Genomic DNA, 215,433 nt, shown 5'->3' with positions numbered 1-215,433 from the left:
ATTAACTTTGTTCAGCACTTTAAGTTTCTGTTTTAATTTTTTTCAAAACGAATCTTACTCGTGCCCACACAGATTGTCTGATAAATTGTTAAAGAGCAAAAAAGAACGACGCACTGGATAATCTTTTCAATTTCACAACAGCGCGTCGTTGTGTGCGGCGTATTATAGGCATTTTCAAATCCTTTGCAACCCCTTTTGCTGAAATTTTTTGAAAATTTCTCAATTTTGTTTTTGAGTGATTATTTTGCAGTCAATTTGTTGAACTATTCATCTAAATTTAGCAATACTAACTCTTCAAATCCCCAACGAAATTTCAATGCTTGTAAAAATTTATTTTCAATGCTGAAATGTTTAGTACAAAAGATGAGATTTTTTGTCTCCTTTTTTGACCGCACTTTTATAGAATCCAATAAATAGGCGACACGTTTGGCAATTGCGGCACCTGGATCGACAAAATATTTAACCTGAGGTAAACAAATCTGAATTTCATCTTTGATCAGCGGGAAATGCGTGCAGCCAAGAATTACGGTGTCCAAATCCGTTTTTTTAGCCCAAATTTCTAATTCATTCTTTAATGCCAATAAATCTACTGAATCGCCTTGAATTTTATCTTGTGCGATTTCAACTAACTTAGTTGAGCCTAATTTTTCTATTTGGCAATGGGAAGCATATTTTTCAATCAGATCATTTACATAAGCACGCTTTACTGTACCTTTCGTTGCCAATAATCCAATGTGTTTGGTTTGTGAAATTTCAGCAGCTGGCTTGATAGCAGGCACGGTACCTACAATAGGAATGTCGAAATATTCACGCAATGCGGGCAGCACTACGGTACTCGCGGTATTACAAGCGATGACGATTAGATCCAGCGGATAACGCTCATTGATTTTCTTACACACAGCCAAGGTGCGTTGAATGACTAATTCTTCACTTTTTTCTGAAAAGGGGAACATTTCATTATCAAAGGCATAGAGATAATGATGGTGCGGCAATAAATCTAACACTTCATGATAAACACTGAAGCCACCAACACCAGAATCAAAAAACAGGATTGTTGCTTTCTCATTCATATTCAATCCAACTACATTAAAATTTTTAAAAATTTGACCGCACTTTATACCTATTTATTAAGCATTGCTATAAATTTCGCGATTATTCAGCCAACGTTTAATAAGATTTTCTGCGACATCGGGGTATTTTTGAATCAGTTCGCGAGCATAATGCTGCACGGTCGGAATCATTTTGCGATCACGCATTAAATTCGCAATTTTAAATTCCGCAATACCCGTTTGTTTAGTGCCAAGTACTTCACCAGGCCCACGAATTTCAAGATCCTTTTCTGAAATGACAAAACCGTCTTGACTATCTCGCAGCACTTGCAAGCGTTTTTGTGAGATTTTTCCCAACGGCGGTTTATACATTAAAACACAAAATGACGCGGTGCTGCCCCGCCCAACACGTCCACGCAATTGATGCAGCTGCGATAACCCCAAACGTTCCGTATTTTCAATAATCATTAAGCTAGCATTTGGCACATCAACCCCAACTTCAATCACGGTGGTCGCTACTAACAAATCTAATTCAGCGGCTTTAAAGCTTGCCATAATTTCTTGTTTTTCAGCAGGTTTCATGCGTCCATGCACCAATCCAATGCGTAAGTGCGGTAAGGCTTGGCGCAAATCTTCCGCCGTTGCTTCCGCCGCCTGTGCTTCTAGCACTTCACTTTCATCGATTAATGTGCAAACCCAATATACTTGCCGATTTTCATTGGTGCAAGCATGATGTACGCGCGCCACAATTTCGCTACGCCGTTCCTCTGATACCACCACGGTTTTTATCGGCGTGCGCCCAGGGGGCAATTCATCAATAATGGAAGTATCCAAATCTGCATAAACCGTCATAGCGAGGGTGCGTGGAATAGGCGTTGCAGTCATAATCAGTTGGTGCGGATAAAAGCCTGCTTTTTCCCCTTTTTCTCTAAGCATTAATCGTTGATGCACACCAAAACGGTGTTGTTCATCAATAATTACTAAAGCAAGGTTTGCAAATTCTACTTCTTCCTGAAAAAGCGCATGTGTTCCCACCACCATTTGGACTTTCGCATTTTTTATATTTTCTAACGCTGCTTGGCGAGCTTTCCCTTTTACTTTTCCAGCCAACCAGCCCACTTCAATCCCCAAAGGGGCAAACCAACGCTTGAAATTCTCGGCATGTTGTTCCGCTAAAATTTCTGTGGGCGCCATAAGTGCAACTTGTTTGCCATTATCAATCGCCATTAAGGCGGCAAGGGCGGCTACCAATGTTTTGCCCGAGCCCACATCGCCTTGCACTAAACGCATCATCGGATATTGTTGCTTTAAATCTTTTTCAATATCTTGTGTAACGCGCGCCTGTGCATTGGTCGGCTTAAAAGGCAATTGTGAGAGAAAACGCGATTTTAGATCTGTTTGATAGTGCAAAGGCAAAGCTCTGAATTGTTGCGTGCCAAGACGCACCTTTTGCATGGCAAGATTATGGGCTAATAATTCTTCAAAAATTAACCGCACTTGTGCTGGATGCTGCCCGTTTTCAAGACTTTCTAAGGAAACATCTGGCGGTGGACGGTGCAAAAATCGAATCGCTTCTTTTAGGCTAAAAGGATAGGGATTAAATTCATTCGGTAAAATTTCCGCAATTTGAATTTTATCTAGCAATGCGAGCGCTTGATCCGTGAGTTTGCGTAATGAATTCTGTTTTAATCCTTCAGTAGTGGAATAAATCGGCGTTAGGTTTTCTTCTAATTGAATAGGCTGAGTATCACGAATAATTTGATATTCGGGATGATGAATTTCCGCCATAAAACGACCGCGCTTTATCTCGCCAAAGGCTTTTACCCTTGTGCCGATTTGGAAACTATTACGCATTCCCGCATTAAAGTTAAAAAAGCGTAACATAATTTTTGATGAGCCGTCAGAAAGGCTTACCGTCAGGATTGGACGGCGACCGAATTGCACTTCGCAAGTTTGCACAACCCCTTCAATGGTTGCATATTGTTCGGGGCGAAGATGAGAAATTGGGGTGATATGCGTGCGATCTTCATAACGGATTGGCAGATGAAATAACAGATCCTGCAAATTATGAATGCCAATGCGGCTTAGTTTTTCTGAAATCGCAGCGCCCACACCAGATAAGGTTGTGAGCGGAACCGCATCTAAGAATTGAAGATTAGGCATTGATATTACGCTTCACCGAAATGACTTCAGGCAAGTTTTGAATTTTGCGCATCATTGAAGACAAATGGCGCGTATCTTTTGTTGTCGCCAGCAAAATAGCTAAGCTGCTATTTGTATCTTCTTCCGACCACACACTATGGATATTACTATGATTCGCGCTAATCGCCGCCAATAAATTACCTAATGCCGCCGCCCGTTGCATTTCAATGCGGAGTTCAACTTCAAACTCTTGTCCTTCATTTTCTACTTGCACATCAATACTTTCAGGATGATGTCGCAAAGTTAAACAGCTCGCATGATGCACAATCCAATCATTGCCCTCTGTTTTATAGGCGCGAGCTTTATCACCTGGGATCGGATGGCAGCAATTTGCATAATGGCGATTTTGCATTGGTGCTTTAAGTGCGGTCGATTCTTCTTGAGTTTTGAGTGCTTGACGAATTCTCGATTTAGCGCGCCCTGTTACCACAGAACTTAACCAAATAGCGCGCGGTTTTGCATGAGGTGACGTGACGATATCCACCGTTTGCCCAGAAACAAGAGGCTGAGTGAGTGGATAATCAGAACGATCGACAATCGCTCCAACACAGGAATCACCGACATCCGTATGCACGGCATAAGCGAAATCCACAGCCGTTGCCCCTTTTGGCAGTTCAATAATACGGCCTTTAGGAGTGAATACATAAATTTCATGGCTGAAAAGATCAGATTTCACGCTTTCAATAAATTCAAAAGAATTGCCCGCACTTTGTTGCAACTCAATGATATTTTCAAGCCAACGTTGTGCTTTGATTTGCGCAGTTGTCTGGTCGTTCTTGCCATCTTGTTTAAAGACCCAGTGAGCCGTCACGCCCATTTTGGCAATTTGATCCATTTCTTCTGTGCGAATTTGCACGGCAACAGGCACGCCTTTCGGCCCGATGGTAGCCGTGTGCAATGCTTGATAACCATTGGTTTTAGGCACGGCAATATAATCTTTAATTTGTCCCGCCCGCGGTTTATACAAACGATGAACACAACCTAAAGCACGATAGCAATCATCCACATTATGCGTAACAACCCTAAAATTATAAATATCTAAAATCGTGCGAAACTTTTGTGAATGATTTTTCAATGATTGATAAATATAAAAGGCAGGTTTTTCTCGCCCATACACACGCGCTGGAATACCCGCTTGTTCCAATGATGTTTCTAAATTTTTAAGAATTGGCTGGATCAATTCGCCCCCAGTATTTCGCGCATCATCAATGACTCGATGAATAACAACATAACGCTGTGGATGCATTGCTTGAAAGCACAGATCTTCTAATTCATTTTTGACATGTTCAATCCCTAAGCGGTGTGCCAATGGGCTATAAATCTCAAGGGTTTCTCGGGCTATGCGGCGTCGTTTATCTGGGCGTAACGCACCAAGAGTGCGCATATTATGTGTGCGGTCGGCTAATTTAATCAGAACAACGCGAATATCTTTCGTCATCGCCAAAATCATCTTGCGAAAGCTTTCTGCTTGCGCTTCTTGGCGGGTACGAAATTTTAATTTATCAAGTTTGGAAACACCTTCAACAATTTCTGCCACGCTTGAGCCAAACTCGGCGGCTAATTGTTCTTCGGTATAAGGAGTGTCTTCGATCACATCATGTAGCAAGGCTGCCATCACGGCTTCGTGATCGAGTCGCATATCTGCAATAATTGATGCTACGGCGACTGGGTGAGTAATATAGGGTTCGCCACTTGAACGATATTGCCCTTCATGGGCATCTCGAGCAACCACAAAAGCGCGTTTTACCAGCATTATTTTTTCATCAGGCAAATAACCCTGAATAATTTTATCTAAAGGGGCAAAAAGTTCCATACATACCTGCCTTCGTCAAAAAATTAGCGCATAAAATGCTTTGCGAACCCAATCACTCTTATTAGAGTGGTGCTTCTGTTAATAAAGAAACGGCTTCAATTTCTGCTTGATCTTGTGCTAACGCATCTTGGCGATCTTGTGCGTTCATAATGTCGTTATTGATTAAACCTTTTTCAATTTCACGCAATGCGATAACGGTTGGTTTATCGTTTTCTTCTGGCACCAAAGGTTCACGTTGGTTTAATTGTAATTGTCTTGCACGGCGTGCCGCTGTCAGAATTAAATCAAAGCGGTTACCAATTTGTTCAACAGCTGCTTGTACTGTTACACGAGCCATATTTTACTCCAAGTATTAATCATATTTCTAAAAAAAGGTCATCTATGATACTAAAGTGCGGTCTATTTTGCTAGTAATTCCTGAATTAATGCTTGATTTTGGCTTTCTTGATAAGAAAGCGTTAATTTTTCCGCACGCAAAATCCCTTGCAGATCGGTTAATGCTTGCTCAAAGTCGTCATTCACAATCACATAATCATATTCGTTATAGTGCGAAATTTCATTCATCGCTTTTGACATGCGCTCTGCAATGACTTCTGCACTATCTTGTCCACGTCCAATCAAACGTTTTTCCAATTCAGCCAATGAAGGCGGCAAAATAAAAATACTTTTTACGCTAGGCACTTTTTGGCGAATTTGTTGTGCGCCTTGCCAATCAATATCTAAAAACACATCGTTCCCTGCGGCAAGATTTTTTTCAATTGCAGGCAACGAAGTCCCATAATAATTGCCACCAAAGACTTTAGCGTATTCCAAAAATATGCCTTGCTCGATTAACGTTTCAAATTCTTCTACTTCAACAAAATGGTAATGCACGCCATTTTCTTCCCCTGGGCGAGGCTGGCGGGTGGTGTGAGATACCGAGACCATTATTTTATTTTGTGTTTGTTTTTCTAATAATGCTGCAATGAGTGATGATTTACCTGCACCACTTGGAGCAGACAAAATATAAAGATTACCTTGTGACATAGTATTTCCTATTAATAATGAATAGGCGTATTATGCCAAATTTTCAGGCAAAGTGCGGTCAAAATTTGCAGAGTTTTTCTAAATAATGAAATTTGAAAAATTTGACATAGATCACACAAAACTTATTTGTTATAGTTATTTTCATAGTCTGGATTGTTCTGAAAAGAAACCGTGCTATAATTGCGAGGTAGCGGCTAAGATTACCCGAAAAAGGTAGCTAAACCGTGATAATTTTGTTTAACTTTAAATATATAGGTGAAAATCTTATGGCAATTAAAATTGGTATCAATGGTTTCGGCCGTATCGGTCGTATCGTATTCCGTGCTGCACAACAACGTGATGACATCGAAGTTGTAGGTATCAACGACTTAATCGATGTTGAATACATGGCATACATGTTAAAATACGATTCAACTCATGGTCGTTTCGATGGTTCAGTTGAAGTGAAAGATGGTAACTTAGTAGTGAACGGTAAAACAATCCGTGTTACTGCTGAACGTGATCCAGCAAACTTAAACTGGGGCGCAATCGGTGTTGATATCGCAGTTGAAGCAACTGGCTTATTCTTAACAGATGAAACAGCACGTAAACACATTACTGCTGGTGCGAAAAAAGTTGTAATGACTGGTCCTTCAAAAGACGCAACTCCTATGTTCGTTCGTGGTGTTAACTTCTCAGCATACGCGGGTCAAGACATCGTGTCTAACGCATCTTGTACAACAAACTGTTTAGCACCTTTAGCGCGTGTTATCCACGAAACTTTTGGTATCAAAGATGGTTTAATGACAACCGTTCACGCAACAACAGCAACTCAAAAAACGGTAGATGGTCCATCAATGAAAGACTGGCGTGGTGGTCGCGGTGCTTCACAAAACATCATCCCTTCATCAACAGGTGCTGCAAAAGCGGTAGGTAAAGTATTACCTGCATTAAACGGCAAATTAACAGGTATGGCGTTCCGCGTTCCTACTCCAAACGTTTCTGTTGTTGACTTAACTGTAAACTTAGAAAAACCAGCTTCATACGAAGTAATCAAAGCAGCAATCAAAGATGCAGCTGAAGGTAAAACTTTCAACGGCGAATTAAAAGGCGTTTTAGGTTACACTGAAGATGCAGTAGTTTCTACAGACTTCAACGGCTGTGCATTAACTTCAATCTTCGATGCTGACGCAGGTATCGCATTAACTGATTCATTCGTTAAATTAGTATCTTGGTACGATAACGAAACTGGTTATTCAAACAAAGTATTAGACTTAGTTGCACATATCCACAACTACAAAGGTTAATTATTCCTTTCAAAATATTAAAGACCGCACCAAGTGCGGTCTTTTTTGTGCAAGTTTTATGATTTTCTCTAAGGTTCTAGCACAAACAAAAATTTAATAAAAAATAACCGCACTTTCGTGCGGTATTTATGAATAGTTTTATTTTACCACCAATGTCTATGATGATGCCCCCAACCATATCCAACACCCACGGCAATATTTGGATTTACTTTAACGCCTGAATTTTGGCGAGGTTGGTTATCACTTTGGTTTAGTGGCATTTCAACTTGCTTTGGTGTTTTCACACGTTGTTCTTTAGGCACCGTATTTCCACTATACACTTTCGCATTATAATCTTGTACCGCTTGAGTATCTAACGGCGCTTGCGGCTGATTTTGTGGTGCAGATGAACAGGCTGCTAATACACCAGCTGCGATCAATACTAAAAATTGTTTTTTCACTACTTTTTCCTCATTTACAAATCACATCTGAAAGCAATTCTTCACGCTCTTTCATATTTTTAGAAACCAATTTACGCCCTTGCTTAGATTCTTCATCTCGCACAACTTGGTCCATACTTTGATCAGAAATATTAAATACTGGCGCATATTGCATATTTTTTATGCCATCTTTAGATGACAGCGTTGCGCCAGCGATACTAACATAATAATCCTGTTTATTGCTATCTACATAATAGGTTGAAGAATCGGTTAAATCTACCCCATCATCTGAACGGTATCCGTAGCAAATGCCACCGCCCGATTTATACACGCTATGGGAATTATAATTTTCGCCAAATTGATACAATTCAAATTCAATGGTATTGGCTAATTTCTGGGTATTTGGTTGAGATGAAGCGGCGCCATCTTTAGCAATATAGCTTTTTTCAATAACGTTCGGCGAGTCATCAAAAATGGTATTAGGCTGGGATAAGCGTTCACCATTTAACTTTGTTTCATTTTCTGAAATATGGATATTAAATTCTGCAAACACGCTATAAGATGCCAAACTTAAGCCTAGACCTAATCCTATAAACGCAGGTAAAACTCTCATTAGATACCCCTATTCTTGTTCCAATTCGTATAATTCCAACGGCAAATCATCGGGATCACGGAAAAACATAAATTGTTTTCCTGTCAGCTCATCGATGCGGATTGGTTCACATTCAACGCCTTTTTCTTGCAAAAATTTCACCGCACTTTGTATATTTTGAACTTTAAATGCTAAATGACGTAAACCACAAGCTTCAGGCGCGGTTAATCGAGTTGGAGGTGATGGAAATGAAAATAACTCGATCTGACTTCCATCTTTAAATCGAAGATCGAGTTTATAACTATTCCGAGATTGGCGATAAGTTTCTGCAATAATTTCAGCCCCTAAAATCTCAGTATAAAACGTTTTAGATTTTTGATAATTAGATACAATTATAGCGATATGATGAAATCCACCAATGCCCAAAGCCATATTAATTGCCCTTATTTGCTGAAAATCCCCAAAAACTCAGTCAATTATATTGAATTTTAAAACAAAAATCTTCTTAAAGTTTAACCCATTTAGGTTATTTAGTTTGCGACTTCTCTTTTTCTTGTTCCGCCACCGCATCGCGCGCAGAACGAATAGATTTTTCAATTAATGCACGACGATCATCATCTTCAGGCATCAGTTTTAACATCATTACCCAAGTAACCGCTGCCATTTTATAATCTTCTTTTGAGAAATAATAAAACGCCAGCAAGCCCAAAGCCTGTAAATTGCTGTGATCTTGGCGAATCACTTCTTTGAGCAAGGTTTCCCCTTGTAATTTTTCGCTGTCATCATCGGACATCATTAAAATTCGCGTATAAGAAAGCTTATATTCCAAATTATTCGGATCTAGCTTCAGCGCTTTATCATAAGCACCAAATGCCAAATTGCCATTATTCAAAGACATACCAATTTGCCCTAATGTCCACCAACCTTTAGGATCATTCGGTTCTTTTTGCAATTTAACACGAAGTGCGGTCGCAAATTGTTGTAATTCTTGATCCGTCAATGGATCGGTGTCTTCTGTTTTGATGCGTTCATAAAAGTGAGGCAATTGCTCATAGGCTTTTTCAAATATCAGCTGTGATTGCCACGCCCCTACTTTGAAATAAACGGCACTCGCAATAATTAGTAGGCTTAAAAAACCCGATACAAACCAAAGTTTACTATAAGAAGTTTCATCCGGTTTAATATCATCTTGCGCTGGAATATCTTCCAACAAGGCTTGTTGCAATTCAGTTTTAAGCTGACTCGCGTTATCTAGCAACCCTTGCTGTTCATCTTGCTCAATTTCTTTCAAACGATCAAAGTAAAACGCTTTATTTAAGCTGTCGCGTTTTGTATCTATTTGATTGTGCTGTTTTTTCAGCAAGGGATAAAAACAGATCAGCGCAATTATCAAGCATAACAAGGCACTAAAAAGCCAAAACATCATAAATTATTCCTTTTCATTCACTTTTTATTTAATAAGGCTTGCAAACGTTTTTCATCTTCTGCAGATAAGCCATTTTCTGAAACTTGCGAATTTTTGACCGCACTTTGATTGTGTTCAGGCATCAATTTAGGCTTGCGGCGCAAGATGAATATGCCACCGAATATCACTAAGCATAGCGGCAATGCCCAAAGCAAAATAGTTGCAGGGGTGAGCGGCGGATTATAGGTAACGAAATGCCCATAACGTTGCACCATATAATCAATGATCTCGTCTTTCTTTTTCCCTTCATTGAGCAACTCAAACACCTTCGCACGCATATCCACCGCAATAGTGGCATTGCTGTCTGCGATATTGTTATTCTGGCATTGTGGACAACGCAATTCTTGTGTCAGCGTATGATAATCATCTTCTTGCTGAGGCGATTGAAATTGTAACGCATCAATTGCGGCAAAACTGCCTGCTGAAGCCAAAAGTGCGGTCGAAATTAACAAAGTTTTTAATAATTTCATTAAGGTTGCTCCGCCAGTTTGTCATAAATCGGTTTCAATTTTTGCAACCATACTTTTTCATTCACATCGCCTGCATGGCGGTAATGAATCACGCCTTTTCCGTCAATAATAAAGGTTTCTGGCGCGCCATATACCCCAAGATCTAAACCGAAAGCACCCTTTTCATCTTTCAGTACAAGTTGATAAGGATTGTTCAATTCTCTTAACCATTTAATCGCTTTATCGGTTTTGTCTTTATAATCCACGCCAATAATCGGCACACCTTGAGCCGCGAGTTGATTCAAATATTGGTGCTCAGCATAACAGGTTGGGCACCAAGTCGCCCATACGTTTAATAAAATCGGTTTACCTTGCTGAAAAATCTCATTGCCGTAAGTTTTATCATCAAAGAGATCGTGCAACTGTTTCATTGGCACAGGTTTGCCAATTAATGCACTTTCTAAGGCTTTTGGATCATCGCCCTGCGCATTACGCTGCAATTGCACCAAAAACGCGATGATTAAAATCAGAAAAACAATTAAGGGTAAAAAGAATTTTTTGTTCATATTATTTTCTCAAGGCAGTATTTTCTGCCCTACCTACCAATGAATAATGGGCAGGCGAATCGCCCACCCTAACGGTTATTTATTTACAATTTTAGAGAAACGATAGCGGCGATCAAACATACAGAGAAGCCCACCTAATGCCATAAATACGCCACCGAGCCAGATCCAACGGACGAAAGGCTTGTAATATAAACGCAATGCCCATGAGCCATTGCCTAAACTTTCGCCTAATGCGACATATAAATCGCGGGTGAAGCCCCAATCAATAGCCGCTTCTGTCATCGTCATTTTGCTGACAGTATAAAAGCGTTTTTCCGCGAATAATGTGGTTTCATAATTGCCATTCTTCGTCACTTCTACTTCAGCTTTGCCGCCTGAATAGTTTTGACCATTGGCTTCCATAATGCCTTTAAATTGGAATTGATAGCCAGAAATTTCCACCTTATCACCGATATTCATTCGCACATCACGTTCTACGCTGTAATTTTGGCTAAAGGCAATGCCCCAAATTGTCATCGCCACACCTAAGTGCGCTAATATCATTCCCCAATGAGAACGTGAAAGTTTAGTAAGCCCCGACCAGAAACTGCTGCGATGCGTAGCACGTTGCTGCAATTCATAGAGAGAAAGCAAGACAATAATCACAGCCATCATCACACCTAACACGGCACTAACGGTTAATTTGTCTTGTAGAATAAGTGGCAACGCAAAACCTAACACTGCCATTAGAATCACAGAAATCACTACGGGTATGCGAATAGCAGAAAATTGATCACGGCGCCATTTCACCAGCGGCCCAATGCCTAATAATAGGGCAAATGGCGTGCAAATAATTAGGAACATTTGATCAAAGAATGGTGCGCCAATTGAGATTGAACCTAGTCCGAGTTGTTTATGCACCAATGGCAATAAAGTGCCGATTAAAACCACGGTAAGTGCGGTCATTAATAGGATATTATTGAGCAATAACATTGTTTCACGCGAATAGCGTTCAGCATTATCACGAGAACGAATTTGATTGCCTTTCACCGCATACAACGCCAATGAGCCACCAATCACCACGATTAAATAAGCTAAAATATACAATCCACGGGTTGGATCGGATGCAAAAGCGTGCACGGAAACGAGAATGCCTGAACGAACTAAGAAAGTCCCTAGCAAGCAAAGCGAAAAGGCTAAAATTGCAAGCAATACTGTCCAAGCTTTAAAAGATCCACGTTTTTCGGTTACCGCTAAGCTATGTAATAACGCCGTACCAGCCAGCCACGGCATCAGTGACGCGTTTTCAACAGGATCCCAAAACCACCAGCCACCCCAGCCGAGTTCATAATATGCCCACCAAGAGCCTAACACGATACCCAGAGTTAAAAATACCCAAGCCGCCATTGTCCAAGGGCGAGACCAACGTGCCCAAGCGGTATCTAATTTTCCTGTCATTAATGACGCGATGGCAAAAGCAAAGGCAACGGAGAATCCCACATAGCCCATATACAATAATGGCGGGTGGAAAATCAAACCCACGTCTTGTAATAACGGGTTAAGCTCTCGTCCATCTATTGGAAAATCAGGAAACGTGCGATGAAAAGGATTGGAAGTAAACAGAACAAAGACTAAAAAACCAATGCTGATCAAGCCCATAATACCCAACACGCGAGCGACCGCTTCTTGTGGCAATTGTTTACTAAAAATTGCTACCGCTGCGCCCCATAGGGTAAATAACCAAATCCACAGTAATAATGAGCCTTCGTGCGATCCCCATACGGCAGACAAACGGTATTGTAATGGCAAGTTGCTGTTGGAATTATTCACTACATATTGCACGGTAAAATCATTGACCGCAAAAGCATAAAATAACGCGCCAAAGGCGACAGTTAATGATAAAAACAACCCGAATGTCATTGGGCGCGCCAAATTCATTAACTGAATATTATTTTTTTCCGCGCCCCACAAAGGGAAAATTGCCAATAGAATGGAAATTGCCAAACTTAAGGCAAGAGCAAAATTACCTAATTCAGCAATCATTGGCGACCTTCTTGCATTGTTTTTTCATTACGATCTCGTTCGCTTTCGCCTTTGAGATCCGCTTCCGAAACGCCCATTGGTTGGTGCATTTTCTTCATTTGCTCACCTAATTCTGGTGGCACATAATTTTCATCATGTTTTGCTAACACTTCGGTGGCTTGTAATAATCTTGGCTCAGCGAGCACACCTTGTGCCACAATGCCTTGCCCTTCGCGGAATAAATCAGGCAAAATCCCTTCATATTCTACGGTGATAGCAGGCCCAATATCATTCACATCAAACTGGACTTTCAAACTTTTTGGATCACGTTTTACGCTACCTTCGACAACCATACCGCCAACACGAATGCGCTGACCCACTTCAGGTTTAGTCTGAGCGTCGCCATTTTTACCGCTGATCACTTCTGATGGGGTATAAAATAAATCGATATTCGAGCGTAATGCATACATCACAAGTCCTAAAGCGACTGCGATGCCAATCACCACAAATAACACCAAACTTAAGCGTGATTTACGTCTTGGGTTCATAGTCCACTCCCTGTTTTCGCTGCTTTCAAACGGGCTTCGCGCGCTTGCTCGCGTTTAACATCGCGTAAAATCGCATTTTTGCCTTTATAGCTATTTAGGATCAACGCCAAAATTGCCAATAAAGAAATGCCATAAGATAGCCAGACATAGAAGCCATAGCCCCCCATATTAAAAAAATCACTCCAAGATTGGAAAAACATATTTATCTCCAAAAAAATTAAAATTCTGACCGCACTTTTCTCTTAATCAATAACTAGCAATGAGCAACTAGCCATTTGCCAGCTCTTTTACCCAAGGGCGTTTCATATCTTCGCGCAATAACGTATTGCGATAACGAACCAAGCTGAGCCAAATGGTTAAACACATAAAGCCGAAAATACTAAGAATCAATGGAATTAGCATTGGCGTGGCAATTGACGGTTTCTCAAATTTAGTAATACTTGCGCCTTGGTGCAAGGTATTCCACCATTCTACAGAAAAGTGAATGATCGGTAAATTAATCACGCCAACAACACATAATACCGCAGCGGCTTTCATGCCTTTTGTGCGATCGGAAAAAGCCGAATACAATGCCATCACACCTAAATATAAGAAAAATAAGATTAATTCTGCGGTTAAGCGGGCATCCCACACCCACCACGTTCCCCACATGGGTTTGCCCCAAATCGCCCCTGTGACTAAGGCTAAAAAGGTAAACACTGCACCAATAGGCGCCATGGCGATAACCGACAAATGGGCGTATTTAATTTGCCAAACCAAACCAATCAAAGCAGCCACCGCCATAGAGCCATATACCGTCATTGACCAAATTGCCGATGGCACATGCACATACATAATACGGAAACTATTCCCTTGTTGATAATCTGCGGGGGCGAATGCCAAGCCCCAAACGATGCCCGCGCCCAACAAAAGTGCGGTCAAAATAGCGAAAAAAGGAATAAATTTACCGCATAAGCGATATTGGGTTTCGGGTTTGGCATAGGGATGCAACCATTTCCACATACTATCAATCCTTGTGAATTAGTTATCAACAGAAATTCGTAACGCTGCCGCAATCGCAAAAGGCGATAACGTAATAGCAGCCGCTAAAATCGCACCTAAAATGGCGAGCTGGCCGCCATAAGGTAAATGTAATGTTGCCGCATCCAGCACCGAAGCAGAAAAGATCAGCACGGGAATAAACAACGGTAAAATAATTAAACTCAATAGCACACCGCCTTTACGCAAGCCCACCGTTAATGCCACGCCAATCGCGCCAATGCAACTGAGAATAGGCGTGCCGATCAACAACGTTAAAACTAATGCCCACCAAATTTCAATCTCTAAGGAAAGTAATAAAGCGGCAATCGGCGAGAGTAAAATCAAGGGAACGCCTGTTAATAGCCAATGCGCCGTCACTTTTGCTAAAGCCGTCAGCGGCAAAGGCTGTGCCGTCAACATCAGCTGCTCTAAAGAGCCGTCAATATAATCATCACGGAACAATCGCTCAAAAGATAACAAAGCGGATAACAACGCCGCGACCCAAGCTACGCCACCGGCAATTTTCCCTAATAAATTAGGATCGGGTCCCACCACAAGCGGAAACAGCGTAATCACGATCAAAAAGAACCACAATGGGTTTAAGATCTCAGCTTGTTTTCGCATCGCAATGCGTAACTCACGTTGAATAATATCTAAAAATATCATGATTCTAAAAACTTAAATTGATCTAACCGCACTTTATGAAGACGTTCACTCGGCACTTCTTGGTGGCTTGTTAAAATCACAATGCCACCTTGTGCTGTATGCTGTTCCAAATGACGCGTTAGCACTTGTACACCATTTTTATCAATGGCGTTAAAAGGCTCATCTAAGATCCACAACGGCGCTTGTGATAACCACAAACGCGCCAAGGCGATCCGTTTTTGTTGCCCCGCTGAAAGTTGACTGGCAGGCAAATCTTCTCGCCCTAACAGCCAGACTTGTTCTAAAGCTTGCCACACAATCTCATCGCCTTGCACACTATGGCTGATGCGCTGTAAAAATTTTAAATTTTCCCATGCCGTGAGCTCAGGTTTAATGCCCGATTGATGCCCTAAATAAAGCAAATCATAATGAAATGTTTCACGCTGGTCGAAAATCTCTTCCGAATTCCACCGCACTTTCCCACGCAATGGGGAAGCAAGGCCTGCAATAATGCGCAATAAACTGGTTTTGCCAATGCCGTTATGCCCTTCAATTTGCACGAAATCGCCCGACTTAAAGGTTAAATTTAAGTCAGTAAATAAAATTTTATCGCCACGCTGACACGCAAGCTGTTCGATTTCAAGTTGAGCAGACATAAAGATCTCAGGCTATTTTGAGTGGTTGAATTTTAGCACAAGCTTTGCTTTTCGCATAAACATTAACGCCGATTAACGCATAACTCTTTAGGATTAAATTCATAGAAATTTGAACTAGATCAATAAAACTAAAAAAGCTGGTCTATGCCAGCTTTGATTGAATAAAAACTTGTTAAAAATTGACCGCACTTTTGGGGATTTAATAGCCATCTTCTTGTGTATTTGGCAAAAATGAGGCCTGTTCAATCCGCTTAACTCGCGTCACAATTTCGCCATTGCTGTGCAGCTCAATTTCACGCCAACCAGGCTGCAATGTATCCAAAGTGAAACTATTGCAATCGGGCTTAAATTGTACGCAAGTGGAAGGCGTGGACATCAGCGTATAGCCATTCCAAGTGGCGTCCACTTGTTGATGAATATGCCCATGCAAAATGCCTTTTACATTGCTAAATGGCGCAAGGGTTTGTGCTAATTCTTCCGAATTGCGCAGATTATGTTGATCCAACCACGCTGAATTGGTGGAAAGAATATGGTGGTGTAGCACAATTAAGCTGTAACGCTCTGGATATTCTTTCAATCGATCCGCTAACCAATCGAGCTGATACTGTCCGAGTTTTCCATGGGGCACGCCAAATACTTGGCTATCTAGCATCAAGATTTGCCATTTGTTGTCTAACAATAAATGTTTCTTGGTACACAGATGACCATATTGCTCCGTTAAAAAAGATTCCATCTTGGGCTGGAAATCATGATTTCCGGGAATCCAAAACACGGGTTTATTTAATGTATTAATACGTTCAGCGAAACTAAGATAGCCTTCATCACTGCTATCTTGAACCAAATCTCCCGTCGCCAATACCAAATCAAAAGCAAAATCACTTGCTTGAATTTCTGTGAGTACCTGATTAAAACTTGCTAAGGTGTTGATCCCGAGCAGTTCGCCACTTTCATCCTTGAATAAATGAGGATCAGTGACTTGAACCAGACGTACCACATCAATATCAGAACTATAAATATAGGTGTTAGTCACAATCAGCCCCTAATCAATATCTAAACTATCCCAAAGCTTACTAATTCAAAAAATATTTTCATTAAACAAAAAGTAAAAATGCGACAAAGATCTAATTTTTCTCAATATTTTGGTGCAATTTTGTACAGTTCAAAAAATTACAGCCATTCACGTTGCAATTGTTGATAATTGAGTTGCAACCATTGCAAGCCCATCACGGCAATGCCATTATCAATTTTGCCTTGCTGCATCCATTGATAAGCCGTATCTCGACTCACAACGTGAACACGAATATCTTCATGTTCTTCGGCTAAACCATGCAATCCTTTCGCCTGAGTGCTATCCACTTTTCCTGCGAATAAGTGAATGCGCTCTAACACGCCTCCCGGGCTGTCCCATACGCTTAACGCATGCTGTAAATTTTCTACGGTAACCCCCGCTTCTTCCACGCTTTCACGCAAAGCCACATTCTCTGGGGTTTCGCCCTCTTCGACCATGCCAGCAATCAATTCAAATAACCAAGGTGAATTGGGTAATTTCGGATCGTAAGCGCCAATGCGCACTTGTTCGACCAAAATCACGCTATCTAATTTCGGATCGTAGGCGATTACCGCAGAAGCAGCCCCCTTGACTAATAATTCTCTCGTTACTTCGCCACTCCAGCCACCAGCGAATAATTTGTGACGAAAGTGTATTTTGCGCATATTGAAAAAGCCTTTGTATAGGCTTTCATCTTTGATGATTTCAATATCATTTTGGGTAAATTGTGTAATTTCAGACATAATGTATCCCGAGTAAAAAATCCAGTTGGTATAGTACTAAAAATTTTGCTGCACGTTGTCATTGATTTTGAAAAATTTGAATTTCATCACAAATTTTTTGCTTATTGCGTTAAAAATTAACCTGATATTTGACCGCACTTTTTAGGCTTATTGAGCAAAGCTGCTTCTCTTTCCAGTGAAAACATTGCACATTTTCCAAGGCATCACCTGCCGCAAATGCCGCGAGATAAAAAGGCAATTCATCACTAAAAAACAGTTGGCCTGCTGGGCAATAATCAGAAGATAACCGAAGACGCTCAGGATCGTGCATCACTTCAGATAATTTCACGATGCCAACGCCTTGTGATTTCAGCACCGCTTCACGCAAACACCAAATACGATAAAAGCTCGTTTCTGGGTTGCTCTGTTGCGCAAACCAGCTGAGTTCATTTTCTGCCGCAAAATGGGTTAAAAGTGCGGTGAAATTTCGCGTTCTTTTTGGAAATTCAATATCAATCCCAACGGCAGTTTCCGCACGAGAACCCTGTTCATTCACATTTAGGATCACTGCGACCCAATCATCCGAATGGGCAATATTAAAATCAATGTGTTCAACGGGAAATTGAGGGCGGCCACTTTCCGTACGATAAATTTGCGCTAAAAGTGCGGTGGGAATTTGCGCAATTTTACATAATTGCCACAGAAGAAAATGGACTAATTGGCGGCACTGATGACGTTGCAAAACGCGCGCATTGCCTGTTGGCTCTGCACGTAATTTCTGAGTAAGGAATTCAACGGGGATATCAGCGAAAGAATAAGGCTGATGAGTGTTGCCCCAAGCAATAAAGCACGCCATAATTTCGTTTGACGCAAGCTGCTTAAACCATTTGGTTCAGCTCGCATTTGAGATTTTGAGTTTGTTAATTGTTACTGCGTTTGGCACAGCTCTTCAATTTATTTTCTTATGATTTTCTACGCCAGCGATTGCACATTCGCTATAAAAAATTTCATAAAAAATGACCGCACTTTTGGCATAAAATTTGCGCCCAAAGTGCGGTCATATTTTGCATTAAATCTAACTTGCGAGCAAGCTATTCACACGTTTAATAAAGGCTGTTGGATTTTCTAACGTGCCGCGTTCTGAGAGCATTGCTTGTTCGAGCAATAATTCCACCCAGTTAGCAAATTTACTTTCGTCTGTTAAATCTGCTACTTTTTTCACCAATGAATGTTCAGGATTAAGCTCAAAAGTATATTTGACTTCTGGCACGGGTTGTCCGCTCATCGCAAATAATTTTGCCATTTGCGTGGTCATTTGGTCATTATCTGTTGAAACCACGGCTGGCGTATCCGTTAAACGATGGGTAATGCGCACATCTTTCACACGATCACCGAGTAACGTTTTCACGCGTCCAACAAAAGGTGCGAGCGCTTCATCTTGCGCTTTTTGCGTATCTTCTTGTTTATCTGCCAAATCCCCTAAATCAATATCCGCTTTGGTGATAGATTGTAGCGGTTTGCCGTCAAATTCGGTTAAATAGCTTAGCATCCATTCATCAATGCGATCGGAAAGAAGCAGCACTTCAATGTCTTTTTTATTGAACATTTCTAAATGCGGACTATTTTTTGCCGCAATGTAGCTATCTGCAGTGATGTAATAAATGGCTTTTTGCCCTTCTTGCATACGAGCAATATAATCTGCTAAAGAAAGCGTTTGTTCGCTGCTTTCGGTTTTGGTTGAAGCGAAACGATATAATTTTGCGATTTGCTCACGGTTTGCAAAATCCTCGCCCACACCTTCTTTCAGCACTAAACCAAATTCTTTCCAGAAATTTTGATATTTTTCAGGTTCATCTTGCGCCATTTTTTCAAGCATTTGCAATGAACGTTTGGTCAATGCTTTGCGCAATGCAGCGGTGATTTTATTGTCTTGCAAGATTTCACGAGAAACATTCAATGGCAAATCATTGCTATCTAGCAAGCCGCGCATAAAACGCAGATAATTCGGCATAAAGACTTCCGCATCATCCATAATGAAAACACGTTGCACATAAAGTTTTAAACCATGTTGCTGTTCTCGGTTAAATAAATCCCACGGTGCTTTAGACGGCACATATAAAAGGCTGGTATATTCTTGATTGCCCTCTACTTTGTTATGCGCCCAAGTGAGCGGATCCGCAAAATCATGGCTGATATGTTTATAAAACTCTTTATATTCATCTTCAGAAATTTCGCCTTTTGCGCGCGTCCAAAGGGCTTGGGCTTTGTTGATTTTTTCCCATTTTACGCCCGTTTCTTTGCCATCATCATCGTATTCTTTCGTGAGAATTTCCACAGGCAAGCCAATGTGATCGGAATATTTGCTAATCACTTCACGCAAACGCCATTCATTTAAAAACTCTTTTTCATCTTCGCGTAAGAATAAAGTGATTTCGGTACCGCGCGTTTTTTTCTCAATATCTTCAACAGAATATTCGCCTTCGCCCATAGATGACCAAAGCACGCCTTTATCTGCGCTTTCCCCTGCTGCACGGCTGCGCACTTCCACTTTATCTGCCACGATAAATGCCGAATAAAAGCCCACACCAAATTGCCCGATTAATTGGCTATCTTTCGCTTGTTCAGAACCAAGTGCGGTTAAAAATTCTTTTGTTCCAGATTTGGCAATCGTTCCCAAATGTGCCATAGCTTGCTCACGATTCATCCCGATGCCATTATCCGAAATCGTAATTGTCCCTTTTTTCTCATCAAAACTAATGCGCACTTTTAAATCGCCATCGCCTTCATAAAGCTCTGGCGCAGACAATGCTTTGAAACGCAATTTGTCTGCAGCATCAGAAGCATTGGAGATCAATTCACGCAAAAAAATCTCTTTATTGGAATAAAGAGAATGAATCATTAATTGCAAAAGTTGTTTTACTTCTGTTTGAAATCCTAATGTTTGTGCATTATTGCTCATTTTTCTATCCTTAAACAAAATGATATGAATAAATCAAATACGATACTTCCGTAGCACGGCGATATTTCAATCTCAATAAATATATGGTCGAGTATCAGCCATAATCCAGTGCTACGAATAAAATGATATCACTATAAATAAGAATGAAACCAAGAATTTCAAGAGATGATAGGCATAAAAAATGCGGCTAAATTTAGCCGCACTTATTGGGGGTTAACCATTAGAAAGTATAACGAATACCTGCTTTAGCACCGTATTGGTTAATTTTTGCATTTTCAAATTTAGCGATACGGTTATACTCTGCTGCCACATTTAAATCCCAATGTGGAGCCAAATTATAAGTTGCACCAATTACAGCACCATAGCCGAATTTCGTTTCACTATCGCTGTCATATTCAGTCTGACCAGCTGTGTCCTCATAATTATTCTCCCATTTTACATGGTTTGATGCAATACGAACACCAACATAAGGTTTTAATGCCGAGTTAAGATCGAAATCATAATAAGCAGAAAAACCTAGCCCATAAGCTTTAATTTTATCATTACGATGGGCGTGATAACTACCTAATGTAAAGCTATATACTTGCTCGTCCATTTTACCGTAATAAGTATAATCGACAGCAAAACGCCAATCGTTAATTTTATAACCAATAGCGATGCTTGGAGAAAATGAACTATCGCTGAGTTTATCAACGTCTCCTGAAGTTTTTAATTTTGAATAGCCAAGATTACCTTCGGCATACCAATTTGCACTTGCTATAGTTGAAAATGTTAAAGCGCCTAATAGAATTGCTAATGCTGTTTTTTTCATGGATAACTCCTAATGTTGATGTTTAAGAATCGAATGGATTGTAACACAACAATTTTTGTTGTTCACAATTAATTTTCATTAACTGCCACCAACTTTGTCTTACATTTACGGCATAAATACACCGCATTTTCACGCTGAATACGATTATGGCGGCGAACAGATAATTGATATTGTTGGCAATGGCAACGATATAAAAATGTTGTTCCCAGCACCGATTCCACATCAAACTGATGGCAAGTTTCTGCTGGCAACTGAAAGATTTGCTCCATCACCGCTTTCCACTCTTTTCCGTGAGGTTTTACGCGCCCAAATACTTGATATACCACTAAATGTGCCAATTCATGAGGAACCACTTGGCGAATAAAATCTTCTGGATTTTCCAACAATAAAGTGCGGTTAAATTTTATTGAGTTTTGTTGCAAATAGGCAACACCGGCTTTCACGCCTCGGATATCATAACTCACGCTCGGCATCGAAAAAGTGCGGTCAAAAAATTGTTCAGTTTTTTGCAAACAAGCGGTTAAACGCCGTTGCACTTGCATTTTTAATTGGCGGAAATTAGGCTGGGTATCCATAATATAACAAAGGCGCACGCCCAAAATTGTGTATCAGACGTACGCCATAAATAAAAGACAAGAATAAAATTCTACAAACCTGCGGCAGAACGTAGATCTGCGGCGCGATCAATTTTTTCCCAAGGGAATTGTTCGCGACCGAAATGCCCATAAGCGGCAGTTTCACGATAAATCGGCTGGATTAAATCTAACATTTTGATTAAACCGTATGGGCGTAAATCAAAATGTTCTCGCACCAATGCCACTAATAATTCATTCGCGACTTTGCCAGTACCAAAGGTTTCCACCATGATCGAAGTTGGTTCTGCCACGCCAATGGCGTAAGAAAGTTGGATTTCACAACGATCTGCCAAGCCCGCGGCTACAATATTTTTGGCAACATAACGTGCAGCATAGGCAGCTGAACGATCCACTTTTGAAGGGTCTTTACCAGAAAATGCCCCACCGCCATGACGCGCTGCACCGCCGTAAGTATCCACAATGATTTTACGCCCTGTTAAACCGCAATCCCCCATTGGGCCACCAATCACAAAACGCCCTGTTGGGTTAATAAAATATTTGGTGTCTTTATCTAACCATTTTGCAGGCAATACTGGCTTGATAATTTCTTCCATTACACCTTCATGCACGTCTTTCTGGATCACATGCTCGGCGTGTTGGGTTGAAAGCACCACGGCATCAATTCCCACAATTTTGTTATCTTCATATTTGAACGTTAGCTGACTTTTCGCATCTGGGCGCAACCAATCTAATGTACCATTTTTACGCACTTGCGCTTGGCGTTCCATTAAACGGTGCGCATAAGTGATTGCCGCTGGCATTAATACTTCCGTTTCATTGGTGGCATAACCAAACATAATCCCTTGGTCGCCTGCCCCTTGATCGAGCGGATTTTCACGATCTACGCCTTGATTAATATCTTGCGATTGTTTGCCGATGGCGTTTAATACTGCACATGATTTGCCATCAAAGCCCATTTCAGAGTGTTTATAACCAATATCACAGATGACTTGGCGCGTTAAATTTTCAATATCGACCCACGCTGAAGTGGTGATCTCACCACCAACCAACGCCATACCTGTTTTAACATAGGTTTCGCAAGCAACACGGGCTTTGGGATCTTGTTTTAAAATTTCATCTAATACCGCATCTGAAATCTGATCCGCAATTTTATCAGGATGACCTTCAGACACAGATTCCGAAGTAAATAAATATGTTGACATTTTCTTTCCTTAAATTCGTCTAGTTTGGACGTATAGACGGCTATACTACACTTATTCAACAAATTTGTAAATTTATTCCTAAGAAATAATTTAAAAGATAAAAATCAAACTTCTCTTTAGAGTATTTCTAGCATGCAAAATAATTCGAGATGTGTCGTATGAGTGATTTTAGGAAAGATAAAACCGAAATGATTCAGAATTTAGAGAAAAACCCTGTTTAGCAACAGGGCTTATTTGATATTTTTAACGAGGTGAAATTTCGCTTTCTACAAAGAAATAAGCAATTTCTCGTGCAGCACTTTCTGCGCTATCAGAGCCATGTACCGAATTGCGGCGCTGACTTTCCGCAAATTCTTTACGAATAGTCCCTTCTGCTGCCGTTTCAGGGTTTGTTGTGCCGATCAAAGTGCGGTAATCTTTTATCGCATTTTCTTTTTCCAACACAAGCACCACGATGGGCGCGGACATCATATATTCAACTAATGGCGCAAAAAACTCTTTCCCTTGATGTTCCGCATAAAAGCCCTCAGCTTGAGCTTGATTTAAGCGCAACATTTTCATTGCAACAATGCGGAAACCATTTTCTTCAAAACGAGATAAAATGCGCCCGACTAAATTACGCTCAGCCGCATCAGGTTTTATAATGGATAATGTGCGTTCTAATGCCATTTTAAGCTCCTTTTCTCAATAATAAATTTGCGATGGTGAGCACGCCTAAGCCTGTCGCCCCCGTTGCCCATAAATCACTTGGCGATTTGCGATAAGTGGCTGAGCAATCAATATGCAGCCAATTTTGTTGATAATCCTTAACAAAATGCGATAAAAACGCCGTTGCGGTACTTGCACCTGCGCTAATTGCCACAGAAGATGTATTCGAAATATCGGCAAAAGATGAGCCAATTTGCCCACGATGAAACTCTTCAAATGGCAAACGCCAAAATGGCTCTTTCTCTTCTTGTGCAGCAGAAAATAAATCAGCGACCAACGCATTATCCATTGAGAGCACCGAATGATAATCGTTACCTACTGCCACTTTTGCCGCTCCCGTTAAGGTGGCTGCATCTAAAATAAATTGAGCATTCTGCTCACTTGCGCTAATTAAGCCATCGGCCAATACCAAGCGCCCTTCGGCATCCGTATTCATAATTTCAGCGCTTACCCCATTGCGATAAGTAATCACATCGCCCAATTTAAACGAAGTGCTGCTCACCATATTTTCTGCGCAACATAAAAATAATTTCACACGTTGCGATAAACCTCGAGCAATGGCTAAACCAAGGGCACCAATTAATAAGGCTGCGCCGCCCATATCTGATTTCATGCTATCCATACTATTGCTTGGTTTAAGGCTATAACCACCGCTGTCAAACGTGATTCCTTTCCCGACTAAACAAGCAAGCACTGGCGCATTTTCATCACCCGTTGGGTTAAAGTCTAATTGCAACATCGCTGGTACATTATGCGAGCCTTTACCCACATTCCAAATGCCTTGGTAGTTTTGTTCACGCAAATCATCACCAGAAATAATCTCAAATTTGACCGCACTTTCTCGCCCAACTTGCTCGGCTTGCTGAGTAATAAACGCTGCGCCGCGCTGGGCAAGGGTGAGAGGCGTAATCACTGACGATGACAAATTAATGATTTCACGCACAAAATCACCACATTGTAAACGCGCCAATAATTCATCATGATCTTCCGCTAATTCAGGAAATTCCACCGACCAATCTTGTTTCGCGGTGTAGAAACCTTGATAAAACGCCCAACAATTTTCTAGCGTCCAATCATTTCCCACCAATTCCACATCATTAATGCCTTGCCCACGTAATTTTCGTGCCGCTTTTTGTAGCAAAGTGCGGTCAGATTTTGATGAAAAATGAATAATTGCCTGCTCATCACGAAAACTCAAAAGCGCATTCTTTCCCCAAGATTCGGGTGCTTGCTCTGTTGAAAGCAAAATTTGCATTGCCATATAAAATCCTTATAAAATAAAAACTGATATAGTAGTCGATACTATATCAGTTTTTATTTTAGTTGTACTTGATTAATCAAATAAAACCGCGTCTTTGAGCAATTTACCCGCAAGATCTTTCGCAGATAAATTTGGTGCTCCCGATAAATTCCAATCAATCCCCACGTTAGGGTCATTCCATAATAATGAATGTTCGGCTTTGGGGTTATAATAATCTGTGCATTTATAAGTAAATTCTGCAGTATCAGTTAATACATAAAACCCATGAGCAAAGCCTTCGGGCACCCACAGTTGGCATTTGTTTTCCGCAGAAAGTACTTCCCCTACCCACTGCCCAAATGTCGGTGAACTTTGGCGTAAATCCACCGCCACATCAAACACCGCACCTTGAACCACACGAACTAATTTACCTTGGGTATTTTCAGTTTGATAGTGTAAACCTCGTAATACCCCTTTAACAGATTTTGAATGATTTTCTTGCACAAAAGTACGATCAGCAACATGCTGCTTAAACCATTCGTCACGAAATGTTTCCATGAAGAAACCGCGTTCATCGCCGAATACCGTAGGCACTAATAATTTTACTTCAGGGATTTTTGTATCAATAATTTTCATATTACTTTTTGTTTACCGAATTACGTTTATGTTCAAATATGCGCTAAAGCGATCGTTGAAAGCATAGTTTTTCAGTTTAGTTGGACCATTTTCTTGCTAAAGAAATATCGAAAAACCAAATAAAATCGATAAATTCATTGTTCAACGTTGCACAAAACACATTCTAACATTTAGCGATATGCCTTGAGATTTTTCAAAGCTTTTTGCCAATCGCTTGGTGCAATTCCAAAAAACATTCTTGATTTTGTCTAAATTCAAACATGAATTAGCTGGACGTTTTGCTGGTGTAGGATAATCGCTAGTCGTAATGCAATTCAAGTGCGGTCGTTTTTCTAATAGTTTTTGGGCAAGCGCTTCAGTAAAAATATGTTCCGCAAACTCATACCAACTTACATAAGGCTGACCGCTGAAATGATAGACGCCAAAAACATTCTCTCTGCCAGCAATAATTTGATTCGCAATCTGAATTAAGGCACAAGCAATATCGCCAGCATATGTTGGCCCGCCAAGTTGATCGCCAACCACACCTAGCACTTCACGCTCTTTCCCTAACCGTAGCATCGTTTTTACAAAATTATTACCATATTCACCAAATACCCAAGCAGTTCGTAAAATAATATGCTTTGGATTAGCGTGCTGAACAGCTATTTCTCCTGCTAATTTAGTACGTCAATACACACTTTGCGGACGAGTTTGTTCATCCTCTTTATATGGATGGGTATCTGTGCCGTCAAAAACATAGTCAGTAGAAATATGTAAAATAGCGGCATCAATTTCATTGGCTGCTCCAGCTAAAAATTGCGCACCACTTATATTGATTGCCTCTGCAAGCTTAATGTCCGTTTCTGCACGGTCCACTGCTGTATAAGCTGCTGCATTGATAATAATATCAGGGTGAAAAGAAATTATTGCATTTTTGACCGCACTTTGATTGGTAATATCTAATTCATCACGAGCTAGTGCTAAAACTTCGGCTTTTCCCTGTAATTGTGGGACTAAACAGGAGCCAACTTGTCCTTTGGCTCCTGTAATTAAAAAACGCGCCATTATTTTGCTCCGTCAATAAGGCGTAATAAATATTGTCCGTATTCATTTTTTGCCATCGGTTGTGCTAATTTTCTCAACTGCTCCGTAGAAAGCCAACCATTGCGCCATGCAATTTCTTCTAAACAAGCGACTTGCAAATTTTGCAAACTTTGTACTGTTTTCACAAAACTGGCTGCATCGTGCAAACTATCATGGGTACCTGTATCTAACCAAGCAAAACCTCGCCCTAAAAGCTGAACGGTTAATGAGCCATCTTTCAGATAAAGATCATTGAGATCTGTAATTTCTAGTTCGCCACGGGCAGATGGGTTCACTTGTTTCGCGAAATCGACGACTCGATTATCATAAAAATAAAGCCCAGTTACCGCCCAATTTGATTTTGGTTGAACTGGTTTTTCTTCAATGGATAAGGCACGAAAATCTTTATCAAATTCCACAACACCAAAGCGTTCTGGATCTTTAACTTGATAACCAAAAATCGTTGCGCCCTGTTTCTGTACTTGCTGCGCCGCATTTTTTAATGTTTGGGTAAAACCCTGCCCATAGAAAATATTATCACCAAGTACCAAACACACCGCATCATCGCCAATAAACTTTTCGCCAATTAAAAAAGCTTGCGCTAAGCCATCTGGGCTGGGCTGAATGGCATAGTTTAAATTGATACCGAAATCTGATCCATCGCCTAACAAGCGTTTAAAACTGGCGTTATCATCCGGCGTTGTAATAATTAATATCTCACGAATACCCGCAAGCATTAACACTGAAAGTGGATAATAAATCATGGGCTTATCGTAAACAGGCAAAAGCTGTTTTGATGTGCCACGAGTGATAGGATAAAGACGCGTGCCAGAACCGTCTGCGAGAATAATGCCTTTCATATTTTAGAACCTTTTAAGTGCGGTTAAATTTCATAAAGATTATTAATGCCGAAATTATTTTGTTCCCAAACGCTCACGATTATAAGAACCATCTAACACACGACTCCACCATTTTTTATTATTAAGATACCACTCAACGGTTTTGCGGATGCCACTCTCAAAGGTTTCTTGCGGTTTCCAGCCAAGCTCTCTACCAATTTTTGTCGCATCAATAGCATAACGCACATCATGCCCAGGGCGGTCGGTAACATAAGTGATTAAATCTTCGTATTTTTCCACGCCAGCTGGTTTATTTGGTACGAATTCTTCTAACAATGCACAAATCGTTTTCACGACATCAATATTTGCTTTTTCATTGTGGCCGCCAATATTGTAGGTTTCACCGATTTTGCCTTCAGTGACGACTTTGTATAACGCCCGAGCATGGTCTTCCACAAATAACCAGTCACGAATTTGCATGCCATTGCCATAAACAGGTAATTTCTTGCCATCAAGCGCATTTAAGATCATCAAGGGAATCAACTTTTCAGGGAAATGAAAAGGCCCATAGCTATTTGAACAGTTAGTGACAATAGTTGGCAAGCCATAAGTGCGCAACCATGCTCGCACTAAATGGTCACTTGAAGCTTTAGACGCGGAATAGGGGCTAGAAGGTGAATAAGGCGTAGTTTCTGTGAATAAATCATCTGTTCCTTCCAAATCTCCATACACTTCATCTGTTGAAATATGATGAAAACGGAATGCTGATTTTCTGTCCGCACTTAGTCCATTCCAATAAGCTCGAGCTGCCTCTAATAAGGTGCAAGTGCCCACAATATTGGTTTCAATGAACGTAGCAGGACCATCAATAGAACGATCCACATGACTTTCAGCCGCCAAATGCATCACTGCATCTGGTTGATGTTGTGAAAACGCACGATCAAGCTCTGCACGATCACAAATATCCACTTGCTCAAAAGTATAGCGTGCATCATCAGCGATACTTTCTAGCGATTCTAAATTCCCTGCGTACGTTAGTTTATCAACATTAACTACGCTATCTTTTGTGTCGTTAATGATATGGCGAACGACTGCTGAACCGATAAATCCGGCACCGCCTGTGATTAAGATTTTCATTGAGAAACTCTTTTAACTACAAAATTAAAAATGATATTTTAGAAAATAATAGCAAATCTGACATTTTAATTTATGTATTTTACGATTTAGACTGAGATGTATATTTTACTCGAAGTGACATAAATGGCTTTTCAATCAAATTAAAAGTTAATAAAGCAACAGCTATAAAAACCACAGTCTTACCCCAAAACACTAGAATAAAATCTGTTACAGTATTAATCTGGCTTATACCAAACATTCCATCTAACATGCTATTGATTGGCAAATGTAATAAATATATAGAAAAGCTCAACGACCCTAAATAAGCTAGTAGTTTATCTAGCCATTCAAAATTAAAAATGTTGATTGATAAGTAAGCTATAATCACGCCCCCCCAACCAATAGCATCTGCAGTAAAAACCAGAGGAGTTTTTTACCAAAATTGTTCATTAAAAACAATAAAGAAATGGCTAGTAAAAGTAATGCCAGAATATTTTTTCCTTTGAGTCTATCAAGTAAATATTTTTTATACAGAATTGCGCATAGCATACCAATAACGAATTGATCTAATCTACCGATAATAGAATGATATAAATTGTTATAAATACCTGATCCCTTAATAACAAATAAATTTCATTTTATTAGGATCATCAGGAAAACGAGCCCAAGTAAATACTTTGCACCATATCTAGCTAAGAATAGAGCCAGAAAAGGAAATAAGAGATAAAACTGGAATTCAACACTAATAGTCCAAATAGGGCCACTAGGGTAAACTTCATGCCCCCATCCTGTATAGCTATGCCCAGTATTAAGCTGTAACGTTAATATTCTAAATATATCCATCGGTGTAGAAGTTTGCCGGCTTGCTGTTATTACCACAAAAACAAGCAATACCATCATAGGAAATATTCTTAGTATGCGATTATATATAAATCCTGAATACTTAATCTTTTTTTCTCCAAGATCGCTAATCAAACAAAATAAAAAACCTGTTAACACCAGAAATAAGCTAACGCCTATAGAACCACTAAAAATCCAATTTTTAGCAAAATTTTCTATAGATAAAAAGGCCGAAGATAAGCCAAGCCCTTCAGTAGCCGGAGATAACTTTCCTTTTATATGGACTGCGATAACCAGTAATGCAGCAAAAAATCGTAAATGATCAATTCTAGACAGATAGGCTGTATTTAATGATTTCATAAATCCACTTAATTCCTTTAGATTTCTAATATTTAAAAGTATCTTAATTTCTCAAGTTTGCAGTTTAAAATCTATATAATGAATAACTACTTTTGCGTTTTAATATGCACCATTTCGATTCAAAACTACATTCACAGTCTTAAATAAAATAGCGACATCATTCCAAAGTGACCAGTTCTTTACATACCATGCATCAAAATAGACTCTAGTATCATAATCTACATCATTACGCCCACTGACTTGCCACAAGCCTGTCATACCTGGTTTGGCCATAAGGTAGTAATCTACATCACTTTGATAGCGTTCAAGTTCCTCTTTTACAATTGGACGAGGCCCTACAAGTGACATTTCACCTTTTAATACATTAAATAATTGTGGTAATTCGTCTAAACTTGTTTTACGAATAAAAGCACCAATTTTCGTAATACGAGGATCATTTTTGAGTTTGAAATCTTTTTCCCATTCAGCTTTTGCTTCAGGATCTCTAGCAAGCAATTCTTCTAACACTTCTTTAGAATTAACAACCATTGAGCGAAATTTTAAACACTTAAAAATTTTACCATTTCGTCCAATGCGAGGATGTCCATAAATTGCGGGACCACCATCTTTTTTTATTATAAAATAAAGCATCAATAATACTGGCGATAACGCAATAATAATCCCAAGGGAACCAATAATATCCATTGTACGTTTTAAAATACGAGATGAACGTTTTGCCAAATTATTATTTACACGCAATAATAACATTTCATGGCTAAATAGAAATGACATATCTGTACCATACAACGGAATTCCTCGTACATTAGGGATAATAGAAACTGAACGGCACTGATATGTGGTTAAATAACGTAACCAATAATCTAAAGATGTCTCATCATCTAATGCTAAAATGAATTGTGTACTTGATTTATCTATATTTAATATTGAAAATAAATCCTCGCCCTGTGGATCAATAACAGTAACATCATCTATTTTTTCTTCGCCTGCAATCATGTCAGATACAATAAAATAGTGAATAGCAAAACCAAGATAAGACTCATCATTCAATGCTTTATATACTTCTTTAGCATTTTTTCCTGTACCAATAATTACTGTATTTTTTTTATACCAACCAACAGAAATCAGAAGTTTCTTTAAACAAATACGAATGAAAGGAACACTAATAAATAAAATCGACCATGTCAGTATCCATAACGTTCTAGAGGTATAGAGTTTTGATAATGCAATAACTGAAAGTTCAATAACAAAAAAGATTAGTAGAGTTCGAAAAATTTCTTTCAACTCAAACCAAAATGGTTTTCTATAAGTATAATGCCTTAATCTCACCCAAAACCAAATAACACAAACTAATGCTGTGAATAAATGAACTATAACGTAATTATCAATTTGGCTTTCAGGAAAGTAATTATGCCCATCATCAAAATAAGACAATAGAAATAGTGAAATAAATAACGAACAGAAAAAGGTAATAAAGTCACTACATATAAGAAAGATCTTACTTAAGGTTATTTTATTCATATAAATTTCCCTTTGGAGCTAGCTTAATTTAACTCTTTTTCTACGCAGAATAATACTTCTGCAATAATGTTATGCATATCAAAATATTTATATTGTGCCAAACGGCCACCAAAGATCACATTTGACTTAGCATCTGCTAATACTTTATATTTAGCATAGAGTTCATTATTACGCTCATCATTAATTGGATAATAAGGTTCATCCCCTTCTGCATATTCTTTTGAGTATTCACGAGTGATGTAAGTTTTTTCCTGTGTTCCAAACTCAAAATGTTTATGTTCAATGATACGTGTAAAAGGAACATTTCCGTCAGTATAATTAACAACAGCATTACCTTGATAATTAGACTGCTCAAGTAATTGATTTTCAAATTTTAAACTACGGTATTCTAATTTCCCGAATTGATAGCCAAAATATTCATCAATCATTCCAGTGAAAACAATTTTTTCAGCAAGACTTTCATACATTTCACGTTCAGCGAAAAAATCTACACCTAGTTTTACTTCAATACCTTCTAACATTCGTTCAAAAATGCCTGTGTAACCACCAATAGGAATACCTTGATAAGTATCATAGAAATAGTTGTTATCATAAGTATAACGAACTGGTAAACGTTTAATAATAAATGCAGGGAGTTCAGTACATTTGCGTCCCCATTGTTTCTCTGTATAACCTTTAATCAACTTTTCATAAATATCACGACCTACCAATGAAATAGCTTGTTCTTCTAAATTTTGAGGTTCCGTAATATTTTCTTGCGCAATTTGCTCTTTAATTTTTGCTTCAGCTTCCTGTGGTGTAATCACTCCCCACATCTTATTAAACGTCAACATATTAAACGGTAAACTATAAAGTTCATCTTTATAACGTGCAACTGGGGAATTAGTGAAACGGTTAAATTCAGCAAATTGTTGAATATAATCCCAAACTACTTTGTTACTTGTATGGAATATATGTGCACCATATTTATGTACATTAATACCCTCAATATTTTTGGTATAGCAGTTACCACCAATGTGATCACGTTTTTCAATCACTAAACATTTTTTACCACGTTTTGCTGCTTCATGGGCAAATATTGAACCAAAAAGGCCAGCACCAACAATTAAATAATCATATTTTTTCATATTATTAACCTTGTAATTCCCAACTTCTAATCATACGCTTAAACATATTCTCAAGATCTATTTCTGGTTGCCAACCTAAAGTTTTAAGTTTATCTGAATTTAATTTTAATTTGACATCAGGAGCATACCCTAAACTATCTAAATTTTTAGGAATACAGACTTCCGCTTTAATTTTATTATTTCCTATTTTCTCTGCAACTAGTTTAGCCATGTTTAAAATAGTACTATGACTATGCGAAACATTATAACATTGTCCTTTTTTACCTTTTTGTAAAAGGAGGAAAATGCCATATACAGCATCTGCAGTATAACAATAATTACCTTCTGATTGTCCTGTCGTATGTAAAATAATATCATTGTTATTAAGTGCACTTTTGGCAAACTGGGCAAATACACGATTATCTGAATATGATACTCCCGCCCCAAATGTTTGAGCTAGTCTTGCACTACATACATTTAAGTTATATTGAGTAGCATAAGCATTACATAATGCTTCGCAAACTCGCTTGCTCTCTGGATAACAGCTTCTAGGTTTACTAAGATCAATGTAACCTAATTTATCTTCTGTAACATTTACACAATCTTCTGCTGTAACTTGACCATAATATTCCATTGAAGAAATATAAACCATTTTACAACGTGGATTTTCTTTCATATAGTTTAATAAATTTTTTGTACTTTCAAATGCCGTTAATAATACAGCTGTCGGATTAGAGATCATTTCTTTTGAAGCCGTTATACTGGCTGTATGCACAATAAAATCAACTGATTGCTCAATAGATAATGGTAATAACAAACTATCAGTAATAAACATTAAATTCTTATCTGAGAAATCTGCAAAAATCTCTTTTGCCTTTTCTAAATTACGAACACTTGCTAAAATCGTAATTTGACTATTTAATATCTGATTTGCATACAAGATACTTTTAACAACTAAAGAACCGATAAGTCCTGTTGCACCAGTTACTAATATAGTTGAATGATTAAATTTCCCTTGCTTAAAAACTTTATTTAAAATAAATGTTAAATCTTCCTCTAGTATTAAATCTTTCATTATTCTTTCTCATCCCCTCTCCTAAAACCATAAAGTTGTTCATCTTCTTCTAAAGAGAACATAGCCTTGGCTAAATAAAAATCTTCTTGAGTTGTAATCTTAATATTTTCAGAACCACATTCCACAATATTGAAGGTAGACTCAGGAAAATAATGCTTTACAATCGCACAAGAATCAATAAAAGAGAAATTATTCTCAGAAATTGCCTTTCGATGTGCTGACTTCAATAATTTGACATCAAAAGTTTGTGGGGCTCGTGCCATATAAGAAATATCACGCTCAAGCACTCCACTAATTTTATTATTTTCTACAGAGACCAAAGTTTCTTTAGCCTTGACACAAGTAATCGCAATTTTACTTATTCTTGCCACATCAATATTTTCTTTAATAAGCTTACTAGAAATAAATGGACGAACACCGTCATGGATTAAAACAATATCACCATTTACCTCTTTCAAACCATTATAAATTGACTCTTGACCAGTACTTCCGCCAGTAACTACTTTTTTGACTTTAGTAATTCGATACTGTTCTAATAAATTCTGAAGATATTGTTCCCATCCCTTTAAAATAACCACAATAATTTCATTAATTTCATCACAATTTTCAAAAACTTCTAATGTATGGATAATTACAGGTTTACCATAAATCTTTAAAAATTGTTTTGGTAAAATCTTAGAATTCATACGAGAACCTGTTCCGCCCGCAAAAATGACCGCTGAATTCATATTTTTCTCCTAATTTTTTATTAATTTCGTTTTGATTTGATTTAAAATTGAAAGAATAAAGGGCTCTTTAGATATAAACAAAAAACCGAAATAACAAATGAAAAATAAACTTGCACTTACAAAGAATACAATAATTTCATTATAATTTGGAATAGCATTTACCCATATTGATAAGTTAGTAGCTAATATTAATGCTATGATAATCCTTATATAACTAATTTTACCAAATAACACTTGAGCATAAGATCTTAATATATAAATTTGATATATTAAAATACTTATCTCAGCCAACACAACAGAAATTGCAGTACCAGTTGCACCATATATAGGAATTAAAATTAGATTAAGTAACATATTTATTGCTGCTGCAAGTACTACTGAATAACACAAATATTTTTCCTTACCTAGTGGAATTAACATTTGAATACCAGTGAGATTAGAAACCCCTACTATTAAAATAATAAATGATAAAATTTTTAATGGCTGACTTGCAGAATAATAGGCTTCTCCAGCTAAAATAAAAATAATATTGTCTGAGAATATAAAACAAAAAACAACTAATGGTAACGATAACAAAAATATAAACTGCATCGACTTTTTAATGATTCTATTAAATTCATCGTTCATATTATGAGCTACATAATAACTTAATCTAGGTAATAATACCGCACCTAAAGTAGTTACTATACTTACCATTACATTTCTTATTCTATACGCCACATCATAATATCCGACCTCTTTAGAATCGGTCATAAGTCCCAATAAAGCAATACTTACATAGACATAAAATGCCACAGCAATAGTGGTAACAAAAAATACTGCCATTGGTTTTATGTGTTTTTTAAAATTGTAATTTGTATATAACTCTAGAGTAATTAATCTATTCAAATTTAGAAGATTAATAATACCAGAACCAACTGTTGCAAATATCATAACAAAAGCATAAATGATATAATCATTTTTAGATTTAACTAGAGTAAAAACCAAAATTAATGATATTATTTTAAAAATCACAGATCTTACAGTAATATATTGGTATCGTTCTAATCCTTTGTAAAGCCACTCAACACCAATAACAGTAAGTATTATATTAAGACTAGATATCCAAAATAATTTCCTTTCAGATCTGAATACATCAATAAATTCGATACAAATCCAAAATATTAAATATACAAATAATGTAATTACTAGATTTATTATTAAAATCTCTTGAACAGTTTTAGACAACTGATCCTTATTATCTCTAACCTTTGCACAAGCCCTAATACCATAATTAGCGACTCCAAAAGAAGCAAAAATACTAAAATAAGAAACTATTGCGTAAGCAAATGCGACTTTTCCAGTCCCCTCTGGCAATAGTATCCTAGAAACGTAAGGAAAGGTTATGAGAGGAAATAGAAAATTAGTTAGTGTTAACACTAGATTCATTATAAAATTAAACTTAACACTTCTTAAACTCATATCATTTCTCAATACACATATTTGACCTATATTTTCCGACATAGGACAATAAAAATATAAAAGGGTTAAAATCAAGAGACATGATATGTGGATTCACTAAAAGGTCTAGCATAATTACACCGAAAATGATCCCATAATAAATATTATTTTCTTTTACTATCATATCTCCAACATATTTAAAACCTAATGCAATTACAGAAAACAGTACTACACCATAATCTATTAAGGCTCTAAAATACCCTGAATCAATAACAAATAAAGAATTATTACTATTTAGATCAGCAATATCTATATATTCTACCTTTTGTCCCAAAAAGCTAATGCCATACTCTAAAAAACCTTTATTTCCATAATACAATCTACCGCTTAATATCTTATTGAGTTTATACATCCATTCTATATTTGGGTCATAAGTTATAATTAAATATATAGAAATAGTCGATAAAAGAATAAATCCAAAAGATGATATCCAGGCAAGAATCCTCCCTATAAAAATAGTTTTATAGTTTATATTGAATAGTTTAATAAACAGTATACAACAGATAAAAAAATTAACTAAATAAAATATTGTTCTTGTGTCTGTATATACATATACATAGATATTCATCAAGAAAAAAAATAACAGCTCTAATATACCCAATTTTTCTTTCCTAATAGCACTCCATGCCATATAAAGATATAGTGACATATTAGCAATATAGGTTGGATATTTATATCCTAATGGATCTCGAAATAAACCATTACTTCTATACATAGTATCCATCGATTGATATTCGTAAAGCTCAAAGATAGAACTAAAAACTGTAAATAATATACATATAATAGTTGTTAATATAAATGCTTTTAAAATACTATCAAAACTCACATATTTTGCAAATATAAAGAAAATAAAAACAGATATAACCATCCTAGAATAGTAATAAGAAATTATAAATATTATACTTACAGCGATATCCCAGACTGTATTTTTATTAAACTTATAGAATAAACATAAAGCTATAAAAGAAAAAGAGTAAAAAAACATCTTCACCTTATCAACCCATATTTTATATCCATCTATTGATATAATAAATTGTGAGCTAGATAAATGTATGATGGCCACGCACGAGCAATAAGAAAATATAAATAATAATAAAAATAATTTATATCTATTCATCTTTTAAAAAATCACTCACAAAACCAAATTCAAAATGGAATGTTTTTCTCTTTTATCCTCAGCCGGAACTTCCATATAATTTCCATATAATTTACTTAAATAATAACTCTCATTTGAATATGTAAAAAAGAATTCTTTATCAAACCTTCTTAATTGCAAATTCATTAATTTTTCCCTAGCATAGATTTCCCCCCAAAAATGATTTCTACCTGAAGGAATAACAACGAATGTTCCCCTTTTACAATTTTTATATATACTAAATATACTATCCATAAGTCTAAACCATTTTGTATAGTGGATAATATTTATTATTGGGGAAAATATAGTTCGAACTAAGATTTTTCTATGGAACTTTTTTTCCAATCCAAGTTCTTTAAGTTGTGTCTTTATTCTATAGGTTCTAATTGAGGCTCCAATATATAGTAAGAATGTTGATAAAATTCCTTGTATATATTTCAAAAAGATATTATCTGGTAAGTTTTCTACTATAAATATATCAATTGGTAATCCAACTTTATCTGTCTCTAAATCTTGAATAGTTCTATATTGAGTGCCTTTTTTTATCAATCTAGGGAAATGATAATAATAATTTTCATCCCCAGGAATGATGAGTTCATATTTATCCGATAATGAGGAACCTTTGAAAATAGAGTAAAACTTGTCAAATTCTTTTCTATCCATATTGATATCGATATCATCATCCCAAGGAATGAAACCTTGATGTCTAACAGCACCAAGCATGCTCCCTCCCCCTAGAGAATAATTAATATTATTTTCGACAAGAAAGCTATTTAAATCACTCATCATACAAATCAATTCATTTTGAATCAATTTTCGCTTTTCATCATCTATCTCAATTAATCTATCGCTCTTTAAAGTTTTATATACAACATTCATATTCATTTTATTTATTCCTTAAAAACTCTTTTCGTATTTCTTACCAAATAACTTCGCCATTAAAAAAGCAGATCCTTTCTTAAACCAATTGATTTTTTCACCATATACAAATGGAATTGCTTTTACCTTAATTGATTTAGACTGAGAATAGTATTTTAGCCATACATTAAATAACAATTCACTGACACGACCATAAAAACGAGCATGAAAAGCAGAATACTGTTCTGCTGGAATACGCTTTTCTAATTCAAATAAAATTGGAAACAACCAGCTACAATAAGAATTTACTAATTCTTTAGGCATAATGAACATATTAAACATATATCCACCACGCTGTTTCATCACTGAATCAAAACTTGATAAATATTGACCGCACTTTTCTGCAATAATCTCACGAGTTACATCTAGATGTTCTGCATGTAAAGTATTTGCATAATGTGAATACAGTGTTTCGATATAATAATTACGTTTATTTGGTACAATTACATCATACTGACTTAATAAGTGACTTGCTTCTTCAAGTGTTAGATACAATGTTTCTAAGGGATTACTTCTACGTTCTGAACAACTTTTTACACTAAAAAAGCGGCGATAATGGATTAATCCTAAATAATCATTTGATAGATTTTTCCAAGCCCAATAAAGCCCCGTTAGTTCACAAAAATTCGGATTTTTAGCTGAGATATTATCGCCAGTATCATCACCTTGATAACCAAGATCACTATTACCTAATTTACCTACATGTAACGGCAAATACATTTCATCCGACGGCATGAAGTGTTGTTTATGCGTCGCAATTATAATTTTTATATCTTTATTATTCATGATTATTTCTTAAAAATACGTTTACTAAAACCCAGATAGAACCTATTATTCCACCTAATACTGCTCCCACAAGTAATAAAATGGCACGTTTAGGCCAATCTCGTTGCACTGGATAACTCGGTGATGCTTGATAACTATACGATTGCCCTTTCAAATTTTTAACTTCTTTTTGTAAGGCTGTAAGTTGTTTTAATTGAGTATCAATAAGATGAAGTTGTAATCGAGCATAATCAGCGCCATAAGTTAATAAAGCAGTTGTATGATCTAAAGGACCTGTAGTTTGTTGGCTTGGTGCCATATTGGCTTGTGGTGACTGAATAATTGAATTTGGAGAAATATTTAATTCTTTTTCGACTGCTAGTGAAGTTTCAGTTTCTTCTTTTTCAGTATTCAAACTTTCAATTTTCTGAGTAATTTGTAGCTGAAATTCGCTTTTATCTAAATTAAAAGCCTTTTCATTAATAAAATTAATGAATTGCGTCAATGTTTTTTGTGCAGCCTCTGGAGTTTCGCTTGCAAAACTAATGCGATTATCAAACATATCTTGATTTTTTTTAGGATCAGGACGTAAAATCGAGATGTATTCAATTGATAAATCTGATAATACTTTACGTTGAGCTTTTTCATCTAGCCCTTCAATTAAACGCTTATATTCATCAGACTTCATAAAAAAATCTCGTCGTTCATTTTGTGAGAACGCGATACGATCAAAATTAGAATAAAGTTTTTTAGATATTGAATCAATCGTTATATTAGATACGTTAGAGATCTTTGCAAAACGCATTTTAGCATTAGCATATTCACCTAACTCCACTGCTGTAGGCGGAATTACTTCAGCCGTTGAAGTCCATTTTTCCTTTGCAGTAAACGCATAAGCTGCCGCAGCTAATGTAAAGACAAGTGCGGTCAAAATAATAGTTATTTTTTTCTTCCACAAAACTTGAATCAGTTCGATTAAATCGATTTCATCATTTTGTTTTAATTGTTGTTCTGTCATTGTTCAATCCTGACTATAATAAATCTAATTTTCCAAGATTACTTTGCCAATATACCCTAAATTACGGTGACGTTGTGCATAATCAATGCCATATCCCACGACAAATTCATCAGGAATTTCAAAGCCAACCCATTCCACGGGCACTTGCACTTCGCGGCGAGAAGGTTTATCAAGCAAAGTACAAATAGCAAGGCTGGCGGGTTCGCGTAAGTTTAAAATTGCACGTACTTTTTCGAGGGTATAGCCTGTATCAATAATATCTTCCACGATTAAAACGTGTTCGTTTTTAATATCACCACTGAGATCCTGACTAATTTTGACATCATGGTTGGTTGTCATGCCACTTCCGTAGCTTGATGTGGTCATAAATTCAATTTCAACAGGCAATTTAAGCTCACGCACTAAATCAGCCATAAACATAAATGAGCCACGTAATAATCCCACAACAATGAGCTTATCAATTTGTTTTTGTTGATAAAAAGCTGTAATTTCTGCACCTAATTGGCGGGTTCTCTCACGCACTTTTTCTTCTGAAATAAGCACATCAACATGATGCTTTTGCATAAAAAATCCTTGAGCGATAAAATTTCGTGGATTATAGCGAAAAATAAAGATCGAAGTCATCAAACTTCAGCCTTTATATCCTAATAAAGTTAAATGTCGACTAATTCCCTGAAATGTTCATATTTTCTAGCAAAATAGAACCTGTCTGAATATTAGAGCGGTGTTCAATATCATCGGCGACTGCAACAATATTCTGTAACATCTCTTTTAAGTTGCCTGCAATCGTAATTTCCGATACTGGATATTGAATCTCACCATTTTCAACCCAAAAACCTGAAGCTCCACGACTATAATCGCCTGTGACCATATTTACGCCTTGTCCCATAAGATCAGTGACTAATAACCCCGTTCCCATTTGGCGCAAAAGTGCGGTCAATTTTCCAGAAATATTTGGTTTGACGAGCCAATTGTGAATGCCCCCCGCATGCCCTGTACTTTGCATACCCATTTTCTTGCCGCTGTAACTGGTTAATAAATAAGTTTGCAATACGCCATTTTCGATAATTTCTTTATCGCTGGTGCGTACGCCTTCGCTGTCAAAAGGAGTAGAAGCCAAACGCCCAATTAGGTGTGGACGCTCGCTAATTTGAAACCATTCAGGCAACACTTGTTTTCCTAGATGGTCGAGTAAAAAACTGTTTTTACGATACAAACTCCCGCCACTAATGGCTGCTGCCAAATGGCTAATTAAGCCTGTGGCTACATCATTCATAAAAATTACAGGGCTTTCTTGAGTCACAATTTTTTGTGGTTTTAAGTGGGAAATCACTTTCTTGGACACATTAGTTCCCACCCATTCTGGCGCGGCTAATTCCTTGAAGTTGCGCGAAACAGTATATTCATAATCCGTTTCCAATTGCTCATCAACGCCGCCGAGTACAGAACAAGAAACCGAATAACGGCTAGATAAATAACTTTGCAACATTCCGTGGCTGTTGCCATACACTCGCACGCCTTGGTGAGAATTAAAACTCGCCCCATTGCTGTTTACAATGCGTTGGTCATAATCCAAGGCAGCCGTTTCTGTGGCAAGCGCAATTTGAATAGCGTGATCCACATCGATTTCTGCGGGATGGTATAAATCCAAATCTGGTGCATCAAATGCCATTAATTCTTTAGGTGCTAAGCCTGCGCAATCGTCAGGCGAAGTATATTTGGCAATAGCAAGCGCAGATTCCACCGCATTTTTAATCGCGGCAGGGCTTAAATCTGATGTGGAAGCATTGCCCTTTTGTTGCCCTAAATAAACAGAAATGCCTAACGCGCCATCATTGTTAAATTCGACATTTTCCACTTCTTTTAAGCGTGTCGAAACGGATAAACCGCTCACTTTGGTTACCGCAACTTCGGTTGTCGCCCCTGCTTTCGTGGCAATTTCCACGGCATAACTCACGGCATCACGCAACTCTTGTTCTTGTTTTTTTAAAAGTGCGGTCTGATTTTGTTCTGTTTTCATTGATGATTCCAATTTGAAAAATTTGGTGCATTTTAGCTTATTTGCTAGAATGTGGCAAAATTTGACAAGGTAGGAACAGATTATGAAAAAGCGTGGCAAAAAGCCTGAATTAGATTGGACAGACGGTGAACAAGAAGAAATCATTTGGGTGAGTAAAAGTGAGATTAAACGCGATGCCGAAGAATTAAAAAAGCTCGGAGCGAAATTAGTAGAGCTAACCCAGGCGAATTTAGACAAAATCACCCTTGATGACAGCCTTCTTGATGCGATTAATCTAGCTCGCCGTTCACGTTTAGAAGCCAAACGCCGTCAATTGCAATTTATCGGCAAACTATTGCGTTCTGCGCCAGAAGATGAAATTAATCATATCCGTGAAAGCCTAGATAAAATTGAAAATAAGCATAATCAACAGCAGGCAATGTTGCATAAATTGGAAATATTGCGCGATGAATTAGTGGCGCAAGGTGATGATGCATTGGCAAAATTCGTTGAAGAACAGCCAACCGCGGATCGTCAGCATTTGCGCAATTTAATTCGCGCAGCGAAGAAAGAAAAAGAGCAAAATAAACCGCCAAAGGCTTATCGTGAAATTTATCAATATTTGAAAGAGTTAATTTTAGAAGATTAAAAATCAAAAGTGCGGTGAAAATTCACCGTATTTTTATTACTCAAATATTACACAAAGTATCGTTCAAAAATCTCTTGAAGGTGCTCGAGTAAAACCGCTTTTCCTGCAATTTCTTCATTTTCCCAAGCTTTTATCAGAATTTCAGGGCTGAATTGCTGTTGCGCTTGTTGGGCAAGGGGGAAATAGCTGATATGCCAAGGCTCTCTTCCTACGTCAATGTTTTTGGCGGTTTGCATAAACGGCAAAGTGAAATCAAATTGGGCTAGATTTTCCTGTAGCCATTGGCTGAGCTCAAAAAAATAGCCGTTTTGCTCGTATTCCCAAGGCTCTAACTGCAAGGGTTGATTTGCGGGAATTAAATCTGGATCCCAAAAGTCAATTTCCGTTCCCCAATGATGACGACTGCCCCCTGGCAATGCTGACCAGCGTAAGATCGCTTGGCATTTTTCCCAATCGGAAAGTGCGGTCAAATCTAGCAAATTTCCTTGCTCATCATGCACTTTGCGTTCGCCATTAAACTTACCATTCCAAATAAGCTGCTGACGTTGAAAATCACGAAAGCTGCTAGCGGGTTGCAAATTAAAGCCATTTTTGACTGCACTTTTTTGCAACGCTTGAAACGCCTGTATGGCTTGTGGCTGCAGAAAATGGTGCGGCGAATAAGGGCAAGCTAACGGCACCAAATGATCGCGGCATTTCCCCGTGAGTTGCTGTGTGGTTAATGCCATATTTAATCCAATAAATTCACTAACATTTGTTTATACACCTCGCCTAAGGTTGCTAAATGGCTGATATTTACGCATTCGTTCACCTTATGAATCGTGGCATTAAGCGGGCCTAATTCCACCACTTCGCCGCCCATTAGCGCGATAAAACGTGCATCAGACGTGCCGCCTCCTGTATCCAATTTCGGCGAAATACCCGCGATTTGCTCCAAACTCTCCACCACCGCTTTCACCAGTTTATTCGGTTTGGTTAAGAACGGTTTGCCCGATAAATTCCACTCAATGTGATAGTTCAAATTATATTTTTCTAGCATTTCAGCTACTTTAGTTTTGATGACTTCATCAGTGACTTCGGTGCAATAACGCAAATTAAATTGCACATAAAGCTCCCCTGGGATCACATTATTCGAGCCCGTTCCTGCATGAATATTGGCAATTTGCAAACTCGTTGGCGGGAAAAATTCATTGCCCTGATCCCATTGATAAGTGGTTAATTCTTGCAGAAATCCTGCGGCTTTATGTACTGGATTATCCGCCAAATGAGGATACGCCACATGCCCTTGAATGCCTTTAATATATAGATTACCCGTAATCGAACCGCGGCGGCCATTTTTCACAATATCCCCGAGTTTCTGGCTGCTTGAGGGTTCTCCCACCATGCAATAATCAATATTTTCACCACGCGCCATTAAGGCATCAACCACTTTTGTGGTGCCATCTTTCGCTGCGGCTTCTTCATCTGAAGTAATTAAAAAGGCAATGGTGCCAGAATGATCGGGATTGGCTTTAACATATTCTTCCGCGGCGACAATCATAGACGCAAGAGAACCTTTCATATCTGCCGCCCCGCGACCATATAACAAATCGTCCACGATTTCTGCAGAAAACGGCGGATACTGCCATTGGCTTTCATCGCCTGTCGGCACAACATCAGTATGCCCTGCAAAAGCAACAATAGGCTTATTGGAACCGTGTTTTGCCCATAAATTAGTGGTTTCACCAAAGTTCATCCATTCAATGGTAAAACCTAATTTTGCCAAACGTTCTGCGATCATTTGCTGACAGCCTTGATCATCAGGCGAAATTGACGGACGGCGGATTAAATCTTGCGCAAGATTGATAATGTTATTTTTCATTTATTTTTCCGAGATAAAGAGCAGTGATAAATTAAAAAGCGAACGATGCTAAGCGGTTAGCGCTTGCGCATATTCTTTTTCATCAAATCCAATTAGGGCGATGCCATCTTGCAGAATAATTGGGCGTTTGATCAAGGTAGGTTGTTCGGCGAGCACTTGAAGTGCGGTCGATTTATCAAGCGTTTTTTTGAGATTGTCATCAAGATTACGCCAAGTGGTGCTGCGTTTATTCACTAAGGCTTGCCAACCAAATTGGCTTTCTGCCTGAACCAGAAAATTTGCATCTAAACCCTCTACACGATAATCGTGCAATTTATGTTCAATATTATTCGCCGCAAGCCATTTCAAGGCTTTTTTTACCGTATCGCAATTTTTAATACCATAAACAGTGATCATTTTAGAAAATCCTTACAAAAAATGAGATGAATAAGTGATGTGCTGGTCACGATAGCACGGGTTAACGCTGAACGCAAATTGCATTCATCAATGCTTAAAGCATAGAGAAATATGCTCGAACAGCCATTTCACATTGACTTTGGCGAAGCCCAAAATCAGTAATCAATAGGTATGAATAAAATATCGCCGATTAAAAACAAAAAATCCCGAACTTGTCGGGATTTTTATCGCTCATACAAAATTAAAGAGCTTGATTAACAAAACTCGCTAATTGATTTTTCGGTAATGCGCCAACTTGTGTTGCAACGAGTTTACCGTCTTTAAAAAGTAATAAAGTTGGGATGCTGCGCACGCCAAATTGTGCGGGTGTGCCTTGGTTTTCATCAATATTCATTTTAACGATTTTGACTTTATCGCCATATTCCGCGGCCAAATCTTCTAAGATTGGGCCTACCATGCGGCATGGGCCACACCAAGGCGCCCAAAAATCTAATAATACAGGAACACCTGCGTTTAATACGTCTGCTTCAAATGATGCGTCTGTTGCATGAAATACTTCTGCCATTTTTCTTTCCTTTTCTAATGAGTGTTCCCAATAAATGAGAACCTATTTGTTAATTTCAAGCGCCGAAGCGATTTAGTTGAAAATTAGTGTAATTTTAACCGCACTTTGGGTCAATTAATCACTGCAATTTGTAAAACCTTTACATTTTGAATATGAGTGAGCCAACAAGCCCACTCTAATAAGAACTATTTCAATTGGGAAAAGGCTTGTAATAGATCTGCTTTAATATCTTCTGCATCTTCTAAACCGACAGAAAAACGCAAGAGATCATTTGTTACCCCACGCGCAATACGCTCAGCTTCGGGAATATCCATGTGCGTTTGTGTCGATGGGTAGGTGATAAAACTTTCCGTTCCGCCTAAACTTTCCGCAAAGGTAATTAATTTAATCGCTTTTAAGAATGGATTTACCCAGTTTTCGTCTTGTAAACGGAAGGATAACATACCGCCCTTATTGGCATATAAAACATCTTTCACTTGAGGTTGTTCGCTTAAGAATTTTGCAATTTCTTGCGCATTTTCTTGATGACGTTTCATTCGCAAAGAAAGGGTTTTCATTCCGCGAACGGTCAAAAATGAATCAAACGGCGATAACACTGCCCCTGCACCATTTTGAATATAGAAAATGCGCTCACAAAGTTCTTTGCCTTTCGCAACAATGAAACCGGCTAGCACATCATTATGCCCCGCGATATATTTTGTGCCGCTATAAACCGTGATGTCAGCGCCTTCATCCATTGGGCGAAATAGCACTGGTGTTAAGAATGTGTTATCTACAATGAACAATAAATTATGTTTTTTCGCCACTTTTGAAATAGCCGCTACATCACATTCTTGCATCAATGGATTTGATGGCGTTTCTACGAAAATCGCTTTGGTGTTTGGCGTAATCGCGGCTTCAATGGCTTCAACCGATGCGGTATCCACATAAACTGGTTTGACGCTATTGTTATTTTTCGACAAGAAATCCAATAAACGATATGTGCCACCATACACATCACTTGATACAATCCATTCATCGGGCGCAGTAAATAATGTCATTAATACTTGAATTGCCGCCATACCTGAAGCAAAGGCAAAAGCCGCATCGCCACCGTCCAATTTAGCCATGGTTTCTTCTAAGACTAAACGTGTTGGGTTTTTCGTGCGGGTATAATCAAAACCCGTGCTTTCGCCAATGCCATGGTGCCCATAAGCCGTTGAAAGGAAAATAGGGGTTGAAACCGCACCTGTACGAGGATCAGTACGGTTGCCCGCTTGGGCTAATATCGTGTCTAAAGCGTATTCTTTTGTCATATATTTACCTAATTCATTTCCGAAATTTATTGTGAACGCATTGTGGCATAAAGTGCGGTCGGTTTAAAGCGATTTTTCGTTGCAGAAAATTTCACACTTTTTTGTATCATTTTTAGCTAATTTGCATTTTTTATAAGCAAACGAAAAGAATTTAATATTTTTTTCTAAATTGTTGTTGACACTAAATCGAAAATCCGTAGAATGCACATCCGTTGACAGCGACAAGCTGAAAATGACGCGGGAATAGCTCAGTTGGTAGAGCACGACCTTGCCAAGGTCGGGGTCGCGAGTTCGAGCCTCGTTTCCCGCTCCATTCTCGAAAAGAGAATGAAAATGCAAAAATAAAACGCGTTGTGCCCGAGTGGCGGAATCGGTAGACGCAAGGGATTTAAAATCCCTCGCCTTTCGGGGCGTGCCAGTTCAAGTCTGGCCTCGGGCACCATTTAATACTAAGGTATTAAATCAACAAATAGCACCGAAAGGTGTTTTTTTTTGTATCTGAACGCAAAAATTTAAAGGCAATAATTTAACGGCGTGTTAGCAAAGCGGTTATGCACTGGATTGCAAATCCATGTAGCTCGGTTCGACTCCGGGACACGCCTCCATTCCAAAAGAATTTTTATCGGTCGCAATAGCGGCTTTTTTTATATCTAAAATTTATGGAACTTCGTTATTACATCATCTTTGGCGTTATTGCGCTGGTTTTGCAATTATTTTTGTTCATTTTTGACCGCACTTTACGTTGGTTTCTGCAAGATTTAATCAGCAAAAAAGCACGCCTTGCGCTTTCAGTGCTTATCTTTGTTGTCGCCAATAGCATTATTTTTCTCACCATTCTCCGCATTTTCCCTCACTTTCGTCTCAGCGCTTGGATTCTAGTCTTCTTACTTTATAGCGCATTCAGCAGTTTGGCTTGTTTTGTTTTGGCAAAATTGGGGCATAAATGGGAAAACTCGCTCATTTTTAACCGCACTTTGCGTTACTGTTATCCGCTAACCCTAATCGGTTTATTTGTGCTAAGTCTCTATAATGCTTATACGCCGCATATCCTACATTACCAAATCAGCATTGATAAAACATTGCAACCGTTGCGCATTGGCGTGGCAAGTGATTTCCATTTAGGCACTCTCTTTGGCGGCAAACAATTAGACGAGCTTGCGGATATTTTTAACCGTGAAAAAGTGGATTTAATCCTACTTCCTGGCGACATTATGGATGATAACGTCAATGCCTATTTAGCGGAAAAAATGCAACCGCATTTAGCCAAATTACAAGCACCATTAGGAGTTTACGCCACACTTGGCAATCATGATTTCTTTGGTGATCAAAAACGTATTGAAACTGAAGTTCGCAAGGCGGGATTAAAATTACTCGAAGATGAAAGCGTTGTAGTCAACGGACAGTTTACCCTTATTGGGCGAAATGATAATTTGGCGCCAAATCGACCAGAAACTGAGCAGCTGCTTAAAACCGTAAACACGAGTTTGCCAGTATTTTTAATGGATCATCGTCCTGATGATGTCATTAAGCACAGCAAGCTCCCTATTGATTTACAAGTTTCGGGGCATACTCACAAAGGGCAAATTTTTCCTGCTAATGTGTTCACGCAGTTGATGTACGACTTGTCCTATGGTTATAAACAGCTTGGCCACGGACATTATTTTGTCACTTCTGGTTACGGATTTTGGGGTGTACCACTGCGTTTAGGCTCGCAATCTGAAGTGTTAATTATTGATGTGCAAGGGAAATAAGCACAAGAAAATAAAAAATGCGCGTTATCAATCAGTTGAAAAACGCGCATTTTTTTGACCGCACTTTAGGCATTATTAATGCCAAATGCCATCACATCCTCAATGCGTTCCGCTCCAAGCGCAATCATTAATAAACGGTCAATCCCTAAAGCCACGCCTGAAGTATTCGGCATTCCTGCGCGCAATGAAGCCAAGAAACGGTGATCAATTTCACGTTGCGGCAAGCCTAATTTTTCGCGCTGTTGATTATCTTGTTCAAAGCGGCGCAACTGTTCTTGTGCATCGGTCAGTTCATGGAACCCATTGGCGAGTTCTAAGCCTTTATAATACACTTCAAACCGCTCAGCAACGCGATGATCTTCCGAACTAATTTGCGCCAATGCGGCTTGGGTGGCAGGGAAATGATAAATCGCCACAGGGCGTTCTTTCCCGATTTGAGGCTCAACCACTTCACTAAACAAAAATTGCAGCAATGTGTCGCGATCTTCATCGATATTGCAGATAAAATTATACTTACGCGCTAACTCCACTAAAATTGGACGTTCCACAGAAAGCGGATCAACGCCAACATATTCCTGAAAAGCAAATTGATAGCTCATTGTTTCCATCGGTTTACAATCAAGGGTTGATTGCAATAGATCATCCACTTCATTAATCAAACGATACATATCAAAGTGCGGTCGATACCACTCTAACATGGTAAATTCGGGATTATGGCGTTTTCCCGCTTCTTCATTGCGGAATACATGGCAAATCTGAAAAATCGCGCCAGAACCAGCCGCGAGCAAACGTTTCATGTGATATTCGGGGCTGGTATTTAACCACAAAGTTTTTGATTGCGCATTTTGTGGGGCGATAAAATCTGTCTGAAAAGTAGAAAGATGAACGTCTGTCACCCCAAACTCACTTAACACAGGGGTTTCAACTTCTAACACGCCGCGATCGGTAAAAAACTGGCGTAATTCTGCAATAATTTTGGCGCGTTTTAATAAATTCTCAATGCTAGCCGTGGGTTGCCATTGTTCTTGTTCGAGCAACGGATTTAACTCAGCGGTGCTAGCAGTGGAATTAGGTTGTTCTTGTTCAAGCATAAATTATCCTAAATAAATGACAATGTCATAATCTTGCGCAGTATACGCCGAATCACAAAATTTTGTTTATGAGATTGATGATCAATGACGTGATTTTTTATATGTTTTTCATAAAAAAGCGAAAATTTGCTCTGCATATTTAGAACAAACGTCGCTAAATCGGGCTCTATTTTAATGAGATTGAGCATTCCAAGCAAACGCACAATATGCATTAAATACGGAATAACCACAATAAATTGATCTGAATAACAATCTTTTGCATTTGAAAAAATTGTTTTTTGAGTTAGATCACAAAAAGATAAATTAATCGATTAAATAGCGAAAAATAGGTAGAAATCACCGTCGATAATAGGGAAAATATTTGCGGAAACACAAAAGTGCGGTCATTTTTCTGCATATTTTGTGACAATTTGATTATCTATTATTGGAGAAGAATATCGTGCAAACTGTTAATGTCGATATTGCGATTGTGGGTGCTGGTGGCGGTGGCTTACGTGCCGCTATTGCCGCAGCAGAAGCTAACCCTAACTTAAAAATCGCTTTAGTATCAAAAGTTTATCCTATGCGTAGTCATACTGTGGCAGCTGAAGGTGGTGCCGCAGCAGTGATCAAAGATGAAGATAGCTACGACAAACACTTCCAAGATACGGTTGCAGGTGGTGACTGGTTATGTGAGCAAGATGTTGTAGAATATTTCGTTCAACATTCGCCAGTGGAAATGACTCAACTAGAGCGTTGGGGCTGTCCGTGGTCTCGTAAAGCCGATGGCGATGTAAACGTACGCCGTTTTGGTGGTATGAAAATTGAGCGCACATGGTTTGCGGCAGATAAAACTGGCTTCCATATGCTTCATACCCTATTCCAAACTTCAATCCAATTCCCACAAATTCAACGTTTTGATGAACACTTCGTTTTAGATATTTTAGTTGATGATGGCCATGCTCGTGGCTTAGTGGCGATGAATATGATGGAAGGCACATTGGTGCAAATCAACGCGAATGCCGTGGTTATTGCCACTGGTGGTGGTTGCCGTGCATTCAAATTCAATACCAATGGCGGCATTGTAACAGGTGATGGTTTATCCATGGCTTATCGTCACGGTGTGCCACTTCGTGATATGGAATTTGTGCAATATCACCCTACTGGTCTTCCAAATACAGGTATTTTAATGACCGAAGGTTGCCGTGGTGAAGGCGGTATTTTGGTAAACAAAGATGGCTATCGCTATTTACAAGATTATGGTCTAGGCCCTGAAACACCAATCGGTAAACCAGAAAATAAATATATGGAATTAGGTCCGCGTGACAAAGTTTCACAAGCATTCTGGCAAGAATGGAAAAAAGGTAACACATTAAAAACCGCCAAAGGCGTTGATGTAGTGCATTTAGATTTACGTCATTTAGGTGCGGATTATCTTCACGAACGTTTACCGTTTATTTGTGAATTATCTAACGCCTATGAAGGCGTAGATCCTGTGAAAGAGCCAATTCCAGTGCGCCCTGTTGTACATTACACCATGGGTGGTATTGAAATCGATTTCAACAGCGAAACCCGTATTAAAGGTTTATTTGCAGTGGGTGAATGTGCCTCTTCAGGTTTACATGGTGCAAACCGTTTAGGTTCTAACTCATTAGCTGAATTAGTGGTGTTAGGTCGTGTTGCGGGTGAACACGCAGCGCAACGTGCAGCAGAAGCACAAACACGTAACCAAGCAGCGATTGATGCGCAAGCACAAGATGTAGTGAAACGCTTAGAAGATCTTTATCACCAAGAAGGCACAGAAAACTGGGCAGATATTCGTGAAGAAATGGGCACCGCAATGGAAGAAGGTTGTGGTATCTATCGTGATGAAGCAAGCATGCAAGTAGCGGTGAACAAAATTGCGGAATTAAAAGAACGTTTCAAACGTATTCGCATTCAAGACCGTTCAAGCGTGTTCAACACGAACGTACTTTACACAGTAGAATTAGGCTACATCTTAGATGTTGCCCAATCAATCGCAAACTCTGCGATTGCCCGTAAAGAATCCCGTGGTGCGCACCAACGTTTAGACTATACAGAACGTGATGATGTGAACTACTTGAAACATACATTAGCCTTCTACAACGGTGACGATGCACCTCGTATTGACTACAGCCCTGTAAAAATCACGAAATCGCAACCTGCAAAACGTGTTTACGGTGCTGAAGCTGAAGCGCAAGAAAAAGCAGCAAAAGAAGCTGCCGCAGCACAGAACGCATAAGGAGACGCAAACATGACGAATCAAATAATGAACGTGGAAATCTTGCGTTACAATCCTGAAACCGATAAAGAGCCACATTTAACCACTTACCAAGTGCCTTATGACAACCAAACTTCTTTATTGGATGCCTTAGGCTATATCAAAGACCGCTTAGAGCCAGATCTTTCTTACCGTTGGTCTTGCCGTATGGCGATCTGTGGTTCATGCGGTATGATGGTAAACAACATTCCTAAATTAGCATGTAAAACTTTCTTGCGTGACTATAGCGGTCATATGCGCATTGAAGCGTTGGCAAACTTCCCTATTGAGCGTGACTTAGTGGTGGATTTAAGCCACTTTATCGAAAGTTTAGAAAGCATTAAACCATATATTATTGGCAACAAAATGCCTGAATTAGATGGTCAACCCCATGCAAATACTGAACTTGCGAAAAGCCGTACCAAACAAACACCAAAACAATTGGAAAAATATCGCCAATTCTCAATGTGTATTAACTGTGGCTTATGTTATGCCGCTTGCCCACAATTTGGTTTAAACCCTGAATTCGTAGGCCCTGCCGCATTAACCATGGCACACCGTTATAATTTAGACAACCGTGATAATGGTAAAGCAGAGCGTATGCCAATTATTAACGGTGAAAACGGTGTATGGTCTTGTACTTTCGTTGGCGCTTGTTCAGAAGTTTGTCCGAAACACGTAAACCCTGCCGCGGCAATTAACCAAGGCAAATTAGAAAGTGCCAAAGACTATTTAATCTCAATGTTAAAACCAAAAGCATAGGGGGAAATGATGAGCGAATTAACCACAAAACGTAATAAATACGTACGCGAAATGACCCCGACTTGGTGGAAAAGTTGGAATTTCTACAAATTCTACATGGTGCGTGAAGCCACTGCGCTGCCAACCGTGTGGTTCTGTTTAGTTTTGCTTAAAGGTGTGTTTGCATTAGGCGCAGGCACCTTTGCGACAGATTTTGTAACTTTTTTACAAAATCCAATCGTGGTGATTTTAAACTTAATCTCACTTGCCGCCATGTTATTGCACGCTTTCACCTTATTCCAAATGACCGGCGAAGTAATGTCAGGTTCAACTGGAATTAAAGCAGAAGTAATCAAAAAAGCCCTTCAAGGCTTATTTGTAGTGGTTTCAATCATCGGCTTAATTTTAGCCTTTATCTAGGGAGCAAAGAACATGAGTAATCAAAATCCACAACGTTCTAACGAGCCACCTGTATGGTTAATGTTTAGTGCTGGCGGTATGGTAAGCGGTCTTGCTTTCCCTGTTGTAATCCTAATCCTTGGCGTGCTATTACCATTCGGCATTATTGATGCAGATGGCATTATCGCCTTCTCAAGCACATGGTTTGGCAAATTGGTGCTATTAGTGCTCACCATTTTCCCAATGTGGGCAGGTTTGCACCGTGTACATCATGGTATGCATGATATTAAAGTACATGTGCCTGCTAGCGGCTTAATTTTCTACGGATTAGCGGCACTTTACACCATTGTTGTTATTTGGGGCGTTGCTGCCATTTAATGACGCATCAATATCACGGCGTAACCTTTGGGTTGCGCCTTTTTTATTGCCTAAAATTTCTCAAAATTTGACCGCACTTTGCTTGAAACTGTGATCTAGTTCAAAATTTCAGAAAATACATTCAGCTGAACCGTGCAAAGCACAACAATATCCTTTAAAATTGCGCCCCGTTATTAATCTTTATAAAAACGCTTATTTTCTAATTAACCCAAGGAGTCAACTATGACTATCGCGATTATCATCGCAACTCACGGAAAAGCCGCACCTGAATTGCTGGCAACAACTGAGATGCTGATCGGTGAACAAGAACATGTAGCGACCATTGACTTTGTACCTGGTGAAAACGTTGAAACGATCATCGGAAAATACCAAAGTTTAGTCGATGGGCCACTCGCCTCTTGCGATCAAATACTATTTTTAGTGGATATGTGGGGCGGCAGCCCATTCAACGCCGCCAACCGCTTCCAAGACGGCAAAGACAATATGGATGTGGTTGCAGGTGTTAACATTCCAATGTTGGTTAACACTTGTATGGCGCGCGATGATGTAGAAGATTTAGCCGAGCTTGTTAGTGTTGCTTTAGAGTCTGGCTCAACAGGCGTTAAGGCATTGAATAATCAGCCAGCTGAAAAAACTATTGAAAAACCGACCGCACTTTCGCAAGCTGCACCTGCCGTAGTCAGCAATAAAGAAGGCAATTTAGTCATTGGACTTGCGCGTATTGATGACCGCTTGATTCATGGCCAAGTTGCCACACGTTGGACAAAAGAAAGCCGTGTTACACGCATTGTTGTTGTTAACGATGATGTTGCGAAAGACAGCGTACGCTCAACAATGCTGAAAAGCGTTGCCCCTCCTGGTGTTACTGCGCACGTTGTTGATGTGGAAAAAATGATCCGCGTTTACAATAACCCAGAATATGCAGATGAACGTATGATGTTGTTATTTACAAATCCAACAGATGTCGTGCGTTTAATGGAAGCAGGCGTGAAATTTAACTCCATTAACATCGGCGGTATGGCATATAAAGAAGGTAAAAAAATGATTACCAGCGCCGTATCCGTGGATGAAAAAGACATCGAGGCATTTAAAACATTAGATGCTAACGGCATTGAGCTTGATGTGCGTAAAGTGTCTAACGATGCCCGCCAATATATGATGGATTTATTGAAAAAGAATAACTTAATCTAAGGAAAACATTATGGAAATTTCAACTTTACAAATTGTCCTTGTGTTTCTCGTTTCTTGCGTATGCGGTGCGGGTTCCATTCTTGACGAATTCCAAACCCACCGCCCGCTTATCGCTTGTACCTTAATTGGTTTAGTGTTGGGCGATATGAAAACAGGGATTATCGTAGGTGGTTCACTTGAATTATTAGCATTAGGCTGGATGAACATTGGTGCGGCGTTAGCACCTGATGCGGCGCTGGCTTCTGTTATTTCGACCATTTTAGTTATCGTCGGTAAACAAGATATTTCAACAGGTATCGCCGTGGCAATTCCATTGGCTGCCGCAGGGCAAGTGCTCACTTATGTGGTGCGCGCTATCACCGTTGGTTTCCAACACGCTGCGGATAGATCAGTGCAAGATGGTAATCTCGCCCGTTTAGACTGGTTACATTTTGGTGCATTAATGCTGCAAGCAATGCGTATCGCGATTCCTGCTTTAGTTGTTGCATTAACCGCTGGCACCGATGCGGTACAAACAATGTTACATGCGATCCCTGAAGTGGTCACTATGGGGCTTAAAATTGCGGGTGGTTTCATCGCGGTAGTTGGTTATGCAATGGTTATCAATATGATGCGTGCAGGCCACTTAATGCCATTCTTCTATGCGGGTTTTGTTATCGCGGCATTCACCAATTTCAACTTAGTAGCCTTAGGGGTATTAGGCACAATTATGGCGGTGATTTACATTCAAATTCACCCTAAATATAACAAAAGCCAACAAGTCGTTGTCGCTCAAGCAGATAACAACGGTTTAGATAACAGATTAGATTAATAGGGATATGACAATGACAACTGAAATCAAAAAAGTGACACAAAGCGATTTAAACGCTGTTGTAATGCGCTCCAACCTTTTCCAAGGTTCATGGAACTTTGAACGTATGCAGGCCCTTGGTTTTGCTTATGCGATGGTGCCGGTCATTAAACGCTTATACCCAGATCCAAATTCACAAGAACGCAAAGATGCGATTAAACGCCATTTAGAGTTCTTCAATACCCAACCTTTCGTTGCAGCGCCTGTTTTGGGTGTGACCATTGCGATGGAAGAAGAACGCGCCAATGGCAAACCTATCGATGATGCGGCAATCAATGGTATCAAAGTAGGTCTGATGGGGCCATTAGCCGGTGTGGGCGATCCAATTTATTGGGGAACAGCGCGCCCAGTATTCGCCGCACTTGGTGCAGGCCTTGCCTTAAGTGGCAGCATTTTGGGCCCTTTACTCTTCTTCGTTTTATTCAACCTTGTGCGTTTAGCCACTCGTTACTATGGCGTAACCTATGGCTATAAAAAAGGTTTAGACGTTGTGCAAGATATGAGTGGCGGCTTATTGCAAAAACTCACAGAAGGCGCATCAATTCTCGGTTTGTTTATTATGGGGGCGTTGGTGCAGAAATGGACAAGCATTAATGTGCCACTTGTGGTTTCCACCATTCAAAAACAAGACGGAACAACCGAAATCACCACCGTACAAAGCATTCTTGACAGCTTAATGCCAGGTTTACTTGCATTATTGCTTACCTTTGCTTGTATGTGGTTATTGCGTAACCGTGTGAATGCACTCTGGATCATCATCGGTTTCTTTGTGATCGGTATTTTCGGCGCATGGACTGGCATTTTGGCATAATCTGCCTGTAAAATAACGAGGACAGGGCTTGATCCTGTCCTTTTTTATATCAAACATTTCCCCCAAGAAAACTAGCTAAATATGATTAACACCATTCTCTTTCTCAGTATCATCGCATTTTTTGCTTATGCTTTCTTTGAACAATTTGCAATTGATAAACTCAAAGGCAAAACACGCCTAAAAGTGCGGTTAAAAAAGCGAACAAAATTAGATAGTCTAATCTTTGTGGCTCTCATTGGCGTGATTATCTGGCAATCCGAAGGGCATATTGCACCATTCACTGTTTATCTACTCGCCTTTTTAATCTTGCTCAGCCTATATATGGCATTTTTCCGCACACCAATGCTTATTTTTAAAAATGAAGGATTCTTTTTTGAAAATATCTTCGTACATTTTGACAAAATACAAGCCGTAAACTTAGCTGATAATCATAAACTCGTATTTGATCTAAAAAATGGCAAACGCATTGTCGCTTGGCTAAATCAACAAATTGATGTTGATGCGGTAGTGACGTTATTGGGTGGATATAAATAAGGGTATCCGCCTTGTTCGTTTTGTTTTATTCCTATTCTTGTTTCTGAGCTCTTTTAATTTTCAAGTATCTCTTATTTTATTTATTTTATCTCTCCGTCAGAAATCATATTCATTAAATAATTATTAATTTCTCAAAGGAAAAACCCAACGAAATATAACACGAATTTATTTAATAATTGAGTTTATTATGCTAATCAACTACTTCTCTACCTAAGATCCAGCATCAAAACTATGAATTCAATAAAGAAGTAAACTATATTGCCAAAATCCCTCATAAAATGACCGCACTTTAACCATTTTTCCTGTTAAATAATAGCCTTCAATAGAATTTAAATTTTTAGAAAGGAATACTAATAAAATGAATAAAACTTAATTATAAGAGTTTACAATATTTATTATTGCCAAAGATAATTAAGTATTACTTGTAACGACAAATTTATTCTAAATTTGTGACGTATATCAAAAATATATTTTTGTGATCAAGATCTCATTATTATAAATTGCTAGTAGACAAAAAAAATATAAATGCTATATCTTGAAAACTGTCTTTATTTTAGACAATTAAACTAACAAAGGAGTGCTCTATGTATCAGAAAACTAAACTTTCTCTTTCTATTGTAGCGGCATTAAGTATGGGATTTTCAGTTGTAGCTCAAGCGAACAATGTCAAAGATAAAGGTACCGCGACCAACGTTGCCTTTAATCAAAAATTTGAACCCACAGAATATAGTTTAAAAGATAAACCGAATATTATCTTAATCTCTGTGGACGATTTAGGCTACGGTCAGTTAGATTACGATGAAAAAGCCTTTGATAAGGCAGTATTAGAAAAACAAGAGGTACCAGAACGTTATCAAGTTGCATTGGATAAAGCTATTGAAGCTGCCAAAATGTCTACACCAACCTTGCGTAATTTACAAGATAATGGTGTGAAGCTTAGCCAAGGTTTTGTCGCGCATGGTGTTAGTGGTCCATCTCGCGCCGCAATGATGACATCTCGTTTCCCAGCTCGTTACGGTATTTACAGTAATGATGACGCTCAAGATGGCATTTCAACGGAAGAAACGTTTCTTGCTGAAATATTGCAAGATCATGGCTATGAAACAGCGGCTATTGGTAAATGGCATTTATGTCGCATTACCAACGTACCTGTTCCTGCGGAAAAACAAACTCGCGACTACCATGACAATTTCACCACTTACTGCGATGAGCCATTCCAACCACAAAAACGAGGTTTTGGATACTTCTTCGGTTTCCATGCATCAGGTGCGTCTTACTACAATTCACCTTCTTTATTCAAAAATCGTGAACGTGCAGAAGCCAAAGGTTACATCACTGATCAATTTACCAATGAAGCTATTGAAGTATTGAAAAAAGCAGGTGATAACCCAGCCTTTATTTATCTCGCTTATAATGCTCCACATATTCCATTAGAAGCACCAGCACCAAAAGAATATCAAATTTTTAATACAGGAAATAGCGAAGTCGATAACTATTATGCCTCTGTTTATGCCGTAGACCAAGGTGTGAAACGCATTATGGAAGAATTGAAAAAACAAGGTAAAGATAAAAATACCTTAATTTTCTTCACTTCAGATAATGGCGCCGTTATTGACTCACCAATGCCAATGAATGGTCAATTCAAAGGTTTCAAAGGAGAAACTCAACATGGTGGCGTTCACACCCCTATGTTTGTAAGTTGGCCAGCAAAATTAGGCAGCCAAGAATACACTCAAATGGTGTCCGCGACTGACTTTATGCCAACGGCATTAGCCGCTGCAGGTATTCCAATCCCCGCCGATCTTGCGAAAAAATTAGATGGTAAAAACTTATTGCCATACTTAACTGGTGAAGAAAAAGGTGAACCACATCCATATCTATTCTGGGCTCAACCTCGTGCATTTCACTGGGACACCGTTAATATTCCGTTCTGGCACAATTACTACAAATATGTAACGGGTAAATCCGATGATTACCCAAAAAATCCATATATGGAGAAAAAATCTAAATTTACATGGACAGTTCGTGATAAAGATTGGACGTTGCATTATTACGTTGACCTAGTCCGCGATAAAAACGGTAAAGTGAAATTAACCGAAGATGGTGAATTACCGATTTTTGAAAGGGAAGGTAAAGTGGCACTATACAAAAATGGAGATTTGATGGAGACAAAAGAACTCTCTAAAGAAAATCCGAAAGTGGTAAAAATGTTGAAAGCCAAAATGAATGAATATTTGACTTCTGCAAAATTACCAAACACCGAAAATAATGTACCAAAATATCAAAACTTACTAAACGCGACTAAATAGTTGCCCTTAAGTGCGGTGAAAAATCAGAAAATTTCACCGCACTTTTCCCACTTCAATGCAAGCCAAAGGATGGTCATTATGCTCAGTTTTATGCTTAAACCCACAAGTTTTCAGTGCAATATCAAATGTGACTACTGTTTCTATCTTGAAAAAGAAGCTTTTATGGAAAAAAATCCGCACTCAATAAGAATGTCCTTAGATATTGCTCGTCACTTTATCACGCAGCATATTCAGCAAACACCAAGTAATGATGTTTTTTTCACTTGGCAAGGCGGTGAACCTTTAATGGCTGGGCTAGATTTTTACCAATCAGCAATCGAAATTCAGCAAGAAATCGCTAAACCATTGGGAAAAAAAGTACATAATGCCATTCAAACCAACGGTATATTGATTAACGAAAAATGGGCTGATTTTTTTAAAAAGCACAATATTTTAGTCGGGATCTCTATTGATGGCGATGAAGAATTACACAATAAATACCGCTTAAATACATCTGGTCGGGGCACATTTCAACAGGTAAAACAAGCCATTACTTTGCTCAAAAACGCTAATGTAGAATTTAATACATTAACAGTAATTAATAACATCAATGCGCAATATCCAAAACGAGTTTACCAATTTCTAAAAGAGCTAGGTAGCCGTTTCATGCAATTTATTCCTGTCGTTGAAACTCTTGGGGTAGATCAGCACTTTAAACCAAGCTGGATTGCTAATGGTAGCATTATTCCCGTCACCACGAATTTCTCCGTATCCGCAGAGCAATATGCTCAATTTATGAACCAAATTTTCGACGAGTGGTTAATTAAAGATGTAGGCAAAATTTCAGTGCAACTTTTTGACGCAATTTTTGCCCGCTACTGTGGCTTTGAATCAAGTATGTGTATCTATCGTGAAAAATGTGGTGGTGAAAATCTTGCCTTAGAAGCCAATGGAGATGTATATAGCTGTGATCATTTTGTATATCCTGAATATAAAATCGGCAATATTAAACACTTATCAGAAAGTGAAATTCAACAAAAAACGACCACTCTGTCAGCGAAAAAACAGCAACTTAATTCGCAATGTAAATCCTGCCAATGGCTAGATTTATGTCATGGCGGTTGCCCTAAACACCGTTTTATTACCAATAAACAAGGTGATAAACATAATTATTTTTGCCAAAGCTACCAACAAATTTTCCAACATTTAATGCCCGCAATGAATTTTATGGTAACACTTCATAGCCAGAATTACCCGCTTGAACTAGTAAGCGTATATCGAGACAGAATTTATAACAATTAATGTTATAAGTGTAATAGCCCGACTTTCTTCAAAAATCATAAACTCGTGTTTGATCTAAAAAATAGCAAACGCATTGTCGCTTGGCTAAATCAACAAACTGATATTGATGCAGTAATAGCGTTATTGGGTGGATATAAATAAGAGTATCCGCATTATGCTTTTTTATCTTCGCTTTATTTCTAAGCTATTTTTGCTAATCAAAGGTTGAATGATTAAATGGGAAAATAAGCCTATCATTAGCGAAACTTCTCATAAAATGACCGCACTTTGGGCTATTTTATCTGTTCAATAATAGGTATTAGTCACTTTAAATCTTCAGAAAAGGGACTTGAAATATGAAGATATTATAATAATTTGGTTGGTGTCTTTTGCAACTTAGCACCACAAGAGATCATCTTATGATAGTGATGAGAGATTTATATAAAAAAATTGGCAATAACCCTCAAATTTGGTTATTGCCAATAATTTTATGAATGTACCTTAATTTAATTTTCCAGAACCATCAACTTCGATTTCTACACGACGGTTAGGATGTAAGCATTCAATTAATTGATTACGCGGTAAACTGCTTGCACATTCTTTAACTTGACGAGTTTTACCATAACCTACAACACTCATTACGCCAGCTGGTACACCTTTGCTGATTAAATAACGACGTACAGTTTCAGCGCGTTTTTCAGAGAGTTTTTGATTATATGCAGCACCACCAAGACGATCTGTATGACCTTCAATACGGATTGAGTGTAAACTATCAAATTTACGTACTTTTTCCGCAAAGTCATCTAATTTTGCTTTACCCGCTGGATTTATATCCGAATTTCCACTTTTATCGAACGCAAATAACGCATCAGCATCAATAGTGTAACGCTGTGTATTTGGACCTGATTTATGGCCTGCTGGGCAGATCGCATCTTTAGGGAATACCGGTTTCCAGAAGAAGCTACGAGCAAATTTATCTTTATCAAAGATCACTTTAAATTGACAAGTAGTAACATCCGCTACGCCTGCTTTATTATCTGGATCGGCTGGCACACCTGGAGTATGGAAGTGGAATAAATAATCCCATTCACGCACACCAAATAAACCTTCATCATAATGTGGGCGCCCAAGTAACTTATACAGATCATCTTTAGTCAAACCTGCTTTCACTTGCGACAATTCATCAGTGGTCGGGAATGTACCACGATCATTGTTAAACGTTAATGAATATGGCTCTGGAAAAACAGGTTCATCAGTTGTTCCGTCAGATTTTACATTACTTTTGGTCGCACAGGCTGTTAATGTAGAGAGCGCTAATACTGACAAAGTTGTTTTAAAAAAGGTTGTTACTTTCATTTTGTTTCCTTCGCTAAAATAGGGGGAAATACCCCCTATATTTTTAATTACCACTGATAACCTACTGCTACACCAGCGCCCAGTTTACCACGAGAGTTAGAGGTTGCTGAACCTTTAAGGATCCAGTTACCACCATCAGAAATAGTTGATGCACCTAATGCGATACCAGTTTCGCCACCATAGGTACTTCCACCTAATGCAACTAATGATTTACCTGGTAAATAAGCTTGCGGCAATGTCGCAGCAGCTAATGCACTCGCAGTACCTGCTCTCGCATTTCTATCAACTTTGTTGATACGGTTATTTAAGTTGTTTGCTGTACCACGTAATTGTGCTACGTTTACAGCATCTGTATCTTTAATACCCGGAGCAACATTAGTAATACGATTACCACCGTTATTTAAACCATCAGCAGTTAAGCTTGTAGTTTTACCATTGTTACCTGTAATGCTGATACCTTTGCCATCTACATTAGTTACGTTACCATCACTATCTTTAAATTCAGCACTGGTTAAGTCAGTTAATGCTTTAGCTAATTTAACATCAAGCTTACCATCCTTAGCAACTACACCAATATTGTTATTGGTTAATTTAGATGAATCTTTAACACCACCTGAGACAGTTACTTTGCTACCTAATGGAGATTTAAATTCACCTTCATCGCCAGCGAAAGTTAAACCAGAGTTTTTAACTTCATACAACTGACTACCATTTACTGCATCTGTACTGTTTTCAGAAACTTCACCGTCAGCAACATTAGTTAGCTGCATAGGTTTATCGCTACTAATACGTACTTTTGCAGGTTTTGATGGAGTTAAGGTTTTAGTACCATCTGCATTATCAGTTTGGCTAAAGAAATTACCGCCAATATTCACTAATGTGTTGCCTTTTTCATCCACATATTCCATTGGAAGACCTGTCACATCAATTTCATAGCTATAATTACCATCTGCATCTTTTTTCACATCAGATACTTTGGTATTAACACCATGATTTACTGTTACAGTTTGATTAGATACTGATTCTGCAGCTTTTCCTTCATCAACTTGTCCTGCGGTATTTACTTTCCAAGTTGTAGAATCTTTTACAGCTGTAGTTGCTGTATTTAATTGATCTACGTTAACAGCATCCGTACCGTCAGTACCTGGTGCAACATTAGTAATTTTGTTGCCAGCAGCATTAATGCCATCTTTTGTTACGCTAGGGCCATCCTTAATAGTTAATCCATCATTATTGATTGTAGTGTCTCCCGCAGTAACGGAATCAACTTTAATATCTTTAGCAAGATCAACTGTCACTTTGTTGCCATCATTAGTAATTTTGATATTACCATCTTTATTAGCAATAATCGACTGTATCACCTGGTTTAACGTTTGAACTATTTTGGCCATTTGTGGTTAAATTCCAACCTTTGTTAGCTGTAGCATCAACTTCTTTTAATTGATCCATATTTACAGCATCTTTGCCATCTTTACCCGCGGTTACATTAGTAATACGCCCATCATCAGCAAAAGTAACACCATCTTTGCCGTCAGCGCCTCTAATAGTTAAACCATTTTCACCGTCAGCTCCACGAGTACCGACGATAGACATACCGTCTTGACCATCTTTAGCAAAGGTAATGGCTGCGTCTTTACCATCTTTACCATTCACTGTAACACCAGAAAATTCTGGACGTTCTTTCATAACGATTTCTAAACTACCATCGTCTTTATAACGAACGCCAAGATTATTACTGGATACTAAGGTAGAATCTAAAACAGTAGTACCACTTAAACCGCCAAGTAAATTTAAAGTTTGGTTGAGTTTACGTGTTACAACTTTTCCATCATTACCTACAAAGTTCAAACCATCATTTAAGGTTGCGACTTCTTCAGTGACTGGATTGCCATCCGCATCTTTAGTCTCATAAACGATACGTGTTTTAGTCTCGCCATCAGCACCGTCAACACCTGGTTGACCATCTTTCACACTGATGTTCGCTGATTTACCTGGAGTACCACCTTCACCACGTGGACCCGTTAAACCAATCGAACCGTCTTTACCGTTCAACACTACGGATGAGCCGTTCGCACCGTTTACGCCAATACTACCGTCTTTACCATCTGCGCCATTAGCACCGTCTTTACCTACTGTAAGGTTGTCGCCTAAACCAAAGTCAATTTTGTTATCACTAACAGTCGTTACAATATTTTTATCTGTACTTGTAAACTCAATAGTTTGTCCTGGCTTAACATTATCTTCAGTCTCACCTTCTCCTAACGCTTTATTATCTGCTGTGATATTAAAGCCTTTCTCTGCAGTCTGTTTCACTTCATTTAACTGGCTACCATTTACAGCATCTGTACTTGTATCACTTACATCACCTTTAGCTACGTTTGTGATTTTATTACCACCATTGTTTAAACCGTCTTTTGTTAACGATACCACATTACCATCTTTACCATTTTCACCATCTTTTGGTGTGATTGTAATGCCTTCATTGTTAATAACTGTTTTTGGTGCATCTCCATTGACGCTTCCATCTTCGTTATATTTAACAAAGTTCGCTGTACTTAAATCTTTTAAGTCACGGTTTAACTGGATTTCTAGTTTGTCACTTCCATCAGCTTTAACATTGATGTTACCTGCCGCAGAGTTGAAAGCAAGTGAGGCTGCTTTATTTATACCTTCACCAACAACTTTTACCACACTGTTTAGCTTATGACGGTTCATCTCTTCATTATTACCTGTGAAGATTAAACCATCATTTAATGTGGCTACTGTCTCTGGGTCACCATTATTCGTGCCGTCTGGGTTAGTCGGTTGATATACGATACGAGTTGTACCATTTTTACCTGGTAAACCATTCTCGCCATTTGTCCCATTTACACCTTGTGCTCCATCTGCTGATTTTAAGCTTAAGCCATCTTTTCCATCTTTTCCATTTAAGCCAATTGAACCATCTTTACCGTTCAACACCACTGCTGAGCCGTCTTTACCGTTTACGCCAATTGTGCCATCAACACCATCTTTTCCATCTGCACCTTTTTCACCAAACACCATTTGATCTTTAGTTGCGATGCTGATTGTGCTACCAGATTGGGATACTTTAATATTTTTGCCTGCATCGATAGTTACTGTTTTACCTGGATTCACTAATTCTTTTGTGGTTCCAGATACTTCACCCTCATCAGAGGCACTTGTTGTTAACGTAAAGCCTGATTGGTTGATTGCATCAACGACTGTTGTTGCAGTAACTAATTTACCTGCATCATCATTTGAAGGAGCATCAATTTTACCGTCTTGGTTAGCATCATTAATAGTTGTAGTATTCGCTGTAACTTGAACTACTTTATTACCATCCTGACCAGTTATCTCTTTCGTTGTAATCGTTGTACCGTCTGTATTTAAACCTACGTTATACTGGATTGTTCCCTTGCCATTAGCTGTAGCATCTTCCGTTACAGTAATTGCAGAACCATCAACGGCTTTTACAGTTGCTTGGGTATTGGTATCAACGTTATTTAATGCCTGTTGAACATTATTATAGGTATTACCATTAACGGTTAATTGGGTTGATATTGAACCATCTTGATTTACAGTCGAACTTGGGCTAAGAGCAGTAGCAACAGAGTTAGCTACATTATTAATAACATTTTGAGTAGCATATAATTGTGAACCATTGATCGCATCAGTAGATGTCGCAGATACATTACCTGCCGCCACATTGATAATTTGGCGTTCATGATCTTTATTACCAACAGACACAACACCATTAGCAACAGAACCTGCTCCTGCGAAACCTGAATAAGTAATATTGCCTACTTTCGCTGTAGTTTCTGTCGTTGCTGCACGATCAGTTGATTCATGACCTAATACCACACTATTATCTTGTGTTGTTTTTACACTATTACCGACAACATAAGTGTTGGCATTAGCAACGGTATTGCTACTACCCACAGCACCAGAAAGATTTCCAGTTACGTTATTCTGACGACCTAAAGCAATAGATTGATCACCAGCAGCGGTTGCTTGTAAACCTAAAGCTGTTGAACCAAGGCCGCTTGATACAGAAGATGCACCTAAAGCAACACTGTTTGTTCCAGAAGCTGTTGCTCCTGAACCTAATGCTGTACTGCTACCACCAGAGGCATTAGCTAAACGACCAACTGCCGTTGCTGCACCATCTTTCGGTTTACCATCTGGATAATCAGCACTAGAGCCATCTGCACTTGCTCCCTGACCAATTGCAACTGAAGATACACTTTTCGCACTTGCATCTGTACCCAACGCAACAGCAGATTCGCCAGTTGCTTTCGCATTAATACCACCAGCTGTTGCATAATAACCAGTTGCACCACCAATAGCATTTACTGAACCTTCATTTGTGTCTGAATTACCAGCAGGTTGAGAGTTATCACCTTTATTAACGTGGAAATGATTTAGTTTATCTTCCACATCCGCCACATTTACTGTATAAGTGACTTGACCTGTTGACTCATCAGTTGTTTTATCAACATTAACATTTGTGCCTGATTTAATTGTAGGAATCTTGTTAGCAACCGCATATAACTGAGAACCATTAATCGCATCAGTAGAATCTTTACTAATTAAACCTGCTGCCACGTTTTGGATACGGCGTACACCACCAGCTGCGCCAGTAGAAGTATTGCCACTAGTAGGAGAACCGACAGAAACGACACCAACTGCATTCTCACCTGCAAAGCCAGAATAAGTTACATCACCAATAGTTGCAGCAGATACTTTTCCAATACCATCTGTGGTAGCTGCAGTTTTGTCAGTATAAGCCGAACCAGAACCAAGGAAAACAGAGTTGTCAGCAGTGGTTGTAACATCATTACCCAATACAAAAGTATCCGTTGTTGTTACTGAATTGTTATTACCTACGATACGGCTATTATCACCAGTTAGTGCATTACTATTACCGAATACGCCCGCATTATTAGCTGAGACAGGGGCTCCAGCAGTACCATTATTATTACCAACAGTATAAGTACCCGTTCCAGAAATATAAGATGGATCCCCTAATGCCCCAGAATTTTCACCGCTTACAATATTACCTGTACCAATAGAAATAGCCTGTGCCGCGGTTGCTTGAGCACCTGTACCAATTGCGATCGCATTCTCTTTAGATGCACTTGCTAAACGACCGATACCAACTGAAGCATTACCACTTGCAACTGCACTGCTACCAATACCTACAGCATTACTGACTTTTTGGTTTCCAACACTGCCATTTACAAAATTACCAATTAATACGTTACGATCATTATTAGTATTGTTAGCAGTTTGAGGTCCCATAATGATAGAGCGATCACTAATTGCTTGATCAGCAGCAACACTACCTAAAATGATATTATTATCACCCTGTACGCCATTACCTGCTTTAGTGCCTAAAATTAAGTTTGCATCGCCATTCAATTCGTTTGCGCTACCAGAGCCGATAATAGTATTTTGACCAGTATGCGCTGAAAATTGAGCATTCTTACCATCACCATTGATATTTCGACCTGATAAGTTACCAATAACAATATTTTCTCTAGTGATTATGTCAGTCTGACTATTTTGCCCGGCCTGAAGCCCTAATAAAATATTTCCATAACTAACATTACCTTCACCAGCTTGTTTACCAAGAATAACACTAGGTGCGCGATCACCATCTTGTTTAACATATTTTGCTTGAACTTGCTGTTGAGCATCTGTTAATGCTCCAGCACGATAACCGATAGCTACAGAATAGTCTTTTTTAGAATTTTGACCTGATTCTGTACCGATATTTACATTATGAATATTCCAGTTATCATCAAGACCTGTTCCCGCATTTTCACCAATAGCAATATTACGCCCACCAAATGCTTGTGCGCCGCTGCCGATAGCAATATTATTTCGTTTACCAATCACGGAACGATAGACATTATCAGCTGGATTTTGATGTGCAGTAACATAAAATTCTAATTCTCGTTGACTGGTAAAATAAGTCCCTGTCGTAGGGTTAATGATATTAGCCCAATTACCATAAAGAGAGTCTTGACCTGATACAGAATTTTCACCAATTGCTACAGAGCCACCAGTTTTTGCATGAGTACGCGCCCCAAGAGCCACAGTATTATCCGAATCAGCCTGTGCACTAGTACCAATTGCAGTAGCGTCTACACCTGTTGCTCGAGTATTAGTAGTACTATTATACGTTGTTCTATCCACACCAGTTCGAACAGGAATTGTTGACATATCTGCACTACCAATAGCAACTGAACGTTCTCCAGTAGCAGTCGCTGAGGTACCAATAGCAGTACTTGATTTAGCTTGTGCTGATGAAGCAACACCAATTGCCATTGCGTATTCAGCGGTTGCTGCTGATTGGCGTGCAATTGATAAAGCATTAAATGCAGAAGCTTTAGCTGCAGTACCTAAAGCAATAGAAGATACCCCGGTAGATTGGCTAAAATGCCCCAGTGCAATCCCTAAACCACCATTACCAGCTGCTGCTTTTGAATAATCACCAATTGCGATGCCTGTTGAAAAACGGTCACCACTAATTGTGTTGGCTTCTCGACCAATCGCAATCCCGTTAGCTTCTCGAGTGTCATACAATGGAACACCATCACTACCAATAGTTGGGTTTGTTGCAACATTATTAGGTGTACCATAGTCAATAGGCATATATTGTACATAACCATTTTCTATTGCGGTTGAAGCTTTTGCAGGAAGTAAGTCGGGGTTATTGTAGGCATGATTATCAGCATCCATAGCATTGATCGCAATAAGTGCCATCGCTTGTGGTGCTGCTAAGCTGCTTAGTATAGCGGCATAAAGCAACGCTATAGGGAATGAGAAAAGTTTTCTTAAACCTGATTTAGGTGAAACGGATTGATCCACCACGGAGTCTGTTTTTCCTTTATTAGAAGCAAGTTCTGATACCGCAACCCAAGAATTAGTTGATGCGTTAAATTTGATTTTAAAGATTTTATTCATAATAACCCTATATTGAATATGAAATTAAATAAAAGCGTGTAGGCCTAGTAAATAACAGCGAATATCGCATTTTCGACTAAACCTACGGAATTCTAATCTAGTGCTCATACACTAAGAACAGATGTATTATACTGAAGCAATAAAATTAATATACATAAAAAGTGTAAGTATTTGTAAAGATTGTGAGTTTACATACATTATTCTTAGCCCAATATTCATAACTCTGTTACAATTTGTTTCACAAAAATAACGAACTAAAGGACAAAAAATGAGCGGAATTTATCAATTAACAGGAACATTACAAAACTATATTTGGGGCGGGGAAGATTATCTTGCTGATCTCATTCATTTTGACAAACAGCCCAATACGACTTATGCAGAATGGTGGTTGGGGGCGCATATTTCATCGCCGTCCGCCATTGAAGTTGCGGGAAAATCGCACTCATTGCTTGAATTTTTAGCGCAAAATCCGACCGCACTTGGTGAACAAAGTCGCACTGTTTTTGGTGATGAATTGCCCTATTTGCTCAAAATTTTGGATGTGAAAGCCCCGCTTTCTATTCAGCTGCATCCAACTAAAGCGCAGGCGGAAATCGGGTTTGCCGCAGAAAATGCCCGAGGCGTTGAGTTGAAGGATCCGAAACGCACTTATAAAGATAATAATCACAAACCTGAAATGATGATTGCACTGTCTGATTTTTGGCTATTGCACGGTTTCAAGCCTAAAGCGGAAATTCTAAAAAACTTGCGAAATCGACCGCACTTTGCGCCCTTAGCGGACAAACTTGAACAACAAGATTTGCACTCATTTTATGCCGATATTATGCAAGCCAGCCAAGGACAATTGGAAAGTTGGTTAAACCCGATTTTCGCGCAAAACCAGTTGGAAAATCTGACGCCAGAAAACCCTGATTATTGGGTGCTTTATTGCCGTGATGCGATGCAAATTCCTGCTGATAAACTGGATGCAGGATTGATGTGTTTTTATTTATTCAATATTGTGAATGTGCCAAAAGGGCAAGGCATTTATCAAGATGCAGGCATTCCGCACGCTTATTTGCGCGGGCAAAATATTGAATTAATGGCGTGTTCAGATAATGTGATTCGTGGTGGCCTCACGCCAAAACACGTTGACATTCCTGAATTGTTGAAAGTGGTAGATTGTCGTGAAGTGATACCCGAACTCATTCCAGCTGCGCCACAAGGCAATGGTTCTCATCATTATTGGACGCCCGCCAAAGATTTCGCCTTAGAAAATATTGGTTACGATGCGCAATTTAGCGTGAAAGGTTCTGCGAAAAATGCCACGATTTTGTTTGCGATGGAAGGCGCGTTGAAAATTTGCGCAAATTCGACCGCACTTGAGCTGACTCAAGGGCAATCCGCCTTTATTTGTGCTAATACAGACTATGAAATCATCGGCATAGAAAAAGGTTATTGCGTGCTCGCTACATTGCCTTAACCTTAAACAGCGTCTTAAACTACGTATAAACAAAAAAAAACAGGGCGTAACATACGCCCTTTTGTTTTACGATCTCACTGAATAAACCTTAAATTTTCCCGTTTTTGCCAGCACTTCATATTCGCCAAAATGCTGTTCCAACAAATCGGGATAAGGCAAAAACGCATTTGCCACAATGCGCAATTCGCCACCGTCTTTTAAATGCCATTTTGCTTGTTTAATCAGCTCGCTCACGGCACGATAGGCGGTGTCGATTCCGTCATGAAATGGCGGATTAGAAATGATTAAATCAAATTTTCCCTGAATATGGGAAAACACATCACTGGCAATCACGCTACCCTGTAATTGGTTTTCGGTGAGCGTTTTTTGCGCAGAAGCAACCGCCATGGCGTGAATATCGCTCATCAGCACCGTGGTTTTGGGATTTTGCTGTTTGAGATAAGCGCCAACCACGCCCGCACCGCAGCCTAGATCCAACACATCGCCACGAATATGGCTATGAATGGTGGACAGCAACAATGCGGTACCAGTATCCAATTCATTGGCACTGAACACCCCGGGTAAACTATAAATTTTTAGCGCGCCTAAGTTTGGATTTTCGTAGGTTTTCCAATATTCTTCTGCGTTAAAGTGCGGTCGATTTTGCAAAGAAAAATGGTATAAACCACAACGGCGTGCAGAGTCAATCTTGCCGATTTCGCCAAATGGCACTAATAATTTTTCCGCTGAACGCACGCCACAACGGTTTTCACCAATAATCAAGATTTCCTGATTTTCCTGCGCATTCGCCAAAAGTTGCATTAATTGAAATTGAACTTCTGCTTTGTTTTTCGTCCAGTAATAAACGATGAGATCCGCTTGCGTTTCACAAATTATTGAAAAATTGACCGCACTTTTGCCTTTGGCATAATCAAAATAGCACGACCATATCTCCACACGGCTGGCGGTTTGGCTAACTTGCTCGGGAAAATCATCATTCACTCCACCAGCAAACAGCACGCTTTTATTGGCAAAACGTGGCAAATGGCGTTCTAACACTTGGCTTTCAACAGAAATCATTTGGGAAAATCCTATAAGGTAGGCTAAAATTGTCGGCATTATAGCGGAAAACGGAAAACGAATGAACAGACGAGATTTACTCTTGCAACAAATGGGAATTAGCCAGTGGCAATTGCGCCGTCATGAAGTGTTAAAGGGCGCAGTGACGGTGCCTGTGGCAAACCATATTCGCCTAATTATTATTGCCGAGCAATGTGTTGCGCTTGCCGAGCCGTTCTTTGCTGATGTGTTGCGTAGCGTTGAAGTGTCGTCATCAGACTGTTTAGCCATTAATTTTGAGCAAGCCCAACATCTGAACATTCAACATTCGGTTTATTATTGGCTGCTTTCAGAAAATAATGAAAAAATTGACCGCACTTTGGCGCAGTTGCAGATTGATCCAAGCCAATTATGGCGCGCAGAAAGTTATGCATCTCTCGCCAACCAAGCGCCGCTGAAACGTGCACTTTGGCGACAAATTCAGCAGTCATTCAGCCAATCCGTTTAATTTGTCAGCAAACAAGCCATTTCAGCTTGCAATTTTCACATAAAAGCGTATATTCACGCACATCAGACGCGGGGTGGAGCAGCTTGGTAGCTCGTCGGGCTCATAACCCGAAGGCCGTCGGTTCAAATCCGGCCCCCGCAACCAGATTCAGAAAAGGCATCCAATTGGATGCCTTTTTGCTATTTTCGTTTCGTATTTTATTCGTTAAACATTAACGATTTAAAGGATAATTTTGCCTAACTTCCCATTAAAATAAGGTTGTTTGCCAGCTTAACATTTTAGACGCAAACAACCTTATCTCAAAGTCAGCCCGATCCCCCTCGATCTTAGGCACGTACAGTATAATCCCCTGTTCCCACCCATTTATACGTGGTTAACGCCTCTAATCCCATTGGACCGCGTGCGTGAAGTTTTTGGGTGCTAACCGCCACTTCAGCGCCTAAACCAAATTGTCCGCCATCGGTGAAACGGGTGCTGGCATTCACATAAACCGACGCCGCATCGACTTGTGCCACAAATTGTCGAGCCAACCCTTGGTTTTCCGTTAAAATGGCTTCGGAATGTTGTGTGCCGTATTCACGAATGTGTTCAACCGCGGCTTGAATATCTTTCACCACCAAGACATTCAAATTCGTGCATAACCATTCTTTACGCAAGGCATCTTCCGTGACAGGCTCCACGCAGGCATTGGCGCGCTGCAAAATCGCAAGTGCGGTGGAATCAGCAAAATATTTCACAGGAAGTTGAGCGGCAAGCTTCGGCAAAAAGCTGTCCGCAATGCTTTCTTGAACCAATAGGGTTTCTAATGTATTGCAAGTGCTTGGGCGTTGTGTTTTCGCATTGACAATCACCGAAATGGCACGATTTTGATCCGCACTTTGCTCCACAAAGGTATGGCACACGCCAATTCCGCCCACTATCACTGGAATTGTGGAATGCTGTTTGCAAAGTTCGTGTAGCCCTGCCCCGCCTCGTGGAATAATCATATCGATATAACGATCGAGCTTTAAAAATTCCATCACTAAATTGCGGTCAGGATCGGTGATCGCTTGCACGGCAGCTTTCGGTAAGCCCGCTTTTGCCAGTGCAGTTTGCACCACGTCCACTAAGATTTTATTGGAATGTTGGGTTTCTTTGCCTCCGCGTAAAATCACTGCATTGCCTGTTTTCAAGCAAAGGCTTGCCACATCAATGGTCACATTGGGACGAGCTTCATAAATTGTGCCGATCACGCCAACTGGCACACGCAAACGCTCGAGTTTTAATCCGCTGTCTAAGGTTCTGCCATCAATAATTTCGCTCACAGGATCTGCTAGCGAAATCACATGGCGCACATCATTGGCAATGCCTTTTAAACGTTCAGGCGTCAGCAATAGGCGATCAATAATGGCTTCGTTAATGCCGTTTAATTTCGCCTGTTCAATATCTTTTTGATTTTCTGCCAGTATGCGCTGTTGCTGCTCTTCGAGCTGCTCCGCAATAATTTGTAATGCTTGATTTTTTTCTGCCGTAGAAAGCTGACTGAGCTCAAATGCAGCTAAACGTGCGGCTTTCCCCATTTCAGTTAAATTCGTCATAATCTGTCCTTAATCCGTAATTTTTTACAGCATACCCGATTTACACATATAAAAAAAGTGCGGAAATTGACCGCACTTTAAATATCTTTTAACAAGAAAAATAAATTATTTGCTATAACGGCGGAACACTAAAGTTGCGTTAGTGCCACCAAAACCGAAGCTGTTTGACATCACGGTTTGTAGGCCTGCGTTTTCTTTGTATTCAGTCACGATATTTAAGCCTTGCGCTTGTTCATCTAAGGTTTCAATGTTGATACTTGGTGCAATGAAATCGTTATGAAGCATTAATAATGTGTAAATTGCTTCGTGCGCGCCCGCTGCACCTAATGAGTGACCTGTCATTGATTTTGTTGAAGAAATCGCGGGTGTTTTTTCACCAAATACCGCTTTGATCGCGCCTAATTCTTTCACATCGCCCACTGGGGTTGATGTGCCGTGAACATTGATGTAGTCGATTGGTGAATCTACATTCGCCATTGCTTGTTTCATACAACGTTCTGCACCTTCACCACTTGGGGCAACCATATCATAGCCGTCTGATGTTGCGCCATAACCAATGATTTCAGCATAAATTTTTGCGCCACGTGCTAAAGCGTGTTCTAATTCTTCTACTACCACAACGGCACCGCCGCCTGCGATCACAAAGCCATCACGGTTTGCATCATAAGCACGAGACGCTTTTTCTGGTGTATCGTTGTATTTCGTTGATAAGGCACCCATTGCATCAAATTCGGTTGCACATTCCCAAGAAAGCTCTTCTGCACCCCCTGCGAATACGACATCTTGTTTGCCTAATTGAATTAATTCCCAAGCGTGACCAATACAGTGTGCGGAAGTTGCGCAAGCCGAACTCATTGAATAGTTTACGCCACGAATTTTAAATGGTGTTGCTAAACAAGCTGATGCGCTAGATGCCATTGTTTTGGTTACGGCATAAGGACCAATCGCTTTCACACCACGCGGGCCACGCACCGCATCACAAGCAACCAATTGGCTGTGAGCTGAACCTGTTCCTGCGCCGATCACTAAACCTGTGCGATCGTTAGATACTTGTTCTTCTGTCAAGCCTGAATCTTCAATCGCTTCTTTCATTGAAAGATAAGCATAAGCCGCGGCATCGCCCATAAAACGATAAACTTTACGATCAATATGCTCGGCTGGATTTAATTTAATTGTTCCTGCGATATGGCTGCGCATACCAATTTCAATAAAGCTAGGCACAGTTTCAATACCTGATTTACCTGCTTTTAATGATGCTAAAACTTCTTCTTTATTGTTACCAATGCTTGAGATAACCCCGAAACCTGTGATCACGGCTCTTTTCATATTCACATTCCTATTTTTGAAATTGTTGCGTTTAACACTCGCCTTACAACTGTAAGCTGAACGTTAATTTACTATGAAATCAAAATAATGCAAGTTTTTATTTTATCCTTAGACCACTTTATGCCTTTTTGCACTTATAATGAACGCAAAAATACAAGAAAGGAATAACTATGCCTCAGGTTCAACCCGCTCACATTCATTTTGACAGTACACAAACGCCGATTTCCGACCAATTCGATGATGTTTATTTCTCAAACCAAGATGGACTGGCGGAAACGCGTTATGTTTTCTTGGAAGGAAATCAACTTTGGCAACGTTGGCTACAATTTTCTGCCGCGCATTTTGTCATTGCCGAAACAGGCTTTGGCACGGGGTTAAACTTTTTTGCGGCAACAGAACTTTTTCGTAAATTTCGCGCGCAATTTCCTGATGCGCCGCTTAAACGGCTATTCTTTATTTCTTTTGAAAAATACCCTATTCCGCTAGAACAATTGCAATTGGCGCACCAAGCCTATCCCGAATTTTACGAAATTTCTCAAAATTTGACCGCACTTTGGGAGATTAACGGCACGCCAATTGAAGACTGCTATCGCTATCATTTCAACGAAACTACGCTGGATCTTTGGTTTGGGGATATTAATCAGCAACTCCCGCAGCTAGGGGATTATATGCAAAATCGAGTGGACGCTTGGTTTTTAGATGGTTTTGCGCCAAGTAAAAATCCCGATATGTGGAATACAGATGTGTTCACGCATATGTTTAATTACACAAAAACAGGCGGCTCATTTGCCACTTTTACTGCGGCAAGTGCGGTGAGAAAAGGCTTAGAATCCGTGGGTTTTCATGTGGAAAAACGCCAAGGTTTTGGCAAAAAACGAGAATGTTTGCACGGCGATAAAAGGGCAGACCAACCCCTCAATATCGCGACTCCTTGGTATTTCGCGCAATCCGCTAAATTTTCTGGGCAAGCTAATGTAGGCATTGTTGGCGGCGGTATTGCCTCACTTTTCAGCGCGCTGTCTTTACTTGAACGTGGCGCGAAGGTAACACTTTATTGTGAAGATGAAAGCCCTGCGCTCAATGCTTCTGGCAATAAACAGGGCGCTTTTTATCCGCAGCTAAGTGACGATGACGAACGCAATATTCGATTTTATATTCATGCCTTTGCTTATGGTTTGCAGCGTTTGCAATGGGCGATTCAGCAAGGCATCGAATTTGAACATCAATTCTGTGGTGTAGCGTTGTGTGGTTATAATGAAAAAAGTGCGGTCAAATTAGCGAAAATTTCGGCTTTCAACTGGCATAGCAAACTCTATCAAGCCATGAACCAAACGGAATTGAGCGAAACGGTGGGGTTACCATTGCCTTGTGGTGGTGGTTTTATCGCCAACGGCGCGTGGCTTGCGCCGCGTCAATTTGTGCAAAATGCCTTTGCATTATTGGAAAAATTAGGGCTAACCATAAAAACATCACAAAAAATCACCGCACTTTCGCAACAGGAACAAGGCTGGCTGCTCACTAATGAAAAAGGTGAGAAATATCAACACGATATCATTGTGCTAGCCAATGGTCATAAACTTCATCAATTTGAACAAACCGCTCATTTGCCATTGTATGCGGTGCGTGGGCAAGTCAGCCAAATTCCGACCAGCGATAACCTATTAAAATTAAAAACCGTGCTGTGTTATGACGGTTATATCACTCCCGTTGACTTAGCCCAAACCAGCCATTGTATCGGTGCTAGTCATGTGCGAGATTGTGAAGATCGCCATTTTAGCCATAGCGAACAGCAAGAAAATCAGCTGAAAATTCAGAAAAATATTGGCTTAGATTGGACAAAAGAGGTGGATACATCGGGAAACCTTGCGCGAATGGGCGTGCGCTGTGCGGTGCGTGATCGTATTCCAATGCTAGGCAATGTGCCGAATTTTTCTGCGCAAGCGGAGCAATATCGAAATCTGTTCAATTTACGCCGCCGTAAACAGGCGATTCCAGCAGCGACAAACTATGAAAATCTCTATTTAGTCGCGGCGCTCGGCTCTCGAGGTTTAACCAGCGCGCCTATTTTAGGGGAAACTTTGGCATCGATGATCTACGGTGAACCCTTGCCGTTAAGCGAAGATATTCTCCACGCATTAAGCCCAAATCGGAGTTGGATAAGAAAATTGCTGAAAGGCACGCCAGTGAGCTAAAGCAAAAGTGCGGTCAAAATATGAAAAATAAATGGCTGGAATATCAATGGGCTAACTAGCCCTAATTAATATTCCAGCCATTTTCTGTTTTGGTACTTTTTCTCTCGGTTACGCTGCAACCATCACCATTGCAGGGCGAATCACACGGCTATTCAACAAATAGCCTTTTTGTAACACGGTAGTAATTTGATTCGTTTCAAAGCCTTCTGTTGGCTGCATTGAAATTGCTTGGTGCAAATCAGGATTAAAGGCTTCGCCAACCACGCCAACAGGCTCAATACCGAAACGCGACACCGTTGCCAATAATTCTTTCAAAGTGAGTTCTACACCATCAAATAAACTTTTTACCGCTTCATCTTCTTTATTGGCAGGTGTTGCTAAGGCGCGCTCAAGATTGTCAATGGTGTTCAAAATGTCTTTTGAAAATTTCTCTAACGCAAATTTGTGCGCTTTTTCCACATCTTGTTCTGCACGGCGGCGAATGTTATCCACTTCTGCACGCGCTCTTAATAACGCGTCTTGCTCTTTTTTCGCTGCTTCCGCAAGCTGTTCTTCTAATTCTTGCACACGGGCGATTGCATCTTCTAATGGATCTACCGCATTTTCTTCTGCGCTTTCTGCCTGAACTTCAGGCTGTTCTAATTCTTCTGTATTTTCAACAGGTTGTTCTTGTTTTAAATCTTGTTCAGACATTTGATTCTCCATAAAAAATTCGATAATTCGATAAAAGGCGATCATTCTAGCAAAGGATTTAATGAATGTTAACCTTTGCGGTACTCTCGTTTCGTTGTAATATAGGGGCAAATCACGATTATTCAAGCAAAATCTATGGAAACACAACAAGAACTCACCACTCGGCTGCAAGCCTCGTTCAAAACTATTGGTTTAGTTGGGCGTCCGCGCCATGATGTCACCTTGCAAATGCACAAAAATATTTATCAATGGTTGCTAGAACGAGGTTATGATGTTTTAGTGGAAGAAGATGTTGGGCGCGCATTAAACTTACCCGAATCGCATTTAGCCGCTTTAGATGACATTGGGCTGCGTGCGCAATTGGCAATCGTGATTGGCGGCGACGGCAATATGCTCGGGCGTGCGCGTGTGTTATCAAAATATGATATTGCGTTGCTTGGTATTAATCGCGGTAATTTAGGTTTTCTCACCGATATTGATCCGAAAAATGCCTATGCCCAATTACAAGCCTGTCTAGACGGCGAATTCTTTGTTGAAGAACGTTTTATGCTGGAAGTGAATGTGGTGCGTAATGGGGAAATTATCCATACAGGAAACGCCATTAATGAAGCAGTAATTCACCCCGCTAAAATTGCCCATATGATTGATTTCCATGTGTATATTGATGATAAATTTGCCTTTTCTCAACGTTCTGACGGCTTGATCATCGCAACGCCAACGGGTTCAACCGCCTATTCACTCTCGGCGGGAGGTCCAATCTTAACGCCACAACTGAACGCCATTGCACTGGTTCCAATGTTTCCGCACACCTTATCATCACGCCCTTTAGTGATTGACGGCAATAGCCAAATTTCTATGCGATTTGCTGAATATAATATTCCGCAATTAGAAGTGAATTGTGATAGCCAACTCCCCTTAGATTTTTCCAGTGATGATATTATTACAGTAAAAAAAGCCCAACAAAAACTACGCCTACTCCACTTGAAAAATTACAATTATTACAATGTATTAAGTTCAAAACTAGGTTGGCTAAAGAAATTATTTTAATACCACTGTAAAAAATCACTTTACTGTATAAATATTTGTATTTATACTTATTTACATACAGTAAAGGAGATTTTTGTCATGCTTACTCAACTCACTATTAATAACTTTGCTATTGTTCGCCATTTAGATATTGAATTCAGTAAAGGTATGTCTGTCATCACAGGCGAAACTGGTGCGGGAAAATCTATCGCCATTGATGCATTAGGATTGTGTTTGGGGCAGCGGACAGAAGCTTCTATGTTGCGTGCAGGGCAAGAGCGAGCGGATGTTTGCGCCACATTTTATATTAGCCCTAATAGTGCTGCCGCCAACTGGCTTGCAACCCATGATCTGCAAGATATTGATAACCCTGAATACTGTATTTTACGCCGTATAGTCAATAGCGAAGGTCGCTCAAAAGCCTTTATTAATAGCACGCCGGTTGCCGCAAGCCAACTCAAAGAATTGGGGCAATGCCTTATTCATATTAATGGTCAGCACGCTTCTCAATTATTGCTCAAAAATGATTTCCAAATGGAAACTTTAGACAATTATTGCGCGCACCACACTTTGCTTGCACAAATGCAAGAAGACTATCAGCAATGGAAAAATCTTCAGCAGCAAGTAAATAGCTTTAAGCAAAAATGTCTTGAAAATGAAGCCAAAAAACAACTCTTACAGTATCAAGTTAATGAACTGGACGAATTTAATTTACAACCCAACGAATTTTTAGAATTAGAAGAAGATCATAAACGTCTTTCAAATAGTGAAGAACTCACTTCATTGTCGCAATCTGTTTTGCAAGTATTAAGTGAAAATGACACGGTGAATGTAGATGGTTTGCTCTATCGCGCTACTCAGCATTTAGAGCAATTAGTGGAACTTGATTCCAATTATAATGATGTGCTCACTATGCTCAATGATGCTCTCATTCAAGTGCAAGAAGCGACAAGTTCAATGCAGAGTTTGTCATCAAGCATTGAACAAGATCCCTATTTGTTGCAAGAAATTGAAGAGCGTATGAGTCAAGCTATTCACTTAGCGCGCAAACATCATGTTCAACCTGTTGATTTAGTGAATTTTCATCGTTCAATTAAAGCCGAACTGGCACAGCTAGTCGATTTTTCTGAAAGTGAAGAAAGCTTGTTAGCGCAAGAAAAACAGGCTTTTGAAAAAATGCAGCAAACCGCTTCTGCTCTCAATGAAAGTCGCCAAAAAGGGGCAAAAAAATTAGCCACTGAAGTCACGAAATCAATAAAACAGTTAGCTATGGAAAACGCTGAGTTTTTTATTGATTTACATACTGATTACAACAAAATAACAAGCAATGGTGCTGATTCTGTCGTATTTAATTTACAAAGCAATCTAGGACAATCACCACAGCCATTGGCAAAAACAGCATCCGGCGGTGAGCTTTCGCGTATTGCCTTAGCAATTCAAGTGCTAACCTCAGATAAAACCGCAATTCCAGCGCTTATTTTTGATGAAATTGATGTGGGAATTAGTGGCGCAACAGCCAGTGTTGTTGGTAAATTGTTGCGCCGTTTAGGCAATCAATGCCAAGTGCTTTGTGTTACCCATTTACCACAAGTCGCCTGCCAAGGGCATCATCACTTTACCGTGGAAAAATTGACTGTCGATGGTAAAACTGAAACAAATATGACCGCACTTTCGGCACAAGAGCGCGTGAAAGCCTTAGCAAAATTATTAGGTGGCGCCCAAATTACAGATAGTGCGCTAGCCAATGCACAAGAAATGTTAGATTTAGCGTCATAAATGATGAAATTGCCTTGGCGAAAGAAAGCAATAAGAAAGAACAAAGAAATAGGTAAAAACAAATAGAGCTTTTAACTGATAGCTAAGAATAAATACCGAAATCAATTAGAACGTTACTTTTGTATCAATAAACAATAAATAAAAAGGCCTTAGCTATTTAACGATAATAAACTAAGGTCTTATTGCTCTATATTATTGCATTATCGCTTACCCAATTAGAAACGGTATGCTAAACCCGCAAACGCAACTAATGGATCCAATTTAATGGCGACTTCATGTTCTGCACCTAATGCTTTGAAATTTGCTTTAGTGCGGATATGGGTGTACCACAATGCCGTATTGAAATATAAATTATCAGTGAGCTTGATATCAATACCCGCATTAATCACAGGTCCAACTGAATGTTTTTTCACGCGTAAATCAGAAATAATGTCATTTTTAATTTTAGCATCAAAGAAACGTGTATAGTTCACACCCGCACCAATGTAAGGACGAGAACCGGCATCTTTATCCATAAAATAATATTGCACATATAGGCTTGGTGGTAATTGTTTAACCTTTACTGTTTCCCCTAAAGATGCGCCCAGTGCTGGTACGCTGGCATCAATAGAATGGCTAAATGGTGTTGCCGCTAATAATTCCACACCAATATGATCGGTAAACATATAAGTGCCAGTTAAACCTAATTGTTGGTTATCACTAACGTTTAATTTAATGTCAGTTGCCGTGTTGGTATGTGATGACGAATTGGCAGATACAAAAATGCCACCTGCACGTACAATCCAATCCCCCGCTTCGTGAGCACTTGCTGCTCCACTCATTAACGTTGTTGCAATTCCTAATGCAAGTAATGTTTTTTTCATAATAGGCTCCCTAATGTCTCATATACTGGATTAAATAACCCTATAACTTTTGTGTATTTACACGGCGCTAACTATACCCTTATCGAGTTAAAAGATCTGTGATCAAGATCATATTTTTAAAAATCAAACGAAATTTCCATTCTTGATAACGTTCATTTTTATCATTCATATCCATTTCCTAAAATTTGATACACATCAATTTTCGTCTTTTTTATGATTTTATTTATAAAGTGGGTATAATGTGCGGTGAATTTTTCAGGTGTTTTGTTAGGAATTTTTATGCCAATCAACTTTACCCAACTTTTTCAGGATAGCTGGAATTTTGTCCGTAACCAGCGCCAGTTTGTTATTGCCTTTATCATCATTTTTATGTTGGCAACAGGCGCATTTTCACTATTGATTCCAACGCAAATAAACGTGCCAAATGACGCCGATATATCACAAACGGAATTAACTCAGGCAATCATTGAGCAATCCATGAATGAAGCATCATTATTAAATGGCTTTATGAAACAGGCAGTATCATTATCTATTGCCACATGGGGGCTCGCTGCTATTCATCAAATTAGCCAAGGGAGAAACTTTAATTTGACCAATGCTGCACAATTAGGTATAAGCCGTATTCTGGGTGTTGCCGTGCTTAGCGTGATTAGTATTCTTCCGTTATTTGTTGGTGTAAGCACTGGCGTAGCACAGTTATCATTAAAGCAATCTCCATCTATATTATCGCTATTTTTAATGATTACAGGCGTGATTGTTTTCGTCCGCCTATGTCTTGCGCCCTTAAGTTATTTGATGGGCGACTCACCGCTCACAACTGCCCTGCAAGATACATTCAAATCAGGGATCAAACGCTCTGGCATACTTTTTATGTATTGCTTAATCACTTATTTCTTCTTGCCATTGGTTAGCTTGCAAATATCTAGCCTTGCAAGCAATTTAGTCTTTTTTATCATCGTGTTAGCAATTATTGCATTTATTAATGTTTTCTCATTAGTATTCAGCTATCGCTTTTACACCGTATTTAAACAAAAGGCAGCATAATGAAACAATTACTTGAATTTATTCCGTTAATCCTCTTTTTTGTGGTTTACAAAATATCTGGTATTCAAGCGGCAGCAATTACACTCATGATTGCGACCGCACTTCAGCTGATCATTTTAAAACTAAAATATGGCAACATTGAAAAACAACAAATGATTATGGGCATTGCGGTAATATTTTTTGGCGCACTCACCGCTTATTTTAATGAAGTCAAATATTTGCAATGGAAAGTCACCATTGTGTACGGCGTTTTTGCATTAGCATTGCTCATCAGCCAATTCGGCTTTAAAACACCGTTAATTCAAAAATTATTAGATAAAGAGTTAAAACTGCCCGATGTCGCTTGGAATAAACTCAATTTAGGCTGGGCTGTGTTTTTTATTATTTGTATGCTAGCAAATATCTACATCAGCCAAAATTATTCAGAAGAAATCTGGGTCGATTTTAAATCCTTCGGCATCATTATTATGACCTTAGTTGCAACCGTAGCTACTGGGGTTTATATTTACCGCTATCTTCCAAAAGAAAAAGAATAGGAATAACCATGACAGAACAAACTCAACCTCGCCAACCCAAGGGCGCGCTAATTTTACGTACACTTGCGATGCCCTCAGACACCAATGCCAATGGTGATATTTTTGGCGGCTGGATTATGTCGCAAATGGATATGGGCGGAGCGATTCTTGCCAAAGAAATTGCCAAAGGCCGCGTTGTAACCGTGTGCGTAGATAGAATCACATTTTTACGTCCCATTTCCGTTGGCGATGTAGTCTGTTGCTACGGTAAACTCGTGAAAGTCGGCAAAACCTCGATGCAAGTTAAAGTGGAAGTATGGATCAAACAAGTTTATCAAGGCATGACTGATCGCCACTGCGTGACAGAAGCATTATTCACTTATGTCGCCATTGATAAAGCAGGCAAACCACGCCCTGTACCCACAGAAAATAACCCTGAATTAGAGCAAGCACTCGCCTCAATAGACGACTAATCTTAAGGAGAAAAAAATGGAATATTTCGTGATTATTGCGCAAGATAAACCGAATACATTAGAACAGCGTCTCAATGCACGCCCAAAACATTTAGCCCGCTTGCAAAAATTGCAAGATGAAAACTGCTTGCTCACCGCAGGGCCAAATCCAACGGCTGATGGCAGTGGGGTAACAGGTTCAACCGTGATTGCACAATTTAATTCTTTAGAAGAAGCGCAAACGTGGGCAAGCCAAGATCCTTATGTTGAAGCGGGCGTGTATACTGATGTCACCGTCAAACCCTTTAAACGTGTTTTCTAATTTGTCTGAATTTCTCTCTATCTATACGCGCTCATGTAGCGCGTTTTTTATGGTAAAAATTTCTGAATAATATTGCGTACGCTAATTTTCATGATCTAAATCATAAAATTTAGTGCTAAATGTATTTTTTTATTGTTACAATTTTGTTGCAAATATAGAATACAGCCTAACTCGATTTAGGGAGAATGGATTTTATGTCAACACCACAAATTTTAATTGTCGAAGACGAAAGTATTACGCGAACCACACTTAAGAACATTTTTGAAGCGGAAGGTTATGAAGTCTATGAAGCCACAGACGGCACACAGATGAATCAAATTCTAGCTGAAAAAAATATTCATTTAGTGGTGATGGATATTAATTTACCAGGGAAAAATGGGCTAATGCTCGCCCGTGAATTGCGTGAAAAAGCGAACGTTGGACTAATGTTCTTAACTGGCCGCGACAATGAAGTGGATCGCATTTTAGGCTTAGAAATCGGTGCTGATGATTACATTACCAAACCATTCAACCCGCGCGAATTAACCATTCGTGCGCGCAATTTGTTACATCGCACAATGAATGACAGTGAGCGCACACAAACCACTGCCACAGAATTTTATCGTTTTAATGGTTGGGTATTGGATATTAATAAGCATGTGCTAGTCAACCCTGACGGTGTTGAATATAAATTACCGCGCAGCGAATTTCGGGCAATGTTACATTTTTGTGAAAATCCTGGAAAAATTCAAACCCGCGAAGATTTATTACGCAAAATGACAGGGCGCGAGTTAAAAGAAAATGATCGTACCGTGGATGTTACCATTCGCCGTATTAGAAAACATTTTGAAAATCATGCAGATACACCCGAAATTATTGCCACGATTCACGGAGAAGGCTATCGTTTCTGCGGTGAGCTAGAATAATCCTTTAAACTAAATTCAGCATAAAATAAGTGCGGTCAAAAAATTATTAACATTTTGGCCGCACTTTTATGTGATTACCCCTCAATCTAAGCGATCTGCATTAACCATCTGCCTTCACAAAACTCACTAAAGTCGGCTGAACAATACGGGCATAATCTTGCGTATTTAGGATAATAGAATGCTCTAATGTGCCTGCATTAAACGCCAGTTCATCATAGCGTTCAAGCAGGCTAGGATCGACGATGAGCTTAAGCGCAGGATGAAAGCTAAAAGGTGGAATCGCAAGCAACGCTTGTTTCACGCCATTGCATTTGACTTTACACACCAAAGCTTTTGCCCCTTGCCCAAGTTCTGTACCGCGAATTTTCGCTACTTCTTCCGATTTGCCTGCCGCAGAATGGTGCACGATACGATAACGTGCTTGATTTTGGTCTAAAAGTGCGGTCAAATTTTCAAATGTTTTTTCTGACATCGTATTTCCTTAATCATTTAATTTCGCTTTGCGTCTTTCGTATTCCACGGCTCAAACTTGAGAAACTATAACTTAACTTCAAAGTGTGTGACAAATATTCGTTTTACTAAAATTATCTTTGTACACTTTTTATACAGGTTATTCTTCTTGATTGTGATAAGCTACGTTATTCGGTACAATTCCCACCATTCATTCTTAATACAAAAACAAAATGGCTAAGAAAAAACAAAAGGTCGGTTCTAATACCATAGCACTAAATAAACGTGCTCGTCATGATTATTTCATTGAAGAAGAAATTGAAGCAGGGCTTTCACTACAAGGTTGGGAAGTCAAATCAATGCGCGCAGGGAAAGCCAATTTAAGTGATAGCTATGTTATTTTTAACAATGGCGAAGCGTTCTTATTTGGTGCAACCATTCAACCCCTCAACGTGGCTTCAACGCATATTGTTTGCGATCCAACGCGCACGCGAAAATTATTGCTCAATCAGCGTGAACTCGATAGCTTGTTTGGCAAAACAAACCGTGACGGCTATACACTAGTTGCCCTTTCACTCTACTGGAAAAATGCTTGGGCAAAAGTCAAAATCGGTGTGGCAAAAGGGAAAAAACAATACGATAAACGCGAAGACATTAAAGAGCGAGAATGGAAAATGCAGAAAGATCGCATCATGAAAAACGCACATCGTGGCTAAATCAAACATAAAAGCAATTTCATTAGGAATTGCTTTTTTATTAATGTGAAAATTTCTACAGCAATTACTTGAAATTAATCTCAGCCTGTATATAATATCAATAAATTACAGACTAAATAAGGAGAGCAGATGAAATTAACTAAACCGTTGACCCAGCGTCAGCAAGAGGTGTACAACTTTTTAAAAAGTTATATTGAAAAAACAGGTATGCCGCCAACACGTGCAGAAATCTCGCGTGAATTAGGTTTCCGTTCTCCAAATGCCGCAGAAGAGCATTTGAAAGCACTCGCGCGTAAAGGTGCTATTGAAATTCTAGCGGGAACATCACGCGGAATTCGTTTATTAATGGAGGCCGCAAATGATGAACCAGAGGGCTTACCATTAATTGGGCAAGTGGCAGCTGGCGAACCTATTCTTGCTGAACAACATATTGAGGGTACATACAAAGTTGATCCAGATATGTTTAAACCACAAGCGGATTTTTTATTAAAAGTATGTGGTCAATCAATGAAAGATATCGGTATTTTAGATGGCGATTTATTAGCAGTACATAGCACGAAAGATGTCCGCAACGGTCAAGTCATTGTTGCTCGTATTGAAGATGAAGTAACCGTTAAACGCCTAGAACGCAAAGGTGAAGTGATTTATCTGCATGCTGAAAATGAAGAATTCGATCCTATTGTCGTGAATTTACGTGAAACAGAAAATTTCTCTATTGAAGGCATCGCGGTTGGTATCATTCGTAATAATGCGTGGATGTAATCAATACTAAATGTTCAAAGTGCGGTCAAAAATTTCTAAATTTCTGACCGCACTTTCACGTTTATCGCAAGGCTAAAAATGGTGAAATGCTCTCTTTATTGTTTAAATGCAATGTTCAATCTAGCGCAATAACGCATTATTCTGGCTGATAACCTACATCTTCTAATGTTGGGTTTTCTGCCCCCTGTTTAGCCAGTTCATCACAGATCTCATTTTCACGATGCCCAGCGTGTCCTTTGACCCAGCGCCAATCAATTTGGTGCTGTTGAATTAAATTATCCAACAAAATCCATAAATCTTGGTTTTTCACTGGTTTTCCTGTACTTGCTTTCCAGTTGTTTTTTTTCCAGTTAAAAATCCACTGAGTGATGCCATTTTTCATATATTGGCTATCACTCCACAAGGTAATGCGACAAGGTTCTTTCAGACTTTCCAATGCCTCAATAACCGCGCGCAATTCCATACGATTATTGGTAGTTTTAAAATAGCCTTTGGATAACGTTTTTTCGTGCTGTTTATAGCGCAATAATACGCCCGTGCCACCTGCGCCAGGATTGCCTAAACAAGAGCCATCCGTAAAAATTTCAATGTGTTTTTGCATAATCTGATACAATTGCCGAAAGTGCGGTGATAATAGCGCAAATTTAGGAAATTTTCTAATGACAACAACACAGAATACAGAATTACAGCCCACTCGCCAGATTGTGCTGGATACCGAAACAACGGGGATGAATCAGTTTGGTGCCCATTATGAAGGCCATTGCATCATTGAAATTGGCGCGGTGGAAATGATCAACCGAAAATATACAGGCAGAAAACTGCATCTATATATCAAACCTGATCGTTCCGTGGATCCCGAAGCAATTCAAGTCCATGGCATTACCGATGAAATGTTGGCGGATAAACCTGATTTTCCCACCATTGCACAAGAATTTATTGACTTTATCAAAGGCTCTGAATTGTTGATTCATAATGCCCCTTTCGATGTGGGCTTCATGGATTATGAATTTCGCAAGCACAATATCAATGTGAAAACCACTGACATTTGCATGGTTACCGACACTTTACAGCTTGCCCGCCGTCAATATCCGGGAAAACGCAATAGCTTAGATGCTCTTTGCGATCGTTTACATATCGACAATAGTAAACGTACCTTGCATGGCGCTTTACTGGATGCGGAAATTTTGGGCGATGTCTATCTTGCCATGACGGGTGGGCAGGTGAGTTTATTTGATGAAAATGAGCCAATAGAGCCCCAAGTTCGTGAAGAAAAAATCCAAGTGATTGAGCAAAGTGCGGTGAAAATTGTCAATGATTTACAAGTGCTCTTGCCCACAACTGAAGAATTATCTGCACACGAAGAACAAATTCAAACCATTCAAAAGAAAAGTAAAAATAACTGCATTTGGTTTAACCGATTAAATCCGCAAGCGGAAAACGGCAAAACCGTGCATTAATTAACCAAGTAGAAACGACTTTGAAAAAAATGGTTGACGTGAATACTATTGGCAAGTATTATTCGCACCACTTAGCGGAGTGGTAGTTCAGCTGGTTAGAATACCTGCCTGTCACGCAGGGGGTCGCGGGTTCGAGTCCCGTCCATTCCGCCAATTTTTTTCATTTTAACTCCTTATTTAAAAAATTAGTCGCGGAGTGGTAGTTCAGCTGGTTAGAATACCTGCCTGTCACGCAGGGGGTCGCGGGTTCGAGTCCCGTCCATTCCGCCAATTATTTTAAAAGCACAGTTGTTTTGACTGTGCTTTTTCTTTTTTGTGAAATATAAAAATCAAGCAAGATTTGATATACTTTCACCATGTTCAGCCCGAATAAGAGATATTTTATGACAACACCTGTAGTTGCCCTTGTAGGACGCCCCAATGTCGGCAAATCCACATTATTTAACCGTTTAACTCGCACCCGTGATGCCTTAGTTGCAGATTTTCCTGGTCTTACTCGCGACCGTAAATATGGTCAAGCCAATATTTCTGGCTATGATTTTATTGTGATCGATACAGGCGGTATTGACGGCACTGAAGAAGGCGTAGAAGAAAAAATGGCGGAACAATCGCTACTCGCCATTGAAGAAGCCGATGTTGTGCTTTTTCTCGTTGATGCCCGTGCAGGCTTAACCCCTGCTGATATTGGCATTGCGAATTATCTGCGCCAACGCCAAGGCAAAATGACCGTGGTGGTTGCCAACAAAACCGATGGCATTGATGCAGACAGCCATTGTGCTGAATTTTATCAATTAGGTTTGGGCGATATTGCGCAAATTGCCGCTGCTCAAGGGCGCGGCGTCACCCAATTAATGGAAGAAGTATTAGCCCCTTTCGCTGAGCATATGAATGATGAAAGTGCGGTCGAAAATGGCGAAAATTCTGAACAAGATGAATGGGATACGGATTTCGACTTTTCAGATGAAAATGATACTTCACTCTTAGATGACGCGTTGGAAGAAACCTGCGAAGAGCCTGAAGATAAAAATATCAAAATTGCGATTGTAGGTCGTCCAAATGTGGGTAAATCAACCTTAACAAACCGAATTTTGGGCGAAGATCGCGTGGTGGTGTATGATATGCCGGGCACAACGCGTGATAGTATTTATATTCCAATGGAACGTGATGGGCAGCACTATACGCTTATTGACACCGCAGGGGTGCGTAAACGCGGTAAAGTGCATTTAACCGTAGAAAAATTCTCGGTGATTAAAACCTTGCAAGCCATTCAAGATGCCAACGTTGTGTTATTAACCATTGATGCTCGTGAAGGTATTTCCGATCAAGATTTATCCTTGCTTGGTTTTATTCTGAATGCAGGGCGTTCTCTGGTTATTGTGGTGAATAAATGGGATGGTTTAAATCAAGAAATTAAGGATCGAGTGAAATCTGAACTTGACCGCCGTCTTGATTTTATTGACTTTGCGCGCATTCATTTTATTTCCGCATTGCACGGTAGCGGTGTTGGCAATTTATTTGAAAGCGTTCAAGAAGCCTATGCTTGTGCAACGCAAAAAATGACCACATCTATGCTGACGCGCATTTTACAAATGGCTACGGACGAGCATCAGCCGCCAATGATGAGCTGTCGCCGTATCAAATTAAAATATGCGCACCCAGGCGGTTATAATCCACCGATTATTGTGGTGCATGGTAATCAGATCGAACGTTTGCCAGATAGTTATAAACGCTATCTGTCCAATTATTATCGCCGCAGCCTAAAAATCATTGGCTCGCCGATTCGTTTGCTGTTCCAAGAAGGGAATAATCCATTTGCGGGAAAACGCAATAAACTCACCCCAAATCAGCTACGCAAACGTAAACGTTTAATGAAATTCATTAAAAAATCAAAACGTTAAACAAAAAAGTGCGGTCAATTTCCGCACTTTTTTATTACGAGTTTTAGTTGGCAATACCTTTATGACGCAATAGCGCATCTAAGGTTGGTTTGCGTCCACGGAAGCGTTCAAATAGCACCATTGGCTCTTCTGAACCACCACGGGTTAAGATTTCATCTAAATAAGATTGACCCGTTGCAGCATTAAAAATGCCCTCTTCTTCAAAACGTGAAAAGGCATCTGCCGATAAAACTTCAGCCCATAAATAGCTGTAATAACCTGCGGCATAACCGCCAGCAAAAATATGGCTAAAGCTGTGCGGTGTTCTCGCCCACTCCACGCCCTTGATCACGGCGACCTGTTTTTTAACTGCCGCTAGTGTCTCTAAAATTTGATTTGCTTTGCCCGGTTGATACTGATGATGCAAGCGGAAATCAAATAAACCAAACTCAAGTTGACGCAACACAAACATCGCTGCTTGGAAATTTTTTGCTTTGATTAACTGAGAAAGTTTATCTTTTGGCAATGGCTCGCCCGTTTCAAAATGCCCAGAAATAAATACCAACGCCTCTTCTTGCCAGCACCAGTTTTCCATAAACTGACTCGGCAATTCCACGGCATCCCAAGGCACACCATTAATGCCCGACACATCGCCTACATCAATTTTGGTCAACATATGATGAATACCATGCCCAAATTCATGGAATAAGGTTGTCACTTCATCATGGGTGAACAATGCAGGCTTATCCCCAACAGGCGCGTTGAAGTTGCAAGTTAAATAGGCAACAGGCTTTTGAATTGTGCCGTCAGCTTTGCGTTTGCGTCCAACACAATCATCCATCCATGCGCCGCCACGTTTATGTTCACGGGCATATAAATCTAAATAGAAACTCCCACGCACTTCGTCTGTTTCGTCAATTAAATCGAAGAAACGCACGTCTTTGTGGTAGGTATCTACATCAAAACGCTCTACCGCACGAATGTTAAAAATGCGTTTTACTAATTCAAATAAGCCCGAAAGCACACGATTTTCAGGGAAATACGGGCGCAATTCTTCATCATTAATCGCATATAACGCTTGTTTTTGTTTTTCGCTGTAAAATGTGATGTCCCAAGGCTCAAGTGCGGTCAGATTGAACTGAGTTTTACAAAAGGCTTGCAACTCGGCTAATTCTCTTTCGCCTTGTGCTTTTGAACGCGCGGCAAGATTTTCTAAGAAATCCAAAACTTGCTGTGGATTTTCTGCCATTTTAGTTGCCAATGAACGTTCGGTATAACGTTCAAAACCAAGCAATTTGGCTAATTCCACACGCAAGGTCAGAATTTCGTCCATAATGGCTGAGTTATCCCATTTTCCTGCGTTAGGGCCTTGTTCTGATGCTCGTGTAACAAAGGCGCGATACATTTCTTCACGCAATTCGCGGTTCTCGCAATAAGTCATCACAGGCAAATAGCTTGGGAATTCCAATGTAAAACGGAAACCTTGCTCACCTTTTGCTGCTGCCGATTGTTTTGCCGCTTGCAATGCGCTATCTGGTAAACCTGCTAACTGGCTTTCATCGCTGATAATTTTTTCCCAGCCCATTGTCGCATCGAGCACATTGTTGCTAAATTGCGAATTAAGCTCCGACAAGCGAGCAACAATCTCACCATAGCGTTTTTGTTGTTCCACTGGCAAAGAAATCCCCGACAATTCAAAATCTCGTAGGCTATTTTCAATGGTTTTTTTCTGCGCCACGCTATAATTCGCATATTCATCGCTATTTTTTAATGCCACATAAGCATTGTATAGCCCTTTATGCTGCCCCACCCAAGTGCCATATTCTGATAATAATGGCAAACAAGCTTGATAGGCTTCACGCAGCTCAGGGCTGTTTTTCACTGCATTCAAATGCCCCACAGGCGACCACGCTTTGCTTAAGAGATCATTGACTTCTGAAAGCGGTTCGCAAAAATTATCCCAAGTAAAGTGCGGTTGATTTAACACATGTTCTGTTGTTTCACGACATTCTTGAATAAGTTGCTCAATGGCTGGCTGAATATGCGCTGGTTGAATTTTTGAGAATTGCGGTAAGACAGCATTCTCTAACAATGGATTACTCATAAATGTTCCTTTATCGTTAATAATTTTTATCAAGTGGTGTGCGATTCTAGCAAAATCAAGGTCTAAAGGGAAAATATTGAACATTTAGAAATGCTCATTCATAATACAGACAACTTTCTTGTTTAGGATAAATATGAAAATACCCCAAATTTTGACCGCACTTTGGCTGCTTTGCGCTTTATTATTCAGTGTGGCGGTGCAAGCTGAAATCAAAAAAGAATCGCCCGATATTGTTATTAAGCTACGAAAAACAGGCGAAACCACAACGCTGAGTCAATTAGATAGCAAACAGTTGAGCGCTAACAAACATATTGGAGAAAAAGAATATCAACAAATTTTCCAAGCGGAGAAAAAGCGCAGAATAGCTTTATCAAAGCAGCAACAGCAAGCCTTAGCCGCAGAACGCCAAAAAGAATTAGATCATGAAAAAGCCTTGGAAGAACAAGATAAAATTTATGCGGCAAAATTAGAAAAAGAAATGGCAGAAACTCAAGTGCTCACCGCCCTAGATTTATTTAATCACACCATGCCAATCACCTTTCGCAGCGCGAGCTTTGGCGTTTCTAAACAACAAGAACGAACCTTTATTTTAAAATATTTTGTGGATAACAAAGGCGGTAAACCGTTACAACTGGCGAAATGGACTGCGGTGTTGAAAAATGCGGATAATGTAATATTCACTTACGACGTCAGTGCGCCCTTTGAAAAAGAGTTTATGCCTGAAACTCGTAAAGAAGTGATTGTTACCCTAAAACTCAAAGAATTACCTGATGAAGTGCAAAAGCTATTATCCGACCCTAATGCAAAAATCAGCGTCGTCAATATCGCCCGAGAATTAGTGTTTAACGATGACACTAAAATTCAAGTGAATTAATCATAAGCATTAATTATTCACCTTCATTCATCACAAGTGCAGTTGAATTTTGACAAAATTGACCGCACTTTGAGTTTAGACCTTTCTAAAATGAGAATAACTATGTCAAATTACATTATTGAACTGAACGAACAAAACCTCACGGAAACGCTCCAACAGTCTCAGCAAACTCCGTTAGTGTTGGTATTTTATGCGCCGAGTCATGAATCATCGGTCAATTTCACTGCACTTCTTAAGCGTTATGCTGAGCAATACCAAGGGCAATTTATTCTTGGTAAAGTCAACTGCGAAACAGAGCAAAGCATTGCGATGCAATTCCGCATTCAAGCCTTGCCGACCACCTATTTATTTAAAGAAGCACAGGCGTTAGACGCTTTCCAAAACGAATTACCAGAAGAGCAACTGAAACAACGTTTAAGTTTAATCTTGCCGAAAGAAGAAGAGATCAAATTCAATCTTGCGTTGGAGTTTTTGCAAGCGGAAGATTATGCGCAAGCCTTGCCTTTGCTAAAAGAAGCGTGGAAATTATCCGATCACAAAAATAGTGATATTGCATTGCTTTATGCTGAAACCTATATTGCGATGAAAAAAACTGAACCTGCGACAGAAATCTTAAACAAAATTCCATTGCAAGATAGAGATAGCCGTTGGCAAGGCTTGCAGGCGCAAATTGAATTGCTTATCAAAGCGGCAGACACGCCTGAAATTCAGCAATTACAAGCTGATTATGCCCAAAATCCAACACCAGAAATTGCGCTAAAACTCGCGTTGCAATTACACCAAGCCAGCCGCGATGAAGAAGCCTTAGAGTTACTTTTCGCAATTTTACGCCAAGATCTTGCAGCACAAAATGGCGATGTGAAACAACAATTTTTAGCCATTTTATCTGCGCTCGGCACCGAGCCGTTAGCCAATAAGTATCGCCGATTGTTATATTCGCTACTCTATTAATCAAAACTCACTTATAATTATCCGCACTTTATGCTTAACAAGGATTCAATATGTCAGACATTAAACATAGCAAATTACTGATTTTAGGTTCAGGCCCTGCAGGCTATACCGCTGCCATTTATGCCGCGCGCGCAAATTTAAAACCCGTGTTAGTAACAGGTTTGCAACAAGGCGGGCAGCTGACCACAACCACAGAAATTGAAAACTGGCCAGGGGATTTTGCTGATACAACAGGCCCTGAATTAATGCAACGCATGTTGCAACATGCAGAAAAATTTGAAACCGAAATCGTCTTTGATCATATTCATCGTGTGGATTTATCTTCACGCCCATTCAAACTTTATGGCGATGTACAAACTTTTTCATGCGATGCATTAATTATCGCCACAGGCGCATCGGCTCGTTATATTGGCTTGCCTTCTGAAGAAGCCTACAAAGGGCGAGGCGTTTCAGCTTGTGCGACCTGCGATGGTTTTTTCTATCGAAACAAACCTGTTGCGGTGATTGGTGGCGGAAATACGGCAGTGGAAGAAGCGCTTTATCTTGCCAATATCGCCAGTGAAGTACATTTAATCCACCGCCGTGACAGCTTCCGCGCGGAAAAAATCTTATTGGGTCGTTTAGATAAAAAAATCGAAGAAGGCAAAATTATTCTCCATACTGACCGCACTTTAGATGAAGTGCTGGGCGACAATATGGGTGTGACAGGTTTGCGTTTAAAAAGTACAAAATCAGAAACCACCGAAGAACTAAAAATCGATGGTTTATTCGTAGCGATTGGTCACGCGCCGAATACGGAAATTTTCCAAGATCAACTTGAATTAAACAATGGCTATATTGTTGTGAAATCGGGTCTTGATGGAAATGCTACGGCAACTTCGGTTGAAGGCGTGTTTGCCGCAGGTGACGTGATGGATCATAATTATCGCCAAGCCATTACATCAGCAGGCACAGGCTGTATGGCAGCATTAGACGCAGAACGCTTTTTAGATGCTCAACAATAACCCGTCTTAAAATGAATAAAAACGCACAAAAAGGTGCGTTTTTTTATGGATGAAAGCCAACTATTTAATGCAGATGTTGTTAATTTCTTGTAAAATTCCCCATCGTTTATCAGCATAAAACTTAATTGCACCTCAATTTTCGTCAAACTCACTATTTAGTTTTGATGGGCTTAAATCAGTAATTTTTAGAATAGATTTTCCATGGAAAAACAACGCCAAAAACACCTTTTCAAATGGCTTCGCGCGCAGCAATCTCTCATCAAGCCACAACTAAATTTAAACATTGCGCTTGCCACACTTTCTTCGCTCATTCTCGTTGGGCAAACTTGGTTATTGGCAACCTTGTTGCATAATCTCATTATCGAAGGCTCAGATCGCAGTGCTATGCTGCCCGAGTTTATTCTGCTTGTTGCGGGATTTACCGCGCGCGCGTTAATTCTTTATTTCCGTGAAAAAATCGGTTTTCAAGCAGGGCGCATTATACGCAACCATATCCGCCAGCAAATTTTAAATAAAATTCACGCGGTCGGCCCTGCAACGCTTAATCGCACGCCAGCAGGCAGCTGGGCAACATTGATGTTAGAACAAGTGGAAAATTTACATAATTTTTATGCGCGTTTTTTACCACAACAAATGTTATCTGCGATTGTACCAATGGTGATTCTCATCGCGATTTTTCCATTAAACTGGGCGGCAGGTTTAATTATGCTCGTCACCGCGCCACTTGTGCCGATTTTTATGATTTTAGCGGGCATTGCGGCGGCAGATAAAAGCCAACAAAATATGGATGCACTGGCAAAACTCAGCGGGCAGTTTCTCGATCGCCTTAAAGGGCTTGAAACCTTGCGATTATTTAACCGCACTTCAGAGCAAACCGCACATATTGAGCAATCCACCGAAGATTTCCGCCAAACCACGATGGACGTTTTAAAAGTGGCATTTTTATCTTCTGCGGTGCTGGAATTTTTCACTTCTATTTCTATCGCGATTATGGCGGTTTATTTTGGCTTTAGCTATTTAGGGCAAATTGAATTTGGGCAGCTTGGCGCGGGGATGACGTTATTTGTCGGCTTTTTCTGCTTAATTTTAGCACCCGAATTTTATCAACCGCTGCGTGATCTTGGCACCTATTATCACGACCGTGCAGCAGCCATTGGCGCAGCAGATGCTATCGAAACCTTTCTTCATACGGATTATCAAATTGCTCAATCGCAGACCATAGCACAAACTACGGCGCAAACCACCGCACAAATTCCTGTGCAAAGTGCGGTCGAAATTCAAGCAGAAAATTTAATTGTGCTTTCCCCTGAAGGAAACCCTTTAACCCAACAACTGTCATTCACCCTTTCGGCACAGACTCATACTGCATTGGTTGGGCAAAGTGGCGCAGGGAAAACTTCTATTATGAATGCGATTTTAGGTTTTTTGCCTTATCAAGGAAACCTAAAAATCAACGGCGTAGAACTCAAACATACGGATTTAAGCCAATGGCGTAAACATATTGCTTGGGTTGGGCAAAATCCATTGTTACTGCAAGGCACGATTAAAGAAAACTTGTTATTAGGCGACATTCACGCCACTGATGAGCAAATTCAGCAAGCATTAACCCAAGCCAATGCCAAAGAATTTACCGACAAATTAGGTTTAGAAGCCGAGATCAAAGACGGCGGAATTGGGGTTTCTGTTGGACAAGCTCAACGCCTAGCCATTACGCGCGCCTTGTTGCGAAAAGGGGCGTTATTGCTGTTAGATGAGCCCACCGCAAGCCTTGATGCCAGATCGGAAAACCAAGTGTTACAGGCGCTAAATCAGATTAGCCAACAACAAACGACCTTGATGATTACGCACCGCATTGAAGATCTCAAGCAATGCGATCAAATTTTGGTGATGCAAGCAGGGCAAATTGTGCAACAAGGGCATTTTGAGCAATTAAAGCAGACGGGCTATTTCGCCGAACTACTCGTTCAACGCCAACAAGATATTCATTAATCTCATCGCCACTCAAAAAGTGCGGTCAAAAATATAAGAATTTTAAGGAAAACCATGCGTTCACTACTCCCTTATCTTCAACAGTTTAAATATGCAAAAACGTCACTGATAATTGGTGTGATTTTGATGATTACTGGGCTTGCCGCCAGTATTGGCTTAATGACGGTGTCGGGTTGGTTTTTATCGGCAACGGCTATTGCAGGCGCGGGGACATTGTTTAACTTTTTCTACCCCTCAGCCAGCGTGCGTGGTTTAGCCATTGGTCGCACCGCCGCGCGTTATGCAGAAAAAATCGTCACCCACGATGCCACTTTCCGTATTCTCGCCAAACTGCGTGTCACGGTTTTTAGCAAAATCATTCCCCTGTCGCCTGCGGTGCTAAACCGTTATCGCAACAGCGATTTGCTCAATCGTTTGGTAGCAGATGTCGATACCCTTGATAGCCTGTATTTGCGCCTTGTCGCCCCATTTATGAGCGCGGTGATTGTGATTGCGCTGATGACATTGGCATTAAGCTTTTTTCATCTGCCCCTTGCTCTATTTATCGGGTTCACGTTACTGATTTTATTATTAATTATCCCCACTATTTTTTATCGCTTAGGCACAAAATTCGGTCAACCGTTGACCCAATCTCGCCAGCAATATCGCAGCCAATTTGTTGAATTTATTCAAGCGCAAGCCGAATTATTGCTATTTAATGCCGAAGACAAACTCAAAACGCAACTCAATGACACTGAAACCCAATGGCAAAATTATCAGCAACGGGAAAGTAATTTAAGCGGGCTTTCCACGGCGCTGGTGCTTTTTGCTAATGGTTTATTGTTAGCGCTCACCCTTTGGTTCGCGGCTGCGGCAGACTTTGGTTCTGACACCTACAAAGCGGCGTTTATCGGGCTGTTTACCTTTGCTGCTTTAGCCGCTTTTGAAATTTTGATGCCGATTGGCGCGGCTTTCTTGCACATTGGGCAGGTCATCGCCTCTGCACAAAATGTCACAGAAATTATGGAACAACACCCCTTAGTGCAATTCAATGACACAGAAAGTGCGGTCGATTTTTCAAAAATTTTATTCGACATTCAAAACCTTAGCTTTCACTACCCTGAACGCCAAGATATGGCATTGAACCAGCTAAATGTGCAAATTCCTGCGCAATCTAAAGTGGCTATTTTAGGGAAAACTGGCAGTGGAAAATCAACCTTATTACAGTTGTTAGTGCGTAATTACAACCCTACGCAAGGCACTATTCAATTGGGCAACAAACCAATTTCAGCCTATACAGAAACCGCATTGCGTGAGCATATTGGCTTTTTAACTCAGCGTGTTCACGTGTTTAGTGACAGCTTGCGCCAGAATTTACAAATTGCCAACAAGACCACATTATCTGATGAGCGAATGATCAATGTGTTAAATGCAGTGGGTTTAAACAAATTGCTCGCCGATGAGAAAGGTTTAGATCAATGGCTAGGAGATGGCGGACGCCCACTTTCTGGTGGAGAACAACGCCGTTTAGGATTAGCCCGCATTTTGCTGAACGATGCCCCAATTTTATTGCTCGATGAGCCAACCGAAGGTTTAGATCGCGAAACAGAACGCCAAGTATTACAATTAATTTTACAGCACGCTGAAAATAAAACGCTGATTATGGTAACGCACCGCTTAACAGCGATTGAACAATTCGATCAAATACTCGTTGTCGACCACGCAGAATTAGTTGAACAAGGCGAATTTACTCAATTAATACAAAAAGAAACGGGATATTTCAAAGAATTATACGGAAGAATTTAAGCAAAGAAAGGATTAAGTTGGGTGGGCACCTCCCCAGCTGATTCTCGGCACACGGAAATTCTGACTTTGGCTGCTTTCTTCCGAACCTGACCGAGTAAACCAGACACCATTGCGAGAGACCGAGAAGGCGCCCATTGGGCTCGTAATTTACGAGTGCGCGTATTATGCAATAAGCCCCCCACGATTGCAAATAATTTTAGGAGATAAAATGTCTGCCGTATTAAAAAGCTTAATCGACTTACTTCGATTGGAAAAATTAGATCAAAATTTATACCGCGGCAGCTGTCAAGATCTCGGTTTGCGCCAAGTCTTCGGCGGACAAGTTGTCGCACAAGCCTTATCTGCAGCAATGCAAACCGCCCCTAGTGATCGCATTTTGCATTCTTGCCACGCTTATTTTCTTGCTGCGGGTGATAGCCAACATCCGATTCTTTACGATGTAGAAACGCTCAGAACTGGGCGAAATTTCACCGCACTTCGCGTCAAAGCTATTCAACATAACGAGCCAATTTGTCATATCACTGCGTCATTGCAAGCAGAAGAAACGGGCTTTGACCACCAAAGCATTATGCCAAACGTTGGCTCGCCTGATGATTTTATATCCGAACTGGATGTTGCCCGCCAAATCGCCCCAATGCTACCAGAAAGTATTCGCGATAAACTAACGGCAGAACGTCCTTTTGATATTCGCACGAAATACATTAACAACCCATTCCAAGGGCAAAAATTACCGCCAGAGCAATTTGCTTGGGTAAAAGCGAACGGCAGCGTGCCACAAGAACGCCAACTCCAACAATGTTTGCTTGCCTATTTTTCCGATTTTCATCCACTGCTAACCACATTGCATCCCCATGAAAAAGGCTTTTTACAAGCAGGCATGAAAGTCGCCACAATCGATCACAGCATTTGGTTTCATCGCTCATTTGATCTAAATGACTGGCTACTCTACGCCATTGAAAGCAACAACGCCTTTGCCGCGCGAGGATTAGCCCGCGGACAAATATTCGATCGCTCAGGCAGATTAATCGCCACCACTCAACAAGAGGGATTAATCCGCTTCACGTCATCGTTGTAATTATTAGTACAAAAAATCGTCACTTGAAAATTTGGATGCTAAGAATAAAATGCCTAATCAAAGAAATTTAATTCTGACATCATTTTAATTAGGCGCAAGAAATAATTATGAACACATCTAACTCCGAACTCTATTTACGTTACTTTGGTCAGCATAAAAATAGCTACACAAGTTCCATACCCTATGGCAATAATGCACAAGCAGGGCAATACAAAAATGTAGGCGATGCAAAAATTTATTATGAAATTTATGGCTCAGGGGCGCCTGTAGTGGTGCTGCACGGTGGACTCGTTGGCTCTATTGCGGAAATGGGAGAGTTTATTGACAACTTGTCGCCAAATTATCAAGTTATCGCAATTTCTACTCGTGGACATGGAAAATCAGAAATCGGTTCAAAAACACCGAGTTATAAACAAAAATCAGAAGACGTTAATAGCGTATTAGAGCAAATAAAAGAACCCGTTATTATTTTAGGTTTTAGTGACGGGGCTTATACGGCTTACCAATTTGCCCTAGATTATCCTAATAAAATCAAAAAAATCATCGCGATAGGCGCAAGCACCTGTGAAAAAGGATTTCATCAATTTGACAATTCATTTGATGAATTTAGCAAACTAGACTCACATTATTGGCAACAACAAATAGCGATTAGACCAGAGCCTGAGCGCATTCAAGAATGGTATCAGCAAGCCACCCATTACTTTAACCAATTAGAAATTAAAGAAGATTATTTAAAAAATATAAAAGCGCCGACATTAATCCTTGCAGGAGAAAAAGATCAAAATGCGCCATTAGATACCATAATATCAGCTTATAAAGCGATACCTAATGCTCAACTAGCCATCGTGGCTAATGCACCACATCCAGTATTTCAAATAAACTTCCCTGCTGTGTGGTCAAATATAAAGAATTTCTTAGAAGAATAAAAAAGACAATCTTAAAGTTTTACTATCTCTTTATTCTAAATGACTGACTACTCTACGCCACTGAAATCCACAACGTCTTTGCCACGCGTGGATTAGCTCGCGGACAAATATTCGACTCTTAGACAGATTAATCGCCACCACTCAACAAGAGAGATTGATTCGTTTCACGTCATCATTGTAATCATCAACGCAAAGTGCGGTCAAAAATAAAGAAATTTTTGACCGCACTTTACAGCGCTTTGGCATAAACATCCCGCGCAACGCTCTCTTTAATCGCCAATAATGTAGAAATTTTGCATTGGTTTACGCTTGATTTTCAATCATATTCAAAAGCGCAGTGCCAAAAGGTTTGCGCCAATCTCGCATTAATTCGGGTAATTTTTGTGGATTTTTGTTTTTCAGCCAGCACCATTTCATCAGGCTTTCTAAACCACGTTTGCTTGCGATCACTTCGGGCTGTAAATCATCTGGTGCGATTTCTTTTAGTTTTTGCTGTAAGGCTTTAATGGTTTTCTTATAGCGCGGATCTTCGTTTAAACGCTGAATTTTAGGTGGATAATTTGCGGGATCAATACGTTGGCTTTGCTCAATGAGTTGCAACATTTTTTTGCCATGAATACGCACTTCGTTTGGGTTTAGCCCTAAACTGAGCAATTCTGATGTATGTTTGGGCTGATTTTTAGCGACTTCGTAAAGATGCTCTGCGCGAACCACAAAGTTTAAGGCAAGATCACGGCGGATAGCTTCTTCATAACGCCAGCGAGCCAATAATTGCAAACGCGCTAGTTCTTCGGGTTCCATTCGCCAAGCGTTAGCGATATTGCGATAAGCCTTGTCGCCATTTGGGGCTTTGTTTTGCTTTTCAATTAACAAATCACAATCAAATTTGACCGCACTTTGCCAGCGCGTTTTCTGCAAATCTTGCGCCATACGTTCGTATAATGGCAATAAATACCAAACATCCGCTGCAGCATAACGCAGTTGTTTTTCCGAAAGTGGGCGGGCCAACCAATCGGTGCGAGAAGTGCCTTTATCCATTTCAAGCTGAAAATAATGCTGAATGAGCGTCGCTAAGCCTGTGGAATTGGGGAAACCTAAGAAACTTGCCATCACTTGTGTATCCCACATTGGTGTAGGAAATTGTTGAAAATGATGAAAAAACACTTCCAGATCTTCATAGCAGGCGTGCAGTACTTTGGTCACCTTTTCATTGGCTAATAATGCAATGAACGGGCTAAAATCACTGATTTCATTGGGATCGATTAGGCTGACAGATTCGCCATCATATAATTGAATTAAGCCTAATTTAGGATAAAAACTACGAATGCGGATAAATTCCGTATCAAGGGCGACAACAGGCTTTTGTGCCGCTTGAGCGCAGGCGATTTGTAGGCTTTCATTATCTGTAATTAGCTGAAAGTGGGGTTGATTTTTTAATTCTTTTATCATATCCATACTCGGCGCGGCTTGTCTTTAAACCGCCCTTAAACAAAAAAGAGTGGGCAAATCAGCCCACTTGGAATATTAATGAGAAGCGCGTTTTGCCAGTTCTTCATCGCGCAGCACGCGGCGCAGAATTTTGCCCACATTGGATTTAGGCAGCTCATCACGAAATTCAATATCTTTCGGTATTTTATAGCCTGTTAGATGTTGACGGCAGTGATTGCGCAATTCTTCGCGAGTTAGACTTTCATCTTTCTTCGTAACAAAGATTTTAATGGTTTCCCCCGAAACTTCATTTGGCACGCCAATCGCCACTACTTCCGCCACTTTATAATTCAGCATAACGACATCTTCCACTTCATTTGGATAAACATTAAAGCCCGAGACTAAAATCATATCTTTTTTGCGATCCACAATGCGTAAAATGCCTTTTTCATTCATTGTGACAATATCGCCCGTGGCAAGCCAACCGTCTTTGATCACTTCGGCGGTTGCTTCTGGACGTTGCCAATAGCCTTGCATCACTTGTTCGCCTTTCACCCAAAGTTCGCCCGCCTCGCCCAATTCTGCGTCAGAACCATCTTCTCTCACAATACGGATATCGGTGTTCGGAACAGGGGAGCCAATAGAGCCGTCATGCACTAAACTATTCACATTTGATGCTGCCACCAATGGGGAACATTCGGTTAGCCCATAACCTTCAATAATGTTGCAACCTGTGAGTTCATGCCAGCGAGTGGCAACGGCTTGCTGAATCGCCATTCCGCCCCCCACGGACAGTTTTAGTTCAGAAAAATCTACTTCTTTGAAATTTTCGTTATTCAACAATGCGTTATATAGCGTATTAACACCTGTAATTGCCACAAATTTATGGCGTTTTAATTCTTTGATAAAGCCATTAATATCTCGTGGATTGGTGATTAATACCCCTGTAATGCCTAGCTCAATAAATAACAAAGCATTGGCACTCAGCGCGAATACATGATACATCGGCAAAGGCAAAATCGCTTTGCGTTGTCGGCTGTTATCGCCGACAAAAGGTTCAGCAATCCAACGCATTTGTTCAATATTGGTAATTAAGTTGCCATGGCTTAACATTGCCCCTTTGGCAACGCCTGTGGTGCCGCCCGTATATTGCAGAAACGCAAGTTCATTGCGTTCTAACTCGGGGCGTACATATTGGCGGTGTTTGCCCACACTCAATACTTCACGGAATGTCACGGCATGGGGAAGTTTATATTTTGGCACAAGTTTCTTAATGTATTTCACTACAAAATTCACCAGTGTTCGTTTACCAAAAGAAAGCTGATCGCCCATTCGGGTTAAGATCACGTGCTTCACATCCGTGTTAAACACCACTTTTTCAAGAGTTGAAGCAAAATTTGAAACTACCACAATCGCTTTGGCGCCGCTGTCTTGCAACTGATGCTCTAATTCACGCGGCGTGTAAAGCGGATTAACATTAACGACAATCAAACCTGCACGCAATACACCGAACATTGCGATAGGATATTGCAAAAGATTTGGCATCATTAATGCCACTCGGTCGCCACGTTGTAATTTCAATTCGTTTTGCAAATACGCTGCAAAGGCACGGCTGCGTTCTTCTAACTTGCGAAAAGTCAGCACTTTTCCCATATTAATATAGGCAGGGCGATCAGGATGTGTACGCACGGCAAGCTCAAACATATCGAGCAAATTATTGTAACGAGACGTATCAATTTCACGTGATGCGTCTTCGGGATAATTTTGATACCAGATTTTTTCCATAAAATTCTTCCTTTTGCCCCAATCAATCTACGCTAATTTAAGGCGATTATTATGCATAAGCGGTTTACACAACATTTATCTTATTAAAAACATACTGTTTTTGTTATTCTAAATTGATGATTTTCAACGCAAAACTCGCAAAATAAACTTATTTTTATGCGATGTCTAGCGTTGTCACAAAATTGGCTAATCATAGCATTATTTATAGTATTTTACGCCTAATCTATGTGGCTTTAGGCGAGATGATTTTATTGCGCAATGCCAAAACATCCCTCAATATAATACGGTGCGCCGTTTTGGTTCAGGATAGCCCCAACGCCCCCAAATATAAGGTCTGCCCCAGCCAAATCTGCCATCCCAATAGTCGTCCATATAGTCATCATAGTAATATTCTTGACGTTGCTGCCATTGTTTATAGGCATTTACTTGAATTACAGGATATTCGTAATTAGCTTGATCAATTTTGCCAGATTCTTTGCCACTCAAAACACCTAACACGGTAATATATTCATTTTTCAATGCTTCAGGATCGACAAATCCCGGCAAATAGGCAATAAAACGTCCATCGCTTTGTGAATCGATAACGGGTTTGGCCGAATAACTCGCTACGGGCAAACTCAACACTTCTACTTTAGTTTGATTTTTTAACGCCGTTGCCGCCAACACTTTACCGCCTAAGCGCACTTTCTTGCACTTACAACGATAATGATCTTGGTCAATATCCCGTAAAGATTGAATGGTAAACGCATCTTTTTCCAGCCCTTTTGGCGGATTAACACAAGCCGCTAAGCAAAGTGCGTTCAAAAAAAGGAAAATTTTTTTCATTTTTAACTCCTCATCGTCAAAGGGTATCGCTCTGCGAAAAATAATGCCCAATCAAAACCCAAACAATCGCACGGCAAAAAGCGATAATTTATATCTGAATCTTTTCCTATTTATGCGCGGCTTATACTCTTATACTCTTCCTGGTAGTTTTTTCCAGGTGACTTCATTGCGTAAATAAACTGGCTCAATTTCCACCGCACTTATCGTCTGTTTTTGATACCACATTGGTACCGCCAAACTCAGCATATATTGGGCAGACGGCAGTGTAATGGTTGTATTTGCACCCAGATTTTGCAAGGCTTCATAAGCTGCCCAACCAGTGCCGACTGTCGTCCATTCGCCTTGCAATTCGCCGAGTTTTTCCAGCAAACGAGTTGGCGCGCCCACTTGTTCGGCAATGATCTCATTCCATTGCAAAAACTCTCCAAATTCTGACCGCACTTTTTCCGCAACAAGTTGAGAAAAATAAACTTCATTCATCCGCGCGTCAATAGCGGTAATCACCTGAGTGGCTTGTTGCTGTTCATAAGCTGCTTGCGCCATTGCGGTAAGATTAGACACCGCAATAACGGGCAAATCCGCCCCAAGCGCCAACCCTTGGGCAATTCCCCCCCCGACACGAACACCAGTAAAACTCCCCGGTCCACGCCCAAAAACTAAAGCATCTACTTGATTTAGCCCAATCCCCGATTGCGCTAAAATTGAATCTACCATTGGCAGAATGCGTTGAGTATGGGTGCGCTCTGCCAGTTCATCAAGATGTGTTTTTTCTCCTTGATGCAATAGGGCAACGGAGCAAGCTTCCGTTGAGGTATCAATCGCTAATAAAGTTAAATTATTCATTTTCTAATTCTGTAACTGTGTTAAAAATTCAATGACTTTTGCCAAATCCCGAGTTCGTGTTGCATTTGGCAAGCTTTTTAAAAAGGTTTCGCCATAGGATCGATTCACTAAGCGACTATCACAAATAATCACTGCGCCTTTGTCTGTGACATCACGAATCAACCGCCCCACTCCTTGTTTTAAGGCGATCACCGCTTCGGGTATTTGAATATCGTTGAAAGGCTCGCCGCCTTGTAATTTGCAATCTTCAATCCGCGCTTTCAGCAAGGGTTCATCGGGAGATGAAAAGGGTAATTTATCAATAATAACCAAAGAAAGCGCATCGCCACGCACATCAATGCCTTCCCAAAAGCTAGAGGTTGCCACTAAAACGCTATGGGTTTCGCTGGTGAATTGCGCCAACAATTTGCTTTTTGAAGTTTCGCCTTGCAATAAAATGGATAAATTGCTGTGCTCACGAAAATATTCTGCCAATCCGCGCATCATAAAATACGAGGTGCAAAGAACAAAACAGCGCCCTTTATTGGCTTCAATCACGAGCAACAACATTTCCGCCAATTGATTTAATGTGTGCGTTTGATTACTGCTCGGCAAATAGCGCGGCACGCAAAGCAATGCTTGTTCGGGATAATTAAATGGGCTTTGTAACACTTTTTGCTCTGCATTTTCAATGCCCAAACGCTGGCAGAAATGGTTAAAGCTGCCGCCCGCTTCTAAAGTTGCTGAAGTAAACACCCACGCGCTTTCCTTGGCGCGCATTTGCTCGCCAAATTTATCGGATACAGTTAATGGCGTGATATGCAGCCCAAACTGGCGATTAAAGGTTTCATACCAATAGCAATAGCCTGTAACAGTTGTATCGGACAAGCGTGTGAGCTGGTTGTTGACGGCGGCAATGCGCTCAAAAATGCTGTCTAACGTTTGCGAACGCCCCAATGCTAATTTAATTACATCGGCGGTGAATGCTAATTTTTCTTTTAAAATTTCAAAGCCTTTTTTCACCGCACTTTGCGCGGATAATTCACGCCAGTTGCCGCGCTGATTTCCCTCGCCCAATAATAGCCGAAAATCTTGCACCATTTTTTGTAAATGATCAGACGCCACGCCTAGCTGCTGCATATCTTTTAATTCAGTGCGATACACAATATTAATATCTTTGCAAATATCAAAGAGCTGACGCGAAGTCAGCGATTGCCCAAAATATTGGCTCGCAATATCGGGTAATTGGTGGGCTTCATCAAAAATAATCACTTCGGCATTTGGAATTAACTCGCCAAAACCACTTTCTTTCACTGCCATATCTGCGCAAAACAGATGATGATTCACCACCACCAGATCCGCTGCCAAAGCCCGTTTACGCGCCAATGCCACATAACAATCCGCATAATTAGGGCAATCTGAACCTAAACAGCTGTCGGTGGTGCTCGTCAGCTGCGGCAAAATAGGGCTGTCTTCGGCTAATTCCACGCATTCTGATAAATCACCAGATTTGGTGCTGTTATGCCATTTACGCACTTTGGATAAATCAGCCAGTACAGATTTATCCCCCAACACACCTTGCGCAATTACTTGGTCTAAACGTTCCAAGCAAAGGTAATTGGCGCGCCCTTTTAATAAAGCGATTTTGCCTGAATAACCCAATGCTTTTTTAATGGCGGGCAAATCGCGATTAAACAGCTGATCTTGGAGATTTTTCGACCCCGTTGAAACAATGGTTTTCTTCTTGGCTAATAGCGCGGGCGCAAGATAAGCAAAGGTTTTGCCGGTTCCTGTTCCCGCTTCCACCACAAGTGCGGTTTTATTTTGAATAGTTTTTGCTACCGCCGTTGCCATATCAAGCTGTTCAGAACGAGGGCGAAAGCCTTTTATATTCTGACTTAATGCCCCTGTTTCAGAAAAAACATTAATTATTTGCGTTTGATCACACATTTCAATTTTAAATTCGTCTATAGTTAGCAATATTGTATCAAACTTTATAAAGGAAAATCCTATGGAAGTGAAATTAATCAAACAACTCGCCCCAGAGCTGGCGTTATATCATTACAATGACATTCCCGTATTAGCGCTGAAACACGCCGTTGGCACAGCGAAGATTTCCTTGCAAGGCGCACAATTAATCAGCTGGATACCAGCGCATACCGAGCAAGATGTCGTTTGGTTAAGCGAAATTGAACCTTTTAATAAAGGCGAAGCGATTCGTGGCGGCATTCCTATTTGCTACCCTTGGTTCGGCAAAACGGGGACGCCATCGCACGGCTATGCCCGTTTACAATTATGGCAACTGGTGAGCTATGACATTCAAGCCGATGTGGTATATTTGAATTTCTTGTTAGAAACAGAAAATGCAGAAAGTGTCGCCCATATTGAAATGACCTTTAGCGAAGAATTTCACCTTGAATTTACCAATTATTGCATTGAGCAAGAACCACAATTGGCTTTACATACTTATTTCAATGTGGGGGATATTTCCCAAAGCGAAATTCAGCAGTTGCCAACCACAACCTTTAATGTTTTAACCCAACAGCAAGAAACCGTGCCGCCAACTCGTGTCGTAAATGAATATGTAGAGTGCATTTACCCAGCCAATGAGAGAAATGTGATTGTCGATACGATCAATCAACGCACCATTGAAATTCTTCATGAAAATGCATCAGAAATCGTGATGTGGAACCCGTGGCATAATGAAACTAGCGCTATGAGCGAAGAAGGGCATAACACGATGATTTGTATCGAAACCGCCCGTATTAGCGAACGTTTAGCTGAAAAACCTGTTGGTTTAACTATTCGCGTAAAATAATGAAAAATTTGACCGCACTTCTGCCTTAAAAGTGCGGTCAAAATAACGAAGATTAAATCCAGCCCAACTGCGTTAAAATCATCAATCCCAATGACGAAACAATCATTGCGCCAATGGTGGTGATTCCAATAATATTGGCAACGGTCGTTGTGTTGCCACCCATTGCACTCACCATCGCATAAGTAGCCGTCGCCAGCGGTGTCGCACTCATCAGAAAAATTAAGGCAAGTTTCATTCCCGAAAGCCCCATTATTTTCGCTAATAGCACCATAAAAATAGGCGCCACAATTAAACGGGCAAAGATGCCCCAAGAAACAACGCGCGAACTCACTTTCATATAACGAAAATTAATATTCGCGCCTGTGCAAAGCACCGCCAAAGGCAACGTAATATCCGCCAGATAATGCCCTGTTTTTTCTATGGGCATTGGCAACTTAATTGCGCAATAATTCATGATTATGCCTAGCACAATGCCAATAATTAAGGGATTTTTAGCCACACGAGAGATGAGCGACAACGCACTGACTTTATTATTAGAAAGGGAACGAGTTAATGTTAGCACGCCGAATGTGTTATAGAGAATGACGATAATGGCAGAATAAATGGAAGCAGGGATATAAGCAGCATCGCCATAGGCATTAACACAAAGGGCAAGCCCCAAAATGGCATTATTCCCTCGAAAAACCGCTTGAACAAAAGTGCCGCGTTCTCTTTTATCATCAATAAATTTTGCCGCCACCAACTCCCCTGATATAAACAAAATGGTTGTGCCCAAAACAGCAATAATCACCAAATCAATTTGGCTGTGATAATCAATTTGTCCACGATAAATATTAAAAAAGAGAAGAAGGGGAAGAGTTAAATTAAAAATTAATTTCATCGCTTTTTGCGAAAAGGCATCATCTAAGATATGGCGGCGACCAAGAAATATGCCCAAACCAAGCAAAATGATAATGGGCAAAGTCACATTAATCGAGAAAATAAAGGACGCAAAGAAATTTGTTATCATAATATGACGCCGATAGGAATTTTCGCTATTGTAACAAATATAATCTTTAATAAAAGCAAAAAGCCGCTATCTTTCGATAGCGACTTCTTAAATAAGATGGCGGAAGAACTGAGATTCGAACTCAGGGTGGGCTCGCACCCACGCCGGTTTTCAAGACCGGTGCATTCAACCGCTCTGCCATTCTTCCGCGGTTAACGGTGGTGGATGATACGGATTTCACTCTCGCCTGTCAAGCAAGAAAACCGAAAATTTCATTAACTGCTATTTTTTTAAACAATTTAAAATTTAACCGCACTTTTACCACATTCCTTTTGAATTTTTTATAATAAAAACGCCCATAATGGGCGCTTTTAAATCGGTAATATTTGAAAATTAGCGACGTAAACCTAAACGTGCGATTGTTTCAGAATATTTAGCTACATCAGTACGTTTTAAGTAGTCTAGTAATTTACGACGACGAGAAACCATACGCAATAAGCCACGGCGACCGTGGTGGTCTTTTTTGTGCTCAGCAAAGTGACCTTGAAGGTGATTGATTTGAGCAGTTAATAATGCAATTTGAACTTCTGATGAACCAGTATCTTTCGCATCACGACCGAATTCTGCAACGATTGCAGCTTTTTGTTCTACTGTTAGAGACATTTGAAACTCCTAAAGGGTTTGTTGATATACATCGTTCGCCGATCTCTAATCCAGCGACGACAAGGAATGTGTATTGTAGCGGTAAATTAAGAAAATGCAATGGTTATATAGAATATCCATTAAAAACAATCAAAATATTGACCGCACTTTTGGAAAGCAGATCATCACTTTAGGCAAAAAGTGCAGTCAAATTTTAACATATTTTTACGCTATTAATATTGATAACCAATCCCGACACCTGTTGATAAATCCCCTTGTGTGTTGGCTGTTCCTGTTAATTTAATAATCGTTTTACCATTATCCGAAGCTCTTGACCAACCTACTGCAAGCGCTGCTTCATTTTTATAACTACCTACCGCAGCACCTAACATAGATTTTCCTGGTATATAGGCTTGTGGTAACGAAATACCTGCCGCAACATTAGCACCAATACCACGCATTTCTTTACGGGTAGAATTTAATTTACCTTCAATATGGCTAACGCGATTATCAATGTTATTAACTCGCTGATTCACCGCATGTAATTGACTACCATTGACCGCATCTTTTGAAGTAGCAGACACTTCACCATTCGCTACATTGGTAATTTTTTGGTTCGCTGCATCAATACCTGTGGATGTCATACTTGGTCCATTTACAATGCTAACACCATTGTTTGCCACTGTGGTGTTACCCACTTTGACTTGTTTTGCCGTGATATTATCTACTGTAATATCTTTTTTCAGTGACACTTTATAGTCTTTGCTATTTGTTGCATTCGCAGAAGAAGTCACTTCAATATTATCACCAGCACTGACTGTTTCTTCTTTGTTTGAAGCGGCTCCATCGCCAGCATTCATATAATTAAGAATAGCGTATAACTGGCTACCGTTAATTGCATCGGTACTTGTCGCTGAAATATAACCAGCTGCGACATTTTGCAATCGTCTTTCTTTGCCTGAATCACCAACAGAAACCACGCCAACAGGTTTACCACCAGCAAAGCTGAGCGCTTGAGTTGTTCCGCCAATAGTAAAGGTATCTGTCGCATAAGTATCCATACCTTTTGTTGTGGCACCAGATTCAACAGTTTGGGAATCGTTCCCTAATGCAACAGAATTTGCTATGTCAGCGTTTGCATTATGGCCGACAATCACTACATTATTGGTTGTGGTTTCTGTTACGCTATCCCCTGAACCCAAAATAATACTATGATTTACCGATGTGATTTTACGTTTGCTCCCCATAATCACGTTGTCTTCACTATTCTCAGCGGTATTTTCTGTCCCGATAATTGTCGTATTTTTTACATTTGTGGCAGCATTTTTATAACCAGTTAGCATATTGTCCGTACTTTCACTACCACTTGTACCAGTAAGTTCATTATTCACCCCGATTAATGCTGAGCGCAGGGTATAATCGGCTTTATTGCCACCACCAAATGCCATGGTAGCCCCTCCCCCTTTATTCTCTTCATTTCGAACCATCTCTCTTAAACTCTCTGATAATGCCTTGGCTGAATCACCACTTGAAGTTGGTGCGCCAGATAATGACACGATAGAATTGGTGATTTCATTTCCTGCCCCATAAACTAATGCGCCATTAGCATTAGCCACACGGTTTGCTACCCCAGTCACCGCATTGGCGATACCAGAGTAATAACCACCAGTAGAAGATTCAATGCTATTTAATGCTCCCGAAATGGTTGCTCCAAAATTTTTCACAGGGTTTGATAAAAAACCACCAGTATAGCCACTCGACATAATGTTATACACCCCTGTACTTGTGGCAAATGCACCATTGATAAAGCTATTTGCTCCGATATTGGTAGTATAAATATGTAGATTACTTGCTCTTGTATTAGCTGTGTCGACAACAGTATCACCAAGTTCTCCCTTGTAATTGTGAGAACCGATTATTGTGCTACCTGTGCGGGCAAAGGTGTTATCACCAATAGCAATACTGGCCACCACTTTGGTTGGATCCACTGGTATTTGAGTAGTACCAAAGAATCCCACCCTATTATATGTCGTTTGCCCAAATCCAAAAGAAGCTTCTAGCCCACCTGCCATATTCTCTATTTTGGCATTTTTACCAATAGCAATACTGCCACCTTGGCTCGCATAGTTATTAATATTTGCACCATTACCCACTGCAATATCACCAGTTGCACTACTTGCACCATTTGAATATCCAATTTTGGCATCTCGACCAATCGCCACATTTTCCGGCTTAAGTGCATTACTACCAGTGCCCAATGCAACACCGTTCCCTGCTCCCTCGACATTATCCGCGGCATAGCCAGTTGAAATCGTTGCAAGCAAGGTTGCAGCAAGAGTTAAACTAAACGAAGCAAATTGCTTGCCATGTTGGTTTAAATTAAAAGCTAAATCGCCTTTGCTCAATTTTATTTTAGATACCTTACTCATAACTTGGTCCCTTTTATATGATACATAGATTATTGAGCTAGAAATAACACCCCCTCCACTAACTCTGTTTAATTTTTGATCATATTGATGTAATTGTAAATTATTTATTTATACTTTTTTAGAATAAAAATAAAGGATATGATTAAATAGTTTTGCTGATAAAGTCTTATTAAATATTATTTCTCTATCATGAATAGTTAAAAATAGAGATTATATGGTAGATAGACATATTTGATATCATCAGTTGGAATAATTGATTTAGGCCAAATAGTTATTTCGTGAAGTTAAAATGAAATTTATTCTTATTTACTTTATTTTCTGTTTTTATACAAATCTCAATAAAATATCTAAAATAAACAACCAGCTATTTATTTAATCTCATAACTATAAACCTCCCCTAAAATAAAAAAGTGCGGTCAAAAATTTACAATTTTTAACCGCACTTTTATGCTTATTGAATTAAGCAGGTTGTTGGAAGATTACTGAATCCGCTTTTTTCATATAAGTTTCGATTTGGTCGAAATTCATATAGCGGTAGATCTCTTCTTTATTTTGCTGCAAATCTGCGACATAAGACAAATATTCTTCAGGCGTTGGGAGCTTTCCAAGCAGTGCGGCAACCGCAGCCAATTCTGCCGAAGCCAAATACACATTTGCCCCTTGCCCTAAACGATTAGGGAAATTTCGGGTGGATGTGGACACCACCGTTGCGTTGTCAGCCACTCGAGCCTGGTTCCCCATACAAAGAGAACAGCCTGGCATTTCCACTCGAGCGCCTGATTTGCCATACACACTGTAATAGCCTTCTTCTGTAAGCTGTGCCGCATCCATTTTTGTTGGCGGCGCGACCCATAAACGCGTTGGAATGATGCCGCGGAATTTGTTGAGCAATTTACCCGCTGCACGGAAGTGGCCAATATTTGTCATGCATGAGCCAATAAAGACTTCGTCAATTTTATCGCCTTGCACTTCTGATAACAGGCGAGCATCATCAGGATCATTTGGCGCACAAACAATCGGTTCTTTGATTTCATTTAAATCAATTTCGATCACTGCGGCATATTCCGCATCTTTGTCCGCTTCCAATAATTGTGGGTCATCAATCCAAGCTTGCATCGCTTTCACTCGGCGTTCTAGCGTGCGTTTATCGCCATAGCCTTCTGCAATCATCCATTTTAATAAGGTCATATTTGAATTGAGATATTCAATAATCGGCGCTTGGTCTAATTTGATGGTGCAAGCCGCGGCTGAACGTTCGGCGGAAGCATCTGCCAATTCAAAAGCCTGTTCGATTTTAAGATTTTCAAGCCCTTCAATCTCTAAAATACGCCCTGAGAAAATATTTTGTTTTCCTTTTTTCTCAACCGTTAATAGCCCTTGCTGAATGGCATAATATGGAATGGCATGAACCAAATCGCGCAAGGTGATTCCTGGTTGCATTTCGCCTTTGAAACGGACTAAAACCGATTCAGGCATATCCAAAGGCATCACACCAGTGGCTGCAGCAAATGCCACCAATCCCGAACCTGCGGGGAATGAAATCCCAATTGGGAAACGGGTATGAGAATCGCCACCTGTGCCGACAGTGTCTGGCAACAACATACGGTTTAACCATGAATGGATAACGCCATCACCTGGGCGAAGCGAGACCCCACCACGATTCATAATAAAATCAGGCAAGGTGTGATGTGTTACCACGTCCACGGTTTTTGGATACGCCGCGGTGTGGCAGAATGATTGCATAACCAGATCCGCAGAAAAACCAAGGCAGGCAAGATCTTTAAGTTCATCGCGCGTCATCGGGCCCGTTGTATCTTGTGAGCCAACAGATGTCATTCTTGGTTCGCAATATTGCCCTGGGCGAATGCCCTCTACGCCACAAGCTCGTCCCACCATTTTTTGCGCTAATGTAAAACCTTTGCCATTTTCGACCGCACTTTGTGGTTTTAAGAAAAGATCGGATTCAGGCAAGCCTAATGCCATACGGGCTTTGTGCGTCAAGCCGCGTCCAATAATGAGCGGAATGCGCCCACCAGCACGAACTTCATCTAATAATACTTTCGTTTTTAAGCTAAATTCTGCAAGCACTTGTTCGCTATTATGGAGGCAGATTTTGCCCTCGTAAGGATAAATATCGATCACATCGCCCATATTCAGCTGGCTCACATCAACTTCAATCGGCAAAGCGCCCGCATCTTCTAAAGTATTAAAGAAAATCGGGGCAATTTTTCCACCGAGCACCACGCCGCCCGCACGTTTGTTTGGAATATAAGGGATATCTTCTCCCATAAACCATAGCAACGAGTTAGTAGCAGATTTGCGTGAAGATCCCGTCCCCACGACATCGCCGACATAAGCCAATGGAAAGCCTTTTTCTTTCAAGCTTTCAATTTGTTTGATTGGCCCAACTTGAGTTGGATCATCAGGAATAATGCCATCTCGCGGCATTTTTAACATTGCGTTAGCGTGCAACGGAATATCGGGGCGAGACCACGCATCTTGCGCAGGGGATAAATCATCTGTGTTGGTTTCGCCTGTGACTTTGAAAACAGTGACCGTGATTTTTTCAGCGAGTTTAGCGCGGCGTGTAAACCACTCAGCATCCGCCCAAGATTGCAACACTTGTTGCGCATATTGATTGCCTTGCTCTGCTCGCTCTACCACATCATGAAAACTATCAAACATTAAAAGCGTATTAGACAATTCTTTCGCCGCAATTGGCGCAAGATCTGGATGATCAAGTGCGGTCAAAAGTGGCTCAATATTGTAGCCGCCTTGCATTTTTCCTAAAATTTCCACCGCACTTTTGGCTGAAATTAACGGACAATCTGTTTTGCCTTGGCTAATATCGGCAAGAAATGCCGCTTTCACATAAGCCGCTTCATCCACGCCTGCGGGAATACGTTGCTGAAAAAGTTCAAGTAAAAAATCCGCTTTGCCTTGCGGTGGATTTTTCAATAATTCGATTAATTGTGCAGTTTGTTCTGCATTTAATGGCTGTGGCACCACGCCTTCTTGGGCACGTTGCTCAACGTGCTGTTGATAATCTTGTAGAAAGTCCATAGCAAAAAATTCCTAATTCTTTAATTGTATTTACATATTTTGAATAATATCTTGTGCAAATTCTGAAGTAGAACGCAAAGTTGCCCCTTCTAGCATTTCTGCGAAATCAAAGGTCACCGTTTTATTGGCGATGGTTTTTGATACGGCATTCACCACTAAATCTGCGGCTTCAGTCCAACCAAGATGACGCAGCATCATCTCTCCACTTAAAATGAGCGATCCTGGGTTTCCTTTATTTTGCCCTGCAATTTTCGGTGCTGTGCCATGAGTGGCTTCAAAAATTGCTGCTTCAGCGCCAATATTCGCACCTGGCGAGATACCAATGCCCCCCACTTGGGCGGCTAGCGCATCGGAAATATAATCGCCATTCAGATTTAAGGTGGCAATCACATCATAATCCGTTGGGTGCAATAACACTTCTTGTAAAAACGCGTCTGCAATGCAATCTTTGATGATGATTTCACGCCCTGTATTCGGATTTTTTAGTCGCATCCAAGGGCCTTGTTCGATAAATTCAGCATCAAATTCTTTTGCCACTTGATAACCCCATTCTTTGAATGCGCCCTCTGTGAATTTCATAATATTGCCTTTATGCACAAGGGTGAGCGAAGTGCGGTCATTATCAATCACATATTGCAATGCGGCGCGTACTAAACGTTGTGTGCCTTGTTTGGAAACAGGTTTAATGCCAATGCCACAATCTTCGGTGAAACGAATTTTGGTTACGCCCATTTCTTGTTGCAAGAAATTGATCACTTTATTGGCTTCCGCAGAACCCGCAACCCATTCCACACCCGCATAAATATCTTCCGAATTTTCACGGAAAATCACCATATCCACTAATTCAGGGTGTTTCACTGGGCTTGGCGTGCCTTCGTAATAACGAACAGGGCGAAGACAATTATACAAATCCAACCCTTGGCGCATTGCTACATTCAAAGAACGAATGCCACCGCCCACTGGCGTCATCAATGGGCCTTTAATCGCCACATGATAATCACGAATAAAATCTAAGGTTTCCGCTGGCAACCAAGTATTTTCACCATAAACGTCATTTGCTTTACCGCCAGCATAAATTTCCATCCACGAAATTTGGCGTTTGCCTTGATACGCTTTTTCCACCGCCGCATCAATAACCGCTTGCATCGCTGGGGTAACATCAACGCCAATGCCGTCGCCTTCAATAAAAGGAATAATCGGGTTATCGGGCACCACTAATGCCCCACCCGCTGCGAGCTGAATTTTTTCACCTTGTGGAACTTGAACTTTTGACTGAGTGTGTGATTGCATAAAACCTCCTGATGAATGCTAAAGCACGGCATTTTTGTAAATTATTTGTTATAAATTTAGCCGAATAAGTTTAGAAAAATAGCACCTTTCGCGTTAAAAAAGAATAGGTTTGCCTAAAAAATATTGACAACCATTAAAATTTTTCTAATTTTGACCGCACTTTTAAATGCTGAAACCATTCATGCATAAAAATATATTGCAAAATGATTCGAGATAGTGATAAGTTCAAAGCCTGTTTTCCTAAAATTCTAATAATATTTCAATACAGGAGAGTTATATGGCAAAGGCACAAGCAACCCTTACGATCAATGATCACGATTACGAGCTCAACGTTTACAAAGGCACACTGGGTTATGAAGCGGTAGATATGCGTCCGTTAACAAAGCACCAGCTCTTTGCTTACGATCCCGGTTTAGTTTCAACGGCAGTTTGTGAATCTGAAATCACCTATGTGGACGGTGATAACGGTATGCTTCTCTATCGTGGCTACCCCATTGACCAACTGGCTGCCAATGGTGATTATCTTGAAATTAGTTATCTCTTGCTCTTTGGCGAACGCCCAACCAAGCAGCAATACGATGAATTTAGCCAGTTAGTGAAACGTCATACCTTGGTACACGAACAATTAACCAAGTTCTTCCAAGGGTTCCGCCGAGATTCGCATCCAATGGCGGTGATGTGCGGGGTGAGTGGCGCATTAGCGGCGTTCTATCACGATTCTATCGATGTAAACAAAGAAGAACACCGCGAATTGACCGCAATTCGCCTATTAGCCAAAATCCCGACGTTGGCGGCAATGTGTTATAAATATTCCATTGGGCAGCCATTTATGTTCCCGCAAAATCATTTATCTTATGCGGGCAACTTCCTTTATATGATGTTTGCAACCCCTTGCGAGCCTTACGTCGTCAACCCTGTGCTGGAACGCGCTTTAGATAAAATCTTTATTCTGCACGCGGATCACGAACAAAATGCGTCCACCTCAACAGTGCGCACCGCCGCATCATCGGGTGCCAACCCATTTGCCTGTATCGCTGCGGGTATCGCTTCATTATGGGGGCCTGCACACGGCGGTGCCAATGAAGCCTGCATTAATATGCTAGAAGAAATTGGCACGGTGGACAGAATTCCAGAATTTATCGCGCGCGCCAAAGATAAAAGCGATCCATTCCGCTTAATGGGCTTTGGCCATCGTGTGTATAAAAATTACGATCCGCGCGCTAAAGTGATGCGTGAAACCTGTTATGAAGTATTAAGAGAGCTCAACATCGACAATCCATTATTTGATGTGGCACTTGAATTAGAGCGTATCGCGCTAAATGATCCTTATTTCATTGAGCACAAACTCTACCCCAATGTGGACTTCTACTCAGGGATTGTATTAAAAGCTATCGGCATCCCAACTTCCATGTTCACCGTTATGTTTGCGTTGGCAAGAACCGTTGGTTGGATCGCTCACTGGAAAGAAATGTACCGACAAGGCAACTTCAAAATCGTTCGTCCACGCCAAATCTACACGGGACATAAAGAACGCGATTTCCCACCGATGCCGAAAGGGTAACAATATAAAAGGGGAATAAAATTGTCATAAAGTGCGGTCAAAATTGAGAAAATTTCGAGATTATCTAGCCACCCCACAAAACCCAACTGCAATTTCATTGCAAATGAATAATGCTCTTAACTTTCTCAGCAAGGTTAAGGGCATTTGTTTTGGAGCATTCAAATTATGTGAGTATTATTTTCTCTTTACAGAAATCAGGATTATCAACGCCAAGATGGTTTAATCTCTCTACCATACTTGGCGTTATACTCTCGCTATTGAATTACGATCAATGTCGTTGTGCGTTACGCAATGCACGTTATGCCATATTCATTTTTAATGTGGCGGCAATATTCCTTGCGGTTATTTCTAAATTCATCGCTGCGGTGGTTGGCTCTAAGGCTTCTGTCAGGCTGCAAACTTTATTGAGAACGCTAAATACCGCGTCTAATCCGTACTCATAAACCACATCAATATCCTGCCCAAGGCTGCCCGCAATTCCAATAACTGGAATGTTATGCCGTTTTGCCACCGCCGCTACGCCCACAGGGACTTTGCCATTAATGCTTTGATGATCTAGACGCCCTTCGCCTGTAATGACTAGGTTGGCATCTTTCATTTTTTCTTCTAGTTTAAGTAATTCGGTGATAATGCCGATACCACTTTTTAATTCGGCTTTTAAAACACCTGCAAAAGCCGCGCCCAAACCACCTGCAGCCCCTGCGCCCGGTATATTTTTTACTTCAACATGAAGATCATCAGCGATCACATCAGCATAATGATTAAGCGCTTGATCAAGTTGTTTGACCATTTCGGGCGTTGCCCCTTTTTGGGGACCAAAAATAGCCGATGCGCCTTTTTCACCGACTAAAGGATTGGTGACATCGCAAGCCACATCAAAACGACATTCTTTTAGGCGTGGATCAAATTCAGAAAGATCGATTTTCGCCAGACGAATAAGCTCTGCACCGCCGTAACCTAATTGTTTGCCCTTTTCATCTAATAATTTAGCGCCAAGGGCTTGTAACATGCCTGCGCCGCCATCATTGGTTGCACTGCCACCAAGCCCGACAATAAAATGGCGTACGCCTAAATCAAGGGCAGATAAAATTAATTCGCCGACACCATAAGTCGTGGTGATGAGAGGATTGCGTTGTTCTGCGGGTACTTGCTCAATACCACAAGCGGCGGCGACTTCAATGAAGGCAACTTTGCTATCGCCTGAAATCCCCCCAAAGCCTGTTAAGGCTGTGCCTAAAGCGCCAACGACAGCTAATTCAATTTTTTTACCTGCCGTTGCTTCAATCATCGTGTCAACCGTGCCTTCACCGCCATCTGCGACAGGAACTTTGAGATAAGTAGCATTGGGGAAAATGTGCTTAAAGCCTTTCTCAATGGCATTCGCCACCTGCAGTGCAGAAAGGCTTTCTTTATAAGAATCTGGCGCAATAACAATTTTCATACACTCACTCCGTTAATAATCCGATTTAAAATTATCATAAAATTGACCGCACTTTTGAGCATATCGCTATATTCATTATGAATAGCTGAAATTTAACTGGCTAACAAGGATAATCTCTATAAACGAAAACTGCTCGCCACTCACAAAATGATGACGTTTTTAAGGTCTATTTTATTCAGAAACATAATACAATATGTGCATGAGTCATAAAAATAATTTAGCGATGAATTATTTTCACTCGAACCCCAACATTTCGCTAAAATATGCTATGATCTGCCATTGATTTAGCGAAGGAAAAACAGATCAGCATGATGAATATTCGTTGGAATTTGGTTCTTGGGGTGATTGCGTTAGTTTTATTAGCGTGGTTTTATTCCTTGAATCAAGATGATACAAATTTAACAGACTTAGTCAAAGCGCCTGAAAGCCCAGAATACATTGGGCACAAAATGGAAACGACGGTGTTTTCCCCAACGGGCGAAAAACAATATGTTGCATTGGCAGATAAGGTAGAGCATTTTACTTTAGACGGGCGTACAGAATTTGAAAGCCCGATTGTCTATGTGCTTGATGTACAAACGTTAAAAAATAACGATAACAATGACAATAAAAATGACAATACGCCCGCTAACGACACACAAAGTGCGGTCAAAAATCAAACAGAAAGTTGGAAATTGACGGCGAATAAAGCAACATTAACCAAAGATAATATGCTAGAGCTAGAGGGCAATGTTATCGCACAAAGTTTGTTGCCCGTCTCTAAATTGCAACGTATAGAAACCGACGCGGCTGTTGTGAACTTAAAAACGCAGGATATTACTTCAGATAAAATGGTGAAAATTAATGGTCAGAATTTCACCAGCACAGGCTTAAAATTAAACGGCAATTTGAAACAACAAATTGCAACATTAAAGGAACAGGTGAAAACTCATTATGAAATCGACAACCAATAAAATTCTAGTTTCTGCCCTATTAATGGTGGCGTCATTTTCAGCTTCTGCCTTGAAAAGTGATACCGATCAACCTATTAATATCACTTCGGACAATCAATCCCTTGATATGGAAAATAGCGTCGTTACCTTTACGGATAATGTTGTCATTACTCAAGGTTCCATTTTAATCAAAGCCAACAAAGTGGTCATTACTCGTCCACCAGAAGGCTCCAATAAAAAAGAAACTGTGGAAGCCTTTGGCTCGCCTGTTACCTTTCATCAGAAATTAGACGATGGTAAACCAGTAGATGGCAAAGCCAATAAAGTGCATTATGATCTTGGCAAAGAATTTTTAACCTTAACAGGCAATGCTGAGTTAAAACAGCTCGACAGCAAAATTAATGGCGATGTCATTACTTATGACGTGCAAAAACAGCAGTTGAAAGCGACAAGCGCCGCCAATGATCGTGTACGAACAATATTAATTCCAAATCAGCTTAATGATAAGAAAAAATAGGATTTCTTAATATGTCAGTGCTTTATGCAGAACATTTAGCAAAAAGTTATAAAACGCGTCAAGTGGTCTCCGATGTGGGTTTCACGGTGCGTTCAAATGAAATTGTCGGGTTATTAGGCCCCAATGGTGCAGGAAAAACCACTTCATTCTATATGGTTGTAGGTTTAGTGCGCCATGATCAAGGCACAATTCGTATTGATGATGAAGATATTAGTTTATTGCCAATGCACAACCGCGCGCAAAAAGGCATCGGTTATTTACCACAAGAAGCCTCTATTTTCCGCCGTTTGAGCGTTTATGATAATTTAATGGCGGTTCTTGAAATTCGTAAAGATCTCAACCAAGAACAGCGCCGTGATCGTGCAGAAGAATTAATTGAAGAATTTAATATCAGCCACATTCGTGACAGCCTTGGGCAATCACTTTCTGGTGGTGAACGCCGCCGTGTTGAAATCGCTCGCGCATTGGCTGCGAACCCCAAATTTATTTTATTGGATGAGCCTTTCGCTGGGGTTGACCCAATTTCCGTGATTGATATTAAAAAAATTATCAAAGATCTCCGTGATCGTGGTTTAGGTGTATTAATCACTGACCATAATGTACGGGAAACGTTAGATGTTTGTGAACGCGCTTATATTGTAAGTGCAGGCAAAATGATCGCCACAGGCACCCCTGATGAAGTCATGAATAATGAGCATGTCAAACAGGTGTATCTGGGTGAAGAATTTAAGTTATAACGATGAAATTTACTGAAATCTTAACGCCCGATAATATTCGGCAAGGTATGGTTTATTCCAGCAAAAAAACCATGTTTGAATCCATTGGGCGTATGGTTGAATCCAAAATCGCAGAAAGTGAATTTCCCAGTTCACAATGTTTTGCTGGATTATTTAACCGTGAAAAATTAGGCTGTACCGGGCTTGGCAATGGCGTGGCAATGCCGCGTGCAAAACTACCCGTTGGCGATAAAGCGATAGCGATTTTTTTGCAGCTGAGCGAGCCTTTAGATTACGATGCGTTAGATAAACGTGATGTCGATTTAATCTTTGTCACGCTCATTCCAGAAGGTATGTGTAGCCAATATATCAGCGTATTAGAAGAATTTTCGCAACGGCTCACCGACAAATCGCTTTGTAAACAATTGCGTGCTGCACAAAGTGCGGACGAAATTTGGCAAATTTTTGAATATGCCGACAAAGCTTTCGAGCAACAAAACGAACAACAAAGCCAACAACAGAATCAAACAGAACAAACTGAATAGGAGCTGGGCTATGGAAATCATTATTATCAGCGGACGTTCTGGCGCAGGAAAATCAGTCGCCTTACGGGCGTTAGAAGATATTGGTTATTATTGTGTCGATAATTTACCCATCGATTTATTGCCACAACTCACTGATATTCTCGCCAACACGCAAACTGCCGTTGCCATTAGTCTTGATATTCGTAATCTGCCCCATTCCACCGAAACCCTTGATGGCGTACTCAACCAAGTGAGCGCCAACCACCAAGTAAAAATTATTTTCTTAGACACCGATCGCAGCACGCTCATTCGCCGTTATAGCGATTCGCGCCGCCTGCATCCCTTATCGGTGAAAGATCTCTCTTTAGAAGCTGCCATTGATGCAGAACGTGACCAATTAGAGCCATTGGTTCAGCATGCCAATTTAATTATCGACACAGGCGTGCTTTCCACCCACGAATTAGCCGAACGCTTACGCGAGTTTTTGCACGGAAAATCAGATAAAGAATTAAAAATCGTGGTGGAATCTTTTGGCTTTAAATATGGCCTACCGCTTGATGCGGATTATGTATTTGATGTGCGTTTTTTGCCAAATCCGCACTGGAATCCTGCGCTACGCCCGATGACAGGGCTTGAACAGCCAGTTATGGATTTCCTCGCCAAACATAATGAAGTGACCGAATTTATTTATAAAACAAGGAATTATATTGAAACTTGGCTGCCGATGTTAGAGCAAAACAACCGTAGCTATCTCACGATTGCAATCGGTTGTACCGGCGGAAAACATCGCTCCGTTTATATTGCACAGCAACTTGGCGAATACTTCCAAGCCAAAGGTAAGAACGTCAAAATTCAGCACAAATCTTTGGATAAACATAAAAAATAAAGAAACACTAAACTAAAGTGCGGTCAAAAAAATGAAAATTTTTGACCGCACTTTTTCTTTCAGCAATCTCAATACTCGCCATTCATTATAAGATTATTTTTCTTTATATTTACGGCGATAAGTAAATCTTGGCAACATTTCTTTGGCAGGAATATCCTGTTCTTGGTAGTCAAACACGGGAAATCCCCAGCTAAAATAAATCGCTAATAAACGGAAAATTACCCCAGTTATTAAGGTGATAAAAATCGTTAAATTGAGCGAAACGCCAATTTCTAACAGCCCGATATACAAGCAAGCGGTAAACAAAGCGATGGCGGCATATAATTCTTTCTGGAAAATCAAAGGGATACGATTGCACAAAATATCTCGCAACACGCCACCAAAAGCGCCAGTGAGAATAGCCGAAATGCAGGCTATGGTTACACCATATCCCATATTCAGAGCAATTTGCGTGCCGAAAATAGAGAATAAAATTAACCCAACGCCATCTAAAACTAAAAAGCTGGTACGAAACGAATGGTTAAAATGGGTAATTAAAGGCGCAATCAACACCGTGAGTATCGCTGTTGCGGCAACAATTAATGTCCAATGGGGATTTTCTACAAAGCTGAGTGGATAATGCCCTAGCACGATATCGCGCATAACACCGCCGCCCAAAGCGGGCATAAAAGCAATGACCACCACGCCGAAAATATCCATTTTCTCACGCCCTGCGGAAAGCGCACCAGTCATCGCTTCCACCACTAAGCCAATATAAAAAAGAATTTCTAATAACATTTTATTGTATTTCAACCACTTGGCTAATAATGACACCATCTGTTACACGGGTGTGTAACCTTTCCCCAGACTTAGTTTGGGATACGCTAATCAGCGCCTGCCCTTGCGCATTTTGGGCAATGGAATAACCGCGAGAAAGCACTTTTAGCGGGCTTAAACCATCTAGCTTGCCGCATAAATTCGCTAACTGATGCTGACGCACGCTTAAATGATTTTTTAACGCTAATTCTAAGCGCACATTCAACTGTTCCACGCTTTGCGCCTGTTTTTGCACACGAAATGGCAAGGGATTTTTAGCCAATCGTTCATTAAGTGCGGTCATTTTATAACGATTTTTTTCCATTATGCGCTGAATAATCGCGTATAAACGTTGTTCCAACTGCGCGGTTTTCTGCGCCTGTACTTGCAAACGCATTTTAGGGTGTTGATGCTGCAAGCGTGCTTGCACTTCTTGTAAGGCTTGAGCTTTCAAGGCAAAAATACGATCCAATGCCATATCCAAACGTTGCTTTTTATAGTGCAATTGTTGCAGAAGTTCGTCTTGGTTACGGCTCACCAATTCGGCTGCTGCAGAAGGGGTTGGGGCACGCACATCTGCAACAAAATCCGCAATGGTGACATCCACTTCATGCCCCACCGCGCTAATCACAGGAATCACGGAACGAAAAATCGCGCGCGCCACGCTTTCTTCATTAAAACACCACAAATCTTCTAACGAACCACCGCCACGTCCAACAATCAGCACATCAACTTCTTGGCGAATATTCGCCAATTCGATCATTTCCACAATTTCTGCAGTGGCTTCTTTGCCCTGCACTGCCGTAGGATAAATTACCACTTTCAAACTCGGATCACGCCGTTTCAAAATGTGCAAAATATCTTGCAGCGCCGCCCCAGTTGCTGAAGTAACCACGCCAACAGTTTTGCAAAAGTGCGGTAGATTTTTCTTAAGATTTTGCGCAAACAAGCCTTCCGCTGCCAATTTCATTTTCAGCTGCTCAAATTGCTGTTGTAGCAAGCCTTCGCCAGCGGGGTGCATTGCATCAATAATTAATTGATAATCGCCCCTTGGCTCGTACAAACTCACCGCCGCACGCACCAACACTTGCATACCATTTTGTGGGCGAAAGCTAACACGCATATTTTTCAGCCGAAACATCGCCGCACGCACCTGTGCATTTTCATCTTTCAGCGTTAAATACCAATGTCCAGACACAGGCTGGCTAAAATTAGAAATCTCGCCCGTCAACCACACTTGCCCCAGCTGCCCTTCTAGCAACATTTTTGCCGCGTGATTTAATTGCGAAACGGAATAAATATTGGCGTTGTCCATAATTATCTCAGAAAAAAGGTGAGCCAATGCTCACCCCATAAATATTATTCAACCGATACGGAAGTAATCACCACATCTTCTTTAGGCACATCTTGGTGGAAGCCTGCATTGCCCGTTTTCACGCCTTTGATTTTGTCCACAACGTCCATACCTTCAACCACTTCGCCAAACACGGCATAGCCCCATTCTTGCACCACTGTTTTGCCGAACATTTCTTTTGAACGATGATCAAGGAATGTATTGTCCGCCACATTAATGAAAAATTGCGCCGTTGCAGAATGCGGATCAGAAGTACGCGCCATCGCAATCGTGCCACGCTTATTGCTTAAGCCATTGGTTGCTTCATTTTGAATTGGTGCATTGGTAGCTTTTTCGCGCATACCGCTTTCCATACCGCCGCCTTGAATCATAAATCCGTCAATAACACGGTGGAAAATTGTGTTATTATAAAAACCTGCTTTGCAATAATCTTCAAAGTTTTTCGCCGTCACAGGCGCTTTATCAAAGTCTAAGGCGATTTTGATATCACCGAAATTGGTATGTAATGTAACCATTATGATTTCCTTTTATTTGGGGATTAATTTCGCAAAGCATTATTCCATAAAAAGCCGATTAGTGCTATAAAGTGCGGTCAGATTTCATTGAATTTTCACGAGATAATTATGCTAAAAATTTTCAACACCTTAACCCGAGAAAAAGAAGAATTTAAACCGATCAATCCTCATCAAATTGGTATGTATGTGTGTGGTGTAACCGTTTATGATTTATGCCATTTTGGGCACGGACGCACCTTTGTTTCCTTTGATGTGATTACCCGTTATTTACGTTATCTTGGCTATAATTTGCGTTATGTTCGCAACATCACCGATGTGGACGATAAAATCATTAAACGTGCGTTGGAAAACAATGAAAGCTGTGAGCAATTAGTGGATCGAATGATCGCAGAAATGCATAAAGATTTTGATGCGCTCAATATTCAACGCCCAGACGTAGAACCGCGCGCCACTCAGCACATTCCTGAAATTATTGCAATGGTAGAAAGTTTGATTGCCCGCAAACACGCTTATGTGGCAGAAGATGGCGATGTGATGTTTGATGTGGAATCCTTTGCAAAATACGGTGCGCTTTCTCGCCAAAATTTAGAACAGTTGCAAGCAGGCGCACGTGTTGAAATTAAATCCGTTAAGAAAAATCCAATGGATTTCGTGCTATGGAAAATGTCTAAACCCAACGAACCGAGCTGGGATAGCCCTTGGGGAAAAGGTCGCCCGGGCTGGCACATTGAATGTTCAGCGATGAACAGCAAAGAATTGGGCAACCATTTCGACATTCACGGTGGCGGCTCTGATTTGATGTTTCCACACCACGAAAATGAAATCGCCCAGTCTTGCTGCGCCCACGATGGCGATTATGTGAACTACTGGCTACACACAGGTATGCTTACCATTCACGAAGAAAAAATGTCAAAATCGCTCAATAATTTCTTCACAATTCGTGACATTTTGACTAAATACGATGCAGAAAGCGTCCGCTATTTCTTCTTAACCGCCCAATATCGCAGCTTGCTGGATTACAGTGAAGAAAATATTGCTCTCGCACGCAAAGCGTTAGAGCGTTTATATACCGCATTGCGTGGTTGTGAAATCGTGGAAATTACGGCTGAAGATCAATATGTGCGTGATTTCAAAACAGCGATGAATGATGATTTCAACACACCAGGCGCGTTGGCAGTGTTATTTGAACTTGCCCGTGAAATCAACAAATTAAAAGCGGAAAACCAAGCAGAAGCCAATAAACTCGCTAGCCGTTTAAAACAACTTGCTGGCGTGTTAGGTTTGTTAGAACAAGATGCCGACACATTCTTGCAAGGCGATGCAGACAATGATGACGTAGCGAAAATCGAAGCCCTAATCAAGCAACGCAACGATGCTCGCGCTGCAAAAGACTGGGCAGCTGCCGATGCCGCTCGTGATGCATTGAAAGCAATGAACATCGTTTTAGAAGATAGCCCAAACGGCACCACTTGGCGTAAACAATAAGCTATCCCCCAAAGTGCGGTCAAAAATTTCTAAATTTCTGACCGCACTTTCTTTCAACAGATATATGATGTTCCCATTCGTTCTAAAAACTTGTTGCGCAACATATTGAAATTACAATAATGATGTTGTTAAATCATTAAACGTATTAAAGGTTGAGTTTAAGGTATTTTTATGTGTCAATTACTCGGTATGAATTGCAATGTGCCAACAGATATTGTGTTTTCATTTGAAGGTTTTCGCCGCCGCGCAGGTTTAACAGACAGCCATTCTGATGGTTTCGGAATCGCCTTTTTTGAAGGCAAAGGCGTGCGTATTTTTCGTGATGAGAAACCTGCCGCCCTGTCGCCCGTTGCCGATTGTGTGAAACAATACAATATTAAATCCTTAAATGTGATCGCGCATATTCGCAAAGCAACGCAGGGCGATGTGAGCATTGTTAATACGCATCCTTTCATTCGTGAAATTTGGGGCGAAAATTGGGTGTTTGCTCATAATGGAAACCTGAAAGAATTGCCCGATCTCTCGGGGTGTTATTGCCGTCCAATTGGTTCAACGGATTCTGAAACCGCATTTTGTTATATTGCCGATCAGCTCAAAAAACGTTATTGCCAAAAACCTTCAGAAGATGAAATTTTTGCCTACATTCAAGAACTCACGAAAGAATTAGCCCAATATGGCACGTTCAATTTTATTCTATCGAATGGCGAATGGATGATCGCCCATTGTTCGACCAATTTGCATTATATCTGCCGCAAAGCGCCATTTTGCCAAGTTCAACGAGTGGATGATGACGGCGTGATTGACTTCACCAACTACACCACGAAAAACGATAAAGTAACCATTATTACCACATTCCCTCTTACTAAAAACGAGAAGTGGACAAAAATGGAACACGGCGGTTTTGTGTTTTTTAAAGATGGGGAAAAAATTCGGGAAGTGGTTGGCGTTAGAAAAGAACTCGCCGATGACGGAACACTAGGCTCTGCACAGCATTAATTTATAAACAACCAAAAAGGGCGGATATTCAATCCGCCCTCATCGTTTAATCTATTTTATTTTCGGCTTTCGGCAACACTAAATTTAAAATAATTGCCACAATCGCACAAAGGCTGATGCCTTTAATCGACATACCGCCCACATCGACAAACATACCGCCGATACCAAAGGTCATCACCACAGAAATAATGCAAAGGTTACGCGCTTCTGTAACATCAACTTTGCCACGAATCAGCGTACTCATTCCAACAACAGCGATAGAGCCGAAGACTAACATCATAATTCCGCCCATTACAATAGTCGGAATAGTAGAAAGAAACGCTCCCACTTTGCCACAGAATGAAATCGCAATCGCCCATACCGCCGCCCAAGTCATAATGCTCGGGTTGAAATTGCGTGTTAGCATCACTGCGCCTGTAACTTCCGCATAGGTTGTATTTGGTGGACCGCCCACTAAAGCCGCCGCCGCAGTCGCAACGCCATCACCCAATAAAGTGCGGTGCAAACCTGGTTTTTTTAAGAAATCTTTGCCAGCCACTGAGCTAATCGCCATAATGCCGCCCACGTGTTCCACCGCTGGTGCAATGGCGATAGGCAATAAATATAAAATTGCTTCTAGCTTAAATTCTGGCGTTGTAATATGCGGCACGCTGAACCAAGGTGCATCAATCACAGGTTGGAAATTGATTAAGCCTAAGAATAAACAAATAATATAGCCGACTGCGATCCCGAACATAATTGGAATTAACTTCATAATCCCTTTCGAGAACACCGCCACACAAAGCGTCGTCAACAAGGTCGCCATTGAAACTAGCACCGCTTGATTGTATTCATAAGCAGAATTTTTGCCCAATGCCATATCCACCGCAACAGGCGCCAATCCCATACCGATAATAATAATCACGGGCCCCACAACAACAGGCGGGAAGACGCGTTGTAATGCATCAACGCCTTTTAATTTAACCAAGGTGCTCAGCGCCAAATACACAAGCCCCGTACAAGCCAAGCCGCCCATTGTGGTGGCGATACCCCAAGTTTGCACGCCATATTGAATCGGGGCGATAAAGGCGAAAGAGGACGCCAAGAAAATTGGCACCTGCTTGCCTGTACACAATTGGAAGATCAACGTCCCCACGCCAGCGGTTAATAATGCGGTATTCGGGTCTAAGCCTGTAATCAACGGCACCAACACCAAAGCACCAAATGCCACAAATAACATCTGCAAGCCCACAAGCGCTTGCTTTGTTGTACTTTGTTTGTTTTCAATTTGAGTCATAATTCACCTGTAAAATAGACAAAAAACGACCGCACTTTCGCTCAAAAAGTGCGGTCAGAAAATGGATTATTTTGTACCAAAAATCTTATCGCCAGCATCACCCAAACCTGGAATGATATAACCCTGTTCATTCAGGTGGTCATCAATCGATGCGGTAAATAATTCAATATCAGGATGCGCTTCTTCTAAAGCCTTAATCCCTTCTGGCGCTGCCACTAAAACGAGCACCTTAATTTGTTTACATCCGTGTTTTTTCAATAAATCAATCGTCGCGATCATTGAACCACCTGTGGCAAGCATTGGATCCACCACGATAGCCAAACGCTCATCTAAATCGCTCGCCAATTTTTGGAAATAAGGCACAGGCTCAAGGGTTTCTTCATTACGATACATCCCAACCACACTAATTCTCGCACTTGGAATATGCTCTAACACACCATCCATCATACCAAGACCCGCGCGTAAAATTGGTACTACCGTTACTTTTTTGCCTTTGATTTGCTGGATTTCTACATCCCCACACCAGCCATCAATAATCACATTTTCGACTTCCAAATCAGCAGTGGCTTCATAGGTCAACAAACTGCCGACTTCAGTGGCTAATTCGCGGAAATGTTTCGTACTGATATCCGCCGCACGCATTAAACCTAATTTATGTTTCACCAACGGATGTTTTACTTCGACTAATTTCATAATCAATTCCTTTTATCGCCGTACAAAAAAATTGTCTGATTGTAAATGAATTGTCAATCTACTTCAATAAACTCGATCACAGTTTACGAAAAAAGTGCGGTCAAAATTTAAATAATTTTACAACCGCACTTTCTCACTATTTATTGGAACCCTCAGGATGAAGCCCAATGCCTTGATGGCGTTCTTTCAATTTGGCAATCACATCGCCCCATTCCAAATCCATCGATTGCAACAACACGGTTAAATGATAGGTTAAATCCGCCACTTCAGAAACCACTTCGTCTTTGTCTTGCGAAACGGCAGCCAAGGCGGTTTCAACGCCCTCTTCCCCCACTTTCTGTGCAATTTTCTTCACGCCTTTTGCATAAAGTTTTGCCGTGTAAGAGCTTTCTTGATCGGCAAATTTCAGCCCTGCAAGCACACGTTCTAATTTGGCAAACCAAGTCCAATCGCCCTCCGATTGGCTTTCAAACTGATGAAAACAACTCTCTGCCCCCGTATGACAAGTGGGCCCAATGGGATTTGCCAAAATCAACAAAGTGTCATCATCGCAATCCAAACTCATATCCACCACATTCAAAAAATGCCCCGAAGTTTCCCCCTTTGTCCATAAACGCTGTTTGGTGCGAGAGAAAAAGGTCACTTTTTTCTCCGCAAGGGTTTTCTCTAAGGCTTCTGGGTTCATATAGCCCAGCATTAAAACTTCGCAGGTTTGGGCGTGTTGAACGATAACAGGAAGCAAGTTATCGACTTTTTGCCAGTTGATTTTTGTTTTCATATTTTTCCTAGTATTTCTGCTCTTGTAAGAATAGCCATTATGTCATTGCTGTTATTGGAAAAATTTTTAAATATCAGGTTTAATATCCCAATATAAATGCACCATAAATGAAATAAGATACTAATTAATTGGGATAGTTTACTGCCTAAAAGGCGTTAATTTATATCTAAAAATAGGTTTCTTTAATAAACTCAATTATTTTCTTACGACGATCCCTAATAGCCATTTTACCCCAGATTTTATCTTTATTTTTATTTTCATTTGCAAATTTTTCTATTTCTTTTTGCTGCTCTAATACACTGCCATCATAACTAGATAGTTTCTCTTTGAATGGCTTATTCCCAATTGAACAATTATGTGATTTAGAGATTAATAAATAGTTTCCTAAACAATCCAAATATGCCTCTTTAAATTTATCATCATACTTCCCGTATCCATTTGATGGTTTCTCTTTAGGCACTCTAGGTGCGATATGTTCAAGTTCAGGTTTTTCAACATCCTCATAACGCAAAAAATTCTTATATCCAGTTACAGAATTAATTTTATTTCTCAAATAATTTTCATATTTCCAAAGAATAAATTTAGCAATATTATGATCTAATGCCCCCTCCAAAGACTCTTTTAAACTCTCATTATTCCAATAATTCCACCAGTAATTCTCTTTTTTATTAGATGTTTTTAGTTCATTTATTGTATCAACAATACTATCTATTGATTTATTCTCCACAGAGAATGCCTTAAAAGCATCATTTAACCTTGAATTAAGATCAGCTCTTGTACTAATAATACGATGTCTTAAAATAATATTCTCAAAAAGCTCACATAATTCTTCTGTCTTCTTCATTCCTATTCTATATCTATAAGCCTTTAAAATAAAAGGCATAACCACACCTATTCTATTTAAAGCAATGAGAGAGTGTATTTTCGGTGACTCTCGTTCATCATTATTGAAGAAAGTAACCATATTATTAAAATCATTAGACATTTCATTAGTAAATTTACTTATAAATTCTAATGAATCATTTTTATTATGATTTTTATCTATTTTCAATTCTTTATCTATTCTCTCTAATGGATTACTCTCCCATAAAGAATTAAAATAAACTCTTAAAGAATAAAGCAATACCTCATCTTCATTTATAACATAATCATTAAAATGAGATATAGACTCATAAATTGTTTTAAATTTCTCTTGAACATCCTCAATTAAGATCTCTTTATCTTCCCCACCATAAAGATTAATATAAAACATAAACTTAGCTTTTACAATTTCTAAATTAGATGTTTTCTTCCCCCTATTATTCTGAAAGATAAACATTTGAATAGCTTCAGATTTATTTTTTACTGCATAAGTAGAACAAGTCGCACTATCTAAAACCTTTAATAGCTTCTCTAAATCAGATTCAGACTTTTCACTTAATTTTTCTTTAAAATAGTTATACGCACATATAACTCTCTTTATTGATTCCGTTTTTATTGATGCTTCATTGATTTCATTCTCATTAAGAATAAATTCTTTAAATATAGCATTATCATAATCAACAGTCTTGAACTTATATCTCCTTCATTCTTTAATAAATTTATTTTTATATTCTCCCAATTTCTCATTCTTAGGATTAATATTTTTTAAACAACAAAGCAAGGCTGAAACAAATATAACAATAGTTGTTGCCCTTTGTTGTCCATCAACAATATCATACTTTCCATCTATTCTTTTCTCAAATAAGAAATGCCCTAGATAATACTTTGAATTGCCACCTTTAATATTGCAATGTTCTTCTAAATCAGATAAGAACATATTTACCTGCTTTGGTGGCTTACTAGGTTCTAACTCCGTATCCCAAGAATAAGCTCGTTGATATGACGGTACAGAAAAATAATTTTTTGCAAACATTCCATTGATATTAGTCGATGCTTTCATTTTTAAATTAGCTCCAAATATTCTTTAATTATTAATTTATTATGGGTAATTGCCCCTGTTAAGAGAAAATATTAGTGTCCCTCCAGAAAATCTAATACTATCATTATTTCCGAATTTCCACACACTCTTTAGCCAAATACTCCTTCAACTCCCCAATATCAATAATCCGTTTGTGGAATACGCTTGCGGCTAAGGCTCCGTCTACGTTTGCTTCAATGAACGCATCGCGGAAGTGTACCATTTCGCCTGCACCGCCTGAGGCGATTAGTGGAACATTGCAGACTTCACGCACTTTTTTGAGTTGGGCTAGATCATAGCCGTTACGCACGCCGTCTTGGTTCATCATATTAAGCACGATTTCCCCAGCCCCACGTTGTTGCACTTCTTTCACCCAATCCAACAATTGCCAATGGGTTTGGCGGGTGCGGTTTTCGTCGCCCGTATATTGATTGACCCAATATTTGCCTGTTTCCTGTTCAAACCAGCTATCAATTCCCACAACCACCGCTTGTACGCCAAAACGCTCCGCCAAACGAGTGATTAAATCAGGATCGGCAAGTGCGGGCGAATTAATGGAAATTTTATCCGCCCCAAAGGCAAAAATCTGCTCGGCATCGGCAATGGTTTTGATCCCCCCTGCCACGCAGAATGGAATATCGATCACTTTCGCCACACGTTCCACCCAGCTTTTATCCACCGTTCTGCCATCGGAAGAGGCGGTAATATCATAAAAAACCAGCTCGTCTGCCCCTTCTTCGGCATAACGCTGTGCTAAGGGAACAATATTGCCAATGATCTCGTGATTGCGGAATTGCACGCCTTTCACCACTTGCCCATCACGCACGTCTAAACAAGGAATTATCCGTTTTGCCAACATTCAATCGCCTCCGTTACCGTAAATTTGCCCTCTAACAATGCTCGCCCGACAATCACGCCCGCCACGCCTGTGCCTTTTAACGCCTCAATATCGGCTAATGAACCGATGCCGCCCGAAGATTGAAACTGCACGTTCGGAAATGCTTGACAAATTTCTTGATAGAGTGCCACATTAGAGCCAGCTAGCGTGCCATCGCGGGAAATATCGGTGCATAGCACGTGTTGCAATCCCACAGATTGATAATCTTCAATTAAGGCTTCTAGCGAAACGCCGCTCGCCTCTTGCCAACCGCTGATGGCAATGATTTTTTGCCCCTTTGCATCAATGTTCACGTCTAACGCCAATACAAACTTCTCTGCGCCGTATTTCTCAAACCAGCCTTTGACCATTGCACGTTCTTTCACGGCAGTTGAGCCAATCACCACACGGTTCGCCCCCACGGCAAATAGCTCGGCGACATCTTGTTCACGGCGAATTCCCCCGCCCACTTGAATTTTCCCTTTTGTGGCTTCGATGATGTTGCCGATAAGTGCGGTCTGTCTTTGGGCAGGATCTTTCGCCCCTGTGAGATCCACCAAATGCAGCTGCTCCGCCCCTTGATTTAGGTAGCTCGCAAATTGTTCGATAGGGTTGTCTGAATATGTCGTCTGTTTGGCATAATCCCCTTGGTGCAACCGCACCACCTTGCCGTCAATCAGGTCAAGCGCAGGGATAATCATTGATTTTTTCATATTGTGTTCCTGTATTTTGTTGGCGTGAGCCTTTTTATTTTGCAAATTTATGCGTAAATAAGACCGCTTGTACACATCTCTATGATGATTGATACGCCGCCACCAAATTATCTAAAAATTGATAAAGTTTGGCGTTCATTTCACGGTAATCAAAACTCAAAATTGTGGCGGCATCTTGCACAAATTGATGACGCTGGCTTTGCCCCGCAAGATCCGTTTCGTTTTCAATTAAGGCTTTCACAACGTCAGCATTCAATTCTGGGTGGCACTGGAAGCCATAAACCAAATCCGCATATTTCACAATTTGGCGAGGGCAGCCTTTGCTCACCGCAAGAATTTGTACATTCGCCGTCAGCCCAGGCATATCGTTGTGCCAATGCCCCACCGTAAGCGTATCACCAAAATGCGTTAATAATTTGTCCTGTTTGCCCGCTTCGGTGAGCTGGATAGGGAAATTGCCGATTTCTCGTTCAGGGCTGTGGCTGTGCGGTGCGTTTAGTGCTTCACCAATCAGTTGCGACCCTAAACACACGCCCACCACGGCTTTGCCTGCCTTCACGCATTTTTTGATCAACGCCTGTTCTGCAAGGCTGTCGAAATGTGGGCATTCCGCTTTGGTGGTGCTTGGGCTTTGCGGCCCGCCCAACACCACTAAAATATCGAGATTTTCCACCGCACTTGGCAACGCATCGCCTTGATAAACCTTTGAAAACGACACCGAATAACCCCGTTCTTCCGCCCATAATAAATAGGCACCTGGGGCTTCAAAACTTTCGTGCTGAACGAAATGAATCTGCATAATCTTCTCTCTTGATTAAAATTCTGGGGTATTAAAAAACGCACTTTCGCTCGAACTCTGTGCCAATTTTTCCGCTTGTTTACGCAAGGTGGATTTATAGGCCTCCGCCAATGCGGGGCAATTTAACGCTTGGTCTAGCTTTGTTTTGTCTAGGTTTTTCGCAGGTTGCGACAGCAAACAATGAACATTCGCCACCGTCAGATCGGCATAGGGGCGTTGAACCAAGGTTAAACGATCGCCAACGTGAATTTCGCCCGTTTGTAGTACTCGCACATACCAGCCCACCAAATTTTGCTCCACCATCACTTTACGCGTTTCCGCCACGCCCGTGCTTTGCAATAAGGTATTGCACGGTTTGCGGGGCTGGCTAACTTCAATCAACACTTCGCCAATTTGGAATTGATCGCCAATGCATACGCTCTCTTCATCTAACGATGACACCACCACATTTTCACCAAAGCGAGAATCTTGCAAATAGTCGTAATCCAAGCCCAAAAGTGCGGTCAATTTTTCCAATGTTTTTTGCCCATTGAAAAACAAAGCTTTGTCCATGCCGCCGTGATGTTTTTTATTACCCACATCATCGCCCACCGCACCAAGCTGGCTCACCACCAAATTTGGCACCGCTTTTTTGCGAACGGCGGTATTGATCACCGCCCCATTCGCCGAAACCAAGGGTTCTATCATTGCCGTTTTCACGGCTAACACTTCTGCCATTACACATTCTCCACAAAATTTTTCAACAACTTCGCACCCGCTTTGCCCGAACGCTCTGGGTGGAACTGCACGCCGTAAAAATTCCCACGCTGAATAGCGGCTGAAAAAGGCACGCCATAATCGCTGGTGGCAATGGTGGTATCGTTCGGCAGCACCGCATAACTATGCACAAAATAGAAGTGGCTCTCTTGCTCAATGCCCTTGAACAAAGGGTGATCCGCCTGATACCGCACTTTATTCCAGCCCATATGCGGCAGTGGCAAGCCCTTGTTAGGCAGCAGCTCCGTTTGCCCTTGCATTAGGTTCAAGGTTGGCACATTGCCCTCCGCAGAAAATGCCGTCATTAACTGCATTCCCAAGCAGATCCCAAGCACGGGCTGGGTCGCATTTTGGATCGTTTCAATCAAATGACGATCTTGCAAAATCTTCATCGCCGCCTGTGCCGTCCCCACCCCTGGGAGCAACAGTTTCTCTGCGGATTTGATTTTATCCAGATCGCAACTAATCTCCGCTTGAATCCCCAAACGGTCGAATGCAAATTTTACAGAAGACAGGTTTGCACAGCCTGTGTCGATGATGGTGAGTTTGGTCATAATTTCCCTGTTTAGCGTAAAGACAATACAAAACGGATATGGTAATAAAATATACTCAAAGTGCAATTTATTGCAAAATTTACTGCATTTTTAGGCATTCCCAAAATTCACGTAGGGGCAGGCCCCGTGCCTGCCCGCAGAACCACCGTTTATTCAGACGGGATTACATCAGATTTTAGGAAAATCACCCTATTCTCGGGCGGGCATTAAACCCGCCCCTACGTTCTATCGCTGATTGGTGAATTCCGTGCAATTTATCGTTGATTGAGGGAATTTAACACAATCTATTGTTGATTGAGGGAATTTAACACAATCTATTGTTGATTGACATTCCACACAAGCGGTCTAAAAAATCCAAATTTTTGCAAAATTTCACGGCACTTTTGAGGCATTTCCCAAAATTCCCATAGGGGCAGGTCCTGTGCCTGCCCGCAGAACCGCCATCTATTCTGACGGGATTCCATCACATTTTAGGAAAATCGCCCTATTTTCGGGCGGGCATTGACCCCGCCCCTACGTTTTATCGCTGATTGGGATTCCACACAAGCGGTCTAAAAAATCCAAATTTTTGCAAATTTTTACCGCATTTTTGAGGCATTCCCCAAATTTCCGTAGGGGCAGGTCCTGTGCCTGCCCGCAGAACCGCCATCTATTCTGACGGGATTCCATCACATTTTAGGAAAATCGCCCTATTTTCGGGCGGGCATTGACCCCGCCCCTATGTTTTATCGTTGGTTGATAGATTTCGCACAACCTATCGCTGATTGGGATTCCACACAAGCGGTCTAAAAAATCCAAAATTTTGCAAAATTTCACCGCACTTTTGAGGGTATCACCAAAATTTTTGCCACATTTTTAAACATTCCAAAAATTCCCGTAGGGGCAGGTCCTGTGCCTGCCCGAAAAATCGCTGTTTATTCAGGCGGAATTTCATCAGATTCTAGAAAAATCTCTCTATTCTCGGGCGGGCATTGAACCCGCCCCTACAAAATTACAATACCCCTTTACTACTCGGCAATTCATTCCCTTCAATCCGAATGGCTTGTCTTAGTGTTCGTCCAAACACTTTGAACAGGCTTTCGATTTTGTGGTGGTCGTTGTCGCCTTCGGCTTTGAGGTGCAGGGTGGCGAGCATTGTAAAGGCGATAGATTGGAAGAAGTGTTCCGTTAATTCGGTGCTGAAATCCCCCACTTTTTCCCGTTTGAAATCGGCGTTGAATTTGATAAATGGGCGGCCAGATAAATCCATTGCACATTCGGCTTTGCATTCGTCCATTGGTAGCACAAAGCCAAAACGGGCAATGCCTCGTTTGTCGCCAATGGCTTGTTTTAGTGCAGTGCCTAGGGCTAGGGCGGTGTCTTCAACGGTGTGGTGTTCGTCAATCCATAAATCGCCTTTGCAAGAAATGTTCATACGGAATCCGCCGTGGGTGGCGATTTGGTCGAGCATATGGTCGAAAAAGCCTACGCCTGTTTTGATGTCGTTATGTCCTGTTTCATCGAGCCAAACCTGCACTTTAATGTCGGTTTCTTTCGTTTTTCGTGCCACTTCGGTATAGCGTGGTTCACGGCTGCCAATGTTGGTAACAGGTTCGCCTAATAATTTTTCGCTGATCAGATCCCAATTTAATTTTTCAGGGTGATATTGCAAGGCTCGGATCCCCAAATTTTCCGCCAGCTGCACATCGGTTGCACGGTCGCCAATCACAAAGCTGGTGGCGGGATCGAACAATTCGCGGTCGATATATTTTTGTAACAATTTGGTTTGAGGTTTACGGCAATCGCAGTGATCTTCTGGTTTGTGAGGGCAGATCAAAACATCATCAAATTCAATACCTTGTGAACGGAAAATCGCCATCATTGCGTTATGCGGTTTGTCAAAATCCGCTTGGGGAAAGGAATCTGTGCCTAAGCCGTCTTGGTTGCTGACCATCACAAAACGGTATCGGTTTTTGAGCTTTAACAATGCAGGAATCACATTCGGCTCAAGTTTTAATTTTTCTAAGCTGTCAATTTGGAAATCGGTTTTCGGCTCGTCAATTAAAGTGCCATCACGGTCGATAAATAAGATAGATTGTTGTGTCATTGTGGGTTCCTTTTATTCGATAATTGCTTTCAATGCGTTGATCACACGGTTGTTTTCGGTTTGCGTACCAATGGTAATACGAATGCAGTTGTTTAAGCCGAGTGCTTTGTGCTGATCTCTTAAAATAATGCCTTGATCCCATAAGGTTTTGAAAACTTTTTGTCCGTCTTTGAATTTCACTAATAAATAATTTCCGTCGCTGGCAAAAACGGTTTCGACAAGCGGTAGGTTTTCGAGATTTTTTTGCAATTCTGCTCTTAACGCTAATACTTCCTTAACCCGTTGTTGCATTTGAGCAATGCCTTGGAGCTGTAAGGCTTGAGCGGCAATGTCGGCAACGGGGACAGGCAATGGATAAGGGGCGATCACTTTCTGCAAAACATTGATTAACTCCGCATTCGCAAGGGTAAAGCCGCAGCGTAAGCCCGCTAAGGCGAAGGCTTTTGATAAGGTGCGGATAATGGCTAAGTGCGGATAGTTTGCAAGCTCGGGGACCATTGTCGCATCGGGGCAAAATTCAATGTAAGCTTCGTCCACCACCACAATCGCACGCCCTGCTGTCATTTGCAAAAGTTTGAGCAAATCCGACCGCTTGATCAGCGTTCCCGTTGGGTTATTCGGGCTGCACACAAACAGGATTTTGACATTATCCAGCTGGCGTTCAATTTCTGGCAGATTGAGCTGGAAATCGGCAGTGAGCGGAACGGTTTTGGTTGCGATGCCACAAGTTTCCGCACTCACGGCATACATACCATAAGTTGGCGGGCAGTAGAGAATGGTTTCATCGGGTTCGCAAAATGCACGGATGAGCAGTTCAATGCTTTCATCGCCACCCCGAGTGACAATCACATTTTCAGGCTGCACGCCTGCGTATTGTGCATAACTGTTAATCACCGCTTCGGGCTGGGCTTCTGGGTAGCGATTAAAAGTGCGATTGCTTAAATCAAAATTTGGCGAAAGTGCATATTCATTCGCATTCAACCACACATCGCCCGAACCACCTAAACGGCGCGCCGATTGGTAAGGCGTAAGGGCTTGGATATTTTTACGAGAGAGTTGTGAGATTTGCATATTCCATTCCTTTTTAAAGTGCGGTCATTTCCGCTTATTTTTATTTCAGTAAAATAAAATGTTCGATAAGTTTAATCATTAATTCTTTCTGTTCGGGTAAGCTTTCTGCCACCAATAATGCCAGTGCAACCAAGGTATTATCATTAATTAGCCGTTCGACAGGTTTTGCCAACAGGTGTTGGTTTAGGCGTAAATACCATAAAAATAGAAATGAACCTGTGCGTTTATTGCCATCGGATAAGGGATGATTTTTGATCACAAAATAGAGCAAATGGGCTGCTCGGCTTGCCACGTTGGGATAAAACAGCTCATCGCCGAAGCCCTGTTCAATCGTTGCAATGGCAGAAGCTAGCCCGTCACTGCGTAATTGCCCAAAAAGTTCGGTGGCTTCCCCTTTGCTCACCAACGTGTGTTTTAACTGTTGGATTGCGGCTAACACTTCGTCAAACTTCAAGGGCAACATTTCCGATTGAGCCACATTTATCGCACTGAGCGTTTGTTCGTCATAGGCTTGTAGCAAACTCCACGTGCGAGCGTAATCTTGTAGCACATTAATCACCGCTCTGCCCTGATCATCAATTAAGGTTTGATTGGTTAAAGTGCGGTTAAGCAGCTGAATAACCTGATCAAATTCAATCCCTTTGGCTTGCAAACGCTGTTGATTAATCGCATAACCCTGCACCAAATATTCTTTTAGGCGAGAGGTTGCCCAACGGCGAAAATTTACACCCTCTGGCGATTTTACCCGATAGCCTACGGAAATTACCGTGTCTAAATCATAAAAAACGACAGGGCGGTCTGAAAAAGCAATATGCATTTTTTGCATATTGCTTTTTTCTGAAATTTCACCATCAGCGATAGCATTGCGGATATGACGTGAAATCACTGATTGATTTCTGCCAAAAAGCTCCACCATCTGTGCTTGCGAAAGCCAAACCGTATCATTTTCAAATTTTACTTCGACTTGGGTTTCGCCATTTTGCGTTTGATAAATTTCAATTTGGTTATTCATATTTTATCTGCTAAACGTGATTATTCGTTGCGTAATTTTGTCCACGCACTCGGATGTTGTTTAAACCCGATGTGTGGGTAATAGTTCACCGCTTGCGGTGCAGAAAGTAAAATGATTTTACACGTTTTCGCTAACGATTTTTCTGTTTCCGCAATCAACTGTTGCCCAATACCACGCTGCTGATAGGTTTCATCCACAGCAAGATCTGAAAGATAGCAACAGTAATTAAAGTCCGTGACCGAACGGGCAATACCAACCAAACGTTCATTATCCCAAGCGGTAATAACTAAATTAGAATGATCGAGCATACCTTCTACACACGCCATATTATCTAGTGGGCGACGTTCTCCTAGTGTAGTTTTTTTCAATAGCTCAATAAATTGAGAGGCTGAAATGGGAACATTGGTTTTATAACTAATCATTTTATTTTCCTATAAGCGGTGTAATTCTTACAAAACTCTGCAAATTTTGACCGCACTTTTATTGCTCAACATTTATGGCTAAATATACGAAAGAGAAAACCTGCCACTTATTTCAATTTCTGCAACCGAATACTCACCGCCTGTTTGTGTGCCTCTAGCTGTTCGGCACTTGCCATTAATTCAACTGTTGGGGCAAGGGCTTTAAAGCCTTGTGGGGTGAGTTCTTGCACAGTCATTCGTTTGCTGAAATCTGCTAGCCCTAGGCTGGATGTGGTTCGGGTGTAGCCGTAAGTTGGCAAAACGTGGTTTGTGCCGCTGGCGTAATCGCCCATACTTTCTGGGGAGTAAGCCCCTAAGAAAATCGACCCTGCATTATCGAGTTGGTCGAGCAATGCACGGGCGTTTTCCACCTGCACCACCAAGTGTTCTGGGGCATATTCATTGCTGATTTCCACCGCTTGTTCTAGGCTTTCGGCAATAAAAATGCGGCTATGCTCCAGTGCTTTAGTGGCGGTTTCTTTTCTTGGTAAAAGAGCGAGTTGGCGTTCTATGGCAAGTGCGGTCTGTTTTGCTAAAGTTTCACTTGGCGTAACTAAAATCACTTGGCTGTCGGCACCGTGTTCCGCTTGAGAAAGTAAATCGCTCGCCACAAAATCGGGATCTGCATTTTCATCGGCAAGCACCAACACTTCCGAAGGCCCTGCTTGCATATCAATAGCAGCACCATTAACACTTTGTGATACTTGGCGTTTTGCCTCTGTCACAAAACTGTTGCCCGGCCCGAAAATTTTATCCACTTTCGCCACGGTTTGTGTTCCATAAGCCATTGCCACAATCGCTTGAGCCCCGCCCACTTGGTAGATCGTTTCTACTCCGCAAAGGTTTGCTGTATAAAGAATTTCATCGGCAATAGGGGGCGGTGAGCAAAGTACGACTTTTTTACACCCTGCAATATTAGCTGGAATCGCTAACATTAATACGGTCGAAAACAACGGTGCCGAACCGCCAGGGATATATAACCCAACGCGGTTAATCGGGCGTGTAACCACTTGGCAACGCACACCTGCTTGGGTTTCGATATCAACAGTTTGCGGTTTTTGTGCTTCGTGGAAAGCGGTGATGTTCCGTTTTGCATTTTGAATGGCTTGTTTGAGTTCTGCGGATAAACGCTCGCTCGCGGCTTGAATTTGTGCTTTTGAAACCACAAGGCTATCCAATTTGACTTTGTCGAATTTTTCCGAAAGTGCCAATAATGCATCATCGCCATTTGTTAATACATCTTCACGGATAGCCTCTACCGCTTGCTGAATGTTAAGCGAAGCACTGATCACGGGGCGAGTAAGTGCCGCTTTGCGTTGTTGTTCTGTTAAGTTTTTCCAGATGAGTGTTTGCATTTTCTTTCTACCTTTTATTCCATCATTTTTTCAATCGGCAACACAAGAATAGAACTTGCTCCCGCTGCTTTTAATTGTTCCATTGTTTCCCAGAACAACGTTTCTTGGCTCACCACGTGCATTGCGACTTTGCTGTCATCGTGTGCCAACGGCAAAATGGTTGGGTTCTCCACACCTGGTAGAAGTGCGGTGATTTTTTCAAGCTTATCTTTAGGGGCGTGAAGCATAATATATTTAGACTCAGTGGCTTGTTGAATCCCTTGAATACGGGTGAGTAATTTATCTATAAGTGCTTGTTTTTCTTCACTTAATGAGGCTTGGCGTTGAATCAAGCAAGCTTTAGAGCGATAAATCACTTCCACTTCTTTTAAACCATTGGCTTCCAAGGTGGCACCAGAGGAAACCAAATCGCAAATCGCATCCGCCAAACCTGCAGAAGGGGCGACTTCAACAGAACCGTTCAACAAGGTGCTTTTGAAAGAGACGCCTTTTTCGTTCATATAACGTTTGAGTAAATTTGGATAGCTGGTGGCAATGCGTGAATTGAGAAAATCTTGCACGCCCTGATAAGTGCGATCACGATCAATCGCTAAGGATAAACGGCAACCGCCAAAATCCAAGGTGCGTAATTTTTTGTATTCAACCTGCTCGCCTCTTGCTAGGCGACCAAGCTCCTCTTCTTCCAACACGTTTTCCCCGATAATGCCTAGATCGACCACGCCATCGAATACTAAGCCAGGAATATCGTCATCACGCACTCGGAGAATTTCAATGGGCATATTTTCTGAATACGCAATTAAACGTTGTTCATTCCAATTGATTTTTACCCCGCATTGTTTGAGTAATTCATTGCAATCTTTGCTCAAACGCCCTTTCTTTTGTAGTGCAATGCGTAAACGGTTTGTTGTTGTCATTGTGTTTTCCCCATAATATTTTAGTGTTGTGTTTTAATGCTATGTTTAAATTTTGGATATAAAAAAACCTCTCGAAAGTTGCCTTCCGAGAGGTTATGTAAACTATTGTGGTTTAGACGTACTCGGAAGATTTGCTATCTTCCGGCCACATTCAAATGCCCGAAAGATATCAGGTTGAATGATGGCGATGATGAGTACGAATAAAGTTCATAATAGGTTTCTCTGCTATAAATTTTGATACAAATTTCGTTGAGTTGCTTGTTAAAATACGCTGAAAAATGAGAGATTGCAAGATTTTTTTTCAGATTTTTTAAATTTTATTTTAAGCTGAAATTAACCAAATTTTGCCCGCACAAATAATAATACAGGTCTGTGCTGTAAATCCTTAAATTCCGCCTGCCATTCAGGTTGTTGCGCTAGCATCGGCTCTGCAATTTGTTCAATTTCACCGCCTGCGGCAATGATATTATTGATAATCGTTGCCAAGGTGCGATGATAGGTTTTGAAAGGCTGTTTAAACCAACTGCGATCTCGCTCGCCTTCATCTCGATAATAATTTAGCCGATAAGCCACTTGCTCTTTCTTCTCATTTTTTTCCCAACGTTCACCACCTTGATAGGCGGTAACAATCGGATGTTCTTGCGAAAAAACTAATGTACCGTTAGCTTTTAATTTGGCTTTAATATCCGCCAGCAATTTAGGGAAATCACTGATGTAATGAAAGGCAAAAGAGCTGGTGATAATATCAAAATTCTGTTCGGGAAGCTCACTGAGCTGCTCCATTGGCGACTGATATAAAGCAAAGTGCGGTCGAAATTGCGCAAGATTTTTTTCAGCCTGTGCTAACATTGCTGCCGATAAATCCATGCCCACCACCTGCGCCGCGCCACCTTGCAGATACAAGCGCAAATGTTCTCCTGTGCCACAGCCTAAATCTAGCAATTTTCTGCCTTGTAATTCAGGCAAAAGCGATAACATCGTGGGCATTTCCACGATGTTATTTAGGCTAATCGGATTGGCTCTTAATTTTTGATACAACTCGAAAAAATTTTCGCTATCATAAACCGATTTTTTCATATTAGCCTTTAAATTCTGGCAAGCAACCAAACTGTGCCGCTAGCTGCGCAACAATGTTCAGCACGCCAAAGAAAATCACAAAATAAATCATAAAATTGCCGCCGAATACGGTATATTCACGCTGTGGGAATTTGCTGCGGCACGCTTTCGCCAATAATGCAGGCACGATGGCTGCCCAAATTGTGGCGGCAAGCCCCGCAAAACCAATGGCAATCACAAAACCATAAGGATATTCTAAACTTAAGAACAGTGGTGGCAAGAAAGTGACTAATGTGGTTTTCGTTCTGCCCAAGGCACTATCGTCAAAATTGAACAAATCCGCGATGTAATCGAACAAGCCCAGCGTTACCCCTAAAAATGAACTAGCAATCGCCATATAAGCGAAGAATTTTAGCACTAATCCCACATAATCCGTTTGTACGCTCGCACTTAACGCATCAAGCAAAGCGGCAATATCTCCCCCTTTTGCGATCACAGGTCCAAATGCGGCTCGCGATAAATTTCCTTGAATCGCCAGCTGCCATAAAATATAGATAAACAATGCAATCAGCGTGCCAATAACAGCGGATTTCACCACTTTGGCAGCATTGCGGTTGTAATATTTCACTAGGCTTGGAACATTTTGATGAAAGCCGAATGACACCAAACAAACGGGTAATGCAGCAATGGCGTAAGGTAAATATTGCGTTTCAGCGGGTGCCGCTGTATCAAATAAGATCGTAGGATTGACCGAAGAAACTAACCCGCCAATAGAAAGCACAAAGGAAATCACCATTCCCGCGAGCAAAACGGTGCTAAAACGGTCAACGGCTTTGGTAGAGAACCACACAAATGTTGCAAGCACAACGGTGAATAATAAAGAACCTGAAGCTCGCCCAATTTCCACCGCACTTTCTGATGAACTCAACAATTGATTCAGAAAACCTTCGGTAATGCCGCCGCCTGATGTGATATAAGCATAGGTTAAAATATAGAGTACAAAGGCTAACGACAAACCGTTTAAGGCGTTCCAGCCTTTGCCGAGCAAATCTTTCACGATCGTGTCGAAACTTGCGCCCGTTGGATAATGCAAATTGGCTTCGAGCAACATTAAACCTGAGGACATCATACAAAACCAGGTGTAGAGCAAAATTAAAATTGAGCCGACAAACCAAACGCCAGAAGTCGAAATAGGGTTAGCGAGCATACCCGCGCCTACGGTGCCGCCTGCGATAATCATCACGCCGCCCAATAAAGAAGGAAGTTTTTTCTCCATAAATAAATCCTTGTTATTAATTTTGCACTATTATAGTAGTACATAAGACGTAAAAACAAGGGGAAAGTGCGGTCAAATTTGAGATATTTTTAGAAAATAAAAGATTGGAGCGAAATTAATGCTGTTTCGGCTTAAAAAATGAAATATAGGCGATTGCTTTGAGAGTTAATTGAACAACCCAACCAATTGTCAGCGCGTACATAAGCGTGCCGATACCAAAGGTGCCACCCAGTAAAAAACCGCATACACACACAAGCACTTCAAGGCTGGTACGCACGATCCCGACTTTCCAGTGAAAACGTTGGCAAATGCCCACCATTAAGCCATCTCTAGGCCCTGCGCCCTGATGGCAGGTTAAATAAAATGCGGTGCCGATGCCAAAGCACAACACACCAGCGATAGCATAAGCCCAGCGCAGCCAAAGTGCGGTCGGAATTGGCACAAATTTTACGGTGAGACCAAGAAATAGCGCGATGACTGCCACGTTCAAAATCGTCCCGATGCCGGGGCGTAATCGCAGTGGCAACCATAAAAGCATAACCAATAAACTAATCAGAAAGGAAGTCCAGCCTACGCTCACATGAAGTTGCAACGCAATGCCTTGCGATAAAATCGTCCAAGGGGCAGAGCCCAAATTAGAAAGGAGTAATAAACCTTCGCCTATGCCCACCACAATAAATGTCAAGCACAACACAAATAATGAGCGACTTTCCAACGCCCATAAGGATTCGGCTGTCCATAAGGTTTTCGGCAATATGGCATATTTAGACATAAACTTTCCTGCAAATAATCACGACTTAATGATAATGAAATCTGATCAAAAACAAAACAAACTTCTGACTATAACTTATATTCTAAAAGCATATTGATTTCAGCTGAAATCTGTTATACTTTACCCGAAAACCACGGCTTGCGCTGTGGTTTTGTTGTATTAAATCATGTAAAACGTTTGCTTTTAGCAACACAATCCGTAAGGACAGTCTATGAAACGCGTATTTATTATGATGATGGATTCTTTTGGCATTGGTGGCGCAAAAGATGCGGCAAAATTCGGTGATGAAGGTGCCAATACCTTAGGCCATATTGCCGCGCAACAATCGCCCTTAAAAGTTCCACATTTAGAAAGCCTAGGCTTAGGTTTGGCGGCGTTACAATCTTGTGGTGAATTACCAAAATCTTTCCAAAATCAACCGCACTTAATTGGTGGCTACGCTTTTGCTAAAGAAATTTCATCAGGCAAAGACACCACTTCTGGACACTGGGAAATCGCAGGCGTTCCCGTCTTGTTCGATTGGGGATTATTCCCCGAAAAAACCAACAGTTTTCCGCCAGAATTGCTAGCGAAAATTGTCGCAAAATCAGGCATTCAAGGTTATCTCGGCAACTGCCATTCATCAGGCACCGTAATTTTAGACGAGCTTGGCGAACAACATATACAAACAGGCTTACCTATTTTCTATACGTCCGCCGATTCAGTTTTCCAAATTGCCGCCCATGAACAAACCTTTGGTTTAGACAAACTTTATGCGCTCTGTGAATTGGTCCGTGAAGAATTAGAGGGTTATAACATTGGTCGTGTGATTGCACGCCCATTTATTGGTAACAAATCGGGCGAATTCAAGCGCACAGGCAATCGCCGTGATTATTCAGTCGAGCCACCAGCAAAAACGGTGTTGCAAAAATTGATTGAAGAAAAACAAGGCACGGTGGTTTCTGTGGGCAAAATTGCGGATATTTACGCACACACCGGAATCAGCAAAAAAGTCAAAGCAACGGGCTTGGAAGAGCTGTTTGATAAAACCTTGGAAGAAGTGAAAAGTGCGGTGGAAAATACCATCGTTTTCACTAATTTTGTGAATTTCGATGCGGATTTCGGCCATCGCCGTGATGTGCGCGGTTATGCCCAAGGATTAGAATATTTTGACAGTCGCTTGCCTGAATTGCTTGCCTTAATGCAAGATGATGATTTGCTGATTATCACCGCAGATCACGGTTGCGATCCAACTTGGAAAGGCACGGATCACACCCGAGAGAATATCCCTGTATTGCTATTTGGCCGCAACGTGCCAACGCAATTTTTAGGCGAACGCGATACCTTTGCTGACATCGGACAAACCATAGCACAATACTTCGGTCTTTCTGCGATGGAATATGGTAAATCAATTTTATAAGGAATTTGTTATGACTCCACACATTAACGCGCCAGCGGGCGCATTTGCAGACGTTGTTTTAATGCCGGGCGATCCACTGCGCGCCAAATATATTGCGGAAACTTTTTTAGACGATGCAAAACAAGTGACCGATGTGCGTAATATGCTCGGTTACACTGGCACATATAAAGGACGCCGTATTTCGGTTATGGGCCATGGTATGGGCATTCCCTCTTGTTCAATTTATGCTAAAGAATTGATCACAGAATATGGCGTGAAAAAAATCATTCGTGTCGGCTCGTGCGGTGCGGTGCGCCAAGATGTGCATATCCGTGATGTGGTGATTGGCTTAGGTGCCTGTACGGACAGCAAAGTCAACCGCATTCGTTTTAAAGATAATGATTTTGCTGCGATCGCGGATTTTGAGATGACGCAAGCTGCAGTGCAAGCCGCCAAAAACAAAGGCGTTAGCGTGCGTGTTGGCAATTTGTTCTCGGCAGATCTTTTCTATACGCCAGATGTGCAAATGTTTGATGTGATGGAAAAATATGGCATTCTTGGCGTGGAAATGGAAGCCGCGGGAATTTATGGCGTGGCGGCTGAATTCGGCGCAAAAGCACTTGCGATTTGCACGGTTTCGGATCATATTCGTAGCGGCGAAAAAATCAGTGCGGAAGAACGCCAAACCACGTTCAATGAGATGATCGAAATTGCCCTAGAAAGCATCTTGCTTGGCAACGATGATTAATCGCTACCCTTAATCACCACAAAGTGCGGTTAAAATTTTCAATTTTTTGACCGCACTTGCTTGAACTTCCCTTTTCCAACCCAATCTAATCCGCTAAACTATCGCTATTTTTTGAGCTTGGAGTGCAGAATGAATTTTATTTGTAAGGTAATCGGCTTTTTTATTGGTTATCGCTATGGCGGCCTGTTCGGCGGCATCGCAGGCGCGATGTGTGGGCATTGGCTAGATAAAAAACTGTATGAATTAGGGAGCGTGAGTTCATCGTTTTTCCACAGAAAACTCACACGCCAATCTTTATTTATGCAAACTACTTTCGCCGTGCTTGGACATTTGAGCAAAGCGAAAGGGCGTGTGACTCAAGATGATATTGCGCTGGCCAATAATTTGATGCAGCAGCTCAATTTAGATGAAGCCAACCGCAAATTAGCGCAAGAAGCGTTCAACCGTGGTAAAGATGCTGATTTTCCGATTCGCCAAATTATTCGAGAATTTCGTTTAGGCTGTGGGCAGCGTGCTGATTTATTGCGTATGTTCTTAAGCGTGCAAGTACAAGCCGCCTTTGCGGACGATCATTTACACGATGGCGAACGTGAAATTTTGCAGATCGTGGCGGAAGAATTAGGCATGTCCCAATTCCAATTTGAACAAATGATCGCAATGGAAATGGCGCGCCGTCAATTCTCAAATGGCAATTTCTATCAGCAGGCTTATCAACAATATCAGCAATACCAACAAGGCGGTTATCAGCAAGATTATCAACAAAGTGGTTATAGCGGTGGCTATCGTCAACCATCGGGCCCAACTGTGGACGATGCTTATAAAGTATTGGGCGTGTCAGCCTCTGATGATCAACAAACGGTAAAACGTGCTTATCGCCGTTTAATGAATGAAAATCATCCAGATAAATTGGTCTCGAAAGGTTTACCGCCAGAAATGATGGAAATGGCAAAAGAAAAAGCTCAACAAATTCAAGCCGCTTACGATTTAATTTGTAAGGCGAAAGGCTGGTAAAATGGCTAGACAATTTCGTTATTTTCCAGGTGTTTTAGCGATTTTTCTCAGCGCACTTTCCATTTTTTCTCGCATTAAGCTATTTTCTGGGGCGTTATGGTCGCCCCTTCACACTAAACAACCTTATCAACTATGCGTGTGATTCTCGCTCCAATGCAAGGCGTGCTTGATCCACTGGTGCGCCAATTACTCACCGAAGTCAATGATTACGATCTCTGCATTTCAGAGTTTGTGCGTGTGGTCGATCAACTTTTGCCGACAAAGGTATTTTATCGCCTTGCCCCAGAATTGCAGTACGGTGGCAAAACGCCTAGTGGCACGCCAGTGCGTGTACAACTGTTGGGGCAATTCCCCCAATGGCTCGCCGAAAATGCAGTGCGCGCCATTGAATTAGGTTCGCAAGGAATTGATTTAAACTGCGGGTGCCCGTCTAAAACGGTGAATGGCAGCAACGGTGGTGCAAGTTTATTAAAAAATCCTGAATTAATTTATCAAGCAACCAAAGCCATTCGCCAAGCCGTTCCTGCTGAACAGCCTGTCAGCGTAAAAGTGCGGTTAGGTTGGGACGATATTTCTCAAGCCTTTGAAATTGCAGATGCGGTGCAGCAAGGCGGTGCAACAGAAATCACCATTCATGGACGAACCAAAACCGATGGCTATCGTGCAGAATGTATCAACTGGGAACAAATCGGCAAAGTGCGCTCAACATTACACATTCCTGTGATTGCCAACGGAGAAATTTGGCATTGGCAAGATGGGCAAAAATGCAAAGAAATCACGGGCTGCCATGATTTAATGATAGCTCGGGGCGCGCTGAACATTCCTAATTTAAGCTATGTGATTAAACATAATGCTGAAAAAATGCCGTGGCAAGAAGTGATGGCTCTGCTACTGCAATATGCGCAAATGGACAACATTCACGACAGCGGTTTTTATCATGTAGCACGCATTAAGCAATGGCTGCATTATCTGAAAAAAGAATACGAAAATGCCAGCGCGCTTTTTAGCTATATTAAGGCTTGCCATAATGCTGCGGAATTGCGCAAAAAATTGCTCGCATTTCACTCGCTAATGAAAGAAGAAAGAGAATAAAAAAACGGTCAATTCTCATAAAGAATTGACCGCACTTTTGGCTATTGAATTAGGAATTAACCTTCTACGCCTTCAAATAACGCCGTACTCAAATAACGCTCTGCTGCAGATGGAAGAATCGCCACGATTAATTTATCCGCAAATTCTGGCAATTTTGCTAAACGATCTGCTGCGGCAACCGCGGCACCAGATGAAATCCCTGCAAGGATCCCCTCTTCAGCCATTAAACGGCGAGCGGTCGCAATTGCGGTATCGCTATCCACTGTTTCCACACGATCAACTAGGCTTAAATCTAAGTTTTTAGGAATAAAACCTGCCCCAATACCTTGGATTTTATGTGGACCTGGTTTCACTTCTTCACCTGCTAAAGTTTGAGTAATCACAGGGCTTTCTGCAGGTTCCACCGCCACAGAGGTAATTTTTTTACCTTTGTCTAATTTAATCGCGCGAGAAATACCTGTAAGCGTACCACCAGTACCCACACCAGCGACAACAACGTCAACTTTGCCTTCTGATGCTTCCCAAATTTCGACACCTGTGGTTTGTTGGTGAATATCTGGGTTGGCTGGGTTTTCAAATTGTTTCAACATAATATAGCGGTTTGGATCGCTAGCAACGATTTCTTCTGCTTTAGCAATCGCCCCTTTCATTCCTTTCGCGCCTTCAGTTAACACAAGGTTCACACCCAAGCCACGCAATAAGCGTTTGCGTTCTGAACTCATTGTTTCTGGCATGGTTAAGCTAATTTTATAGCCACGAGCCGCCGCAACATAAGCTAGCGCAATCCCAGTGTTACCACTGGTTGCATCAACGATTTCTTTTTCTTTCGTCAAAATACCGTCTTTTTCTGCTTGCCATACCATATTCGCACCAATACGGCATTTCACACTGAAGCTCGGGTTACGGCCTTCAATTTTTACCACTAAATTACCGTTTTGCCCAAAGTGTTGTAAGCATACTAATGGGGTGTTACCAATAGAATATGAATTATCCGCATAAATTGTCATGTTAAAATCTCCTGTCATGTTTATTTTGTGTACTTAGTTTTATCACAGCCTTTTATAGAAAAAAAAGATTTATTTGTTCTATTTTATAACTAAATCGCATTTTAATATGAATATCGATTCCTTTCTGCTTAATTAAAAACTCATCGCAAAATCCATAAAGTGCGGTCAAAAATCGCAAAATTTTGATAAAAAAATACCCACTCGAAAGTGGGTATCTGCAAATCTTTAATTATTTTACGCGTGAAACGTATTCGCCTGAACGGGTATCTACTTTGATCACTTCGCCGATTTGAACGAACAATGGAACACGAACAACAGCACCAGTGCTTAATGTTGCAGGTTTACCACCTGTTCCCGCGGTATCGCCTTTCAAACCTGGATCCGTTTCAATCACTTCTAACTCAACAAAGTTTGGCGGAGTCACGCTGATTGGCGTGCCGTTCCATAATGTGATGATACAATCTGCTTGGTCTAATAACCATTTTTCTGCATCGCCTACCGCTTTGGCATCGGCAGAATATTGTTCAAAAGTTTCTGGGTGCATGAAATACCAGAACGCTTCGTCTTTATAAGAATAAGTTAGGTTCAAGTCCATAACATCCGCTGCTTCAACAGAAGTACCAGATTTGAAGTTGATATCTAATACTTTGCCAGAAATTAATTTACGGATACGAGTACGAGTAAAGGCTTGACCTTTGCCTGGTTTTACGAATTCATTTTCAACGATTACACAAGGCTCGCCGTCTTGCATAAATTTTAGACCTGGCTTGAAGTCAGTGGTAGTATATGTAGCCATGATTTCCTCAATTAAATAGAGCTAGTTTTTATAAAGTGCATATTTTAACCCAAAACATCCCTATTAGAGAAGAAGCAAAACGTGAAATTTGGTTAGAAATCCTAAATAACGCCATTTCAGACCCGAAAATATTACTAAAACAACTGGATTTACCCCTTGCTGATTTTGAACAAGATCTGGCAGCGCGTAAACTTTTCGCCTTGCGTGTTCCCCAACCTTTTGTTGATCGCATGGAAAAAGGCAATCCCCAAGATCCGCTTTTTTTACAAGTGATGACATCCGCCCAAGAGTTTATGCAGGTGGAGGGCTTTGTGAAAGACCCTTTGGAAGAACAGCATAATGCTGCCCCCAATATTTTACACAAATATCATAACCGATTGTTATTAATGGTAAAAAATGCCTGCGCCGTAAATTGTCGTTACTGTTTCCGCCGCCATTTTCCATACAATCAAAATAAAGGCAACAAAGCAAATTGGCAAAAAGCACTGGATTATATTCTCGCCAATCCACAAATTGACGAAGTAATTTTCTCTGGCGGCGATCCCTTGATGGCGAAAGATCACGAGTTAGCCTGGTTAATAAAACAATTAGAAAACGTACCGCACTTGCAACGTTTGCGCATTCACTCGCGCTTGCCTGTTGTCATTCCCGAACGAATCACCGACGAGCTTTGTCAGCTACTGGCAGAAAGCCGTTTGCAGAGCATATTTGTTAGCCACATCAATCATGGAAACGAAATCGATCAACATTTGACTCATGCAATACAAAAATTAAAGCGTACGGGCGTGACTTTACTCAATCAATCCGTGCTGTTAAAAGGGATTAACGACAATGCTCAAACCCTAAAAACACTGAGCGATAAACTATTCGCTGCAGGAATTCTCCCTTATTATTTGCATCTTTTTGATAAAGTGGACGCGGGAAGCCATTTCTATATTGATGATGAAAGTGCGGTCAAAATTTATCGAGAATTGCAAGCGATGACATCGGGATATTTAGTGCCAAAACTTGCACGAGAAATTGCAGGAGAACCGAATAAAACTTTGTTTTCGGGCTAGATTTCCTTTAAAATAGCAACAATTTTTTGACCGCACTTTGTGCGACCTTTATCGAAACACATCGAGGTATATCGTGGAAAACAAACCTGAAAATAATTCAGCGTCAAATCAAAATGAATTGGATCTTGGCTTAAACCAAGCGGAGCCAGCTACGCCGAAAAAATCTTTCGAGCCTAATTCATCATCTTTTTTAAATAAATTCTTCGGGAAGAAAAATGCACCACAAAACAATCCTTTTGCAGAGCGCAAAGAACCGACTTTTGGTGCAACAGCATCTTCTCATCAGACTGGAAACAACGCGACTAGTGGCGCGTTTCATCAGCCGTCACAAGCTGCTGAAAAATCTGTTGAATATACGCAAGAAACTCATGAGCCAGCAGTAAACAAAGAAGCTCAAGTGGAAATTACTGTTGAGAAAAGTGATGTAGAAAAAAGTGCGGTCGAAAACGGCGCAGAAAAAGCCGAAGAATTAGTAGCAGAAGCACAAAAAGCAGCTGAGCAAACCACAGAACAAGCAAATTCTGCTAAAGCAAATCTGAAAAATCCAGAAAATTGGGCGGTTATGCAAAAATTACCACGCAAACATCGCCGTTTGTTTATTGCTATTGCGGGTGCAGTAGCAGTGTTGGTTGCGTTGGTATTATTAAAACCAAGCTCAGATACTGTGGAAGATTTCCAAGCGAATCATAACGGCAATAATATGCCAATCGAATTCCAATCTCTCGATCCAAATCAACCGGTGGAAAATGCAGATATGGCGAATACCGTGCAACCTGCTGAATCCACAGAAACAGCAGAAACAACGGACAAAAATCCGCAAACTAATCAGAATAATGGCACGTCAGAAACAGCAGCACAAAATACTGCGCCAACAACTGGCTCAACGGTATCATCTGGCTCAGCATCAACGGTAGCCCCTGCAGTATCAAACGCACAAACTGTCGCAGCCAATGCGCAAACTGCCGTAGAAAATACACAAAATACTGCGTCTGCAAAACCTGAAGTGACGGCAGATACCAATACAGCGGCAGAACAAGCAGCGCGTGAACAACAAACTAAAGCAGCTGCTGAAAAAGCACAGCAACAACAGCGTTTGCGTGAACAACAAGCTCAAGCAAAAGCCCGAGCTGAAAAATTAAAAGCGGAGCAACAAGCTAAAGCGGCGCAAGAAAAAGTGAAAGCAGAAAAATTAGCGGCTGAACGTGCTCGTGCAAAAGCTGCGTTAAATGGTGCACCGATCAGTGAAGCAAAACCAGTAAACAGCAAACCTACTGCAGCAGCTACCACAAGTAAAGCGGCAAGTGCAACAAGCAAAACCTTAACAGTGCCTGCGAGTACATCATTATTCCAAGTGTTCCGCACTAACGGCTTAGATATTCGTGATGTCAATGCGATGACAAAAGCGAATGGCGTGGGTAATGCTTTAAGCAGTTTCAAACCAGGCGATAAAGTACAGGTTTCAACCAATAGCGAAGGGCGTGTAACCAGTATGCGTCTGTCAGATGGCTCAGTGTTTACGCGCCAAGCTGATGGCTCGTACAAATATAGCAAATAGGAAACTCTGATGAAAACGACCGCACTTTTGCTTCTCTCTGCATTCACTCTCACGGCTTGTAACACAAAAATGGTGGCACAAGCCCCTATTGATGCAATGGCGAGTTCAAAACCTAAAACGACGAACTTAGATAAAACTGTCCAAATTGGTTTTGCGGCTCGTTTTCAGTGTAAAGACGATAAAATTGTCCGTATTGTGCGCAATACGCCTAAAAATAATAGCAAGGTAGTCAAGGCGGTAGAGACCATTTCTCTTACATTCAATAATGTGACAGAGAAATTAAAATCTACCGTTTCACAAACGGGCAAAGCCTATACCAGTATTCATTGGCATTGGGTAGAACGCAATAATGGCACGGCAACCCTCACCAATGCGGTGGGAGATATTCTTGCTGATGTATGCATTGAACAAGCGACATCACAATAGCCATATTTTAGAGACAATAAAGGGAGCTCAAACAGCTCCCTTTTTCATTTGCTTTAATCGGGAATTATTTATTTTTCCCTTCTTCATATAACCACTCGGCAACCTGTTTAGCAAAATAAGTGAGAATGCCATCTGCTCCTGCTCGTTTAAAGCAAAGCAAGCCTTCCATAATGCATTCTTTCTCTTTTAGCCAGCCGTTTTGAATAGCTGCCCAATGCATTGCATATTCCCCCGACACTTGGTAGGCAAAAGTTGGCACGCCAAATTGCTCTTTCACGCGATACACCATATCCAAATATGGCATACCTGGTTTCACCATAACCATATCTGCGCCTTCGGCAATGTCTAAAGCCACTTCTTGCAAACCTTCGTTACCATTGGCAGGATCCACTTGATACGTTTTTTTGTCGCCGCCTTTTAAATTACTCGAAGAGCCCACGGCATCACGGAATGGTCCATAATAATTTGACGCATATTTCGCGGCATACGCCATAATTAAGGTATTAATAAAGCCCTTTTCTTCCAATGCGCTGCGAATTTTGCCAATTCTGCCATCCATCATATCACTCGGCGCGACAATATCTGCGCCCGCTTCCGCATGGGACAAGGCTTGTTTAACGAGTACGTCACTGGTAACTTCGTTAAGCACATAACCTGTTTCGTCAATAATGCCATCTTGACCGTGAATGGTGTAAGGATCCAATGCTACATCGGTTAATACACCTAACTCTGGATAAGCCGTTTTCAACGCTCGCACAGCACGTTGAACTAAGCCATTTGGATTGTAGGCTTCTTCCGCCATCAAGGATTTTTTCTCTTGCTCAATCACAGGGAATAACGCAATAACAGGCACGCCATATTTCACTAACAATCCTGCTTCCACTAATAATTGATCGATTGTCAAACGCTCGACTTTCGGCATAGACGGAACGGGCTCGCGATGATTTTCACCTTCCATAATGAAAACAGGGTAAATTAAATCATCAACAGTAAGTTTATTTTCTGCCATTAAACGGCGGCTGAAATCATTTTTGCGCATACGGCGCAAACGGCGCGCAGGATAACCTGTAAAATATTGTTGTGTCATTTTTATCTCTCTCTTAGTAAAAAAGGTTTAAATGCAACCCGCCAAATGCGTAGCCGCTTTTAAACCTTCTAAAATTTTTTATTTTTCGACCGCACTTTTGTTTTTTATACTTTCGCTTTCCGTACTTTCGGTTTTTATGCTTTCACTTTCCGTACTTTCAATCTCTGTACTTTCAGCCTTTGAGCTTTTATTTTCTGTATTTTCGCTTTCTGCGTTTTCGCTTTCTGATTGCTGTGCATTCTCTTGATTTTCTTTTGGTCGATAGAATCTTGCACACATCACCCCGACTTCAAACAACAAGCACATTGGAATGGCTAACAAAGTCTGCGAGAAGATGTCTGGCGGCGTTAATAGCATCCCAATAATAAAGGCGACAACAATAATATAAGGGCGTTTTGAACGTAAATCTTCCGGCGTTGTGATACCCGCCCAGCACAATAAAATAATGGCGACTGGCACTTCAAAACAAACACCAAATGCCATAAACAAGGTGAGCACAAAATCAAGATAACTGCTGATGTCTGTCGCCATTGCCACGCCGTCAGGGGAGGTGCTGGTCAGGAAACCAAAGACCAATGGGAACACCACATAATAGGCAAAAGCTACACCTGCATAGAACAAAATTGTACTTGAAACCAATAATGGGTACACCAAACGTTTTTCATGTTGGTACAACGCTGGCGCCACAAATGCCCATATTTGATACAACAAAAACGGCACAGATAAAAATACCGCAGCGATGATCGTTAATTTAATCGGCGTGAAAAATGGCGATGCCACGTTGGTAGCAATCATCGTTGCCCCTTCTGGCATAGCATTTAATAGCGGTGTGGCGATTAAATGATAAATGTCGTTGGCGAAATAAACCAAGGCAAGAAACACGATCAAAATAAAGGTTACACAACGTAATAGACGATCGCGTAATTCGACTAAATGTGAGATTAAAGGTTGAGTTTCGTCTACATTAGTCATACAGATTTCTCAGTTGTTGATGGCGATGTAGGCTGCATATCATCAGTTGGATGATATTGATCAATATATTTGGCGAGTTGTTCATCTAAGGAAACTTCTGCTTGTTCAGCCAATTCTGCAGGCGATACTTCGGTATCAAGTGTGGTCAAATTTTCGGAAGTTTTTTCTTCTGCATTCGCATTGGACTCTATTGCTTGAGTTTCTGCCGTTTCAGAATAGTTGGATTCTCGAACTTCTTTAATCTGTTCTTGAAGTGATTTATTCGCCAATTGAGCCTGTTGTTCAAGCTCATTTTTCATTTTATCCGCAGACTGTTTCAGATCTTCAACAGTTTGCGCCAATTCAGGCGAAAGGGATTTTAAGTTTAAACTTTCTGCTTTCTTAATGCTTTCCTGCAATTCTTGCAATTTCAATTCTTGCGACAATTCATTTTGCACGTTGGCCGCTAAACCACGAATGGTTCGCACCCATTTCATCACCGTACGAATTGCCACAGGCATACGTTGCGGACCAAGCACAACCAGACCCACAATAAAAATCAGTGTTAATTCAGAAAAGCCGATATCAAACACGATCTCGCCTTATTCTTTATCGTTTTTCTCTACAGATTTCACAACTGGATTATCTTTGTTGTCGTCATCAGACATTGCTTTTTTAAAGCCTTTCACTGATTCTCCCAAATCGCTGCCAAGGGTACGCAATTTTTTAGTACCAAATAATAAAACAATGATTGCTACGATAATAAGAAGTTGCCAAATGCTAATGCCACCCATAATTTTTTCCTTTCGTGTTTAAAAAATAATGAGCGAAATATACCCTTTTTAGCGTCTTTGAACAATAGCCAACGGGGATTATTTTTCCTGAAAATTTTTAGAAAAATCCCCCTTGAAAGGTAAAAAAAGTTCCCCATATAGGTTAAGCATTTAGAACATTATTACTTAAGGAGTAATCAGATATGGCAATTCGTCCTTTACATGATCGCGTGATTATTAAACGCGAAGAAGTAGAAACTTTATCCGCTGGCGGCATTGTATTAACCGGTTCTGCCGCTACAAAATCCACACGTGCAAAAGTTATTGCAGTGGGCAAGGGTCGCGTACTTGAAAACGGTACGGTTCAGCCTTTAGATGTAAAAGTTGGCGATACAGTCATTTTCAATGACGGTTACGGCGTGAAAGCAGAAAAAATCGATGGCGAAGAAGTGTTAATCATTTCTGAAAACGATATTTTAGCCATCGTAGAATAATCAATTTAAGCATAGTAGATCACAAAATTGCGGCGATTTTGACCGCACTTTAAACGAATAATCAAGAGGAAGAATCCAAAATGGCAGCAAAAGACGTTAAATTTGGTAATGACGCTCGTGTAAAAATGTTAGCAGGTGTCAACGTATTAGCCGATGCAGTAAAAGTAACTCTAGGTCCGAAAGGCCGTAACGTTGTTTTAGACAAAGCCTTTGGCGCACCAACTATCACCAAAGACGGCGTTTCTGTGGCGCGTGAGATCGAATTAGAAGATAAATTCGAAAATATGGGCGCACAAATGGTAAAAGAAGTGGCATCTAAAGCCAATGATGCGGCGGGTGATGGTACCACGACTGCAACCGTATTAGCACAAGCTATCGTAAACGAAGGCTTAAAAGCGGTGGCTGCGGGCATGAACCCAATGGATTTAAAACGCGGTATCGACAAAGCGGTAGCGGCAGTCGTCACTGAATTAAAAGCACTTTCAAAACCTTGTGAAACCTCAAAAGAAATTGAACAAGTTGGTACAATCTCTGCAAACTCTGACAATGTAGTGGGTAAACTCATTGCCGAAGCCATGGAAAAAGTGGGCAAAGAAGGCGTGATTACCGTAGAAGACGGCACAGGCTTAGAAGACGAGCTTGCTGTTGTAGAAGGGATGCAATTCGATCGCGGTTACCTTTCTCCATACTTTATCAACAAACCAGAAGCGGCAACGGTAGAATTTGATAATCCATTCATTCTTTTAGTGGATAAAAAAATCTCTAACATTCGCGAATTATTGCCAGTGCTAGAAGCAGTGGCTAAAGCAGGCAAACCATTGTTAATCATCGCAGAAGATGTGGAAGGCGAAGCGCTTGCAACATTAGTAGTGAATACAATGCGTGGTATCGTGAAAGTGGCTGCTGTGAAAGCACCAGGCTTTGGTGATCGCCGCAAAGCAATGTTACAAGATATTGCGATTTTAACTGCGGGTACGGTGATTTCTGAAGAAATCGGTATGGAGCTTGAAAAAGCGACATTAGAAGATTTAGGTCAAGCCAAACGTGTTGTGATCAACAAAGACAACACCACTATTATTGATGGTATTGGCGAAGAAGCCCAAATCAAAGGTCGTGTAGCACAAATTCGTCAACAAATTGAAGAAAGCACTTCAGATTACGACAAAGAAAAATTACAAGAACGTGTAGCAAAACTTGCTGGCGGCGTGGCTGTAATCAAAGTTGGCGCAGCGACTGAAGTTGAAATGAAAGAGAAAAAAGACCGTGTGGAAGATGCCCTACACGCAACCCGTGCTGCGGTAGAAGAAGGTATCGTTGCAGGTGGTGGCGTAGCATTAGTTCGCGCAGCCGCTAAAGTTGCAGCAACCTTAACCGGCGATAACGAAGAACAAAATGTCGGTATCAAACTTGCACTTCGTGCAATGGAAGCCCCACTTCGCCAAATCGTCACAAACGCAGGCGAAGAAGCCTCTGTGGTGGCAAGTGCGGTTAAAAATGGCGAAGGAAACTTCGGTTATAACGCAGGAACAGAACAATATGGCGATATGATTGAAATGGGTATCTTAGATCCAACTAAAGTAACGCGCTCTGCACTTCAATTTGCAGCCTCTGTGGCAGGTTTAATGATCACCACTGAAGCGATGGTCACTGAAATCCCTAAAGAAGATAAAGCTGACCTAGGCGCAGGAATGGGCGGCATGGGTGGAATGGGCGGAATGATGTAATCCCCTCACTAAACCTTTAAGCGTGAACTTCGGTTCACGCTTTTTTTATGCCAAAGTTTTTATGTCAAAGTTTTTATGTCAAAGTGCGGTCAAAATTTGATAAATTTTAAGCTCTTTGCTTTATTTACAGAAAAGAAAAGGACATAAAAAATATGTCCTTTAAATTTAATATCTCATCTTCAATTAGGCTCGCTTAAATAGCCAAATTTGTATGCGCTGTTAAATTTGCCGATGAGAAATTAGCTAAATCCAAGTTTGCCAAAATGCTTGATCACTTCAACGCCACTAAAATCACTGATTTTCCGCCATTAGCCGTTCAATATCGTCAATTTCTTTTGGCACAGCGCAGGTTAAGTTTTTGTTGCCGTATTCCGTGATCACAACATTATCTTCAATGCGCACGCCAATTCCTTTATATTGCTCAGGCACATTGGATGTTGTGGGAATATAAAGCCCCGGCTCCACGGTTAGCACCATACCTACTTCCAAAGTGCGGTCACGTTTTTTAGAATTTCGATCACCATTTGAAGTGGCATTGCTATAACTGCCCACATCATGCACATCTAGCCCAAGCCAATGCCCTAAGCCATGCATATAAAACTCGCGATGAGCCTGTTTCGCAATCAGTTCATCCACATTCCCTTGCAAAATGCCTAGACGAACTAGCCCTTCCACTTTAATACGCACCACTTCATCATTGGCTTGCTGAATGCTATTTCCCACCACGAGTAATTCCAAGGCGCGTTTTTGTGCTGCCAGAACAATTTCATAAATTTCACGTTGTGGCTGGCTAAATTTTCCGTTCACGGGGAAGGTGCGTGTTATATCGCCAGCGTACATGGCAAATTCGCAGCCCGCATCAATGAGCACTAAATCGCCATCTTTGAGCGGCTGATCATTTTCGGTGTAATGCAAGATACAAGCGTTTTCGCCGCCTGCAACAATGCTGTTATAAGAAGGGAAACGGGCGCCGAAACGAGTAAATTCATGCAAGATTTCACTTTCGATTTCATATTCAAATCGATTTGGGCGTGTTTCGCGCATCGCACGAATATGCCCTAAGGCACTAATTTGCCCTGCTTGTTGCATAAGGCGAATTTCATTATTCGATTTAATCAGGCGCATTTCGTCTAAGTGCGGTCGTAAATCGGAAAATTTTTGTGGAATAATATTGCCTTTTTCCGCTTGTTGATGAAGCGTTGCCAGCAATTCTGTCATCAAAGCATCGTCTTTATCATGCCCCGCCAAACCGCAGCTATAATATAATTCTTTCACGCCGAATAGGAGTTTGGGCAACTCAAGGTTTAAATGTTCAATAGAAAAAGCATTATCAATGTGCAAAACTTCAGGTGCGCGCTCCACGCCTAAGCGTCGCCCATTCCACGTTTCCATTTCGGGATCGCGAGGGCGCAAGAAAAGTGCGGTCTGATTTTTTCCATTTTTGCGCATCAGCACTAAAACGGACTCAGGTTCATTAAAGCCTGTTAGATACCAAAAATAACTGTCTTGGCGAAAAGGATAGCTCGTGTCATTAGAACGTGGTTGCTCGTGATTCGAGAAAATCACCGCAACACAATCTTCGCCCAAGTGGGAAAATAATTTTTCTCGGCGTTCGATAAATTCCTGTGCGGGCAGCGCCGCCATATAAGCCAAATCCATCACAACTCCTAATGAATAATCGGTTTATCCGTATTTTGCGGGCGGAAATGTGTGTAGAACAACGCAGCGATAGTACGCACATATTCGATAATTTCTTCTAAAGCGTCCGCCAATTCTTCTTGATCATCATCTTCATCATAACCAAGCTGGCAAATATCGTGCAAATCATCAATGGCCTCGCCAATTTCTCCTTTTTCTTTGTCGAGTTTAGGTTGATTTAACCCAAGCCCCAGCAAGAAGTGATTCGTCCATTCGCAAAGCGCATCAGCTTGAGTGAAAACATTATCATCCTCGGGTAAAAATAATTCAAAATTAAAGCCATCAATATCCGCCAAAGTGCGGTCAATTTTTTGATAAATTTCAGTTACATCCTTGAGTAACACGGTGGGATAGGCATGATTGTCATTGGTGAGTTGATATAATAAGGTTTGCCAGCTTTGATCGCGCACGCCACCACAAATCAAACCGCTTAGAAAGCCATGCAACTCAGCGGGAGAAAGTGCAATTTGCGCTGATTTTAGCTGTTGTTCAAATGTAGAATATTCTGTCATTCATTGTTCCTTTCGCATTCAAAATTTACTGCCGAATCATAAACGGGCACTAATTTGCGCATTCTATCAGAATATCTATGACGAAAATATTTCTCTGTGGCATAATAGCCAAAAAATTTCCGAATGGTAAGATTTATGGCTATGATTGAACTGAATTTTTTAGGTCAGGTTGTGCGTTTAAACGTGCCCGTGGAACAACATGAAACTTTACGCGAGGCGGCTCGTATATTGGATCAACGCGTCGTTGAAATGAAAGATCGGATGCAGACAGTTCAAGTTGAACGTGCTTTAAATATTGTGGCATTAAACTTAAGTTTTGAATTGTTGCAAGAGAAAGCCAAAAATCATGAAACTGAGCAAGTTTTGCAAAATCAGATTCAGCAATTAAGCAGTTCATTGGAAACTATATTCTCTCGCTCAACAAATCAGCAAACGGCTTACGAAATTCAATAATTGTGAAGAAAATCACACTTTAACGCTGTTCAAACTGGCTAATTTCAGTTAGTATGATGTTAAAAGATTTCCTGAGATGTTCGCCAGTGGGTTACGTCCCTGAGCCGATATTTACATATTTAGAGTTAGTTCTCTATATTGTTGGTGTGCAAGCTTGGTTTTACTAAGAAGCCTAAAAACGATTAAAACTGACTCCCTTGAACCGTCGGGTTCAAGGACCGACCACCTACAACGGCATCTCGGGTTCCTTTCTTTCAATATTCAAACGTTTCCATTTCAAATACATTTCATCACATTCCGTTAATTTTAGAGTATGATAGAGCAATCTTTCTGCTATTAATCCTTGCTTTTTGTTATGGAAAAATCAATCTCCGCACTACGCACACAGTTGCGCACTGAAATTCGCAAAATTCGACAAAATCTGACCGCACTTGAACAAGCCCAAGCGGAACAGATTGTTACACAGAAAGCCTTAGATTTAATTCGCAAACGAAATGCGCAGCACATTGCCCTTTATCTTTCCTTTGATGGCGAAATTTCCACTAAATTGTTGATCGAAAAACTTTGGGCGATGGGAAAAAAGGTCTATTTACCCATTCTCCACCCATTCTGCAAAGGCCATTTGCTCTTTTTGCAGTACACAAAAGAAACGGTTTTAATTCCCAATAAATTTGCGATTTCCGAACCGCAGCTTAATGTGAAAAATATTCTACCGCTCGAGCAGTTGGATATTATTTTCACGCCCTTAGTCGCTTTTGATAAGCAGGGAAATCGGCTGGGTATGGGCGGCGGTTTCTATGACCGCACCTTGCAAGATTGGCAAAGTAAACATTTTATTCCCGTAGGACTGGCTCATCAATGTCAGCAAGTAGATAGCCTGCCGACTGAAAGTTGGGATATGCCGCTATTTGATATTTTGGTGGGCTGATAAATTCATAGGGCGAACAGAATGCCCGCCCCATAGTTCACTGTTAGATGAATGTTTTTGCCAGCTCGCGCGCTTGTTGATCCACGGTTAGCACATCTTCAACGCAACCAATGGTTTGTGGCGTGATTTTTTCTACAACGGCGCTATTCACCTTCGCAATATCCGTAAATTTAATTTGTCGATTTAAGAAGGCTTCTACGGCGATTTCGTTTGCCGCATTCATCGCCGTTGTGGCATATTGCCCTGCTGAAAACGCATCAATGGCAAGCTTCAAGTTTGGATAACGCTGATAATCAGGTTCTAAAAAAGTTAATCCGTTTAATTTATAGAAATCCAGCGGGGCAACACCGGCAAAAGTGCGGTGCGGATACGCCATTGTTTCTGCAATTGGCGTGCGCATATCTGGGTTGCCCATTTGTGCGATAACCGAGCCATCCACATAGCGCACCATAGAATGAATAATAGATTGCGGATGAATAATCACTTCAATTTCTTCTGCGCTGGCGTTAAATAGCCAACGGGCTTCGATATATTCCAACCCTTTATTCATCATGGTGGCACTGTCCACAGAAATTTTCTTGCCCATCGACCAATTAGGATGCGCAACAGCTTGCTCGGGAGTAATACGATCAAACTCCGCTAAATCCGTATAACGAAATGGTCCGCCAGAACCTGTTAGCACAATTTTGCTCACGCCTAATTCGTTCAATGGGCAAAATCCCACTTTTTGCTGCGCTTCGGGCGGTAAAGATTGGAAAATCGCATTATGTTCGCTATCCACCGGCAAAAGTTGTGCGCCATACTTTTTCACCGCATCAATAAAAATTTGCCCACAAGTGACTAAACTTTCTTTGTTCGCAAGAAGAACGCGTTTGCTGGCTTTAACAGCGGCAAGTGTTGGCAAAAGCCCTGCCGCCCCTACAATCGCAGCCATCACTTGATCCGCATCAGGATGAGCCGCTAATTCACAAATGGCTTTTTGCCCAGTCAGCACCTGTGTTTTGCTGCCAAGTGCGGTCAATTTTTCTTGTAAATTTTTCGCCGCACTTGCATCATCTAACGCCGCAAACTCAGGTTGAAACTTAACACATTGCTCAACCATTAAATCAACATTGCGCCCACCAACCAAAGCAAATGCGTGGTATTTTTCTGGATTATGTTCAACCACCGAGAGCGTACTCGTGCCAATGGATCCCGTTGAACCTAAGATAACAAGATTTTGTTTTTTCATTTTAAATCCATATAAAAACGGGGCGTTTTTCGCCCCAGATTAAAATTATGCTTTCAGTTTGATATTAACGCCAAGCTCAATGCAGAAAACACACCAGAACATTGACTGCAGATCGTGTTTTCTCAATATCATTAAAGATAGCGTAACTCTCGCTTAAAAATCCATCAACTCTTTTTCTTTATCCGCTAATACTTCATCTACTTTTTTAATGTAGCTATCTGTGATTTTTTGGATATCGTCTTCTGCTTTACGTTGATCGTTTTCGCTAATTTCTTTGTCTTTTAATAAGGCTTTAATTTTATCATTAGCATCACGGCGTACATTACGCACCGCAACTTTGCCTTGTTCGCCTTCGGCTTTGACTAATTTAATTAAATCACGGCGGCGTTCTTCTGTTAACGGTGGCAATGGTACACGAATTGTTGTGCCAGCAGATGATGGATTTAACCCTAAATCCGAAGTTAGGATCGCTTTTTCCACCGCTTGAATTAATGAACGATCAAATACGGTTACCGCCAATGTGCGCGCATCTTCTGCGACCACGTTGGCTAATTGGCGCAATGGGGTTGCTGCGCCGTAATAATCCACTTGAATCGCATCTAATAAAGATGGTTGTGCACGACCTGTACGAATTTTTGAAATATGCCCGCGCAATGCTTCAAGGCTTTTTTCCATACGGTCTTGCGTCTCTTTTTTGATTTCGTTGATCATTGTTTTTCCTTGTTATTAAATTTTGTAAAAATAGGTTGTGCGCTGACGACATCTGCCAGCAATCTAAATGATTAAGAAATGGTTGTGCCTTCGGTTAAACCTGTTACAACTTGGCGCAATGCACCTGGTTTGCCCATATTAAACACGCGAATTGGCATACCGTGATCGCGTGCAAGGGTAAATGCGGCTAAATCCATCACTTGTAATTCTTGGTCAATCACATCGGCATAGCTTAAGGTGTTGTATAACTTCGCCTCTGGGTTTTTCGCAGGATCGCAATCGTAAACACCATCTACTTTTGTTGCTTTTAACACAACGTCAGCTTCGATCTCAATACCGCGTAAACAGGCGGCAGAATCAGTAGTAAAAAATGGGCTGCCTGTGCCGCCAGAGAAAATCACTACGCGTTTTTCGCGTAACATTTTAATCGCTTCAGACCAGTTGTAAGTATCGCAAATCCCATTTAATTGGAATGCTGACATTAATTTCGCATTAACATCTGCACGGTGTAACGCATCACGCATTGCCAAGCCGTTCATCACGGTTGCTAACATTCCCATATGATCGCCCACTACACGATTCATACCCGCTTTCGCCAATTTTGCACCGCGGAATAAGTTGCCACCGCCTAACACAACGCCAACTTCAACGCCCATTGTTAATAAATCTTTGATCTCCAACGCCATTCTGTCCAAAATTGAAGGGTCGATACCAAAACCTTCCGTTCCTTGTAATGCTTCACCGCTTAATTTTAAAAGAATACGTTTATAAATTGGATTGCTCATTCTCTTGCTCCTGCTAGACTCGAACACAAAAATTCGGACTATTATAAAGTAAGTTCCTTTAACTACCAATAGAATCGGCGACAAAAATTCGGTAAAATCGACCGCACTTTGATTAAAACAAATAATAAAGGACATTTTGTGTTTGCTAAATTGGTCGATAAATTGAGTTCCAATCCGAGAATCAAACAAGTTCTTGCCGCTATTCTTGCGCTCATTTTAGTTATTTTTGCCAGCCGTTTAATGATTATCGGCTCTGGTTTTGACATCACGCCTAGCCTGAAAGCGACACTTTTTATGGCAATTTTATTAGTGATGTTTAACTCATCTCGAAAATTATTTTGGTTTGTAGCCTTTCCTTTTGTGCTGCTACACGCACTGTATGCGCCTGTGGGGCTCACCTTTGGCGCGCCGTCATATCAATACATTGCGTCCATTTTTGCCACGGATTTACTCGAAAGCAAAGAGTTCTTCTCGCAATTGCCGCTCACAAATTTTCTCTACCCTATTGGCATTTTATTTTGTATTTGGCAATTTCGTTCATTAACCCGAAAATTCAATATTCATTTTTATAAAAACAGAACATTTTTGGCGGCAACCACGCTCTTTTTGCTTTGGAGCGCGGGGCCGCTAAAATTCTTAACGGAAACCTATACGGCAAGCGTAAAAGTAAAAGATGAGCTTGCCCGCTTAAATGGTTTAGCGATTGAAAGCAAATGGGGAAAATCAACGCTCGTTGATTCAAAATATGATGATTATGTGTTAATCATTGGCGAAAGCGCGCGCAAAGATTATCACAATGCTTATGGCTACCCCGTAGAAAACACGCCATTTATGAGTTCCGCGAATGGGGTTTTGATTGATGGTTTCACCTCTGGCGGCACAAACACGATTGCTTCCCTAAAACTAATGCTCACCAAGCCCAACACCCAAACTTGGGAAGGCAATTACTCGTTAAATTTCATTGATTTAATCAAATCTGCTGGCGTGAAAACCATCTGGATTTCAAATCAAGGCTATTTGGGGCAATTCGATACGCCAATTTCAGCTATCGCCAACAAAAGCGATGAAAAAATCTTTCTCAAATCGGGCGATAGTTTGAACTCGAATACCAGTGATTTTGCCTTGCTGCCTAAATTCAACCAAGTTAGTGAACAACCTGCCACAGGAAAACGTTTTATCGTCTTGCATTTATATGGTTCGCACCCTATCACCTGTGATCGTTTGGATGATTATGAAAAAATCTATAACGATTATCAGATTGATCCGAAATATTACAACGTGAACTGCTATATGTCTTCAATGAAGAAAACCGATGAAGTACTCAAACGTGTATATGATGAGTTGTTGAAAAACAACGAAAAATCGCACCGCACTTTTTCTATGATCTATTTTGCTGACCACGGCTTAGCACAGCACGAAACGGAAACCAGCGTAGATATTCATAATAGCGCGGGCAAAAGCAAACGCCATTATGACATTCCATTGTTTAAAATTTCGAGCGATGATACGGAACGCCATGTCTATCGCGTATTCAAATCGGGGTTAAATTTCACCGATGGCATTGCCAAATGGATGGGGATACAAAACCCGCAGCTCAACCCTGAAGCCGATTTATTTAGCGATCAGCCCGACAAAGATGATTATGGCTTAAAAGCTGAAATTGATAAAATCAGCGCGCCCGATGATCCTGCGGTCGTCATTCCCGTAAAAAAACCAATGCCAAAGGCAGAATAATGAAACTTGTTTTTTTGCATGGTTTGCTTGGCACCGCCGATGATTGGCAAAATGTCATCGAACGTTGTTCGCAGTTTGACTGCATCGCGCTTAATTTACCTTTTCATGGCAAAGCCCAAAATAGCAAGGCGCAAAATTTTGAAGATTGCTGTCAATTGCTCGACAAACAAATACAAAGTGCGGTCAAAAATGAACCTTTTTTTCTGATTGGCTATTCTCTGGGCGGGCGCATCGCGCTGTATTATGCACTGCAAGCACAATGCCATAAAAAAAATCTGCAAGGATTAGTGCTTGAAGGCGCTAATCTCGGCTTAATTCATGAAACCAAGAAAGCAGCACGCTGGCAGCATGATTTGCAATGGGCAACCCGATTTTGCACAGAACCTGCGCCACAGGTGCTCGAACATTGGTATCAACAACCTGTTTTCGCCCATCTAACGCCTCAACAACGTCAGGTATTAATTGAAAAGCGCACGCCTAACTGCGGCGCTAATATTGGCAAAATGTTAACGGCAACCTCACTGGCGAAACAGCCTTATTTCGGCGATAAAGTGCGGTCAACTTCCTTGCCAATTTATTATTTGGTCGGGGAAAAAGATCTCAAATTCCGCCAAGTGGCAGAACGAGAAAATCTCAATATGCATCTCGTCCCCCACGCAGGCCATAATGCCCATTTAGAAAATCCGCAAGCGTTCGCACAATTATTAACTGAAATCGTGGGATCATCATCTCTGCTATAAATATCGCAGCACAAGATTTCGCTCAACTTTTATTAAACGGGATATTTTACGGAATATGCCGTTTTTCTTTAGCTCCGCAAAAACTTCCGTTATAATGACCGCACTTTTTAGCAACTCAAGGAAACACAATGTTATATCCAAGCGAAGAATTTTTATATGCGCCTGTTGAATGGGTCGATCACAGCGAAGGCTACACTGATATTCGTTACCACAAATCAACAGATGGTATCGCGAAAATCACCATTAATCGCCCAGAAGTGCGTAACGCATTCCGTCCACAAACGGTAAAAGAAATGATCCAAGCATTTGCAGACGCACGTTTTGATGAAAAAATCGGCGTTATCGTGCTCACTGGGGAAGGTGAATATGCCTTCTGTGCTGGCGGCGACCAAAAAATTCGTGGCGACTACGGCGGCTATAAAGATGAAAGCGGTGTGCACCACTTAAATGTGTTGGAATTCCAACGCGATATTCGTACTTGCCCGAAACCAGTAGTGGCGATGGTGGCAGGCTATGCAGTAGGTGGCGGCCATGTATTACATATGATGTGCGACTTAACTATCGCAGCCGACAACGCGAAATTCGGTCAAACTGGCCCTAAAGTGGGTTCATTTGACGGCGGTTGGGGCGCAAGCTATATGGCGCGTATCGTGGGTCAGAAAAAAGCGCGCGAAATTTGGTTCTTATGTCGTATGTACGGTGCGCAAGAAGCCTTGGATATGGGCTTAGTCAACACCGTTGTGCCTTATGCAGATCTTGAAAAAGAAACCGTGCGCTGGTGCCGTGAAATGTTACAAAACAGCCCAATCGCATTACGTTGCTTAAAAGCGGCATTAAATGCAGACTGTGATGGTCAAGCAGGTCTTCAAGAATTAGCGGGCAACGCCACGATGTTGTTCTATATGACCGAAGAAGGTCAAGAAGGTCGTAACGCGTTCAACCAAAAACGTGAACCTGATTTCAGTAAATTCCGCCGCAATCCTTAATGGCGGTCGAAAGTGCGGTTATTTTGACCGCACTTTTTCATTAAAATGTGGTTGAGAATTGCTGATCGAAAGTCATTGGGCAATAATGCGTTTTGAGCGTTTTAGAGATAGCTGATGATGCTTTAATTCCTGATATTCTTCTCGCCCAAATCCCAATTTTATCAATCACATTCATCATATAAGCCAATATTTTATCCAAAGGAAATCGCTTAATTATGCGTGAATATCATCTTTACCGTTATTCCATTCCCGTCGATAGCCAACTCATTTTGCGCAACCGTTTCTTAAAGTGCCGAGAAGGCTTGTTAGTGCAAGTTAAATGCAAAGACAAAGAAGGCTGGGGTGAAATCGCACCTTTGCCAGAGTTTAGTCAAGAAACTTTAGAACAGGCGCAAGCGCAATCTATTCAATGGTTGAAACAATGGGATGAAGCGCGGTCAAAAAACGAAAAATTATCCCTTGAATCGCTTTATCCTTCCGTGGCGTTTGGGCTAAGTTGTGCTTTAGCCGAAATGCAAGGCGAGCTAGGCGAACAAGGCAATTATCAAACCGCGCCCCTTTGTTATGGCGATCCTGACGAGCTTTATGAACCCTTGGATCAAATGCAAGGCGAGAAAGTTGCCAAAATTAAAGTAGGGATGTATGAAGCCAATCGTGATGGCTTGATTGCCGATATGCTGCTTGAAGCCATTCCCGATTTGCATTTACGCTTAGACGCGAACCGCAGTTGGACGTCGGCAAAAGCGGCGATGTTTGCCAAATATGTTAAGCCTGAACACCGCGCACGTATTCAATTTTTGGAAGAGCCTTGCAAAACCCGTGAAGAAAGCCGCCAATTTGCGCAAGATACGGGGATCAATATCGCTTGGGATGAATCCGTACGAGAACCCGATTTTGAAGTGAAAGCCGAACCCCATTTAGCGGCGATTGTGATAAAACCAACCCTTGTGGGCTCGTTACAAAAATGCATCAATCTCATTGAACAAGCACACGCTCAAGGTATCAAAGCGGTGATTAGCTCAAGCATTGAAAGCAGTTTTGGCTTAACCCAGCTTGCACGCATTGCGCAACAATATACGCCGTCAGTCACGCCCGGGTTGGATACATTAGATTTGATGGAATGCCAAGTGGTTCGCCAATGGCAAGATTCTGAATTGCCATTGATTGGCTTAGAATCTGAGCTGATTGAACAAATTCTCTAATAAAAAAGTGCGGTCAAAAATTTCATATTTTCTGACCGCACTTTTGTTATCTGTGGTTCACTAACCCATTAGCCCATACCATATTTTTTCAATTTTTTGCGTAATGTGCCACGGTTAATACCAAGCATTAATGCCGCACGAGTTTGATTACCGCGTGTATATTGCATCACCATATCTAACATTGGGTGTTCAACTTCTGCCAAGACCAATTCGTAAAGTTCGCTAACATCTTGACCGTCTAATTGTGAAAGATAATTACGTAACGCTTGTTTCACTGAATCACGAAGTGGTTTGTTCGTGACCTGAGATTGTGAATTTAATACTGATACTGTCAATGCATCAGCTGCAGGAGTACGTGGTTGTTCAAACATTGTTTTTTCCATTGCGAATTAAATTAAAAAATTCTTCCAACGCAACAAGTTGCGATTTGGCATCTGTGATGCGGTTGAAAGTTTGTCTAAAATTGGAATTAGGTTGAATTCCTTGTAAATACCAAGCTACATGTTTCCTTGCGATACGATAGCCTTTTTCAGCTCCATAAAACTGATGTAATTCAGCAATATGGTGCAACGCCACCTCACATTTCTCATCTAAACTTGGCTCTAAAATGGTCGAATCATGTTCTATTAAGCCCGCTACGGATTGAAAAATCCATGGCTGACCTAATGCTGCACGTCCGATCATAATCGCATCCGCGCCCGTGTAATCAAGCACGAATTTGGCTTTTTCAGCCGAAATAATATCGCCATTTGCAATCACAGGAATAGACACCGCTGCTTTTACGGCTTTGATGTTGTCATATTCCGCTTCACCGTTGTACAAGCATTCTCTTGTTCTTCCGTGAATAGTGAGCGCACGAATGCCGCATTGCTCTGCAATCTTTGCAATTTCAAGGCAATTGCGATTTTTGCGATCCCAACCTGTACGAATTTTTAAGGTAACAGGCACGTTCACCGCATTCACCACCGCATCAAGAATCTCACGCACTAATTCAGGGAATTGCAACAACGCAGAACCTGCGAGCTTTTTATTCACCTTTTTCGCTGGGCAGCCCATATTGATGTCAATAATCTCTGCCCCATAATCCACGTTCACTTGTGCGGCTTGCGCCATTTCCTGTGGTTCTGAACCTGCAATTTGCACGGCGTTGATGCCAATATCTTGGTGATAAGCCAAGCGTAATTTTGATTTTTCGGTATGCCAAACCTGTGGGTTGGTGGACATCATTTCCGAAAACGTAAGCCCTGCCCCATAGTGGGCGCATAATTTACGAAACGGCTGATCCGTGATACCTGCCATTGGAGCCAATAAAATGCGATTTTTTAATTGATATTGACCAATTCGCACTAAATCACTCCACTTTTAAGGTTACTCAAAAAAACAAACCGAACATCGCAAAATGTTCGGCTATATCGTCACCGATAAGGGCGTGTATCATACGCATTTTTATGCATTTTGAAAAGGGTAAAATTTAAACAAATCTGACAAAAATTTACCCTTTGCCCGTTGACATTTTTAAATTATGCCAATTTTCCCGTAATTCGGCACCATTCTTCACGCACAGCAACGGGTTCGAGCTCAAAGGTTTGCGCATAGGCATCACACACCGACTGCGCTTGCGTTTCTAAAATACCAGATAACCCTAAATCCCCTTGCGGTTTTACCTGTTGGCTTATGATCGGATAAAGCTCTTTTAATGGGCCTGCAAGAATGTTCGCCACCACAACATCTGCTTTCAAATCTGTGGGCTTTTCATCAGAAAGAAACAGTTGTAAACGATCCGCCACGCCGTTTGCTTCTGCATTATTGCGGCTCGCTAAAATGGCTTGTGGATCAATATCTATGCCGATTGCATTTTTCGCCCCTAATTTTAATGCGGCAATGGCAAGAATGCCCGAGCCACAACCAAAATCGATCACGGTTTTTCCTGCCAAATCCAAACTATCAAGCCATTCCAAACATAACGCCGTGGTAGGGTGTGTTCCCGTACCAAAGGCTAAACCGGGGTCGAGCATCACATTCACCGCATTTGGATCAGGAATTTCACGCCAAGTTGGGCAAATCCATAGATGTTTGCCGAATTGCATTGGATGGAAATTATCCATCCATTCGCGTTCCCAATCTTTGTCTTCAATTTGCTCAATTTTGTAAGCAAAGCCCTCATCAAGCAAACCGCTGCCTTGAAGTGCGGTCAAAATTGGCTGCATATTGGTTTCTGCATCAAATAAGGCGATCACATCGGTATTGCCCCATAAACGGGTTTCCCCAGGAAGTGGCTCAAAAATTGGCGTATCTTGACTATCCATAAAGGTGACGGAAACCGATCCCAATTCTTCTAAAAAATTACTGATGGGTTCCGCTTTTTCGCTGGTACTATTAAGGCGGATTTGGATCCAAGCCATATTATTATCCTTTTAATTAAATTTGTGATTTTCTCACTTGAGTAAGAAAATCGCCGAAAATAAACCCTAATTTTACAGTATTCAGCAAATGCTGGCGAAACGGTAAAAATAGGGAATAAAAATCCTTATGCTTTAAGCATTCTTGCGTGCTGATTGGCTTTCTAGCATAAGATATAAAAATGCATTGGTGCAAATTTTATCATAATTTATAAAAACTCGAGCAAATTTGACCGCACTTTGACTAGCATTGTTTGCCAAAACGATTCCCCACGAGAAACGCGATAAGCCCCCATACTAGCGATGGCACAATTTCATGGAATTTGCTGAAGAATTTTACCCCTTGTAGCAAATATTGCACGGGTTCGGCTAATGTCGCCACATCAACGGATTTCATTTGGGTTAAGAAAATATACACGCCTAGCCCCACCACCATTGAGCTGATTGCGCCATAGGCGTTGGCTTTATCCCAATAAATTCCCAACACAATCACCCATAAAAAGGCGGCTTCCAAACCACCAAAAGCAAACAAATTCAGCCAAATAATCATATCTGGCGGATTGAGCGCCGCCCAAATTAATAATAATGTGATCATTAAGGTTATCATTGATGATAACCCACTAATTTTTTTCTGATTTATTGCTGCTTCTGGCTTCGCTGATAAATATAAATCTTTGACGAAGATCGCCGAAGATTGAATCAGCTGTGCGTCAATTGTTGACATAATTGCAGACATTGGTGCAGCTAAAAAAATGCCTGCCACCAAGGGCGGTAATACATTTAACATTAAAGTGGGGATCACTTGATCGGGCACGGTTAAATTCGGCACCACCGCGCGCCCTAATGCGCCTGCCAAATGCATACCAAGCATAATAATCGTTAAAATCACGGTACCGATTAACATTCCACGATGCAGCGCTTTGCTGTCTTTGAATGCCATACAACGTATGGCGGTATGCGGCAAACCAACCACACCAAAACAAACTAACACCCAAAATGACGCCATAAATTGGAAGCCGAGCATATCATTCGGGCCGTATGGGCTCACTAAGTGCGGATCAATTTCTGTGAGTTTTGCCACCGCACTTTCTGCCCCACCCGCTGCGTAAATAACTGCACCAAGCAGGACGATCGTGCCCAAAATCATTACTGTGCCTTGAATCGTATCCGTTAGCACCACCGCACGAAAACCACCAATAAAAGTATAAATCCCCACGGTGACGGCAAAAATTAATAAGGCTTGAGTGTAAGAAATCCCTATCGTAGTTTCGAGTAATCTTGCTCCGCCGATAAATTGCGCCATCATCGCAGCAAAAAAGGCGATGAGCAACGCCAAGCTTGCAATCCACACTAAGTATTTATTTTTATAACGATAAAACAATAAATCACTAATCGTTAAAGCATTGGTTTCACGAGAAAGCAAGGCGAATTTTTTGCCTAATGCGCCCAATGCTAACCACACGGCGGGCACTTGAATCATCGCAAGCAACACCCAGCCCAAACCATATTTGTAGGCTGCGCCAGGCCCGCCCACGAAAGAACTTGCACTAGCATAAGTCGATGCCGTTGTCATTGCTAGCACAAAGCCTGTCATAGAGCGGTTGCCCACATAATATTCCGTTAAAAAATCCCCTTTTGAGCGTTTTACATAAGCAAAGATCGCCGCGCCAAACACAAAAACTAAATAAATAACGAGCGGAAGGATAATGCCTAAATTCATTCAGAACGCTCCTGTTCCTTAGAAGTGCGGTCAAATTTCGCATTATTTTGGGGATCAACGTTTAAATCAAACTCTTGATAGACAATTTTAATCAGCCAATATGCCACCACGATAAATAGCACAGGCAAATAAAAACAGGAAAGCTCAAACCAAAGGGGAAAGCCCAGCGGACCTGCACTGCCATCGGGCAGATAAGCACAAATACACCAACCGATGAGATATAAAATGGTGAGCCCTAAAGCCCAGCGGGCTTCGCGTGCAGCTTGTTGATAACGTTGTTGCAAAGTCATTAGATACCCTTTTAAGATAAATAAATGGCGGAGAAATTTTGCTACGAATTTTATATAAAAAAAGTGGATCTTTCGATCCACTTACTAGATTTTATTCAGAAATTCCAAGTTTTTTCTCTAGGTAGTGAATGTTGGTTCCACCTTTTTGGAAGTTTTCATCTTCCAAAATGAGATTATGCAATGGAATATTGGTCTTAATGCCATCAATAATGGTTTCTGACAAGGCATTTTGCATACGGCGAATTGCGCTTCCACGGGTATCACCGTAGGTAATTAATTTCGCAATCATTGAATCGTAATGCGGTGGCACAGTATAGCCTGCATAAATATGTGAATCCCAACGTACACCCAATCCACCTGGCGAATGCAAATGCACAACTTTACCTGGCGATGGTAAGAAAGTTTTTGGATCTTCAGCATTAATACGACATTCAATCGCATGCCCTTTCACTTTGATATCTTCTTGCTTGAATGATAATGGAAGACCTGCAGCGACACGTAATTGCTCTTTCACTAAATCAACGCCAGTGATCATTTCTGTCACAGGATGTTCTACTTGGATACGGGTATTCATTTCAATGAAATAGAATTCACCATTCTCATACAAGAATTCAAATGTACCCGCACCACGATAACCAATTTCCACACAAGCATTGGCACAACGAGTACCAATATCATGACGCATTTTTTCAGAAATACCTGGTGCTGGCGCTTCTTCCACCACTTTTTGATGGCGGCGTTGCATTGAACAATCACGCTCGGCTAAATAAACGGCATTACCAAGTGTATCGGCAATCACTTGAATTTCCACATGGCGCGGATTTTCCAAGTATTTTTCCATGTAAACCATATCATTATTAAAGGCTGCTTTCGCTTCAGCTTTCGTCATTGCAATGGATTCTTCTAAGCTTTCAACATTGCGAACCACGCGCATACCGCGACCGCCACCACCGCCTGATGCTTTGATAATTACAGGGAAACCAATGCGTTTGGCGATTTCTTTATTTTTTTCCATATTCGATCCTAATGGACCGTCAGAACCTGGAACACAAGGCACACCTGCTTTTTTCATTGCGTTGATCGCTGAAACTTTATCGCCCATTAAACGAATAACATCCGCTGTTGGACCAATAAAAGTGAAACCTGAACGTTCAACTTGCTCTGCAAAATCTGCATTTTCAGATAAAAAACCATAACCAGGGTGAATTGCATCAGCCCCCGTAACTTCAGCGGCAGCGATAATCGCAGGAATATTCAAATAACTTTTTACTGATGGCGCAGGGCCAATACAAACGGTTTCATCTGCAAGTAACACGTGTTTTAAATCGCGATCGGCGGTTGAATGCACAGCAACAGTTTTGATGCCTAATTCTTTACAAGCACGTAAAATACGTAATGCGATTTCACCACGGTTGGCAATAACCACTTTTTCTAACATAAGATTATTCCAATTTTAATTTGGTTAACGTAAAAACGGTGGACTTTTGCCCACCCTACAAGAATTGATTATTCGATGACGATTAATGGTTCGTCAAACTCTACGGCATCACCATCGTTGATTAAAATCGCTTTCACAACGCCTGCTTTATCAGCTTCGATACGATTCATCATTTTCATTGCTTCAACAATGCAAAGGGCATCGCCCACTTTTACTGATTGCCCTACTTCAACAAATGACGGAGCTTCTGGACTTGGGCTACGATAGAAAGTTCCCACCATTGGCGAACGAATAACGTGACCAGATAAATTATCTGCTGCCACGGGTTCTGATGCAGGTGTTGCTGCGGGCGCAGCAGTTTGAGCAACTGGAGCAGACACTGCTGGTGCAGCCGCTGGAAGCGTATATTGCACAGCACTTGGTGCAGCGCTGCCACGGCTGATACGAACTGATTCTTCACCTTCTGAAATTTCAAGCTCCATAATGCCTGATTCTTCAACTAATTCGATTAATTTCTTAATTTTACGAATATCCATTGCCATATTTGTATTACCTAAATGAAAAGAAAATTGACCGCACTTTGAAACTTTCCTTTGAAATTTTCCAAAGCACGGCGGAAATAAGTCTGCTTTATGCCCGCAAGATTACCCGAAAATCATCTTTTTTGCGACAACTTTCTGCTATTTTCGCGGAAATTTATCAAAATTTATTGTTTTTTGCTAAATATTGAACAGCAAAGTCGAATGCGTATTCATACCCTTTTGCGCCTAATCCACAAATAACGCCCTCTGCCACATCACTAAAATAAGAATGATGACGAAATGGCTCGCGCTTGTGAATATTAGAAAGATGCACTTCTATAAAAGGGATTGCAACAGCTAATAAAGCATCTCGTAATGCCACGCTGGTGTGAGTATAAGCGGCAGGATTAATAATAATAAAATCCACTTGTTGGAAACTATCGTGAATTTTATTAATGAGTTTTTCTTCACTATTTGCTTGAAAACTCTCTAAATTTACACCGCACTTTTCCGCCAATGCTTGGAGATTAGCTTCAATCGCAGAAAGAGAAAGAGAGCCATAATGTTTAGGCTCTCTGGCACCTAACATATTTAAATTTGGACCATTTAGCAGCAAAATTCGAGGAGATGACATCATTTTGTCCTTATTTTAATTAAAGGCTTGTAGTATAACGAAAAAAGGGGCGTGACTGGTTTAACCAGATTTTAACATTTCAGTACGATGAAATTATTTTTTACGCCACAAAATGCGATCTTCTTGACCACGCCATAAACGCTGAATATTGCCGTGATGACGATACACTAACAAGCAACAGACTAAGGCAACGGGAAAAGTAAATTCGGGGCGAAAATACCATACATAAAGCGGTGTTAATAAAGCTGCGACCACAGCGCTGAGTGAAGAATAACCACTGACGACAAAAACGAGTAACCATGTTCCCAAGGTTGAGCCTGCAACGCCCCATGCAATCGGTGCGATTGCGCCAAATGCGGTTGCTACCCCTTTTCCCCCTTTAAATTTAAAGAAAATCGGGAAAATATGTCCAAGGCAAGCCCCTAATGCCACCATGCCTAATTCAAACTGGGTTAAGCCTAAACGGTAACACACCCACACAGGCAGCGTCCCTTTTAACACATCAAATAAAAAGACTGCAAATGCCGCCCAACGCCCACCGATGCGTAGCACATTAGTTGCCCCAGGGTTGCCTGAGCCATTTTCGCGCGGATCGGGCAATCCCGTCATGCGACAAATTAAAATCGCGCTCGAAATGGAACCGAGTAGATAGGCAACAAACATACATAAAAGTGCAAAAAGGCTCATGCGATGTCCTTAACAATGGAAAATTTTGTTTATTTTACCTAAACTTGCTAGCATTATCTCAATTTTTTCACATTTAATTTTGTTGGAGTCGTGATGACAGATCGTATTTTTATTGAAGAACTTACTGTATTTGCGCAAATTGGCGTATATGATTGGGAACAACAGATTAAGCAAAAACTGATTTTTGATATTGAAATGGCATGGGATAGCCGAAAAGCCGCAGAAACAGATGATGTCGTGTTTTGTTTGAATTATGCGGAAGTGAGCGAGTTCATTATCAATTATGTGCAATCAAAGCCATTTTTGCTAATCGAACGTGTCGCCAATGAAGTGGCTGAGCAGTTACAAAAACGTTTTAATATTCCGTGGTTGCGATTAAAGCTAAGCAAACCTAAGGCTGTCGCACAAGCGCGCAATGTGGGGATTATGATAGAACGGGGTCATTTATAAATCGCCTAGATAAGCTCTCAAAATAACAAAGGGAACATTTCGTTCCCTTTATTATCCCATAAGATTATTTTTGCTGATTCATCGCTTCAATGAGCTGATCTTGCAAAGCCGCATAAATTTTTCCGCTCGCTTTGCCATATTCACGAATACATTCGATAATCTCATCGTAACGTTGTTCTTCGCCAAGTGCAGTCAATTTTTTATAAAATTCTAAAGCTAACGCACGCGCTTCAGGCTGTGAAAAATATACCATCCCCACTCGCGTATATAATCCCTTCAAGCCATTTACCATCAGTCCATAAATTGGGTTTTGAGAAGCAAAGGCGAGATTGCGGAAAATGCTGTAATCGAAATCCACATAAGATTTGGCATCGTCAGACAACTGCTCACAGCCTTGTAATGAGCTGAGCGATTCTTGCTTGGCAAGTTTAAATGCGCGGGGAATATAGATAGTCGCTAAGTTCGTGCGCGCAGAAAGCACATTAGAAATCAGCAACGGTGATAATGTGCTGTCAAGATTAACCAGCACTTCCAAAATGTTTAATCCCGACGTTTCCCACACATTATTGACTTTTGTGGGTTTACCATGCTGAATAGTCAGCCAACCATCGCGCGACAAACGTTGCAATACCTCGCGCAATGTGGTGCGTGTGACCCCAATTTTTTCAGCGAGTTCTCGTTCAGCAGGAAGATCAGAACCTGGTGGAAAATAATTATTCCAGATGCTTTTTATAATATATTCTTCTGCAAGTGCCGCTGGGCTACGTGCTTTTAAAATTGGCTCTACTTTTAAAACTGGCTCGGTATTGGTCATAAATCACTTAGCTCATTAACAATAAAATTCTTATGGAAAAAATTGCAATTTATACCCATTATCCGTTAAAGTTGCGCATATTAAAAGTAATATTTGCCTAAGGATGGAGTTATATGCAATATGTACAAGCCTTCATGAACAACTTTATGGGCAACAGCCCGAATTGGTACAAAGTTACCATTGCGGTCTTCTTACTCGTAAATCCTGTTGTTTTTGGGTTAGACCCGTTCGTCGCAGGGTGGTTGCTTGTGGCAGAATTTATTTTCACACTGGCTATGGCATTAAAATGCTATCCGCTACAACCTGGTGGTATGCTTGCGCTTGAAGCTGTCACTATCGGTATGACAAGCCCCGAACACGTCAAAGCAGAAATCTATGCAAACTTTGAAGTTATCTTGCTACTTATGTTTATGGTGGCGGGGATTTACTTCATGAAACAATTGTTGCTTTATGCATTCACAAAATTACTTCTGCGTATTCATTCCAAAATAACCTTATCCCTTGCATTTTGTTTAAGTGCTGCTTTTTTATCTGCATTTTTAGATGCCTTAACTGTTATCGCAGTAATTATCAGCGTGGGTATGGGTTTTTATGGGGTTTATCATAAAGTCGCATCGGGTGTTTCATTTGAAGATTCAACGAATATTGCCAATGACTCGAAGATCACCGAAAACAAAGAAACATTAGAAAGTTTCCGTGCTTTTTTGCGCAGTCTTTTAATGCACGCGGCGGTAGGAACTGCGCTAGGCGGGGTAATGACATTAGTGGGCGAGCCACAAAACTTAATTATCGCTGAGCAAGCAGGTTGGGGCTTTAAAGAATTTTTCTTGCGTATGGCACCCGTTACTATCCCTGTATTATTCTTTGGGCTTTTAACCACTATCGTCATAGAAAAATTTCATTTATTTGGTTACGGTGAGAAATTGCCACGCAAAGTATGGGCGGAATTGGCTAAATTCGATCGTTACCAAGAATCAAAATTAACCACACAAGAACGCGTTAAATTAGTCGCCCAAGTTTTCGTGGGATTATGGCTCATCATTGGTCTAGCATTCCACTTAGCGGCGGTAGGCTTGATCGGTTTAACCGTGATTATCTTAACCACATCATACAATGGCATCACAGATGAACACGCTATCGGTCATGCTTTCAAAGAATCATTGCCATTCACCGCACTTCTCGTGGTCTTTTTCTCTGTGGTGGCAGTTATTGTCGATCAACATTTATTTGCCCCAATTATTAGCATCGTGCTAGGCGCCGCTGAAAGCGTCCAATTATTGTTATTCTATATGTTTAACGGTATTTTATCGGCGATTTCAGACAACGTTTTCGTGGCAACCGTCTATATTAATGAAGCCAAAGCTGCATTAACCCACGGTACAATTTCGCCAGAGCAATTTGAAATGATCGCTGTCGCTATTAACACGGGAACAAACTTACCGTCAGTGGCAACCCCAAATGGTCAAGCTGCGTTCTTATTCTTATTGACCTCATCATTGGCACCTCTCATCCGTTTATCATACGGAAGAATGGTATTAATGGCGCTGCCATACACAATTGTGTTAACCCTTGTGGGATTATTCACCGTAGAATTTTTCTTGCCAGAAGCAACGCAATGGATGTTCCACGCAGGCTTAATTAGTTCGCCACATATTCCAACTGTCCCAATGATTGGGCATTAATTCACAGGGGAAATCCAATGTTACGATTTTTTAAAGACTGGTCATCACAACGTTCTGGTTGGCTGATATTGTTGTTCAGCGCAATCGGATTAGAATTGACCGCACTTTACTTTCAATATGGAATGGAATTGCAGCCTTGCGTCATGTGTATCTATGAACGCGTTGCCGTTCTTGGTATTGCATTTGCGGGGTTAATTGGTTCCATCGCGCCCCAATCTCTGATTATCCGCTTGATAGCATTAGCGCTCGGTTTATTCAGTGCAATTAAAGGGTTAGTCATTGCCTACACCCACGTAGATCTACAAATGAATCCAGCCCCGTGGAAAAGCTGCCCAATCATTCCCGAATTTCCACAAACATTGCCATTGCATGAATGGTTTCCGTTTATGTTCAAACCAACGGGTTTATGCTCAGAAATTAGCTGGCAATGGCTGGGCTTAACAATGGTGCAATGGTTAGTCGTTGCTTTCTCAATTTATAGCTTAGTGCTAATCATCGTACTCATCAGCCAAGTGAAAAAAAGTGCGGTCAAAAATCGAGATATTTTTCATTAAGGCATAAATAAAACAGAAAAAAAGTGCGGTCAACAAACCGCACTTTTTTAATTGGATTCCGTTTTTTCTTCTTCGGACAAATTGCCTAATAACACGGCATAACGCGCGGTTCTGAAACTCGATTCTAGCGCTATTTTTAATGCCATTGTAAGCGGAACAGAAAGCAGCATTCCCACTGTGCCCAGCAGCCAGCCCCAAAATAGAAGGGAAAGGAAAACAACTAAGGTAGAAAGCCCTAATTTTTTTCCCATCATTTTGGGTTCAATCACATTGCCAACCACCATATTAATGGTCATCACACCAAATGCCACAATAAAGCCAACAGAAAAACCGTTGAGCAATAATGCTTGCACAACAATCGGGATAGCCGCAGTAATAGAGCCAATATTAGGAATATAATTAAACAAGAAACTCAAGGTTGCCCAAAGCACAGCGTATTGTACATCAGCCAACTCCAGCAACACCCACACCGATAATCCCGTTAATAAACTCACGGTGGTTTTCACCCCAAGGTAGCTAATAATGCCCTGTAATGCTCTGTCTAAATGTTGCTCTAAAGAATTTTCTTCTCGATCATTTTTAGAAAATGCAATGGTGAATTTTCGTTTTGCCGTTGGTGCATCTAACAGCATAAAAATCACCACTAAAATTAATACGAAAGCATTGGATACCACATTAGAGAAATTCACCAATAGCCCACTGGTAAGCTTCATAATTGAGCTTGGGTCAAACTGCTGAGTGAGTTTTGTTGAGTCAATATTTAAGGGGATTTTAAGCTTTTCCGCTAATGCCTTAAGATCATTGATCCGCTCTGCCATCAACAGCTTATATTGTGGCATTGATTGGGTAAATTCGTGCACCGTACTATTAATCAAGCTAATTAAAGAGAAAAATAGTAACAAAATCATCACAAATAATAAGGCAATAGCTAACCAATGTGGCACGCGGTGATTCGTCATAAACTTGATGACAGGAGAACAAATAATCGCGATAAATAGCGCCAACAAAAATGGCACTACAATTTCTGCGGATAATTTAATCCCCGCTAAAATAATCACGAGACTTGCCGCCACCACAAAATAACGAGAAAGCGATTTTTCGTCTATCATAAAATCCTAAAAGATGAATGGCTGTTAAATAGCTTCTTCGTTTTCTTCGCCAGTGCGAATACGAATGACACGCTCAATATCATAGACAAAGATCTTACCGTCACCGATTTTACCTGTTTGTGCAATGTCCACGATAGTTTCCACACATTGATCCACCAGATCATCGGTTACAATAATTTCTAGTTTCACTTTGGGTAAAAAGTCCACCATATATTCCGCACCGCGGTATAATTCCGTGTGCCCTTTTTGGCGACCAAAACCACGCACTTCTGTTACAGTCATGCCAGTGATACCCATATCAGACAGGCCTTCACGTACATCATCTAATTTAAACGGTTTAATAATTGCTTCGATCTTTTTCATCATTTACTCCGTTAAATATATTAAAAACTTACGGTTGATATTATCCACCGAATAGTTTTTTACCAAAGAAAAATAGGGTTAAACCACAAGCGATAACGATTAATCCTATCACTTGCCAAACCTGAATTGGGCGAACATTCATTCCAATCAAACCAAAATGGTCAATAATAGTGGCGGCAATCAGTTGTCCGATAATGATAAAAAACAACATATTAGTCACACCAATTTTTGGCGCTAAAAAGATAGTGGTAAAAACAACTAATGCCCCTAATGGTCCACCAATTAGCTTCCACCAAGGTTGTTTAGGAATATGCTGCCACGCAATTGCAAGATCGGCTTTCCACCAACAAATAACAAGTAAAACAATCGATCCCATCACAAAAGAAACCAATGCGGCGACTGCAGGTTGCCCAATTAAAGCACTTGCCAACTGGCTGTTAATTGCTGCTTGAATGGATAAAGCAAATCCAGCGCAAAGTGCGATAATAATAAAAGAAATTGCCATAATGACTCCTATGCGCAATGGCTTAACAAAATGTCTTAACGACGTGCAGATTTCGGGCGGAAACTTTCAATTACATCAGCGTGAGTATCAATATAAATGCCGTCAATCAGCTGTAAACAATAAGGAACGGCTGCAAAAATACCTTTGACTAACACGTTCCCTACTGCATCTTTCACGCCTTCTAAGGTTTCTTTAATAGCCTTAGGCTGCCCTGGTAAATTCAAAATTAAGGTATTTTTACGGATGACGCCCACTTGACGCGACAAAATCGCCGTAGGCACAAAATGTAAACTCACTTGGCGCATTTGCTCACCAAATCCCGGCATTTCACGATCTGCCACCGCTAAGGTAGCATCAGGCGTGACATCACGTTTCGCAGGCCCCGTGCCCCCAGTTGTCAGCACTAAATGGCATTGGCATTCATCCACTAATTCAATCAAGGTTTTCTCAATTTCCGCTTGTTCATCGGGAATCAAACGTGTTTCCACATCAAATTCATCGATCAATGCGGTTTCCAGCCATTTTCTCAATTCAGGAATGCCTTGATCTTGATACACACCTTGCGATGCGCGATCAGAGACTGAAACTAAGCCAATTTTTAACTTTTTCTCTTCAAAAAGTGCGGTCATATTTTTCCTTATTTTTTGATTATGGAGAAAATAATTTTCCCCATATTTCTAAATTCGGTGCGCAGTATATCAAACTGCATTTAAATAGCCATTAAGCATTTAAATTTATTGCGGCATTCGTCTTAGACACCAATCTTCCACATTACCAATAAACTAACATTTAATTTGTTATGGAACAAAATTTAATCCCACAAAATTAGTTTAAAATCAATGTGATACTAATACCAACTTCTCTATTTTTTAGAATGGAAACAAGATTGGCACCACAAAAACCGTCAATAGCATCACTAAAATAGTGAACGGCGCACCGATTTTAACAAAATCGCTAAATCGATATTCGCCCGGTCCAAGCACCATCGTATTCACTGGTGATGAAATAGGCGTAATAAAGGCTGCAGATGACGCAATCGCCACCGTCATTGCAAAGGGTAGCGGCGATAAGCCAAGTTGCTGCGCCATAGTAATTGCAATGGGCGCCATTAAGATCGCTGTTGCGGTGTTAGAAATAAATAAACCAACCACAGCACAAAGCACAAATAAACTAATCAATATCCAATGTTTGCCCATGGTACCTACGGTGTGAATCATAAAATCCACCACAATGTTCACCCCGCCAGTTTTTTGTAAGGCTATGGAAAAAGGCATCATACCAATAATCAAAATGAGGCTTGGCCACTGGATAGAACCATAAGCACTTCGGGCATCTATACAACGAAACTTGCCTAACATCAAGCAAGCGATTAACGCCGCCAGCACGTTAGGCACAATCCCTGTTACCATTAAAACCACCATGGTTGCCACCGAGAAAATGGCATGCCAAGCTTGGCTGCGAGCGGGTACGGCTTTGTCGATTTCACTCGGATACCTAAGAATAAAAAACGACTTGGTTTTTTCGCGCAATTGTTGGATCAATTTCCAATCGCCTACCACCAATAATAAATCACCGCTTTCCAACGGTGTTTCCACTAAGTTGCCTTGCAATAACTCACCTTGGCGTTTAATGCCGATCACATTTAGTCCATAACGCGATCTAAAGTGTAATTCGACCGCACTTTTGCCTATCGCTCCTGCATCGGGGATAGGCGTGATTTCTGCCATGCCAATAGATTTTGCTTGTTCATTAAAATTTTGGCTGCGAATAGGTGCTTGTTCTAATACCAATAAACGACAAAGTTCATTTAAATCAAGTTCAGGATTGGACACGTCAATCATCAAAATATCTTTTTCTCTGATTTCCGTTTTGCCCAAAGATGCCGCTAAAAAAACAGGGCGAAATCGCTTCCAGCGCTCAATCGCCAAAATATTCAGCCCATAATTCGAACGCAAATGAAGCTCTTCCACGGTTTTGCCAATAAATGGCGAGCCAGTTTTCACCACAAAACGCTTTATGCGCTGATGTAAATGATAGCTTTCAATCAAATCGTTAATAGAATGGCGGTAGGTTGTTTCTGTGGCATTCTCTTTCGATGAGGACAACCAACCCCGCACTGCCAGCATATATACAATGCCTAAGACTAGTACGCCTAAACCGATGGGCGTGAAAGAGAAAAAGCTAAAACGTCCTGCTTGGGTACGCACTAACTCAGCATTCACCACAAGGTTTGGCGCAGTGGCGATTAAGGTCATCATGCCGCTAATCAATCCTGCGACAGATAAAGGCATCATTAAACGCTTGGCTGAAATATTCATTTGCTGACAAATTACCAACACCACGGGAATAAAAATCGCCACCACGCCAGTGGAACTCATAAAAGAACCCAAGCCAGTTACCGCTAACATCAACAAAATCAAGACTTTCGTTTCACTGTTATTCGCGACTTTCATCAACCATTCGCTCACTTGATAGGCAACGCCAGTGCGCACCAAACCTTCGCCCACGACAAATAACAAGGCAACTAAAAGCACGTTGGGATCGCTAAACCCTGTGAGAACTTCCTGTACCGATAAAATCCCCGTCAAGCAAAATGCTAGCATCACCATTAAAGCGATCATATCCATACGGATTTTGTTTTGGATAAATAGGAAAATCGCTATCACTAATAACACCACGGTGGTGATGAGTGGCGATGGCATAAATGAAAGCAGAAGATCAGTCATTGGGATTTTCCTTATGTTTATTCCTTATGCTCGAGGGCTTTGCGCACCGGGGCAAAACTGCGGCGATGTTGTGGCAGTGCGCCAAATTCATGTAATTTTTCTAAATGCACTTTTGTTGGATAACCTTTGTGTTTCGCAAATTCATATTGTGGATACTGTTGATCTAATTCGTACATTTCTTGATCCCGCGCCACTTTGGCTAAAATAGAGGCGGCACTAATTTCAGCCACTAAACTATCGCCTTTCACCACCGCTTGCGCTGGCATATCCAGTTTGGGAATGCGATTACCGTCCACCAACACAAAGTGCGGTCGAATTTTTAAAGATTTTACCGCGCGCTGCATCGCAAGCATTGTGGCGTGCAAAATATTCAGCTGATCAATTTCTTCGGGTTCTGCTCTTCCCAACGCCCAAGCCAATGCTTTTTGCTTAATTTCTTCTGCAAGGGCAACGCGTTTTTTCTCGCTCAATTTTTTGCTATCCGCCAATCCTTCAATGGGGTTATTCGGGTCTAAAATCACCGCAGCGGTAACCACCGCGCCCACCAACGGACCACGCCCGACTTCATCGACACCAGCAATCAGTTCAATGCCTTTAGGATATTCAAAATTTGTTGTCATATTTTCCTTATCAATAACATTATTGGAGAGCCGCTGTTATTAGGCTGAAATCAAGACTTAATAGCCGTTTATGTCAGCAAACTCTAGCGCCTTTCTAGCATATCAATCACAGCTTGGGCCGCTTGTTCATCTGCGTTTTTGCGCACCATTTGATGAAGCTCTGTAAAGCGTTCGATCAAAACTTGTCGATTTTTGACCGCACTTTCGCCCAAATAACGCGCCATTTGTTCCGCTAATTTGGCGGGTTCGCATTCTTCTTGCAACATTTCGGGCACTAGCATTTCATTCGCCAATAAATTAGGCAACGAAACATAAGGGCTTTTGACTAAACGTTTTGCCAGCCAATAAGTGAAAGGTTTCATACGATAGCCCACCACCATCGGCGATTTGCAGAGCATACATTCCAACGCTGCTGTTCCCGACGCAAGCAAGGTTGCGTCCGCAATGATCATAGCTTGACGCGCGTTGCCATCAAGCAAAATGAGATCGTCATCCGCTAAGTTCAACGCCGTTTGGGCTCGAATTTGTTCAAATTGAGTACGGCGCTTGGCATTGACTAAAGGCACTAAGAATTTTAAATCTGGGTATTGCGCTTTTAATAATTCGGCAGTTTTTAAAAACTGTTCCGCCAGCATTTCCACTTCTGCGCCACGGCTGCCAACTAAAATCGCCACATAACGCTGATCGCTTGGCAACCCTAGCTGCTGATAGGCTTCTGCTTTATTGGGTTGTAATGGAATTGCATCCGCCATCGTGTGCCCCACAAAACGGCAAGGCACATTAAATTTGTCATAAAAGGCTTTTTCAAAAGGAAGAAAAGCAAGCACCAAATCAGTGGCTCGCGCAATTTTATGGATACGATTTTGTCGCCACGCCCACACACTTGGGCTCACATAATGAATGGTTTTAACGCCTGCGGCTTTGAGTTTGTCTTCCACATAAAGATTAAATTCGGGCGAATCAATGCCGATAAAAATATCGGGCTTTTGTTGTAAAAAATGCTGAACAAGCTGTTTGCGGATTTTCAACAAACGCGGCAAATGTTTTAGAATTTCCACCAGCCCCATCACCGCAATTTCTTCCATATCGACGAGTGTTTCACAGCCTTCCGCTAGCATTTTCTGCCCAGCAATTCCCACAAAACGCGCGTTAGGATAGGTTTGTTTTAAAGCACGAATTAAACCCGCGCCAAGAATATCGCCAGACACTTCGCCTGCCACGATGGCAATTGTTGGGCTGGTTTGTGTTATTTTTTCCATAAAACTTCCTAAAAAATGACCGCACTTTTGGAAGAAGTGCGGTCAGTTCCACGATAATTTTGCCTATTGAAATAGGCGCTGCTGAGCTAAACGGTTCTCGGCGTTACTCACTAAAATTAACGAATAATTCCACGCGTTGAACGTTTGAAGAAATCTAAGAAGAAACTGATTGCGGCTTCTGTTTTCGCATAATGCTCAATCTCTGGCATCACTTCATCTAAGGTTTTTTCACTGCGATACAATAATTTGTACACATTGCGAATGGCATGCAAAGTCGGTTTATCAAAACCGCGGCGTTTTAAGCCTTCAAGATTAACGCCAAATGGGCGCGCATGATTGCCTTGCGCCATTACATAAGGGGGAACGTCTTGACTCACCATTGAACCGCCGCCTAACATTACATGCGCCCCAACAATCACAAATTGATGGATCGCAGACATGCCGCCAACGATCACGAAATCATCTAATTCAACATGACCCGCCAAGGTAGCATTGTTTGCTAAGATACAACGGTTTTTAATTTGGCAATCGTGGGCAATATGCGCATTCACCATAAAGAGATTGTCATCGCCCACACGGGTGACTCCGCCGCCTTGCACGGTGCCACGATGAATCGTGACATTTTCACGAATACGGTTGCGATCACCAATAATCGTTTTTGTTGGTTCACCTTGATATTTTAGATCTTGGTTCACTTCGCCAATGCTTGCGCCTTGGAAAATTTGGTTATCTTCACCAATTTTCGTTACACCACGCACCACAACGTGAGAATGCAAAACGGTGCCTTTGCCAATTTGACTCTCTTTTTCTACGATGCAGAATGGACCAATCACCACGTTTTCGCCGATGATTGCGCCCTCTTCAATAATGGAAGATGGATGAATTTTTGCTGTAGGGTGAATCATATTTTGCCCCTTTTCCTTGTTATTACGAAATATTTAGTTATGACGAAATATTATCTACGCGCGCACATTAATTTTGCTTCACAAGCCACTTCGCCATTAACGCGAGCAATGCCGGTGAAAGATGTGATACCACGGCGTTCCTTGATAACTTCAACATATAATTCCATTTGATCCCCTGGCAAGACAGGACGTTTGAAACGCGCGTCATCAATTCCAGCAAAATAGAATAATTCACCACCTTGAATTTCATGGGTTTTGAATGCCAAAATGCCCATTGATTGAGCCAAGGCTTCAAGAATTAAAACACCAGGTAAAATTGGGACTTCTGGAAAATGACCAGTAAAACAAGGTTCGTTTACGCTAATATTTTTGATCGCTTTTAACCATTCGCCTTCTTGAAAATCCACTACGCGATCCACTAATAAGAATGGGTAACGATGTGGTAAAAGCGTCATAATTTCTTTGGCTTCTATAATTTTTGCCGTTCTTGTTTCTGTAGTCACAATATTATCCTTTAATGTTTTTCCGATAAATTTGCGGAATTATACGTCATTTAATGCTGAAATAGTAGTGGGCGCTGTGCTCAAAAGAAGAAATCTACTTATTTTGAGTATTGTCAGAGCGTTTATGATTTCAATTAAAAACGAGTGGTTAAAAATTTGTCATCCATTGGAAAAGACACGTTTTTACTATTAACGATAAAATTTTCAAAAAAATGACCGCACTTTTGTTGTAAGTGCGGTCGTTTTTTTCTGAGTTTAGCTATTTTTTCTTCGCATATTTTAAACTATCAATCGCAACCGCTAAGATAATGATTGAACCTTTAATAATATATTGCCAATATGGATTTACACCGATGTAGGTTAAACCATAGTTGATGACGGTGAAGATGATAACCCCTGTGATCACACCGATAACCGTTCCCACGCCACCAGCGAAAGATACGCCACCGACCACGCAAGCCGCAATGGCATCAAGTTCGTACATAAATCCAAGGTTATTGGTGGCAGAGCCGATACGTCCAGCTTCTAACATCCCGCCGAAAGCGTAGAACATACCTGCAATCATATAGATCACCACTAAATTGCGTGTCACGTTTACGCCCGATACTTTTGCTGCTTCAGGGTTGCCGCCGATAGCGAAAATGTTTTTACCAAAACGGGTTTTGTTCCACATCACCCACACTAAGAATGCGGCAATTGCGGCATAAATAGTGATGAATGAAAGTTTAAATCCACCGATACGGAAGAAACCTTGGGCAAATTCAGAGAAATTGTCGCTGAAACCTGCGATTGGCGAGCCGCCTACGGCATCATAGTAAAGTGAGTTGATACCATATACGATAATCATTGTCCCCATTGTAGCGATAAATGGCGTGACATTTAGGCAAGCGATGACAAAACCGTTGACTAAGCCGATCACTGCGCCAACTGCACAAACCGCTAAAATCACCACGGGAATGGGAATCTCGCCCAATTCAGGGAAAACACGGTTCATATTATCCATGGCTTGCAACATACTTGCAGCAATTACCGCGGCTAACCCCACTTGGCGCCCTGCAGACAAGTCCGTACCTTGTGTCACCAGCAAACCTGCTACCCCTAAGGCGATAATTAAACGCACGGAAGATTGAGTGAGAATGTTACTAAAATTGGTTAAACTGAGGAAACTTGGATCCTGTGCAATAATCACCACAAGTAGGATCAAAAGTACAAAATAAATCGCATTTTGTTTAAGAAAATCCAAAGATTTGTTTTGTTTTAAGGCAGACATAATACGTTCCTTCTCTGATAAAACTTTTATAGATATTTTGCCGCAAGTTGTAAAATTTCTTCTTGGCTGGTTTTTGCGGTTTCCACTATTCCTGCCACGCGCCCATTACTCATCACTAAAATTCGGTCTGTCGTGCCAAGCAATTCTGGCATTTCCGATGAAATAATAATGATACCTTTATCTTTTTTCGCTAATTCCATAATGAGCTGATAAATTTCAAATTTTGCACCAATATCGATACCACGTGTTGGCTCATCTAGCATAAGAATTTCGGGCTGAGTTAATAACCAACGGCCAATAATAACTTTTTGCTGGTTTCCGCCAGAAAGCGACCCAATGCTCGTGCCGTGCGATGGGGTTTTCACGTTCATTGCATCAATCACCCATTGAGTATCGCTGCGCATTTTTTTGCTACTTAATAGACCAAAACGGTTTAAATAGGATTTCATATTGGAAACGAGAGAATTGAATTCAATGCTTAAGTTGGCATAAATCCCCGTACTACGGCGTTCTTCGGTAACCAAGGCAAAACCATTATTAATGGCTTCAAGTGCGGTGTGATTTTCCACAGTTTTGCCATTTAATTTGATCGTTCCCGATTTTTTCTCACGCACGCCGAAAATGGTTTCGACAATATCTGTACGTTTTGCCCCCACTAAACCTGCGATGCCGAGCACTTCGCCTTTGCGTAAATCAAAGCTCACATCTTGAATAGAAGGTTGGTTAAGTGCGGTCAAATTTTCCACAGTTAAGATGGTTTCTTTCGGCACATTCGTGCGTTCTGGGAAACGTTGAGTCAGCTCACGCCCCACCATCATTGACACCACACCGTCCATTGAGGTGTCTTTAGTGGCAACGGTGTTAATCCATTGACCATCACGCAAAATGGTAATTTCATCACAAATTTTGAAAATTTCATCCATTTTGTGGGAAATGTAGATAATGCCACAGCCGCGTTCTTTTAATTTTTCGATGATTTTAAATAAATGATCCACTTCTTTTTCAGAAAGGGAAGAAGTGGGCTCGTCCATGATCACAATTTTGGCGTTATAAGAAAAAGCCTTTGCGATTTCAATCATTTGCATTTGTGAAACGGATAAATTAGCCACTTTTTCTTTGGGATCGACATTAATTTCTAATTCATCAAAAATCGCTTTTGTATCACGATACATTTTGCCGTGATCCACAAAAATCCCTTTGAGCGGATAACGCCCTAGCCAAAGGTTATCCATAACGCTACGTTGGCGAACCAAGTTTAATTCTTGATGCACCATCGAAATCCCGTTTTCGAGCGCTTCTTTCGATGTTTTGAAGTTGACGGGTTTGCCTAAAAATAAAATATCCCCTTCGTCTTTGGCATAAATACCAAAAAGGCATTTTAGTAAGGTTGATTTTCCTGCACCATTTTCGCCCATCAGCGCATGAACAGAATGAGATTTTACTGTTAAATTAGCTTTGTCTAGTGCTTTGACACCCGGAAATGACTTGCTAACATTTGTCATTGTGAGTAGCACTTCTTGAACTGGTGCTGACATACATCACCTCACAGATAGAATGAAATAAAAAGAATTTGAGTAAAACAAAAGGGGCGTAGTTTACGCCCCTGATTGGCGTTAAGTGCGGTTAATTATTTTAAAAATTCGCTTAAATTATCTTTATCCACGCCTACATAAGGAATGCGAACCACTTTATTATCTAATTTCCAGTTCGTGCCTTCGGTTGCAGGTTTGTCGTGAGCAAGGTTGTTAGCCAATTGCACCACGGCTTTACCTTGGTTTACACCATCGTTAAGCACGGTGCCTGCCAACTCGCCTTTTTTGACTAATTGCAACGCTTCAGGCAAAGCATCCACACCAAAAATTGGTAATTTTTTGCCGTGGGCTTTAGTGGCTTCTAGTGCGCCCAACGCCATACCATCGTTGTTAGAAATAATCACTTCAATATCTTTTGCACGCGCGCTAGATAACCATGCATCGGTTTTATCTTTCGCCATTGCCGCATCCCACATTCCTGTATCAATAAAGATTTCTTCGGTTGGGATACCTTTCGCATTTAATTGCTCGATGACATATTTACTACGCGCTTCAGCGTCTGGGTGACCGGGTTCACCTTTCAATAAAGCATATTGAATTTTGCCGTCTTTATTTAAATCATATTCTGGATGTGCAGCCCATTGTTTTGCGATTAAATCGCCTTGAATTAAGCCAGATTCTTTAGGATCTGTTCCCACATAATAGGCTTTGTCATAGCTATCAAGGGCTTTTTGACCTGGATCTTTGTTGAAGAAAACGATAGGCAAATCATCGCCTTTCGCTTTTTGAATAATGGTTCGATAAGCTGAAGGGTCAACCAAATTAATGGCTAAGGCTTTCACGCCTTTAGAAATTAATACATCCACTTGGTCATTTTGTACAGATTGTGCATTCTGAGAGTCATTCATTAATAATTTAATATCGCTGAAATTCGCGGCTTCTTTATCGATTTCTTTACGCATTAATGACATGAAATTATCATCGTATTTGTAAATGGTTACACCAATGCGTGTTTCCGCTTGCGCCACGCTAGAACCTAAAACAACAGCTAAACCCACCGCACTTAATACTAATTTTTTCATAATGATATTCCTTCTAGTTAAGAGAACTATAAGAGAAGTAAGAGAATAACTCCTATAGCCTTATCGCATTACCTACACATCAAGTAATTGTGGCTAAGATATAATATTTTTTGCGCGAATTCTGTGATCCCATTCACAATTATGAAAATTTCATGGAAACGATTACAAAAAAACTATTTTATACAAATATCTGTTGAAAAACGGCGCACCACCGTTGGATTAAATTGCGTATGAATTGGCGTATCAACATTTTCATTCACCAAGCTCAACGCCAATTTCGCGGCATAATTTGCCATTAAATCAATAGGATAACGAATTGTCGTCAGTTTAGGCACAATATGACGGGCAATCGGCATATCATCAAAACCAATCACCGAAAACTGGCGAGGCACGTTAATATTGTTTTCGTGCAACACGGATAACGCTCCCGCAGCCATATTATCGTTATAAGCGACAACGGCGGTTAAATCTGAATGATAACTGAGCAAATCCACCATAGCCGCCTCCCCACCTTCAAAATCTGGGGAATTTTGAATGCTGGCGTCATCAATAATCGGCAATCCATATTGTGAAAGTGCGGTTAAATATCCTTGTTTTCTCTCAACCTCATCGTTAATTAAATGGTTGGAGCCAATATAGCCAATTTTTTTATGTCCAAGTTTTATCAGCGTTTCAGTAGCAAGAAAAGTGCCACGCTGGTTATCCAAGCTGACACAACGGTGTTCATAGCCAGCAATGCTACGATTGATAATCACCATTCCAGGCACTTGGTCTAAGTAATTTTTTAATTCTTCATCGCTCAAGGCTTTGGAATGCACAACCAAACAACTGCAACGCTTACGCAATAGGGTTTCAATAGCATTGCGTTCTTTTTCTATATGATGATAACCAATGCCAATCAAAATATTCTTTCCATATTCAGCCGCAACTTGATCTACAGCCTTCACTAAAATGGCAAAAAACGAATCCGTCACATCGGTGACCACCACTCCGATAGTATCGGTATTTTGTGATGCCAAGGCCTGAGCATTGGCATTGGGTGAATAACCTAATTTTTTCACCGCACTTTGCACCGCTAAACGTGCTTTTTCGCTGGAAGAAGCGTTATTTAATACACGAGAAACGGTCGCCACAGATACGCCAGCCTGCTTGGCAACATCTCGAATCGTAATCATTGTTTCCCTCTTCTCTCTTATCCTTTTACTACTGCTTATCATAAAATAAGTAATGGCATTTTGAAAACGGTTACGTTAAAAAATATGATTAAGCTCACAAAATAATGGCAATTTTAGTCGGATAAATCCTTGTTTTGTGATCTTGTTCACAGAATATTCAAGGCGCTTATGGCAACATGTCTCATAATAGTTTTGTAATCGTTTCCAAATTGATTTTGTGAGGTAAAACCTATGCCGTTTGATCCAACAGAACACCCTCATCGCCGTTATAACCCATTGACAGGCCAATGGGTTTTGGTGTCGCCACATCGTGCAAAACGTCCATGGCAAGGTCAGCAAGAAAAAGTGGCCGAAGAACAAAAACCGACTCACAATCCCAATTGTTATCTTTGCCCAAGAAATAAACGCATTACGGGCGAGCCAAATCCTGATTATCAAAAACCTTATGTGTTTAAAAATGATTTTTCAGCGTTATTACAAGACACACCAGCACCAGCAGAAAGCAAAGATCCGCTCTTTCAGACCGCACTTGCACAGGGGGAAAGTCGCGTGATTTGTTTTTCGCCCGATCACAGCAAAACCTTGCCGTTACTGACGGTAGAAGAAATTGCAGAAGTGGTAAAAGTATGGCAACAGCAGCTCAATGAATTAGGAGAAAAATACCAATGGGTACAAATTTTTGAAAACAAAGGCGCGGCGATGGGCTGTTCCAATCCGCACCCTCATGGTCAAATTTGGGCGAACAGTTTTTTACCGAATGAAGTTGCCAAGGAAGATCAAAGCCAACGCCGTTACTTTGCTGAACACCAATCCGTGATGTTATTAGATTATGCGCAACGCGAATTAGCGCTCAAAGAGCGAATTGTGGTGGAAACAGAACATTGGCTTGCAGTGGTGCCTTATTGGGCGGTGTGGCCATTTGAAACATTGTTGTTGCCGAAAAAATCCCAAGTGAAAAGATTAACGGAATTAACCGCAGAACAAAGCCAAGATTTAGCGCTCGCTTTGAAAAAATTAACCACAAAATACGACAATCTGTTTGAAACCAGTTTCCCCTATTCTATGGGTTTTCATGGCGCGCCATTTAATGGCGAAAATAATGATCATTGGCAGCTTCACGCTCATTTCTATCCACCGCTCTTGCGTTCAGCCACAGTGCGGAAATTTATGGTGGGCTATGAAATGCTCGGTGAAAGCCAACGAGATTTAACCGCAGAGCAAGCCGCCGCAAGATTGCGAGAACTTCCCGAAACGCACTATAAAAACACACTATAAAAATTGTTAATGCATTGGTTGTCAACTTAGCCCAAAAGGAATGATTTATGTCTCCAAAAGAATTAGCTCCCAAATTATTTGAACAAAAATTTAACCGCACTTCTCGCCTAAATGTTTATGCGCCTGGGCGAGTCAATATTATCGGCGAACACACTGATTACAACGATGGTTTCGTGATGCCCTGCGCCATTAATTATGGCACAGCGATCAGCGGATCACCGCGCAACGATGCAATTTTTAATGTGTTTGCTGCCGATTTAAATGAAAGCGATGAATTTTCTTTAGATCAAGAAATTCTTCCCAATCCTAACGCCAAATGGACAGGCTATGTGCGCGGTGTGGTGAAATTTATTCAAGAACGTTGCCCCGAATTTCAGCAAGGCGCTGATTTGGTTATTTGTGGCGATGTGCCATTGTCATCGGGATTAAGCTCATCAGCCTCCCTTGAAGTGGCGGTGGGAAAATTTTGCCAACAACTGGCAAACCTGCCGATTAGTGATACAGAAATCGCTTTAATTGGGCAAAAAGCGGAAAACAAATTCGTTGGCGCCAATTGCGGCAATATGGATCAGCTGATTTCCGCATTAGGGCAAGCCGATCATTTATTAATGATCGACTGCCGTTCGCTTGATACTGTCGCCACGCCTGTGCCAGAAAATATTGCGGTGATGATTGTCAATTCTCACGTTAAGCATGATTTAGTCACGGGCGAATACAATACTCGCCGTCAACAATGCGAGGCGGCGGCAAAATTCTTTGGGGTGAAAGCGTTGTGTGATGTGTCCGTAGCCGAATTTCATAAAAAAGAAGCTGAATTGACCGCACTTGATGCCGTTGTGGCAAAACGCGCTCGCCATGTGGTGACAGAAAACCAACGGGTGTTAGATGCTGTTGAAGCGTTAAATCAAGGGGATATTTCTCGTTTAGGCGTATTAATGGGGCAATCCCATGATTCAATGCGTGATGACTTTGAAATTACCTGCCCTGAAATTGATTATTTGGTGGAATTGGCGCAATCAGCGATTGGCACAGCAGGTGGCGCACGGATGACTGGGGGTGGCTTTGGCGGTTGTATCGTGGCGATTGCGCCGCTAGAAAAAGTGGAGGCGGTGCGCAAAATCATCGAAGAAAACTACGAAAAACGTACAGGGTTAAAAGAAAGTTTTTATGTGTGCACAGCGTCCCAAGGGGTGCATCTATGCTAACAAATTCCCCCATGTTAACAAATTCCCCTACGTTCACAAAAACTACAACAAAACCGACCGCACTTTCTCGCTGCGGCACGGCGCCCGATGGTGAGCCATTCCAAATTTTCACGCTCACCAATTCTCAGGGCATGCAAGTGAAAATAATGGATTGGGGCGCGACGTGGATTTCCTGCAAAGTGCCGGTTCAAGGGCAATTACGGGAAGTGTTGCTAGGTTGTCAGCCTGAAGATTACATCAAACAAACTGCCTATCTTGGCGCAAGCATTGGGCGTTACGCCAACCGCATCGCCCATGCGGCAAAACTAGGATTAACCACGAATCAAGGGCAACATCAATTACACGGCGGCTTGGGTTGGGATAAAGTGCGGTGGAAATTAGATGAGTTTTGTGAAAATTTCGTTCGTTTTCGCCATTTTTCGGCGGACGGCGATCAGGGCTTTGCGGGCAATGTTGTCGCCTTTGCGTTATTTCAATTGAATGATGATAATTCGCTCACCATCACCTATCAAGCTGAAAATGGGCAAGATACGCCGCTCAATCTCACCAATCACGCCTATTTTAATCTGTATCGTGAAAATGCTGATGTCCGTGAACATTTTCTGCAAGTGAATACGGATCAGTTCTTGCCAGTGGATAGTGAGGGCATTCCCAACGCACCATTAAAATCTGTTGAACAGACCAGTTTTGATTTTCGTACAGAAAAAATCATCCACGCAGATTTTCTCAAGGAAGAGCAGGCTTTAACCAAAGGTTATGATCACGCATTCTTGCTCAACAAAAATGAAACGAAACCTTGCGCAATTTTGACCGCACCTGATCGTTCGTTACGCCTTGAAGTCAGCACCAGCCAATCCGCACTGCAAGTTTATACGGGAAATTATCTTGCTGACACGCCAACACGCAATGGTGGCGCGTATCAAGATTACAGCGGCATCGCCTTAGAAACGCAAGCTTTGCCAGACACGCCAAATCATCCAGAATGGTGGCAATATGGCGGAATGGCAAAAGCGGGCGAGAGCTATCAACATTGGACTAAATTCAAATTCATTGCATAAAATAGGGCGCTTAGGCTTAGCATAGGGAAATTAGCACAGCGCCCTAATAATTTGTGGGTTAGGCATAATTTGCTTGCAAATACGCCACGACTGCATCGCCCACTTCGCTTGTTGTTGCCGAGCCTTTGAGATCGGGCGTTAAGGTTTTTCCTTCTACTAGCAAATGTTCAATCGCGTTGATTAACCGCTCTGCCCACTGCGGATAGCCCAAAAACGCCAGCAATTGGCTGGCAGACCAAACAGTAGCAAGTGGATTTGCAATTTGTTGCCCCGCGATATCCGGCGCAGAACCATGAATTGGCTCAAACATTGACGGATATTGCCGTTCAGGATTTAAATTTGCCCCCGCCGCCAAGCCCATTCCGCCTGCAATGGCTGCGCCAAGATCCGTTAAAATATCGCCGAATAAATTGCTGGTTACCACAATCTCAAAGCGTTCAGGCTGAGTTACCATCAGCATTGCTGCTGCGTCCACTAAATAGCTCGCGGTTTTGACATCAGGATATTCTTCCTCCACTTGTTTAAAGATTTGATCCCAAAACACCATAGAATAATTCAGCGCATTCGCCTTGCTCACACTGGTTACACTGCGTTTTTCTTTACGCCCTAATTCAAAAGCATAGCGAATAATGCGTTCGCAACCAACCCGTGAAAATACCGCATTTTGGATCACCACTTCGTGGGGTTTATCTTTATATAACCAGCTGCCATAGCCCGCATATTCCCCTTCCGTATTTTCACGAATAAAGGTCATATTGATGTCTTGCGCGCTTTTGCCCTTTAATGGACAAGGTGCGCCATTCAATAATTTAATGGGGCGCACATTGACATATTGGTCGAAACTTTTACGAATCACCAACAGCAAATCCCACAGAGAAATATGATCGGGTACGCCTGGATATCCCACCGCACCAAGAAAAATCGCATCAAATTGGCGAAGTTGTTCAATACCATCATCGTCCATCATTTTGCCGTGCTTGTGGTAAAACTCACATCCCCAAGGAAAATGGGTAAAATCAAATTGGATTTCGGGATCTAATTTGGAAACTGCATTCAGCACTTTTACGCCTTCAGCCAAGACTTCTGGCCCAATTCCATCGCCGGCAATCACTGCAATTTTATGGCTCATATTTTTCTCCTATCATCAATTTTTATTCATCTTACGCCTAAGCATTACAGAACAAAATAAGTGCGGTCAGAAATCGTTAAATTTTTGACCGCACTTTGATCTAGCCCAAACTTCCGCTAGCGGCTAGTTAAAAAATATGCTATTTTTCGTTTATTGATTTAATTCAATGATACTAATATTTTTAATCACGTCCGCAGACCAAATATGAACGACGAGCATTCGATAAATTCAACTCAAACTGAAACTAACCCTAAAAAGTCTTTTTTCCAATCTTTATTTGGGCGTTTCTTCCAAGGCGAACTGAAAAACCGCGACGAACTCGTGGAAGTCATTCGCGATTCAGAACAAAATGATCTGATCGATCAAGATACCCGAGAAATGATTGAGGGCGTTATGGAAATCGCCGAACTCCGTGTGCGCGATATTATGATTCCACGCTCGCAAATTGTGTTTATCGAAAACGATCAAGATCTTGAAAGTTGCCTTGACACCATTATCAGCACCGCACACTCGCGCTTTCCTGTTATCACAGACGAACGCGACAATGTGCTGGGCATTTTGCACGCCAAAGATCTATTAAGATTTCTCCGTTCTGATGCGGAACAATTTGAATTATCCCCGTTGTTGCGCCCTGCTGTGATTGTGCCAGAAAGTAAACGGGTTGATCGTATGCTCAAAGAATTTCGTTCTGAACGTTTCCACATGGCAATCGTGGTTGATGAATTCGGGGCAATTTCGGGATTAGTGACCATTGAAGATATTTTGGAACAAATTGTTGGCGATATTGAAGATGAGTTTGATGAAGAAGAAATTATCGCCAATATTCGCCAGCTCTCGCGCCACACCTATGCGGTGCGCGCCTTAACGGATATTAATGATTTCAATGCACAATTTAATACCCATTTTGCCGATGAAGAAGTGGATACCATCGGCGGCGTCATTATGCAAAGTTTTGGTTATTTGCCAAAGCGTGGCGAAGAAATTACCTTAGAAAATATCCATTTCAAAGTCACTTCTGCGGACAGTCGTCGTATTATTCAGCTACGCATTACGGTGACCGATGAACAGCTGGCTGAAATGGAATCGCAAACAGAAGAAGAAAACACGGATGAGTAAATTTCTCCCTTATTTTATTGCGCTGATTTCAGGTGGAATCGGCGTTTTTGCTTTCTCGCCCTATGATTATTGGGGCGTTGCCTATGTGTCTTTGCTCGGGCTGATTTTTGTCGCTAAAAATTCGCAAAAACGCACCGCACTTTGGGGCAGTTTTTTATGGGGCGTCAGCTTCTTTAGCATTGGCACAAGCTGGTTACACGTTAGCATTCACCAATTTGGAGGTTCTCCACTATGGCTTAGTTATGGCTTGGTGGTGTTATTGGCAGCATATCTTGCGCTCTATCCCCTATTATTCGCCTACATCGTTCAGCGCTTTCAAGTGCAAAGTGCGGTCATTTTTGCCGCAATTTGGACGCTCACAGAATTTCTACGCGGCTGGGTATTAACAGGCTTTCCATGGCTACAATTTGGTTACAGTCAAATCGACAGCCCTTTTTCAGGCATTGCACCAATCTTTGGGGTGACGGGATTAACGTTTTTTACAATATGGGCAAGTGCGGTTCTGTTTAACATTTTGACAGCATTGTGCCAGCATAAAAACTGGTTAGATAAAAAATGGAGTATTGTTTTCGCTAATATCGCAATGCTTGCCGCGGTTGCGAGCTTAGCGGGTTATTCCGCCAAAGCCACTTATGTGAAGAAGAATAATGATAAAAAAGCGATCACCATTACCCTTGCCCAAGGCGATATCGCACAAAGTTTGAAGTGGGATCCTGAATATCTGAATTCCACCTTGCAAATTTATGGGCGCCAAATTAGCGAGAATCTTGGTAAATCTGATTTGATTATTTTGCCCGAAAGCGCCTTACCTGCCTTGGAAAATAATCTTCAACCTTTTTTCGATGCCTTAAAAGCCGCGACTCAAAAATCCAATACGGATGTGATGATTGGCACGGTTTATCGTGATTCCAATAGCGAGAAACTCTTTAATTCAATCGTTGTGGTGGATAAAAATTATCAAGCGGATCAGGCACAGCGTTATAACAAACATCATCTCGTGCCATTCGGCGAATATGTGCCCCTTGAATCCCTATTGCGCCCTCTGGGTTCGGTGTTTAATTTGCCTATGTCTGCATTTCAACAAGGCGGCGCAATTCAAGCGCCATTAGTGGTGAAAGGCAATAAATTCACGCCAGCGATTTGTTATGAAATTATTTTGGGCGATCAGTTACAACAAAACTTGCAACCAGATACAGATTTTATTTTGACGGTTTCTAATGATGCGTGGTTTGGTGATAGTCATGGACCTTGGCAACATTTACAAATGGCAAGAATGCGCGCATTAGAATTGGGCAAACCCGTGATTCGAGCAACCAACACTGGGATTACGGCTTTCATTAACGCTCAAGGCAAAATCATCGCTCAAGCACCGCAGTTTGTCGAAACTACGCTCACACAAACCATTGCGCCAACAGGAGGCAAAACACCTTATGCTGCGCTAGGGGATAAACCTTTGTATCTGCTTGCATTGCTATTTGTGATTTTACGCGCGCTAGGTACGCTGATTAAGCGGAAATTGCTGGCGGCAACACAAAACAAAGCCTAAATTAACCGCACTTTAGATATAAAAACGGAATATAAAAACGAAAGATATAAAACAGATATAAAAACGAAAAATCCCGAAAATATTGTTTTCGGGATTTTTTATTTTTCTAGATTTTCCTAGTGCAAATTAACGTGCACGGAATACGATACGACCTTTCGATAAATCGTATGGCGTCATTTCAACGGTAACTTTATCGCCTGTTAAAATGCGGATATAGTTTTTACGCATTTTGCCTGAAATATGTGCGGTCACTACATGACCATTTTCTAGTTCGACACGAAACATGGTGTTTGGCAAGGTTTCAAGAATTGTCCCTTGCATCTCAATGCTGTCTTCTTTAGCCATTCGCTATAAATCCTTTGTAAATAATTTGATTTAGAATAAAAAACTGCGTGATTATACCCTGATCGCGCCAATCCGCAAAGTGCTTTATGCAAAATTACAATCTGCTGACGAGCAAAGCGTCTCAATGCAACTTTCACCAATAGAAAAATCCCAAGAGGATTTATTTCAATCAGCGCTTTTTAGCTAAGCTAAAGATACTGCGCAAAATTCTGTCATTTTTGACCGCACTTTCCAGCAAAGTGCGGTCATCTTTTTTAACGTTTTCGCCGATTTGAACAAAAAAATCGCTGTAAACCCAATGCATTTTTTGGTACATTATGCACAATTTTTGTGTGCTGAGAGTTTGGCACGAAACCCTTAATTTTTAGACGGAATGCTTATGTTATTTAAAAAAATTCGTGGATTGTTTTCTAACGATCTTTCTATCGACTTGGGTACAGCAAATACCTTAATTTATGTAAAAGGTCAGGGCATCGTACTTGATGAGCCATCAGTCGTCGCAATTCGTCAAGGGCGTGGTGGCGCAAAAAGTATCGCTGCAGTAGGGAAAGATGCCAAAATGATGTTAGGGCGTACATCGAATAACATCACCGCAATTCGTCCAATGAAAGACGGCGTTATCGCAGATTTCTCTGTGACTGAAAAAATGTTACAGCATTTTATTAAACAAGTGCATAGCGGAAATTTCTTACGCCCAAGTCCACGTGTTGTTATTTGTGTGCCTGCTGGGGCAACCCAAGTGGAACGCCGTGCAATTAAAGAATCTGCATTCGGCGCAGGTGCTCGTGAAGTGCATTTAATTGTAGAGCCAATGGCAGCGGCAATTGGTGCGAAATTACCTGTTTCTACGCCAACTGGTTCAATGGTTATTGATATTGGTGGCGGCACAACTGAGATTGCGGTGATCGCATTAAACGGTGTCGCTTATTCATCTTCTGTTCGTATTGGCGGCGATAAATTTGACGAAGCAATCATTGCTTATGTGCGCCGCACATTTGGTTCATTAATCGGCGAAGCGACTGCAGAACATATCAAACAAGAAATTGGTACCGCATTCATTCAAGATGACGATGAAATCAAAGAAATGGAAGTCTATGGAAGCAATCTTGCAGAAGGTGTGCCACGTGCGTTTAAATTAACTTCGCGCGATGTATTGGAAGCCATTCAACAGCCGTTAGAAGGTATCATTACCGCGATGCGCACTGCGCTTGAAGAATGTAAACCTGAGCATGCGGCTGATATTTATGAGCACGGTATGGTGTTAACTGGCGGTGGTGCATTATTGCGTAATATTGATGTATTATTAGCGAAAGAATCAGGCGTACCTGTCGTGATTGCAGAAGATCCGCTCACTTGCGTTGCGCGCGGTGGTGGTGAAACCTTAGAAATGATCGACCAATACGGTTCGGATATTTTTAGTGAAGACTAGTAAAAAACGAGACAATGAAACATAACCAAAGTGCGGTTAAAATTGACCGCACTTTTCGTTTATCTGAGATCATTCTATTTTTGATTAAATGAAACCCATTTTTAGCAAAACGCCCCCACTGGGATTGCGCTTATTTCTTGCAATCATTGCATCCATTGCGCTAATTCTCTCCGATGGGCAAACCAACAGTATGATTAAGGCCCGTAGTTTTATGGAAACTGCGGTCGGGGGGTTGTATTACCTCGCCAATACGCCACGCACGGTGTTGGATAATGTATCGGAAAACTTAGTTGATACCAATAAATTACAAATTGAAAATAAAGTTTTAAAAGAGCAATTACGCGAAAAAAATGCGGATTTATTGTTATTGGATCAACTAAAAGTCGAAAACCAACGGTTACGTTTATTACTTAATTCGCCGTTACGCACCGATGAATACAAAAAAATTGGTGAAATTCTTACGGCAGAAACCGATCGCTATCGCCAGCAAGTGGTTATTAACCAAGGCAAAAATGATGGTGCTTATGTTGGGCAACCCGTTATTGATGAAAAAGGGGTGATTGGGCAAATTATTTCAGTTGGCGAACAAACTAGCCGCGTATTATTAATCACCGATGTTACTCACGCTATTCCAGTGCAAGTGTTGCGCAATGATGTGCGGATGATTGCGAGCGGCACAGGGCGTTCTGATGAATTATCCTTAGACAACGTTCCACGTTCGGTGGACATTGAAAAAGGCGATTTATTAGTTACATCAGGCTTAGGCGGACGTTTCCCAGAAGGTTATCCTGTTGCCGTGGTGCAAAACGTTTCACGCGACGGTTCAAATTATTTTGCGATGATTAGCGCGAAACCACTCGCCTCAATTGAGCGTTTACGCTACGTCTTATTAGTTTGGGCAAATGAAGATATGCATCAAGCGAAAGTGAGTTCACCTGAAGATGTGCGCAATACCGTGCAACAACGCTTAGCCAATCAAGAAAAAGGCGTAGATACCAAAAAAGCCTTAGTCACGAATAGTGGTGAAAATAAAGAAACGATCAATACTGATGACGTACCATCACCAGATAATTTACCTGAAATGAACAACAATGATCAGATAGATCCTGAGTTAAAAGAACACAGAGATGAAGACTAATGAACGGACGTTTTTTCATACAACTTTTGGGGCTAGCCGCAATTTTTATCATTGCATTAGTACTTGAAATTGCGCCTTGGCCAACGGGATTTCAATCCTTTAAACCGGCTTGGTTGGTGTTAGTACTCACCTATTGGATCTTAGCCCTCCCCACTAAAATCAATGTGGGCACCGCATTTGTATTAGGCATTATTTGGGATTTAGTCATCGGCTCAATCTTGGGCGTGCATGGCTTAGTGCTCTCTGTCCTTGCCTATGTGCTTGCTCGCTATAACCAAATTCTGAGCAATTTATCCTTATGGCAGCAAAGCCTATTGATGATTATCTGCATCTTCACAATTCGCCTTGCTATTTTCCTTGTAGAACTCTTTATTCACAATGCCGCATTCAACTGGCAAGAAATCTTTGGCGCGGTGATCAGTGGCATATTGTGGCCGTGGATGTTTCTTTTGCTCCGCCGTGTGCAAAGACAGTTAGGCTTAAATGCATAGTCGCTCGTTTCTACTCTAAGCCATAATGAAATGTAGATAACGTAAAGTAGATAACAAAAAGTGCGGTCAAAAATTTCAAAATTTTTAACCGCACTTTTGGTTTTAGTTATTCTTAAAAAGCAAACTCTCTAACGTAAAAATGCGGGAATTTTGCTTTCGTAAGCCGCAATTGCATCTTCATGTTGAAGGGTTAAGCCTATGTTATCCAAACCATTCAATAAACAATGACGGCGGAATTCATCTAACTCAAAGTGATACACTTTTTCGCCGACGCTGACTGTCATTTTTTCTAAATCCACATGAATTTGTTTGCCTTCATTTGCCCATACCCAGTGGAAAATTTCATCCACTTCGTCTTCCGTTAATTTAATCGGAAGCATATGGTTATTTAAGCTGTTGTTATAGAAAATATCTGCAAAACTTGGCGCAATCATTACTTTAAAACCATAATCGGCGAGCGCCCAAGGGGCATGTTCGCGTGATGAACCGCAGCCTAAATTTTTACGCGCGAGTAAAATCGTTGCGCCTTGATATTGCGGAAAATTCAGCACAAACTCTGGATTAAGTTGAGTTTCTGCGGCATCTAAATAGCGCCATTCGTGAAATAAATGTTTACCAAAACCTACTCTTGTAATTTCTTGCAAAAATTGTTTTGGAATGATTGCGTCTGTGTCCACATTCGCTACATCGAGCGGAACGACTAAACCTGAATGTTGTTTTAATCCTGCCATTATCTTGTCCTTTATTCGTGCGTTTAACCACGCACTGTTTCAATCTTAATTCATTAATGCGCAAAAACGCACGCACAATTAGTTTAATTCTACGTCACGAATGTCAACGAATTTACCAAACACTGCTGCGGCAGCTGCCATTGCAGGGCTTACCAAATGCGTGCGTCCATTACGCCCTTGACGGCCTTCAAAATTACGGTTTGAAGTGGAAGCGCAACGTTCCCATTCGCCTAAACGGTCATCGTTCATGCCTAAACACATTGAACAACCCGGGTTACGCCATTCTGCACCTGCAGCGATAAAGATTTTATCTAAACCTTCTTTTTCCGCTTGTTCTTTAACTAAGCCAGAACCAGGCACCACTAACACACGTTTAACGTTTTCTGCTTTTTTGCGCCCTTTCATCACCGCTGCTGCTGCGCGTAAATCTTCAATGCGAGAGTTGGTGCAAGAGCCGATAAACACCTGATCAACTGGCACATCTTTTAAATCCGTATTTGCAGCCAAGCCAATATACGCTAATGCTTTTTCTGCGGAAGCTTTGGTTACCTCATCAGACATTTCTGCTGGATTTGGCACCAATTGGTCAATGCCAATAACTTGCCCTGGGTTGGTTCCCCAAGTAACTTGCGGGGCGATTTCTGCGGCATCTAACACCACTACGGTGTCGAACTGGGCATCGTCATCAGATTTTAAGGTTTTCCAATATTCAATGGCATCATCCCAATCTTTACCTTGTGGTGCGTAAGGTTTGCCTTTCAAATACGCAAAAGTGGTTTCATCTGGCGCAATTAAACCTGCTTTCGCACCAAATTCAATCGCCATATTGCAAACGGTCATTCTGCCTTCCATTGAAAGATCACGAATGGCTTCGCCACAAAATTCCACCACATGCCCTGTGCCACCCGCCATGGTTGTTTTCCCAATGATCGCCAACACAATATCTTTTGCGGTGATTCCAGGTTTCACTTTGCCACGAACTTCCACTTTCATACTTTTCGCACGGGCTTGTTTTAAGGTTTGGGTGGCTAATACGTGTTCCACTTCTGACGTACCGATACCGAAAGCAAGGGCACCAAAGGCGCCATGCGTTGCGGTATGTGAATCGCCACAAACAATGGTCATGCCCGGCAAAGTCAAGCCTTGCTCTGGTCCAACCACATGCACAATACCTTGCTGTTTAGTATTCATATCAAACAACTGAATACCCGTTGCTTTGCAGTTTTTATCTAATTCTAAAACCTGAATTTTTGCCTGTCCTTCTAGCTTGTTCACATCGCGCACTTGGGTTGAAATGCTGTGATCCATTGTACCAAAAGTTTTACCTACTTGACGCACTTGACGCCCTGCAACACGCAATCCATCAAAGGCTTGTGGCGAAGTCACTTCGTGGATCAAATGACGGTTAATGTAAAGAATTGGCGTTTCGCCTTCCGCTTCATACACTACATGTGCATCGAATAGTTTTTGATAGAGGGTTTTTCCCATTTTTCACTCCATAAACGGGCTTGCGCCCATAAAAATTTATCAAAGTGCGGTCAAATTCCGCAAAATTTTTTAAATTGCATTCGCAATTAATGTGCCCATTTCGCTTGTGGAAACAGGGGTTGAATTATCCGCTAAATCCCCAGTACGATGTCCGTCAGCCAATACTTTTTGCACCGCTGTTTCAATGGCATTTGCTGCGTCATTCAAATTAAAACTGTAACGCAACATCATCGCCGCTGATAAAATTTGTGCAATCGGGTTAGCAATGCCTTTGCCTGCAATATCTGGCGCTGAACCGCCTGCAGGCTCATACAAGCCAAAACCTTCTTCGTTCAAACTTGCTGATGGCAACATTCCCATTGAGCCCGTAATCATCGCGGCTTCATCAGAAATAATATCGCCAAAAATATTTGAGCAAAGTAACACATCAAAACTTTCAGGCGCTTTGATCAATTGCATTGTGGCATTATCGATATACATATTTTCCACGCGGACTTCTGGATACTCTTTCGCAATCTCCGCCACCGTTTCGCGCCACAAAATTGAGCTTTGCAATACATTTGCTTTATCCACTGAAGTCACCTGTTTACGGCGTTTCATTGCGGCTTCAAATGCTGCACGGGCAATACGTTCAATCTCATATTTGTAATAAACTTCCGTATCAAATGCACGAGTTTGAGCGCCTTCGCCATCACGGCCTTTTGGTTGACCGAAATAAATTCCGCCCGTTAATTCACGCACTACCACCATATCAAACCCTTTTGCGGCGATGTCTGCTCGCAATGGGCAGAATTTTTCTAAGCCTTTGTAAAGTGTGGCTGGGCGAAGATTACAAAATAATTTGAAATGTTTGCGTAATGGTAATAACGCGCCACGCTCGGGTTGTTGGTCTGGCGGAAGATGTGTCCATTTAGGGCCTCCCACAGAACCAAATAAAATGGCATCCGCTGCATCACAGCCCTTTAAGGTTTCTGCTGGCAATGGCTCGCCTTTGGCATCAATCGCCGCGCCGCCCACTAAATATTCGCTGAAGTTTAATTTAAAATTGAATTTTGCTTGTACTTTTTCTAATACTTTAATGGCTTCTGCCATTACTTCAGGGCCAATACCATCGCCCGCTAATACTGCTACATTATATGTCGTCATTTGAGTTTCCTATTTATTGAAAATTTTTAAAAATTTGACCGCACTTTTAGGGCAGCCCTAGCAATTAATGTTTTAAATCTTTGGTTAAATCTGCCACTTTTTGTGAACGATAAATCGCATTAATCGCATGCACCAAAGCTAGCGCAGAAGATTCCACAATATCTGTCGCCAAACCAACACCGTGGAATTTACGGCCTTCATATTCCACCACAATATCCACTTGCCCTAAGGCTTCTGCGCCTTCGCCTTTTGCAGTGAGACTATAATGGGACATGGTTAATTCCATTCCAACGGTTTGCATAATCGCGTTATACACCGCATCCACAGGGCCATTTCCCCCGTTGGAAACTTGGTTAATGCGTTTGCCGTCCAATTCCACTTGAACGAAAGCGGAAGCTGGCAAGCCGCTGATAGTTTGCGAAGTAATCACATCGAGTTTCAAACGCTCTTCATCACCTTGCTGCATATCAATGAACGCTAAGGCTTCTAAGTCATAATCAAAGACTTGCCCTTTTTTATCGGCAAGTTTCAAGAACGCATCATATAATTTATCTAAATCGTAATCGGCTTCCGTATAGCCCATATCCGCCATATGCCCTTTCACCGCAGCACGACCAGAACGCGCGGTTAAATTCAATTTTTCTTTTTTCAAACCAATGGTTTCTGGCGACATAATTTCGTAGGTATTTTTGTTTTTCAACATACCATCTTGATGAATGCCTGATGAATGGGCAAACGCATTGTTCCCCACAATTGCTTTATTCGGCTGAATTGGCATATTACAAAGTTGGCTGACCATTTGGCTTACACGGTGAATTTCTTGGGTGTTAATGCGCGTATCAACGCCGAACATATCTTGACGGGTTTTAATTGCCATCACCACTTCTTCCAAAGCCGTATTCCCTGCTCGTTCCCCGATTCCATTAATGGTACATTCAATTTGGCGCGCGCCATTTAATACTGCGGTCAGTGAATTGGCGGTTGCCATACCTAAATCGTTATGGCAATGCACGGAAATAATCGCTTTATCGATATTTGGAACGCGATTTACCACATCAGCGATAATGCTGCCATATTGGGTTGGCAAACAAAAACCGACCGTATCAGGAATATTGACCGTTGTCGCCCCAGCGCTGATCGCGGCTTCCACCACGCGGCAAATATTATCAATCCCTGTTCGCCCCGCATCTTCACAAGAAAACTCCACATCATCGGTGTAACGGCGTGCGTGTTTCACCGCGTGAACTGCCATATCCACCACATCACTAAATGAACGTTTAAGTTTAGCTTCTACATGCAAGGCGGAAGTTGCAATAAATGTATGAATACGAAAGGCTTCTGCGACTTTTAATGCTTCGGCTGCGGCATCAATATCTTTTTCGATTGCGCGAGATAATGCGGCAACACGGCTATTTTTGATATTGCGGGCAATCGTTTGTACAGACTCAAAATCCCCCGCAGAAGAAACAGGAAATCCCACTTCCATCACGTCCACGCCTAAACGTTCAAGTGCTAATGCGATTTGCAATTTTTCTTTTACCGTCAAACTTGCTTTTAATGCCTGTTCACCATCACGCAATGTGGTGTCGAAAATAATGACGCGATCTTGTGCCATACGATTATCCTTTTGTAATTTCCTAAGAGCCAAATACGAAAAAACCCGCTAACAATGCGGGTAAATTTAAGAGAGTAAATACGTTTTATACACGTTTCTTTCGTCCACAACTTAACCGCACAACGAGTGTGATAATCGTAAGTTAAGCAGGAGAGAAACGAAATAAAACATAAGAATCCTTGATTTTGTAAAACTGTCGTTGATTCTACGGATATTGCGAAGTCTGTCAATGTTTATTTTAGAGAAAAATTTTACCGCAAAGGTTTTCCACTAAAATAGAAAAGTATATAGAACTAATAAAACTAATATAAAAAGCATATAATACTATTTTTCAACGTTTTAATCGTTTTTATTACTAACTTATTGTAGTTTTGCCGATAATTAAAAAAATAGCATTTTTTATCTTTGATTGGGTGAGTTAATCGCTTTTCCCCTTTGTTCATCATCATTGTTCTAAAAAATATTTGATTTTTTGACCGCACTTTTACTCTCTAACTGGTCGGAACATTGCGCTAAAAAGCGGAGAAAATTTGCGCTAGTTCAATCATTTAAGTAGAATCCATGGCTCAATTTTATTCTATAACGATAACTCACTATAATTTTAAGGAACTTTTTTAATGAAAGACGTATTTAATAAATCATTAATTACTTCAACATTAATTTTTGCTGCGGGCGCAGCGAATGCAGCGGCATTTCAATTGCAAGAAGTGACGACTAGCGGTTTAGGGCGTGCTTATGCGGGTGAAGCAGCGATTGCCGATAATGCAGGTGTTGTCGCAACGAACCCTGCGTTAATGACACAATTCAAACGCCCTGAAATCTCGTTCGGTGGCGTTTGGGTAAACCCAGGTGTAGATGTAGAAGGGGAATTTGGTTCACCCGTTTATGGCTACGTTGATGCTGGTTATTCTGATGCGATTTCAAGTAAATTCGTTCCTAATGGTTATTGGCTCTATCCAATTAATGAGCAATTTACTATTGGTGGCGGCGCTAATGTCAATTATGGTCTTGCCACCGATTATGATGCCAACTATAACGCAGGCATAATGGGCGGCACTACGGATCTTACCGCACTTAATTTAAACTTAAGTGGTGCATACCGTTTGAATGAGCACTGGAGTTTTGGTTTAGGTGTGGATGCCGTCTATGCTAAAGCTAAACTTTCACGCCGTGCTGGTGCCATTTCACGAATTGTAAATGCACGTTTAGGCGCACCACTGCTATCCAATAGTAGTTATTTAACCAATCTTGAAGGCGATGACTGGGGATTTGGTTGGAATGCGGGTTTAACCTATGAATTAGATCCTAACAATCGTTGGGGTTTAGCTTTCCACTCAAAAGTTAAAATCAAATTTGATGGTACATTATCTAATGATTTGCCTGCTGCATTTGGCGGATTGAATGATGCAGACGGTTCGGTAGAATTGAATTTACCTGATTTCTGGGAGTTCTCTGGCTATCATAAAATTACCAATAATTGGGCTGTGCATTATAGCTATAAGCTAACAAAATGGAGCCGTGTTCAACGCTTACAAGCGTATCAAGATACTGGCAAACAAGTTTTTGACAAAACGGAACATTTTGGTGATACCTCACGTTTTGCCCTTGGTACCACTTACGATGTAAATGATAAATTAACGTTACGCGCAGGTATCGCTCATGATGAAGGCGCAGCTGGGCGTAAATCGTCTATCTCTATTCCTGATACAAACCGTATGTGGTATAGCTTAGGGGCGACCTATAATTTCACACCAGATTTATCTGTTGATGTGGCGTATGCTCATGTGCGTGGTAAAACCCGTCGCTTTACTGAAACAGAAACTTTACTTGGAAATACAGTTGAAGGGCATTACACAACCAGATCACAAGTTAATCTCTATGGTTTAAATGTGAACTATCGTTTCTAATCCTGTTAAATTCCTTTATACTTGGGCGTAATATTTACGCCCTTTTTTATTACTATGAACGAAATTTTTTATTGCTACTTCCCTTCCCCAATCGGACGCTTACTCATCATTGAACAACAAGGAATACTCACTAATTTGGATATGGAAGCAGAACAAATCGCCCCCAATCCCAAATGGAAACTTGATGAAAATCGACCGCTCTTTGCTAAAGTCAAAGCCGCATTAACCCGCTATTTTAACGGCGAGAAAGAATATTTCCGAGATATTCCACTGGCACCGCAAGGCACGGCATTTCAACAAGCAATTTGGAAAGCCTTGCTTCAAATAAAATTTGGCGAAACCAGCACTTACGGCAATTTAGCCACTCTAATCAACAATCCCAAAGCCGTGCGCGCCGTAGGCGGTGCAGTGGGCAGCAATCCTATCAGCATTATTATTCCCTGCCATCGTGTGTTAGGTAAAACCCGAGAACTCACAGGATTCGGCGGCGGTTTACCGGCTAAACGCTTTTTATTAGATTTGGAAGGGATTGACTATAAAGATAAAGGTGTTGAATACGTCAAACAAAAATTATTAAAGAAATATAAAATATAATCGCCAGTGAATAAAATTTTGAAAATTTAACCGCACTTTTATGACTACAAGCCCAAAAACGGAAAGCGAATTACTTCATAGAGCCAAATCCATTGCGGGTTTAACCCTTGGTGAGCTTGCCGCTGAATTAAATATCATTGTGCCGCCCAACTTAAAACGCGATAAAGGTTGGGTTGGGCAGTTATTAGAAATCGCGCTAGGTGCCAAAGCAGGGAGCAAACCCGAGCAGGATTTTGCTCATCTTGGCATTGAGCTCAAAACCATTCCCATTAATGCCAACGGTTATCCATTGGAAACCACCTTTGTGAGCCTTGCGCCATTAATCCAAAATTCTGGCGTTGACTGGGAAAACTCTCACGTTAAACATAAACTGTCGCGTGTGTTGTGGATCCCTGTGCAAGGCGAACGGCATATTCCCTTGGCTGAACGCTTTATTGGTGCACCGATTTTATGGCAGCCTAGCCCCGAACAAGAACAACGTTTACGGCGTGATTGGGAAGAACTGATGGATTATATCGTGCTTGGCAAACTTAATCAGATTAATGCGAAACTTGGAGAAGTTTTGCAACTCCGCCCTAAAGGTGCGAACAGTCGTTCGCGAGCCAAAGGGGTCAATGCGCAAGGCGAAATTATCGACACCCAGCCGCTAGGATTCTATTTGCGCAAAGAATTTACCGCGCAAATTTTACAAAATTTCTTTTTATAGAATATTTTTACCGATGTTTTATAAATTTCTTATGCAAACGATTGCTTTTTTTGCTTAAATCGCTATGATCTCGCCAATTTTTTCTATTCAAGCATGCTTATAACAAAATGATCTCCAAGCTATCTCCTTACTTTCATTCAAAAAGCCATTCACGTTTAATCAAACGTGGCTATGCCCAAACCGCAGATTTATTTAAACAATAGGACTAACCCATGAATCATTTACTTTACAACGTAGAAGATAAACCACCATTCGGCTTAAGTTTATTACTTGCTGCTCAACATTTGCTTGCTGCATTAGGCGGCATTATTGCGGTGCCATTAGTGATCGGTAATGTGCTTAAACTGCCCACTGCGGATACCATCACCTTGGTCAACGCCGCGCTTTTAGTATCGGGCATTGTTACCGTAATTCAATGTCGTGGTTTAGGCCCTATTGGCATTCGTTTACCTAGCGTCATGGGAACAAGTTTTACCTTTGTGGCAGCGGCACTCGCCATCGGTTTTAGTGATGAGGGCGTGTCGGGTATTCTTGGCGCCTCTCTCGCGGGTTCTTTCGTGATGATTATCGGCGGCTTTTTTATGCCTTATATCCGTAAACTCTTCCCGCCTATCGTCACAGGCTCTGTGGTGATGATGATCGGCTTAAGCCTTATTCCCGTTGCGGTGGATTGGTTTGCAGGCGGTCAGCGTGGTGATGCTAATTATGCCACGCCTGAAAACCTAACGATGGCAAGTTTTGTGCTTGTTATTGTGGTTGTGTTGGTGCAATGGGGCAAGGGCATTTTCTCTGCTGCGGCAATCGTGATCGGAATGATGACAGGCTATATCGTGGCATTAGCTTTAGGTTGGGTTGATTTCACAGGCGTGAAAAATGCACAAGCCTTTGCCATTCCCCAACCCTTACACTTCGGCTTATCTTTCCCTATTTCAGGGATCATCGGTATGTCCATCGCCTATTTGGTAACGATTGTGGAAAGCAGCGGCAACTTTTTAGCGTTAGGCAATGCAACGC

204 protein-coding genes, 7 tRNA genes, 2 other RNA genes, 4 pseudogenes and 1 other annotated feature (1 of these 218 running past the window's edge) are annotated in these 215,433 nt (G+C 41.0%); of the genes and pseudogenes, 82 read left to right on the top strand and 135 right to left on the bottom strand.

The genetic code is table 11. The features are described from left to right. Positions 1–263: 263 nt before the first annotated feature. From murI to gmk, 5 genes are all read right to left on the bottom strand, one after another. On the bottom strand, positions 264–1,076 hold the full coding sequence (gene murI / locus C8D76_RS01675; RefSeq protein ID WP_116631086.1) for a glutamate racemase: 813 nt from the start codon (positions 1,074–1,076) through the stop codon (positions 264–266). A 51-nt stretch (positions 1,077–1,127) separates the two neighbouring features. Then, a complete protein-coding gene (recG, locus tag C8D76_RS01670) occupies positions 1,128–3,212 on the bottom strand; it encodes an ATP-dependent DNA helicase RecG (protein ID WP_116631085.1) in 2,085 nt (694 codons plus the stop codon). Further along, positions 3,205–5,064, bottom strand: a complete 1,860-nt coding sequence (locus C8D76_RS01665; RefSeq protein WP_116631084.1) for a RelA/SpoT family protein — start codon at positions 5,062–5,064, stop codon at positions 3,205–3,207. Before C8D76_RS01665 ends, recG begins: the two co-directional genes overlap by 8 nt. A 61-nt stretch (positions 5,065–5,125) precedes the next feature. Further along, on the bottom strand, positions 5,126–5,401 hold the full coding sequence (gene rpoZ / locus C8D76_RS01660) for a DNA-directed RNA polymerase subunit omega (RefSeq protein ID WP_116631083.1): 276 nt from the start codon (positions 5,399–5,401) through the stop codon (positions 5,126–5,128). Between the two features lie 62 nt (positions 5,402–5,463). Further along, the gene (gmk, locus tag C8D76_RS01655) at positions 5,464–6,090 is read right to left on the bottom strand and encodes a guanylate kinase (RefSeq protein WP_116631082.1); all 627 of its coding nucleotides are present in this window, start codon (positions 6,088–6,090) and stop codon (positions 5,464–5,466) included. Between the two features lie 266 nt (positions 6,091–6,356). On the opposite strand from gmk, the gene gap reads away from it, so the two are divergent. Beyond that, on the top strand, positions 6,357–7,376 hold the full coding sequence (gap, locus tag C8D76_RS01650; protein ID WP_116631081.1) for a type I glyceraldehyde-3-phosphate dehydrogenase: 1,020 nt from the start codon (positions 6,357–6,359) through the stop codon (positions 7,374–7,376). Positions 7,377–7,519: 143 nt separating this feature from the next. On the opposite strand, the gene C8D76_RS01645 is transcribed toward gap, so the two are convergent. The 38 genes and pseudogenes from C8D76_RS01645 to pmbA all read right to left on the bottom strand — a co-directional run bounded on the left by C8D76_RS01645 (position 7,520) and on the right by pmbA (position 41,662). Continuing rightward, the gene (locus C8D76_RS01645; RefSeq protein WP_116631080.1) at positions 7,520–7,816 is read right to left on the bottom strand and encodes a hypothetical protein; all 297 of its coding nucleotides are present in this window, start codon (positions 7,814–7,816) and stop codon (positions 7,520–7,522) included. A 10-nt stretch (positions 7,817–7,826) separates the two neighbouring features. Further along, positions 7,827–8,408 (bottom strand): DUF8095 domain-containing protein, encoded by a 582-nt coding sequence (locus C8D76_RS01640; RefSeq protein WP_116631079.1) that lies wholly within the window; start codon positions 8,406–8,408, stop codon positions 7,827–7,829. 9 nt (positions 8,409–8,417) lie between these two features. Beyond that, the gene (gene gloA2 / locus C8D76_RS01635) at positions 8,418–8,819 is read right to left on the bottom strand and encodes an SMU1112c/YaeR family gloxylase I-like metalloprotein (protein WP_116631078.1); all 402 of its coding nucleotides are present in this window, start codon (positions 8,817–8,819) and stop codon (positions 8,418–8,420) included. A gap of 94 nt (positions 8,820–8,913) precedes the next feature. After that, positions 8,914–9,813, bottom strand: coding sequence for a c-type cytochrome biogenesis protein CcmI (gene ccmI / locus C8D76_RS01630; protein ID WP_116631077.1), 900 nt, complete (start codon positions 9,811–9,813; stop codon positions 8,914–8,916). Between the two features lie 17 nt (positions 9,814–9,830). Next, complete coding sequence (locus tag C8D76_RS01625) at positions 9,831–10,322, bottom strand: cytochrome c-type biogenesis protein (protein WP_116631076.1); 492 nt, start codon at positions 10,320–10,322, stop codon at positions 9,831–9,833. Then, on the bottom strand, positions 10,322–10,867 hold the full coding sequence (locus C8D76_RS01620; RefSeq protein WP_116631075.1) for a DsbE family thiol:disulfide interchange protein: 546 nt from the start codon (positions 10,865–10,867) through the stop codon (positions 10,322–10,324). Before C8D76_RS01620 ends, C8D76_RS01625 begins: the two co-directional genes overlap by 1 nt. Before the next feature lie 75 nt (positions 10,868–10,942). Further along, positions 10,943–12,889 (bottom strand): heme lyase CcmF/NrfE family subunit, encoded by a 1,947-nt coding sequence (locus C8D76_RS01615; protein ID WP_116631074.1) that lies wholly within the window; start codon positions 12,887–12,889, stop codon positions 10,943–10,945. Next, complete coding sequence (ccmE, locus tag C8D76_RS01610; RefSeq protein ID WP_116631073.1) at positions 12,886–13,416, bottom strand: cytochrome c maturation protein CcmE; 531 nt, start codon at positions 13,414–13,416, stop codon at positions 12,886–12,888. Before ccmE ends, C8D76_RS01615 begins: the two co-directional genes overlap by 4 nt. After that, positions 13,413–13,616, bottom strand: a complete 204-nt coding sequence (ccmD, locus tag C8D76_RS01605) for a heme exporter protein CcmD (protein WP_116631072.1) — start codon at positions 13,614–13,616, stop codon at positions 13,413–13,415. Before ccmD ends, ccmE begins: the two co-directional genes overlap by 4 nt. Before the next feature lie 67 nt (positions 13,617–13,683). Then, on the bottom strand, positions 13,684–14,418 hold the full coding sequence (locus tag C8D76_RS01600) for a heme ABC transporter permease (RefSeq protein WP_116631071.1): 735 nt from the start codon (positions 14,416–14,418) through the stop codon (positions 13,684–13,686). A gap of 18 nt (positions 14,419–14,436) precedes the next feature. Beyond that, a complete protein-coding gene (gene ccmB, locus C8D76_RS01595; protein WP_116631070.1) occupies positions 14,437–15,102 on the bottom strand; it encodes a heme exporter protein CcmB in 666 nt (221 codons plus the stop codon). Next, on the bottom strand, positions 15,099–15,737 hold the full coding sequence (gene ccmA / locus C8D76_RS01590; protein WP_116631069.1) for a cytochrome c biogenesis heme-transporting ATPase CcmA: 639 nt from the start codon (positions 15,735–15,737) through the stop codon (positions 15,099–15,101). Before ccmA ends, ccmB begins: the two co-directional genes overlap by 4 nt. Positions 15,738–15,936: 199 nt before the next feature. Further along, positions 15,937–16,767, bottom strand: coding sequence for a 3',5'-cyclic-AMP phosphodiesterase (gene cpdA / locus C8D76_RS01585; RefSeq protein WP_116631068.1), 831 nt, complete (start codon positions 16,765–16,767; stop codon positions 15,937–15,939). A 137-nt stretch (positions 16,768–16,904) separates the two neighbouring features. Beyond that, the gene (gene nudF / locus C8D76_RS01580) at positions 16,905–17,528 is read right to left on the bottom strand and encodes an ADP-ribose diphosphatase (RefSeq protein WP_116631067.1); all 624 of its coding nucleotides are present in this window, start codon (positions 17,526–17,528) and stop codon (positions 16,905–16,907) included. Between the two features lie 109 nt (positions 17,529–17,637). Further along, the gene (locus C8D76_RS01575; RefSeq protein WP_116631066.1) at positions 17,638–18,363 is read right to left on the bottom strand and encodes a 4'-phosphopantetheinyl transferase family protein; all 726 of its coding nucleotides are present in this window, start codon (positions 18,361–18,363) and stop codon (positions 17,638–17,640) included. A gap of 219 nt (positions 18,364–18,582) precedes the next feature. Continuing rightward, positions 18,583–20,466 carry a molecular chaperone HtpG gene (htpG, locus tag C8D76_RS01570; RefSeq protein WP_116631065.1) on the bottom strand — a complete coding sequence of 628 codons (1,884 nt, stop codon included), beginning with the start codon at positions 20,464–20,466 and terminating at the stop codon, positions 18,583–18,585. A gap of 220 nt (positions 20,467–20,686) precedes the next feature. Beyond that, entirely contained in the window at positions 20,687–21,277 is a 591-nt protein-coding gene (locus C8D76_RS01565) for an opacity family porin (protein ID WP_116631064.1), read from the bottom strand. Between the two features lie 68 nt (positions 21,278–21,345). Beyond that, complete coding sequence (locus C8D76_RS01560) at positions 21,346–21,852, bottom strand: SprT family zinc-dependent metalloprotease (protein ID WP_116631063.1); 507 nt, start codon at positions 21,850–21,852, stop codon at positions 21,346–21,348. Between the two features lie 71 nt (positions 21,853–21,923). After that, the gene (gene metK, locus C8D76_RS01555; protein ID WP_116631062.1) at positions 21,924–23,075 is read right to left on the bottom strand and encodes a methionine adenosyltransferase; all 1,152 of its coding nucleotides are present in this window, start codon (positions 23,073–23,075) and stop codon (positions 21,924–21,926) included. A 243-nt stretch (positions 23,076–23,318) separates the two neighbouring features. Further along, a complete protein-coding gene (gene ndk, locus C8D76_RS01550; protein WP_116631061.1) occupies positions 23,319–23,744 on the bottom strand; it encodes a nucleoside-diphosphate kinase in 426 nt (141 codons plus the stop codon). A gap of 1 nt (position 23,745) precedes the next feature. Beyond that, positions 23,746–25,038: an aminopeptidase PepB gene (pepB, locus tag C8D76_RS01545; RefSeq protein ID WP_116631101.1), complete on the bottom strand. Its 1,293-nt coding sequence runs from the start codon at positions 25,036–25,038 to the stop codon at positions 23,746–23,748. Between the two features lie 78 nt (positions 25,039–25,116). After that, on the bottom strand, positions 25,117–25,659 hold the full coding sequence (rfbC, locus tag C8D76_RS01540; protein ID WP_116631060.1) for a dTDP-4-dehydrorhamnose 3,5-epimerase: 543 nt from the start codon (positions 25,657–25,659) through the stop codon (positions 25,117–25,119). A 170-nt stretch (positions 25,660–25,829) separates the two neighbouring features. Then, positions 25,830–26,706 (bottom strand): annotated as a pseudogene (gene rfbD / locus C8D76_RS01535) (dTDP-4-dehydrorhamnose reductase). Continuing rightward, positions 26,706–27,584 (bottom strand): glucose-1-phosphate thymidylyltransferase RfbA, encoded by an 879-nt coding sequence (gene rfbA, locus C8D76_RS01530; RefSeq protein WP_116631059.1) that lies wholly within the window; start codon positions 27,582–27,584, stop codon positions 26,706–26,708. The pseudogene rfbD and the gene rfbA overlap by 1 nt, the downstream one beginning before the upstream one ends. 54 nt (positions 27,585–27,638) lie before the next feature. Then, entirely contained in the window at positions 27,639–28,700 is a 1,062-nt protein-coding gene (gene rffG / locus C8D76_RS01525; protein WP_116631058.1) for a dTDP-glucose 4,6-dehydratase, read from the bottom strand. A 79-nt stretch (positions 28,701–28,779) separates the two neighbouring features. Then, entirely contained in the window at positions 28,780–29,067 is a 288-nt protein-coding gene (locus C8D76_RS10110; RefSeq protein WP_423802735.1) for a hypothetical protein, read from the bottom strand. Between the two features lie 245 nt (positions 29,068–29,312). Next, positions 29,313–29,879 (bottom strand): acyltransferase family protein, encoded by a 567-nt coding sequence (locus C8D76_RS01520; RefSeq protein ID WP_207774981.1) that lies wholly within the window; start codon positions 29,877–29,879, stop codon positions 29,313–29,315. Between the two features lie 99 nt (positions 29,880–29,978). Continuing rightward, positions 29,979–31,397 (bottom strand): undecaprenyl-phosphate galactose phosphotransferase WbaP, encoded by a 1,419-nt coding sequence (gene wbaP, locus C8D76_RS01515; protein WP_116631057.1) that lies wholly within the window; start codon positions 31,395–31,397, stop codon positions 29,979–29,981. Between the two features lie 23 nt (positions 31,398–31,420). Further along, entirely contained in the window at positions 31,421–32,524 is a 1,104-nt protein-coding gene (gene glf, locus C8D76_RS01510) for a UDP-galactopyranose mutase (protein ID WP_116631056.1), read from the bottom strand. 4 nt (positions 32,525–32,528) lie between these two features. After that, the gene (locus C8D76_RS01505) at positions 32,529–33,578 is read right to left on the bottom strand and encodes an NAD-dependent epimerase/dehydratase family protein (protein ID WP_116631055.1); all 1,050 of its coding nucleotides are present in this window, start codon (positions 33,576–33,578) and stop codon (positions 32,529–32,531) included. Beyond that, entirely contained in the window at positions 33,578–34,306 is a 729-nt protein-coding gene (locus tag C8D76_RS01500; protein ID WP_116631054.1) for an IspD/TarI family cytidylyltransferase, read from the bottom strand. Before C8D76_RS01500 ends, C8D76_RS01505 begins: the two co-directional genes overlap by 1 nt. A gap of 9 nt (positions 34,307–34,315) precedes the next feature. Next, positions 34,316–35,734 carry a flippase gene (locus C8D76_RS01495; RefSeq protein ID WP_243405785.1) on the bottom strand — a complete coding sequence of 473 codons (1,419 nt, stop codon included), beginning with the start codon at positions 35,732–35,734 and terminating at the stop codon, positions 34,316–34,318. Positions 35,735–35,768: 34 nt separating this feature from the next. After that, positions 35,769–36,791, bottom strand: a complete 1,023-nt coding sequence (locus C8D76_RS01490) for a hypothetical protein (RefSeq protein ID WP_116631052.1) — start codon at positions 36,789–36,791, stop codon at positions 35,769–35,771. 147 nt (positions 36,792–36,938) lie between these two features. Next, positions 36,939–37,826, bottom strand: coding sequence for a LicD family protein (locus C8D76_RS01485; RefSeq protein ID WP_116631051.1), 888 nt, complete (start codon positions 37,824–37,826; stop codon positions 36,939–36,941). Positions 37,827–37,838: 12 nt separating this feature from the next. Continuing rightward, entirely contained in the window at positions 37,839–38,645 is an 807-nt protein-coding gene (locus C8D76_RS01480) for a DUF4422 domain-containing protein (RefSeq protein ID WP_116631050.1), read from the bottom strand. After that, positions 38,638–39,642 (bottom strand): LPS O-antigen chain length determinant protein WzzB, encoded by a 1,005-nt coding sequence (locus C8D76_RS01475; RefSeq protein ID WP_116631049.1) that lies wholly within the window; start codon positions 39,640–39,642, stop codon positions 38,638–38,640. The genes C8D76_RS01480 and C8D76_RS01475 overlap by 8 nt, the downstream gene beginning before the upstream one ends. 24 nt (positions 39,643–39,666) lie before the next feature. Beyond that, on the bottom strand, positions 39,667–40,206 hold the full coding sequence (gene hpt / locus C8D76_RS01470; RefSeq protein WP_116631048.1) for a hypoxanthine phosphoribosyltransferase: 540 nt from the start codon (positions 40,204–40,206) through the stop codon (positions 39,667–39,669). A gap of 100 nt (positions 40,207–40,306) precedes the next feature. Further along, positions 40,307–41,662, bottom strand: a complete 1,356-nt coding sequence (pmbA, locus tag C8D76_RS01465) for a metalloprotease PmbA (protein WP_116631047.1) — start codon at positions 41,660–41,662, stop codon at positions 40,307–40,309. Between the two features lie 82 nt (positions 41,663–41,744). Between pmbA and yjgA the strand changes: the two genes are divergently transcribed. Then, entirely contained in the window at positions 41,745–42,290 is a 546-nt protein-coding gene (gene yjgA, locus C8D76_RS01460) for a ribosome biogenesis factor YjgA (RefSeq protein WP_116631046.1), read from the top strand. 47 nt (positions 42,291–42,337) lie between these two features. Here yjgA and C8D76_RS01455 read toward each other — a convergent pair whose 3' ends face one another. From C8D76_RS01455 to C8D76_RS01435, 5 genes are all read right to left on the bottom strand, one after another. Next, complete coding sequence (locus tag C8D76_RS01455; RefSeq protein WP_116631045.1) at positions 42,338–43,018, bottom strand: M15 family metallopeptidase; 681 nt, start codon at positions 43,016–43,018, stop codon at positions 42,338–42,340. Between the two features lie 2 nt (positions 43,019–43,020). Continuing rightward, the gene (gene dapE / locus C8D76_RS01450) at positions 43,021–44,151 is read right to left on the bottom strand and encodes a succinyl-diaminopimelate desuccinylase (protein ID WP_116631044.1); all 1,131 of its coding nucleotides are present in this window, start codon (positions 44,149–44,151) and stop codon (positions 43,021–43,023) included. A 48-nt stretch (positions 44,152–44,199) separates the two neighbouring features. Beyond that, entirely contained in the window at positions 44,200–44,547 is a 348-nt protein-coding gene (locus tag C8D76_RS01445) for an ArsC family reductase (protein ID WP_116631043.1), read from the bottom strand. A 241-nt stretch (positions 44,548–44,788) separates the two neighbouring features. After that, positions 44,789–45,112, bottom strand: a complete 324-nt coding sequence (trxA, locus tag C8D76_RS01440; protein ID WP_116631042.1) for a thioredoxin — start codon at positions 45,110–45,112, stop codon at positions 44,789–44,791. Between the two features lie 185 nt (positions 45,113–45,297). Beyond that, positions 45,298–46,407: a methionine biosynthesis PLP-dependent protein gene (locus C8D76_RS01435; RefSeq protein WP_116631041.1), complete on the bottom strand. Its 1,110-nt coding sequence runs from the start codon at positions 46,405–46,407 to the stop codon at positions 45,298–45,300. 237 nt (positions 46,408–46,644) lie between these two features. On the opposite strand from C8D76_RS01435, the gene C8D76_RS01430 reads away from it, so the two are divergent. From C8D76_RS01430 to C8D76_RS01415, 4 genes are all read left to right on the top strand, one after another. Next, positions 46,645–46,720, top strand: a tRNA-Gly gene (locus tag C8D76_RS01430). Positions 46,721–46,762: 42 nt separating this feature from the next. Next, positions 46,763–46,849: transfer RNA gene (locus C8D76_RS01425), tRNA-Leu, on the top strand. Between the two features lie 89 nt (positions 46,850–46,938). Next, positions 46,939–47,012 (top strand) — tRNA-Cys (locus C8D76_RS01420). Between the two features lie 54 nt (positions 47,013–47,066). Beyond that, positions 47,067–48,158 (top strand): metallophosphoesterase, encoded by a 1,092-nt coding sequence (locus C8D76_RS01415; protein ID WP_116631040.1) that lies wholly within the window; start codon positions 47,067–47,069, stop codon positions 48,156–48,158. 65 nt (positions 48,159–48,223) lie between these two features. Here C8D76_RS01415 and epmA read toward each other — a convergent pair whose 3' ends face one another. Continuing rightward, positions 48,224–49,195: an elongation factor P--(R)-beta-lysine ligase gene (epmA, locus tag C8D76_RS01410; protein ID WP_116631100.1), complete on the bottom strand. Its 972-nt coding sequence runs from the start codon at positions 49,193–49,195 to the stop codon at positions 48,224–48,226. A gap of 493 nt (positions 49,196–49,688) precedes the next feature. On the opposite strand from epmA, the gene frdA reads away from it, so the two are divergent. From frdA to C8D76_RS01360, 10 genes are all read left to right on the top strand, one after another. After that, positions 49,689–51,491, top strand: a complete 1,803-nt coding sequence (gene frdA / locus C8D76_RS01405) for a fumarate reductase (quinol) flavoprotein subunit (protein WP_116631039.1) — start codon at positions 49,689–49,691, stop codon at positions 51,489–51,491. Between the two features lie 12 nt (positions 51,492–51,503). Beyond that, positions 51,504–52,271 (top strand): succinate dehydrogenase/fumarate reductase iron-sulfur subunit, encoded by a 768-nt coding sequence (locus C8D76_RS01400; RefSeq protein ID WP_116631038.1) that lies wholly within the window; start codon positions 51,504–51,506, stop codon positions 52,269–52,271. Positions 52,272–52,280: 9 nt separating this feature from the next. Further along, positions 52,281–52,670, top strand: a complete 390-nt coding sequence (gene frdC, locus C8D76_RS01395; RefSeq protein WP_116631037.1) for a fumarate reductase subunit FrdC — start codon at positions 52,281–52,283, stop codon at positions 52,668–52,670. A 12-nt stretch (positions 52,671–52,682) separates the two neighbouring features. Beyond that, the gene (gene frdD / locus C8D76_RS01390) at positions 52,683–53,027 is read left to right on the top strand and encodes a fumarate reductase subunit FrdD (protein ID WP_116631036.1); all 345 of its coding nucleotides are present in this window, start codon (positions 52,683–52,685) and stop codon (positions 53,025–53,027) included. Between the two features lie 222 nt (positions 53,028–53,249). After that, on the top strand, positions 53,250–54,218 hold the full coding sequence (gene manX, locus C8D76_RS01385) for a PTS mannose transporter subunit IIAB (RefSeq protein ID WP_116631035.1): 969 nt from the start codon (positions 53,250–53,252) through the stop codon (positions 54,216–54,218). A gap of 10 nt (positions 54,219–54,228) precedes the next feature. Beyond that, positions 54,229–55,029, top strand: coding sequence for a PTS mannose/fructose/sorbose transporter subunit IIC (locus C8D76_RS01380; protein ID WP_116631034.1), 801 nt, complete (start codon positions 54,229–54,231; stop codon positions 55,027–55,029). Positions 55,030–55,042: 13 nt separating this feature from the next. Further along, positions 55,043–55,879, top strand: a complete 837-nt coding sequence (locus tag C8D76_RS01375; RefSeq protein WP_116631033.1) for a PTS mannose transporter subunit IID — start codon at positions 55,043–55,045, stop codon at positions 55,877–55,879. Between the two features lie 81 nt (positions 55,880–55,960). Continuing rightward, the gene (locus tag C8D76_RS01370) at positions 55,961–56,413 is read left to right on the top strand and encodes a DUF986 family protein (RefSeq protein WP_116631032.1); all 453 of its coding nucleotides are present in this window, start codon (positions 55,961–55,963) and stop codon (positions 56,411–56,413) included. Positions 56,414–56,997: 584 nt separating this feature from the next. Further along, on the top strand, positions 56,998–58,722 hold the full coding sequence (locus C8D76_RS01365) for a sulfatase family protein (RefSeq protein ID WP_116631031.1): 1,725 nt from the start codon (positions 56,998–57,000) through the stop codon (positions 58,720–58,722). 69 nt (positions 58,723–58,791) lie between these two features. Then, a complete protein-coding gene (locus tag C8D76_RS01360) occupies positions 58,792–60,003 on the top strand; it encodes an anaerobic sulfatase maturase (RefSeq protein WP_116631030.1) in 1,212 nt (403 codons plus the stop codon). A 480-nt stretch (positions 60,004–60,483) separates the two neighbouring features. Here C8D76_RS01360 and C8D76_RS01355 read toward each other — a convergent pair whose 3' ends face one another. From C8D76_RS01355 to C8D76_RS09870, 3 genes are read right to left on the bottom strand one after another with little or no spacing between them, the layout of a single operon-like run. After that, on the bottom strand, positions 60,484–61,338 hold the full coding sequence (locus C8D76_RS01355; RefSeq protein WP_116631029.1) for an OmpA family protein: 855 nt from the start codon (positions 61,336–61,338) through the stop codon (positions 60,484–60,486). A 47-nt stretch (positions 61,339–61,385) separates the two neighbouring features. Continuing rightward, a complete protein-coding gene (locus C8D76_RS01350; protein ID WP_116631028.1) occupies positions 61,386–62,729 on the bottom strand; it encodes a YadA family autotransporter adhesin in 1,344 nt (447 codons plus the stop codon). Continuing rightward, a complete protein-coding gene (locus tag C8D76_RS09870) occupies positions 62,677–68,313 on the bottom strand; it encodes an ESPR-type extended signal peptide-containing protein (protein ID WP_165814324.1) in 5,637 nt (1,878 codons plus the stop codon). Before C8D76_RS09870 ends, C8D76_RS01350 begins: the two co-directional genes overlap by 53 nt. 268 nt (positions 68,314–68,581) lie before the next feature. Here C8D76_RS09870 and manA point away from each other — a divergent pair, with 268 nt between their 5' ends. After that, positions 68,582–69,775 (top strand): mannose-6-phosphate isomerase, class I, encoded by a 1,194-nt coding sequence (gene manA / locus C8D76_RS01305; RefSeq protein ID WP_116631027.1) that lies wholly within the window; start codon positions 68,582–68,584, stop codon positions 69,773–69,775. 66 nt (positions 69,776–69,841) lie between these two features. Here the strand turns inward: manA and rsmC are convergent, their stop codons facing one another. Continuing rightward, a complete protein-coding gene (rsmC, locus tag C8D76_RS01300) occupies positions 69,842–70,834 on the bottom strand; it encodes a 16S rRNA (guanine(1207)-N(2))-methyltransferase RsmC (protein ID WP_116631026.1) in 993 nt (330 codons plus the stop codon). A 61-nt stretch (positions 70,835–70,895) separates the two neighbouring features. Between rsmC and C8D76_RS01295 the strand changes: the two genes are divergently transcribed. Further along, complete coding sequence (locus tag C8D76_RS01295; RefSeq protein ID WP_116631025.1) at positions 70,896–71,321, top strand: DNA polymerase III subunit psi; 426 nt, start codon at positions 70,896–70,898, stop codon at positions 71,319–71,321. A gap of 67 nt (positions 71,322–71,388) precedes the next feature. Next, a tRNA-Met gene (locus C8D76_RS01290) sits at positions 71,389–71,465 on the top strand. A 182-nt stretch (positions 71,466–71,647) separates the two neighbouring features. Here the strand turns inward: C8D76_RS01290 and proA are convergent. Both proA and fabB read right to left on the bottom strand, forming a co-directional pair. Next, positions 71,648–72,898 (bottom strand): glutamate-5-semialdehyde dehydrogenase, encoded by a 1,251-nt coding sequence (gene proA / locus C8D76_RS01285; protein WP_116631024.1) that lies wholly within the window; start codon positions 72,896–72,898, stop codon positions 71,648–71,650. A gap of 105 nt (positions 72,899–73,003) precedes the next feature. Next, positions 73,004–74,224, bottom strand: coding sequence for a beta-ketoacyl-ACP synthase I (gene fabB, locus C8D76_RS01280; RefSeq protein ID WP_116631023.1), 1,221 nt, complete (start codon positions 74,222–74,224; stop codon positions 73,004–73,006). A gap of 170 nt (positions 74,225–74,394) precedes the next feature. On the opposite strand from fabB, the gene mnmC reads away from it, so the two are divergent. Then, the gene (mnmC, locus tag C8D76_RS01275; RefSeq protein WP_116631022.1) at positions 74,395–76,416 is read left to right on the top strand and encodes a bifunctional tRNA (5-methylaminomethyl-2-thiouridine)(34)-methyltransferase MnmC2/FAD-dependent 5-carboxymethylaminomethyl-2-thiouridine(34) oxidoreductase MnmC1; all 2,022 of its coding nucleotides are present in this window, start codon (positions 74,395–74,397) and stop codon (positions 76,414–76,416) included. A gap of 108 nt (positions 76,417–76,524) precedes the next feature. On the opposite strand, the gene grpE is transcribed toward mnmC, so the two are convergent. Continuing rightward, positions 76,525–77,109 (bottom strand): nucleotide exchange factor GrpE, encoded by a 585-nt coding sequence (gene grpE, locus C8D76_RS01270; RefSeq protein ID WP_423802734.1) that lies wholly within the window; start codon positions 77,107–77,109, stop codon positions 76,525–76,527. Between the two features lie 135 nt (positions 77,110–77,244). Between grpE and C8D76_RS01265 the strand changes: the two genes are divergently transcribed. After that, a complete protein-coding gene (locus C8D76_RS01265; RefSeq protein WP_116631020.1) occupies positions 77,245–78,156 on the top strand; it encodes an NAD(+) kinase in 912 nt (303 codons plus the stop codon). 78 nt (positions 78,157–78,234) lie between these two features. Beyond that, positions 78,235–79,911 (top strand): DNA repair protein RecN, encoded by a 1,677-nt coding sequence (gene recN, locus C8D76_RS01260; protein ID WP_116631019.1) that lies wholly within the window; start codon positions 78,235–78,237, stop codon positions 79,909–79,911. Positions 79,912–80,126: 215 nt separating this feature from the next. Here recN and C8D76_RS01255 read toward each other — a convergent pair whose 3' ends face one another. Continuing rightward, entirely contained in the window at positions 80,127–80,774 is a 648-nt protein-coding gene (locus tag C8D76_RS01255) for an OmpW/AlkL family protein (RefSeq protein WP_116631018.1), read from the bottom strand. 279 nt (positions 80,775–81,053) lie between these two features. Here C8D76_RS01255 and C8D76_RS01250 point away from each other — a divergent pair, with 279 nt between their 5' ends. From C8D76_RS01250 to arcA, 5 genes are all read left to right on the top strand, one after another. Next, positions 81,054–81,818, top strand: a complete 765-nt coding sequence (locus C8D76_RS01250; protein WP_116631017.1) for a hypothetical protein — start codon at positions 81,054–81,056, stop codon at positions 81,816–81,818. Further along, positions 81,818–82,354: a septation protein A gene (locus C8D76_RS01245; protein WP_116631016.1), complete on the top strand. Its 537-nt coding sequence runs from the start codon at positions 81,818–81,820 to the stop codon at positions 82,352–82,354. Before C8D76_RS01250 ends, C8D76_RS01245 begins: the two co-directional genes overlap by 1 nt. A gap of 8 nt (positions 82,355–82,362) precedes the next feature. Continuing rightward, positions 82,363–82,806 (top strand): acyl-CoA thioester hydrolase YciA, encoded by a 444-nt coding sequence (gene yciA / locus C8D76_RS01240; RefSeq protein ID WP_116631015.1) that lies wholly within the window; start codon positions 82,363–82,365, stop codon positions 82,804–82,806. Positions 82,807–82,822: 16 nt separating this feature from the next. Then, on the top strand, positions 82,823–83,107 hold the full coding sequence (locus C8D76_RS01235; protein WP_116631014.1) for a YciI family protein: 285 nt from the start codon (positions 82,823–82,825) through the stop codon (positions 83,105–83,107). 194 nt (positions 83,108–83,301) lie between these two features. Further along, the gene (gene arcA, locus C8D76_RS01230; RefSeq protein WP_116631013.1) at positions 83,302–84,012 is read left to right on the top strand and encodes a two-component system response regulator ArcA; all 711 of its coding nucleotides are present in this window, start codon (positions 83,302–83,304) and stop codon (positions 84,010–84,012) included. Positions 84,013–84,112: 100 nt separating this feature from the next. Here the strand turns inward: arcA and C8D76_RS01225 are convergent, their stop codons facing one another. Continuing rightward, on the bottom strand, positions 84,113–84,484 hold the full coding sequence (locus C8D76_RS01225; protein ID WP_116631012.1) for a YbaK/EbsC family protein: 372 nt from the start codon (positions 84,482–84,484) through the stop codon (positions 84,113–84,115). A gap of 211 nt (positions 84,485–84,695) precedes the next feature. Here C8D76_RS01225 and smpB point away from each other — a divergent pair, with 211 nt between their 5' ends. Then, positions 84,696–85,178, top strand: a complete 483-nt coding sequence (gene smpB / locus C8D76_RS01220; RefSeq protein WP_116631011.1) for an SsrA-binding protein SmpB — start codon at positions 84,696–84,698, stop codon at positions 85,176–85,178. A 129-nt stretch (positions 85,179–85,307) separates the two neighbouring features. Then, positions 85,308–85,940, top strand: coding sequence for a transcriptional repressor LexA (gene lexA, locus C8D76_RS01215; RefSeq protein ID WP_116631010.1), 633 nt, complete (start codon positions 85,308–85,310; stop codon positions 85,938–85,940). Positions 85,941–86,076: 136 nt separating this feature from the next. Here the strand turns inward: lexA and rnhA are convergent, their stop codons facing one another. Continuing rightward, positions 86,077–86,541 (bottom strand): ribonuclease HI, encoded by a 465-nt coding sequence (gene rnhA / locus C8D76_RS01210; RefSeq protein WP_116631009.1) that lies wholly within the window; start codon positions 86,539–86,541, stop codon positions 86,077–86,079. A gap of 58 nt (positions 86,542–86,599) precedes the next feature. Here rnhA and dnaQ point away from each other — a divergent pair, with 58 nt between their 5' ends. From dnaQ to der, 4 genes are all read left to right on the top strand, one after another. After that, a complete protein-coding gene (gene dnaQ / locus C8D76_RS01205; protein ID WP_116631008.1) occupies positions 86,600–87,397 on the top strand; it encodes a DNA polymerase III subunit epsilon in 798 nt (265 codons plus the stop codon). Between the two features lie 76 nt (positions 87,398–87,473). Further along, a tRNA-Asp gene (locus C8D76_RS01200) sits at positions 87,474–87,550 on the top strand. 40 nt (positions 87,551–87,590) lie between these two features. Beyond that, a tRNA-Asp gene (locus tag C8D76_RS01195) sits at positions 87,591–87,667 on the top strand. 113 nt (positions 87,668–87,780) lie between these two features. Further along, positions 87,781–89,295, top strand: coding sequence for a ribosome biogenesis GTPase Der (der, locus tag C8D76_RS01190; RefSeq protein WP_116631007.1), 1,515 nt, complete (start codon positions 87,781–87,783; stop codon positions 89,293–89,295). A gap of 43 nt (positions 89,296–89,338) precedes the next feature. On the opposite strand, the gene prlC is transcribed toward der, so the two are convergent. Continuing rightward, on the bottom strand, positions 89,339–91,378 hold the full coding sequence (gene prlC, locus C8D76_RS01185; RefSeq protein ID WP_116631006.1) for an oligopeptidase A: 2,040 nt from the start codon (positions 91,376–91,378) through the stop codon (positions 89,339–89,341). A 133-nt stretch (positions 91,379–91,511) separates the two neighbouring features. Here prlC and C8D76_RS01180 point away from each other — a divergent pair, with 133 nt between their 5' ends. The 5 genes from C8D76_RS01180 (at position 91,512) to cydC (ending at position 97,981) form a co-directional block, all read left to right on the top strand. After that, positions 91,512–92,252 carry a hypothetical protein gene (locus C8D76_RS01180; protein WP_116631005.1) on the top strand — a complete coding sequence of 247 codons (741 nt, stop codon included), beginning with the start codon at positions 91,512–91,514 and terminating at the stop codon, positions 92,250–92,252. Positions 92,253–92,354: 102 nt separating this feature from the next. After that, positions 92,355–93,203 (top strand): co-chaperone YbbN, encoded by an 849-nt coding sequence (locus C8D76_RS01175; protein ID WP_116631004.1) that lies wholly within the window; start codon positions 92,355–92,357, stop codon positions 93,201–93,203. Between the two features lie 50 nt (positions 93,204–93,253). Next, positions 93,254–94,207, top strand: a complete 954-nt coding sequence (gene trxB, locus C8D76_RS01170) for a thioredoxin-disulfide reductase (protein WP_116631003.1) — start codon at positions 93,254–93,256, stop codon at positions 94,205–94,207. A 201-nt stretch (positions 94,208–94,408) separates the two neighbouring features. After that, positions 94,409–96,196 carry a heme ABC transporter permease/ATP-binding protein CydD gene (cydD, locus tag C8D76_RS01165; protein WP_116631002.1) on the top strand — a complete coding sequence of 596 codons (1,788 nt, stop codon included), beginning with the start codon at positions 94,409–94,411 and terminating at the stop codon, positions 96,194–96,196. A gap of 54 nt (positions 96,197–96,250) precedes the next feature. Then, entirely contained in the window at positions 96,251–97,981 is a 1,731-nt protein-coding gene (gene cydC / locus C8D76_RS01160; RefSeq protein ID WP_116631001.1) for a heme ABC transporter ATP-binding protein/permease CydC, read from the top strand. Between the two features lie 27 nt (positions 97,982–98,008). On the opposite strand, the gene ffs is transcribed toward cydC, so the two are convergent. Then, an RNA gene (ffs, locus tag C8D76_RS01155) (signal recognition particle sRNA small type) lies at positions 98,009–98,107 on the bottom strand. A gap of 82 nt (positions 98,108–98,189) precedes the next feature. Here ffs and tesB point away from each other — a divergent pair. From tesB to C8D76_RS10085, 3 genes and pseudogenes are all read left to right on the top strand, one after another. Further along, entirely contained in the window at positions 98,190–99,056 is an 867-nt protein-coding gene (tesB, locus tag C8D76_RS01150; protein ID WP_116631000.1) for an acyl-CoA thioesterase II, read from the top strand. 107 nt (positions 99,057–99,163) lie between these two features. Continuing rightward, the gene (locus C8D76_RS01145; RefSeq protein WP_116630999.1) at positions 99,164–99,982 is read left to right on the top strand and encodes an alpha/beta fold hydrolase; all 819 of its coding nucleotides are present in this window, start codon (positions 99,164–99,166) and stop codon (positions 99,980–99,982) included. A gap of 47 nt (positions 99,983–100,029) precedes the next feature. Beyond that, positions 100,030–100,163, top strand: a pseudogene (locus tag C8D76_RS10085) (acyl-CoA thioesterase II); the annotation flags it as partial. Between the two features lie 122 nt (positions 100,164–100,285). On the opposite strand, the gene rnd reads toward C8D76_RS10085, so the two are convergent. From rnd to yoaA, 5 genes are all read right to left on the bottom strand, one after another. Continuing rightward, on the bottom strand, positions 100,286–101,431 hold the full coding sequence (gene rnd / locus C8D76_RS01140) for a ribonuclease D (RefSeq protein WP_116631099.1): 1,146 nt from the start codon (positions 101,429–101,431) through the stop codon (positions 100,286–100,288). A 75-nt stretch (positions 101,432–101,506) separates the two neighbouring features. Next, a complete protein-coding gene (gene fadD / locus C8D76_RS01135) occupies positions 101,507–103,195 on the bottom strand; it encodes a long-chain-fatty-acid--CoA ligase FadD (protein WP_116630998.1) in 1,689 nt (562 codons plus the stop codon). Between the two features lie 273 nt (positions 103,196–103,468). After that, a complete protein-coding gene (locus tag C8D76_RS01130) occupies positions 103,469–104,020 on the bottom strand; it encodes a Slp family lipoprotein (RefSeq protein ID WP_116630997.1) in 552 nt (183 codons plus the stop codon). A gap of 129 nt (positions 104,021–104,149) precedes the next feature. Further along, the gene (gene tsaB, locus C8D76_RS01125) at positions 104,150–104,863 is read right to left on the bottom strand and encodes a tRNA (adenosine(37)-N6)-threonylcarbamoyltransferase complex dimerization subunit type 1 TsaB (protein ID WP_116630996.1); all 714 of its coding nucleotides are present in this window, start codon (positions 104,861–104,863) and stop codon (positions 104,150–104,152) included. A gap of 3 nt (positions 104,864–104,866) precedes the next feature. After that, a complete protein-coding gene (gene yoaA, locus C8D76_RS01120) occupies positions 104,867–106,792 on the bottom strand; it encodes a DNA repair helicase YoaA (RefSeq protein ID WP_116630995.1) in 1,926 nt (641 codons plus the stop codon). Between the two features lie 61 nt (positions 106,793–106,853). Here yoaA and C8D76_RS01115 point away from each other — a divergent pair, with 61 nt between their 5' ends. Then, positions 106,854–107,660 carry an aldose epimerase family protein gene (locus C8D76_RS01115; protein WP_116630994.1) on the top strand — a complete coding sequence of 269 codons (807 nt, stop codon included), beginning with the start codon at positions 106,854–106,856 and terminating at the stop codon, positions 107,658–107,660. A gap of 52 nt (positions 107,661–107,712) precedes the next feature. Here C8D76_RS01115 and C8D76_RS01110 read toward each other — a convergent pair whose 3' ends face one another. The 6 genes from C8D76_RS01110 to icd all read right to left on the bottom strand — a co-directional run bounded on the left by C8D76_RS01110 (position 107,713) and on the right by icd (position 116,072). Beyond that, positions 107,713–108,672, bottom strand: coding sequence for an AEC family transporter (locus C8D76_RS01110; protein WP_116630993.1), 960 nt, complete (start codon positions 108,670–108,672; stop codon positions 107,713–107,715). Positions 108,673–108,766: 94 nt separating this feature from the next. Then, positions 108,767–108,856: transfer RNA gene (locus C8D76_RS01105), tRNA-Ser, on the bottom strand. A 185-nt stretch (positions 108,857–109,041) separates the two neighbouring features. Further along, complete coding sequence (rpsO, locus tag C8D76_RS01100) at positions 109,042–109,311, bottom strand: 30S ribosomal protein S15 (protein WP_116630992.1); 270 nt, start codon at positions 109,309–109,311, stop codon at positions 109,042–109,044. 212 nt (positions 109,312–109,523) lie between these two features. Next, a complete protein-coding gene (locus C8D76_RS01095) occupies positions 109,524–111,719 on the bottom strand; it encodes a YadA family autotransporter adhesin (protein WP_116630991.1) in 2,196 nt (731 codons plus the stop codon). A 459-nt stretch (positions 111,720–112,178) separates the two neighbouring features. Beyond that, entirely contained in the window at positions 112,179–114,782 is a 2,604-nt protein-coding gene (gene acnB / locus C8D76_RS01090) for a bifunctional aconitate hydratase 2/2-methylisocitrate dehydratase (protein WP_116630990.1), read from the bottom strand. Positions 114,783–114,812: 30 nt separating this feature from the next. After that, positions 114,813–116,072, bottom strand: a complete 1,260-nt coding sequence (gene icd, locus C8D76_RS01085; RefSeq protein ID WP_116630989.1) for an NADP-dependent isocitrate dehydrogenase — start codon at positions 116,070–116,072, stop codon at positions 114,813–114,815. A gap of 277 nt (positions 116,073–116,349) precedes the next feature. On the opposite strand from icd, the gene C8D76_RS01080 reads away from it, so the two are divergent. Continuing rightward, positions 116,350–117,633, top strand: coding sequence for a citrate synthase (locus C8D76_RS01080; protein ID WP_116630988.1), 1,284 nt, complete (start codon positions 116,350–116,352; stop codon positions 117,631–117,633). 298 nt (positions 117,634–117,931) lie between these two features. Here C8D76_RS01080 and C8D76_RS01075 read toward each other — a convergent pair whose 3' ends face one another. After that, entirely contained in the window at positions 117,932–119,074 is a 1,143-nt protein-coding gene (locus C8D76_RS01075; RefSeq protein WP_116630987.1) for a glycerate kinase, read from the bottom strand. A 311-nt stretch (positions 119,075–119,385) separates the two neighbouring features. On the opposite strand from C8D76_RS01075, the gene lptC reads away from it, so the two are divergent. The 5 genes from lptC to rapZ are packed head-to-tail and all read left to right on the top strand — an operon-like array spanning position 119,386 to position 122,649. After that, complete coding sequence (gene lptC, locus C8D76_RS01070) at positions 119,386–120,027, top strand: LPS export ABC transporter periplasmic protein LptC (RefSeq protein WP_116631098.1); 642 nt, start codon at positions 119,386–119,388, stop codon at positions 120,025–120,027. Continuing rightward, positions 120,008–120,523, top strand: a complete 516-nt coding sequence (lptA, locus tag C8D76_RS01065) for a lipopolysaccharide transport periplasmic protein LptA (RefSeq protein WP_116630986.1) — start codon at positions 120,008–120,010, stop codon at positions 120,521–120,523. Before lptC ends, lptA begins: the two co-directional genes overlap by 20 nt. 11 nt (positions 120,524–120,534) lie before the next feature. Further along, positions 120,535–121,260, top strand: coding sequence for an LPS export ABC transporter ATP-binding protein (gene lptB / locus C8D76_RS01060; protein WP_116630985.1), 726 nt, complete (start codon positions 120,535–120,537; stop codon positions 121,258–121,260). Positions 121,261–121,262: 2 nt separating this feature from the next. Next, the gene (gene ptsN, locus C8D76_RS01055; RefSeq protein WP_116630984.1) at positions 121,263–121,784 is read left to right on the top strand and encodes a PTS IIA-like nitrogen regulatory protein PtsN; all 522 of its coding nucleotides are present in this window, start codon (positions 121,263–121,265) and stop codon (positions 121,782–121,784) included. A gap of 10 nt (positions 121,785–121,794) precedes the next feature. After that, positions 121,795–122,649, top strand: coding sequence for an RNase adapter RapZ (rapZ, locus tag C8D76_RS01050; protein WP_116630983.1), 855 nt, complete (start codon positions 121,795–121,797; stop codon positions 122,647–122,649). Positions 122,650–122,742: 93 nt separating this feature from the next. Here the strand turns inward: rapZ and C8D76_RS01045 are convergent, their stop codons facing one another. Genes C8D76_RS01045 through C8D76_RS01035 form a run of 3 tightly spaced genes read right to left on the bottom strand, consistent with a single transcriptional unit; the run spans position 122,743 to position 125,313 of the window. Beyond that, a complete protein-coding gene (locus tag C8D76_RS01045; RefSeq protein WP_116630982.1) occupies positions 122,743–123,426 on the bottom strand; it encodes a trimeric intracellular cation channel family protein in 684 nt (227 codons plus the stop codon). A gap of 1 nt (position 123,427) precedes the next feature. After that, positions 123,428–124,759 carry an exodeoxyribonuclease VII large subunit gene (gene xseA, locus C8D76_RS01040; RefSeq protein WP_116630981.1) on the bottom strand — a complete coding sequence of 444 codons (1,332 nt, stop codon included), beginning with the start codon at positions 124,757–124,759 and terminating at the stop codon, positions 123,428–123,430. A gap of 44 nt (positions 124,760–124,803) precedes the next feature. Next, positions 124,804–125,313 (bottom strand): peptidylprolyl isomerase, encoded by a 510-nt coding sequence (locus C8D76_RS01035; protein ID WP_116630980.1) that lies wholly within the window; start codon positions 125,311–125,313, stop codon positions 124,804–124,806. Between the two features lie 108 nt (positions 125,314–125,421). Here C8D76_RS01035 and cysS point away from each other — a divergent pair, with 108 nt between their 5' ends. Further along, positions 125,422–126,798, top strand: coding sequence for a cysteine--tRNA ligase (cysS, locus tag C8D76_RS01030; RefSeq protein ID WP_116630979.1), 1,377 nt, complete (start codon positions 125,422–125,424; stop codon positions 126,796–126,798). Between the two features lie 171 nt (positions 126,799–126,969). Beyond that, complete coding sequence (locus C8D76_RS01025; protein ID WP_116630978.1) at positions 126,970–127,794, top strand: class II glutamine amidotransferase; 825 nt, start codon at positions 126,970–126,972, stop codon at positions 127,792–127,794. 46 nt (positions 127,795–127,840) lie between these two features. On the opposite strand, the gene C8D76_RS01020 is transcribed toward C8D76_RS01025, so the two are convergent. The 19 genes and pseudogenes from C8D76_RS01020 to yczE form a co-directional block, all read right to left on the bottom strand. Beyond that, positions 127,841–129,070, bottom strand: coding sequence for a nucleobase:cation symporter-2 family protein (locus C8D76_RS01020; RefSeq protein WP_116630977.1), 1,230 nt, complete (start codon positions 129,068–129,070; stop codon positions 127,841–127,843). A 66-nt stretch (positions 129,071–129,136) separates the two neighbouring features. Then, a complete protein-coding gene (upp, locus tag C8D76_RS01015; RefSeq protein WP_116630976.1) occupies positions 129,137–129,763 on the bottom strand; it encodes a uracil phosphoribosyltransferase in 627 nt (208 codons plus the stop codon). A gap of 136 nt (positions 129,764–129,899) precedes the next feature. Further along, positions 129,900–130,550: pseudogene (gene hisIE / locus C8D76_RS01010) on the bottom strand (bifunctional phosphoribosyl-AMP cyclohydrolase/phosphoribosyl-ATP diphosphatase HisIE); the annotation flags it as partial. A 157-nt stretch (positions 130,551–130,707) separates the two neighbouring features. Then, positions 130,708–131,859, bottom strand: a complete 1,152-nt coding sequence (locus C8D76_RS01005) for an HNH endonuclease family protein (protein ID WP_207774979.1) — start codon at positions 131,857–131,859, stop codon at positions 130,708–130,710. A gap of 246 nt (positions 131,860–132,105) precedes the next feature. After that, entirely contained in the window at positions 132,106–132,462 is a 357-nt protein-coding gene (locus C8D76_RS09935; RefSeq protein WP_207774978.1) for a DUF262 domain-containing protein, read from the bottom strand. A gap of 103 nt (positions 132,463–132,565) precedes the next feature. After that, positions 132,566–133,339 (bottom strand): imidazole glycerol phosphate synthase subunit HisF, encoded by a 774-nt coding sequence (gene hisF / locus C8D76_RS01000; RefSeq protein WP_116630974.1) that lies wholly within the window; start codon positions 133,337–133,339, stop codon positions 132,566–132,568. Further along, positions 133,321–134,070, bottom strand: a complete 750-nt coding sequence (gene hisA / locus C8D76_RS00995) for a 1-(5-phosphoribosyl)-5-[(5-phosphoribosylamino)methylideneamino]imidazole-4-carboxamide isomerase (RefSeq protein WP_116630973.1) — start codon at positions 134,068–134,070, stop codon at positions 133,321–133,323. Before hisA ends, hisF begins: the two co-directional genes overlap by 19 nt. A gap of 79 nt (positions 134,071–134,149) precedes the next feature. Continuing rightward, complete coding sequence (locus C8D76_RS00990; RefSeq protein WP_116630972.1) at positions 134,150–134,869, bottom strand: type 1 glutamine amidotransferase; 720 nt, start codon at positions 134,867–134,869, stop codon at positions 134,150–134,152. A gap of 15 nt (positions 134,870–134,884) precedes the next feature. Next, positions 134,885–135,586 carry an MOSC domain-containing protein gene (locus C8D76_RS00985; protein ID WP_116630971.1) on the bottom strand — a complete coding sequence of 234 codons (702 nt, stop codon included), beginning with the start codon at positions 135,584–135,586 and terminating at the stop codon, positions 134,885–134,887. Further along, positions 135,586–136,179: an imidazole glycerol phosphate synthase subunit HisH gene (gene hisH / locus C8D76_RS00980; RefSeq protein WP_116630970.1), complete on the bottom strand. Its 594-nt coding sequence runs from the start codon at positions 136,177–136,179 to the stop codon at positions 135,586–135,588. Before hisH ends, C8D76_RS00985 begins: the two co-directional genes overlap by 1 nt. A gap of 991 nt (positions 136,180–137,170) precedes the next feature. After that, on the bottom strand, positions 137,171–138,265 hold the full coding sequence (hisB, locus tag C8D76_RS00975) for a bifunctional histidinol-phosphatase/imidazoleglycerol-phosphate dehydratase HisB (RefSeq protein ID WP_116630969.1): 1,095 nt from the start codon (positions 138,263–138,265) through the stop codon (positions 137,171–137,173). Positions 138,266–138,277: 12 nt separating this feature from the next. Next, positions 138,278–139,336, bottom strand: coding sequence for a histidinol-phosphate transaminase (gene hisC, locus C8D76_RS00970; RefSeq protein ID WP_116630968.1), 1,059 nt, complete (start codon positions 139,334–139,336; stop codon positions 138,278–138,280). 40 nt (positions 139,337–139,376) lie between these two features. After that, positions 139,377–140,348: a virulence RhuM family protein/type II toxin-antitoxin system death-on-curing family toxin gene (locus C8D76_RS00965; protein WP_116630967.1), complete on the bottom strand. Its 972-nt coding sequence runs from the start codon at positions 140,346–140,348 to the stop codon at positions 139,377–139,379. Positions 140,349–140,368: 20 nt separating this feature from the next. Beyond that, positions 140,369–140,770, bottom strand: coding sequence for a GNAT family N-acetyltransferase (locus C8D76_RS00960; RefSeq protein ID WP_116630966.1), 402 nt, complete (start codon positions 140,768–140,770; stop codon positions 140,369–140,371). Between the two features lie 107 nt (positions 140,771–140,877). Next, positions 140,878–142,164 (bottom strand): histidinol dehydrogenase, encoded by a 1,287-nt coding sequence (gene hisD / locus C8D76_RS00955; RefSeq protein ID WP_116630965.1) that lies wholly within the window; start codon positions 142,162–142,164, stop codon positions 140,878–140,880. Positions 142,165–142,178: 14 nt separating this feature from the next. Continuing rightward, the gene (hisG, locus tag C8D76_RS00950; RefSeq protein WP_116630964.1) at positions 142,179–143,078 is read right to left on the bottom strand and encodes an ATP phosphoribosyltransferase; all 900 of its coding nucleotides are present in this window, start codon (positions 143,076–143,078) and stop codon (positions 142,179–142,181) included. 59 nt (positions 143,079–143,137) lie between these two features. Next, positions 143,138–143,269, bottom strand: a sequence feature (His leader region). 142 nt (positions 143,270–143,411) lie between these two features. Next, positions 143,412–144,155 (bottom strand): class I SAM-dependent methyltransferase, encoded by a 744-nt coding sequence (locus tag C8D76_RS00945; RefSeq protein WP_116630963.1) that lies wholly within the window; start codon positions 144,153–144,155, stop codon positions 143,412–143,414. A gap of 1 nt (position 144,156) precedes the next feature. Further along, the gene (locus tag C8D76_RS00940) at positions 144,157–145,410 is read right to left on the bottom strand and encodes an aromatic amino acid transporter (protein WP_116630962.1); all 1,254 of its coding nucleotides are present in this window, start codon (positions 145,408–145,410) and stop codon (positions 144,157–144,159) included. Positions 145,411–145,525: 115 nt separating this feature from the next. Beyond that, positions 145,526–146,182, bottom strand: a complete 657-nt coding sequence (gene yczE / locus C8D76_RS00935; protein WP_116630961.1) for a membrane protein YczE — start codon at positions 146,180–146,182, stop codon at positions 145,526–145,528. Between the two features lie 211 nt (positions 146,183–146,393). Between yczE and C8D76_RS00930 the strand changes: the two genes are divergently transcribed. From C8D76_RS00930 to dusC, 5 genes are all read left to right on the top strand, one after another. Next, positions 146,394–147,581 (top strand): phosphopentomutase, encoded by a 1,188-nt coding sequence (locus tag C8D76_RS00930; protein WP_116630960.1) that lies wholly within the window; start codon positions 146,394–146,396, stop codon positions 147,579–147,581. Between the two features lie 10 nt (positions 147,582–147,591). Then, positions 147,592–148,308 (top strand): purine-nucleoside phosphorylase, encoded by a 717-nt coding sequence (gene deoD / locus C8D76_RS00925; RefSeq protein ID WP_116630959.1) that lies wholly within the window; start codon positions 147,592–147,594, stop codon positions 148,306–148,308. Positions 148,309–148,437: 129 nt separating this feature from the next. Beyond that, positions 148,438–149,319 carry a co-chaperone DjlA gene (djlA, locus tag C8D76_RS00920; RefSeq protein WP_116630958.1) on the top strand — a complete coding sequence of 294 codons (882 nt, stop codon included), beginning with the start codon at positions 148,438–148,440 and terminating at the stop codon, positions 149,317–149,319. Between the two features lies 1 nt (position 149,320). Then, entirely contained in the window at positions 149,321–149,461 is a 141-nt protein-coding gene (locus C8D76_RS09865) for a hypothetical protein (protein ID WP_165814323.1), read from the top strand. Beyond that, complete coding sequence (dusC, locus tag C8D76_RS00915; RefSeq protein ID WP_116630957.1) at positions 149,452–150,411, top strand: tRNA dihydrouridine(16) synthase DusC; 960 nt, start codon at positions 149,452–149,454, stop codon at positions 150,409–150,411. Before C8D76_RS09865 ends, dusC begins: the two co-directional genes overlap by 10 nt. 56 nt (positions 150,412–150,467) lie before the next feature. On the opposite strand, the gene cysK is transcribed toward dusC, so the two are convergent. Beyond that, positions 150,468–151,418, bottom strand: coding sequence for a cysteine synthase A (gene cysK, locus C8D76_RS00910; RefSeq protein ID WP_116630956.1), 951 nt, complete (start codon positions 151,416–151,418; stop codon positions 150,468–150,470). A gap of 229 nt (positions 151,419–151,647) precedes the next feature. Further along, positions 151,648–152,214, bottom strand: coding sequence for an elongation factor P (gene efp, locus C8D76_RS00905; protein WP_116630955.1), 567 nt, complete (start codon positions 152,212–152,214; stop codon positions 151,648–151,650). A 35-nt stretch (positions 152,215–152,249) separates the two neighbouring features. Between efp and epmB the strand changes: the two genes are divergently transcribed. The 3 genes from epmB to C8D76_RS00890 all read left to right on the top strand — a co-directional run bounded on the left by epmB (position 152,250) and on the right by C8D76_RS00890 (position 155,253). Further along, a complete protein-coding gene (epmB, locus tag C8D76_RS00900) occupies positions 152,250–153,272 on the top strand; it encodes an EF-P beta-lysylation protein EpmB (protein WP_116630954.1) in 1,023 nt (340 codons plus the stop codon). A gap of 73 nt (positions 153,273–153,345) precedes the next feature. After that, positions 153,346–154,827 carry a LysM-like peptidoglycan-binding domain-containing protein gene (locus tag C8D76_RS00895; RefSeq protein WP_116630953.1) on the top strand — a complete coding sequence of 494 codons (1,482 nt, stop codon included), beginning with the start codon at positions 153,346–153,348 and terminating at the stop codon, positions 154,825–154,827. 9 nt (positions 154,828–154,836) lie between these two features. Further along, the gene (locus C8D76_RS00890; protein WP_116630952.1) at positions 154,837–155,253 is read left to right on the top strand and encodes an MliC family protein; all 417 of its coding nucleotides are present in this window, start codon (positions 154,837–154,839) and stop codon (positions 155,251–155,253) included. Positions 155,254–155,317: 64 nt separating this feature from the next. Here C8D76_RS00890 and hemB read toward each other — a convergent pair whose 3' ends face one another. The 4 genes and pseudogenes from hemB to tatA form a co-directional block, all read right to left on the bottom strand. After that, positions 155,318–156,340 (bottom strand): porphobilinogen synthase, encoded by a 1,023-nt coding sequence (gene hemB / locus C8D76_RS00885; RefSeq protein WP_116630951.1) that lies wholly within the window; start codon positions 156,338–156,340, stop codon positions 155,318–155,320. Between the two features lie 186 nt (positions 156,341–156,526). Continuing rightward, positions 156,527–157,312 (bottom strand): annotated as a pseudogene (gene tatC / locus C8D76_RS00880) (Sec-independent protein translocase subunit TatC); the annotation flags it as partial. Continuing rightward, a complete protein-coding gene (gene tatB, locus C8D76_RS00875; RefSeq protein WP_116630949.1) occupies positions 157,309–157,884 on the bottom strand; it encodes a Sec-independent protein translocase protein TatB in 576 nt (191 codons plus the stop codon). The gene tatB and the pseudogene tatC, both read right to left, overlap by 4 nt. 9 nt (positions 157,885–157,893) lie before the next feature. After that, positions 157,894–158,085 (bottom strand): Sec-independent protein translocase subunit TatA, encoded by a 192-nt coding sequence (gene tatA, locus C8D76_RS00870; protein ID WP_116630948.1) that lies wholly within the window; start codon positions 158,083–158,085, stop codon positions 157,894–157,896. A 182-nt stretch (positions 158,086–158,267) separates the two neighbouring features. Here tatA and C8D76_RS00865 point away from each other — a divergent pair, with 182 nt between their 5' ends. Continuing rightward, entirely contained in the window at positions 158,268–158,558 is a 291-nt protein-coding gene (locus tag C8D76_RS00865) for a co-chaperone GroES (protein WP_116630947.1), read from the top strand. Between the two features lie 80 nt (positions 158,559–158,638). Continuing rightward, positions 158,639–160,282, top strand: a complete 1,644-nt coding sequence (gene groL / locus C8D76_RS00860) for a chaperonin GroEL (protein WP_116630946.1) — start codon at positions 158,639–158,641, stop codon at positions 160,280–160,282. A 291-nt stretch (positions 160,283–160,573) separates the two neighbouring features. On the opposite strand, the gene pepP is transcribed toward groL, so the two are convergent. Together pepP and C8D76_RS00850 are read right to left on the bottom strand one after the other, a co-directional pair. Then, a complete protein-coding gene (gene pepP, locus C8D76_RS00855) occupies positions 160,574–161,941 on the bottom strand; it encodes a Xaa-Pro aminopeptidase (protein ID WP_116630945.1) in 1,368 nt (455 codons plus the stop codon). An 8-nt stretch (positions 161,942–161,949) separates the two neighbouring features. Continuing rightward, complete coding sequence (locus C8D76_RS00850) at positions 161,950–162,492, bottom strand: YecA/YgfB family protein (RefSeq protein WP_116630944.1); 543 nt, start codon at positions 162,490–162,492, stop codon at positions 161,950–161,952. 135 nt (positions 162,493–162,627) lie between these two features. Between C8D76_RS00850 and C8D76_RS00845 the strand changes: the two genes are divergently transcribed. The 3 genes from C8D76_RS00845 to C8D76_RS00835 all read left to right on the top strand — a co-directional run bounded on the left by C8D76_RS00845 (position 162,628) and on the right by C8D76_RS00835 (position 163,873). Beyond that, positions 162,628–162,945 carry a cell division protein ZapA gene (locus tag C8D76_RS00845; protein WP_116630943.1) on the top strand — a complete coding sequence of 106 codons (318 nt, stop codon included), beginning with the start codon at positions 162,628–162,630 and terminating at the stop codon, positions 162,943–162,945. Between the two features lie 65 nt (positions 162,946–163,010). Next, a non-coding RNA gene (ssrS, locus tag C8D76_RS00840) (6S RNA) lies at positions 163,011–163,195 on the top strand. Positions 163,196–163,300: 105 nt separating this feature from the next. Then, complete coding sequence (locus C8D76_RS00835) at positions 163,301–163,873, top strand: 5-formyltetrahydrofolate cyclo-ligase (RefSeq protein WP_116630942.1); 573 nt, start codon at positions 163,301–163,303, stop codon at positions 163,871–163,873. Positions 163,874–163,916: 43 nt separating this feature from the next. Here C8D76_RS00835 and ispC read toward each other — a convergent pair whose 3' ends face one another. The 3 genes from ispC to pyrH all read right to left on the bottom strand — a co-directional run bounded on the left by ispC (position 163,917) and on the right by pyrH (position 166,600). Further along, positions 163,917–165,104 carry a 1-deoxy-D-xylulose-5-phosphate reductoisomerase gene (gene ispC, locus C8D76_RS00830; RefSeq protein WP_116630941.1) on the bottom strand — a complete coding sequence of 396 codons (1,188 nt, stop codon included), beginning with the start codon at positions 165,102–165,104 and terminating at the stop codon, positions 163,917–163,919. A 153-nt stretch (positions 165,105–165,257) separates the two neighbouring features. After that, a complete protein-coding gene (gene frr / locus C8D76_RS00825; protein ID WP_116630940.1) occupies positions 165,258–165,815 on the bottom strand; it encodes a ribosome recycling factor in 558 nt (185 codons plus the stop codon). A gap of 71 nt (positions 165,816–165,886) precedes the next feature. After that, positions 165,887–166,600: a UMP kinase gene (gene pyrH, locus C8D76_RS00820; protein WP_116630939.1), complete on the bottom strand. Its 714-nt coding sequence runs from the start codon at positions 166,598–166,600 to the stop codon at positions 165,887–165,889. Between the two features lie 150 nt (positions 166,601–166,750). On the opposite strand from pyrH, the gene C8D76_RS00815 reads away from it, so the two are divergent. The 4 genes from C8D76_RS00815 (at position 166,751) to menC (ending at position 171,262) form a co-directional block, all read left to right on the top strand. Continuing rightward, a complete protein-coding gene (locus tag C8D76_RS00815) occupies positions 166,751–168,334 on the top strand; it encodes a phosphoethanolamine transferase (RefSeq protein WP_423802737.1) in 1,584 nt (527 codons plus the stop codon). Continuing rightward, positions 168,331–169,074: a 2-succinyl-6-hydroxy-2,4-cyclohexadiene-1-carboxylate synthase gene (gene menH / locus C8D76_RS00810; protein WP_116630938.1), complete on the top strand. Its 744-nt coding sequence runs from the start codon at positions 168,331–168,333 to the stop codon at positions 169,072–169,074. The genes C8D76_RS00815 and menH overlap by 4 nt, the downstream gene beginning before the upstream one ends. Before the next feature lie 128 nt (positions 169,075–169,202). After that, positions 169,203–170,060 carry a 1,4-dihydroxy-2-naphthoyl-CoA synthase gene (gene menB / locus C8D76_RS00805; protein ID WP_116630937.1) on the top strand — a complete coding sequence of 286 codons (858 nt, stop codon included), beginning with the start codon at positions 169,203–169,205 and terminating at the stop codon, positions 170,058–170,060. A 215-nt stretch (positions 170,061–170,275) separates the two neighbouring features. Further along, positions 170,276–171,262, top strand: coding sequence for an o-succinylbenzoate synthase (gene menC, locus C8D76_RS00800; protein ID WP_116630936.1), 987 nt, complete (start codon positions 170,276–170,278; stop codon positions 171,260–171,262). A 68-nt stretch (positions 171,263–171,330) separates the two neighbouring features. Here menC and fis read toward each other — a convergent pair whose 3' ends face one another. From fis to plsY, 9 genes are all read right to left on the bottom strand, one after another. Beyond that, complete coding sequence (gene fis, locus C8D76_RS00795) at positions 171,331–171,633, bottom strand: DNA-binding transcriptional regulator Fis (RefSeq protein ID WP_116630935.1); 303 nt, start codon at positions 171,631–171,633, stop codon at positions 171,331–171,333. Next, entirely contained in the window at positions 171,626–172,609 is a 984-nt protein-coding gene (dusB, locus tag C8D76_RS00790) for a tRNA dihydrouridine synthase DusB (protein WP_116630934.1), read from the bottom strand. The genes fis and dusB overlap by 8 nt, the downstream gene beginning before the upstream one ends. Before the next feature lie 173 nt (positions 172,610–172,782). Continuing rightward, a complete protein-coding gene (gene prmA / locus C8D76_RS00785) occupies positions 172,783–173,664 on the bottom strand; it encodes a 50S ribosomal protein L11 methyltransferase (protein ID WP_116630933.1) in 882 nt (293 codons plus the stop codon). A gap of 241 nt (positions 173,665–173,905) precedes the next feature. Then, positions 173,906–175,381 carry a sodium/pantothenate symporter gene (gene panF, locus C8D76_RS00780; protein WP_116630932.1) on the bottom strand — a complete coding sequence of 492 codons (1,476 nt, stop codon included), beginning with the start codon at positions 175,379–175,381 and terminating at the stop codon, positions 173,906–173,908. Beyond that, complete coding sequence (locus tag C8D76_RS00775; protein ID WP_116630931.1) at positions 175,378–175,671, bottom strand: YhdT family protein; 294 nt, start codon at positions 175,669–175,671, stop codon at positions 175,378–175,380. The genes panF and C8D76_RS00775 overlap by 4 nt, the downstream gene beginning before the upstream one ends. A 91-nt stretch (positions 175,672–175,762) precedes the next feature. Then, the gene (gene accC / locus C8D76_RS00770) at positions 175,763–177,109 is read right to left on the bottom strand and encodes an acetyl-CoA carboxylase biotin carboxylase subunit (protein ID WP_116630930.1); all 1,347 of its coding nucleotides are present in this window, start codon (positions 177,107–177,109) and stop codon (positions 175,763–175,765) included. A gap of 68 nt (positions 177,110–177,177) precedes the next feature. Continuing rightward, positions 177,178–177,645 (bottom strand): acetyl-CoA carboxylase biotin carboxyl carrier protein, encoded by a 468-nt coding sequence (accB, locus tag C8D76_RS00765; protein ID WP_116631096.1) that lies wholly within the window; start codon positions 177,643–177,645, stop codon positions 177,178–177,180. Between the two features lie 163 nt (positions 177,646–177,808). After that, positions 177,809–178,267, bottom strand: coding sequence for a type II 3-dehydroquinate dehydratase (gene aroQ, locus C8D76_RS00755; protein WP_116630928.1), 459 nt, complete (start codon positions 178,265–178,267; stop codon positions 177,809–177,811). Positions 178,268–178,357: 90 nt separating this feature from the next. Beyond that, positions 178,358–178,951: a glycerol-3-phosphate 1-O-acyltransferase PlsY gene (plsY, locus tag C8D76_RS00750; RefSeq protein WP_116630927.1), complete on the bottom strand. Its 594-nt coding sequence runs from the start codon at positions 178,949–178,951 to the stop codon at positions 178,358–178,360. 93 nt (positions 178,952–179,044) lie between these two features. On the opposite strand from plsY, the gene folB reads away from it, so the two are divergent. Further along, positions 179,045–179,401 carry a dihydroneopterin aldolase gene (gene folB / locus C8D76_RS00745; RefSeq protein WP_116630926.1) on the top strand — a complete coding sequence of 119 codons (357 nt, stop codon included), beginning with the start codon at positions 179,045–179,047 and terminating at the stop codon, positions 179,399–179,401. A gap of 64 nt (positions 179,402–179,465) precedes the next feature. Here the strand turns inward: folB and fadR are convergent, their stop codons facing one another. After that, entirely contained in the window at positions 179,466–180,215 is a 750-nt protein-coding gene (gene fadR / locus C8D76_RS00740; RefSeq protein ID WP_116630925.1) for a fatty acid metabolism transcriptional regulator FadR, read from the bottom strand. A gap of 113 nt (positions 180,216–180,328) precedes the next feature. Between fadR and nhaB the strand changes: the two genes are divergently transcribed. Together nhaB and dsbB are read left to right on the top strand one after the other, a co-directional pair. Continuing rightward, on the top strand, positions 180,329–181,897 hold the full coding sequence (nhaB, locus tag C8D76_RS00735; protein WP_116630924.1) for a sodium/proton antiporter NhaB: 1,569 nt from the start codon (positions 180,329–180,331) through the stop codon (positions 181,895–181,897). Between the two features lie 17 nt (positions 181,898–181,914). After that, a complete protein-coding gene (dsbB, locus tag C8D76_RS00730; protein ID WP_116630923.1) occupies positions 181,915–182,451 on the top strand; it encodes a disulfide bond formation protein DsbB in 537 nt (178 codons plus the stop codon). 47 nt (positions 182,452–182,498) lie between these two features. Here the strand turns inward: dsbB and C8D76_RS00725 are convergent, their stop codons facing one another. From C8D76_RS00725 to C8D76_RS00665, 13 genes are all read right to left on the bottom strand, one after another. Next, entirely contained in the window at positions 182,499–183,560 is a 1,062-nt protein-coding gene (locus tag C8D76_RS00725) for an AI-2E family transporter (protein ID WP_116630922.1), read from the bottom strand. Between the two features lie 24 nt (positions 183,561–183,584). Next, positions 183,585–183,923 carry a nitrogen regulatory protein P-II gene (gene glnB / locus C8D76_RS00720; protein WP_116630921.1) on the bottom strand — a complete coding sequence of 113 codons (339 nt, stop codon included), beginning with the start codon at positions 183,921–183,923 and terminating at the stop codon, positions 183,585–183,587. A 40-nt stretch (positions 183,924–183,963) separates the two neighbouring features. Continuing rightward, positions 183,964–184,428: a DMT family transporter gene (locus tag C8D76_RS00715; protein ID WP_116630920.1), complete on the bottom strand. Its 465-nt coding sequence runs from the start codon at positions 184,426–184,428 to the stop codon at positions 183,964–183,966. Positions 184,429–184,463: 35 nt separating this feature from the next. Further along, positions 184,464–185,057, bottom strand: a complete 594-nt coding sequence (gene mog, locus C8D76_RS00710) for a molybdopterin adenylyltransferase (protein ID WP_116630919.1) — start codon at positions 185,055–185,057, stop codon at positions 184,464–184,466. A 240-nt stretch (positions 185,058–185,297) separates the two neighbouring features. Beyond that, complete coding sequence (locus tag C8D76_RS00705) at positions 185,298–187,154, bottom strand: SLC13 family permease (RefSeq protein WP_116630918.1); 1,857 nt, start codon at positions 187,152–187,154, stop codon at positions 185,298–185,300. Between the two features lie 17 nt (positions 187,155–187,171). Further along, positions 187,172–187,774 (bottom strand): ribonuclease HII, encoded by a 603-nt coding sequence (gene rnhB / locus C8D76_RS00700; protein WP_116630917.1) that lies wholly within the window; start codon positions 187,772–187,774, stop codon positions 187,172–187,174. 83 nt (positions 187,775–187,857) lie between these two features. Further along, positions 187,858–189,024, bottom strand: a complete 1,167-nt coding sequence (gene lpxB, locus C8D76_RS00695) for a lipid-A-disaccharide synthase (protein WP_116631095.1) — start codon at positions 189,022–189,024, stop codon at positions 187,858–187,860. Positions 189,025–189,149: 125 nt separating this feature from the next. After that, positions 189,150–189,938: an acyl-ACP--UDP-N-acetylglucosamine O-acyltransferase gene (lpxA, locus tag C8D76_RS00690; RefSeq protein WP_116630916.1), complete on the bottom strand. Its 789-nt coding sequence runs from the start codon at positions 189,936–189,938 to the stop codon at positions 189,150–189,152. Between the two features lie 50 nt (positions 189,939–189,988). Beyond that, on the bottom strand, positions 189,989–190,441 hold the full coding sequence (gene fabZ, locus C8D76_RS00685; protein WP_165814322.1) for a 3-hydroxyacyl-ACP dehydratase FabZ: 453 nt from the start codon (positions 190,439–190,441) through the stop codon (positions 189,989–189,991). A gap of 259 nt (positions 190,442–190,700) precedes the next feature. Continuing rightward, complete coding sequence (gene mglC / locus C8D76_RS00680; RefSeq protein ID WP_116630915.1) at positions 190,701–191,711, bottom strand: galactose/methyl galactoside ABC transporter permease MglC; 1,011 nt, start codon at positions 191,709–191,711, stop codon at positions 190,701–190,703. A 26-nt stretch (positions 191,712–191,737) separates the two neighbouring features. Next, a complete protein-coding gene (gene mglA / locus C8D76_RS00675; RefSeq protein WP_116630914.1) occupies positions 191,738–193,246 on the bottom strand; it encodes a galactose/methyl galactoside ABC transporter ATP-binding protein MglA in 1,509 nt (502 codons plus the stop codon). Positions 193,247–193,338: 92 nt separating this feature from the next. After that, the gene (gene mglB / locus C8D76_RS00670) at positions 193,339–194,325 is read right to left on the bottom strand and encodes a galactose/glucose ABC transporter substrate-binding protein MglB (RefSeq protein ID WP_116630913.1); all 987 of its coding nucleotides are present in this window, start codon (positions 194,323–194,325) and stop codon (positions 193,339–193,341) included. A 173-nt stretch (positions 194,326–194,498) separates the two neighbouring features. Next, positions 194,499–195,500, bottom strand: coding sequence for a substrate-binding domain-containing protein (locus tag C8D76_RS00665; RefSeq protein ID WP_116630912.1), 1,002 nt, complete (start codon positions 195,498–195,500; stop codon positions 194,499–194,501). Between the two features lie 231 nt (positions 195,501–195,731). Between C8D76_RS00665 and galT the strand changes: the two genes are divergently transcribed. Genes galT through galM form a run of 3 tightly spaced genes read left to right on the top strand, consistent with a single transcriptional unit; the run spans position 195,732 to position 199,038 of the window. Beyond that, positions 195,732–196,775 (top strand): galactose-1-phosphate uridylyltransferase, encoded by a 1,044-nt coding sequence (gene galT / locus C8D76_RS00660; protein WP_116630911.1) that lies wholly within the window; start codon positions 195,732–195,734, stop codon positions 196,773–196,775. A 47-nt stretch (positions 196,776–196,822) separates the two neighbouring features. After that, complete coding sequence (gene galK, locus C8D76_RS00655) at positions 196,823–197,980, top strand: galactokinase (RefSeq protein WP_116630910.1); 1,158 nt, start codon at positions 196,823–196,825, stop codon at positions 197,978–197,980. 11 nt (positions 197,981–197,991) lie between these two features. Then, complete coding sequence (gene galM / locus C8D76_RS00650; protein WP_116631093.1) at positions 197,992–199,038, top strand: galactose-1-epimerase; 1,047 nt, start codon at positions 197,992–197,994, stop codon at positions 199,036–199,038. Positions 199,039–199,096: 58 nt separating this feature from the next. On the opposite strand, the gene C8D76_RS00645 is transcribed toward galM, so the two are convergent. After that, complete coding sequence (locus C8D76_RS00645; protein WP_116630909.1) at positions 199,097–200,167, bottom strand: tartrate dehydrogenase; 1,071 nt, start codon at positions 200,165–200,167, stop codon at positions 199,097–199,099. A 204-nt stretch (positions 200,168–200,371) separates the two neighbouring features. Here C8D76_RS00645 and corC point away from each other — a divergent pair, with 204 nt between their 5' ends. Together corC and lnt are read left to right on the top strand one after the other, a co-directional pair. Continuing rightward, positions 200,372–201,283 carry a CNNM family magnesium/cobalt transport protein CorC gene (gene corC, locus C8D76_RS00640; protein ID WP_116630908.1) on the top strand — a complete coding sequence of 304 codons (912 nt, stop codon included), beginning with the start codon at positions 200,372–200,374 and terminating at the stop codon, positions 201,281–201,283. After that, complete coding sequence (lnt, locus tag C8D76_RS00635) at positions 201,276–202,829, top strand: apolipoprotein N-acyltransferase (protein ID WP_116630907.1); 1,554 nt, start codon at positions 201,276–201,278, stop codon at positions 202,827–202,829. The genes corC and lnt overlap by 8 nt, the downstream gene beginning before the upstream one ends. Positions 202,830–202,955: 126 nt before the next feature. On the opposite strand, the gene infA is transcribed toward lnt, so the two are convergent. Continuing rightward, positions 202,956–203,174: a translation initiation factor IF-1 gene (gene infA, locus C8D76_RS00630; protein ID WP_115637223.1), complete on the bottom strand. Its 219-nt coding sequence runs from the start codon at positions 203,172–203,174 to the stop codon at positions 202,956–202,958. Between the two features lie 379 nt (positions 203,175–203,553). Here infA and C8D76_RS00625 point away from each other — a divergent pair, with 379 nt between their 5' ends. From C8D76_RS00625 to mreD, 3 genes are all read left to right on the top strand, one after another. Next, positions 203,554–204,603, top strand: a complete 1,050-nt coding sequence (locus tag C8D76_RS00625; RefSeq protein ID WP_116630906.1) for a rod shape-determining protein — start codon at positions 203,554–203,556, stop codon at positions 204,601–204,603. A gap of 88 nt (positions 204,604–204,691) precedes the next feature. Continuing rightward, positions 204,692–205,741, top strand: coding sequence for a rod shape-determining protein MreC (gene mreC / locus C8D76_RS00620; protein ID WP_116630905.1), 1,050 nt, complete (start codon positions 204,692–204,694; stop codon positions 205,739–205,741). Then, a complete protein-coding gene (gene mreD, locus C8D76_RS00615; protein WP_116630904.1) occupies positions 205,741–206,232 on the top strand; it encodes a rod shape-determining protein MreD in 492 nt (163 codons plus the stop codon). The genes mreC and mreD overlap by 1 nt, the downstream gene beginning before the upstream one ends. A gap of 128 nt (positions 206,233–206,360) precedes the next feature. On the opposite strand, the gene leuD is transcribed toward mreD, so the two are convergent. The 4 genes from leuD to leuA all read right to left on the bottom strand — a co-directional run bounded on the left by leuD (position 206,361) and on the right by leuA (position 211,212). Continuing rightward, positions 206,361–206,963 (bottom strand): 3-isopropylmalate dehydratase small subunit, encoded by a 603-nt coding sequence (gene leuD, locus C8D76_RS00610; RefSeq protein ID WP_116630903.1) that lies wholly within the window; start codon positions 206,961–206,963, stop codon positions 206,361–206,363. A gap of 78 nt (positions 206,964–207,041) precedes the next feature. Beyond that, positions 207,042–208,451 carry a 3-isopropylmalate dehydratase large subunit gene (leuC, locus tag C8D76_RS00605; protein ID WP_116630902.1) on the bottom strand — a complete coding sequence of 470 codons (1,410 nt, stop codon included), beginning with the start codon at positions 208,449–208,451 and terminating at the stop codon, positions 207,042–207,044. 69 nt (positions 208,452–208,520) lie between these two features. Then, positions 208,521–209,597 (bottom strand): 3-isopropylmalate dehydrogenase, encoded by a 1,077-nt coding sequence (gene leuB / locus C8D76_RS00600; protein WP_116630901.1) that lies wholly within the window; start codon positions 209,595–209,597, stop codon positions 208,521–208,523. A 64-nt stretch (positions 209,598–209,661) separates the two neighbouring features. Beyond that, entirely contained in the window at positions 209,662–211,212 is a 1,551-nt protein-coding gene (gene leuA, locus C8D76_RS00595) for a 2-isopropylmalate synthase (protein ID WP_116630900.1), read from the bottom strand. Positions 211,213–211,829: 617 nt separating this feature from the next. Between leuA and C8D76_RS00590 the strand changes: the two genes are divergently transcribed. The 4 genes from C8D76_RS00590 to C8D76_RS00575 all read left to right on the top strand — a co-directional run. Next, the gene (locus C8D76_RS00590; protein ID WP_116630899.1) at positions 211,830–213,119 is read left to right on the top strand and encodes an outer membrane protein transport protein; all 1,290 of its coding nucleotides are present in this window, start codon (positions 211,830–211,832) and stop codon (positions 213,117–213,119) included. Positions 213,120–213,173: 54 nt separating this feature from the next. Beyond that, on the top strand, positions 213,174–213,713 hold the full coding sequence (locus C8D76_RS00585; RefSeq protein ID WP_116630898.1) for a methylated-DNA--[protein]-cysteine S-methyltransferase: 540 nt from the start codon (positions 213,174–213,176) through the stop codon (positions 213,711–213,713). 40 nt (positions 213,714–213,753) lie between these two features. Beyond that, positions 213,754–214,419, top strand: a complete 666-nt coding sequence (gene mutH / locus C8D76_RS00580; protein WP_116630897.1) for a DNA mismatch repair endonuclease MutH — start codon at positions 213,754–213,756, stop codon at positions 214,417–214,419. Positions 214,420–214,631: 212 nt separating this feature from the next. Continuing rightward, positions 214,632–215,433 carry the 5' portion of a nucleobase:cation symporter-2 family protein gene (locus C8D76_RS00575; RefSeq protein ID WP_116630896.1) on the top strand. 506 nt of this gene lie beyond the right edge of the window, so only the first 802 of its 1,308 coding nucleotides appear in the window; the start codon lies at positions 214,632–214,634; its stop codon lies beyond the right edge, outside the window.

It is taken from the genome of Alitibacter langaaensis DSM 22999 (assembly GCF_003096995.1).
Taxonomy (GTDB): domain Bacteria; phylum Pseudomonadota; class Gammaproteobacteria; order Enterobacterales; family Pasteurellaceae; genus Exercitatus; species Exercitatus langaaensis.
The sequence above is the reverse complement of the archived record's forward strand: the minus strand, read 5'-3'. Positions and strand labels throughout refer to the sequence as shown.

Excerpts from the sequence above, each read along its gene's own strand:
- C8D76_RS01020 (WP_116630977.1), bottom strand. The coding sequence starts at position 129,070 with ATGACTCAAATTGAAAACAAACAAAGTACAACAAAGCAAGCGCTTGTG.
- galK (WP_116630910.1), top strand. The coding sequence starts at position 196,823 with ATGTCTCCAAAAGAATTAGCTCCCAAATTATTTGAACAAAAATTTAAC.
- C8D76_RS01130 (WP_116630997.1), bottom strand. The coding sequence starts at position 104,020 with ATGAAAAAAATTTTCCTTTTTTTGAACGCACTTTGCTTAGCGGCTTGT.
- C8D76_RS00585 (WP_116630898.1), top strand. The coding sequence starts at position 213,174 with ATGAACGAAATTTTTTATTGCTACTTCCCTTCCCCAATCGGACGCTTA.
- C8D76_RS00890 (WP_116630952.1), top strand. The coding sequence starts at position 154,837 with ATGAAAACGACCGCACTTTTGCTTCTCTCTGCATTCACTCTCACGGCT.
- rffG (WP_116631058.1), bottom strand. The coding sequence starts at position 28,700 with ATGAAAATCTTAATCACAGGCGGTGCCGGATTTATCGGTTCAGCAGTC.
- lpxA (WP_116630916.1), bottom strand. The coding sequence starts at position 189,938 with ATGATTCACCCTACAGCAAAAATTCATCCATCTTCCATTATTGAAGAG.
- folB (WP_116630926.1), top strand. The coding sequence starts at position 179,045 with ATGACAGATCGTATTTTTATTGAAGAACTTACTGTATTTGCGCAAATT.
- C8D76_RS01075 (WP_116630987.1), bottom strand. The coding sequence starts at position 119,074 with ATGAAAATTGTTATTGCGCCAGATTCTTATAAAGAAAGCCTTTCTGCA.
- cysK (WP_116630956.1), bottom strand. The coding sequence starts at position 151,418 with ATGACAATTTATGCGGATAATTCATATTCTATTGGTAACACCCCATTA.
- hisB (WP_116630969.1), bottom strand. The coding sequence starts at position 138,265 with ATGACACAACAATCTATCTTATTTATCGACCGTGATGGCACTTTAATT.
- C8D76_RS01265 (WP_116631020.1), top strand. The coding sequence starts at position 77,245 with ATGGAAACACAACAAGAACTCACCACTCGGCTGCAAGCCTCGTTCAAA.
- corC (WP_116630908.1), top strand. The coding sequence starts at position 200,372 with ATGAACGACGAGCATTCGATAAATTCAACTCAAACTGAAACTAACCCT.
- C8D76_RS00930 (WP_116630960.1), top strand. The coding sequence starts at position 146,394 with ATGAAACGCGTATTTATTATGATGATGGATTCTTTTGGCATTGGTGGC.
- rnhB (WP_116630917.1), bottom strand. The coding sequence starts at position 187,774 with ATGACAACAAATTTTGAATATCCTAAAGGCATTGAACTGATTGCTGGT.
- C8D76_RS00965 (WP_116630967.1), bottom strand. The coding sequence starts at position 140,348 with ATGAATAACCAAATTGAAATTTATCAAACGCAAAATGGCGAAACCCAA.
- ccmA (WP_116631069.1), bottom strand. The coding sequence starts at position 15,737 with ATGTCTGCTCAACTTGAAATCGAACAGCTTGCGTGTCAGCGTGGCGAT.
- C8D76_RS01365 (WP_116631031.1), top strand. The coding sequence starts at position 56,998 with ATGTATCAGAAAACTAAACTTTCTCTTTCTATTGTAGCGGCATTAAGT.
- accB (WP_116631096.1), bottom strand. The coding sequence starts at position 177,645 with ATGGATATTCGTAAAATTAAGAAATTAATCGAATTAGTTGAAGAATCA.
- C8D76_RS01400 (WP_116631038.1), top strand. The coding sequence starts at position 51,504 with ATGACGAATCAAATAATGAACGTGGAAATCTTGCGTTACAATCCTGAA.
- C8D76_RS01080 (WP_116630988.1), top strand. The coding sequence starts at position 116,350 with ATGGCAAAGGCACAAGCAACCCTTACGATCAATGATCACGATTACGAG.
- leuB (WP_116630901.1), bottom strand. The coding sequence starts at position 209,597 with ATGACGACATATAATGTAGCAGTATTAGCGGGCGATGGTATTGGCCCT.
- C8D76_RS01665 (WP_116631084.1), bottom strand. The coding sequence starts at position 5,064 with ATGGAACTTTTTGCCCCTTTAGATAAAATTATTCAGGGTTATTTGCCT.
- infA (WP_115637223.1), bottom strand. The coding sequence starts at position 203,174 with ATGGCTAAAGAAGACAGCATTGAGATGCAAGGGACAATTCTTGAAACC.
- pmbA (WP_116631047.1), bottom strand. The coding sequence starts at position 41,662 with ATGAAAACAGAACAAAATCAGACCGCACTTTTAAAAAAACAAGAACAA.
- C8D76_RS01025 (WP_116630978.1), top strand. The coding sequence starts at position 126,970 with ATGTGTCAATTACTCGGTATGAATTGCAATGTGCCAACAGATATTGTG.
- C8D76_RS01255 (WP_116631018.1), bottom strand. The coding sequence starts at position 80,774 with ATGAAAAAAACATTACTTGCATTAGGAATTGCAACAACGTTAATGAGT.
- C8D76_RS00960 (WP_116630966.1), bottom strand. The coding sequence starts at position 140,770 with ATGATTAGTTATAAAACCAATGTTCCCATTTCAGCCTCTCAATTTATT.
- C8D76_RS01435 (WP_116631041.1), bottom strand. The coding sequence starts at position 46,407 with ATGACAAAAGAATACGCTTTAGACACGATATTAGCCCAAGCGGGCAAC.
- C8D76_RS00865 (WP_116630947.1), top strand. The coding sequence starts at position 158,268 with ATGGCAATTCGTCCTTTACATGATCGCGTGATTATTAAACGCGAAGAA.
- panF (WP_116630932.1), bottom strand. The coding sequence starts at position 175,381 with ATGAATTTAGGCATTATCCTTCCGCTCGTTATTTATTTAGTTTTTGTG.
- rnd (WP_116631099.1), bottom strand. The coding sequence starts at position 101,431 with ATGATAAAAGAATTAAAAAATCAACCCCACTTTCAGCTAATTACAGAT.
- leuC (WP_116630902.1), bottom strand. The coding sequence starts at position 208,451 with ATGGGAAAAACCCTCTATCAAAAACTATTCGATGCACATGTAGTGTAT.
- C8D76_RS01455 (WP_116631045.1), bottom strand. The coding sequence starts at position 43,018 with ATGGCATTAACCACACAGCAACTCACGGGGAAATGCCGCGATCATTTG.
- plsY (WP_116630927.1), bottom strand. The coding sequence starts at position 178,951 with ATGAGCCTTTTTGCACTTTTATGTATGTTTGTTGCCTATCTACTCGGT.
- nudF (WP_116631067.1), bottom strand. The coding sequence starts at position 17,528 with ATGTCTGAAATTACACAATTTACCCAAAATGATATTGAAATCATCAAA.
- recG (WP_116631085.1), bottom strand. The coding sequence starts at position 3,212 with ATGCCTAATCTTCAATTCTTAGATGCGGTTCCGCTCACAACCTTATCT.
- C8D76_RS09865 (WP_165814323.1), top strand. The coding sequence starts at position 149,321 with ATGGCTAGACAATTTCGTTATTTTCCAGGTGTTTTAGCGATTTTTCTC.
- fadD (WP_116630998.1), bottom strand. The coding sequence starts at position 103,195 with ATGGAAAAAATCTGGTATCAAAATTATCCCGAAGACGCATCACGTGAA.
- C8D76_RS01500 (WP_116631054.1), bottom strand. The coding sequence starts at position 34,306 with ATGAATTCAGCGGTCATTTTTGCGGGCGGAACAGGTTCTCGTATGAAT.
- ccmB (WP_116631070.1), bottom strand. The coding sequence starts at position 15,102 with ATGATATTTTTAGATATTATTCAACGTGAGTTACGCATTGCGATGCGA.
- mnmC (WP_116631022.1), top strand. The coding sequence starts at position 74,395 with ATGCCTCAGGTTCAACCCGCTCACATTCATTTTGACAGTACACAAACG.
- C8D76_RS01560 (WP_116631063.1), bottom strand. The coding sequence starts at position 21,852 with ATGGATACCCAGCCTAATTTCCGCCAATTAAAAATGCAAGTGCAACGG.
- C8D76_RS01600 (WP_116631071.1), bottom strand. The coding sequence starts at position 14,418 with ATGTGGAAATGGTTGCATCCCTATGCCAAACCCGAAACCCAATATCGC.
- accC (WP_116630930.1), bottom strand. The coding sequence starts at position 177,109 with ATGTTAGAAAAAGTGGTTATTGCCAACCGTGGTGAAATCGCATTACGT.
- menB (WP_116630937.1), top strand. The coding sequence starts at position 169,203 with ATGTTATATCCAAGCGAAGAATTTTTATATGCGCCTGTTGAATGGGTC.
- C8D76_RS01520 (WP_207774981.1), bottom strand. The coding sequence starts at position 29,879 with ATGAAATCATTAAATACAGCCTATCTGTCTAGAATTGATCATTTACGA.
- smpB (WP_116631011.1), top strand. The coding sequence starts at position 84,696 with ATGGCTAAGAAAAAACAAAAGGTCGGTTCTAATACCATAGCACTAAAT.
- prmA (WP_116630933.1), bottom strand. The coding sequence starts at position 173,664 with ATGGCTTGGATCCAAATCCGCCTTAATAGTACCAGCGAAAAAGCGGAA.
- nhaB (WP_116630924.1), top strand. The coding sequence starts at position 180,329 with ATGCAATATGTACAAGCCTTCATGAACAACTTTATGGGCAACAGCCCG.
- galM (WP_116631093.1), top strand. The coding sequence starts at position 197,992 with ATGTTAACAAATTCCCCTACGTTCACAAAAACTACAACAAAACCGACC.
- dnaQ (WP_116631008.1), top strand. The coding sequence starts at position 86,600 with ATGACAACAACACAGAATACAGAATTACAGCCCACTCGCCAGATTGTG.
- deoD (WP_116630959.1), top strand. The coding sequence starts at position 147,592 with ATGACTCCACACATTAACGCGCCAGCGGGCGCATTTGCAGACGTTGTT.
- yoaA (WP_116630995.1), bottom strand. The coding sequence starts at position 106,792 with ATGTGTGATCAAACGCAAATAATTAATGTTTTTTCTGAAACAGGGGCA.
- aroQ (WP_116630928.1), bottom strand. The coding sequence starts at position 178,267 with ATGATGTCATCTCCTCGAATTTTGCTGCTAAATGGTCCAAATTTAAAT.
- mog (WP_116630919.1), bottom strand. The coding sequence starts at position 185,057 with ATGACCGCACTTTTTGAAGAGAAAAAGTTAAAAATTGGCTTAGTTTCA.
- C8D76_RS00715 (WP_116630920.1), bottom strand. The coding sequence starts at position 184,428 with ATGGCAATTTCTTTTATTATTATCGCACTTTGCGCTGGATTTGCTTTA.
- C8D76_RS01145 (WP_116630999.1), top strand. The coding sequence starts at position 99,164 with ATGAACACATCTAACTCCGAACTCTATTTACGTTACTTTGGTCAGCAT.
- grpE (WP_423802734.1), bottom strand. The coding sequence starts at position 77,109 with ATGTCTGAACAAGATTTAAAACAAGAACAACCTGTTGAAAATACAGAA.
- glf (WP_116631056.1), bottom strand. The coding sequence starts at position 32,524 with ATGAAAAAATATGATTATTTAATTGTTGGTGCTGGCCTTTTTGGTTCA.
- dusC (WP_116630957.1), top strand. The coding sequence starts at position 149,452 with ATGCGTGTGATTCTCGCTCCAATGCAAGGCGTGCTTGATCCACTGGTG.
- C8D76_RS01035 (WP_116630980.1), bottom strand. The coding sequence starts at position 125,313 with ATGGTTACATTACATACCAATTTCGGTGATATCAAAATCGCCTTAGAC.
- fadR (WP_116630925.1), bottom strand. The coding sequence starts at position 180,215 with ATGACCAATACCGAGCCAGTTTTAAAAGTAGAGCCAATTTTAAAAGCA.
- C8D76_RS01495 (WP_243405785.1), bottom strand. The coding sequence starts at position 35,734 with ATGAATCTAGTGTTAACACTAACTAATTTTCTATTTCCTCTCATAACC.
- hisH (WP_116630970.1), bottom strand. The coding sequence starts at position 136,179 with ATGACCAAACTCACCATCATCGACACAGGCTGTGCAAACCTGTCTTCT.
- ndk (WP_116631061.1), bottom strand. The coding sequence starts at position 23,744 with ATGGCATTAGAACGCACATTATCCATTATAAAACCTGATGCGGCTGAG.
- hpt (WP_116631048.1), bottom strand. The coding sequence starts at position 40,206 with ATGCAAAAGCATCATGTTGATGTGCTTATTTCAGAAGAAAAAGTGCGT.
- C8D76_RS01375 (WP_116631033.1), top strand. The coding sequence starts at position 55,043 with ATGACAACTGAAATCAAAAAAGTGACACAAAGCGATTTAAACGCTGTT.
- fabB (WP_116631023.1), bottom strand. The coding sequence starts at position 74,224 with ATGAAAAGAGCCGTGATCACAGGTTTCGGGGTTATCTCAAGCATTGGT.
- C8D76_RS01295 (WP_116631025.1), top strand. The coding sequence starts at position 70,896 with ATGAACAGACGAGATTTACTCTTGCAACAAATGGGAATTAGCCAGTGG.
- yciA (WP_116631015.1), top strand. The coding sequence starts at position 82,363 with ATGACAGAACAAACTCAACCTCGCCAACCCAAGGGCGCGCTAATTTTA.
- rpsO (WP_116630992.1), bottom strand. The coding sequence starts at position 109,311 with ATGTCTCTAACAGTAGAACAAAAAGCTGCAATCGTTGCAGAATTCGGT.
- yczE (WP_116630961.1), bottom strand. The coding sequence starts at position 146,182 with ATGTCTAAATATGCCATATTGCCGAAAACCTTATGGACAGCCGAATCC.
- ispC (WP_116630941.1), bottom strand. The coding sequence starts at position 165,104 with ATGAAAAAACAAAATCTTGTTATCTTAGGTTCAACGGGATCCATTGGC.
- proA (WP_116631024.1), bottom strand. The coding sequence starts at position 72,898 with ATGACGAATTTAACTGAAATGGGGAAAGCCGCACGTTTAGCTGCATTT.
- arcA (WP_116631013.1), top strand. The coding sequence starts at position 83,302 with ATGTCAACACCACAAATTTTAATTGTCGAAGACGAAAGTATTACGCGA.
- C8D76_RS01640 (WP_116631079.1), bottom strand. The coding sequence starts at position 8,408 with ATGAGAGTTTTACCTGCGTTTATAGGATTAGGTCTAGGCTTAAGTTTG.
- icd (WP_116630989.1), bottom strand. The coding sequence starts at position 116,072 with ATGCAATCACACACTCAGTCAAAAGTTCAAGTTCCACAAGGTGAAAAA.
- mutH (WP_116630897.1), top strand. The coding sequence starts at position 213,754 with ATGACTACAAGCCCAAAAACGGAAAGCGAATTACTTCATAGAGCCAAA.
- mreD (WP_116630904.1), top strand. The coding sequence starts at position 205,741 with ATGAACGGACGTTTTTTCATACAACTTTTGGGGCTAGCCGCAATTTTT.
- C8D76_RS01245 (WP_116631016.1), top strand. The coding sequence starts at position 81,818 with ATGAAACAATTACTTGAATTTATTCCGTTAATCCTCTTTTTTGTGGTT.
- C8D76_RS00775 (WP_116630931.1), bottom strand. The coding sequence starts at position 175,671 with ATGACTTTGCAACAACGTTATCAACAAGCTGCACGCGAAGCCCGCTGG.
- frdD (WP_116631036.1), top strand. The coding sequence starts at position 52,683 with ATGAGTAATCAAAATCCACAACGTTCTAACGAGCCACCTGTATGGTTA.
- C8D76_RS01355 (WP_116631029.1), bottom strand. The coding sequence starts at position 61,338 with ATGAAAGTAACAACCTTTTTTAAAACAACTTTGTCAGTATTAGCGCTC.
- ccmD (WP_116631072.1), bottom strand. The coding sequence starts at position 13,616 with ATGTTTTTCCAATCTTGGAGTGATTTTTTTAATATGGGGGGCTATGGC.
- rfbC (WP_116631060.1), bottom strand. The coding sequence starts at position 25,659 with ATGAAAATTATTGATACAAAAATCCCTGAAGTAAAATTATTAGTGCCT.
- C8D76_RS09935 (WP_207774978.1), bottom strand. The coding sequence starts at position 132,462 with ATGAAAGCATCGACTAATATCAATGGAATGTTTGCAAAAAATTATTTT.
- C8D76_RS01620 (WP_116631075.1), bottom strand. The coding sequence starts at position 10,867 with ATGAACAAAAAATTCTTTTTACCCTTAATTGTTTTTCTGATTTTAATC.
- djlA (WP_116630958.1), top strand. The coding sequence starts at position 148,438 with ATGAATTTTATTTGTAAGGTAATCGGCTTTTTTATTGGTTATCGCTAT.
- C8D76_RS01475 (WP_116631049.1), bottom strand. The coding sequence starts at position 39,642 with ATGACAGAACAACAATTAAAACAAAATGATGAAATCGATTTAATCGAA.
- C8D76_RS00645 (WP_116630909.1), bottom strand. The coding sequence starts at position 200,167 with ATGAGCCATAAAATTGCAGTGATTGCCGGCGATGGAATTGGGCCAGAA.
- C8D76_RS00945 (WP_116630963.1), bottom strand. The coding sequence starts at position 144,155 with ATGAAAAAATCGGTTTATGATAGCGAAAATTTTTTCGAGTTGTATCAA.
- C8D76_RS00845 (WP_116630943.1), top strand. The coding sequence starts at position 162,628 with ATGGCTATGATTGAACTGAATTTTTTAGGTCAGGTTGTGCGTTTAAAC.
- mglB (WP_116630913.1), bottom strand. The coding sequence starts at position 194,325 with ATGAAAAAATTAGTATTAAGTGCGGTGGGTTTAGCTGTTGTTTTAGGT.
- tesB (WP_116631000.1), top strand. The coding sequence starts at position 98,190 with ATGTCTGCCGTATTAAAAAGCTTAATCGACTTACTTCGATTGGAAAAA.
- C8D76_RS01225 (WP_116631012.1), bottom strand. The coding sequence starts at position 84,484 with ATGTCAGAAAAAACATTTGAAAATTTGACCGCACTTTTAGACCAAAAT.
- C8D76_RS00725 (WP_116630922.1), bottom strand. The coding sequence starts at position 183,560 with ATGATAGACGAAAAATCGCTTTCTCGTTATTTTGTGGTGGCGGCAAGT.
- hemB (WP_116630951.1), bottom strand. The coding sequence starts at position 156,340 with ATGACACAACAATATTTTACAGGTTATCCTGCGCGCCGTTTGCGCCGT.
- C8D76_RS01045 (WP_116630982.1), bottom strand. The coding sequence starts at position 123,426 with ATGTTATTAGAAATTCTTTTTTATATTGGCTTAGTGGTGGAAGCGATG.
- ccmE (WP_116631073.1), bottom strand. The coding sequence starts at position 13,416 with ATGAACCCAAGACGTAAATCACGCTTAAGTTTGGTGTTATTTGTGGTG.
- hisD (WP_116630965.1), bottom strand. The coding sequence starts at position 142,164 with ATGCAAACACTCATCTGGAAAAACTTAACAGAACAACAACGCAAAGCG.
- rapZ (WP_116630983.1), top strand. The coding sequence starts at position 121,795 with ATGGAAATCATTATTATCAGCGGACGTTCTGGCGCAGGAAAATCAGTC.
- manX (WP_116631035.1), top strand. The coding sequence starts at position 53,250 with ATGACTATCGCGATTATCATCGCAACTCACGGAAAAGCCGCACCTGAA.
- C8D76_RS01180 (WP_116631005.1), top strand. The coding sequence starts at position 91,512 with ATGAAAATACCCCAAATTTTGACCGCACTTTGGCTGCTTTGCGCTTTA.
- C8D76_RS00985 (WP_116630971.1), bottom strand. The coding sequence starts at position 135,586 with ATGGCAGAAGTGTTAGCCGTGAAAACGGCAATGATAGAACCCTTGGTT.
- efp (WP_116630955.1), bottom strand. The coding sequence starts at position 152,214 with ATGGCTACATATACTACCACTGACTTCAAGCCAGGTCTAAAATTTATG.
- C8D76_RS01095 (WP_116630991.1), bottom strand. The coding sequence starts at position 111,719 with ATGAGTAAGGTATCTAAAATAAAATTGAGCAAAGGCGATTTAGCTTTT.
- glnB (WP_116630921.1), bottom strand. The coding sequence starts at position 183,923 with ATGAAAAAGATCGAAGCAATTATTAAACCGTTTAAATTAGATGATGTA.
- cydD (WP_116631002.1), top strand. The coding sequence starts at position 94,409 with ATGGAAAAACAACGCCAAAAACACCTTTTCAAATGGCTTCGCGCGCAG.
- C8D76_RS01575 (WP_116631066.1), bottom strand. The coding sequence starts at position 18,363 with ATGGCGTGCTTTATTGCTTGGGGCAACACTCATCAGCCTTATTCTTTC.
- frdC (WP_116631037.1), top strand. The coding sequence starts at position 52,281 with ATGAGCGAATTAACCACAAAACGTAATAAATACGTACGCGAAATGACC.
- pepB (WP_116631101.1), bottom strand. The coding sequence starts at position 25,038 with ATGCAAATTTTGCTTTCAACAGAGCAAGCACCCGAATCTTGGGGAAAG.
- recN (WP_116631019.1), top strand. The coding sequence starts at position 78,235 with ATGCTTACTCAACTCACTATTAATAACTTTGCTATTGTTCGCCATTTA.
- dsbB (WP_116630923.1), top strand. The coding sequence starts at position 181,915 with ATGTTACGATTTTTTAAAGACTGGTCATCACAACGTTCTGGTTGGCTG.
- lexA (WP_116631010.1), top strand. The coding sequence starts at position 85,308 with ATGAAATTAACTAAACCGTTGACCCAGCGTCAGCAAGAGGTGTACAAC.
- lnt (WP_116630907.1), top strand. The coding sequence starts at position 201,276 with ATGAGTAAATTTCTCCCTTATTTTATTGCGCTGATTTCAGGTGGAATC.
- der (WP_116631007.1), top strand. The coding sequence starts at position 87,781 with ATGACAACACCTGTAGTTGCCCTTGTAGGACGCCCCAATGTCGGCAAA.
- C8D76_RS01565 (WP_116631064.1), bottom strand. The coding sequence starts at position 21,277 with ATGAAAAAAACAGCATTAGCAATTCTATTAGGCGCTTTAACATTTTCA.
- trxB (WP_116631003.1), top strand. The coding sequence starts at position 93,254 with ATGTCAGACATTAAACATAGCAAATTACTGATTTTAGGTTCAGGCCCT.
- C8D76_RS00625 (WP_116630906.1), top strand. The coding sequence starts at position 203,554 with ATGTTATTTAAAAAAATTCGTGGATTGTTTTCTAACGATCTTTCTATC.
- fis (WP_116630935.1), bottom strand. The coding sequence starts at position 171,633 with ATGTTTGAACAACCACGTACTCCTGCAGCTGATGCATTGACAGTATCA.
- ptsN (WP_116630984.1), top strand. The coding sequence starts at position 121,263 with ATGAAATTTACTGAAATCTTAACGCCCGATAATATTCGGCAAGGTATG.
- C8D76_RS01445 (WP_116631043.1), bottom strand. The coding sequence starts at position 44,547 with ATGATCACTGTTTATGGTATTAAAAATTGCGATACGGTAAAAAAAGCC.
- menC (WP_116630936.1), top strand. The coding sequence starts at position 170,276 with ATGCGTGAATATCATCTTTACCGTTATTCCATTCCCGTCGATAGCCAA.
- C8D76_RS00590 (WP_116630899.1), top strand. The coding sequence starts at position 211,830 with ATGAAAGACGTATTTAATAAATCATTAATTACTTCAACATTAATTTTT.
- C8D76_RS01235 (WP_116631014.1), top strand. The coding sequence starts at position 82,823 with ATGGAATATTTCGTGATTATTGCGCAAGATAAACCGAATACATTAGAA.
- htpG (WP_116631065.1), bottom strand. The coding sequence starts at position 20,466 with ATGAGCAATAATGCACAAACATTAGGATTTCAAACAGAAGTAAAACAA.
- C8D76_RS00665 (WP_116630912.1), bottom strand. The coding sequence starts at position 195,500 with ATGATTACGATTCGAGATGTTGCCAAGCAGGCTGGCGTATCTGTGGCG.
- dapE (WP_116631044.1), bottom strand. The coding sequence starts at position 44,151 with ATGAAAAATAACATTATCAATCTTGCGCAAGATTTAATCCGCCGTCCG.
- C8D76_RS01480 (WP_116631050.1), bottom strand. The coding sequence starts at position 38,645 with ATGAATAATAAAGATATAAAAATTATAATTGCGACGCATAAACAACAC.
- C8D76_RS00990 (WP_116630972.1), bottom strand. The coding sequence starts at position 134,869 with ATGCAGATTCATTTCGTTCAGCACGAAAGTTTTGAAGCCCCAGGTGCC.
- C8D76_RS01360 (WP_116631030.1), top strand. The coding sequence starts at position 58,792 with ATGGTCATTATGCTCAGTTTTATGCTTAAACCCACAAGTTTTCAGTGC.
- wbaP (WP_116631057.1), bottom strand. The coding sequence starts at position 31,397 with ATGAATAAAATAACCTTAAGTAAGATCTTTCTTATATGTAGTGACTTT.
- C8D76_RS01490 (WP_116631052.1), bottom strand. The coding sequence starts at position 36,791 with ATGTTTTTTTACTCTTTTTCTTTTATAGCTTTATGTTTATTCTATAAG.
- mglA (WP_116630914.1), bottom strand. The coding sequence starts at position 193,246 with ATGTCAGCACCAGTTCAAGAAGTGCTACTCACAATGACAAATGTTAGC.
- cydC (WP_116631001.1), top strand. The coding sequence starts at position 96,251 with ATGCGTTCACTACTCCCTTATCTTCAACAGTTTAAATATGCAAAAACG.
- C8D76_RS00850 (WP_116630944.1), bottom strand. The coding sequence starts at position 162,492 with ATGACAGAATATTCTACATTTGAACAACAGCTAAAATCAGCGCAAATT.
- tatA (WP_116630948.1), bottom strand. The coding sequence starts at position 158,085 with ATGGGTGGCATTAGCATTTGGCAACTTCTTATTATCGTAGCAATCATT.
- cysS (WP_116630979.1), top strand. The coding sequence starts at position 125,422 with ATGCTAAAAATTTTCAACACCTTAACCCGAGAAAAAGAAGAATTTAAA.
- hisC (WP_116630968.1), bottom strand. The coding sequence starts at position 139,336 with ATGCAAATCTCACAACTCTCTCGTAAAAATATCCAAGCCCTTACGCCT.
- C8D76_RS00940 (WP_116630962.1), bottom strand. The coding sequence starts at position 145,410 with ATGGAGAAAAAACTTCCTTCTTTATTGGGCGGCGTGATGATTATCGCA.
- rpoZ (WP_116631083.1), bottom strand. The coding sequence starts at position 5,401 with ATGGCTCGTGTAACAGTACAAGCAGCTGTTGAACAAATTGGTAACCGC.
- mreC (WP_116630905.1), top strand. The coding sequence starts at position 204,692 with ATGAAACCCATTTTTAGCAAAACGCCCCCACTGGGATTGCGCTTATTT.
- lptA (WP_116630986.1), top strand. The coding sequence starts at position 120,008 with ATGAAATCGACAACCAATAAAATTCTAGTTTCTGCCCTATTAATGGTG.
- metK (WP_116631062.1), bottom strand. The coding sequence starts at position 23,075 with ATGTCAACATATTTATTTACTTCGGAATCTGTGTCTGAAGGTCATCCT.
- C8D76_RS01175 (WP_116631004.1), top strand. The coding sequence starts at position 92,355 with ATGTCAAATTACATTATTGAACTGAACGAACAAAACCTCACGGAAACG.
- gmk (WP_116631082.1), bottom strand. The coding sequence starts at position 6,090 with ATGTCACAAGGTAATCTTTATATTTTGTCTGCTCCAAGTGGTGCAGGT.
- hisG (WP_116630964.1), bottom strand. The coding sequence starts at position 143,078 with ATGACAACAACAAACCGTTTACGCATTGCACTACAAAAGAAAGGGCGT.
- C8D76_RS09870 (WP_165814324.1), bottom strand. The coding sequence starts at position 68,313 with ATGAATAAAATCTTTAAAATCAAATTTAACGCATCAACTAATTCTTGG.
- hisF (WP_116630974.1), bottom strand. The coding sequence starts at position 133,339 with ATGTTGGCAAAACGGATAATTCCTTGTTTAGACGTGCGTGATGGGCAA.
- trxA (WP_116631042.1), bottom strand. The coding sequence starts at position 45,112 with ATGGCAGAAGTATTTCATGCAACAGACGCATCATTTGAAGCAGACGTA.
- C8D76_RS01350 (WP_116631028.1), bottom strand. The coding sequence starts at position 62,729 with ATGGCCAAAATAGTTCAAACGTTAAACCAGGTGATACAGTCGATTATT.
- C8D76_RS01415 (WP_116631040.1), top strand. The coding sequence starts at position 47,067 with ATGGAACTTCGTTATTACATCATCTTTGGCGTTATTGCGCTGGTTTTG.
- rnhA (WP_116631009.1), bottom strand. The coding sequence starts at position 86,541 with ATGCAAAAACACATTGAAATTTTTACGGATGGCTCTTGTTTAGGCAAT.
- gap (WP_116631081.1), top strand. The coding sequence starts at position 6,357 with ATGGCAATTAAAATTGGTATCAATGGTTTCGGCCGTATCGGTCGTATC.
- C8D76_RS01250 (WP_116631017.1), top strand. The coding sequence starts at position 81,054 with ATGCCAATCAACTTTACCCAACTTTTTCAGGATAGCTGGAATTTTGTC.
- galT (WP_116630911.1), top strand. The coding sequence starts at position 195,732 with ATGCCGTTTGATCCAACAGAACACCCTCATCGCCGTTATAACCCATTG.
- lptB (WP_116630985.1), top strand. The coding sequence starts at position 120,535 with ATGTCAGTGCTTTATGCAGAACATTTAGCAAAAAGTTATAAAACGCGT.
- hisA (WP_116630973.1), bottom strand. The coding sequence starts at position 134,070 with ATGAAAAAATCAATGATTATCCCTGCGCTTGACCTGATTGACGGCAAG.
- manA (WP_116631027.1), top strand. The coding sequence starts at position 68,582 with ATGAGCGGAATTTATCAATTAACAGGAACATTACAAAACTATATTTGG.
- rsmC (WP_116631026.1), bottom strand. The coding sequence starts at position 70,834 with ATGATTTCTGTTGAAAGCCAAGTGTTAGAACGCCATTTGCCACGTTTT.
- upp (WP_116630976.1), bottom strand. The coding sequence starts at position 129,763 with ATGAAATTAGTCGAAGTAAAACATCCGTTGGTGAAACATAAATTAGGT.
- C8D76_RS01115 (WP_116630994.1), top strand. The coding sequence starts at position 106,854 with ATGGAAGTGAAATTAATCAAACAACTCGCCCCAGAGCTGGCGTTATAT.
- leuD (WP_116630903.1), bottom strand. The coding sequence starts at position 206,963 with ATGGCAGGATTAAAACAACATTCAGGTTTAGTCGTTCCGCTCGATGTA.
- ccmI (WP_116631077.1), bottom strand. The coding sequence starts at position 9,813 with ATGATGTTTTGGCTTTTTAGTGCCTTGTTATGCTTGATAATTGCGCTG.
- C8D76_RS01005 (WP_207774979.1), bottom strand. The coding sequence starts at position 131,859 with ATGTTTATCTTTCAGAATAATAGGGGGAAGAAAACATCTAATTTAGAA.
- C8D76_RS01485 (WP_116631051.1), bottom strand. The coding sequence starts at position 37,826 with ATGAATATGAATGTTGTATATAAAACTTTAAAGAGCGATAGATTAATT.
- groL (WP_116630946.1), top strand. The coding sequence starts at position 158,639 with ATGGCAGCAAAAGACGTTAAATTTGGTAATGACGCTCGTGTAAAAATG.
- pyrH (WP_116630939.1), bottom strand. The coding sequence starts at position 166,600 with ATGAGCAATCCAATTTATAAACGTATTCTTTTAAAATTAAGCGGTGAA.
- rfbA (WP_116631059.1), bottom strand. The coding sequence starts at position 27,584 with ATGAAAGGCATTATTCTCGCAGACGGTTCTGGCACGCGTCTTTATCCT.
- mglC (WP_116630915.1), bottom strand. The coding sequence starts at position 191,711 with ATGTCTGCCTTAAAACAAAACAAATCTTTGGATTTTCTTAAACAAAAT.
- prlC (WP_116631006.1), bottom strand. The coding sequence starts at position 91,378 with ATGAGTAATCCATTGTTAGAGAATGCTGTCTTACCGCAATTCTCAAAA.
- leuA (WP_116630900.1), bottom strand. The coding sequence starts at position 211,212 with ATGGCACAAGATCGCGTCATTATTTTCGACACCACATTGCGTGATGGT.
- C8D76_RS01380 (WP_116631034.1), top strand. The coding sequence starts at position 54,229 with ATGGAAATTTCAACTTTACAAATTGTCCTTGTGTTTCTCGTTTCTTGC.
- C8D76_RS00705 (WP_116630918.1), bottom strand. The coding sequence starts at position 187,154 with ATGACTGATCTTCTGCTTTCATTTATGCCATCGCCACTCATCACCACC.
- C8D76_RS01370 (WP_116631032.1), top strand. The coding sequence starts at position 55,961 with ATGATTAACACCATTCTCTTTCTCAGTATCATCGCATTTTTTGCTTAT.
- lptC (WP_116631098.1), top strand. The coding sequence starts at position 119,386 with ATGAATATTCGTTGGAATTTGGTTCTTGGGGTGATTGCGTTAGTTTTA.
- C8D76_RS01625 (WP_116631076.1), bottom strand. The coding sequence starts at position 10,322 with ATGAAATTATTAAAAACTTTGTTAATTTCGACCGCACTTTTGGCTTCA.
- frr (WP_116630940.1), bottom strand. The coding sequence starts at position 165,815 with ATGATCAACGAAATCAAAAAAGAGACGCAAGACCGTATGGAAAAAAGC.
- gloA2 (WP_116631078.1), bottom strand. The coding sequence starts at position 8,819 with ATGGCTTTGGGCATTGGTGGATTTCATCATATCGCTATAATTGTATCT.
- C8D76_RS01615 (WP_116631074.1), bottom strand. The coding sequence starts at position 12,889 with ATGATTGCTGAATTAGGTAATTTTGCTCTTGCCTTAAGTTTGGCAATT.
- tsaB (WP_116630996.1), bottom strand. The coding sequence starts at position 104,863 with ATGAATAATTTAACTTTATTAGCGATTGATACCTCAACGGAAGCTTGC.
- acnB (WP_116630990.1), bottom strand. The coding sequence starts at position 114,782 with ATGGACTTTCTACAAGATTATCAACAGCACGTTGAGCAACGTGCCCAA.
- xseA (WP_116630981.1), bottom strand. The coding sequence starts at position 124,759 with ATGGACAACGCCAATATTTATTCCGTTTCGCAATTAAATCACGCGGCA.
- yjgA (WP_116631046.1), top strand. The coding sequence starts at position 41,745 with ATGAAAAAGCGTGGCAAAAAGCCTGAATTAGATTGGACAGACGGTGAA.
- C8D76_RS00835 (WP_116630942.1), top strand. The coding sequence starts at position 163,301 with ATGGAAAAATCAATCTCCGCACTACGCACACAGTTGCGCACTGAAATT.
- C8D76_RS01505 (WP_116631055.1), bottom strand. The coding sequence starts at position 33,578 with ATGAAAGATTTAATACTAGAGGAAGATTTAACATTTATTTTAAATAAA.
- pepP (WP_116630945.1), bottom strand. The coding sequence starts at position 161,941 with ATGGATTTGGCTTATATGGCGGCGCTGCCCGCACAGGAATTTATCGAA.